The following is a 230,686-nucleotide window of genomic DNA, read 5'->3' as shown; positions in this document are numbered from 1 at the left end:
GGTGCTCTTGGCGCCGAACGGCCACCAGTTGAAACCGCTGTCGGCCTTGGCCGCCGGCGCAGGGGCGGCTGCGGTGGCAGGTGCAGGGGCCGCAGCAGCGGCCGGAGCCGGCGCGGCTGGCTTGGCACCTGGAGCGGGCTTGGCGTCCGGCTTGGCGTCGGTTTGGGTCACTGCGTCCTTGGTAGCAGCCTTGTCAGATCCAAATGACCACCAGTGCCCTCCTTCGGCATCATTTTGTGGCGTTTGCGCGCAACCCGTAATAGTGAGGCACAGCGCCAGTGCCAAGGACTTGTTCGATAACATGAGATATCCACACAATGAGAAAAACCGAAGGGTCAGGTTGACCCGTTAAACCGACGCGTACAGAACATTGAAATTACATTATTCCGTCAGCGTCTTCTTATAATCGCATTTGTAACAAAAAATTGTGAAACGGCAAGCGGTTTACAGACAATCGGCCAATATTCCGACCAACTTCTGTGCACGCGGGTCCATAAGTACGTAGGGACCTAATGTATTAGTCACGAAACCAAATGCAACATCATGCTCCGGGTCGGCAAACCCCACAGAACCACCCGCGCCAGGGTGCCCGAACGCACGTGGGCCAAGGCCGAACGTCGCGTTGGGCAGTTGCGGCTGATCCAGCATGCAGCCCAGGCCGAAGCGGGTTTGGGTCAATAATGTTTTATCCGGCCCGATACTGTGTTCGCGGGTCAACTCTTCGAGCATGTCGGCTTCCAGCAAACTACCGTCGAGCAAACCACTATAAAAACCCGCCAGACTGCGCGCATTACCGTGGCCATTAGCGGCCGGCTGCTGCATGCGTCGCCACTCGGGTTTATTAGTGCTGGTCAGAATGGATGGCGGATTGGCAAATGCGCGTGTCGTCATGGCCGCCGGTTCACGCATCATTACTTGCAATAAACGTTGTGCGGCTTCGTCGCCCACGGTGCCTTTACTGCGCGCTATATGGGCAACACGATAAAACTCTTCATCTGCCAGGCCCACATGAAAGTCCAGACCCAATGGCCGTGCAACCCGCGCCACGATGGACTCCCCCGGCCCACGCCCATCGGCGCGGCGCAGCAGCTCACCGACCAGCCAGCCGTAGGTAATCGCCTCATAGCCATGGCCCTGGCCCGGCTCCCACCACGGGGCCTCGGCCGCCAGGGTGTCGACCATCAGTTGCCAGTCATAGAGCGCCTCGGCAGGCAACATCTCGCGGATCGCCGGCAACCCGGCCTGATGGCAGAGCAACTGGCGCAGGGTGATGGCTTGCTTGCCGGCGGCGGCAAATTCAGGCCAGTAGTTGGCCACTGGCGCATCCAGCCGCAGCTTGCCCTCGGCCACCAGTTGCAGGGCCGCAACCGCCGTAAAGGTCTTGGTACAGGAGAACAGGTTGACAATGGTGTCGCTGTGCCAGGCCTCGGCCCCGTCCTTGTCGGCGGTGCCGGCCCACAGGTCGACGACCGTTTCGCCACCGATCTGGATGCAGAGCCCGGCACCACGCTCCTGCGGGTCATCGAACAACGCGGCAAACGCTTCGCGCACAGCTTCAAACTGGAGCGCGTAATGACCCTGAACCTGCACCGAAGCCCCCTCGGAAAACGCCGTTAAAAGTGGCGGACATTGTTCCAGCCCTTGTAGGATTTGTGAACCCATCAGCGCGGAATCAATGGCCATTCCCGGAATGCCCACCGGCATGCCCGGCCCCCTTTCCCACGCCCTCGCCCGCCGGCCCGGCCTTGCCGCCTTCATGCTCACGCACCGCGCCGGCCGCCCTGGCTTGCCCGGCTGCCTTGCCCAGTTGCTCGACCGCCGTCAGATTGCTCTTGCGCACGCTGTCGACAAAGCCCTGGAACGGCACATCGGTTATACCCACCAGCCCGAAGTGCCCGTTTTCGCCATCCAGCAAGCGGCCGGTCACCGGCTGGTCCAGGTACTGAAACCAGTGCACGCCAACAATCGATGGCTCAGCCATGGCCTGCGTGAGAAAGGTGTCGTACGCCGCACCACGCTCCTCTTCCCGGGCCAATTGCGTCACGCCGCCCCAGAACGGGCCACGGTCGGCGGAGCCGACGTTGAACTCGGTGATCAGCACCGGTTTGTCCAGCGCGCGCAACGCGGCGAAGTCGTAGCCGTCCTGAGGCTTGAGCGTATACATGTTGAAACTCAGCACATCGCAATACTGCGCACACGAGGCCACGGCTTCGGGCGTGCTCACCGCATAGCGCCCGCCCAGCAGCAACTGGTTGGGCGCATGCCATTTCAGCGAATCGGAAATGGTCTTGAAGTAGGCATCGGCGAAGGTCTTCTGGAAATACTTGAAGTCGGCTTCGATTTCCGGGTGCTCCGGGTTGGGCATCGGCGGTTCAAAGCCCGGATCTTCCATCAATTCCCAGCCCGCCAGTTGAATGCCCCAGGCTTTGGAGAGGCCTTCTTCGTTGCGGTATTTGTCTCGCAGTTGCTTGAGGAACGCACGCTTGGCCGGGACGTCGGTGGTCATGCGCAAGGTGCCGTAGGCCAGCGCATAGCGGGACTTGGGATCATCACCGGGACCGGCCCAGGCCAGTTCGTTGTCGGCAAAATAGCCGATCAGCCAGGGGTCGTCGCGATGGTCGCGGGCCGCAATGGCCACGGCGCGCTCGGTGGCCATGGCGAAGCGCGGGTCGAACGGATCGGGCATGCCGCCCCACCAATCGGTGCCAGTGCTGATGCTGGCGTAATCACCGACGATCGACAGCGGCAAGGTGTACGGCACGCGTTCGGCGTCGGCCAGGTCCTCGTCGCTCCAATTACCAACGGTGTTGAAACCCCAGGCTTGCAGGCGGTCGAGGGTGTGGTTGACCCAACGCTTGTGGTCAAAGTGTTCGCTGCCGTAGATACGTTGCAGGTTGGCACCGTAGAAATCGTACCAGCGCCCCGAGGCGAAGTTGCGGCCTTCGCCCGAACCGTTGCCGGTGCGGTTGTCGCTGCTGCCGTAATATTTGTCGAAGGGTTCACCAGCCTTGGGCAACGCAGCGAACATCCATTCGCGACCGCCCACGTAGGTCTGGTTATTGTCCGGGGCGATGGTATTGACGCCCAGCGAGTAGAACGGATGGCCCAGCGGCGTGACCAGGTACCAGCGCCCGTCGCGCTTCTCGGTGCGGAAGAAACCGCTGGCCTCGAAGGCCGGCCCCTTGTTCCAGCCACCGAATGTGTCCAGTGAGGACTTGTCGCGCTCAGCCAGCCAGCCTTTGAGCTGTTGTTGCTCCCGGGCGGCGGCGGCCTTGAGTTGCTCGTCGCTGCTGACCTTTTCCGGCCAGCGCGCACGGGTGGATTGCCCATAGGCGTCGACCAGTTCGCCATAGGCCGCCTTGATCACCGGTTCGATATCCTGCACGCGAAAGCGCTCCAGCAGAATGCTTTGGGCGGCATTGGGATTGAGCATCGACAAGGTCACCGACACCACCTGGCTGCGGTCGATTTCTCCACTGCTGGCGGCCAGCAACACGCGCTGGCCGTCGAGGCTGATCGGCATCGGCGGGCCGGCCTTCATGCCCTGGCTCAAGGGCGAATTGGCCTGCAGCGGGACCAGCAAGGTCTGCGCCGGGCCGGCCGGCAGGTCGATGCGGCTGACCAGGGTCTTGCCGTCGCTGCTCTGCACCTTGACGTAGAGGGTCAACGCCCAGTCCATGGCGCTCTGGATACGCAGGCTCATGGCGCCGGACTGCGACCAGTCCCAGGTGCCGCTCTGAGGGCTGAGCACCAGGCTTGGCTCGGCTGCCGGGTTGAAGGTGATACGGCGCAGCACCTCGCCTTCGGCGGTTTGCTCGGCGTTGTACTGCGGCAGGCTGGCGTCCTGGGTCGCCACCTTGACCACGTCAGCGGGGCGCACGAAGTTGAACAGCGTTTGTTGCCCGGCCGCCGCGGCCATCACGGGCGCGGCGAACAGCAGGGCAAAAAGAGCGGGCAGCGTGCGAATCATACGAGCAAGGTTCTCCAGACGGCCGGTGAATGGCCTGATGAAATACGTCGATAACAGTGACCACGAAGTGGGCGAATTCGCCCACGGTGGTTTAGGAAATTTCACGCCGGAACGGCGGCAAGGCATTCAGGATCGCCTTGCCATAGCGCTGGGTGACCAGGCGCCGATCAAGCAGCGTGATGGTGCCCCGGTCTTCCTCGGTACGCAGCAGGCGACCGCAGGCCTGCACGAGCTTGAGTGAAGCATCCGGCACCGAGATTTCCATGAACGGATTGCCGCCGCGCGCCTCGATCCATTCGGCCAGTGCCGCTTCGACCGGGTCATCCGGCACCGAAAACGGGATCTTCGCGATCACTACGTGTTCGCAGTAGGCGCCCGGCAAGTCCACGCCTTCGGCAAAGCTGGCAAGACCGAACAGCACGCTGGAATCGCCGCCATCGACCCGCGCCTTGTGCTTGTTCAGGGTTTCCTGCTTGGACAGGTTGCCCTGGATGAACACTTGCTTGCGCCAGTCACGGTCGAGGCCGTCGAACACGTCCTGCATCTGTTTGCGCGAGGAGAACAGCACCAGGGTGCCGCGCGACCCTTCAACCAGGCCCGGCAGGTCACGGATGATCGCGGCGGTGTGGGCCGGCGCATCGCGCGGGTCGGCCTTGAGGTCCGGCACGCGCAGCACGCCGGCGTCGGCATGGTGGAAGGGGCTCGGCACCACGGCGGTGACCGCCTTTTTCGGCAGGCCGGCACGCATGCGAAAACGGTCGAAGGTGCCCAGGGCGGTCAGCGTGGCCGAGGTGACCAGGCAGCCATACGCCACGTTCCACAGGTTACGCCGCAGCATTTCAGCGGCGAGGATCGGGCTGGCATTGACCTCGATATCAAACAGCGCGCCGCTTTCCGACAGGGTCAGCCAACGCGCCATGGGCGGGTTGTCTTCCGGGTCTTCGACGGTGAAGGCGGTCCACAGCTCCCAGTTGCCCTGGGAGCGGGACAACAGGCTGCCGAACAGCGGGTACCATTCCTCGGCCTGATTGCTGGCGATGCCGATGTTGACCTCGCCGTCCATGCCTTCCTTGAGCAGATCGGTGAGGCGCGTGAACAGGTCGGTCAGGCGCGAAAAACCCTTCTTCAGCTCAATTCCCATTTCGCGCATGTGCTCGGGAATCAGCCCACCAACAAAACGGTGACGCGGGCGCTCACGGCCTTCCACGTCTTCGCCGGGCTTGAAATCGGCCACCTGCTCGCAGGCGCTGAACATGAACTGCTGCTGGGTCTTGATCTCGCGCGCCAGCTCCGGCACCTGCTCGATCAGCTTGCCCAGGTCGCCCGGCAGCGGGTGCTGGGCGAGCAACTTGGTAAGGTTCTTGGCGGTGGTTTCCAGCCAGTCGGCGGTGGAACGCAGGCGCGTGTAATGGGCGAAATGGCCGATGGCCTTGTCCGGCAGGTGGTGGCCTTCGTCGAATACGTAGAGGGTGTCGCGCGGGTCCGGCAGCACGGCGCCGCCGCCCAGGGCCAGGTCGGCCAGCACCATGTCGTGGTTGGTGACGATCACGTCGACCTTGCCCATGCCTTCGCGGGCCTTGTAGAAGGCGCACTGGCCGAAGTTGGGGCAATGACGGTTGGTGCACTGGCTGTGGTCGGTGGTCAGGCGTGCCCAGTCGGCATCTTCGAGGGCGGTGGGCCAGCTGTCGCGGTCACCGTCCCATTTATTGCCGGCCAGTTTCTCGATCATGCTGGTGAACAGTTTCTGGCTGACCTCATCAACTTCGATCTTGAAGCCTTCCTCTTCGAACAGCGAGGCGGTGGCGGTTTGCGCATGGCCTTCCTGCAACAGCACGTCGAGCTTGGACAGGCACATGTAGCGGCCGCGCCCCTTGGCCAGGGCGAAGGTGAAATTCAGGCCGCTGTTGCGCATCAGGTCAGGCAGGTCCTTGTAAACGATCTGCTCCTGCAGGGCGACGGTGGCGGTGGCGATCACCAGGCGCTTGCCGGCGGCCTTGGCCGTGGGAATCGCGGCCAGGCTGTAGGCCACGGTCTTGCCGGTACCGGTGCCGGCTTCAACGGCCACGACCGCAGGGTCACCCTCGCGGCGGCCTTCGTCGTCGGTGTCGATATCCCCGAGGACTTTCGCCACTTCGGCGATCATCAGGCGCTGGCCATAGCGCGGTTTCAAGCTCTTGGCTTCGAGAAAACGCGAGTAGGCGCCCTGGATCGTGGTTTTGAGTTCAGTGCTGATCATGGATAGTCGGGCGCAAAAAACGCTGGATAAATTTTCAGTGGTTCGGATCGGCCGCTATCATACCCCGCTAATTAATCCCGCGCAGAACGGAGTACCACAATGACCGTCTTCAGCCTCGCTTACACCCTGCATGTACTGGCCGCCCTGATATGGGTTGGCGGTATGTTTTTCGCCTGGATGATCCTGCGTCCCGCCGCTGTGGCGGCCCTTGAGGGCCCTGCCCGGCTCAGGTTGTGGGCAAATGTGTTTCAACGTTTTTTCGTGTGGGTATGGGTGGCGGTGCTGGTTTTGCCGATCAGCGGTGTGGGGCTACTGCAACTGCGCTTCAGCGGCTTTGAAACGGCGCCGCGTTACGTGCAGGTCATGATGGGGTTGTACCTGGTGATGACGGCGTTGTTTATCCGCATCCAGGCGTTGAAGTTTCCGCAATTGCGCGCGGCGGTGGCGGCCGAGGACTGGCCGGCGGGCGCTGCTGTGCTGGGGCAGATTCGCCGGCTGGTGGGCGTCAATGTGATTGTGGGGTTGGTGGTGGTGGCGGTTGCTTCGGCGCGGCCGATGTTCTGAGGGGGCCTTTGGTCCGCTATCGGGAGCCAGCCCCCTCCCACATTTGAAGGTATTCACAGTTCAAACTGTGGGAGGGCCTGGCGCCCGATAGCATCAGGCCAGGCAACTCACAGCCGCTGGATAGTCACAGACCCTGCCGGCCCGGCCGGCCCCGGCTGCCCTTCCAAACCAGGCCGGCCCTTGTCGCCGCCATCGGCGCGGTACACCACGCAGCCCTTCGATTGGCCGCCCTTGCCTGGTTTGCCCGCAGTACCAGCCAAGCCACCAGGCCCGCCATCGACCCAGACCTTGATGCTCTCGGCCGGGAAGTCCTGCGGCAGTTCAACCCGTACCGTCGCCCCTGCTGCCCCCGGCAATCCGTCGCCGCCGTTATCACCGTTGAAACCGCGACCGGCCGAACCCCAGGTGCAACCCGGGTCTTCACCATTGGCGCCATCGAGCCCGGCATAACCCTGGGCACCGGCGCCGCCACGGGCGTCCACCGACAAGACTTCAGCCGTCAGCGCGTTGATCCGCAACGTGAGATCGCGCCCTGCCCTGGCCGGTTTTTCATGGGTGCCCGGGGCTCCCCGCGAGGTGATCTGACTGCCGTGTTCCAGTTGAGCCTGGCGCACCTGCAATTGCAGCGCGGTATTACCCGGCACGATGGTGATGCGTGCTTCGCGGCCCAGGTGCAGTTCATCCACCGTCACTTGGCTGATCGTCGCCGGAATCAGCAAAGTGCCGTAATCCGCCACGTCCAGGCGCTCGAGTTGCAACACGCTGGTGCTGCTGGGCAGGCGCATCAATGAGTTGGTTTCGACACTGACGCTCTGGGCCAGGGCAATGGGGCTGGCCAACAGGGCCAACAGAAAAACCTTACGCATCATGGGGCTCCTGACTCTTTTCAAATTGTTATCCGGGCCACAGTAACGACTTCTGCAGGCGATTTGCCAGTGAAGCATCAAAAAACTTCAGCAGCGCTTTTTCTGTCGCCCTTGCTCTAGGCCCGCAGGCGCAGCCGCGCTAGTCTCTACGGCTCTGACGTGAGGATCCGTGATGATCGCCGGTATTTCTGCCCATACCCCCCAGCAAGCCCTGGCTGCCCTGCTCGACCTGCACCAGCCCAAACGCCTGCTGCTGTTGGGCGCCAGCCGGTTTCCGGCGCTGGAGGCGTTTAAACAGGCGCACCCCGACACCCACATAGCCGTCGCCGAACCCGGCCCGCTGCCTGCTCACCTGGCGGCGCAGCGCTTTGACCTGGCGCTGGCGGTCGATTGCCTGGAACACCTTTCCAAGCCACAGGGCCTGACCCTGCTCGGCGGCATCCGCAACCTCAATGCCAGTCGCATCGCAGTGCTGGCAGACCTCGATGCCTGCGGCTGGAAAGACACCGACTTCTTCTCGTTGGCCCTGCAGGCCGGCGAGCGTTTCCAGCGCGACGAACAGGTGCTGACGCTGTTCACCTACGATCTGCTTGACTATAAACAGGTGCCGGACTGGCTCAATGCCCGCTTTTGGGCCAACCCGGAAAATTTCGGAAAGTATTGGTGGTAACCCATGAGCACACCCATTTGCCCCTGCGGCAGTGGCAACCTGCTGGATGCCTGCTGCGGCCATTACCACAACGGCCACCCGGCGCCCTGCGCCAGCGCGCTGATGCGCTCGCGCTACAGCGCCTATGTGCTGGGCCTGATCGATTACCTGGTGGCGACCACACTGCCGGCCCAGCAACCCGGCCTCGACCGCGCCGCCATCGCTGCCTGGAGCGCGCAGAGCACCTGGCTGGGGCTTGAGGTGGAGAGTTCCGAAGTGCTCGGCGGCCAGCCGGAACATGCCTTTGTGACCTTTACCGCTCGCTGGCATGACAGCACGGGTGAACATAGTCACCGCGAACAGTCTTCTTTCGTACAGAATGACGGGCGCTGGTACTTCATCGACCCCACCGTTGAGGTGAAGGTCGGGCGCAATGATCCGTGCCTGTGCGGCAGCAGACAAAAATTCAAGAAATGCTGCGCAGGCTACCTCTAACACCACCAGAACAGGGACACGCCATGCTTCGTATATTCAGCTTGATGCTGGCGTTGACCCTGGGCCTTACCGGCTGCGCCTCGTGGTTCGAGGACGATTCGCCGCCGCCCCATGTGTCGCTGGTCAAGGTCGAAGTGGTACGCGCCAAGTTGCTGGAGCAGAAATTCAGGCTGTATTTCCGCGTGGACAACCGCGACGACGCCGACCTCACCGTGCGCGGCCTGATCTACAAGGTCAGCCTGGGCGACTTCGTGTTGACCGAAGGCGAGTCCAATGAATGGCTCACCGTGGCGCCGCGCAGCCATGCGGTGTTCAGGGTGTCGGTGCGCACCAACCTGTGGCCGCAGATACGCGAGGTGGTGCATATGCTCAAAAACCCCGACCGGCCCGTGCCCTATCGCCTGGAGGGCGAGCTGAAAACCGGCTTGTTCATCGGTAATGACGTGCAGGTGGCCCACAATGGCGAGATAATCCCCGGCGATTTTATTCCGGAGCGACATCGATGACTCAGCAACCCCATGTCCATGGTCCTGACTGCAACCACGATCACGAGCACCATGATCACGACCACGGCCATGTTCACGGCCCCAACTGCGGCCACGCTCATCAGGAGCCGGTGCGCAACGCGTTGAAGGACGTTGGCCGCAACGATCCCTGCCCTTGCGGCAGCGAGAAAAAGTTCAAGAAGTGCCACGGGGTCTAAGTCACCCTGAAGCTGTAAATGTGGGAGGGGGCTCGCGCCCGATGGTGGTGAACCAGTCAACAGATGCAACGACTGGCACTCAGCCCTCGGGCGCTAGCCCCCTCCCACATTGATGTGCGATGTTTTATCCAAAACTACCCCCGCAGGAGCTTTGCCATGGCCTCGCCAGCCCTCTCACGTTTTCTTCCCCGGTTCGGCGTTGCCGCGGCAGTGGCCAGTGCGTTAAGCCTGGCTGGTTGCCAGCTCCAGAGCACCCAGGACACCCTGCCGCCCGTTGCCGGCGTGCAGCCGCTCAAAGGCCTGGCCCAGAATGTATCGATACGCCGCAATGCCCAGGGCATGCCGCTGATCGAGAGCAACACCTTTCACGATGCGCTGTTCAGCCTCGGCTACGTGCACGCCAGCGACCGCATCACCCAGATGGTCACCCTGCGCCTGCTGGCCCAGGGCCGTCTGGCGGAAATGGCCGGCCCTGACGTGCTGGATGTCGACCGCTTGATGCGCGCCGTCAACCTGAAAAAAAGCGCCGGCGAGCTGTATAACGCCTCTAGCCCACGCCTCAAGCGCTTTTTCGAAGTGTATGCGCGCGGGGTCAATGCCTACCTGTTCCGCTACCGCGACAAGCTGCCGCCGGACCTGGCCCAGACCGGCTACAAGCCCGAATACTGGAAGCCGGAAGACTCGGCGCTGTTGTTCTGCCTGCTCAATTTCAGCGAGTCGGCCAACCTGCAGGAAGAGCTGTCTTCGCTGGTGCTGGCGCAAAAAGTCGGCGTCGACAAACTCGCCTGGCTAACACCGAGCGCGCCGGACGAACCCATTCCGCTGGCCGAGGCAGAGAAGCTCAAAGGCGTGAACCTCAGCCAGATCACCGGCCTCGCCGGGCTGGACACGGTCAGCCAGCAACTGAGCACGCTCAATGCGCTGGCGGTGACCACCTCGAGCAACTGGGCAATCGGCCCGCAACGCAGCCGCAGCGGCAAGAGCCTGTTGGCCAATGACCTCGCGGCCCAGCCGCAAGCGCCGTCGCCGTGGAGCTACGTGCAGATCCGCGCACCGAAATACCAGGCCGCGGGCGCCTCGATTGCCGGCCTGCCGACCTTGCTGTCCGGTTTCAACGGCAAAGTGGCGTGGAGCATGAGCACGGTCAAGGGCGACACCCAGGACCTGTTTCTGGAGAAGGTCAAACGCCAGGGCAGCGCGTTGTACTACGAGAACAACGGCAAGTGGCTGCCGGCCGGCGTGCGTAACGAAACGTTCTTCATCAAGGGCCGTGGCTCGATTCGTGAAGTGGTGTACGAAACCCGCCACGGCGCCCTGCTCAACAGCAGCCAGGCACTCACCAGTGGTTTTGGCCTGGCCCTGCAAACGGCCGACCTCAAGGACGACAAGAGCCTGGATGCGTTCTTCGACCTGTCCCGCGCGCAAACCATCGGCAAGGCGTCGGACGCCACCCGCGAAATCCGTGCGATTGCGCTGAACATGGTGTTCGCCGACGCCAGCAGCATTGGCTGGCAGGTCACCGGCCGCTTCCCCAACCGCCGCGAAGGCGAAGGCCTGCTGCCCTCGCCGGGCTGGGACACGCGCTTTGACTGGGACGGCTACGCCGACGCGATGCTGCACCCTTATGACCAGGACCCGGTCCAGGGCTGGATCGGCACCGCCAACCAGCGCACCGCGCCGCGTGGCTATGGCATGCAACTGTCCAATTCCTGGGACGCACCGGAGCGCAGCGAGCGCCTGGCCCAACTGGCCAACGCTGGCAAGCATGACAGCCGCAGCATGATCGCCATGCAGTACGACCAGACCACCCCATTCGCCGCCAAGCTCAAGACCATGTTCCAGGCGCCAGGCATGGCCCAGCCGTTGAAACAGGCGATTGCTGCGCTGCCTGCGGCCGAACAGGCCAAGGCGCGTGAAGCCTTGGGCCGCCTGATGGCGTTCGATGGCCGCCTGGCGCCATCCTCCGCCGACGCGGCGATCTACGAGCTGTTCCTGCAGGAAAGCACGCGGCAGGTCTTCCTCGACGAACTCGGCCCGGACACCAGCGCCAGTTGGAAAGCCTTTGTCAGCAATGCCAACCTCTCTTACTCGGCCAACGCCGACCACCTGCTGGGCCGCGAAGACAGCCCGTTCTGGGACGATGTGCGCACGGCGCAAAAAGAAGACAAGCCCACTATCCTTGCCCGCAGCCTCGCCGCCGCGATCAGCGCCGGCGACAGCCAGTTGGGCGCCGATCACAAAGCCTGGCAGTGGGGCAAACTGCACAGCACCACTTGGAAGAGCGCCAGTGGCCAGGTCATCCGTGGCCCGTTTGCCAACGGTGGCGACCACAACACCCTGAACCCGGCGCCGTACAGTTGGGGGCAGAGCTTCGACACCACGCAGGTGCCGGCACTGCGCATGATTGTCGACTTCGGTCAGGTGGAACCGATGATGGGCCAGGGCGGCAGCGGTCAGTCCGGCAACCCGGTCAGCCCCGACTATGCCAATGGCATTGACCCGGCGCTCAAGGCGCAGTACCTGAGCTTCCCGATGCAGCCGCAGAACTTCGAAAAGGTGTATGGCAAAAACCGGCTCACCCTGACGCCTGGCAAGTAACCCGGAAACTGAAGAAGCCGAGTCACAATGTGGGAGGGGGCTTGCTCCCGATAGCAAAGTGTCAGTCACTGCATTTATGGACTGATCCACCGCTATCGGGAGCAAGCCCCCCTCATACCGTTGAACCCCATGCATTCAGATAGAACTTACCCGCTCGCCCCCGCCTCAAAATAGACAAGCCCACCTCCCCGGTCACCCCATGGACCTTGTCATCGCCCGCCCCGAAGGCCTTTACTGCCCCGCCGGAGATTTCTACATCGATCCCTGGCGCCCGGTGGAACGCTCCGTCATCACCCACGCCCATGGCGACCACGCCCGCACCGGCAATCAACACTACCTGGCGGCGGCGCCCGGCGAAGGCATTCTGCGCTCGCGCTTGGGCCAGGACATCAACCTGCAAACCCTGGCCTACGGCGAACGGTTGGTGCACCACGGCGTCACCTTGAGTTTTCATCCGGCCGGGCACGTACTCGGCTCGGCCCAGGTGCGCCTCGAATACCAGGGCGAAGTCTGGGTCGCATCCGGCGATTACAAGGTCGAGCCCGATGGCACCTGTGCGCCGTTCGAACCGGTGCGCTGCCACACGTTCATCACCGAATCCACCTTCGGCCTGCCGATCTACCGCTGGCAGCCCCAGGCGCAGATCTTCGCCGGCATCAACGACTGGTGGCAGGCCAACGTCGCCGCCGGCAAGGCCAGCGTGCTGTTCTGTTATTCCTTCGGCAAGGCCCAGCGCATTCTGCACGGCATTGACGCGAGCATCGGCCCGATCCTCAGCCATGGCGCCGTCGAGCCCTTGAACCGGGTGTACCGCGAGGCCGGCATTTACATTCCCGAAACCCTTTACGCAGGTGACTTCAAAAAAACCGACCCGCTGTTGCGCAAGGCGCTGATCATCGCTCCGCCGTCTGCCGGCGGCAGCAGCTGGATCAAGCGCTTTGGCGACTACAGCGACGCCTTCGCCAGCGGCTGGATGCGCCTGCGCGGCACGCGAAGGCGGCGCGGGGTAGACCGGGGGTTTGTGCTGTCCGACCACGCCGATTGGCCAGGCTTGCTGTGGGCCATCGAGCAAACCGGCGCTGAACGAGTGATGGTCACCCACGGCTCGGTGGGTGTATTGGTGCGCCACTTGCGCGAAAAAGGCCTGGACGCCCAGGGCTTCACCACCGAATACGGTGACGACGAAGAAGAGGCCACCGCATGAAGGCCTTCGCCGAGCTGTACGCCAACCTCGACGCCACCACCTCCAGCAATGCCAAGCTCGCCGCATTGCAAGCCTACTTCCTGCAGGCGCCGCCGGAAGATGCCGCCTGGGCGGTGTACTTTTTATCCGGTGGCCGGCCCCGGCAACTGGTGCCCACGCGCCTTTTAAGGGACATGGCCACGCAAGCGTCAGGCATCGAAGCCTGGCTGTTCGAAGAGAGCTACCAATCGGTCGGCGACCTCGCCGAGACCATTTCCCTGCTGTTGCCCGAATCCACCTACACCTCGCAGGATGGCCTGGCCGTTTGGCTGGAAGAAAAACTGTTGCCCCTGCGCGGCCTGTCGCCAATGGATCTGGCTGAACGCCTGCCCGCGTTGTGGGCGCAGCTGGACCAACCCAGCCTGATGGTGTGCATCAAGCTGATCACCGGCAGCTTTCGCGTCGGCGTGTCCAAGCTACTGGTCACCCGCGCCCTCGCCGCCATGGCCGATCTGGACAGCAAGCGCGTGGCGCAGCGGCTGGTGGGCTACACCGATTTGTCCAATCGTCCTACGGTCGAAGGCTACCTCAAGCTGATTGCGCCTGAATCATCCGACGAACACGCGCAACGCGGCGGGCAACCCTATCCGTTTTTTCTGGCCCATGGCCTGTCGCAGCCGGTCGAGCAATTCGACACGCTGCTCGGCTCGCCGAATGACTGGCAAGTGGAATGGAAGTGGGACGGCATCCGCGCACAACTGGTCAAACGCGAGGGCCGCTTGTGGATCTGGTCGCGAGGCGAGGAGCTGGTGACCGAGCGCTTCCCCGAGCTGCACAGCCTGGTCAGCGGCCTGCCGGACGGCACGGTGATCGACGGCGAGATTGTGGTGTGGAAAGACGCGGTGCAGCCCTTTGCCCTGCTGCAACAACGCATTGGCCGCAAGACCTTGAGCAAGAAGGTCCTGGAAGACGCGCCGGTCGCGGTACTCGCCTACGACCTGCTGGAATATCAGGGCGACGACTGGCGCAACCATGTCCAGGCCGAACGCCGCGCGCAACTCGAACAGGTCATCCGCGCGTGCGACCAACCCGTGCTGCTGCCCTCGCCGTTGTTGCAAGCCGACACGTGGGAAGCACTGGCCGAACAGCGTGAAGCCTCACGCAGTCTTGGCGTGGAAGGCATGATGCTCAAGGATCGCAAAGGCCTCTACGGCGTTGGCCGCACCAAGGACATGGGCCTGTGGTGGAAGTGGAAGGTCGATCCGTTCAGCGTCGATGCGGTGTTGATCTACGCCCAACGTGGCCATGGTCGCCGCGCCAGCCTTTACAGCGATTACACCTTTGCCGTGTGGGATGGCCCGCCGGGCACCGAGCGCACCCTGGTGCCGTTTGCCAAGGCCTATTCGGGACTGACCGACGAAGAAATGCGCAAGGTCGACGCCATCGTGCGCAAGACCACCGTGGAAAAATTCGGCCCGGTCAGCAGCGTGACGCCGAGCATGGTATTTGAACTGGGGTTTGAAGGCATTGCCCTGTCCAAGCGGCACAAGAGCGGGATTGCGGTGAGATTTCCACGGATGCTGCGCTGGCGCCAGGACAAGGCGGTTGAGGAAGCCGACAACCTGGCCACCCTGCAGGACCTCCTCGCCTGATAAAAAACCCTGTGGGAGCAGGCCCCTCCCATAATTTAATGCTCGTTAATGGTCCAAATGAGTGCAGGGTATTTTCGATGCCCATTTTTGGGCATCGCCTACACTCCCAACGCCCTCGCCTTGCCTTTTAAAACGCTCATTCGGAACTATGGTGCAGAAATTGCTACTTGAGAGCCGTCTGACACCGTTCAGTAACAGTCCTAAACGCGCCACAAGCGCTTATCTTGGTTTCCAGGGATTACCTAATGAAAAAAGCATTGCTGACCCTTTCTGCACTGGCCCTGTGCATGGCCGCCGGTGTAGCCACGGCCAAGGAATACAAGGAATTGCGTTTTGGTGTGGATCCTTCCTACGCACCGTTTGAATCCAAGGCCGCCGATGGCAGCCTGGTGGGCTTTGATATCGACCTGGGCAACGCGATCTGCGCGGAACTGAAGGTCAAGTGCAAATGGGTCGAAAGCGATTTCGACGGCATGATCCCGGGCCTCAACGCCAACAAGTTCGATGGCGTGATTTCGTCGATGACCGTGACTGCGGCCCGTGAAAAGGCGATCGACTTCTCCAATGAGCTGTTCTCGGGCCCGACCTCCCTGGTGTTCAAGAAAGGCGCAGGGTTCTCGACGCCGGAGTCCCTCAAGGGCAAATCCGTGGGCTACGAGCAGGGCACCATCCAGGAAGCCTACGCCAAGGCCGTACTGGATAAGGCCGGTGTGACCACCAAGGCCTACGCCAACCAGGACCAGGTGTACGCCGACCTGACCTCCGGTCGCCTGGACGCTTCGGTGCAGGACATGCTGCAAGCCGAACTGGGCTTTCTGAAGTCGCCGGCCGGCGCCGGTTACGAAGTCAGCGCCGCCATCGACGACCCGTTGCTGCCGTCGAAAACCGCCATCGGTATCAAAAAAGGTAACAAAGACCTCAAGGCCCTGCTCGATAAAGGTATCAAAGCGTTACACGATGATGGCACCTACGCCACCATCCAGAAGAAACACTTCGGCGACCTGAACCTGTACAGCGGTAAATAACACGCTGGCGCCCATCGCTTTGCGGTGGGCGCTTTTTTATCGCCATAGGTCCTGAATTCATGTTTGAAGATCTTCTGAACACCCTGGGGCTGAGTGCCTTCAGCTTGAAAGGGTTCGGCCCGCTGTTGCTGCAAGGTACGTGGATGACCATCAAGTTGTCGGTCGCGTCCCTGGCCGTCAGCGTCCTGCTGGGCCTGCTCGGTGCCAGTGCCAAATTGTCCAGCCTGCGCCTGCTGCGCATTCCCGCCCAGCTCTACACCACCCTGATTCGCGGCGTGCCCGACCTGGTGCTGATGCTGCTGATTTTCTACAGCCTGCAAATCTGGCTGACCGGTTTTACCGACTTCATGGAATGGGACTACATCGAGATTGACCCATTCAGCGCCGGGGTCATCACCCTGGGCTTTATCTACGGTGCGTATTTCACCGAGACGTTTCGCGGCGCGATCCTCGCCGTGCCCCGTGGCCAACTGGAAGCCGCGACCGCCTACGGGCTCAAGCGCGGGCAACGCTTTCGCTACGTGACCTTCCCGCAGATGATGCGTTTTGCCCTGCCGGGCATCGGCAATAACTGGATGGTGATGCTCAAGGCCACGGCGCTGGTGTCGATCATCGGCCTGGCCGACCTGGTCAAGGCCGCCCAGGATGCCGGCAAGAGCACGTATCAACTGTTCTATTTTCTGGTCATCGCCGCGTTGATCTACCTGCTGATCACCAGCGCGTCCAACTTCGTCCTGCGCCGGCTTGAACGGCGCTACTCGGCAGGCTCACGGGAGGCAGTGCGATGATCGAGCTCCTGCAGGAATACTGGCGCCCCTTCCTTTATAGCGACGGCCAGCACATCACCGGGCTGGCCATGACCCTGTGGCTGCTGAGCGCGGCGCTGGTCATCGGGTTTATCGTGTCGATCCCGCTGTCCATCGCGCGGGTGTCGCCCAAACGCCGGGTGCGCTGGCCGGTGCAGTTCTACACCTATCTGTTTCGCGGTACGCCGCTCTATATCCAGTTGCTGATCTGCTACACCGGTATCTACAGCATCGCGGCGGTACGCGAGCAGCCGCTGCTGGGCGCGTTCTTTCGCGATGCGATGAATTGCACCATCCTCGCCTTCGCCCTCAACACCTGCGCGTACACCACCGAGATTTTCGCCGGCGCCATTCGCAGCATGGCCCACGGTGAAGTGGAGGCGGCCAAGGCCTATGGCCTCAGCGGCTGGAAGCTGTATGCCTATGTGATCATGCCGTCGGCGTTGCGCCGTTCGCTGCCTTACTACAGCAACGAAGTGATTTTGATGCTGCATTCGACCACTGTGGCATTTACCGCAACGGTGCCGGACATTCTCAAAGTCGCACGGGACGCCAACTCAGCCACCTACATGACCTTTCAATCGTTCGGCATCGCTGCGCTGATCTATCTGACGGTGACCTTCGCCCTGGTCGGTCTGTTTCGATTGGCGGAGCGTCGCTGGCTGGCCTTCCTCGGGCCAAGCCGCTAAGGAGTGTTCATGCGTCATCAGGTACACGATCTGATCGCGCCGGTGCCCGGCACGGCGCGGCAGATTCACAGTTTTCACTTCGGCCCGGAACAGGCCGCCGGCAAAATCTACATTCAGTCCTCGCTGCACGCCGATGAGCTGCCGGGCATGCTGGTGGTCTGGCATCTGAAACGGCGTCTGGCCGAACTGGCGGCGGCTGGGCGCCTGCGCAGCGAAATCGTGCTGGTGCCCATCGCCAATCCGGTGGGCCTGGAACAAGTGTTGATGGACACGCCGCTGGGGCGCTACGAGCTGGAAAGCGGACAGAACTTCAATCGCCATTTTGTCGACCTCAGTGCGCAAGTCGGCGACCAGGTGGAAGCGCTGCTGGACGACGACCCCCGGCGCAACGTGGAGCGGGTGCGCACCGCGCTGTCAGGCGCCCTGGCCGAGCAAACCGCCGACACCCAGTTGCAGTCCCAACGCCTGGTACTGCAACGCCTGGCCTGCGATGCCGACATGGTGCTGGACCTGCATTGCGATTTCGAAGCCGTGGCGCACCTGTACACCACGCCCGCGGCCTGGCCGCAGGTGGAGCCGCTGGCACGCTATATCGGCAGCGAAGCCAACCTGCTGGCCACCGACTCGGGCGGGCAGTCCTTCGACGAGTGTTTCACGCTGGTGTGGTGGCAGTTGCAGCAACGCTTCGGCGAGCGCTTCCCGCTGCCCATGGGCAGTTTTGCGGTCACCGTCGAGCTGCGCGGCCAGGGTGACGTCAACCATGGCCTGGCCAGCCTCGACTGCCAGGCGATCATCGACTACCTGATTCACTTCGGCGCAATCGCCGGCCAGGCGCCGCCGCTGCCCGACCTGGCCTACCCGGCCACCCCGCTGGCGGGCGTGGAACCGGTGGCCACGCCAGTGGGCGGCTTGCTGGTGTACAGCGCCCTGCCGGGGGAATACCTGCACGCCGGGCAATTGATCGCCGAGATCATCGACCCCATTACCGACCGCGTAACGCCCGTGCACTGTCGGCACGCCGGCCTGCTTTACGCCCGCTCGCTGCGCCGCATGGCCACTGCCGGGATGGTCATCGGCCATGTCGCAGGCTCCGAGGCCTACCGCAGCGGCTATCTACTTTCGCCTTGAGGATGCACGCCCCATGTACAAACTGACCGTTGAAGGCCTGCATAAAAGCTATGGCGACAATCAAGTGCTCAAAGGCGTCACGCTCAAGGCCAATACCGGTGACGTGATCAGCCTGATCGGCGCCAGCGGCTCGGGCAAGAGCACGTTTTTGCGCTGCATCAACTTTCTGGAAACTCCCGACGACGGCGCCATGACCCTGGATGGCAAGGCAATCCGCATGATCAGTGACCGCCACGGCATGCGCGTGGCCGACGATGCCGAGTTGCAGCGCCTGCGCACGCGGCTGGCGATGGTGTTCCAGCACTTCAACCTGTGGAGCCACATGAGCGTGCTGGAAAACATCACCATGGCCCCACGCCGGGTGCTGGGTTGCAGCAAAAGGGACGCCGAAGAACGCGCCCGTCGCTACTTGGACAAGGTCGGCCTGCCGGCGCGGGTGGCCGATCAATACCCGGCCTTTCTCTCCGGTGGCCAGCAACAGCGGGTGGCCATCGCCCGCGCCCTGGCCATGGAACCGGAAGTGATGCTGTTCGACGAACCCACCTCGGCCCTCGACCCGGAGCTGGTGGGCGAAGTGCTCAAGGTGATTCAGGGCCTGGCCGAGGAAGGCCGCACCATGATCATGGTGACCCACGAGATGAGTTTTGCGCGCAAGGTATCGAGCCAGGTGCTGTTCCTGCATCAGGGACGAGTGGAAGAGGAAGGCACGCCGGACGCGGTGCTGGGCAATCCGCAGAGCGAGCGTCTGCAGCAATTTTTGAGTGGCAACTTGAAGTAAACCTTTGTGCCGCGCGAAGGGTCTGTGGAATAGACCCTTCAGGACGTCAGCTGCCGCATGGCAAAACCCCACGACTTCGCCAGGCAATGGTTCGCCGCCAAGGGTTGGAAGCCCTTCGCGTTTCAGAAAGACGTGTGGGCGGCGGTCAGGCAGGGCCGGTCCGGCCTGTTGCACGCCAGCACCGGGGCCGGCAAGACCTACGCCCTGTGGTTTGCCGCGCTCAATCGCCTGGCCATCACCCGCCCGCCGGCCACCGGCAAACGCAAGCCGCCGGCCGAACCGCTGAGCGTGCTGTGGATCACCCCCATGCGTGCGCTGGCCGCCGACACCGCCCGCGCCCTCGAAGCGCCACTTGCTGCCTTGCAGATTCCCTGGAGCGTCGGCCTGCGCACCGGCGATACCAGCAGCAGCGAACGCGCCCGCCAGACCCGCCGCCAGCCCACCGCACTGGTCACCACCCCGGAAAGCCTGACGCTGATGCTCGCCCGCGCCGACAGCGAGACGAGCCTGGGGCACCTGCGCATGGTGATCGTGGATGAATGGCATGAACTGATCGGCAACAAGCGCGGCGTGCAGCTGCAACTGGCGATGGCCCGCCTGCGACGCTGGCACCCTGACCTGATGGTGTGGGGCATTTCCGCGACCTTGGGCAATCAGGCCCACGCGCTGGAGGTATTGGTCCCACAGGGCGATGGGATCAATGTGCAGGGGCAGACTGCCAAGCAGTTGATCATCGACACCCTGTTGCCACCCGTCACCGAACGCTTCCCGTGGGCCGGGCATATTGGCTTGAAGATGCTGCCGCAAGTGGTGGCCGAAGTGGACTCGAGCAGCAGTTGCCTGGTGTTCACCAATACCCGTGCGCAATCGGAGATCTGGTACCAGGCCTTGCTGGACGCGCGGCCGGACTGGGCCGGTTTGATCGCCCTGCACCACGGCTCACTGTCGCGGGAAACCCGTGACTGGGTGGAGCGCGCCTTGAAAGACGGGCAGCTCAAGGCCGTGGTGTGTACGTCGAGCCTGGACCTGGGCGTGGACTTTTTACCGGTGGAGCGCGTGCTGCAGATCGGCTCGGCCAAAGGCGTGGCGCGCCTGATGCAACGCGCCGGGCGCTCCGGCCATGCGCCGGGGCGGCCGTCACGGGTGACGCTGGTGCCGACCCATAGCCTGGAGCTGGTGGAGGCCGCGGCGGCGCAGGATGCAATCGCCGAACGGCGCATCGAGGCGCGGGAATCGCCCCACAAGCCATTGGATGTACTCGTACAACACCTGGTGAGCATGGCCCTGGGCGGCGGCTTCACGCCCGAGGCCTTGCTGGCGGAAGTTCGCGGTGCGTGGGCGTACCGCGAACTCACGGAGGAGGACTGGGCCTGGGCGCTGGGCTTTGTGCGCCACGGCGGCCTGTCGCTGACCGCCTACCCGGATTACCGCCGCGTGGAACCGGACGAACAGGGCATCTGGCGCGTGCCCGATGCGCGCCTGGCGCGGCGTCACCGCATGAGCGTGGGCACTATCGTCAGCGATGCGAGTATCCATCTCAAATACTGGAGCAAGGGCGGCGGCGGCAAGAATCTGGGCAGTGTCGAGGAAGGTTTTATTGCGCGGCTCAAGCCGGGGGATGGCTTTCTGTTCGCCGGCCGCTTGCTGGAACTGGTGCGCGTGGAGAACATGACCGCCTACGTGCGCCGCAGCACCGCGAAAAAGGCCGCCGTGCCGCGCTGGAATGGCGGGCGCATGCCGCTTTCCAACGAGCTGGCGCAGGCGGTGGTCGAACGCTTTGACGCAGCCGCGCATGGGCGCTTCGACGGCCCGGAGATGCAAGCGGTGCAACCGTTGCTGCAGACGCAATTGCGCTGGTCGGGCCTGCCCACCCACGATCACCTGCTGGCCGAAGCGCTGAAGTCGCGCGAGGGCTGGCACCTGTTTCTCTACCCCTTCGCCGGCCGTCAGGTGCACCTGGGACTGGCAAGCCTGCTGGCATGGCGGGTCAGCCAGCAACAGCCAGTGACCTTTTCGATAGCGGTGAACGATTACGGGCTGGAGCTGCTGAGCGCCACCGAGGTGCACTGGCCACGTCTATTGAACGAGGCCCTGCTGAGCCCGGAGCATCTGCTGACGGACGTTGCTGCAAGCTTGAACGCGGGAGAACTGGCATTGCGCCGCTTTCGCGAGATCGCGCGTATTGCCGGGCTGGTATTTGCCGGGTATCCGGGGGCACCGAAGAGTACGCGGCAGGTGCAGGCGTCCAGTGGTTTGTTTTTCGAGGTGTTCAAGCAATACGATCCGCATAATCTGTTGCTGACCCAGGCTGGGGAAGAAGTCCTGCGTGAGGAGTTGGATATTCGGCGGCTGGAAGAGACGCTGCTGCATCTGTCGTCGCTCAAACGCGACCTGCATGTGATCGAGCGCCCTACCCCGCTGGCCTTTCCGCTGCTGGTGGAACGGATGCGCGAGAGCATGAGTTCGGAAAAACTGTCGGAGCGCATTGCGCGGATGGTCAAGGACCTGGAAAAAGTCGCGGATAACGGGAAAGGTTGATGTATTGCTCTGTCACGCTTGAAGGTGAAGAACTGTGGCTGCTGGCGGACAAGGCGGTGTACTGGCCGGCGCGCCGTACGCTGCTGATTGCCGACGCGCATTTTGGCAAGGCTTCGGCCTATCGCAGCCTTGGGCAGCCGGTGCCGCAGGGGACCACCACGGCCAATCTGCACAGGCTTGACCGTGTGCTAAGCGGGTTTGCTTGCGAACGGGTGATCTTTCTGGGGGATTTTCTGCACGGACCCGGCTCCCACGCCAGTGGAACACTGGGCGCCTTAAGGGCCTGGCGTGATCGCACACCTGAGCTGGCGATGACGCTGATTCGCGGCAATCACGATAAACGTGCGGGCGACCCGCCTGCCGACCTGCGTATTGAGGTGGTGACCGAACCGCTGCTGATGGGCCCCTTCGCGCTGCAACACGAACCGGACGCCCACCCCAGCCACCACGTGCTGGCAGGGCATGTGCATCCGGTGTATCGATTGCGCGGCAGGGGTCGGCAAAGCCTGCGCCTGCCGTGCTTTCTGATAGGCACGCAGGTCAGCCTTCTGCCGGCCTTCGGCGCGTTTACTGGCGGCTATGCGGTTGAGCAGGACGTTGATCGCCGACTGTTTGTGATCGGCGATCACGAGGTATGGCCCGTTCAGTGAGGCACTGACTGGCCGCGCATCTATCAGGCGACAGGCGCGGGCGGTGGCTCATCCGGGAGGACAGGTTCGCCTGGCTCGGTCGGCTGGGGATAATCCGGGTCAGGTTGGCCGGGAATACCACCCGCATGTGCAGGGTTGGCCATCAGGGACCAGGCTAAAACACCAATCTGGTTGGGTTCGAGCCGGGCGAGTTCAGCGCTGATTCGCGGGTCAATCTTCATAAGGTACTCCTCAAGCGTGGCTCGGCGCGCTTTACACGCGCCGAGGCAGTACACCCAATAGAGTCACTTCTTGCAGACTAATTCCCTTAACGTGTAAGACCTTTCGATCAAGCGCGTGGGAGAGTGACGCCACGCTGACCCTGATACTTGCCGCCACGGTCCTTGTAGGACACTTCACAGGCCTCATCGGACTGCAGGAACAGCATCTGCGCAACACCTTCATTTGCGTAGATTTTCGCCGGCAACGTGGTGGTGTTGGAGAACTCCAGGGTCACATGGCCTTCCCACTCCGGCTCCAGCGGCGTCACGTTGACGATAATGCCGCAACGCGCATAGGTGCTTTTGCCCAGGCAGATGGTCAACACGTCGCGGGGGATACGGAAGAACTCCACGGTGCGTGCCAGGGCGAACGAGTTGGGCGGGATGATGCACACATCGCTCTTGATATCGACGAAGCTTTTTTCGTCGAAGTTCTTTGGGTCGACAGTGGCTGAATTGATATTGGTGAACACCTTGAATTCATCGGCGCAACGCACGTCGTAGCCGTAGCTGGAAACACCGTACGAGATCACGCGGTCGTTGCCTTCGCCACGGATCTGGCGCTCGACGAAGGGCTCGATCATGCCGTGCTCTTGCGCCATGCGGCGAATCCACTTGTCCGATTTGATGCTCATGGCGGGTGTCCTGAATAGCGAGGTAGAAAAAAGGCTGTGGGGCATCTTACCGGGGCCGACGACGGGGTTCAAAGGGCGCGGGGCATTTCTTCGCGCATGCGCGCGTCGCTGCAGGCCACAGCCAGTGGGGCTGGGCTCTGGCCGCCGTGCAAGGGCGGTGAAAATAGCGCCGCCAGTCACGAATTTATGGAAACCTGTGGAAATACCATTGGCACGTTCCGGAAAAACGGTTAAGGTGGCGTCACTGTGTTGCTTGTGTCACTGAGAATCTCTACACGATATGTTGAATTTCGATCCAACCATCTCCAAGAATTTTTCCTGCTCTTTGCACTCAGTCTCGGCCAGGGCTTTTCCTGAGTCGCAGTTAACTTTGTTCAAGGAGTTACACCATGTCTAATCGCCAAACTGGTACCGTTAAGTGGTTCAACGATGAAAAAGGCTTCGGCTTCATCACTCCACAATCCGGTGACGACCTGTTCGTTCACTTCAAAGCTATCCAATCCGACGGCTTCAAAAGCCTGAAAGAAGGCCAACAGGTTTCTTTCATCGCTACCCGCGGTCAGAAAGGCATGCAAGCTGAAGAAGTTCAAGTTATCTAACTTGTACTGACTCAGTCGAAAAAACCCCGCCCTTAAAAGCGGGGTTTTTTTATGCCCGGACTTTGGCCTGTGCGCCATGGAATGCCGTGCGCAAAAAAATGTGGAAGGGGGCTTGCTCCCGACAGCGGTGGCACAGTCGGTACAACCGGTGACTGTTTCACTGCAATCGGGAGCAAGCCCCCTCCCACATTTGTACTGCGTGACTACTGGAACAACGACTCGCTCGACAAGCCATTCTTCTCCAGGATCTCGCGCAAGCGCTTGAGGCCCTCCACCTGAATCTGCCGCACCCGCTCACGCGTCAGGCCGATCTCCAGGCCCACGTCTTCCAAGGTGCTGCTCTCATGACCACGCAGGCCAAAGCGGCGAATTACCACCTCACGCTGCTTGTCCGTAAGCTCGGACAGCCACTGATCAATGCTTTGGGAAAGATCATCGTCCTGCAACAGCTCGCAGGGGTCTGTTGGACGATCATCGGTCAGGGTGTCCAGCAGGGTTTTATCCGAGTCCGGGCCCAGCGAGACATCGACCGAAGACACCCGCTCATTGAGGCCCAGCATGCGCTTGACCTCCGCGACTGGCTTCTCCAGCAGGTTGGCGATTTCTTCGGGCGAAGGTTCATGATCAAGTTTTTGTGTCAGCTCACGTGCCGCCCGCAGGTAGACGTTAAGCTCTTTGACCACATGGATCGGCAGACGGATTGTACGGGTCTGATTCATGATCGCCCGTTCAATGGTCTGACGGATCCACCAGGTGGCATAGGTGGAAAACCGAAAGCCCCGCTCAGGGTCGAACTTCTCCACCGCGCGAATCAGGCCGAGGTTGCCCTCCTCGATCAGGTCCAGCAAGGACAGCCCACGATTGACATAACGTCGGGCGATTTTCACCACCAGGCGCAGGTTGCTTTCAATCATGCGTTTGCGCCCGGCCGGATCACCCTTTTGCGACAAGCGCGCAAAATGGACTTCTTCTTCGGGGGTCAACAGAGGGGAAAAACCGATTTCATTGAGGTACAGCTGCGTCGCATCAAGCGCCCGCGTGTAGTCAATGTACTTGTGTTGCTTTAATGCGGAGGAGTTCTTGGATTTGGTACGAACTGAAGATGTTGCAGGTCCCTCATTCGACATCGATTCCATTGCGATATCGGTCTCCATAAGGAGAACCTCATCGTCGATGTCAAACTCCGGCGCTTCTTTACTGAGAGCCATTGTTATAGTCCTTTGGTGAGTTCGACCTCAAGCTCAAGCGGCGCCTTTATCCTTGGCAACGCTGGAGCCTGTTCCTTCTACGTGAGGGAACAGGCTGGTAACACATCAACGACGGGGTAGGAATTGCAGCGGATCGACGGGCTTCCCCTGACGGCGAATCTCAAAATGCAGTTTCACCCGGTCTGTCCCCGTTGACCCCATTTCAGCAATCGTCTGTCCGACCTTGACCTGCTGCCCCTCCCGAACCAACAGCCTGCGGTTGTGACCGTAAGCACTGACGTAGGTGTCACTGTGCTTGATGATGACCAGCTCGCCGTAGCCCCGTAAACCACTCCCGGCGTAAACCACTGTCCCATCAGACGCAGCTAAAACAGGCTGTCCCAAATCCCCGGCGATATCAATGCCTTTATTCAAACTGCCGTTTGAAGAGAATTTTCCAATTAACACCCCGTTTGAAGGCCATCCCCAGCCCTTCGGCGCAGGGCCCGCAGGGGGCAGCGGCGCAGGCGCGGGCCTGTTTGCGACAGTCGGTGCCGCCGTGCCGGCAGGCCGGGTGGTAATAGTGGTCTTGCTTGAGGAGGATGACGAAGAGCCGCTGCTTGTCACCACGGACACGGGCGCGGAACCGCTGCGACCGTCGAAGCGAATCGTCTGTCCCGGATGGATGGTATAAGGCACGGGAATATTGTTACGAGCTGCGAGTGCCTTGTAGTCCCAGCCATAACGAAAGGCGATCGAGAACATCGTATCGCCCTTGCGCACCACATATTGCCCGGTGGTGACCGTAGGCTTCTGCGGCACCGCCCTGGTACGGTCAACGACCCGTGCGCCGCCGCTTGGCGTGCTGGAGCAGGCTGCCAGTAACGAACTCAAGACAAGGCCAAGCACCAGTCGCTGAAAGCTAGTTTTACTCATACGCTGCGCAAGACCTGTGAGACTCACCCGCCGCTCCCTTTGATGGTGGCTGAACATGAATGCCTGTATCAGGCTTGAAAGATGCCGCAAGTATAACTGTGCATTGGTTTTTTACCGCCAATGCCTGATCACGTGATTCGATAGACCCCGCCGTAAGACACATCCCCTGCAACGGAATTCACTGCCCGCCCATAAATGATCAGGCCAGCGGGCCATTGAGCAGCGGCACAAAGCGCACCGCCCCAAGCACATGCCGGGAAAAGCCGTCGTCCTCACGGATAATCAGCATCAATTGCTGCACTTCACCGGCCCCGACTGGAATCACCAGGCGGCCACCAGGGGCCAGTTGATCAAGCAAAGCCTGCGGGACATCCGTGGCCACGGCCGTGACGATAATACCGTTGTAAGGCGCCAACGCAGGCCAGCCTTCCCAGCCATCGCCCCAGCGAAACACCACGTTGCGCAGGTTCAACTCAACGAGGCGCTCCTTGGCGCGGTCCTGCAACACCTTAATGCGCTCCACCGAGAACACCCGCTCCACCAGTTGAGACAGCACGGCAGTCTGGTAGCCCGAGCCGGTGCCGATCTCCAGCACCTTGTCCAATGGGCCCGCCGCCAGCAACAGCTCGCTCATGCGCGCAACCATGTAAGGCTGGGAAATGGTCTGGTTGTGGCCGATCGGCAGCGCGGTGTCTTCATAGGCGCGGTGTGCCAGGGCCTCATCAACAAACAGATGGCGAGGTGTGCGCCGAATCACTTCCAGCACCTGGGCGTTGGACAGGCCTTCTTCATACAGGCGCTGGATCAAACGCTCGCGGGTGCGCTGCGAGGTCATCCCGATGCCGCGACGCAGCAGGTCGTCCTGTTCACGAGCCATCAGCGCAGCCCCTCCAGCCAGCCATCGAGACGACTGAAGGCATCACTGAAGGTGCGATCAAATTGCAACGGGGTAATCGAAACATAACCTTGCATCACCGCATGAAAGTCCGTGCCTTCGCCACCGTCTTCGGCATCGCCGGCTGCGGCAATCCAGTAACCTTCCTTGCCACGCGGATCGACGACTTTCAGCGGCGCCGCAGCGCGGGCTCGATGGCCCAGACGCGTGAGCCGGATGCCGCGAATATGGTCGAGGGGCAAATTGGGAATATTGACGTTGAGCACCGTGCGCGGTGGCAGGTCGAGGGAAGCATGCGCCTCGACCAGCTTGCGCGCGAAATGGGCGGCCGTGGGCAGGTTGTCCAGTTGGCGCGATGCCAGGGAGAACGCAAACGAGGTCCGCCCGAGGAAACGCCCTTCAAGCGCCGCGCCGACAGTGCCGGAATACAGCACGTCGTCACCCAGGTTGGCGCCGAGGTTGATACCCGACACGATCAGGTCCGGCTGCGGCTGCAGCAGGCTGTTGATCGCCAGGTGCACGCAATCGGTGGGCGTACCGTTCACGCTGATAAAACCATTGGCGAGGACGTGCGGGTGCAGCGGACGGTCAAGTGTCAGCGAACAGCTGGCACCACTTTTGTCCTGGTCAGGGGCAACCACCACGCACTCGGCGTAATCCGCCAGCGCAGCATGAAGCGCGGCAAGGCCGGGTGCGGTGGCACCGTCATCGTTTGATATCAGAATACGCATGGGCTGTCCGTCTGCCCCACTGGCACCAGATCAACAAGCTCGCGCACCAAGACAGTGGCGAAGCATCCGGCCGGCAGGACAAATTCCAATTGCAGAATGTCAGGCCGGGGATAATGCCACGTCAACCCGCCAATGGGCAGCCGCAGAATGCGACGTTCCTGGCTCATTCCGGCATTTACCAGCCAATCCCGCAGGTCCGCTTCGCCGGCGGCGACAGATTGTTCCAGCTCAAAGGTAAGACCTTTCGCTGGAGAGTCGCCCTCGCCCCATTGTGGGCCGGTGGGGTGCAGGTCCAGGATGGCCAGGCGCGGGTCGCTGCATTCAGCCTCCCCCGCCGGAAAAAAACTGCGACTGTCGGTAAATGCCAGCAAGTCGCCAACCTGGGCACGCTGCCACGAACCATCCGCCACGCGGGCGGCCAGCACTTTATTGAACAGAAAACTGCGCGCCGTGGACAGTAACCGCGAACGCACCGCGCGCTGCTCCGGCAACGCCTTGCGCGCAGCCCATTCGCGGGCATCCACGACGTTGCCGCCATTATGGCCAAAGCGCTGGGTGCCGAAATAATTGGGAATACCGTGCCGGGCAATCCGTTGCAGACGTGCGTCGATGGCGGCGGTGTCACCGGCCAGTTGCGTCAGGCGCAGGGTAAAGCCATTGGCCGAATGAGCACCGCGCTGCAATTTGCGCTTGTGGCGTTTCATTTCCAGGATCTTGAGGGTGTCGTTTTGCGCACCACTCATGTCCGGGTCGGCCTTGCCGGGCAGCTGCACGCTGAACCATTGGCGGGTCAACGCCTGGCGATCCTTGAGCCCGGCGTAACTGACCGTGCGCAGCGGCACGCCCGCCGCCTTGGCGATGCGTCGCGCTGCCTCTTCGGTGTTCAGGCCGCGTTTTTCCACCCACAACCACAGGTGTTCGCCGTCGCCGCTCAGCGGAATATCCAGCACCTCATCGACCTGGAAATCCTCGGCGGTCGCCTTCAGGACCGCGCTGCCCAGCGCCTCGCCATAAGCCCGCGGGCCCAGCAATTGCAGTTCATTCATGCGCGCAGCAACAAGGCGACAGAGTGCACCGCAATGCCCTCTTCACGACCGGTAAACCCGAGCTTTTCGGTGGTGGTGGCTTTCACGTTCACTTGATCCAGTTCTATTTGCAGGTCGGCGGCGATCAGCGCGCGCATCGACTCGATGTGGGGCGCCATTTTCGGTGCCTGGGCCACGATGGTGTTATCGACGTTGCCGACCTTCCAGCCCCTGGCGTGGATGAGTCCGACCACATGGCGCAGCAACACACGGCTGTCCGCGCCCTTGAACGTCGGGTCGGTGTCCGGAAAGTGCTTGCCGATATCACCCAGTGCCGCCGCGCCGAGCAAGGCATCACTCAAGGCATGCAACAGTACATCGCCGTCCGAATGCGCCAACAACCCGTGGTGATGCGCGATTCGCACGCCGCCCAGGGTGATGAACTCGCCTTCAGCGAAACGGTGCACATCGTAGCCGTGGCCAATACGCATAAAAAAACGCCCCGATTTAATTCAGGGCGTGATTCTACCTACTTTTGCCGCAGATTAACCGAGCAAAGCGCGTCCGTGATGGCGCAAATGATCGTCGATGAAACTGGCAATAAAGAAGTAGCTGTGGTCGTAACCCGGTTGCAGACGCAGTTCCAGCGGATGGCTGGCCGCCCTGGCCGCCTGCTGCAGAGCTTCGGGCTTGAGCTGCTCGGCGAGGAAATCGTCACGATCACCCTGGTCCACCAACAACGGCAGCTTTTCCGAGGCTTCGCTGATCAGCACGCAGGCATCCCACTCGCGCCACTTGGCGCGCTCTTCGCCCAGGTAACGGGAGAAGGCTTTCTGGCCCCAGGGGCAGTCCATCGGGTTGTTGATGGGCGAAAACGCCGACACCGACAGGTAGCGACCGGGGTTGCGCAGTGCGCACACCAATGCCCCGTGGCCACCCATGGAGTGGCCACTGATGCCGCGCTTGTCCGAAGCCGGGAAATGCGCTTCAACCAACGCCGGCAATTCCTGCACCACGTAGTCATGCATCCGATAATGCGTGGCCCAGGGTTGCTGCGTGGCGTTCAGGTAGAAACCGGCGCCCAGGCCGAAATCCCAGGCATTCTCCGGGTCGTCCGGCACGCCCGGCCCACGCGGGCTGGTGTCGGGCGCGACGATGATCAAGCCCAGCTCGGCGGCCATGCGCTGGGCGCCGGCCTTCTGCATGAAATTCTCGTCGGTGCAGGTCAGGCCGGACAGCCAGTACAGCACCGGCAGCTTGCCGCCCTGCTCGGCCTGTGGCGGCAGGTAGACGGCGAAGGTCATGTCGCAATCGAGCACAGCCGAGTGATGCTTGTAGCGTTTATGCCAGCCGCCGAAGCTTTTCTGGCAAGACAGGTTTTCCAGACTCATGGCCGACCTCAGAAGTGGATGACAGTACGAATGCTCTTGCCTTCATGCATCAGGTCAAACGCTTTGTTGATGTCTTCCAGACCCATGGTGTGGGTGATGAAGGTGTCCAGCGGGATCTCGCCGGTCTGGGCCATTTCCACGTAGCTTGGCAACTCGCTGCGCCCGCGCACGCCACCGAACGCCGAACCGCGCCAGACGCGACCGGTCACCAGTTGGAAGGGGCGCGTGGCGATTTCCTGGCCCGCACCGGCCACACCGATGATCACCGACTCGCCCCAGCCTTTGTGGCAGCACTCGAGGGCAGCGCGCATCAGGTGTACGTTGCCGATGCACTCGAAGGAAAAGTCCACGCCGCCATCGGTCAAGTCGACAATCACGTCCTGGATCGGGCGATCGTAGTCTTTCGGGTTGACGCACTCGGTGGCACCCAGTTGCTTGGCGATTTCGAACTTGGCCGGGTTGATGTCAATGGCAATGATGCGCCCGGCCTTGGCCTTGGCCGCGCCAATGACTGCCGACAAGCCAATGCCGCCCAGGCCGAAGATGGCCACGGTATCGCCTGGCTTGACCTTGGCGGTGTTGAGCACGGCACCGATGCCGGTGGTGACGCCGCAGCCCAGCAGGCAGACTTTTTCCAGCGGCGCTTCTTTAGGAATTTTCGCGACGGAGATTTCCGGCAGCACGGTGTACTCGGAAAAAGTCGAGGTGCCCATGTAGTGGAAAATCTGCTGACCCTTGTAGGAAAAACGTGTGGTGCCGTCGGGCATCAGGCCTTTGCCCTGGGTGGAGCGGATGGCCTGGCACAGGTTGGTCTTGCCCGACTTGCAGAATTTGCACTGGCCGCATTCCGGGGTGTACAGCGGGATCACGTGATCGCCCACGGCCACCGACGTCACGCCTTCGCCGATTGCTTCAACCACCGCACCGCCTTCATGGCCGAGGATCGACGGGAAGATGCCTTCCGGGTCGGCGCCCGACAGGGTGTAGGCGTCGGTGTGGCACACGCCTGAGGCGACCACCCGCAACAGCACTTCGCCAGCCTTGGGCATGGCGACATCCACTTCAACGATTTCCAGGGGCTTGTTGGCTTCGAAGGCTACGGCGGCGCGGGACTTGATCATCCGGGTTTTCTCCAGGGAATTTTAAAACTGAGACAGCGAGTGTAAATCAGGGCCCTTTGATTAATAATCCGGACAAAAGCAAAACTTTATTGCTGTACAGGGATAATCAGATGTTGGAGAACCGCTGGGAAGGCATCGATGAGTTCGTGGCGGTGGCCGAGTGCAGCCAGTTCACGGCGGCGGCCGAGCGCCTGGGCGTGTCCTCGTCCCATATCAGCCGGCAAGTGGCGCGCCTGGAAGAGCGCCTGCAAACGCGGTTGCTGTACCGCAGTACGCGCAAGGTGACGCTGACTGAAGCCGGCCAGACCTTCCTGCAGCATTGCCAGCGCCTGCAGGACGGCCGCGAGGAAGCCCTGCGCGCGGTCGGCGACCTGGCCAGCGAGCCCAAGGGCATGCTGCGCATGACCTGCGCGGTGGCCTACGGCGAGCGGTTTATCGTGCCGCTGGTGACACGGTTCATGGGGTTGTATCCGCAGTTGCGCGTGGATATCGAACTGAGCAACCGGCAGTTGGACCTGGTGCATGAAGGCCTGGACCTGGCGATCCGCCTTGGCCGCCTGCAGGACTCGCGCATGGTCGCCAGCCGCCTGGCGCCAAGGCGCATGTATGTATGCGCATCACCGTCCTACCTCGCGCGGTACGGTCGGCCCCACAGTTTGTCGGAATTGAGTCGGCACAACTGCCTGATCGGCAGTTCGGATATCTGGCAACTGGCCCAGGACGGGCGCGAATTTTCCCAGCGGGTCCAGGGAAACTGGCGCTGTAACAGTGGGCAGGCGGTGCTGGACGCGGCATTGCAGGGCGTTGGATTGTGCCAGTTGCCGGATTACTACGTGCTGGAGCACTTGCACAGTGGCGCGCTGGTGTCGCTGCTTGAGGCGCATCAGCCGCCGAATACGGCGGTGTGGGGGCTGTATCCGCAGCAGCGGCATCTGTCGCCCAAAGTGCGCAAGCTGGTGGATTTTTTGAAGGAGGGGTTGGCGGGAAGGCCGGAGTACAGCCAGTGAGTCTGCGTTGCCTGCACCGGCCTCATCGCAGGCGACTCGGTTTAACTGACTATCTACGATTGGCCCACCGCAACCTGAGCCACTCCAGATCTTCCGGCCGAGTCACCTTGATATTGTCCGAACGCCCCTCAATCAATCGCGGCGCCTGACCGGACCATTCCATCGCCGAGGCTTCATCGGTAATCACTGCATCCGCCACCAGACTGTCAGCCAGGGCACGATGCAAAGCGCCCAGGCGGAACATCTGCGGCGTGTACGCCTGCCAGATCAGGCTGCGATCAACGGTCTCCACCACACGACCGCGCTTGTCTGCACGCTTGAGCGTGTCGCGCGCCGGCACCGCCAGCAGGCCGCCCACCGGGTCGTCCGCCAGTTCAGCCAATAGCGTTTCGAGATCGTCGCGGCTCAAATTCGGCCTTGCCGCATCGTGCACCAGCACCCAATCCTCATCGCCGGCCCCCAGGGCATTGAGCTGCAGCAACGCGTTGAGCACCGAGCCCGAGCGCTCCGAGCCGCCGTCCGCACGCTGGATACGCGGGTCGGCAGCACAGGCCAGGCCAGGCCAGTAAGGATCATTTGGAGCAAGACTGACCACCAGGCCCTTGAGCATCGGGTGATCGAGAAAACAGCCTAGGCTGTGTTCGAGAATAGTGCGTCCGCCCAGTTGCAAGTATTGCTTGGGACGGTCCGCAGCCATACGGGCACCAACGCCCGCGGCGGGAATCACGGCCCAGAAGGCCGGCAAACGCTGAGTCATTGGGCCAACTGGTAGAGGGTCTCGCCCTCCTTGACCATGCCCAATTCATGACGAGCCCGTTCTTCGACGGTCTCCGTGCCTTTTTTCAGCTCAAGCACTTCGGCATCGAGGACGCGATTGCGCTCCAGCAGGATTTCGTTTTCGGCGTGCTGTGCAGCAATTTGCTCATTCAGGTCTTTTACCTGCGCAAAGCTGCCATTACCCACCCATAGGCGGTACTGCAGGCCAGCCAGCAACAAGAGCAAGACGAGGAACAACCAATTGGGACTGCGCATCGAATATCGGGTATCCAGTGAAAAAAGACCGCCATGCAAAACTTTTGCAGCAACTGACAGCACGAAGCCTGGAAAAACCAGGCTTGTGCTAGATGGCCAACAGATTAACGTCGAAATTCACTTTGTCGTGAGTTTTCCGACGCAGTCCGTCGACTTTTTTACATTTTTAACCGGTTAACGGTCAGCCGCGAAACTCGCCACGACCGTTGTACTTGGCTTTACCTGCCAGTTGCTCTTCGATACGCAGCAATTGGTTGTACTTGGAAACACGGTCGGAACGGCACAGGGAGCCGGTCTTGATCTGGCCCGCCGAGGTGCCCACGGCCAGGTCGGCAATGGTCGAATCTTCGGTCTCACCGGAGCGGTGGGAGATCACGGCGGTGTAGCCCGCGGCCTTGGCCATCTGGATGGCTTCCAGGGTTTCGGTCAGGGTGCCGATCTGGTTGAACTTGATCAGGATCGAGTTGGCGATCTTCTTGTCGATGCCCTCTTTCAGGATCTTGGTGTTGGTCACGAACAAATCGTCGCCCACCAGCTGGACTTTCTCGCCGATCTTGTCGGTGAGGATCTTCCAGCCGTCCCAGTCGGACTCGTCCAGGCCGTCCTCGATCGAAATGATCGGATAGCGCTGGGTCAGGCCCTTGAGGTATTCGGCAAAACCTTCGGAGTTGAACACCTGGCCTTCACCGGACAGGTTGTACTTGCCGTCTTCATAGAATTCGCTGGCGGCGCAGTCCAGGGCCAGGGTCACGTCGGTGCCCAGGGTATAGCCGGCGTTGGCCACAGCTTCGGAGATCACTTTGAGTGCATCTTCGTTGGACGCCAGGTTCGGCGCGAAACCACCTTCGTCACCCACTGCGGTGCTCAGGCCACGGGCTTTGAGCACAGCCTTGAGGTGGTGGAAAATTTCGGTGCCCATGCGCAGGCCTTCGGAGAAGGTCTTGGCGCCAACCGGCTGCACCATGAATTCCTGGATGTCGACGTTGTTATCGGCGTGCTCGCCACCGTTGATGATGTTCATCATCGGCACCGGCATGGAGTACACACCCGGGGTGCCGTTCAGGTTGGCGATGTGGGCATACAACGGCAGGTCCTGGTCCTGGGCAGCTGCCTTGGCAGCGGCCAGGGACACAGCGAGGATAGCGTTGGCGCCCAGGCTGCCTTTGTTTTCAGTGCCGTCGAGCTGGATCATCGCGTGGTCCAGGGCTTTCTGGTCCAGCGGGTCCTTGCCCAGCAGCAGGTCACGGATCGGGCCATTGATGTTGGCTACCGCCTTGAGTACACCCTTGCCCAGGTAACGGCTCTTGTCGCCATCGCGCAGTTCCAGCGCTTCGCGCGAACCGGTAGAAGCACCGGACGGCGCGCAGGCGCTGCCGATGATGCCGTTATCGAGAAGCACGTCGGCTTCGACGGTGGGGTTGCCACGGGAGTCGAGAACTTCACGACCTTTGATGTCGACGATTTTTGCCATTGTTGTGAACACTCCAAAGTTGACGAAAACGACGCAGCTGAAGGAAATCTTTTGACCGACCGCAAGGGTGGAACAACAGGGCAGGCTTGCAGACGACAAGGCTCAGGCACGCATGCCTGAGCATAAAGCGTGGGAAAGTTTACCGGAGAAATACCGCTTACGCGGTTTCTACCGTCGCAAATCCCTTGACCAGTTCGTCCAGTTGCTTGAGCTGAGCCAGGAACGGCTCCAGCTTGTCCAGGCGCAGGGCGCAGGGGCCGTCGCACTTGGCGTTGTCAGGGTCCGGATGGGCTTCCAGGAACAGGCCGGCCAGGGACTGGCTGATGCCCGCCTTGGCCAGGTCGAGCACCTGGGCACGCCGCCCGCCGGCGGAATCGGCGCGACCACCGGGCATTTGCAGCGCGTGGGTGACGTCGAAAAATACCGGGTATTCGAATTGTTTCATGATGCCGAAACCGAGCATGTCCACCACGAGGTTGTTGTAGCCGAAGCTCGAACCACGCTCGCAGAGGATCAACTGGTCGTTACCCGCCTCCACGCATTTATTCAGGATGTGTTTCATCTCCTGGGGCGCGAGGAACTGGGCTTTCTTGATATTGATCACCGCGCCGGTCCTGGCCATCGCGACCACCAGGTCGGTCTGGCGCGACAGGAAAGCCGGCAACTGGATGATGTCGCACACCTCGGCGACCACGGCAGCCTGTTCAGGCTCGTGGACGTCGGTGATGATCGGCACGCCGAAGGCTTGCTTGATGTCCTGGAAGATCCGCATGCCTTCTTCAAGGCCCGGGCCGCGATAGGAAGTCACGGACGAACGGTTGGCCTTGTCGAAGCTGGCCTTGAACACGTAAGGGATACCCAGTTTCTGGGTAACCTTGACGTACTCTTCACAGACCTGCATCGCCATGTCGCGGCTTTCCAGCACGTTCATGCCGCCGAACAGCACCATGGGCTTGTCGTTGGCAATTTCGATATCGCCTACGCGAATGATCTTCTGGGCCATCAGGGTTACGCCTTCTTCTGATGTTGCGTCAGTGCGGCTTTGACGAAGCCGCTGAACAATGGGTGGCCATCGCGCGGTGTCGAGGTGAACTCGGGGTGGAACTGGCACGCCACGAACCACGGGTGATCCGGCGCCTCGACCACTTCAACCAGCTTGCCGTCACCGGAACGACCGGAGATTTTCAGGCCGGCTTCCTTGATCTGCGGCAGCAGGTTGTTGTTCACTTCGTAACGGTGACGGTGGCGCTCGACGATCACGTCCTTGCCGTAGCAGTCGTGAACCAGCGAACCCGCTTCCAGCAGGCAGTCCTGCGCGCCGAGGCGCATGGTGCCGCCCAGGTCGGAGGTTTCGGTACGGGTTTCGACAGCGCCGGTGGCGTCTTCCCACTCGGTGATCAGGCCCACGACCGGATGGCCGCTGGTGTGATCGAACTCGGTGGAGTTGGCGTCTTTCCAGCCCAGGACGTTACGGGCGAACTCGATAACGGCCACTTGCATGCCCAGGCAGATGCCCAGGTACGGCACCTTGTTTTCACGAGCGTATTGCACGGCGGTGATCTTGCCTTCCACGCCACGCAGACCGAAGCCGCCGGGGACGAGGATTGCATCGACACCTTCGAGCAGCGCGGTGCCCTGGTTCTCGATGTCTTCGGAGTCGATGTAGCGCAGGTTGACCTTGGTGCGGTTGCTGATGCCGGCGTGGCTCATCGCTTCGATCAGCGATTTGTACGCGTCCAGCAGCTCCATGTACTTGCCGACCATGGCGATGGTGACTTCATGCTCAGGGTTGAGCTTGGCGTCGACCACGGCTTCCCACTCGGAGAGGTCCGCGCCATTGCACTGCAGACCGAAACGCTCGACCACAAAATCGTCCAGGCCTTGCGAATGCAGAATGCCCGGGATCTTGTAGATGGTGTCGGCGTCTTCCAAGGCAATCACCGCACGTTCTTCAACGTTGGTGAATTGCGCGATCTTGCGACGCGAGGAAATATCGATCGGGTGATCGGAGCGGCACACCAGTACATCCGGCTGCAGGCCGATGGAACGCAGTTCCTTGACCGAGTGCTGGGTAGGCTTGGTTTTGGTTTCGCCGGCGGTGGCGATGTAAGGCACCAGCGTGAGGTGCATCAGCATCGCGCGCTTGGCGCCGACTTCGAAGCGCAACTGGCGGATGGCTTCGAGGAACGGCTGGGATTCGATGTCACCCACGGTGCCGCCGATCTCGACCATCGCCACGTCGGCATCGCCCGCACCCTTGATGATGCGGCGCTTGATTTCATCGGTGATGTGCGGGATGACCTGGATGGTCGCACCCAGGTAGTCACCACGGCGCTCTTTGCGCAGCACGTGCTCGTAGACGCGGCCGGTGGTGAAGTTGTTGTTCTGGGTCATGGTCGTGCGGATGAACCGCTCGTAGTGGCCCAGGTCCAGGTCGGTTTCGGCGCCGTCGTGGGTGACGAACACTTCACCGTGCTGGAACGGGCTCATCGTGCCCGGGTCGACGTTGATGTACGGGTCCAGCTTGAGCATGGTGACCTTAAGTCCCCGCGCCTCCAGGATGGCCGCCAATGAAGCGGAGGCAATGCCTTTCCCCAATGAAGAAACAACACCGCCCGTGACGAATATGTAGCGCGTCATGAAAAACCCTAGAAGTCTGCGTTAAAGCGGTCCGAGCCGCCGGGGAAAGCGAAGAGAGGCCGAAGCCCCCGATCACCTGCATTAATCACAGTGCACCTTTCAAAAAAACCGCCGCGTGGTGACAGACCAGCAATGGAACACCGGTACGTTGATCGCTACACATTTTTTGGAATCGCCCAGCAAAGACTGCCTGGTAATCGGCAACTGCTGCGATTCAGGCGAATCCACAGAAGTTGTATCAAGAAGGGAGCGTAGTCTACCGGAAAGGCTCTATCAGCTCAAACCTTGATCGCAGCTCTGTGGCACCCAATGCAATTGCCAGCCAGCAGGCGAGCAAGGCCATAGCCCGGCCAGGGCTGGGACAGCCAGCAGGCGCTCCCCCTGATACAGCAGCGGCAATCTGCCACGCATGAACCCCGGCAATCCGCTTTCGTTGAGCAAACGCTTGAGGTCACGCCGGCCTCGACCTGGCACTTCCATGACTTCACCGCCCTGGCGATAGCGAATTTCCAGCGGCCCCTCTGGCGGGGAGCCCTCGCACCACACACGGCCATTACCCGGTAACTCTAGCGGGGTATGCGGGAGTGGCCAGCTAAACGGCGCGTCGGAAAATTCCGAATAAGTGGAGGGCAGCCACCAGATGCGCTCGCCACAGCGGTGCAAATCACCGTCAGCCAGATGCCATAGCGGCTGTGCGTCGCCCTTGGCATCGCGCAAGGAGTTCCAGCCCGCCCAATGGTCGCTGTCGGGCAAGCGGGTGAGCGGAGCGAGCCAGTGGCGCAGGGCATTTCGCTGGCGCGCGTCAGACAGCGCCTGCAAGGGGCCCAGCGCAAGCGACGGCAATGGCAGCCAGGCAAAAGGCGAAGGTTGATCGGCAGTTTGCAGGTCGATCTGCGCCAATTCATCCAGCAAGCCCTGGGCTTCGCTCAAATGCTCGGCGCTGCGAGCCAGGCTGGCAACCGCTTGAGGCCAGCGCTGCGTCAGCGTCGGGAGCACACCATGACGCAGGTAATTGCGTGAGAAGCGTGGATCGGCGTTGGAAGGGTCTTCGATCCATTTCAATTGATGCTCGGCTGCGTAGGCTTCGAGCTCGACGCGTGATAGAGCCAGTAACGGCCGCACCAGATATCCTCGCGCCAATGGACGATGCGCGGGCATGGCGGCAAGGCCTCGCACACCGGCGCCGCGCAGCAAGCGGAACAACAGGGTTTCGGCTTGATCGTCACGGTGCTGGCCGGTCAGCAATACCTCCCCTGCCCCGAGCACCTCGCTGAACGCCTGATAGCGCGCCTCCCGCGCCGCGCGCTCAAGGCTTGCGCCGGGCTGCACCTGTACGCGCATGACGCGCAAGGGCACTTGCAGGCTGTCGCAAATCAACTGGCAGTGATCTGGCCAGGCGTCAGCGGCAGCCTGTAGGCCATGGTGAACATGAACCGCGTACAGGGAGGGCAAGGTTTGGGTTTTTGCGAGGGAGGCCAGCAGGTGCAGCAAAACAGTGGAATCAAGCCCGCCGGAGAAAGCGATGTGCCAGGCCGGGGCATTGCGCCAGGGGGCCAGGGTCTGCAGGCGTTTGGCGATCAAGGTGGGCTCCCCTCTGGAATGCGAGATCCGAGCATACACACAGCAAATGTGGGAGGGGACTTGCTCCCGATGGCTGAGTGGCAGTCAACGCATAGGGTGACTGAACCACTGCCATCGGGAGCAAGCCCCCTCCCACATTTGGTATTGCTGCGACTTAGAGACCGTAGCTCATCAGGCGCTCATAACGACGAGCCAGCAGCGCTTCGTTATCCAGCTTCTTGAGCATCGCCAGTTGCGCACCCAGTTCAGCACGGATGGTCGCGGCGGCCGCGGCCGGGTCGCGGTGCGCGCCGCCCAATGGCTCGGCGATGACCTTGTCGACGATACCCAGGCCCTTGAGGCGATCGGCCGTAATGCCCATGGCTTCCGCGGCGTCCGGCGCCTTTTCGGCGGTTTTCCACAGGATCGAGGCGCAACCTTCCGGCGAGATTACCGCGTAGGTCGAATATTGCAGCATGTTCAGTTGGTCGCACACGCCAATGGCCAATGCACCGCCGGAACCACCTTCACCAATCACGGTAGCGATGATCGGGGTTTTCAGGCGGGACATGACGCGCAGGTTCCAGGCAATCGCTTCGCTCTGGTTGCGCTCTTCAGCGTCGATGCCAGGGTAAGCGCCCGGCGTGTCGATGAAGGTCAGGATCGGCATCTTGAAGCGCTCGGCCATTTCCATCAGGCGGCAGGCCTTGCGGTAGCCTTCCGGACGCGGCATGCCGAAGTTGCGGCGCACTTTCTCGCGCACTTCGCGGCCTTTCTGGTGACCGATCACCATCACCGGCTGGTCGTCCAGGCGCGCAATGCCGCCCACGATAGCGGCGTCGTCAGAGAAGTGACGGTCGCCATGCAGCTCGTCGAACTCGGTGAAGATGTGCTGGATGTAATCCAGGGTGTACGGACGTCGCGGGTGGCGAGCCAGGCGCGCAATCTGCCAGCTGGTCAGCTTGCCGAAGATGTCTTCGGTGAGCGTGCTGCTCTTGTCTTGCAGGCGAGCGATTTCATCGCCGATGTTCAGCGAATTGTCATTGCCGACCAGGCGCAGTTCTTCGATCTTGGCTTGCAGGTCAGCGATCGGCTGTTCGAAATCAAGAAAATTCGGGTTCATAAGCGTCCGTCTTGGGTCGACGGCCAGGGCATGCCTGGCCAGCCGGTTGTCTGTTCGCGCCCTACCTTAAGGGACAGGCGCGTCCAGGTCGAGATTAAATGTTTCGTCGAGATCAGGCGATTCTCTTGATGAAAAAGAAACTGCCTGGCCGTCAACGGTATTGGAGGAAGACGTTGTCACGGCCGAACTGGTCACGCAATGCTTGAATCAAGCCATCGGCCGGGTCAATTCGCCAAGTCTCGCCGAACTGCAGCATGGCCTTGGCGTCATTGCCGGTGTACTCCATGGTCACCGGGCAGGCGCCACGATGGCGTTTGAGCAGGTCCCCCAACCAGCGTAGCTGATCGCCCTTGAGCGCTTCGGTTTTCACCTTCAAACGCAGGCTTTCCGCCAGGTTGGTGCGCGCGTCTTCCATGCTCATCACCCGCTTGATGCGCAGGCGCAGGCCGCCGGAGAAGTCGTCGTTGCTAACCTCCCCTTCCACCACCACCATGGCGTCGGTCTGCAACAGCGACTGGGCGGAGTGGAACGCGTCGGCAAACAGCGACGCTTCGATCCGGCCCGAACGGTCGTCGAGGGTGATGAAGCCCATCTTGTCGCCCTTTTTGTTTTTCATCACCCGCAGGGCGATGATCATGCCAGCCACGGTCTGGGTGTCGCGCGACGGCTTCAGGTCGATGATGCGCTGGCGGGCGAAACGACGGATCTCGCCTTCGTATTCGTCGATCGGGTGACCGGTGAGGTACAGCCCCAGGGTGTCTTTTTCGCCCTTGAGGCGTTCCTTGAGGGTCAGCTCCTTGGCCTTGCGGTGGTTGGCATACACATCTGCGTCTTCTTCCACGAACAGCCCGCCAAAGAGGTCGGCGTGGCCGCTGTCATGGGTGCGGGCGGTCTGTTCGGCGGCCTTGATCGCCTCTTCCATGGCGGTCAGCAGCACCGCACGGTTACGGTCGATATTGGCCTGATACGCCTTGGGCTCATCATGGAAGTAAGGGCCCAGGCGGTCGAGGGCGCCGCTGCGGATCAGGCCGTCCAGGGTGCGCTTGTTGATGCGTTTGAGGTCGACACGCGCGCAGAAATCGAACAGGTCGGTGAACGGCCCATCCTGGCGTGCTTCGGTGATCGCCTCAACCGGGCCTTCGCCCACCCCTTTGATTGCGCCCAGGCCATAGATGATGCGGCCTTCGTCGTTCACCGTGAACTTGAACTCCGAGGCGTTCACGTCCGGCGCGTCGAGGCGCAGCTTCATGGTGCGCACTTCCTCGATCAAGGTCACGACCTTGTCGGTGTTGTGCATGTCCGCCGAGAGTACGGCGGCCATGAACGGCGCCGGGTAGTGAGCCTTGAGCCAGGCGGTCTGGTACGACACCAGCCCGTAGGCGGCGGAGTGGGATTTGTTGAAGCCGTAACCGGCGAATTTTTCCACCAGGTCGAAGATGTTACCGGCCAGGTCGGCGTCGATATTGTTGGTCGCGCACCCCTCAATGAAACCGCCGCGCTGCTTGGCCATTTCCTCGGGTTTCTTTTTACCCATGGCGCGACGCAGCATGTCCGCGCCGCCAAGGGTGTAGCCGGCCATGACCTGGGCAATCTGCATCACCTGTTCCTGATACAGGATGATGCCGTAGGTCGGCGCCAACACCGGCTTGAGGCCTTCGTACTGGTAGTCGGAGTGCGGGTAAGCCAGCTCGGCTCGGCCGTGCTTGCGGTTGATAAAGTCATCAACCATGCCCGATTGCAGTGGGCCCGGACGGAACAGGGCCACCAGTGCGATCAGGTCTTCCAGGCAGTCGGGCTTGAGCTTTTTGATCAGCTCTTTCATGCCGCGCGACTCGAGCTGGAACACGGCGGTGGTTTCAGCCTTTTGCAGCAACTGGTAAGTCGGCTTGTCGTCCAGCGGAATAAACGCGATATCCAGCGGCGCTTCGTCGACCTTGGCGCGCTCGCGGTTGATGGTCTTGAGCGCCCAGTCGATGATCGTCAGGGTCCGCAGGCCGAGGAAGTCGAACTTCACCAGGCCGGCCGCCTCCACGTCATCCTTGTCGAACTGGGTGACCAGGCCGTCGCCTTCTTCGTCGCAATAAATAGGCGAAAAGTCAGTGAGTTTCGTAGGCGCGATCACCACACCGCCGGCGTGCTTACCGACGTTACGCACCACGCCTTCCAGCTTGCGTGCCATGTCCCAGATTTCGGCGGCTTCTTCATCGACCTTGATGAAGTCGCGCAGGATTTCTTCCTGCTCGTAGGCCTTTTCCAGGGTCATGCCGACTTCGAACGGAATCATCTTCGACAGGCGATCGGCCAGGCCGTAGGATTTGCCCTGCACTCGCGCCACGTCACGGATGACCGCTTTGGCCGCCATGGAACCAAAGGTGATGATCTGGCTGACCGCGTTGCGGCCGTACTTTTCGGCCACGTATTCGATCACGCGGTCGCGACCGTCCATGCAGAAGTCGACGTCGAAGTCGGGCATGGAGACCCGTTCCGGGTTCAGGAAGCGTTCGAACAGCAGGTCATATTCCAGCGGGTCGAGGTCGGTGATCTTCTGCACATAAGCCACCAGCGAACCGGCACCCGAGCCCCGGCCCGGGCCTACCGGCACGCCGTTGCTTTTGGCCCACTGGATAAAGTCCATTACGATCAGGAAGTAACCGGGGAACCCCATCTGGATGATGATATCCAGCTCGAAATTCAGCCGATCCACATAGACCTGACGCTTGGCCTCGTAGTCTTCGGTGGTGTCCCTGGGCAGCAGCACGCTAAGGCGCTCTTCCAGGCCATCGAACGACACCTTGCGGAAATACTCATCGATGGTCATGCCATCGGGAATCGGGAAGTTGGGCAGGAAGTGCTTGCCCAGCTTCACTTCGATATTGCAGCGCTTGGCGATCTCGACGGAGTTTTCCAGGGCCTCGGGGAGGTCGCTGAACAGCTCGGCCATCTCATCGGCGCTTTTGAGGTATTGCTCTTCACTGTAGTTTTTCGAGCGGCGCGGGTCGTCAAGGGCGCGGCCTTCACCGATGCACACGCGGGTTTCGTGGGCTTCGAAATCTTCCTTCTTGATAAAACGCACATCGTTGGTCGCCACCAGCGGCGCGCCCAGCTTGTCGGCCAGGGCCACGGCGGCGTGCAGGTGTTCTTCATCGTTGGGGCGGTTGGTGCGCTGCACTTCCAGGTAGAAGCGATCAGGAAAAACCTGCATCCATTCGCGCGCCAGCACTTCGGCTTCCTGGGGATTGCCGCCCAGCAGCGCGATGCCGATCTCACCCTCTTTGGCCGCCGAGAGCATGATCACGCCCTCGCTGGCCTGCGCCACCCATTCGCGCTCGATGATGATCGAGCCGTTGCGCTGGCCGTCGATAAAACCACGGGAAATCAGTTCGGTGAGGTTGCGATAACCCACGCCGTTCATCGCCAGCAGGCTGATGCGGCTCAGCGGGTTATCCGGGTCCTTGTTGGACAGCCACAGGTCGACGCCACAGATCGGCTTGATCCCGGCGCCCATGGCGTTCTTGTAGAACTTGACCAGGGAACACATGTTGTTCTGATCGGTAACCGCTACTGCGGGCATGTTCATGCCCACCAGCGTCTTGACCAGCGGCTTGATGCGTACCAGGCCGTCGACCAGCGAGTATTCAGTGTGCAGGCGCAGGTGAACGAATGAAGCCGGCATAGTGATCCTGTCCAAACATGGAAACAACAAGGCCCGGGATTGTACCGGGCCTTGGCAAAAACATCAGCTTTGGGACTAAACCTCGATCAGGCTCGCGCGCAGCTCATAGGCCTGTCGTACCGGGGCGAACGAGCGTCGATGGATCGGAGTGGGCCCCAGACGGGCCAGCGCTTCCAGATGAACGGGAGTCGGGTAGCCCTTATTACCCCCCATGCCATAGCCGGGATAGATCAACTCGAACGCAGCCATCTCGCGATCACGGCTGACCTTGGCCAGGATCGAGGCCGCCGCAATCGCCGGGACCTTGCTGTCGCCCTTGACCACCGCTTCGGATGGCATCGTCAGCCTGGGGCAGCGGTTGCCGTCGATCATCGCCATTTTCGGCGTGATATGCAGGCCTTCCACCGCGCGCTGCATGGCAAGCATGGTGGCGTGCAGAATGTTCAACCTGTCGATTTCTTCGACCTCGGCGCGGGCGATATGCCAGCTCAGCGCCTTTTCACAGATCTCGTCGTAGAGTTTTTCACGGCGTGCTTCGGTGAGTTTTTTCGAGTCATTCAGGCCCAGGATCGGTCGGTTCGGGTCGAGAATCACGGCGGCCGTCACGACTGCGCCACACAGCGGGCCGCGTCCTACTTCGTCGACACCGGCCACCAGCTCGTCGGCGTGCGCAACCAGGCTGAAATCCAGGCCCATTTGCTTGCTCATAAGGCCTCCTGTGTAAGACCGATCAGGTTCAGCACGGCATCGGCCGCCTGGTTCGAGGCATCCCGGCGCAGGGTGCGGTGAATGTCGTCGAAACCACGGGTTTGCTCTTCGCCGCCATCAATCAGGGGGAGTAGAGTTTGCGCGAGGGCCGCAGGCGTTGCGTCGTCCTGCAACAGCTCCGGCACCAGCAGGCGCTGGGCCAGCAGGTTAGGCAGGGAGATGTAGGGGCTCTTGACCATGCGCTTGAGAATCCAGAACGTCAGCGGCGCCAGGCGATAGGCCACGACCATCGGGCGCTTGTACAGCAAGGCCTCCAGCGTCGCGGTGCCCGAGGCGATGAGCACCGCGTCGCAGGCAGCCAGGGCCAGGTGCGACTGGCCATCGAGCAAGGTCAGCGGCAGGTTGCGCCCGTCGAGCAGTGTCTCGATCTGCACACGACGTTGCGGGCTGGCGCAGGGCAGCACGAAGCGAATACCCGGCTTCATGGCCAGCAGGCGCTCGGCGGCGTCAAAAAACAATGCGCCCAGGCGCCCGACTTCGCCACCGCGGCTGCCCGGCATCAGCGCAACCAACGGGCCATCAGGCAATCCCAGCTCGGCACGCGCCGCAGCGCGGTCAGCCTGCAAGGGAATTGCATCGGCCAGGGTATGACCGACAAACCGTACCGGCACGCCCTGCTCTTCGTAAAACCTGGCCTCGAAGGGCAGCAGGGTGAGCATCAGGTCGCAGCCTTCGCGGATTTTCAGCACGCGCTTCTGCCGCCACGCCCATACGGACGGGCTGACGTAATGCACGGTCTTGATCCCGGCCTGACGCAGCTTGAGTTCGATATTAAGGGTGAAATCCGGCGCGTCGATGCCGATAAAGACGTCGGGCTTTTCTTCGATCAGGGTCTGAATCAGCAGCTTGCGCCGTGCCAGCAACTCACGCAGACGGCCCAACACTTCCACCAGCCCCATGACCGACAAGCGCTCCATGGGGAAGTAGGACGCGAGTCCCTCGGCCTGCATGAGAGGCCCACCCACACCGATGAATTCGACTGCGGGGTGGCGCGCCTTGAGAGCCCGCATCAGGCCTGCGCCCAGAATATCGCCGGAAGCTTCTCCGGCCACCAACGCAATACGCACAGTGGCCATGATCAGCGGGTGATGCCGCGAGTCGACGCCTGGATCGAGTCACGGAACACCGCGACTTCCGGGAACAGCGTTGCCGGCTCGGTCAGTTCAGTCAGCGCCTGCTCTACCGTCAGGCCCTGGCGGTAGACCGTCTTGTAGGCACGGCGCAGGGCATGGATGGCGTCTTCGCTGAAACCACGGCGACGCATACCTTCAAAATTCATGCTGCGGGCTTCGGCCGGGTTGCCGAAGACCGTGACAAATGCCGGTACATCCTTGCCGATGGCGGTGCCCATGCCGGAAAAGCTGTGGGCGCCGATATGGCAGTACTGATGCACCAGCGTGAAGCCGGACAGGATCGCCCAATCGTCAACATGCACATGGCCGGCCAACGCGGTGTTATTGACCAGGATGCAATGGTTGCCGATGACGCTGTCGTGCCCGATGTGCGCGTAGGCCATCACCAGGTTGTGATCACCCAGCGTGGTTTCGGCACGGTCCTGCACGGTGCCACGGTGAATGGTCACGCCTTCACGAATGATGTTGTGATCACCGATTACCAAGCGTGTTTCCTCACCCTTGTACTTCATGTCCGGGGTGTCTTCACCTACCGACGAAAACTGGTAGATGCGATTGTGTTTGCCAATACGGGTCGGACCCTTGAGGATCACGTGCGGCCCGATGACAGTACCCTCGCCGATTTCCACACCTGCGCCGACGATCGACCAGGGGCCAACCTCTACGCCTGCGGCCAGAACGGCCGACGGATCGATGATTGCGCGAGGGTCAATCAAACTCATAGTTTGCGTTCCGCACAGATGATTTCGGCGGAGCACACCGCCTTGCCATCCACCGAAGCCTGGCACTCGAACTTCCAGATCTGGCGCTTGCAACTGATGAACCTGGCTTCCAGGATCAACTGGTCACCCGGGGTAACCGGGTTGCGAAAACGCAGCTTGTCGGAACCCACGAAATAGTACAGCGTGCCGTCGGCAGGCTTGAGGTCGAGCATTTTGAAACCAAGAATACCGGCAGCCTGGGCCATTGCTTCGATGATCAACACGCCTGGCATGATGGGATGCGCAGGAAAGTGACCGTTGAAGAACGGCTCGTTGATGCTGACATTCTTGTAGGCACGAATGCGCTTTTCCTCAATGTTCAGGTCCACTACGCGGTCCACCAGCAGGAACGGGTAACGGTGAGGCAGGTATTCGCGAATCTCGTTGATGTCCATCATTTCGTGGGGAAGCCTGTAATAAAATTGGGGGCGGGCGGACTAAAGGCACGCCCCTCTGGCAAATCAAGGAGGCAGTCTAGCGGCTGTGCACACTTGATATGGAAATGGTATCAGCCTTGTGATGAAGCATTACCGTCAGGGGTCACGTCCCCAACACGCTTTTCCAGCTGTTTGAGACGTCGAGCCATGTCGTCGAGCTGCCTCAAGCGTGCTGCACTTTTGCGCCATTCAGCTGCGGGCTGCATGGCGGTACCGGAAGAATAGGCACCCGGCTCGGTAATCGAGTGGGTCACCATGGTCATGCCGGTAATGAACACGTTGTCACAGATATCGATATGCCCCACCAGCCCAACACCACCGGCGAGCATGCAATGCTTGCCGATTTTGGTGCTGCCGGAAATACCCACGCATGCCGCCATGGCGGTGTGATCGCCAATCTGCACGTTGTGGGCAATCTGAATCTGGTTGTCGAGCTTCACGCCATTACCGATCACGGTATCGGCCAAGGCGCCGCGATCCACCGCGGTATTGACGCCGATTTCCACGTCGTCGCCGATCAATACGCCGCCAACCTGGGCGATCTTGTGCCAGACGCCCTTGGCGTTGGCAAAACCGAAGCCTTCGCCACCGATTACGGCGCCCGACTGGATCACCACACGCTGTCCGATACGTACATCGTGGTACAGGGTCACACGGGGAGCCAGCCAACCACCGGCACCGATTTCACAGCGGGCACCGATAAAGCAATGCGCGCCAACGGTAACGCCCGGGCCAATACGCGCACCGCTCTCGATCACGGCAAAGGCGCCGACACTGGCCGCAGGATCAACCTGGGCATCCTCGGCGATCACCGCCGACGGATGAATGCCACCGGCTGCCCTGGGTTTTGGATCGAACAGGTGCGAGGCTTTGGCGTACGACAGGTACGGGTCGGCTACCACCAGCGCATCCCCGACGTAACCCTCGGCGTCTGCGGCCTTCAGCAACACGGCTGCGGCCTGACAGTCGACCAGGTATTTACGGTATTGGGGATTTGCGAGGAAGCTCAACTGAGCTGGGCCAGCCTCCTGCAAGGTGGCTAGCCCAGTGATTTCCTTCTCCGGGGAGCCACACAAGGTGGCGCCCAGGAACTCGGCCAACTCGCCGAGCCTGATAGTCGCGGTCATGGCTTACTTCAGCTGGTTCATGCGCTCGATCACCTGACGGGTGATGTCGTATTGAGGCTTGACGTCAATCACGGCGCCGCGCTCGAACACCAGGTCAAAGGCACCTTTCTTGATGACCTCTTCCACAGCGCTGTCGAGTTTGGGCTTGAGCTGCTTGAGCATTTCACGGTCGGCAACAGCCTTGGCTTCGTTCAGCTCCTTGGACTGGAACTGATAGTCACGGGCCTTTTGCTTGAATTCAAGCTCCAGGCGCTCGCGCTCGCCCTGCTGCATCTTGTCGCCACCGGCAACCAGGCGGTCCTGGATGCCCTTGGCGCTGCTTTCCAGAGTCTTGAGCTTGGTCAGTTGCGGACCGAATTTTTTCTCGGCATCCACGGCGTAACGCTTGGCCGCATCGGATTCGAGCAACGCCATCTGATAGTTCAGCACGGCGATTTTCATTTCGGCGAAGGCCGGGGTGGTTACCAGCACGGTGGCCAGCAGGACCAATTGAGTCAACTTACGCACGATGTACTCCTACAGAATCCGTTGTCGTTATCTTGGGTCAGACGCTTAGAACGTCTGGCCGAGGGAGAATTGGAAAATCTGGGTTTCAGCGTTATCCGGTTTCTTGATCGGCATGGCCAGAGCAAAGCTCAAAGGGCCAAGCGCAGTCACCCAGGTCACACCCACACCCACGGAGCTCGCCAGATTGCTGAGGCTCACGTCGTTGCACTGAGTGTTGGACTTCAAGCCACTCGGGTTGGTGATCTGATCGCACTTGGAGTCGAACACGTTACCCACGTCCCAGAAAACCGACGTGCGCAACGACCGCTGGTCTTTCACGAACGGCAGTGGGAACAGGACTTCCGCGCCACCCTGGATCAGCACGTTACCACCGAACGGCAGTGGGTCGTTGTCCGAATCCGGTTGAGTCCCGACGTTCCCGGTCCTTGCAAAACCACGGCTCGGCGTACCACGAGGACCCAGCGTGCTGTCCTTGAAGCCACGTACCGAGTTGAAACCACCCGCGTAATAGTTCTCATAGAACGGCAGACCATTGGTCGAACCGTAACCGTCGCCATAGCCCAGCTCGGTGTGCAGGCGCAGAGTGTAGTTATCGGTCAACGGCTGGAACAACTGACCGCGGTAATCGAGCTTGAAGAACGACAAGTCGCTGCCCGGCGTGGTGACTTCCGCAGTCAGGCTCTGGGAATGGCCACGGGTTGCCAGCACACCTTTGTTCAGGGTCGATTCGGACCAGCCGGCAGACGCCTTGAAGTTCACGAACTTGTCGCCTTCACGACGGGTGAAGTCAAAGATCTCGTCCACAGTGAACACACCGGTCTTGATCTCATCCTGCTGCGCGGTGAGGCCGAAGGTCAGACGCGAAGTCTCACTGATCGGATAACCGATGTTGACGCCGGCACCCAGGCTGTCGATCGCATAGCTTGCCACGTCGACATCGAGGTCTTTGTAGTCGGTGGTGCGGTAGAAGGCGTTATAGCCCAGGCTCACACCGTCAGCCGTCCAGTAGGGGTCGGTATAACCAAAGTTATAGCGGCTCTGGTATTCACTTCGGGTCAGGCCGATGGAGACACGGTTACCGGTACCGAGGAAGTTGTTCTGGGTGATCGAGCCACCAAGGATCAGGCCGGCACTCTGTGCAAAGCCGACGCTGGCGGTGATCGAACCCGAAGCCTGTTCCTCGACGGCGTAGTTCACGTCAACCTGGTCATCAACACCCGGTACGGCCGGAGTCTCGACGTTGACTTCCTTGAAGAAGCCCAGGCGCTCAAGACGGGTCTTGGACTGGTCGATGAGGTAGGTCGACGCCCAGCCACCTTCCATCTGGCGCATCTCACGGCGCAGCACTTCGTCGGCGGACTTGGTGTTGCCACGGAAGTTGATGCGGTTGACGTAGGCACGCTTGCCGGGATCGACCACGAAGGTGATGTCCACGGTGTGATCTTCGTCATGGGGGGTCGGCACGCCGTTGACGTTGGCGAAGGTATAGCCTTCGTTGCCCAGGCGACGGGTGATCAGTTCGGACGTGGTGGTCATCAGCTTGCGCGAGAACACCTGGTCTTTCTGCACCAGCAACAGGGACTTGACCTGATCTTCAGGGACTTTAAGGTCGCCGCTCAGCTTGACGTCACGAACCTTGTACTTCTCACCTTCATTGACGTTGACGGTGATGTACACATGTTTCTTGTCCGGGGTGATGGACACCTGAGTCGAGGCGATATCCATGTTGATATAGCCACGGTCCAGGTAGAAGGAACGCAGACGCTCCAGGTCACCGGAGAGTTTTTCACGGGCGTACTTGTCATCGTTCTTGAAGAACGACAGCCAGTTGGTGGTCTTGAGCTCGAACAGGCCGACCAGCTCGTCATCATCAAACTTGGTGTTGCCCACCACGTTGATGTGCTGAATGGCGGCCACGGTGCCTTCGTTGATGTTGACCTTGAGGCCGACACGGTTACGCGGCTGCGGCACCACTTCGGTCTCGACGGTGGCCGAGTAACGACCCTGGGCAACGTACTGACGTTGCAGCTCGTTACGCACACCTTCAAGCGTCGCACGCTGGAAGATTTCGCCCTCGGCCAGGCCCGATTGCTTGAGGCCCTTCATCAGGTCTTCAGTGGAGATCGCCTTGTTGCCTTCGATCTCGATACTGGCGACGGAAGGTCGCTCGACGACGGTGATGACCAGGACGTTACCTTCGCGACCCAGTTGGATGTCTTGAAAGAAACCGGTTTTGAACAGCGCACGAGTGGATTCCACCAGGCGACGATCATCCGCCTGTTCCCCGACGTTCAACGGCAAGGCACCAAAGACGCTACCCGCGGAAACCCGCTGGAGGCCGTTGACGCGAATATCGGAGATAGTGAAGGACTCGGCGTGAACTTCGGCGATCATCAATACGGTGAGAACCGCAGTTAGCAGCAGACGTTTCATGAAGTCCTTTCTTATTCCAACTGGCAATAAACAAACTGCCGCAAAATGCGGCAGATTCGCAATTCAGCGAAGCGTTACAGACGACCCAGATCGTTGACCAGGGCTAACAACATCACCCCAACCACCAAACTGATACCGATCTGTATCCCCCAACCCTGCACCCGATCCGACAAGGGGCGACCACGCACCCACTCGACCAGATAAAACAACAGATGCCCCCCATCCAGTACAGGGATGGGCAACAAATTCAGAACTCCAAGGCTGATACTCAGATAAGCCAGGAAATTCAGGAAATCCGCGACACCCGACTGGGCAGAAGCGCCCGCCACTTTAGCAATGGTTATCGGTCCACTCAAGTTTTTTACCGAGAGCTCGCCGAACAACATTTTCTTGAGGGACTCCAGGGTCAGCACACTCATGGTCCAGGTACGTTTCGCGCCCTCGCCAATCGCATCCAACGGCCCGAAGCTGACCTCGCGCACCATCGACGGCGGCCACTCCGGGCTTTTCACTCCGGCCCCCAGGTAACCCCCGGCCGCCTTGGCTTCGCCACGAACCGACAAGGTCACGGGGATGTCGATTTGCGCGGCATCGCGCTCGACTTTCAGCACAATTTTGCTGTCAGGACGTACACGCACCAGGTCGACCACCTGCTGCCAATCATTCAGCGGCTGGCCATCGAGCGCCAGCAGGCGGTCGCCGGTTTTCAGACCTGCGGCCTGGGCCGGACCTTTCGGATCCAGCTCGGCGAGCACCGGCGGCAACGATGGACGCCATGGCCGGATACCCAGGGATTTGATTGGATCCGGCTCGTCAGCACCCTTGAGCCAATGGTCAAGCGCCAGTGCACGCGGGGTTTCGGCGCTGGAGTCCTGCTCGCGCACCACCACCTTGACGGTACCGCTCTCACCCAGGCGGCGCACCAACTGCAAATTGACCGCGCCCCAACCCGTGGTCGGCTCGCCATCAATGGAAATGATTTCCTGCCCCGCCGTCAGACCGGCCCTGGCCGCGATGCTGTCCGCCTCGACCGCGCCGATAACTGGACGCACCTGCTGGCTGCCCAGCATGGCCAATACCCAGAAGAACACCATGGCCAGCAGGAAGTTGGCGATTGGGCCTGCGGCAACAATGGCGATACGCTGACGAACGGTCTTGCGATTGAAGGACTGGTCCAACTGATCAGCGGGCACTTCGCCTTCGCGCTCATCGAGCATCTTGACGTAACCACCCAGCGGAATGGCTGCGATCACGAATTCGGTGCCCTGGCGGTCGTGCCAGCGCACCAGCGGCATACCGAAGCCGACGGAAAAGCGCAGCACCTTCACGCCACAACGGCGTGCCACCCAGAAGTGGCCGAATTCGTGGAAGGTAACCAGCACACCCAGAGCAACCAGGGTGCCGACAATCATGTAAAGCGCACTCATCTAATTTCTCCGCATTCCAATCCAGTGCCCGCAGGCTCACACATGCCCGCCGACTAACGCGCGTTGCGGTTCAGCCATTGCTCGGCCAGGGCTCGCGCCTTTGTATCAGCCTCAAACACCGCCGCCAACTCATTCACGGCCACTATCGGCTCAAGGTTCAGGACGTCATCGATGATACTCGCGATCTGCGGAAAGCGGATGCGCCGTTCGAGAAACGCCGCCACCGCCACTTCATTGGCCGCATTGAGCATCGCCGGTGCGCTGTTGCCTGCGTCTGCCGCCTGGCGCGCCAGACGCAGGCACGGAAAGCGCTGCTCGTCCGGTGCTTCGAAATCCAGGCGGGCAATGGCGAACAAGTCCAGAGGCGCGACCCCGGAATCAATCCGCTCCGGCCAGGCCAGAGCGTTGGCGATGGGCGTGCGCATGTCGGGGTTACCCAACTGCGCCAGCACCGAACCGTCCACATAGTCGACCAGGGAATGAATCACACTTTGCGGATGGATCACTACCTCGACCTGTTCCGGCCGCGCATCGAACAGCCAGCACGCCTCGATCAGCTCCAGCCCCTTGTTCATCATGCTGGCCGAATCGACGGAAATCTTGCGACCCATGGACCAATTGGGATGGGCGCACGCCTGCTCCGGCGATACATGCTCCAGCTGCGCCAGCGGGGTTTGCCGAAAGGGCCCACCGGAGGCGGTCAGCAGAATCCGACGCACGCCCACCTGCTTGAGGCCACGGGCGAAATCGCCGGGCATGCACTGGAAAATAGCGTTGTGTTCGCTGTCCAGAGGCAGTAGCACCGCCCCGCTCTTGCGCACCGCCTGCATAAAGAGCGCGCCGGACATTACCAGCGCCTCTTTATTGGCCAGCAGAATTTTCTTGCCGGCGTCTACCGCAGCCAACGTCGGACGCAGGCCGGCGGCACCGACGATGGCAGCCACCACCGTGTCGACTTCGGCGTCCGCTGACACCTGGCACAACCCCTCCTCGCCCACCAGCACCCGAGTGGCCAGCCCGGCAGCGCGCAGATCATCCTGCAAGCCCCGCGCAGCCGTCGCCTCGGGCACCACGGCAAAGCGCGGCACATGGCGCACGCACAGCGCCAGCAATTCCTTCACGCGCGTGAAGCCCGTAAGGGCGAACACCTGATAACGCTCAGGATGCCGCGCAATCACATCCAGGGTGCTCAGCCCTATCGAACCCGTAGCACCCAGCACCGTTACCTGTTGCGCACGACTCACGAAGCGATCATCCACAACAGCACGGCAAAGATCGGAATGGCAGCGGTGAGACTGTCGATACGGTCCAGCACGCCGCCGTGGCCCGGCAGCAGGTTGCTGCTGTCCTTGATCCCGGCCTGGCGCTTGAACATGCTTTCGGTGAGGTCACCCACCACCGAAATAAACACCACGATCGCTGTGCCCACCAGCCCCAGGAGAATTTCCTTCAGTGACCAGTCGCGCACAATCCCGACTACCAGCGTGATCAGCAGCGTCAACGCGAGCCCGCCGTACACGCCCTCCCAGCTTTTACCGGGGCTGACGGCCGGAGCGAGCTTGCGCTTGCCGAAGGCACGGCCGGAAAAGTACGCGCCAATGTCCGCCCCCCAGACCAGCACCATCACCGCCAGGATCAATTGGTTACCCATCGGGAAACGCTTGATCTCCACCAGCCCTTGCCAGGCCGGCAGCAGAATCAGCAGGCCGATCACCAATTTGCAGGCAACGCTGGACCAGTGGCCGCTGGTGCGCGGGTAGGTCAGCACGAGGAATGTCGCCATCGCCCACCACAGCACCGCCGCGCCCAGCACCCAGGGTGCGACGTCCGGCAGGATGTACATCAGGAACAGCAGCACTGCCACCACAGCGGCGTAGACCACACGTGGCAACTGCCTGGTGAAACCCGCCAGACGCGCCCATTCCCAGGCGCCCAGCGTCACGACCAGACCAATAAACAGCGCAAAGCCGGAACCGTCGAGCAGGAAAAACCCGCACAGCGCGATGGGCAGCAGGATCAGTGCCGTGATGATTCGTTGTTTAAGCATTTAAACCCGGGCTCCAGCTTCGATCTGCTCGCTCGTTTTACCGAAGCGACGCTGACGGGAAGCGAAATCAGCCAGCGCTTTGCGCATGGCATCGTGTTTGAAGTCCGGCCAGAACAGGTCGGAGAAATACAGCTCGGTATAAGCCAGCTGCCACAGCAGGAAGTTGCTGATGCGGTGTTCGCCACCGGTGCGAATGCACAAGTCCGGCAACGGCAGGTCACCGGTCACCAGGCAGGTTTGCAACAACTCGGGCGTGATGTCTTCCGGTTGCAAGTGACCGGCCTGCACTTCTCTGGCCAGTCGCTGCGCAGCCTGAGCGATGTCCCACTGACCACCATAGTTGGCGGCAATCTGCAGCACAAAGCGGTCAGCCCCGGCGGTGATCGCCTCGGCCTCGCGCATGGCGGTCTGCAGCTCCGGATGGAAGCGCGAGCGGTCACCAATGATACGCAGGCTGATGTTGTTGTCATTGAGGCGCTTGGCTTCGCGACGCAGGGCCTTGAAGAACAGGTCCATCAAGGCACTGACCTCATCGGCCGGACGCTGCCAGTTCTCACTGGAGAAGGCAAACAGCGTGAGCACCTCGACCTTGGCCTCGGCACACACCTCAATCACCGCCCGTACCGCGTCGACACCCGCTTTATGCCCGGCAACGCCCGGCATAAAGCGCTTCTTCGCCCAGCGATTATTCCCATCCATGATGATCGCGACATGGCGCGGCACCACGGAGGGCACAGTCTGCTTGGTCTTTTCCATGAAGGCGTCCTGACCCCTTATACGGCCATCAGGTCCTTTTCTTTCTCGTCGGTCGCCTTGGTGATCTGCGCCTCGGCATCCTTGGTCAGCTTGTCGATATCGGCAACGGCACGACGTTCTTCGTCCTCGCTGATTTCCTTGTCCTTGACCAGCTTCTTCAGATCACCCAAGGCATCGCGACGGATGTTACGCACGGCAACGCGCGCATCTTCGGCCGCGCTGCGCGCCTGCTTGGTGAAGCCCTTGCGGGTCTCTTCGGTCAGCGCCGGCATGGAGATCAGCAGCAGCTCACCCAGGTTGGTCGGGTTGAGGTTCAGGCCGGCGCTCTGGATGGCCTTGTCGACGGCGCCGAGCATATTGCGCTCAAATGCCACGACCTGCAGGGTGCGCGAGTCCTTTACAGTGATGTTGGCCACCTGGGTGATGGAGGTGTCTGTGCCGTAGTACGGCACCATCACGCTGCCCAGAATGCTTGGGTGAGCCTTGCCTGTACGAATCTGACCAAATGCATGGTTCAGGGAGTCCAGGGATTTCTGCATACGCTCTTGAGCGCCTTTCTTGATTTCATTGATCATTGTTGGCCTTCCTCGATCAGAGTCCCTTCCGCGCCGCCATGTACGATGTTCAGCAGGGCACCGGGCTTGTTCATGTTAAATACGCGCAGCGGCATTTTGTGGTCGCGGCACAGGCAAATAGCCGTCAGGTCCATCACGCCCAGCTTGCGATCCAGCACTTCATCGTAGGTCAGATGATCGAACTTCTCGGCATGCGGGTCTTTGAATGGGTCTGCGGTGTACACACCATCCACCTTGGTGGCCTTGAGCACCACGTCGGCATCGATTTCGATGGCACGCAGGCACGCCGCCGAATCGGTGGTGAAGAACGGGTTACCAGTGCCGGCGGCGAAGATCACCACCTCTTTGGAATTGAGATGGCGCATGGCTTTGCGGCGATCATAGTGATCGGTCACACCCACCATGGAAATAGCCGACATCACGATGGCCGAGATATTGGCACGCTCCAGCGCGTCACGCATGGCCAGGGCGTTCATCACAGTGGCCAGCATGCCCATGTGATCGCCGGTCACCCGATCCATGCCGGCCGCGCTCAGCGCCGCACCGCGGAACAGGTTGCCGCCGCCGATCACCAGGCCGACCTGCACACCGATGCCAACCAGTTGGCCGACTTCCAGCGCCATGCGGTCAAGCACTTTGGGATCGATCCCGAACTCTTCCGAGCCCATCAGGGCCTCGCCGCTGAGCTTGAGTAGAATGCGTTTATAGCGAGCCTGATAACCACTGCCCTGCTGAGCCATTGCGAATCTCTCCTGCGGCGTATTTTTTAAAAATTCTTGGCGAGCCGTTTACGGCTTGCGTTCACTCTAGCTGGACGCTGTCACAGCGCCATCGGAACACGGCTTTGTAAGCCAGTTCCGAAGGGAAGCCAAATTAAATCGGCTGCCCATTTGAAAAGAGGCTGCGCGCGTGAGCGGGCAGCCTCTTTCGGGCGACAGTTGAAACCTGTCTTATTGCTTGGCGGCAGCCAGCTGGGCAGCAACTTCTTCAGCGAAGTTGTCGACCGGCTTCTCGATGCCTTCGCCTACCTTGAAGTAAGTGAAGGAAACGATTTCGGCGCCGGCTTTCTTGGCCAGCTCGCCAACCTTGATTTCAGGGTTTTTGACGAACGCCTGCTCAACCAGGCTTGCTTCGGCCAGGAACTTGCTGATACGGCCTTTGACCATGTTCTCAACAATGTTTTCCGGCTTGCCTTTGATTTTTTCTTCGTTCAGCTGCAGGAACACAGCTTTTTCACGCTCGATGGCTTCGGCAGAAACTTCCGAAGGCAGCAGGAACTCAGGGTTGCTGGCCGCTACGTGCATAGCGATATCCTTGGCCAGCTCAACATTGCCCCCTTTGAGCACAACGGCAACACCGATCTTGTTGCCGTGCAGGTAACCACCGACAACATCACCTTCAACGCGAACCAGGCGACGGATGTTGACGTTTTCGCCAACCTTGCCGACCAGTACCAGACGATCCGCTTCCTGAGCTTCGATCAGCGGAGCGACATCAGTCAGTTTGTCGGCGAACGCTTTTTCAACGCTGGCAGCAACAAATGCCTTGAAGTCGTCCTGCAGGGCCAGGAAGTCGGTCTGCGAGTTCACTTCCAGCAACACGGCGGATTTGCCGTCTTCCTTCAGAGCGATCGCGCCTTCAGCAGCCACGTTGCCTGCTTTCTTGGCAGCCTTGATGGCGCCGGACGCACGCATGTCATCAATGGCTTTTTCGATGTCGCCGTCAGCCTTTTCCAGGGCTTTCTTGCAATCCATCATGCCTTCGCCAGTACGCTCACGCAGTTCTTTAACCAACGCTGCAGTAATTGCTGCCATTTTCAAATTCCTCTTGGATAGGTTTTCAACCATTCCACCCGATCGAACGGGGGATCAATTCTTCCCGGATCATCGTTGCAGGCCGCTGCACGTTACAGGCATGTAGCTGCGCTACCGACAAACGGTTTCCGAGGGGGCAAAAAGGGGGCCAAGCCCCCTTTTTGCTTACTGAGTCAACGCCAGGGCGTCAATTACTCAGCTGCGGCTACCGGAGCTTCTTCAACGAACTGCTCGGTGCCACCAGCAACGTGGTTGCGACCACGGATAACAGCATCGGCCATCGAACCCATGTACAGCTGGATAGCGCGGATTGCGTCATCGTTGCCCGGGATGATGTAGTCAACGCCTTCCGGGCTGCTGTTGGTATCGACAACGCCGATAACCGGGATGCCCAGCTTGTTGGCTTCGGTGATCGCGATGCGCTCGTGATCAACGTCGATCACGAACAGTGCGTCAGGCAGGCCGCCCATGTCCTTGATGCCACCCAGGGAACGATCGAGCTTTTCCAGGTCGCGAGTGCGCATCAGCGCCTCTTTCTTGGTCAGCTTGGCGAACGTACCGTCTTCGGCTTGCACTTCAAGGTCACGCAGACGCTTGATGGAAGCACGGATGGTTTTGAAGTTGGTCAGCATGCCGCCCAACCAGCGGTGATCGACGTACGGCGAACCGCAACGTGCTGCTTCTTCAGCAACGATCTTGCCGGCGGAACGCTTGGTGCCGACGAACAGAATCTTGTTTTTGCCCTGGGCCAGGCGCTCTACGAAGGTCAGTGCTTCGTTGAACATCGGCAGGGTTTTTTCAAGGTTGATAATGTGAATCTTGTTACGTGCGCCGAAAATGTACTTGCCCATTTTCGGGTTCCAGTAACGGGTCTGGTGACCGAAGTGCACACCGGCCTTCAGCATATCGCGCATGTTGACTTGGGACATGATAGTTCCTTGATAAGTCGGGTTTGGCCTCCACGTATCCCAATGACCAACCAGCGGCATCAAGGCCCCCGGCACCCAGGTCATCGTGTCGACACGTGTGTGGATTTAAGCTTTGCGGGGTATCCCCGGAAAGCGGCGCATTTTATACCACGGCGAAGACGAAAACGGAACTCGAAATCACATCTGGCCCGCGCCCCGCGAACGCAACCCTTTGAATAGAGCCAATTTAGCCCCACCTTATAGACAGAAGCGATCATCAGGGGCTCATGATTTGCCGCCCGCGTCTGATAGAATCGCGTTTTTTGCGGCTTGTGCGGAGTCTGTAACCTTTTATCGCACGCCCTTGAACCGTATTGATTTCAGCGCGTTGCGCTAGAGAGAGCCTGTATGACCGTTAGTTTGAAAACCGCCGAAGACATCGCCGGCATGCGCATCGCCGGCAAGCTGGCCGCGGACGTGCTGGAAATGATTGCCGAACACGTCAAGCCCGGCGTCACCACCGAAACCCTGAACCAGATCTGCCACGACTACATCGTCAATGTGCAGGGCGCCATCCCCGCGCCGCTCAACTACAAGGGTTTCCCCAAGTCGATCTGCACCTCGGTCAACCATGTGGTGTGCCATGGCATCCCGTGCGACAAGCCGCTGAAGGACGGCGACACCCTGAACATCGACGTTACGGTGATCAAGGACCGCTATTTCGGCGACACCAGCCGCATGTTTCATGTCGGCAACGTGCCGGTCTGGGCCGAACGCCTGTCCCAGGTGACCCAGGAATGCATGTACAAGGCCATTGAAATCGTCAAACCCGGCTGCCGCTTGGGCGACATCGGTGAAGTGATCCAGAAGCACGCCGAAAAGAACGGCTTCTCCGTGGTCCGTGAATTCTGCGGCCACGGCATCGGCACTGTATTTCACGAAGAGCCGCAGATCCTGCACTACGGCCGCGCCGGCACTGGCATGGAACTCAAGGCAGGCATGACCTTCACCATCGAACCGATGATCAATCAGGGCAAGGCCGACACCAAGGTGCTGGGCGACGGCTGGACTGCCATCACCAAGGACCGCAAGCTTTCGGCCCAGTGGGAACACACCCTGCTCGTCACCGAGACCGGCTACGAGATCTTCACCCTGCGCGCCGACGACACGATTGCACGCGTATCGCCATAAGGCTTGCGCTGGTTTTCCCACGTTGCGTGCAACTTAAATAGATAGAAAGGAAAGCCGATCGATGCCCCAGGTGGATCCCGAACTCTTCGACCGTGGCCAGTTCCAGGCTGAGCTGGCCCTGAAGGCGAGCCCCATCGCCGCGTTCAAGAAGGCCATCCGCCAGGCCCGCGAAGTGCTTGATGCGCGCTTTCGCAGCGGCCGGGACATTCGTCGACTGATCGAAGACCGCGCCTGGTTCGTCGACAACCTCCTGCAAAAGGCCTGGGAGCAGTTCAGTTGGAGCCGCGAGGCGGACATCGCCCTGGTGGCGGTCGGCGGCTATGGTCGCGGCGAACTGCATCCCTACTCCGACATCGACCTGCTGATCCTGCTGGACAGCGACGACCATGAGATCTTTCGCGATTCCATCGAGCGCTTTCTTACCCTGTTGTGGGATATCGGCCTGGAAGTCGGTCAGAGCGTGCGCTCGGTGGCCGAATGCGCCGAAGAGGCCCGAGCCGACCTGACGGTCATCACCAACCTGATGGAAAGCCGCACCATCGCCGGCCCCGAGCGTCTGCGCCAGCGCATGCTGGAAGTCACCAGCACCGCGCACATGTGGCCGAGCAAGGAGTTCTTCCTGGCCAAGCGCGCCGAGCAGAAAGCCCGGCACCACAAGTACAACGACACCGAATACAACCTTGAGCCCAACGTCAAAGGCTCGCCGGGCGGGCTGCGGGATATCCAGACGATTTTGTGGGTAGCGCGGCGCCAGTACGGCACCCTGAACCTGCGCGCCCTGGCTGGCGAAGGTTTCCTGGTCGAGAGCGAAAACGCGCTGCTGGCGTCGTCCCAGGAATTTTTGTGGAAGGTTCGCTACGCGCTGCACATGCTCGCCGGGCGCTCGGAAGACCGCCTGCTGTTCGACCACCAGCGCTCCATCGCCACCCTGCTCGGCTTCGAGGGCGAAGACGCAAAGACCAGCATCGAAAGCTTCATGCAGCAGTATTACCGGGTGGTGATGAGCATTGCCCAGCTCAGCGACCTGATCATCCAGCACTTCGAAGAAGTGATCCTCGCGCCCGAGGATGAGGCGCCGCCGCAACCCATCAACTCGCGCTTCCAGTTGCACGACGGCTACATCGAAGCCCGCAACGACAACGTGTTCAGCCGCACCCCGTTCGCCATGCTCGAAATCTTTGTGTTGATGGCCCAGCAGCCGGAGATCAAAGGCGTGCGCGCCGACACGATTCGCCTGCTGCGGGAAAACCGTCACCTGATCGATGACGAGTTTCGTAACGACATTCGCAACACCAGCCTGTTCATCGAGCTGTTCAAGTGCCGGATCGGCATCCATCGCAACCTGCGGCGGATGAACCGCTACGGCATCCTCGGGCGCTACCTGCCGGAATTCGGCTTTATTGTCGGGCAGATGCAGCACGACCTGTTCCACATCTACACCGTCGATGCCCACACCCTCAACCTGATCAAGCATTTGCGCAAGTTGCAGTACACCCAGGTGTCGGAGAAATTTCCGCTGGCCAGCAAGCTCATGGCCAAGCTGCCCAAGCCGGAACTGATCTACCTCGCCGGCCTGTACCACGACATCGGCAAGGGCCGGCATGGCGATCACTCGGAAATCGGCGCGGTCGATGCCGAAGCGTTCTGCCAGCGCCACCAGCTGCCGCTGTGGGACAGCCGCCTGATCGTGTGGCTGGTGCAGAACCACCTGGTGATGTCGACCACCGCCCAGCGCAAGGACTTGTCCGACCCACAGGTGATCCACGACTTCGCGCAGATCGTCGGCGATGAAACCCACCTCGACTACCTGTACGTGTTGACCGTCTCCGACATCAACGCCACCAACCCGACGCTGTGGAACTCCTGGCGCGCCAGCCTGCTGCGCCAGTTGTACACCGAGACCAAGCGCGCCCTGCGCCGCGGCCTGGAAAACCCGGTGGACCGTGAAGAGCAGATCCGTCGCACGCAGAGCGCGGCCCTGGATATTCTGGTGCGCGGCGGCAACGACCCGGACGACGTCGAGCAACTGTGGTCGCAACTGGGCGACGATTACTTCCTGCGCCACACCGCCGGCGATGTGGCCTGGCACACCGACGCGATCCTGCAGCAGCCGGCCGATGGCGGCCCGCTGGTGCTGATCAAGGAAACCACCCAGCGCGAATTCGAGGGCGGCACGCAGATCTTCATCTATGCGCCCGACCAGCATGACTTCTTCGCGGTAACCGTGGCGGCCATGGACCAGCTCAACCTGAACATCCATGACGCCCGGGTGATCACCTCCAGCAGCCAGTTCACCCTCGACACCTACATCGTGCTCGACACCGAAGGCGAGTCCATCGGTGACAACCCGGCGCGGGTGAAGAAGATCCGCGATGGCCTGACCGACGCCCTGCGCAACCCGGACGATTACCCGACCATCATCCAGCGCCGGGTGCCGCGCCAGCTCAAGCATTTTGCCTTTGCGCCCCAGGTCACCATCTCCAACGATGCCCAGCGCCCGGTCACCGTGCTGGAACTCAGCGCGCCCGACCGCCCCGGCCTGCTGGCGCGCATCGGCGGAATTTTTCTGGAATTCGATCTGTCACTGCAAAATGCCAAGATCGCAACGCTCGGCGAGCGCGTGGAAGACGTGTTCTTTATTACCGACGCCGACAACCAGCCGCTGTCCGATCCGGAACTGTGCCTGCGCCTGCAGGCGGCGATCGTGCAGCAATTGAGCGTGACTCAGGAGCCCGGCGTTGATTTGACCCGCCTGACTATTTGAGCCATGCCGGGATCATGTGGGAGGGGGCTTGCTCCCGATAGCAGTGGATGTTCCCAGGCAACCAGACCGCGTGCCGACAACTGAATTTGACGAGACTTGCAATGAACAACGCCCTGAACCAGCTGCAGCCCTATCCATTCGAGAAACTGCGCGCGCTGCTCGGCAGCGTCACGCCAAACCCGGACAAGCGTCCGATTGCCCTGTCCATCGGCGAACCCAAGCACACTTCGCCCGCCTTCGTCGCCGAGGCACTGAGCAACAACCTCGACCAGATGGCGGTGTACCCAACCACCCTGGGCATCCCAGCGCTGCGCGAAGCCATCGGTGCCTGGTGCGAACGTCGCTTCACTGTGCCCAAGGGCTGGCTGGATCCGGCGCGTAATATTCTGCCGGTCAACGGCACCCGCGAGGCGCTGTTCGCCTTTACCCAGACCGTGGTCAATCGCAGCGACGATGCCCTGGTGGTCAGCCCGAACCCGTTCTACCAGATCTACGAAGGCGCTGCGTTCCTCGCCGGAGCCAAGCCGCATTACCTGCCGTGCCTGGATGAAAACGGCTTCAACCCGGATTTCGATGCGGTGTCACCGGATATCTGGAAACGCTGCCAGATCCTCTTCCTGTGCTCCCCCGGCAACCCAACCGGCGCACTCATCCCGGTCGACACCCTGAAAAAACTCATCGCCTTGGCCGACGAGTACGACTTCGTCATCGCCGCCGACGAGTGCTACAGCGAACTCTACTTCGACGAACACACCCCGCCGCCGGGTCTGCTCAGCGCCTGCGTCGAGCTGGGCCGTCAGGATTTCAAGCGTTGCGTGGTGTTCCACAGCCTGTCCAAGCGCTCCAACCTGCCGGGCCTGCGTTCCGGGTTCGTGGCGGGCGACGCCGATATCCTCAAGGCCTTTCTGCTGTACCGCACCTACCACGGCTGCGCGATGCCGGTGCAGACCCAACTGGCCAGCATTGCGGCCTGGCAGGATGAAGCCCATGTGCAGGCCAACCGTGACCTGTATCGCGAGAAGTTCGACGCCGTGCTGGCCATCCTCAAGCCGGTACTGGACGTGCAACACCCGGACGGCGGCTTCTACCTGTGGCCGAATGTGCAGGGTGACGATGCCGCGTTCTGCCGCGACTTATTTGTGCAAGAGCATGTGACCGTGGTGCCGGGCTCATACCTGTCGCGGGAAGTGGACGGCGTAAACCCTGGCGCCGGCCGCGTACGCCTGGCGCTGGTTGCGCCGCTGGCCGAGTGCGTGGAAGCGGCGGAGCGGATTCGCGACTTCGTTCAGCGCGCCCGCTAATTCGTTCAAATCCCGCACTGTGCAACGCAGTGCGGTTTCAATTTGCTCAGGGAACCAATTAAATCCTGCTCTCCACTACTCGGTACCTTATTCCGAGAGTAGAAAGCATGAGTTCCCCCATTCACGTATCGACCTTTATTCCTCGCCCATCTGACATGCCGGGAGAAACTTCGGCTTCCAACCCTGTCTCTCGAACCAAAAGAGGGATTGCGGACACCAGTAAAAGGTGGCCGGACGGCATTGTTAATATCGCATTGGACCTGAGAGATAACAGAAGTAAAGCGCTGGTAATCGACGCACTCAGGGAATGGGCTCATCACACCCCCGCGCTGCGCTTCAACGTTGTCGATGGCAAGGACGGCGATATTAGAATCACCGATGACGAGGGCTTCCAGGGCAGTTGGTCGGTTGTAGGAATCGATGCGAAAGACATGCCGTTGGACGAGCCGACGATGCACCTGGACAGGAATGACGACTCGGCAGTGTTCCGCGCGACGGCCCTGCATGAAATCGGACATGCCCTGGGAATGGAACATGAACACCAGCACCCGGCCAACACGATCAACTGGGACAAGGACTACGTCTATAGGTCCATAAATGAAAGTCAAGGCTGGGATAAAGACATGATTGATCTTCATATATTTAGCACTTATACCGGCCCCAATGTACTTCAAACCCCCTACGACACCCGCTCTATCATGCACTACGCTACGTATGCCGACGAAACCATCGATGGACAGGAAGTGCCGCAAAACTACTCTTTATCCAAAGGGGACCAGACCATTATTCGCACACTTTATACGCCCAGGCGGTTTAAGGGCGGCGACGCCGATTCAAGCGCCAACCCGTAAACAGTGCAGCTATCCGGGCCTCATCGTCCCCAGATTCGCCTCACTCATGTCCAGCTCCGCCAAGACCTCCCTTAACACGTCATCTCCAATCTGGTGATGACGGCTCAGGCTGTAGAGCTCAAGGCGTTGCGCACGCAGGGCCTTGAGCCGCAGCTTGCGCTCAAGCTGGTCCATCTGCTGCGCCAGAGCCTGGGCTTCGGCGGAGTCATTGAACACCTCCAACTGATGGCGATACTCCGACATCAACCGCGCTCTCAGCTCGGTCGCCAGGGCCGCCTTGGCCGCATCCGCAGGGTCCGCTTCGGCGGGCTCCTCGGCTTCCAGGGCATGGATCGCGGCTTCCGCGGTTTTCCTCCAGACCTCGCGCACTTCGTTCTGGCGCTTTTCATCCGGGCTTTTTTCAAGGCCGCGCAACAGCAGGGGCAAGGCGATACAGGCCGCCACCAGCGACAACAGAATCACCCCGGCCGCGATGAAGATCAGCAGGTCGCGCTCGGGAAAATTCTGCCCCGGCGCCAGCAGCAAAGGCACCGACATGACGCCAGCCAGGGTCACGGCGCCACGCACTCCGCCAAAGGTCAACAGCCAGCACGAACGCGCGGTCGGCACCTGGGTCAGCTCACCTTTCCCACGTAGACGTCGGAGCAAGACTGACAGGCGCCAGATGCTCTGCACCCAGATAAAGCGCAACACCACCAGCACCAGGAAAATCACAACCACGTCCAGGCAGCGATAAAACAGGGTGGGCCATACCGTCGGCTCATGGCTGACCACGGCCTTGATGATGTCCGGCAGTTGCAGGCCCAGCAGTAGAAAAATCAGGCCGTTGAACGCGAACTCCAGCAGCGACCAGACGCTGCGATTGAGCAGACGCGTGCTGGTCTGACGCGGCAGCAGATCGAGCCAGCTTTGCATCATGCCCGCCGCCACCGCCGAGAGGATGCCTGACGCGCCCAAGCGCTCGGCCACTACATACGCGGCAAACGGCAGCAGCAGCATGAACACCACGTGAGTGGCCGGATCGTCCCAGCCGCGCGCGATCATCCAGGCACGCAGGCGGCCGACCAGCCAGCTCAATGCCACTCCCACTGCCAGGCCGCCCACCGCCACCAACACAAACGTCAGGCTGGCGTCCGCGAGGGAAAACACCCCCGTCAGCGCCGCCGCCAGGGCGAACTTGAAGGTCACCAGACCTGACGCGTCATTCATCAACGCCTCGCCCTGCAGCATGTGCATAAGCGGCTTGGGCAAACGATTCTGGGAAATGGCCGACACGGCAACCGCATCCGTCGGTGATAACACCGCCGCCAGCGCGAAGGCCGCAGGGAGCGGGATTGCGGGCAACAGCCAATGAATGAAATAGCCCGCGCCCACCACCGTGAACAGCACCAGCCCCACGGCCAGCGTCAGAATCGGTCCGCGCAAGCGCCACAACTCGCGCTTGGGCATGCGCCAGCCATCGGAGAACAACAGCGGCGGCAGAAACAGAAACAGGAACAGCTCCGGGTCCAGCGCCACATGCAGGCCCAGCGTCGGCCAGGCCAGCAAGGCCCCGGCGGCGATCTGCACCAGGGGTAATGGCAGGGGGATGATCCGTCCGACCAGACGCGAAACGCTGACCAGCATCAGCAGGATAAGCACGGTGTAAGCGGTTTGCATAAAGCGGGGTTCCCGGACAATCGACTTGCAATGACACACATCAGGCAACAATTGGCCGTTGAAGTGCCATATTAGCCGCCTATGCTGCCCAGGCTCGTGCACAAAAGTCCTACAGCACCCAAATCCGCTGGGCATGGCATAATCCGCGATCCTTCGGTTTCATTAGTCCAAAAGGGGGCAGTTCCTTGACCGATTCAAGCAAAACGTTGCACCTTTTCGGCATCAAAGCCTGCGACACCATGAAAAAGGCGCGCACCTGGCTCGACGAGCACGGCGTCGCCTATCAGTTCCACGATTACAAAACGGCCGGTATCGACCGCGAACATTTGACCCAATGGTGCGATGAGCACGGTTGGCAAGTGGTGTTGAACCGTGCGGGCACCACCTTTCGCAAACTCGAAGACGAACGCAAAGCCGATCTCGATCAGTCGAAAGCCATTGAATTGATGCTCGCACACCCCTCGATGATCAAGCGCCCGGTGCTCGATCTCGGCGACAGAACCCTGATTGGCTTCAAGCCAGAAAGTTATTCGGCGGCCCTCAAGTAGGCCAGCCTTCCATCTTTGTAGAGGTAACAGCATGTCCCATTCCCTGTTCAGCCTGGGCTTCGGCGTTGGCACTCAGAACCGCCAGGGTGCCTGGCTGGAAGTGTTTTACGCACAACCCCTGCTCAACCCATCGGCTGAAATCGTCGCGGCCATCGCGCCGATCCTCGGTTACACCGACGGCAACCAGGCCATCACCTTCACCGTGTCCCAGGCCCTGCAACTGGCCGACGCGCTTAAAGGCGTCGACACGGCCCAGGCCGCGCTGCTCAGCCGCCTGGCCGAGAGCCACACGCCGCTGGTCGCCACCCTGCTGGCCGAAGACGCTGCACTCACGTCCACGCCTGAGGCCTACCTCAAGCTGCACCTGCTGTCCCACCGCCTGGTCAAGCCCCATGGCCTGAGCCTGGCCGGCGTGTTCCCGCAGTTGCCGAACGTGGCGTGGACCAGCCAGGGCGCGATCGACATCAATGAACTGGCCGAGCGCCAACTGGAAGCGCGCCTGCGTGGCGATCTGCTGGAAGTGTTCTCGGTGGACAAGTTCCCGAAAATGACCGATTACGTGGTCCCGGCTGGCGTGCGTATCGCCGACGCCGCGCGTATCCGTCTGGGTGCGTATGTAGGCGAAGGCACCACGGTGATGCACGAAGGCTTCGTCAACTTCAATGCCGGCACCGAAGGCCCAGGCATGATCGAAGGCCGTGTCTCGGCGGGCGTGTTCGTCGGCAAGGGCTCGGACCTGGGCGGCGGTTGCTCCACCATGGGCACCCTGTCGGGCGGCGGCAACATCGTGATCAAGGTCGGTGAAGGCTGCCTGATCGGCGCCAACGCCGGTATCGGTATCCCGTTGGGCGACCGCAACACCGTGGAGTCGGGCCTGTACGTGACCGCCGGCACCAAGGTGGCGCTGCTGGACGAGCAGAACCAACTGGTCAAGGTGGTCAAGGCGCGCGAACTGGCCGGCCAGCCTGACCTGCTGTTCCGTCGTAATTCCGAGACCGGTGCCGTGGAGTGCAAAACCCACAAATCGGCCATCGAACTGAACGAAGCGCTGCACGCTCACAACTAAGCAGCCACTCGATGCCACTGGCGAGCCGCGCCCTCGGGGTGCGGTTCGCTTATACGAGTCTTGACCACCATGCTTGTGCCCTCCCCCTGGCGCGCCGATTTCCCGGCCATTGCCACCCTGCAACGGCAGGACCAGACCTACCTGGACAACGCCGCCACCACCCAAAAACCTCAGGCCTTGCTGGATGCGATCAGCCATTACTACGCCAATGGCGCCGCCAATGTGCACCGTGCCCAGCATCTGCCGGGGGCCCATGCCACCCAGGCGTTCGAAGACAGCCGGGTGAAAGTCGCGCAGTGGCTCAGCGCGGGCGACAGCGGGCAAATCGTGTTCACCCACGGCGCCACCTCGGCACTGAATCTGTTGGCGTATGGCCTTGACCATTTATTCAATGCGGGCGATGAGCTGGTCATCAGCGCCCTGGAGCATCACGCCAACCTTTTACCGTGGCAGCAGTTGGCCAAACGCCGCGCGCTGAAACTGGTGGTATTGCCACTCGATGCAGCCGGTGTGATTGACCTCGACGCCGCCGCCGACCTGATCGGCCCGCGTACGCGGCTGCTGGCGGTGAGCCAGTTGTCCAATGTGCTCGGCACCTGGCAGCCTCTGCAACGCTTGCTGGCACTGGCCCGCGCGCAAGGTGCCCTGAGCGTGGTCGACGGCGCCCAGGGCATCGTGCATGGTCGCCACGACGTGCAAACCCTGGGCTGCGACTTCTATGTGTTTTCCAGCCACAAGCTCTACGGCCCGGACGGCGTCGGCGTGCTGTTCGGTCGCAACGAAGCCCTGCATCACCTGCGTCACTGGCAGTTCGGTGGCGAGATGGTGCAGCAAGCCGGCTACCACGCGGCGAGCTTTCGCCCCGCGCCACTGGGTTTCGAGGCCGGCACGCCGCCGATTGCCGGCGTGATCGGCCTGGGCGCCAGCCTGGATTACCTGAGTTCACTGGACCCGCAAGCCGTCATGGCCCATGAAGCGGCCCTGCATGACTACCTGCTGCGCGGCCTGAACGCGCGCAACGGCGTGCGCGTTTTGGGCACGCCACAGGCCGCGCTGGTCAGCTTCGTGGTCGAGGGCGTGCACAATGCCGACCTGGCTCACCTGCTGACCGAACAGGGCATTGCCATCCGTGCCGGTCACCATTGTGCGATGCCGTTGCTCAAGGCCATGCAATTGCCCGGGGCGATCCGCGTGTCGCTGGCGCTGTACAACGACTCGGATGACCTGGAGCGATTCTTCGCGGCGCTGGATCAGGCCCTGGATATGTTGCGATGAGCCACTTGCCGGTGGATGCAGTGGCCGCGCTGCAGGCGTTCCAGGCCGTGGGCAACTGGGAGCAGCGCGCGCGCATGCTGATGCAATGGGGCGAACGGCTGCCGGTACTGGCCGAGCAAGACAAGATCGAGGCCAATCTGGTGCAGGGCTGCGAAAGCCTGGTGTGGTTGGTGGGACGCTTGCAGGACGGGCACTGGCAGTTTGCGGCCAGCAGTGATGCACGGATGATTCGCGGATTGGTCGCGCTGTTGCTGGCGCGGGTTAACGGGCTGTCGGCGGCTGAGCTGCAGGCGGTGGACTTGCCTGATTGGTTCAATCAACTGGGGTTGTCCCGGCAGTTGTCGCCTTCGCGTAGTAACGGGTTGAATGCGGTTTTGCAGCGTATGCGGGCGTTGAGTTGTATGCAGAGTTGAGGGGGGCATATCCGGGAGTACATATCCGTTGCTGCGGTAACGGCTGATAGGGGTTCCGCCCTTACGGCGGGTCACTTTTTGGGCGCCACAGATCAAGAGCAAAAGCGCGGCGACCTTAGAGCCGACCGGAATTGGCTGCCAAACGCTGTACAAAATGTGGGAGGGGGCTTGCTCCCGATGGCTGAGTGTCAGTCAGCTTATGGGTAGCTGACCCACTGCTATCGGAAGCAAGCCCCCTCCCACAGTTGATCTCCATTTGTCTGTTGGATATCACACTGCTTTTGATCTGGTTTGCTTTGCTTTGCCTTTTGATCTTGATCTCAGGCGCCCCGTCAACCACGCTGGCCGCACGCCGAGCATTAGCGAGGTGCCGAGTGGTGGGGCAAGAGCCCTTTGGTTACTTTGGGGCTTTTCCAAAGTGACCCGCCGTAAGGGCGGAACCCCTATCAGCCATTACCGCAGCAACGGATATGTACACCCTTAAACCTGCTTAAGACCTACGCTCCGACGGCCTGCGCACCCCCGCCACAATCTTGTCCACCGCCTTGGTCGCCGCCACCATCCCAAACGTCGCCGTCACCATCATCACCGCACCAAACCCACCCGCGCAGTCCAGCTTCACCCCATCGCCGACAAAACTCTTCTGCAAACAGATACTGCCATCCGGCTTCGGATAGCGCAGCTGCTCACTGGAAAACACACAAGGCACGCTGTAATGACGCGTCACCGTGCGCGAGAACCCGTAGTCACGACGCAGGGTCGAGCGCACTTTCGAGGCCAGCGGGTCGTTGAACGTGCGGTTCAGGTCGCACACCTGAATCAGCGTCGGATCAATTTGCCCGCCCGCGCCGCCAGTGGTGATGATCTGGATCTTGCGGCGCTTGCACCAGGCAATCAGCGCGGCCTTGGCGTTGACCGCGTCAATGCAGTCGATCACGCAATCGATGTCTGGCGTGATGTATTCAGCCATGGTGTCGCGGGTCACGAAATCGGCCACCGCATGCACCGTGCACGCCGGGTTGATGCCGCGCAGGCGCTCGGCCATCACCTCGACCTTGGGTTTGCCCACGGTGCTGTCCAGCGCATGCAACTGGCGGTTGCTGTTGCTGACGCAGACATCGTCCAGGTCAAACAGCGAAATCTCGCCCACCCCACAACGGGCCATCGCTTCCGCCGCCCAGGAGCCGACGCCGCCGACGCCGACGATCGCCACGTGGGCCGCTTTCAAGCGCTCCAGGCCTTCAATGCCATACAAGCGAGCGACGCCTGCAAACCGTGGATCTTCTGTGCTCATAACCATTACCCCAAAAACCGGCGCGCATTATGGGCTACGCAGCGGCAAGTTTTAAGCGACAACTGACCGGTGAAGAACTTAGTGGGCCTTTCGCTGCCCAACGTCAGGTTTTTCTCGGCTTGCTGTACGCTCAGGGAAAGGCCGGTGTAGGATGCGCGCCGTTCGGCGTAGGCCGACGCCTCTTTTCGTTCCACACCCTTTGGAACCCGAAATCGCCATGTCATCGCGTAAATTTGGACTCAACCTGGTGGTGGTGCTGGCAATTGCCGCGCTGTTCACCGGTTTCTGGGCGCTGATCAACCGCCCGGTCACCACTCCCAACTGGCCTGAACAGATCTCGGGGTTCTCTTACTCGCCGTTCCAGCAAGGCCAGTACCCGCAGAAAAACCAGTACCCGAGCGACGACCAGATGCGTCGTGATCTCGAAATCATGAGCAAGCTCACGGACAACATCCGGACCTACTCGGTCGACGGCACCCTGGGCGATATTCCCAAGCTGGCCGAAGAGTTCGGCCTGCGCGTGACCCTGGGCATCTGGATCAGCCCGGACCTGGAGCGCAACGAGCGTGAAATCCAGCGCGCCATCGAAATCGCCAACAGCTCGCGCAGCGTGGTGCGCGTGGTGGTGGGCAACGAAGCGCTGTTCCGTGAAGAAATCACCCCCGAAGCACTGATCGTGCTGCTGGACCGGGTGCGCGCCGCCGTGAAAGTGCCGGTGACCACCTCCGAACAATGGCACATCTGGGAAAAGAATCCGCAACTGGCCAGGCACGTCGACCTGATCGCCGCGCACATCCTGCCGTTCTGGGAGTTCATTCCGATGGACAAGGCCGGCCAGTACGTACTCGACCGCGCCCGGGACCTGAAGAAACTGTTCCCGAAAAAACCGCTGCTGCTGTCTGAAGTTGGCTGGCCGAGCAACGGCCGCATGCGCGGCGGCAATGAATCGTCCCCGGCCGACCAGGCGATCTACCTGCGCACACTGGTCAACAAGCTCAATCGCCAGGGCTTCAACTATTTCGTGATTGAAGCGTTCGACCAGCCCTGGAAGGTCAGCGACGAAGGCTCGGCGGGCGCCTATTGGGGCGTGTTCAACGCCGCGCGCCAGCAGAAATTCAACTTTGAAGGGCCGGTGGTCGCGATCCCCCAATGGCGCGTGCTGGCAATCGGCTCGGTGGTGCTGGCCCTGCTCTCGCTGACGCTGCTGATGATCGATGGCTCGGCGCTGCGTCAGCGCGGTCGTACCTTCCTGACCTTTATCGCGTTTCTGTGCGGGTCGGTGCTGGTGTGGATCGGCTACGACTACAGCCAGCAGTACAGCACCTGGTTCAGCCTGACCGTCGGATTCCTGCTGGCACTGGGCGCGATGGGCGTGTTTATCGTGTTGCTGACCGAAGCCCACGAGCTGGCCGAAGCGGTGTGGACGCACAAGCGACGACGTGAATTCCTGCCGGTGGAAGGTGATTCGGATTACCGCCCGAAAGTGTCGATCCACGTGCCGTGCTACAACGAGCCGCCGGAGATGGTCAAACAGACCCTCGATGCCCTGGCCGCCCTCGATTACCCGGACTACGAAGTCCTGATCATCGACAACAACACCAAGGACCCGGCGGTGTGGGAACCGGTGCGCGACTATTGCGAAACCCTCGGCCCGCGCTTCACGTTTTTCCACGTCTCGCCCCTGGCCGGTTTCAAGGGCGGCGCGCTGAACTACCTGATCCCGCACACTGCGGCGGACGCCGAAGTGATCGCGGTGATCGACTCGGACTACTGCGTGTCGCCCAACTGGCTCAAGCACATGGTGCCGCACTTCGCCGACCCGAAAATCGCCGTGGTGCAGTCGCCCCAGGATTACCGCGACCAGAACGAAAGCACCTTCAAGAAGCTTTGCTACGCCGAATACAAGGGCTTCTTCCACATCGGCATGGTTACCCGCAACGACCGCGACGCGATCATCCAGCACGGCACCATGACCATGACCCGTCGCTCAGTGCTCGAAGAGCTCGGCTGGGCCGACTGGTGCATCTGCGAAGACGCCGAACTGGGCCTGCGGGTATTCGAGAAAGGCCTGTCGGCCGCGTATTACCACGACAGCTACGGCAAGGGCCTGATGCCCGACACCTTCATCGACTTCAAGAAGCAGCGTTTCCGCTGGGCCTATGGCGCGATCCAGATCATCAAGCGCCACACCGCGAGCCTCTTGCGCGGCAAGGACACCGAGCTGACCCGTGGCCAGCGCTACCACTTCCTCGCGGGCTGGCTGCCGTGGGTGGCGGACGGCATGAACATCTTCTTTACCGTCGGCGCGCTGTTGTGGTCGGCGGCGATGATCATCGTTCCCGCGCGGGTGGACCCGCCGCTGCTGATTTTCGCGATTCCGCCGTTGGCGCTGTTCGTGTTCAAGGTGGGCAAGATCATCTTCCTGTATCGCCGCGCGGTTGGCGTGAACCTCAAGGACGCGTTCTGCGCGGCCCTGGCCGGGCTTGCGCTGTCGCATACCATCGCCAAGGCGGTGCTGTATGGCTTTTTCACCACCAGCATTCCGTTCTTTCGTACGCCGAAAAACGCCGATAACCACGGCTTTTGGGTGGCGATTTCCGAAGCGCGCGAAGAGATGTTCATCATGCTGCTGTTGTGGGGCGCCGCGCTGGGGATCTATCTGGTGCAGGGCCTGCCGAGCAATGACATGCGTTTCTGGGTGGTGATGCTGCTGGTGCAGTCACTGCCGTACGTGGCTGCGCTGATCATGGCGTTCCTGTCGTCGCTGCCCAAACCGGCAGCAGCGCCTGAGCCTGTGCCAGCGGTGTAAAAACGTGCGCAATGCACTAAACGGCGGCCTCTGGTCGCCGTTTTGCTATAAGATAACGGCCGTTTTGTTGGATCAGGCAAGCCCCCTCCCACATTGGATCTGCGCCGTTTCAGCACATTCGTCCTGCGCCCATTACACGCTTCCCGGAGTTTTCCCATGACGGCCCATGCCGACCTTTCGCCGACCCTTCAACTTGCCATCGACCTGATCCGTCGCCCCTCGGTAACGCCGATCGACGCCGATTGCCAAAAGCTGATGATGCAGCGCCTGGGCGACGCCGGCTTTGCCCTGGAGCCGATGCGCATCGAGGACGTGGACAACTTCTGGGCCACCCACGGCCAGCATGAAGGCCCGGTACTGTGTTTTGCCGGCCACACCGACGTGGTGCCGACCGGCCCGCTGCAGGCCTGGCAGAACGACCCGTTCGACGCACTGATCGACGAACACGGCATGCTCTGCGGGCGTGGCGCGGCAGACATGAAAGGCAGCCTGGCGGCCATGCTGGTCGCGGCGGAGCGCTTTGTGCAGGACTACCCGGACCACCGTGGCTCGGTTGCCTTCCTGATCACCAGCGATGAAGAAGGCCCGGCGCACCACGGCACCAAGGCCGTGATCGAACGTCTGGCCGCGCGCAACGAACGCCTGGACTGGTGCATCGTCGGCGAACCGTCGAGCACCACCCTGGTGGGCGATGTGGTCAAGAACGGACGCCGCGGCTCCCTTGGCGCAACCCTCACCGTCCGCGGCGTGCAGGGCCATGTGGCTTATCCGCACCTGGCGAAGAATCCGATTCACCTGGCCGCGCCGGCCCTGGCGGAGCTGGCTGCCGAGCACTGGGACGATGGCAACGCGTTCTTCCCGCCAACCAGCTTCCAGATCTCCAACCTCAATTCCGGCACCGGCGCCACCAACGTGATCCCCGGTGACCTGACGGCGGTGTTCAACTTCCGCTTCTCCACCGAATCCACCGTGGAAGGCCTGCAACAGCGCGTCGCGCAGATTCTCGACAGGCACGGCCTGGACTGGCACGTGGAGTGGGCGCTGTCCGGTCTGCCGTTTCTGACCGAACCGGGCGCGCTGCTCGATGCGGTATCGGCCAGCATCAAGGCGATCACCGGGCGTGAAACCCAGGCATCGACCAGCGGCGGTACGTCGGACGGGCGCTTCATCGCAACCCTCGGCACCCAGGTGGTCGAGCTGGGCCCGGTGAATGCGACGATCCATCAGGTCAACGAACGCATCCTGGCCAGCGACCTGGATGTGCTCACCGAGATCTACTACCAGACCCTGATCAAGTTGCTCGCCTGATGCTCGCCTGCCCCCTCTGCAGCGGCCCGCTCAACCCGGTGGACAACGGCGTGGCGTGCCCGGCCGGGCACCGTTTCGACCGCGCGCGCCAGGGTTACCTGAACCTGTTGCCGGTGCAGCACAAGAACAGCCGCGACCCGGGCGACAATCTGGCGATGGTCGAGGCGCGCCGCGACTTCCTCAACGCCGGGCACTACGCGCCAGTGGCCAGGCGCCTGGCTGAACTGGCGGCCGAACGCGCACCGCAGCGCTGGGTCGACATCGGTTGCGGCGAGGGTTACTACACCGCGCAGATCGCCGCTGCCCTGCCCCACGCCGATGGCTATGCGCTGGATATCTCCAGGGAGGCGGTCAAGCGTGCCTGCAAACGCAACCCGGCGCTGACCTGGTTGATCGCCAGCATGGCCCGCGTGCCGTTGGCCGACGCCAGCTGCCAGTTCCTCGCCAGCGTATTCAGCCCGCTGGACTGGCAGGAGGCCCGACGCCTGCTCAGCCCCGGCGGCGGCTTGATGAAGGTCGGCCCCACCCGCGGCCACCTGATGGAATTGCGCGAGCGCCTGTACGACGAAGTGCGCGAGTACACCGATGACAAGCACCTGGCCCTGGTGCCGGACGGCATGAGCCTGGCCCACAGCGAAATGCTCGAGTTCAGCCTGAGCCTGGCCGAGCCAGGGGACCGCGCCAACCTGCTGGCGATGACGCCCCACGGCTGGCGCGCCAGCGCCGAGCGCCGTGCACAGGTGATCGAAGCGGCCGAGCCGCTGCTGGTCACCGTGTCGATGCGCTACGATTATTTCGTGCTTCAATAACCGACTTTTTCAGCACCCGCGAATGGATTTTTAAAATCCCGCAACGAGGAATATCCATGCGCCAACCCGATATCGAGATTTACCTGAAAGACACCGACGTCGACCACAAGGCCATCGCCGCCTGGCTGGGCGCGGCCCTGGGCGCCTGTTCGGACTGGGTCCAGAAAGGCCAGACCTACAAGTGCACGGCCGGCAACGTGCCCGTCACCTGGCTGCCCAAAGCCGTCGGCAAATGGAACAGCCTGTACCTGGAAAGCGACCAGACCCCCTGGGACGACGACATCGCCTGCGCCCGCGCCGCCTTTGCCGCGCTGAACGTCGAAGTGCGCTGCGCGCCGGGCACGTGGGTCGAGGAAGAAGGTGAGGAAAACGCCGACACCTGGATTCGCATCAGCGCCGACGGTGAAGAGCAGATCACCTGGAAAACCGCCTGACCGTGAACTGTTAACCCAATCAAAAATGTGCGAGGGGGCTTGCTCCCGATAGCGGTGGGTCAGCCAGCTTATTGGTCGCTGACTCACTGCAATCGGGAGCAAGCCCCCTCCCACATGGGTTCAGTGGTGGACTTACAGGCCGACCACATCCTCAGCCTGCAACCCCTTCTCGCCGCTCACCAGGGCGTACTCCACCTGCTGGCCCTCGGCCAACGAGCGATGACCCTCACCGCGAATGGCGCGGTAGTGCACGAACACATCCTTGCCATCTTCCCGTTGTATAAAGCCATAACCCTTTGCATCGTTGAACCACTTCACATTGCCGGTTTCGCGCGTCGTCATCCGTCTTGCTCCCACATGCATTGTTATTGTTGAGTTGTGTGCATTGAACTGCCGAGTATAAGACAGGCTCAAAAACCATCAACTCAAGTTTACATCGCTGCTTTTTTGCCGATTTTCGGCGAATACGGCACACTACCCGCCCGAGCGACTGCTCGGTTTTTTTCCACTTCAAGCAGCTCGCCTATGACCCGCTCCCCGTTCCGCCGTCTGGTGTTCGGCACCTTGCGCCGACTGTTGTACCTCTGGGTTCGCTCGGAGACGATCAACCAGTCGTCCCTGACCCTCAACCTCGACCGCAGTCGGCCGGTGTTCTACGTCCTGCAATCGCCTTCGCTCACCGAACTGGCCGTGGTCGATGCCGAGTGCACCAAGGCCGGCCTGCCGCGCCCGGTGCTGCCGGTGGCGGTAGGTCCATTGATGGAAGCTGCTGCGTTCTTCTACCTCACGCCGGAGCCGGACTGGCTGGGTCGCCAGGACAAACGCGGTGCGCCGCCCACTCTGACGCGCCTGGTCAACACCCTCAGTGACCACGCCGAAGAGGATGCACAAATCATTCCGGTCAGCGTGTTCTGGGGCCAGTCCCCCGAGAGCGAGTCCAGCCCGTGGAAGCTGCTGTTCGCCGACAGCTGGGCCGTCACCGGGCGCCTGCGCCGCCTGTTGAGCATCCTGATTCTGGGCCGCAAGACCCGCGTGCAATTCTCCGCGCCAATCAACCTGCGCGAATTGATCGAGCACAATAAAGGTCACGAACGCACCGTGCGCATGGCCCAACGCATCCTGCGCGTGCACTTTCGTAACCTGAAGACGGCCGTGATCGGCCCCGACCTGTCCCACCGCCGCAACCTGGTCAAGGGCCTGGTGAACATGCCTCTGGTGCGCCAGGCCATCCTGGATGAGGCCGAACGGGAAAAGATCGCCCCGGAAAAAGCCAAGGCCCTGGCCCTGCGTTATGGCAACGAGATCGCCTCGGACTACACCTACACCGCGATCCGCTTCCTTGAGGTGGTGCTGAGCTGGTTCTGGAACAAGATCTACGACGGCATCAAGGTCAACAATATCGAAGGAGTGCAACAGGTCGCCCAGGGCTACGAGGTGATCTACGTGCCTTGCCACCGCAGCCATATCGACTACCTGCTGCTGTCGTACCTGCTGTTCAAGAACGGCCTGACCCCGCCGCACATCGCCGCCGGCATCAACCTGAACATGCCGGTGATCGGCAGCCTGCTGCGCCGTGGCGGTGCGTTTTTCATGCGCCGCACCTTCAAGGGCAACGCGCTGTACACCTCGGTGTTCAACGAATACCTGCACACCCTGTTCACCAAGGGTTTCCCGGTGGAGTATTTCGTCGAAGGCGGACGCTCGCGCACCGGGCGCATGCTGCAGCCCAAGACCGGCATGCTGGCGATCACCCTGCGCAGTTTCCTGCGCTCTTCGCGCATGCCAATCGTGTTCGTGCCGGTGTACATCGGCTATGAACGCGTGCTCGAAGGCCGCACTTACCTCGGCGAACTGCGTGGCGCGAGCAAGAAGAAAGAGTCGATCTTCGATATTTTCAAAGTGGTCGGCGCGCTCAAGCAGCGTTTTGGCCAGGTCGCGGTCAACTTCGGCGAGCCGATCAAGCTGGCCGAGTTCCTCGACAGCGAGCAGCCGGACTGGCGCTCCCAGGAACTGGGCCCCAACTACAAACCGGCGTGGCTGCATGAAACCACGCACCGTCTGGGCGAACAGGTGGCGCGCCACTTGAACGAAGCGGCGGCGGTCAACCCGGTGAACCTGGTGGCCCTGGCCTTGCTCTCGACCACGCGCCTGGCCCTGGACGAACAGGCCATGGCCCGCCAGCTCGACCTGTACCTGGCGCTGTTGCGCCGCGTGCCTTACTCGCCGCACACCACCTTGCCCGAAGGTGATGGCCTGGCGCTGATCAAACACGTCAAGGACATGGACCTGCTGTCGGAACAAAGCGATGCCTTGGGCAAGATTCTTTACCTGGACGAGCAGAACGCCGTCCTGATGACCTACTACCGCAATAACGTGCTGCACATTTTCGCCCTGCCGGCCCTGCTGGCGAGCTTCTTCCAGAGCAGCTCGCGCATGAGCCGCGAGCAAATGCTGCGCTACACCCACGCGCTCTACCCGTACCTGCAATCGGAGCTGTTTATCCGCTGGTCCCTGGAAGACCTCGACGCGGTGGTCGACCAGTGGCTGCAAGCGTTTGTCGAGCAGGGCCTGCTGCGCTTCGAGAACGAGGTGTACCTGCGTCCGGCCCCGAGTTCGCGGCATTTCGTGCTACTGACATTGCTGTCCAAGAGCATCGCCCAGACCCTGCAACGCTTCTATATGGCGATCTCGCTGCTGCTCAACAGCGGCCAGAGCAGCATCAGCGCCGAAGAGCTGGAAGACCTGTGCACGATCATGGCCCAGCGCCTGTCGATCCTGCATGGCCTCAATGCCCCGGAATTCTTTGACAAGAGCCTTTTCCGACATTTCATCCAGACGCTGCTGGAGCAAGATGTGCTGCGCCGCGACGAAGCCGGCAAGTTGAGCTATCACGATTTGCTCGGCGAACTGGCCGAAGGCGCCGCCAAACGCGTATTGCCCGCCGACATTCGTCTGTCGATCCGTCAGGTGGCGCTGCACCGTGTCGATGGCGCGGCCGACGCGCCGGTCGAACCTGCACAAAGCCACCCGATTGAATGATCAACCTCTGAACATAAGGAAGCCCTTCATGCTCCGTAACACGCTTCGCCTGACTGCCCTGTGTGCCGGCCTGCTGCTCGGTGCCAACGCCATGGCCCTGGACCTTGGCAGCCTGTCCCAGGGCGACGCCAGTGGCGGCCTCAAGGATGCGCTGACCCAGGGCGCGCAGATTGCCGTGAAACAACTGGGTACCCCCGGCGGTTTCAGCAACAACCCTGAGGTAAAAATCGGCCTGCCGGGCAAGCTCGGCAAAGTCGCCGACAAGCTCAAGATGTTCGGCCTGGGTGAACAGGTCACACAGCTGGAAACCAGCATGAACAAAGCCGCCGAAACCGCCGTGACCCAGGCTCAGCCGATCCTGGTCAACGCCGTGAAAAACATGAGCGTGACCGACGCCAAGGGCATTCTCAGCGGCGGTCAGGACTCGGCCACGCAGTACCTGAACAAGAGCAGCCGCGAGCAGATCCGCGCCAGGTTCCTGCCAATCGTCAAGGCAGCGACCGACAAGGTCGGCGTGGCCCAGCAGTACAACTCGCTGGCCGGCAAGGCGGCGGCTTTTGGCGCGGTGGATGCCAAGAGCGCGAATGTCGAAAGCTACGTGACCGAACAGGCGCTGGACGGCTTGTTCAAGATGATTGCGCAGCAGGAAGAAACCATTCGCAAGAATCCGGCAGCGGCGGCGACAAGCCTGGCCAGGAAAGTCTTTGGTGCGCTCTGAGCCTGACTGACGCATAAAAAAAAGCCCTGACAGTGTCAGGGCTTTTTTTGCTCAACCGAATGCCGCGCATACCTGTCAGCACACTTAATAACTGATGCGACCTGCCGACGAGTTGCTGGTGCTTTGCGAGAACGACATCGTCGAATTTTCGTTGCTGTTATTGACGGTGATATTGATATCCAGCTTGTCATTGCCTTGACCTTTATCCTTGTCATGGCGATGGTCGTGGTCCCGGCCTCGTCCGTTTCCCCCTAACATCGAATTCATCATCTGCATCGGCAGCATCATCAGTATTGGCAAGATCATAAACATTCCTTTCTAGTTGAATTCACATCGCAACCCAAACCGTCGCATTGTGTGTACGACGGCACCTACCGGTCGGGTAATCCCTGTGTGGTATCCAGAAAGAAATGGTTCCGGGGACTACGCGTCCTTCCTCACTCGAAACCACGCCGCATACAGGGCCGGCAGGAACAACAGCGTCAACGCCGTCGCTACAATCAGCCCGCCCATGATCGCGACCGCCATCGGCCCGAAGAAGACACTGCGCGACAGCGGAATCATCGCCAGCACTGCCGCCAGCGCCGTCAGCACAATCGGACGAAAGCGCCGCACCGTGGCTTCGATGATTGCCTGCCAGGGCGCCAGGCCGGCCTTGATGTCCTGTTCGATCTGGTCCACCAGAATCACCGAGTTGCGCATGATCATTCCCGACAGGGCGATGGTGCCGAGCATGGCCACAAAGCCGAACGGCTGGCGGAATACCAGCAGGAACAGCGTCACGCCGATCAGCCCCAACGGCGCGGTCAAAAACACCATGGCCGTGCGCGAAAAGCTGCGCAGTTGCAGCATCAGCAACGTCAGCACCACCACGATAAACAACGGCACGCCGGCCTTCACCGAGTTCTGCCCGCGGGCGGCATCTTCAACCGTACCGCCCACCTCGAGCAGATAGCCATCCGGCAACTCGGCGCGCACCTGCGCAAGGGTCGGCAGGATCTGCTGCACCAGGGTCGCTGGTTGTTCCTTGCCGTAGATATCGGCGCGCACTGTCACCGTCGGCAGGCGATTGCGGTGCCAGATGATGCCTTCCTCAAAGCCGTATTCAAGGGTCGCGATCTGCGACAGCGCCACGCTCTTGCCGTTGTCGGTGGGCACCGCCAGGCTGGGCAGCAGCGACAACTGCGTACGTTCCTGGACGGTGCCGCGCAGCAGGATTTCGATCAACTCGTTGTCCTCCCGGTATTGGCTGACGCTGGCGCCGGTCAACGAGCGCTGGAGGAATCGCGACAGGTTGGCGGTGCTCACGCCGAGGGCGCGGGCACGGTCCTGATCGATATTGAGGTAGACGATCTTGCTCGGTTCTTCCCAGTCCAGGTGTACGTTGACCACGTGGGTGTTTTCGCGAACCCTGGCCGCCACTTTGCGCGCAAGGGCGCGCACTTCGTCGATGTGCTCACCGGTCACTCGGAACTGCACCGGGTAGCCCACGGGCGGGCCATTCTCCAGGCGCGTGACGCGGGAACGCAGGTCGGGGAATTGTTCGTTAAGGGTTTCGATCAGCCAGGTGCGCAGGTGTTCGCGCGCCTCGATGCTGTTGGACAGCACCACCACCTGCGCAAAGCTGGTGGCTGGCAGTTGCTGGTCCAGGGGCAGGTAGAAACGCGGCGAACCGGTGCCCACGTAGGCCACATAGTTTTCCACCCCCACATGCGCCTTGAGCAAGCCTTCAAGGCGCTTGACCTGGTCGGCGGTGTTGCTCAGGGACGCGCCTTCGGCCAGCTTCAGGTCGACCATCAACTCCAGACGTCCGGAGGCCGGGAAGAACTGCTGCGGCACAAAGCGAAACAGCACCACCGAGCCGATAAACAGCAACAGGGTCAGTACGATCACGGTTTTACGTCGGCGTACGCACCATTCCACCACACGTCTGACACGTTGATAGAAGGGGGTGCCGTAGGGATCAGGCCCATTGGACCCGTGTTTGGCCGCATGAATTTTCGCAAGATCCGGCAGGAGTTTTTCCCCCAGGAATGGCACAAACACCACAGCTGCCACCCATGAAGCGAGCAGCGCAAGGGTCACTACCTGAAAGATCGAGCGGGTGTATTCGCCGGTACTCGATTGCGCGGTGGCAATCGGCAGGAAGCCTGCCGCCGTGATCAGCGTGCCGGTGAGCATCGGGAAGGCGGTGCTGGTCCAGGCGAAACTGGCGGCCTTGAGGCGGTCATAGCCCTGCTCCATTTTGATCGCCATCATTTCCACGGCGATGATGGCGTCGTCTACCAGCAAGCCCAGGGCCAGTACCAGGGCGCCGAGGGAGATCTTGTGCAGGCCAATGCCGAGGTAATACATGCTGGCGAAGGTCATCGCCAGCACCAGCGGAATGGCCAGGGCCACCACCATGCCGGTGCGTATTCCCAGCGAGAAGAAACTCACCAGCAGCACAATGGCCAATGCTTCGGCGAGCACCTGAACGAATTCGCCGACACTGGTTTTCACCGCTGCCGGCTGATCCGACACTTTGCGCAGTTCCATGCCGGCCGGAAGGCTCTTTTGCAGCCGTGCGAATTCGCCTTCGAGGGCCTTGCCCAGCACCAGGATATCGCCACCGTCGCGCATCGCCACGGCCAGGCCGATGGCGTCGGCGCCCATGAAGCGCATGCGCGGTGAAGGTGGATCGTTGAAGCCACGTTGAATCTCGGCCACATCGCTGATACGCAGGGTTCGCTCGCCCACGCGAATCGGGAAGTCGCGAATCTGCTCCACGCTTTTGAAGTTGCCCGACACGCGCAGTTGCACCCGTTCGGTCGGGGTTTCGAAGAAGCCGGCGGTGGAGACGGCGTTCTGTTCCTGCAACGCCTGCTGCACCGCCGCCAGGGGCAAGCCGAGGGTGGCGAGCTTGAGGTTGGACAGTTCGATCCAGATTTTCTCGTCCTGCAGGCCGAGCAACTCGACCTTGCCCACATCGGCTACGCGTTGCAGTTGGATCTGGATACGGTCGGCGTAGTCCTTGAGCACGGCGTAGTCGAAGCCGTCACCGGTCAGCGCGTAGATATTGCCGAAGGTGGTGCCGAATTCGTCATTGAAAAACGGCCCCTGGATATCCGGCGGCAAGGTCTGGCGGATGTCGCTGATCTTCTTGCGCACCTGGTACCACAACTCGGGGATCTGCGCCGAGTGCATGGCGTCGCGGGCAATGAAGGTGACCTGGGATTCTCCAGGCCGGGAGAACGACACGATGCGCTCGTAATCGCCGGTCTCCATGAGTTTTTTCTCGATGCGCTCGGTGACCTGGCGCGAGACTTCCTCGGCCGTGGCGCCTGGCCAGTTGGTCTTGATCACCATGGCCTTGAACGTAAACGGCGGATCCTCGCTTTGCCCCAGCTTGGTGTAGGACAACGTCCCGACTACCGCCAGCAGGATCATCAGGAACAACACGATCTGGCGATTACGCAACGCCCATGCGGAAAGATTGAAACCCATGGGACTACTCCTTGGCCGCCAGATTCACCACGCGGTTGGCGCGATCCACCGGGCGTACCTGCTGGCCTTCGTGGAGCACATGCACGCCGGCGGCAATTACCCAATCCGTGGGGTTCAAACCTTCCAGCACCGGCACGCTGTGTTCACCGAAGGCACCGACACGCACCGGGGTGCGCTCCAGCGTGCTGTCCGGGCGCACGCGCCACACGTAGGACGCGCCGTTCTCCGCACTGAGGGCAGACAGCGGCACCGACAGCGGAATAACGCCATCGGCCTGTATGAATACGCGTGCGCTTTGGCCCAGCACGGCGGGGACCTTGCCGCCCGTGAACGCAACGCGTGCGGCAAAGGTGCGTGATTTGGGATCGGCCGCCGGCGACAGCTCGCGAATATGCCCGGTAAAGCGCTGATCCGGCTGGTTCCACAGCTCCACCGACACCGGCTGACCGATTTTGAAACGGGCAAAGCCGTGCTCCGGCAGGCTGATCGCCACTTCCCGCTCGCCATCGGTGGCCAGGGTGAACACGGTCTGCCCGGCGGACACCACCTGGCCGACTTCCACCGCACGCCGGGCCACCACGCCATCCTGCGGCGCGCGCAACACCGCGTAACCGGCCTGGTTGCCGGCCACGGTGAACTCAGCCTTGATCTGCCTGAGCCGTGCTTCGCCCGCGCGGTAGAGGTTTTCGGCGTTGTCGTACTGCGAGCGACTGACCATCTGCCGGTCCATCAGCGTTTTGTAGCGATCCCGCTCGGCGCGCACCAGGCTCAGGTTGGCCTCGGCAGCGGCCACCTGGGCGCGCGCGGCGTCCAGCTGCAGGCGCACATCCTGCGGATCAAGCTCGGCCAGTGGCTGATTGGCCCGGACCCGCTCCCCCTCTTCCACCAGGCGCTCGCTGACTTTGCCGCCGATGCGAAAGGCCAGGTCCGGCTCGTAGCGGGCACGCACCTCACCGGTGTAGCTGTCCGTCGCCTGCGCCGAAGGCTGCGGTTGCACCACCGTGGCCGGGCGGACGCTGGTTTGGATCGCGTCTTCGTGGCCACAGGCGGCCAGCAGGAAGACCAGACTGACAGGCAACGCAAGGGGCAGGAAAGTGCTGCGCATGCTGAAGGACCTTTCGCAAATGGAGCGAGGAATAATTATACTGGCCGGTATGTTATTAATACCAAACTCACCAGTCCAGTATTAAAGGTAAAATGTCCTACAATCGTGGAAACACCAGCAGCCCTGGGCGTCCCAAGGACATGGCAAAACGCCAGGCAATCCTCGAAGCAGCGAAGGTGCTGTTTTTGAGTAATGGTTACGCCAGCACCAGCATGGATGCGGTGGCCCTTGAGGCCGGTGTGTCGAAACTCACCGTGTACAGTCACTTCACCGACAAGGAGACCCTGTTCACTGCCGCTGTTGCCGCCACCTGCGAGGAACAGTTGCCGGTGATGTACTTCGAGCTGCCAACAGGCGTCCCCGTGGAAAAAGTGCTGCTGAACATCGCGCGGCGCTTTCATCGGTTGATCAACAGCGAAGAGTCAGTGAACCTGCATCGCCTGATGATGACCACGGGCAATCAGGACGTGAAACTCTCGCAAATCTTCTTCGAGGCGGGCCCCATGCGCATGCTGCAAGGCATGGAGCGCCTGCTGGGCAAGATCGACCAGAGCGGCGCATTGAGCATCGACACACCGTTTACGGCGGCCGAACACTTCTTCTGCCTGCTCAAGGGCACGGCGAACTTTCGCCTGCTATATGGCTGCGGCGGGCAGCTGAGTGAGGACGCCGCCGAAGCCCATGTGCAGGATGTGGTGGGGTTGTTCATGCGGGCTTATCGCACAGAGGCCCGTGTTCCTAAGGCTTGAGCGCTTTTTTAGGATAGATGTCATACCGGCTGGACTTGCCATCCAGCGCATGACTGGGCTTGGGCCCGTCAATGCAGGGAGCCTTGCGCGGGCGCTTGACCACCACGCGATGGCTGGCCAGGGCGAGGGCGGCCGCGAGCAAGGCCGGGGCGTCCGGGTCATCGCCCACCAGCGGCCGGAACAGGCGCATTTCCTTCTTCACCAGCGCCGTTTTCTCACGGTGCGGGAACATCGGATCCAGGTAGATAACCTGGGGCGGTTCGCCTTGCCAGTTGAGCATCAGGTCGATGGCGTTGCCTTTGAGCAACTGCATGCGCGCGACAATCGGCGCCACTTCAACATCATCCGCCCCGCGTGCGAGGCCGTCCTCGAGCAAGGCGCCGATCAGCGGCTGGCGCTCGATCAGGCGCATCTCGCACCCCAGGCTTGCCAGCACGAACGCGTCCTTGCCCAGGCCTGCGGTGGCATCGAGTACCCGTGGCCGTACGCCTTGAGCAATCCCCACCGCCTTGGCGATCATCTGCCCGCTGCCGCCGCCGTATAGCCGCCGGTGCGCAGCGCCGCCTTCGACAAAGTCAACGCGCACCGGCCCCGGCGCGTCAGGCCCAAGCTGTTGCAGTTGCAGGCCATGCTCGCCCACTTGCAGGGAAAAATCCGCCGCGTCGAGTTGCACCGGCAAGCCGAGCAGCGCCGCCCACTGCTCGGCGCGCGCCTGGAAGCCTTCGGCCAAGGCGTCGACCCGAATGCGGCTGGCCGCTGGTTGTTCGCTCATCAATCGCTACGCTCAAAAATATTAAGGATCGGCCAATAACGGCCGATAAAACCAACAGTCAGGTATTTTGCCAGAGCTGAGCGTCGACCGAGAAAAATGTCAGACATTCTCCCCCTAACCATCGGTGTACTGCCGACCCATAACCACTACGGCCTGCGCAATACTCAAGCGCTGGCCGGGGTGAGTCATGTGTGGCAGGACTTCTTCGCCCGCGCGCTGGCCGAGCAGTTGGGCGGGACGGCGGATGCGCAGGCGGCTCAGGCTCCGGCCGTGGCGGACCCGGCGGTTGAGCCCAGTGCCGGCGCCGACCTGCTGTCGCAGATTCTCACCCAGCGTGAATGCGACGTCATCGACACCCCGATCGCCCCACCTGAACCGCTGTTCCTGCCGATTGCCGAATTCGAGACCGACCTGCTGCCACCGGCGGCCCTCCCCTTCCCCGAAGAAGAACTTGTCGCTCAACAGCGCCAGCAGAACTTCGAAAGCGGCTGGGTGCGCCCTCTGGTGCTCACCGCCAGCCAACAGCCACCCGCGCCAGGCCCGGCGCCACAACCGCGCCCGTTGCACCTGCCGATTGCCGAATTCGAACTGGACCTGCTGCCTGCGCCCGCCGAGCCGTACCCAAGCGAAGCGCTGGTGGCGCAGCAAAAGGCCCTGGACTTCGACGCTTACTGGGCGCGCCCGCTGGTGGCACACAACCTGCGCCTGGCCGCCTAGCGACACACCCACCAACGGCCCATGTCCAGATGGAAATGATTGCGGTGCGCCGCGTTGTAGTCCGGACTCAACACCACGTTGAAATCATCACAGGCGCTGTCGCGCACCTGGCGCAGGAATCGCGCACTGTCGCCCTCCCCCGGCCAATCCTTGAGCACACTGATGCGGCGCCCGTCCGCCAGGCGAAAGCCGGCGATATCCACCGCATTGGCCGACGCATGCTGGCTGAGTCGCCCGTCGGCGCGGTTATAAACATTGCGACAGGCGAAGCTGCCCAGGTGGTCAACACGCGTCACCGCTTGACCAAACACAGCCTGGGCCGCCGGTTGCAGGCTGTGGCGTTCGAACAGGGCGAACGCCACCGCCAGCGGGCAACTGGCGAGAAAGCTGCTGCTCAAGGTCACCTGCGCGCCTTGCACGCGCAACACATTGCGCAACGGGCACGCAGCATCGGCCGGCGAATCCGCCTGATGGCTGACGCGCAAGCCCGAGGTCTGCAGCACTTGGTCGCACAGGGCGGGGTCCTCCTGTAGACGCCCCAGCTTGAAACGCGTCAACAGGTTGGGCGTGTCGCGCACATCCAGCGGCGCCCAGGGGTTCCATTGATTCGGCAAGGGCAGCCAGCCGCGCCAGGCACCCAGTGCGAGGGCGCCCGCGAGCAACAGCAGCAGACCGGTGACGTTTAGGCCACGCACCGCTTATTCCTTGAAGAATTGGCTGGCCTGGCTGTAGGGCATCGAGCGTTCGGTAAAGGTAAACGTACCCAGCCCGTACACCTCCTGCGCCGCCCGATAAAACTCGCCATACGCCGCCAGCGCCATGGCCGACCCCACGCTGATGCGCTTGACGCCCATGTCGCTCAACTGCGCCACGCTGAGTTTGAGGCCACCGGACATCAACACATTCACGGGTTTGGGGGCGACGGCCTTGACCACCGCCAGCACCTCGTCGGCACTGCGCAGGCCCGGCGCGTAGAGCACGTCGGCACCGGCCTCGGCGTAGGCCTGCAGCCGGCGCAGGGTGTCAGGCAAATCCAGCCGACCGTGCAGGAGATTCTCGGCGCGGGCCGTCAGCATGAACGCGAACGGCAGGCTGCGCGCTGCAGCCACGGCGGCTTCCACACGCTCGACCGACAGGTCGAAGGCGTAGATCGGGTCGGCGGCAATGCCCGTGGCATCTTCGATGGAGCCCCCCACAATACCCACCGCGGCGGCGCGCAGGATGGTCTGGGCACAGCCCTCAGGCGTGTCGCTGAAACCGTTTTCCAGGTCGGCCGCCACCGGCAATGCCGTGGCCTTGGCAATCATGCCGGCGTTGACCAGCGTGTCCTCCAGGGACAACGCCCCTTCGGCATCCGGACGCCCCAGGCTGAAGGCGTAACCGGCGCTGGTGGTGGCCAGGGCTTCAAAGCCGAGATGGGCGAGCATGATGGCGGAGCCCGCGTCCCACGGGTTGGGCATCACGAACGCGCGATCACGGGTGTGCAGGGCCTGGAAGGTTTCGGCGCGAAGGGTTTGGGCATCCATGACTGACTCCTGGCGGGAAAGGGAGCCCTAGAGTAACCCCAGTTGCTCCGCTGCGGGCTCGCGATGCAAAGTCGGCAACGCCGGCAGGCCCGGCAGACGCGCCATCAGTCTGGCGTGAAACCGCAAGGCCAGCTGCGCCGCGAGACGGTTGTCGGAGGTGTGCAGGAACACATAAGGGGTGCGGCCCTCTTCAATCCAGCCGCCGACTTTTTCCACCCAGGGCGTGAGAAACGGATCGTTGGCCTCCAGCTCCGGATGGCCGATAAAGCGCACTTGGGGAGTTTGCGTCAATGCTGCCGGACGCGTTGGCACCCTGGGCTTTTTCGATTGGGCGTGCAGCACCGCGGGGGTTGTAGACGTGCAACTGAACAGCGCGCGCGGATCGAGGCAGATCCGCTCCACGCCACGGTCGCGCAACAGGCGGTTGAGGCTGCGCTCGGCGTCACCCTTGGCGAAAAATTCCTGATGACGCACCTCGACCGCCAGCGGGCGCTCCAATCCGTCGATAAACCCGGCCAGTTCGCCCAGGCGTTGCGGCGAAAACGTCGCGGGCAATTGCAGCCACAGCGGCGATACACGTTCGCCCAGCGGGCTCATCAAGCCAACAAAACTTTCCGCCGCCGGCAACTGTTCGCGCAGGTCGCCGCTGTGGCTGATGTCACCGGGAAACTTGGCGGTGAAGCGAAAATCATCAGGCATGATCTCGGCCCAGCGCTGCACCGTGGCGGCCGAGGGCCGTGCGTAAAAGGTGGTATTGCCTTCAACAGCGTTGAAGACCTGTGAATACAGCGCCAGGTAATTGCTGGAGCGCGCATCGGCCGGATACAGGTACTCGCGCCAGGCGTTTTCACTCCAGGAGGGGCAGCCGATGTAGTAAGGCAGACGCATCAGATGTGGACGTCGAGACCCAGCACTTCCATATCCCATTCGACAAAACCGGCGGTGGTCAGGTAGCTGGCCAGGGCGGTGGCGACGCTTTTGCTCATGGAGCGGGGGAAGACCATGTCCTGCTGACGGGCCGGAAGGCCGCTGATTCGCGCACCTGCGCCGCTTTGGGCATGGGGGGATGCTTCGGCGTGGACCTCGATGAAGTCGGGCGAATCCTCGACGGCATCGTCCACCCGAACGTTCGCCTTACGCGGCTTGCGCTTGATGGGGTAGGACTGTGATGAAAAGCCGTCTATACGCATGGATGCGAACTCGCTATCAATGATGGCACTTTACTGGCGCTTTCCGTGGCGCGCAAATGCTCTGGTGATAACTAGAACACATATTTTGAAAAATGTTTCAAAGCAGGGTCAGATTCTGACGATTGGCGCAGAATTTAGAGTCCACGCCATCTTCAACAGAGTCCTGTGGCGAGCGGGCTTGCCCCGCGTTGGGGTGCGAAGCGCCCCCAATCCAGCAAAACGCGGTGTACCTGATACGGCTCAGCGCCTGGTTTTGGGGCTGCTTCGCACCCCAACGCAGGGCAAGCCTGCTCGCCACAAGGAATCTGCGCTTAACTGAACGGAATTAGGGCAAGCCCGCTCGCCACAGGGGCCTGATCGTTTGATCAGAGACCCCGCTCGGCCCTGGTCTGAGCGACTTTATCGCGCAAATAAACCGGGGCGGCCTGATCAGCCGGGATCGCCTCGCCACGCTCGAACGCAAAGCGCGCCAAGGCCAGCAGGTCTTCGGCATGGGGCAACAGGGTGGCGTCCTGGCCAGCCAGCGGCACATTGATGCGCTCGCCATATCCCCAACCCGTGCCGGCCCCAAACCAGTCACCGCTGGCATCGTCAGGCAACCGCGAGGACTCGGGCGACTGCACGGCTTCCACACCCACCAGGCGCATTTCACCCGCCGTCTCGCGGTAACAGCCCCAATACACTTCGTCCATGCGCGCATCAATCGCTGCCGCTACCTGCGTCGCACCGTGCTCTCGCAGCGCACGCTGGGCCAGCACGGCGAGGTTGGAGACCGGCAACACCGGGCGCTCCAGCGCAAATGCCAGGCCCTGCACCACGCCGATGGCGATACGTACGCCGGTAAACGCGCCGGGGCCGCGGCCGAAGGCGATGGCATCGACGTCAGACAAGGCGATACCGGCATCTTCGAGCAGTTGCTTGATCATCGGCAGCAGCTTTTGCGCATGCAGGCGCGGGATCACCTCGTAGTGGCTGGTTACCTTGCCATCGTGCAGCAAGGCAACGGAGCAAGCTTCGGTCGCGGTGTCCAGGGCCAGCAGGGTGCTCATCGGTGTGGGTGTCCAGGTCGGAAAAAAGTGCGCCAGTATAAACAACAACGGCCCGCAAGCGGGCCGTTGTCAACAATCGAGGAGCGATCAGCTCAGTGCTTGAAGCACCTTGGCGGTAATCGCTTCCACGGAACCGACGCCAGGAATATGGCTGTATTTCGGCTTGCCGTGTGCAGCGGACAGCTTCTGGTAAAAGTCCACCAGCGGCTTGGTCTGGGAATGGTAGACCGACAGGCGATGACGCACGGTTTCTTCAGTGTCGTCCTTGCGCTGCACCAGGTCTTCACCGGTGATGTCGTCCTTGCCTGCCACTTTTGGCGGGTTGTAGACGATGTGGTACACGCGGCCCGAGCCTTCGTGAACGCGACGACCGGCAATACGCTGGACGATCTCTTCATCTTCAACGGCGATTTCGACCACGGCATCCAGTTCGACGCCGGCCTTCACCAGGGCTTCAGCCTGGGGAATGGTGCGAGGGAAACCGTCGAACAGGAAACCGTTCTTGCAATCGTCCTGGCTGATGCGTTCCTTGACCAGGTTGATGATCAGGTCATCGGAGACCAGGCCGCCGCTGTCCATCACGCTCTTGGCAATCAGGCCCAGTTCGGTGCCGGCCTTGACGGCCGCGCGCAGCATGTCGCCGGTGGAGATTTGTGGAATGCCGAATTTTTCAGTGATGAACTTTGCCTGAGTACCTTTACCGGCCCCGGGAGCTCCCAGCAGAATGACGCGCATCGATGTGCTCCTCAATTTTTTATAGAGATGACGCTCGGATTCGCCACGTGGGGCCAATCTCGTAAAAATAGGGTTCGAGGCCGATCAAACGGCCAAAGGCTGATCAAGATACACAGCGGGCCTTAACCACACAAGCCGCCGAAAGTCGCAGTCAATGGCGCTGCAGGCCGGTGGTGCCTGAGCGCACGCCAGGCACTTAAACAACGACCGCCCTGTTTGGGGCGGTCGCGCTTGTTCAACTGCAAGCCTTTGAGAACACGCAAAAAACCCTAGCCGGTGTTGCGCAAACCGGCGGCAATACCGGCCACGGACACCAGCAGCGCCTGTTCCAGAGGGCTGTCCTGCGCCGCTTCCCGCGCACGGGAACGGGCCAGCAGTTCGGCCTGCAACAGATGCAAGGGGTCGAGGTAGGTGTTGCGCAGGCGAATGAACTCCAGGGTATCCGGGCTGTGGGCCAGCAGTTGCGACTGCCCTGTCAGCCCCAGCACCACCGTGCACGCCTGCGACAATAGGTCGCGCAAATGCTCGCCCAGGGGCAACAGGTCCGGCTGCACCAGGCGCTCGTCGTACAAACGGGCGATATCGGCATCGGCCTTGGCCAGTACCATCTCCAGCATGTCGATGCGGGTGCGGAAGAACGGCCACTGCTCGCGCATCTGCCCCAGCAGATCGCCCTCACCGCGTGCCAACGCCTTGCTCAACGCCGCCTCCCAGCCCAGCCAGGCGGGCAGCATCAGGCGCGTCTGGGTCCAGCCGAAAATCCACGGAATCGCCCGCAGGCTCTCGATGCCACCGGCACGGCGCTTGGCCGGACGGCTGCCCAATGGCAAACGGCCGAGTTCCTGCTCCGGGGTGGACTGGCGGAAGTACTCGACGAACTGCGGATGTTCACGCACCACCGCGCGGTAGGCGCTGACGCCGTCGGCCGCCAATTCGTCCATCAGATGGCGCCAGGCCGGTTCGGGCGGCGGCGGCGGCAACAGCGTCGCCTCCAGCACGGCGGCCAGGTACAGGTTGAGGTTCTGCTCGGCGATATCCGGCAGGCCGAACTTGAAACGGATCATCTCGCCCTGTTCGGTGGTACGGAAACGCCCCGCCACCGAGCCGGGTGGCTGCGACAGGATCGCCGCGTGCGCCGGGCCACCGCCACGCCCCACGGTGCCGCCGCGGCCGTGGAACAACAGCAGTTCCACCTGTTGCTCGCGGCAGATATCCACCAGACGCTCCTGCGCCCGGTATTGCGCCCACGCGGCGGCGGTCGTGCCGGCGTCCTTGGCCGAATCCGAATAACCGATCATCACTTCCTGCGGGCCATGCAGGCGCGCGCGATAGCCCGGCAGGAGCAGCAGTTGCTCGATCACAGGCCCTGCGTTATCCAGGTCGGCGAGGGTTTCGAACAGCGGCACCACGCGCATCGGCCGCTGCACGCCCGACTCTTTAAGCAGCAATTGCACCGCCAACACGTCCGACGCCGCGCCGGCCATGGAGATGACATACGAGCCCAGCGAAGCCTGTGGCGCGGCGGCAATTTCCTTACAGGTGTTGAGCACTTCGGCGGTATCGGCGCAGGGCTTGAAATAGGCCGGCAGCAGCGGTCGACGATTGTCCAGCTCCTGCATCAGGAAGCGAATGCGCGCGTCTTCGTCCCACTCTTCATAGCGACCCAGGCCGAGGTAATCGGTGATCTCGCTCATGGCCGCGCAGTGGCGGGTGGAGTCCTGGCGCACATCCAGCCGCACCAGAAAAAGGCCGAACGTTACCGCGCGGCGCAGGCAATCGAGCAGCGGACCGTCAGCGATCACGCCCATGCCGCACTCGTGCAGCGACTGGTAGCACAGGTGCAGCGGCTCCAGCAGGTCACGGTTGTCCTGCAACACCTCCGCCGGCGCCGGGGTGCTGCTGCTCAGCGCGGAATGTGCCCACTGGCGTGTGGCGCGCAGGCGTTCACGCAGTTGCTTGAGCACAGCGCGATAAGGCTCCACGCTGTCGCCAACCTTGGCCTGCAACGCGGCGCTGGCCTTTTGCATCGACAGCTCGGCCGCCAGTTGATCGACATCGCGCAGGTACAGATCAGCCGCCATCCAGCGCGCCAGCAGCAGGACCTCGCGGGTGACCGGTGCCGTCACGTTGGGGTTGCCATCACGGTCGCCGCCCATCCACGAAGCGAAGCGAATCGGCGCCGCCTCCAGGGGCAGGTGCAGGCCGGTGGCGGCATGCAGGGCCTGATCAGCCTTGCGCAGGTAATTGGGAATGGCGTGCCACAGCGAATGCTCGATCACCGCAAAGCCCCATTTGGCTTCGTCCACCGGCGTGGGCCGGGTGCGGCGGATTTCTTCGGTGTGCCAGGCTTCGGCAATCAGGCGTTGCAGGCGCTCGCGAATCTGCTGGCGTTCGGCGGTGGTGAGGTCGCGGTGATCCTGCAGCGCCAGTTGCGCGGCAATCGCATCGTATTTCTGGATCAGGGTACGCCGGGCCACTTCGGTGGGGTGAGCGGTGAGGACCAGCTCAATGTCCAGGCGCCCGAGCTGGCGGGCGAGGGACTCATCGCTGTGGCCTTCGGCCTGCAGGCGCGCCAACAGCTCAGGCAACACGCGCGACTCGAACGGCGCGGGTTGCGACTCGTCGCGTCGGTGAATCAGTTGGTACTGCTCGGCGATATTGGCCAGGTTGAGGAACTGGTTGAAGGCACGGGCCACGGGCAGCAGTTCGTCTTCCTGCAACTGATTCAGACGGCTGCTCAGCTCATCGCCGGCGCCACGCCGGTCCGCCTTGGCGCCTTTGCGAATCTGCTCGATCTTGTCGAGAAAGGCATCGCCGTACTGCTCTCGAATGGTATTGCCCAACAGTTCACCCAGCAGGTGAACATCTTCACGCAAGCGTGCATCGATATCACTCATCAGCCACTCTCCAGCCAGAATTTGCGGGACGCGCATATTTTCCAGAGTGCCGCTCGCGCCGGTTTCTGACAAGACACTTTAAACCTTGGCGCTCGCCGCGAGTCTCAAGCCATGAGTCGACGGTTCATCCACGCCGCCGGCTGGACGCCCATCACCGCCCGCAGACACGGGCTTTATTGAGGTTGCCATGAAAATTCGAGATCTGGCCCAGCATTGGGAAGAAACCGCCAAGGGTCGATTGACCAAGACCGAGTACGCGATTCACCTGGACGTGGAGGCTGCGGCGAGGCTCTCGGCCATTGCTGAAATGTACCCCAAGCGCCAAACCGAGGAATTGCTCGGAGAATTGATCGGCGCAGCCCTTGAAGAGCTGGAAGCGAGCTTTCCCTACGTCAAGGGCCAGCATGTGGTTGCCACCGACGAAGAAGGCGACCCGTTATACGAAGACGTCGGCCCCACGCCGCGTTTTCTCGAATTGTCGCGTCGCTTTTTGCACGATTTATCCGCCGAGGGCGAGCAGTCGAAGCCCTCCTGACTTTAAAGAAACCCCGGTATTCCGGGCCTCAGGCTGGCTCGGACTACCGTCGTGCGCGGTCAAAGTTCCAAGTTTTATGCATTGACCATTCAGTCAGATATTTTTTTAGGCAAATCGCCATCTTCACTGAACTTTTGAAAAAAGCCCTCGGTCACAACCAGTAAGCCATCACTTGGAACGGTCGTTTTAAAGGGCACGTCGATTTTTTACCGCCGACCCCTGCCGCTGAACCAGTGAACTGGATTTTGATATTTTTCAGGAGTTATCCAATGGAGTTGAAGACGATGAAGACCAGCACTGCCAAATCCTCGTTTAACCATCTGCGCGGGCTGAAGTTGGCCGCGCTGGCAATCGGCACCAGCTTCGTTCTGGCGGGCTGCGCCGGCAACCCTCCGACCGAGCAGTACGCGGTGACTCAATCTGCGGTGAACAGCGCAGTCAGCGCCGGCGGCACCGAGTTTGCAGCCGTGGAAATGAAAGCGGCCCAGGACAAGCTCAAAGAAGCTGAAATCGCCATGCACGACAAGAACTACGACAAGGCGCGTCAGTTGGCTGAACAAGCCGAGTGGGATGCCCGCGTCGCCGAGCGCAAGGCTCAGGCTGCCAAAGCTGAACAGGCTGTGAAGGACTCTCAGAAGGCGGTTGACGATCTGCGCCGAGAAGGCATGCGCCCGGCTGTTATCCAGCAGAAGTAAGCCATTGCTTCTTACTGCATCGCACCTGATATCGAATTGAAAGGACGACACGATTATGCGTAAACACATGATGATCCCTGCCCTGCTGGCGATGAGCGTTGCTCTGGCGGCCTGCTCCACCCCGCCGAACGCGAACCTGGAAAATGCACGGACCAACTTCACGGCCCTGCAAACCAACCCGCAAGCGACCAAGCTGGCTGCACTTGAAACCAAAGACGCCAGCGAATGGCTGGACAAGGCTGACAAGGCCTACCGCGACAAGGAAGACGAGAAAAAAGTCGACCAACTGGCTTACCTGACCAACCAGCGCGTTGAAGTGGCCAAAGACACCATTTCCCTGCGTGAGTCCGAAGCCAAGCTGAAAAATGCCGGCGACGACCGCGCCCGTGCTCTGCTGGACGCGCGTGACGCGCAAATCAAGCAGTTGCAGGACAGCCTGAACGCCAAGCAAACCGACCGTGGCACCCTGGTGACCTTCGGTGACGTGCTGTTCGCCACCAACAAGTCCGACCTGAAGTCCACCGGCCTGGTCAACATCACCAAGCTGGCGCAGTTCCTGCGCGACAACCCGGACCGTAAGGTCATCGTCGAAGGCTACACCGACAGCACCGGTTCCGATTCGTACAACCAGAGTCTGTCCGAGCGCCGTGCGGCTTCCGTACAGCGTGCACTGGCCCAGCAAGGCGTGGATATCTCGCGCATCGTGACCCAGGGTTACGGCAAGGAATACCCGGTTGCCGATAACGGCAGCGCATCGGGCCGCGCCATGAACCGTCGCGTTGAAGTGACCATCTCCAACGACAACCAGCCGGTCAAGCCACGCTCCTCGATGGCTAACTGATTGATTGATGCTGCATAAAAAACCCACCTTACGGTGGGTTTTTTTTAGGCTCGTCAAACTGGATAGTGCGGTGAGTATCGTCCGCCGGCATTTCTCCCTTCTTGCCATACTCATTGTCCGACAGCTGAACCATCAGTTGCTCAAACTCCTTTTTTTGAGCGTTTAGCCGATCCACATTTTCATGGGCGTTGATTATGTCCCTCAAGCGTTCCGCAGCACGACTTATCTCCACCTTCTCGACCCTGCACTGTGTGGATTACATCGCTGTGTGTGGTTTCAAACGCAATTGGGTTCCAGATATTCCCGTTGCGAGTGGCTCCCTGACAACGATTGTTTTCAGCCCAGGCAGCACCCGAGCGGGCTTCGGCTGACAGGGCAGTGGATATGCCATAAAAAAAAGCCCGACAGGGCGCTTTTTTGGGCAGTGATCAGAAGTTGACTGGCCCGCGGCCCTGGGACTCAGGCGCCTGGATCTGGCTGCCACCCTGGGAGCCTTGATTGCCCTGCGCGCCTTCACCGCCTTGCATGCTTTGCAGTTGCTTGAGCTGCTTCAGGAGTTCTTCGAGTTCATCGCCGCCGCCGCCACCGCCAGCACCTTGACTCCCTCCAGCCTGTTGTGACATCTCGCTGATTTTCTTCATTAATTCATTGATCTTTTGTTCGATACTCTGCTGGGCACCACCACCCTGCTGAGCACCGCCGACACCGCCGACGCCACCACCCGACATTGCACTGATACCTTGCATATACGCTACTCCACGCTGATTAAAGTAAGGGCTTATCAGTTCTGTTGATAAGCCCACAATCTGTGGCAAGTGCACACGGATGGTTCCGACATGCCGAGCGGATTTGATGCACTCAATCAAAAGTCTGCCGACATAAAGACGATTTCCCACACGGGCAAGCCATCCCTTTTGCGCTACTCGCTTACTGCGGCTTCTTCGACGCATCGACTTCAGGCAGCGGGTAGTTGGGAATCTCACCCAAACGGCGCACGCCGTTGAAGTGCTCCGGGTCGTCGAGATAACGCAGCATCACGGTTTGCCAGGTCTTGTCGGCAAAGGTCTGCACATGCCCACCACGGGTCAGTTGCAACACCCTGGGCGGCGGCGCGGCTTGATACAGGCGCAGACCATTGGCGACCGGCACTATCGGGTCGTCCAGGCTGTGGAACAACAGCTTGGGTACACCGGTCAGGCGCGGCATGGACTTGATCGCACTGTCGCCATCCGGCACCAGCCAGGACAGCGGCACCTGGAGCGGCCATGTCAGCCAGGAGGTACTCAGGGCAAATTGTCCTACGTCACGATAACTGGCGGGCACACCGTCCAGCACCAGGGCCTTGAGCCGCGATTGTCGCTCTGGATGCGCCGCCAGGTAATGCACCGCCAGCGCACCGCCAAGGCTCTGCCCGAGCACGATCAACGGTTGTCCCTGGGCTTCGGGCGCCTTGTCGAGCCAGCTGAATGCAGCGTCCACGTCCTGATAGACCGCCGGCAATGACGGCGCCCCTTGCGACAGCCCGTACCCGCGGTAGTCCAGCAGCAGCACTTGATAGCCCTGCTCGGGCAACCACCAACTGCCGCCCAGGTGCCAGGCGAGATTGCCGCCGTTGCCGTGCAGGTGCAGCACAGCGCCCTTGACCGGCACGCCCGCTTTGACTGGCAGCCACCAGGCGTGCAGCTTTACTCCGTCGGCAGTGGTGAGGGTGATATCGCGGTAGTGCAGACGGGCTTTTTCCGGCGTGAACGGCAGGCCGGGTTCGGGATAGAACAGCAGGGAGCTGCAGCCGTTCAATGTCAGTAGCAGGCAGAGGATGCCGAGGATTCTCATCCGTTGAAACCTCTCGATTTGGCTGGAGACTCGTGAAAACTGCAGATGTGGCAGGGAGCAAGCCCCTCCCACATTTTGATGCGGTTGGGGTCAGAGGATATTCGAGTAATCCGCCTCGATCCGGTCCAGGCTCAGGTGGTTGAGGAAGTTGGAAAAACACATCCACGCCGCCAGCGCATTCATGTCACGAAACTGCTCGGGCAAATACTTGGGTGGCACCACCAGGCCTTCGTCGACCAACTGGCGCAAGGTGCGCATGTCTTCCAGGGTGGTCTTGCCACAGAACAGCAGCGGCACCTGTTCCAGCTTGCCCTTGCGCACGGCGAGCTGGATGTAGTTGTAGACCATGATAAAGCCCTTGAGGTAGGACAAATCCTTGGTGAACGGCAGGCCGTTCGGCACCGAGCCACGGAACACCCGGCTGGCGTTGCCATAGCTGTCGGCTATCTCGAAGCCTTGCTCGCGGAAGAACTCGAACACCTGCAAAAAGTCGGCCCCCTCCTCCACCATGTGGATAGCACGGGTACGGTTGGTCAGCTTGCGCAAGCGACTTGGGTAGGAGGCGAACGTGATGATCTCCATCAGGATCGCCAGGCCTTCCTGGGTCACGGTGGACGACGGCGGCCCCTTGGACAGGAAGGTGCAGATCGGCTGGTTCTGGCCATTGAGGGTCGTGCCCACGTGCACCAGGCCTTCGTGTACTTCCAGGGCGCGCACGTCGCGGTCGTTGAACATCGCGTCGGCGCGGATCTTGATGTAATCGGCGCCCGCAGCGGCGTCAGCGACAATACCGTCGGATTCGAACACGCGGATGGTCTCTTCGGCCTCGCCAAACACTTTGTTCAAGCGGGTTTGCAGCAGGGCCACGGCGTCCTTGGCGGTGAGGGTCTTGGCTTCGTCCTTGAGGTCGCCGCGCCCGTCGATGTTGTTCAGGTAGTCGGAGAGCATCAGGCCCAGGTCGGCCAGGGTCGGGTCACCGGCGTGGAAGGCGTCGGAGGCGGCGCCGTAGAGTTCCTGGGAGATCAGGCCGAAATCCTCGGTGCCGCGCGCTTCCAGCATGCGCACCACCATGCGGTATTCGCGGCACATGCGGCGCATGATCTGCCCCACCGGGCTGAACTGGCCGAGGCGGCGGGTGATGTCGCGCTCGATGTTCTGGAACTCGAGCTTGACCGCGCTGGAATCGAACGCCAATGGTCGGTTCAGGTAATAGTCGCGGTCAACGGCGGGCATCTCCCGGCCCTTGGCCTTGAGAAATCCCTGGCGAATGTTCTCGTCCCACTTCACGGCATCAAGCACGCGAATCGGTGTTTGCGCCAGCACAATGCGATCGGACAAGGTGCGTATCGTCTGCTGGTAATCGTCCACCCGGTGCTTCCTCTTTAAACGTTATTTGCCCGCGCGCCGGTAGCGCACGGCTTGCACGAATACATCGGCGTTGGCCGGGTCATCCAGGTAGGCGAAGACCTGTTCCATGGGGCTGTCGATCAGCACGCCGTCGCCTTCGACGGTTTGCACGGCAGTGCCTTGCAGCGTCTTCTGTTCCATCGCTTGATGAATCTGCTCAAGGTCGAGGTTGTAGACCACCAATTCGTGCTTTTCGTCGAATTCGAAGCCGGCCAGGATGAAATGCCCGCCCAGCTTGGCCGGCAGCGGCGCCGACAGGTACCAGCGCCCACATAAAGCGGATCGCACACAGGCATGGCTACACCGAGGCCAACACCAAATGCATGTAACGCTTGAGAATCTCAAGCATCTCGTCACCGGTCAGCGGTTCTGCGCCGCCCAACAGGCCCTGATATTCCATCCGACTGATAATCGCCGTCAACACTTTGGCATCCTGCTGCGGCTCGCGCGAGCCCAATACCTGGAAAAACTGCCCGGTGCCCTGCAACAGAATCTGCTGGTGGGAGCGCACCAGTTCGGCCAGTCGCGGGTTCAGCAGCGCTTCCTGGCGAAACGCCTGCTCGGCCATCAGGTAGTCGCGTCGATTGCTCAATTGGCGCTGCACGTAGTCCGCCGTCAGCCGCGCAATGTCATCGGCCAACTGCGAGCGCGAGGCCGGGCTGCCGTCGCCGTAAGCGACCATCTCGCGCAGCAGGCCTTCGTTGCGCACCCACAGCTTGCCCATGAACGCAGCGCTGCGTTCGACGTATTGGGCGAAGGTGTCGGTGAGCAGGTCATCGATGTCCTTGAAATAGTAAGTGGTGGCTGACAGCGGCACACCGGCCTCCGCCGCCACGGCGCGATGGCGTACGGCACGTACGCCGTCACGCACCACGATGCGCATGGCCGCATCGAGAATCTCCTGCCGGCGCTGTTCGCTGCCTCGACGACTGGCCTTGCGGCCCTGGTACTGGACACTTTCAGCCACGGCAGCAGCAATGCCGGCGGCGCCTTCTTGAGCCATTACGCGGTTCACCACACACATCCTTGGATTTGATTAAAACCTGGCGCTGTTTGCTTGACGCTTATAAACGCCCCATAAAAAAGCCGCCTTATAAAAGGCGGCTCAGGATTTCACTTCGGTCAGGCTTGCGGCCGCATGTGCGGGAACAGGATCACATCGCGAATCGACGGCGAGTTGGTCAACAACATCACCAGACGGTCGATGCCGATACCTTCACCGGCGGTGGGCGGCATGCCGTATTCCAGGGCACGCACGAAGTCGGCGTCGTAATGCATGGCTTCGTCGTCACCGGCGTCCTTGTCGGCCACCTGGGCCATGAAGCGCTCGGCCTGGTCTTCTGCGTCGTTGAGCTCGGAATAGGCGTTGGCGATTTCACGGCCGCCGATAAACAGCTCGAAACGGTCGGTGACGTTCGGGTTATCGTCGTTGCGACGGGCCAGTGGCGACACTTCGAACGGGTACTGGGTAATGAAGTGCGGCTGCTCCAGCTTGTGCTCCACCAGCTCTTCGAAAATCATCACCTGCAATTTGCCCAGGCCTTCGAAGCCCAACACCTTGGCGCCGGCCTTTTTGGCGATGGCGCGGGCCTTGTCGATATCGTTGAGGTCGTCAGCGGTCAGCTCGGGGTTGTACTTGAGGATCGAATCGAACACCGACAACCGCACGAACGGCTCGCCGAAGTGGAACAGCTTGTCGCCGTACGGCACGTCGGTGCTGCCCAGCACCAGCTGTGCCAGCTCGCGGAACAGTTCTTCGGTGAGGTCCATGTTGTCTTCGTAGTCGGCGTACGCCTGGTAAAACTCCAACATGGTGAATTCAGGGTTGTGACGGGTCGAGACGCCTTCGTTACGGAAGTTGCGGTTGATCTCGAAGACCTTTTCAAAGCCCCCCACCACCAGGCGCTTGAGGTACAGCTCCGGCGCAATACGCAGGAACATCGGCAGGTCGAGCGCGTTGTGGTGAGTCTCGAACGGCTTGGCTGCGGCCCCCCCGGGGATGGTCTGCAGCATCGGGGTTTCCACTTCGAGGAAGTCGCGCTTGGCGAGGAAACCGCGGATGTGGGCGATCACCTGCGAGCGCACGCGGAAGGTCTGGCGCACGTCTTCGTTGACGATCAGGTCAACGTAGCGCTGGCGATAACGCTGCTCGGTGTCGGTGAGGCCGTGGTGCTTGTCCGGCAGCGGGCGCAGGGATTTGGTCAGCAGGCGCACGCTGGTCATTTCGACGTACAGGTCGCCCTTGCCGGAACGGGCCAGGGTGCCTTCGGCGGCAATGATGTCGCCCATGTCCCAGGTTTTCACCGAGGCCAGGGTTTCTTCAGAGAGGGTCTTGCGGTTGACGTAGACCTGGATACGCCCGGTCATGTCCTGGATCACCATGAACGAGCCACGGTTGAGCATGATGCGACCTGCCACCTTGACCGGAATCGCAGCCTCTGCCAGCTCTTCCCTGGTCTTGTCCACGTACTGCTTCTGCAGGGCGTCGCAGTAGTTGTCGCGGCGGAAGTCGTTGGGGAAGGCATTGCCCTTGGCGCGCTCGGCGGCAAGCTTTTCCTTGCGCAGGGCGATCAGGGAGTTTTCTTCCTGTTGCAGGGCTTGCGGGTCGAGTTGTTGGTCGCTCATGTCTAAAAATTCCATCACAGGTTCGTTGCCCCCAGGCCTGCGGCCTGGGGATCGCGGGGCAAGGACCAGGCGTCCCTCCCGCTCCCACTTAGGGTATTACAGGCCGGATTTCAGGCTGGCTTCCAGGTATTCGTCGATATCGCCGTCGAGCACCTTGTCGCAGTCGCTGCGTTCGATGTTGGTGCGCAGATCCTTGATCCGCGACGCGTCGAGCACATAGGAGCGGATCTGATGACCCCAGCCGATATCCGACTTGGTGTCTTCCAGCGCCTGGGACGCGGCGTTGCGCTTCTGCATTTCCTGCTCGTACAACCGGGCCCGCAGCATTTTCATGGCGGTGTCCTTGTTGGCGTGCTGGGAACGCTCGTTCTGGCAGCTGACCACGGTGTTGGTCGGTACGTGGGTGATCCGTACGGCCGAGTCGGTGGTGTTTACGTGCTGACCACCGGCACCGGAAGAACGGTAGGTATCGATGCGCAGGTCGGCGGGGTTGATCTCGATTTCCACCTTGTCGTCGATCTCCGGCGAGACGAACACCGCAGAGAACGACGTGTGACGACGGTTGCCGGAGTCGAACGGACTCTTGCGCACCAGACGGTGCACGCCGATCTCGGTCCGCAACCAGCCAAAGGCGTATTCACCCTTGATATGCACGGTGGCGCCCTTGATACCGGCGACTTCACCGGCGGACAGTTCCATGATGGTCGCGTCGAAACCGCGCTTGTCGGCCCAGCGCAGGTACATGCGCAGCAGGATGTTGGCCCAGTCCTGGGCCTCGGTGCCGCCGGAGCCGGCCTGGATGTCCAGGTAGGCGTTGTTCGGGTCCATTTCGTGGCTGAACATGCGACGGAATTCGAGTTTGGCGAGGTTTTCCTCAAGACGGGCCAGCTCGGCGACGACATCGCCCACTGCGCCTTCGTCGTCTTCTTCGACGGCCATGTCCAGCAGGTCACGGCAATCGCCCAGACCGGTGTTCAGCTCGTCGAGGGTGTCGACGATCTGCGCCAGCGCCGAGCGCTCGCGGCCCAGTTCCTGGGCGTATTCAGGTTTGTTCCAGACAGCAGGATCTTCAAGCTCGCGATTGACTTCGGTCAGACGCTCATGCTTTTGATCGTAGTCAAAGATACCCCCGAATAGTTTCGGAGCGCTCGGACAGGTCCTTGATGGTGTTCAGGATCGGGTTGATTTCCATGGCGGGCAGCACTCGTTGGCGAACTTTTGAAAGCCGGCGAGTATAACGGCAAACAGGCGCAAACGGCAGCCCGCCTGGCGAAAAGGCCGGGGCAAATGTGGGAGGGGGCTTGCTCCCGATGGCAGCGTGTCAGTCGCCCACTGCGTGCTGATACACCGCTATCGGGAGCAAGCCCCCTCCCACACTTTGATTTGCGGCGCAGTCAGCTCATTCGATCCCCACCTGATTACGCCCATTATGCTTGGCCATGTACAAGCCCTTGTCCGCCGCCATGATCAACTGCCGACAATCGGTGCCCTGCACCGGCGTGAGGGTCGACAGGCCGATGCTGATGGTCAGGCTGGAGCCTTCAGTGGGCGCGATGTGCGGGATTTTCAGCGCGGCGACGGCCATGCGCAGCTTTTCGGCCACCAGCCGTGCGCCGCCCGGTGAGGTGTTGGGCAGCACCAGGGCGAACTCTTCACCACCGTAACGCGCCGGCAGGTCCGAGGGGCGGCTGCTGGCGTCGCGGATGGCGGCGGCGACCTTGCGCAGGGCTTCGTCGCCCTCGACATGACCGAAGCTGTCGTTGTAGGTCTTGAAGAAGTCCACGTCGATCATCAGCAGCGAGAGCTGGGTCTGGTCGCGCATGGCGCGGCGCCACTCGAGTTCGAGGTATTCGTCGAAATGGCGACGATTGGACAACCCGGTGAGGCCGTCCGAGTTCATCAGCCGTTGCAGCACTAAATTGGTGTCCAGCAGCTGTTGCTGGCTGACGCGCAGCGCGCGATAGGCCGCATCGCGCTGCAACAGGGTCATGTAGGAGCGTGAGTGATAGCGAATGCGCGCCACCAGCTCGATGTTATCCGGCAGCTTGACCAGATAATCGTTGGCCCCAGCGGCAAACGCGGCGCTCTTGATCAGCGGGTCTTCCTTGGTGGAAAGCACGATGATCGGGATGTTCGCCGTGGCCGGGTGATTGCGGTATTCGCGCACCAGGGTCAAACCGTCCAGGCCCGGCATCACCAGGTCCTGCAGGATCACCGTCGGCTTGATGCGGATCGCCTGGGCAATCGCCTGGTGAGGATCGGCGCAGAAGTGGAAGTCGATGTTCTCTTCATGAGCCAGGCCGCGGCGCACGGCTTCGCCGATCATCGCCTGGTCGTCGACCAGCAGCACCATGGCGGCGTTTTCGTCGGTCTTGATGTCGTCGATCTGTAAATCATTCATGTGCGGTCACCTGAATTACCACCTGCTGGCCGGCATTGACTGGGGCATCAATCATTTTGCAAAGACCTCCAGCAGCCGAGGCGCAATCCTGTCCAGTGGGCGAATTTCAACAGCGGCTTCAATCGCCGCCGCCGCTTTGGGCATGCCGTACACCGCCGAACTCTGCTGGTCCTGAGCGATGGTCAAATAGCCTTGTTCACGCATTGATTTAAGTCCCTGTGCGCCGTCGCGCCCCATGCCGGTCAGCAATACGCCGACGGCATCGCCACTCCAGTGGCTGGCCACGCTTTCAAAAAATACATCGATGGATGGCCGGTAAATCTCGTTCACCGGCTCTGCCGTATAGGCCAGCGTGCCGTTCTTCAACAGACGAATGTGGTGGTTGGTGCCGGCCAGCAGCACCACGCCGCTTTGTGGCGGCTCGCCTTCACGGGCCAGGCGCACCGGCAGGCCGGAGGAACTGCTCAGCCATTCGGCCATGCCGGCGGCAAATACCTGATCCACATGCTGCACCAGCACGATGGCGGCGGGAAAGTCCTGCGGCAACCCCTTGAGCAGGCTTTCCAGGGCAGCCGGCCCACCGGCCGAGGAGCCGATCGCCACCAGGCTGTGGGGTTTGCCGATGGTGCGCTGAGGCGCGGTTTCGGCACGCACGCGGCTGCCCCGCTGGCCGATCAGCCAACCGATATTGAGGATCTTGCGCAGCAACGGCGCGGCCGCGTCCCTGGGGTTGCCCACACCCAGTGCCGGGGTGTCCACCACGTCCAGGGCACCATGGCCCATGGCTTCGAACACCCGACTCATGTTGGCCTGGCGGTCGACGGTCACCAGCAGAATCGCGCACGGGTTGTCGGCCATGATCTGTCGGGTGGCTTCCACGCCGTCCATCACCGGCATGATCAGGTCCATCAGGATCAGGTCCGGGGTCAGTTCGGCGCAGCGTTGCACCGCCTGCAGGCCATTGCCGGCCACCCACACCACCTGGTGCGCAGGCTCGAAACTCAGGGCGCGGCGCAGGGCTTCGACGGCAAGCGGCATGTCGTTGACGATGGCAATCTTCATGCCCGGGCGCCTCCGATCAGTTCGACCACGGCGTCAAGCAGGGCGTCATCATGGAAACTGGCTTTGGCCAGGTAATAGTCGGCGCCGGCGTCAAGTCCTCGACGTCGGTCTTCTTCGCGGTCCTTGTAGGACACCACCATCACCGGCAACGATTGCAGGCGGGTGTCTCGGCGCAGGAGTGTGACCAATTCGATACCGTCCATACGAGGCATATCAATGTCTGTGATCAGCAGGTCGAAGTCTTCGGAGCGCAATGCGTTCCACCCGTCCATACCGTCGACTGCCACGGCCACTTCATAGCCGCGATTGAGCAGCAGTTTGCGTTGCAGCTCACGCACGGTGAGCGAGTCGTCCACCACCAGCACGCGTTTGCGCGGCGCTTCGGTGGCCTGCTGGCTGCGCCGGGCGATGCGTTCGAGGCGGCCGGTGTTGAGCAGTTTGTCCACCGAGCGCAGCATGTCTTCCACATCGACGATCAGCACCACCGAGCCATCGTCGAGCAAGGCGCCGGCGGAAATATCCTGGACCTTGCCAAGGCGGTCATCCAGCGGCAGCACCACCAGCGTGCGCTCACCGATAAAGCGCTCCACGGCGATCCCGTACACCGCATCGCGCTCGCGGATTACCACCACTTTCAGGGTTTCGTCATTATTCTGCCCTGTCGGGCGCTGCAGCAACTGGCTGGCGGCGACCAGGCCGACATGCCGGCCCTCGTGCCAGAAGTGCTGGCGGCCTTCCAGTTGCACAATGTCGTCGGGGGCCAGGTCGCACATGCGCTCAATGTGGGCCAGCGGGAAGGCGTAGGCCTCTTCGCCGACTTCGACCACCAGGCTGCGCACCACCGACAGGGTCAACGGCACTTCCAGGTGGAAGCGGCTGCCCTGCCCCGCCGTTTGCTCCAGCACCACCGCGCCGCGCAGTTGCCGCACCATATGCTGCACCGCATCCAGGCCGACCCCGCGCCCGGACACTTCGGTGACCTTGTCGCGCAGGCTGAAGCCCGGCAGGAACAGAAACGTGAGCAGCTCCTCCTCGCTCAAGCGCAGGGCGGTTTCCAGCGGCGACAGGTGCCGATCGACGATGCTGCCGCGCAGGCGCTCCAGGTCGACGCCATTGCCATCGTCGCTCAGTTCCAGCACCAGCAACCCGGCCTGATGGGACGCGCGCAGGCGGATCAGGCCCTCGGCGGGCTTGCCGGCGAATACGCGTTGCTCGGGCATTTCAATGCCATGGTCGACGGCATTGCGCAGTAAATGGGTGAGCGGCGCTTCGAGTTTTTCCAACACGTCGCGGTCGACCTGGGTCTTTTCGCCCTCGATCTCCAGGCGCACCCGCTTGCCCAGGGTGCGGCCAAGGTCGCGAACCATGCGCGCCTGCCCCGTCAACACATCGGCAAATGGGCGCATGCGGCAGGCCAGCGCGGTGTCATAAAGCACCTGGGCACGCTGCCCGGCTTGCCAGCCGAACTCGTCCAGTTCGGCAGTTTTTTCCGCCAGCAGGGCCTGGGCTTCGCTCAGCAGGCGACGGGCGTCGGTGAGGGCTTCCTGGGCTTCGAGGTTGAGATTCAGGGTCTTGAGCTGGCCGTCCAGGGAGTCCAGCGCGCGCACGCCCTGACTTTGAATGCGCTTGAGGCGTTGCAGGCTGGCCAGATACGGCTTGAGCCGCTGGGTTTCCACCAGGGATTTGCTGGACAGGTCCAGCAGGCTGTTCAAGCGCTCGGCGGTGACGCGCAGCACGCGTTCGCCGCCTTCGGTCATGCGCTTGCCCTGACGCGCGGGCTCGCTGGCGGCAGGCGGCGCAGGTTCGGGCTCGGGCTCAAGCGCCAAGGCTTGCACCACAGGTGTCGAGGCCGGAGCCGGCTCGGCTGGCGCTGCGATCTTTGCCGTGGGCTGCGACGGATCCAGCAAGCGCTCCATCAGCGCCACATAGGCTGCGATATCGGCAGGCGAAACGTCGTTGCCCGGCGTGGCGATGCGCATCAGCAAGTCGGTGCCCTGCAGCAGCGCGTCGATGTGCTCGGGTTGCAGGTACAGGCGCGCTTCCTGGGCACTGACCAGGCAGTCCTCCATCACGTGGGCCACGCTGACCCCGGCGTCCACGCCGACGATGCGCGCCGCGCCCTTGAGCGAGTGCGCGGCGCGCATGCAGGCTTCGAGCTGGTCGGCCTGGGTGGGGTTGCGTTCCAGGGCCAGCAGGCCGGCGCTCAGCACCTGGGTTTGCGCATCGGCTTCCAGGCTGAACAGTTCCAGCAGCGAGGCGTCGCGCATCTGGTCGGGGGTCATGTGAGGCTCCGGGTCACGGCGGACAACAATTGTGCCTCGTCCAGCCAACGCAGGCTGCGGCCCTTCCACTGCAGAACACCCTGGGTAAAGCGCCCGCTGGCCTGGGTGCCGGAGGCCGATGCCGCCTTCAAGGTGCGCTCATCGACCGCATGAATGCCGTCGACCTCGTCCACCGGCACCACCACCGGGCCATCCTGCGCGGCGATGATCAGCATGCGTGGCATGACCCGCCCACCTGTCGCCCCGGCGCCGGCGGCGTCCAGGCCGAGCAGTTCGACCAACGACAGGCACGCCACCAGCGCGCCACGCACATTGGCCACGCCGAGCAACGCACGGGAACGCTGGTGCGGCAGGGAATGGATCGGCTGCAGCGGCGCCACCTCCACCAGGCAGCGCGTGGCGATGCCCAGCCATTCCTCGCCGAGACGGAACATCAGCAGGGAAAGGGTGACGATGTCCTCATCGACCTCGGCCGCCGCCGGGCGGCGGTCTTCCTGTTGCAGGGCGTAGCGGTCCAGCAACCGCGTGGCGGCGGCCGAATACACCGAGCAGTTGCGACAGTGAATGTGCTCCGCCAGCAGCGGGCAGGACTTGTCGCCATGGATGCCGATGCGGTTCCAGCAATCGTCGATGGCCTGAGTGTCGGCCAGGGTCAGGTCCAGGCCGGTGATGTCGAGCGCCTTGGTGCTACTCATCGTTTGGACTCACTGTCAGCTCGCTCGCTGCGCGCGGCACGTGCCTGCAGGCGACGCGCACCCGCGCTGTCACCCTGGGACTCGAGCAACGCGGCCAGGTGCATCAGGGCCTGCGGGTGCTGGGGTTCCAGGTACAAGGCTTTTCGATAATAACCCTGGGCTTCCAGGGCGCTGCCGGCCACATCGCTGAGCAGCCCCAGCCAATAAAACACCTGGGCGGCCGGCGGGTGGTTGCTCAAATAGCGCTCGCAGGCGGCGCGGGCTTCGGCGCTCTTGCCAGCGTTGGCCAGGGTGGCAATCTGGCCAAGCAAGTCGGCCGTGTCGGAGGGCAGCGCCTTGATCGGCACCACCTGAGCGCTGGCCGTGCTGAACGGTCGCGGCTTGACCGGCATCGGCATCGGAGCGGCGCTGCGTGCGAGCACGGGCGTGGGCGTGGGTGTAAATACCGGCGCCGGCTTCACTGGCTCCGCGTGGCGGCTGAAGGCAAACGACTGCGGCACGCCAATCGAACGCATGCCGTGGCGCCCCAGCAGACTGCCCTCTGCCGGGCCGATGAACAGCACACCGTCCAGGTGAGTCAAGCCTTTGAGCACGTCGAACACTTGCTGTTGCGTCGGCTGGTCGAAGTAGATCAGCAGGTTGCGGCAGAACACGAAATCATAGGCCGACTCATTGGCGAGCAGGGCCGGGTCGAGCAGGTTGCCGACTTGCAGGCGCACCTGTTCGCGCACGCGGTCGGCGATGTGGTAACCATCGGCCTGTTCACTGAAGTGACGGTCGCGAAAGTCGAGGTCGCCGCCACGAAACGAATTCTTGCCGTATACGCCGCGCCGTGCTCGTTCCACCGACAGCGGGCTGACGTCCATGCCCTGCACCTTGAACTGATGCGGCGCAAGGCCGGCATCGAGCAGGGCCATGGCGATCGAATAGGGCTCCTCGCCGGTGGAGCATGGCAAGCTCAGAATGCGCAAGGCGCGCAACTGGTTGAGCTCGTCCAGTCGTGCCCTGGCCAACCGAGCGAGGGTCGCGAAGGATTCGGGATAGCGAAAAAACCAGGTCTCGGGGACGATCACCGCTTCGATCAGCGCCTGCTGTTCGTCGTGGGAACGTTGCAGGTGCTGCCAGTACTCGTCCGCTGTCTGCGCCTGCACCGCCTGGCTGCGCTGGCGCACGGCACGCTCGATAATGGCTTCGCCCACCGACGCGACGTCCAGGCCGATGCGTTCTTTCAAATAGGCAAAAAAGCGCGGGTCATTGCTCATAGGCTCAACTCGGCAGAGAACAACAAGGCGCGCACGTCTTCAGTCAGCAGGTCATTCACGCCAATCCATTGCGTCAAGCCCGCCTCATCGTCGCGCACCGGCCCCAGGTATGGCGCCTGGCGATTGTCCAGGCCATAGGGCTGGAATTCGGCGGGGTCGCAGCGCAGCGTGTCGGTGGCCTGTTCAAGGATCAGCCCCAACCGACGAGGTTCGGCCCAGGATTGCGGCTGGTAGTTGACCAGCACCAGCCGCGTGCTCGTGCGGGCCTGGGCGGCGGTGCCGAAGGTCAGCGCACTCAGGTCAATGACCGGCACCAGCGCGCCGCGATGGGCAAAAATGCCCGCCACCCAGGCGGGCGCGTGGGCGATGGGCTTGAGCGGCAGGCGCGGCAGCACCTCGGCCACTTCGGTGGCCTTGAGGGCAAAGCGTTCGCTGCCGATGTGGAACAGCAGGAACAACGCCTTTTTCGCTGCCGTAACGGCGCCGCGTTTAGCCGCGAGTTCGCTCATCAGACTTTGAAACGCGACACGCCGCTGCGCAGACCCACCGCAACCTGGCTCAGTTCATCAATGGCAAAGCTGGCCTGGCGCAGCGACTCCACGGTCTGGCTGCTGGCATCGCCCAGTTGCACCAGCGCGTGGTTGATCTGCTCGGCGCCGGTGGCCTGGGCCTGCATGCCCTCGTTGACCATCAACACCCGCGGCGCCAGCGCCTGTACCTGGTGGATGATCTGCGACAGCTGCTCGCCCACCTGCTGCACTTCGAACATGCCGCGGCGCACTTCTTCGGAGAACTTGTCCATGCCCATCACCCCGGCGGACACCGCCGACTGGATCTCGCGCACCATCTGCTCGATGTCGTAGGTGGCCACGGCGGTCTGGTCGGCCAGGCGTCGCACTTCGGTGGCGACCACGGCAAAACCGCGCCCGTATTCACCGGCTTTCTCGGCCTCGATGGCAGCATTGAGCGACAGCAGGTTGGTCTGGTCGGCAACCTTGACGATGGTCACCACCACCTGGTTGATGTTGCCGGCCTTCTCGTTGAGGATCGCCAGCTTGGCGTTCACCAGGTCGGCGGCGCCCATCACCGAATGCATGGTTTCCTCCATGCGCGCCAGGCCCTGCTGGCCGGAGCCGGCAGCCACCGAGGCCTGATCGGCGGCGGTGGACACTTCGGTCATGGTGCGCACCAGGTCTTTGGACGTGGCGGCGATTTCCCGCGACGTCGCGCCGATCTCGGTGGTGGTGGCGGCGGTCTCGGTGGCGGTGGCCTGCTGCTGCTTGGAGGTGGCGGCAATCTCGGTGACCGAAGTGGTGACCTGCACCGAGGAACGCTGGGCCTGGGACACCAGGGCAGTCAGCTCGGTCATCATGTCATTGAAGCCGGTTTCCACCGCGTTGAACTCATCCTTGCGCTCCAGGTTCAGGCGCTTGCTCAGGTCGCCCGTACGCATGGTTTCGAGGATCTCGACGATGCGCTTCATTGGCGCCATGATCGCGCGCATCAGCAACAGGCCACACAGGCCGGCGGCGAGGACGGCGATGATCAGCGACACCACCATGCTGATCTTGGCCGACAGCACGGCCTCATCAATGGCCGCCGTGGCGCGGTCGGACACGTTCTTGTTTTCAGTGATGATGTCATTGAGCTTCATGCGCCCTTCGGTCCAGATCGGCGTCAATTGCTCTTCGAGCAACACGCTGGCACCGGGCAGGTCATTGGCTTCAACGCGTTCCAGCACCTGGGCCAGAACCTTGTTGTAATTGATGTGCGCGGCCTTGAAGTTGTCGAACTCCATGCGATCGGCCTGGTCATGCACGGTTTTTTCATAGTTGGCCATCTGCTGCTCGATACGCGCTTCGAAGGACTTGTAGTCATTCTTGTCGGCATTGGTGAGGGTCTTTTCCTCGCGCAGGCCGATGATGTCGATGGTCTGCAAATAGCTGTCGACCCATGCGCTGCGGATCATGGAGCTTAAGTAGACCCCAGGCACCGCATCATCCCTGACGGCTTCCTGACTGACTTCGATCTTCAGCAACCGTGAGTAGGACACCACGACCATCAGCAACATGATCGCGATAATGACCGCAAAGCTCGCCAAAATCCGTTGGCGCAACGTCCAGTTCTTCACAGTAATTCCTCGAAGGGCCATTCAAATGGAGGGGAGTATAGCTGAGCGGAATGTGCGAGGGGGGCCGCTTGCGATGGCGGTGCGTTTGTATCAAAAGTACTGACTGCTTCAAGCAAGCACATCCCTGTGGCGAGCAGGCTTGTCCTGCGTTGGGCGGCGCAGCAGCCCCAAAACCAGCCTGCGCGCAGTATCAGGTATACCGAGGGTTCCTTCATTGGGGGCGCTTCGCACCCCAACGCGGGCAAGCCCGCTCGCCACAAGAAGCGGGCCTCCCACATCATTGATTGCGTACCGCCTGTATTTACTGAGCCAGACGCACCTGCTTCTCCAGTTCGGCCTTCAGGCCGGGTTCCAGCCGGAGCTGGCGGGCCAGTTCGTCGAGGTATGACTTTTCCATGAAGTTTTCCTCGTCCACCAGCATCACGCTGGCGATGTACATTTCGGCAGCCATTTCCGGGGTGCCTGCGGCGCGGGCCACATCGGCGGGGTCCAGGGGTTTGTTGAGTTCGGCGTGCAGCCAGCTTTGCAGTTCGCGGTCGTTGTCCAGTTTGGTGAACTCGCCTTCGATCAGCGCGCGCTCACGCTCGTCGACATGCCCGTCGGCCTTGGCGGCGGCGACCAGCGCCTTGAGGATGCCCTGGCTGTGCTGCTCGACCTGAGCCGGCGGCAGGCGGTCGATGGTCTGCGGTTCGCTCTGGGGCGCACTGGCCTGCTGCGCCTGCCAGTTGCCGTAAGCCTTGTAGGCGATGACGCCCAGGGCGGCCAGACCGCCGTAGGTCAGCGCCTTGCCGCCGAATTTGCGCGCCTTCTTGTTGCCCATCAGCAGGCCCATGGCGCCCGCCGCCAGCGCGCCACCGCCTGCGCCGCCGAGCAGGCTGCCCAGACCGCCGCTGCCGAGCAGGCCATCCAGGGCGCCCTTTTCATCCGATTTGCGCTGGCCGCCAGCTTTCTTTTGCAACATGTCCTGACCAGACTTAAGCAACTGATCGAGCAATCCACGGGTATTCATAAATAGCCTCCAGGCACTTGGGGTACATAGGACAAACAGACCCCAGCGTAAAACCAAGTGCCAAATTTACTGCTCGCTAGAGTGCTTCCAGATGTAACACCACCTTTGTAGCTTGACCTGTGCAGCCGCCCCTTCGCTGGCTTGGAAATGTCTTGTCGCACATGCAGCGCAAGCACAATGCCATCAATCAATTTTCCTTGCCTATCGAACCGCTTAAGCTAACCGGCGTCTGTTTAATGTCCGTTGCGTTTGGCCGAAGGCATGTCCGAACCGTTATTTCTGATCCAGTACGTGCCAGGAACGGCGCGGGATTTGCTCACGACAGGTTGTCTCTATGCATCGCAGGAATTTGCTCAAAGCGTCCATGGCCATTGCGGCTTACACCGGTTTGTCGGCCAGTGGCCTGCTGGCCGCGCAGGCATGGGCCGGTAACCGTGCCGCCGATGGCAAGGCCGTGGCATTCGATTTTGAAACGCTCAAGGCCCAGGCCAAACAGCTCGCCGGCTCTGCCTACAAAGACACGCGGCAGGTGCTGCCGCCCACGCTGGCGAACATGACCCCGCAAAATTTCAACGCGATTGGCTACGACGGCAATCACTCGCTGTGGAAAGAGCTGAATGGCCAGCTGGATGTGCAGTTCTTCCACGTCGGCATGGGTTTCAAGACGCCGGTGCGCATGCACAGCGTCGACCCCAAAACCCGCGAAGCCCGTGAGGTGCATTTCCGCCCGTCGCTGTTCAACTATGAAAAGACCACGGTGGATACCAAACAACTGACCGGCGACCTGGGTTTCTCCGGCTTCAAGCTGTTCAAGGCGCCGGAGCTGGACCGTCATGACGTGTTGTCATTTTTGGGCGCCAGCTATTTCCGTGCGGTGGATTCCACCGGCCAGTACGGCCTTTCGGCGCGCGGCCTGGCGATTGATACCTACGCAAAAAAACGCGAGGAATTCCCCGACTTCACGCAGTTCTGGTTCGAGACCCCGGAGAAGAACGCCACGCGCTTTGTGGTCTACGCCCTCCTCGACTCGCCGAGCGCCACCGGTGCCTATCGCTTTGATATCGACTGCCAGGCCAATCAGGTGGTGATGGCAATCGATGCGCATATCAACGCGCGTACCGCCATCGAACAACTGGGCATCGCGGCGATGACCAGCATGTTCAGCTGCGGCACCCATGAGCGGCGCATGTGCGACACCATCCACCCGCAAATCCACGATTCGGACCGCCTGGCGATGTGGCGCGGTAATGGCGAATGGGTGTGCCGCCCGTTGAACAACCCGGCCAAGTTGCAGTTCAACGCGTTTGCCGACACCAACCCAAAAGGCTTCGGCCTGGTGCAGACCGACCATGAGTTCGCCAGCTATCAGGACACCGTGGACTGGTACAGCAAGCGCCCCAGCCTGTGGGTGGAACCGACCACCGCCTGGGGCGAGGGCTCGATTGACCTGCTCGAAATCCCCACCACCGGCGAGACCCTGGACAATATCGTGGCCTTCTGGACCCCGAAAAAGCCCGTCGCTGCCGGTGACTCCCTCAATTACGGCTACAAGCTGTACTGGAGCGCCCTGCCCCCAGTCAGCACGCCGCTGGCGCAGGTCGACGCAACCCGCTCCGGCATGGGCGGATTTACCGAAGGTTGGGCACCTGGCGAGCATTACCCCGACGTGTGGGCGCGGCGCTTTGCCGTGGACTTCAAGGGCGGCGGCCTGGACCGCCTGCCCGCCGGCACCGGCATCGAGCCGGTGGTGACCTGCTCCCACGGTGAGGTGAAGGATTTCAGCGTGCTGGTGCTCGACAACATCAAGGGCTACCGCATCCTGTTCGACTGGTACCCCACCAGTGACAGCGTGGAACCGGTGGAGCTGCGCCTGTTTATCCGGACCCAGGACCGCACCTTGAGTGAAACCTGGCTGTACCAGTACTTCCCGCCTGCGCCGGATAAGCGCAAATACACGTGAGGCGTCGGTTATAAATAGGGGAACGAGTTTGCCCGCGATAGCGATGAGTCAGTCGTTCATGTAGCAACTGGCCTGCCGTCATCGCGGGCAAGCCCGCTCCCACAGTTGATCGCGCTCACACGCCCCGATACCGGTCGGCTCTAAGGCCGCCACGCTTTTGCTTTTGATCTGGAGCGCCCCGTCAAACACGCTGGCCGAACGCAGGCTTTGGAGGTGCCGAGTGTTGGGGCGAAGCATTTTGGGTTACTTTTTGCGCTCTTCAAAAAGTGACCCGCTGTAAGAGCGGAACCTCCAGCAGCCGTTACCGCAGAAACGGATATGTACACCGAAAAATCGCCTTCGCGGGCAAGTCGAATCGTCGCACCGCCGCTCCCACAGTTGATTTTCGCTGGTTTTAAAACCGCGACACACTCTTCATCGCCCCCACCAGATACCGCATCGCCACCTGATCGTCCTCGGTCAGGGCGCGATACTGCGCCAGCAATTCAGCCTCGTCCGAACTCAACCTGCGACCACGCAGGGACATCCTGCGGGTCAGAAAACACGCCACCACACCCGCTACACCATAGGACTTGGCCATGGACTGTTTCTCCTGATAACGATCAAATACTCCTTGTGCCCATTCTTTGCCTGCCATGAAGCGCAATACCTTCGCGGGCAAACCGACTGACTTCCTGGGCCAGAAACCAGACTTACCCTAAGCGTAGAAACAATCTTGTCACGTGTGGGATTTTTTTAGAGTATTCACTTAAATAAATTACTTCGGTAACAAATACCTACAGCCGCATCTCACAATCCAGGCGCAAAAAACCCACCGGGTCAGGGTGGGTTTCGGTACAGCCTGCGCGGGATCAATCGCGCAGGTCAGACTCATGGATCGGCTGGTCGCGATGGGTCGCGCGCTGATACTGCGCCGGCCAGGTCGCCTTGCGCCCACCCAGGTCATCATCGGCATGCAGGGGCCAGTACGGGTCGCGCAGCAGTTCACGGGCAAGGAAGATCAGGTCCGCCTGGCAGGTGCGCAGGATATGCTCGGCCTGGGCCGGCTCGGTGATCATGCCAACCGTGCCCGTGGCAATCCCGGATTCCTTGCGCACACGCTCGGCAAAACGCGTCTGGTAGCCAGGGCCGGTGGGGATTTCGGCGTTGGCGGCGGTGCCACCGGAGGAGACGTCGATCAGGTCGACGCCCAGCGCCTTCAGGCGACGCGCCAGCTCCACGGTTTCATCGGGGTTCCAGCCGTCTTCAACCCAGTCGGTAGCCGACACACGCACAAACAGCGGCAACTCTTGAGGCCAGATTTCACGTACCGCGCGGGTCACTTCGAGCACCAGGCGGATGCGGTTTTCGAAAGAACCGCCGTACTGATCCCGGCGCTGGTTGCTGATGGGCGAAAGGAATTGGTGCAGCAGGTAGCCGTGGGCGGCGTGGATTTCCACCACCTCGAAACCTGCCGTCAATGCGCGCCGGGCGGCTGCCACGAAGTCGGCGATCACTTGCTGGATCTGTCCTTCGTCCAGCGGCGTGGGCTGGGTGTGCTGAGGGTCGAATGCGATCGGCGAGGGCCCCACCGGCACCCAGCCGCCGTCTTCCGGTTTGACGCTGCCATGCTTGCCAATCCACGGACGGTGGGTGCTGGCCTTGCGTCCGGCATGGCCCAGCTGGATGCCGGCCACCGCGCCCTGGGCCGCGATGAACCGGGTGATGCGTTGCAGCGGCTCGATCTGTGCATCGTTCCACAACCCCAAGTCCTGGGCAGTGATACGGCCCTCGGCGGTCACTGCGGTGGACTCGGTAAAGATCAGCCCGGCGCCGCCCACCGCACGGCTGCCGAGGTGGACCAGATGCCAGTCGTTGGCCAGGCCATCGACACTGGAGTACTGGCACATCGGCGAGACCACGATGCGATTGAGCAGGGTCAATTGGCGCAGGGTATAGGGTTCGAGCAGTTGACTCATGGCGCACCTCTTTCGGGATCTGTGGGCACATCAACGGTGCCTTGAGCCTAGTCGACAACCGTCGATCACACAGGGTTCAGAAGGAAAGACGGGAGCCGATTGCCGGCTCCCGGAGGTACAGCGGTCTACATTTCGACCTGAGTGCCCAGCTCGATCACCCGGTTTACCGGAAGCTTGAAGAAGCGCAGATTGCCGTTGGCGTTCTTCAACATGAAGGCGAACAGCGCTTCGCGCCAACGTGCCATGCCCTTGATGCGCGAGGCGATCACGGTTTCGCGGCTGAGGAAATACGTGGTGCGCATCGGGCTGAAATCCAGCTCTTCCAGATGGCACAACTTCAGCGCCTGGGGCACATCCGGCTCGTCGGTAAAACCAAAGTGCAGGATCACCCGGAAGAAGCCTTCGCCGTAGGCATCCACCTCGAAGCGCCGGGAGGCGGGTACGCGTGGAATGTCTTCGTAGACCACCGTCAGCAGCACCACCTGCTCATGCAGCACCTGGTTGTGCAGCAGGTTGTGCAGCAGCGCATGGGGCGTTGCGTCGGGCCGCGCGGTAAGGAACACCGCCGTGCCCTGCACGCGGTGAGGCGGTTGCACACGGATGCTGTTGATAAAGATCGGCAGCGGCAGGCCGCCCTCGTCGAGGCGTTCCACCAGCAGCTGCTTGCCGCGCTTCCACGTCGTCATCAACACGAACAGCACGATCCCCGCCAGCACCGGGAAGGCGCCGCCCTGGATGATCTTCGGCACATTGGCGGCAAAGTACAGCCCGTCCACCAACAGGCAGCAGAGCAACACCGGCACGGCCAGGATCGGCGGCCATTTCCACAGCAGCAGCATCACGGCCGACACCAGGATGGTGGTCATCAGCATGGTGCCGGTCACGGCCACGCCGTAGGCCGAGGCCAGTGCGTTGGAGGACTCGAAGCCCAGCACCAGCAGGATCACACCGACCATCAGCGACCAGTTCACCGCGCCGATGTAGATCTGGCCCTGCTCGGCACTGGAGGTGTGCTGGATGTGCATGCGCGGGATGTAACCCAGCTGGATCGCCTGGCGCGTCAACGAGAACGCCCCGGAAATCACCGCCTGGGATGCAATCACCGTGGCCAGGGTGGACAGCCCCACCAGCGGGATCAGCGCCCAGCTTGGCGCCAGCAGATAGAACGGGTTGCGCGCGGCTTCAGGATCGCCCAGCAGCATGGCGCCCTGGCCGAAATAATTGAGCACCAGCGCCGGCAGCACCAGGATGAACCAGGCGCGGGCGATGGGCTTGCGCCCGAAGTGGCCCATGTCGGCGTACAGCGCTTCGGCACCGGTCAACGCCAGCACCACCGCGCCCAGAATCGCCACGCCGATGCCGGGGTGGGCCTCGAAGAAACGCACGGCCCACATCGGGTTCAATGCGCTGAGCACTTCGGGGTGCAGGGTGATGCCGTACACGCCAAGGCCGCCGAGCACCAGAAACCAGGTGACCATCACCGGCCCGAACAGCTTGCCGATGCGGTCGGTGCCGTGCTTCTGGATCAGGAACAGCGCCACCAGCACCACCAGCGCGATGGGCACCACCCACTTATCCACGCCATCAAAGGCCAGCTCCAGGCCTTCCACGGCCGACAGCACCGAGATCGCCGGGGTGATCATGCTGTCGCCATAGAACAGCGCCGCGCCGCACAGGCCGCACACCACGAGGAAACTGCGCAGCTTCCTGCGCTCCCCCGCCGCGCGTCGCGCCAGTGCGGTCAGGGCCATGATGCCGCCCTCGCCCTGGTTGTCGGCGCGCAGCACGAACAGCATGTATTTGATCGACACGACCCAGATCAGCGACCAGAAAATCAGCGCCAGGATCCCCAACACGCCGTCATGGTTGACCTGCACCCCATAACCGCCGGTGAATACTTCTTTGAGGGTATAGAGCGGGCTGGTCCCGATATCGCCGTAAACCACCCCGACCGCCGCCACCAGCATGCCTATCGGCTTGGCGTTTGAATGCTCGGCACCCGCCGCCTGACTACTTGCCTGACCCATCAACCACTCCTGCCCTTTGACCTGCGGCCATTTATAAACAACGCACCTGAGCGGACCCTAGCATGCGCCGTTTAACTTCTCGTAACAGACGTTTTATTGACTCACGGGACTGGCCCGTGAGCAGAGGCGCGAAGCATAGCGCAGCACTCGTCGCATTTCGCTGATCAAGTCGTATTAGAGCCTTTTTGCCTTCATTGATCATACCTACTGCCGACCGTATATTTTCGCCCCACTCAGCAGTCGTGCCTGGGCGGCGGAACCGGAACTCTCGACCGGATTACCTGATTATTTCAATTGAGGCTCGGCATAACACGCTCAGTCGATATAGAAACTCAATCATCGAAATGTCTCTTTTAAAGTACATTTATTATGTACGAAGTGAAGCATGTACTGTCTGCCAACGGTGTGGATATCTATCAAGCTTGGCTGGACACCGTGCAAGACAAGCGATCAAAAGCAAGAATCACCACCCGATTGGACCGAGCAGCCCTTGGCCACTTCGGAATGACCGAGCCGGTTGGTGGTGGGGTGTTTGAGATGAAACTCGACTTCGGCCCCGGCTTTCGCGTGTATTACGCAATTCAGGATCGAAGAATTATTTTGCTGCTGGGCGGTGGATCAAAGGTCAGACAGCAGAACGACATTGATCAGGCCAAGACTCTCTGGAAATCCTACAAGGTGCAGCAACAATGAATACTGGTACTCGCTCTCATGAAGACAGCGTCCTTGAAATGCTCCGAAACGACGAAGCATTTGCGCTCGAATACCTCTGCGTCGCGCTTGAAAAAATTGATGAAGCGGGTGGTGAGGACGCCTTCCTCGTCGCCGTCCGGCGTGTCGCGGAAGCGCGCGGCGGCATGCTCCACTTGTCTCAGAACACGGGACTCAACAGAGCAAATCTTTACAGATCAATAGCAGCGGGCGGCGATCCAAAGCTCTCCACTCTCCTGAAAGTACTACAGGCGCTAGGTGTGGGCATGTCCAGAGTTGTCGCGCATCGCTCAGAACAGGACGCCCACGCTTGAGAACATGGCAAGCGGCTACAAAATACCCACGCAGCACTCGTCGCATTTCCCCGCGTAAAGCTGGTCAAGCGCGCCGCCCATCGCTAGAATTGCGCACTTTTTGATCAGAGGCACACCCAGTGCCCGGCAACCGCCTTGTCGTGCCCGACCGGCGGCGTCATTCAATACCGAGGTTAGACATGTCCACCACCATCGCAAAAGCCAACCCCAAGGTTGGCTTTGTTTCCCTGGGTTGTCCTAACGATTCTCAAAATATACAGCCTTGAGAGAGCCCGCACGGCGGCTCAAAAGATCAAGGTTTCAATCTTTCTTGGCCCTAGGCGAGTCGAGCTTCTGACTCACACCAGCGTCTGCTGCGTTAGCCCTGCCCCATTTCTTATGCCAATTATTTGCGGACCGCACTGAAATCCTCATTAGGTACGCAACGGCAAGGGGTGTCGCATTGGCGTCAAATAGCTGAAAGACACAGATCGTACCGAGCTTGCTGAGCGTCCCATTATTTTTAATATTTCTTGGGTGACCAGGCTGGGCACGATCCATGACGGACTTCGGAATTTCGCGTATGACGGCAGCTGTCATCTTGAGGGTTTCGTTAAGCTGTCGGATTTGCTGATTAACCTTTATTGTCAGACGCTGAATCTCTTTCACGTAAATGCGCTCTGCTGCCTCGAACCTCAGGCCATTGAAATTCGCACGCAAGCAAAATTTTTCAGCCATTCCTTCGCTTACCTTTTTGCGAAGCTGACCAGCGCCTTTGGCAGCTGAGTAATCGTACTTACGCACGGACTCATAGGTTTTAGGGTCAAAATCGCCAAGCTCCGAATAAGCGCCAATGTCGCAGGTTAGGGCGTGAATCTGGTGTCCGATGGTGTTTCGGTAGTCCACTAGCCTGAGAATCTCGTCGCTCTCTGCTTGGGATATGCATCCTTCTGCAACGAGGAGCTTCCTTGCTGCATCCATCTTAATTTTGGGCAAGGACGTAGCGGTGCCGTTGATCTTACGAGTGGTTTCAATGCTTTCGACAATGAACGACTTCAAGTCTTCCATGTAAAAAAGGATCAGGACCATTTCGAAAGCTCGGAGCTTGAGAATGTCTGCTTCTAACGTAGTGGGCGCGAGGCCATAAGGACGGTGTATTTTCATTGCAGCCTTACTCGGAAGTGGCGCGTGCTTTTGGAGTGCATATGCGGTTCTTGATAGTACCTACAGTGCCAATTCGGCATTACAAAGCTACGAAAAGCGGCTATTCAGCTTTAAGCCCCGCAGAGCAAGGCTTCAAGGTCGAAAAATGTCCGATGAGGAAAACAAAAAATGTGCTACCGGCAGAGCCATTCAAAATCACAAAACGCCTCCACTATGGACTTTTTTTAAAGATTGCCCCCGTATTCCGGGCGTCACAGCTATCCGTCCGATTCACCTATTTAATCTGACGCAGTGTGAAGCCATTGCATTTTGTCGCACAGCCTCACACACAGTGAAACCGCGTAACGCCCCCTAGAGCCCGCAGCAGGCCTAGTCGGTAACCCTGATTGCCCCCCCTCTCGTTTGCACAAAAAAACGACACGAAGCCCGTCGGCGGGAGGGGGATAAGTGCTTTTTCTGGAGTTTTTTTATTTTAATGATATTTTTAATAATCGACTTTTTAAGTTATTCACATTCATAGCTCAGTTGCAGAAATGAGGACGCAAATGGAAATTGGCAATCTCAAAGTATCTTCAATAGAAATGCTTTCCATAATCAATCTACCGAGCATAGAAAACTCACTTGATTGCACCGAACTCTATATGGCGACTGACAACATAGAGCCTAAAAACGCTGCAGAACTACTTCATCACATATCATCTATGATGCTGGATCCTTCAGATGCTAGAGTACCTTTCAAGCCTTACTTCCAGTATGCAGAAACTCATTCATCCAGCATTAAAGACTTCAATGAAAATTCTTTATTTTGTATGGCAGCCATAACCAAAAAAATAAATAATGCCGACATGAGAGCACGGTTAAGCGACTTGGTTTGGTGTAGGAAGGCAGGAGGTCTAGAGCAAGCACATCTGGCAGTAGTGTCATATATCGACTCCGCAAAAATGCTTATTTTAGATAATAGATTTAAAGCGGTATCAAGAATAGAACGGGCATTACGGCTCGGCCATATGCTCCGGCGCTCACAAGGCAGCCAATATAATTTGGCGACTGAATATGTAGCCCTATTATTAACCGACGAAAAACTTATAGACTACCCTGCCCAGCTAATTAGACTTGCTTGCGAATTCGTTATAAAGGATGATCAGTATCTTTATTCATTAGCCGAAAGAATGGCGGATGAGCTTTTTGACAAAAAAGCCTTTAGGCGCTCAGTACTTTTTTTAGAAGTATGCCAAACATGTGCATCAAGCATGAAAGACAAAGAAAGTGAGTATTCTGCAATAAGAAAAATTTCACGCTGCCATGAGACTGAAGCTGATTACCATGATAGTGCAGTTAGCGTAGGCTGCTTAATGTCGGCGATTGAAACCATACGAAAAACGCCTAACTCAAGACCAAAACAAGCCGAGCTTTATAAAAAACTACGTGAGCATCAACGCGAACTAAAGCATCATATGGGCGATTTTGAAATCTCCTCCGGAGATATGTCTGAACAGGTAAAAACAGCAGAAAAAATTGTCATAGGAACAGATGTTTTTGACTGTATATTTCGGCTCGCATTAGTAGTCACCACCCCCTCTAAAATCGACGATCTACGAGGCGTGGTAAAAAAGACAGTTATGAACTCCATTTTTGCAGACCTAGGTGCAGATCATATAGATTCTGAGGGGATGATTGTAGCTAAAACGCCGGGTGCTGACTTCAACGAAAACGGAAACGACGCTGCCATTGAAAACCACCTGGCAACACTTCTAAGGAACGATCACGCACTAACAGCGCGAGCATATGTATTGCCCGCAACTGAAGCGATCGTGAACACTTTTTATTTTGACAAAGAAGTGTTGTCGCCATTTATTGTAAATAACCCATTTATCCCTTCTGATCATAAAGAGTTTTATTCACGAGGTCTTACGGCAGGTTTTCACGGCGACTTCTTGCTGTCAAGCCATTTACTTATTCCGCAAATTGAAAATTCATTGCGATATGTGCTAGAGCAGTTAGATGAAGAGTCCACACGCATCCATGGTGATGGTGACCAAGAAAGAGATGGCCTCAAGGTCCTATTAGAGTATCCAAAATTAGTCGACGAGTTTGGAGATACACTATTTCACTTAAAAACCATACTAACTGATAAAGTCTACGGAGATCTCAGAAATCAAGTTTCACATGGGTATATACCCAGCTCACACCTTAATAGCGAAGCATCTGCAATGTTATGGTGGTTAACATTGCGAATCGTTGTATTGCCGTATAGAAATTACTGGTTTCAGAAATACGGCGAAAATTTTCTCTCAGAATGGCCTGGCAGGCGGAGGAATAAATAAAAGCACTTTCTTTATCTCATGCTGTGATAGCAATTGTATTCTTTGCTAAAGCGTGTGCAGTTACTCCTGCATTAGTGAATTCTGCGGAGTTACTGGGTGTTGGGCTTGGACCATGAACATGCGCAGCAATTTGCATGTTCATCCGTTCTACCAATTCCAGCAGATCACATAGTACCTTCAACACGTTCAAGTTTTCGGATCCCAACCAGGTCTTGGGCGCTACCAGTCGCTGACTGCCCGCTGCCACGCTCCTGCGAAGCCCCTCGATCCTTTCCTCCATATCGCCACCCACAGTGACATTGCACTTCTGCCCCACCACTAGGTTCAAGTCCCGTCCGGTCGCCTGGTGCAGGTCGTCCACCGCCGCCAAGCTTGCAGATCCGCCCGAAAGCAGCTTGAGCGCGCCCAAAGCCTCGATAGTTTTGATTCCACCCACTGACTCCTTTGAATGGTCATCCACCGTCCTGATGTGATTCTGGAAACGCTCAGTGTTCCCCATCGCCTCTACTTCCCGCTCGATCGCCTTGTCGCGAATCTTGCTGTCCGTTTGGCGCAGCCAGTTGCCGTCCGCGTCGACACGCTGCTGACAGGCCTCGCTGTGCTGCCACACTTGGTCACCCTTCGGCACGCTGGGCATGCTCAGTCCGTGGGGCAGAATGGTTTGGATATAAGGCTTGTTCGGCAGGCCATAGGCAAAGCACACCACTACTTGGGTGCCCTCCTCCGGGAATGCATAAATGCCCATTTCCTCGCCGCCGGTGGGCAGGGGCAGCGGTACGCCGGCCAGGATCGGCAGCTTGGGATCTGGCTCGCCGTCCGGCCCCATGACCTCAATATCCACCGCATAGCGAGGCCGGAAGTCGTCACAGATGCCGGCGTCGGCCGGGGCGTCGGTCACGGCAACAACACGGGCAAAGCGCGGCAGGTGGTAACCGCCGGTGAGTTCGGGGAATTGCCGTTCTACGCTGCGGCGGATTGCATAGTCCATCGGATGGCCATCTGGTTGTCGATGAGCGCCACACTGGTGATGCGCTCGCCGTAGTTGAGCGTTGCGCCTGGTCGCAATCCGGGAAGGGCGACAATCATTGCGCTCTGGTTGCCCTGGTAGTCGTCGAATAGTTCCACGGCAGCTGCAGCGGCGCGCGAATGCCAAAGAAGCTCGCAGCTCGACTGCTCACGAACACTTCCCGTCACCCTGCTGCTGCCAGATAAAACCGGACCAGACTATCCATCGCTTGATAACGGGCAGCTAGGCTTTAAAGAACGGCGCGTCGACGCAAGCGTTGGGCTGATTCGGAATGAAGAAGCGCAGCCCGGCATGCTGACAGGTTCCGACTCAAGACTACGGGCAGATGGGCGTGGCGCAGATGCGATGGCAGCGGGTAGGCCAGGATCGCCGCCGACTCACCACACTACATCGCCTGCTGGCAGCCAGAGCCGCAGCACTCGTCGCATTTCCCCGCATAAAGCTGGTCAAGCGCGCCGCCCATCGCTAGAATTGCGCACTTTTTGATCAGAGGCACACCCAGTGCCCGGCAACCGCCTTGTCGTGCCCGACCGGCGGCGTCATTCAATACCGAGGTTAGACATGTCCACCACCATCGCAAAAGCCAACCCCAAGGTTGGCTTTGTTTCCCTGGGTTGCCCGAAGGCTCTGGTCGACTCCGAACGCATCCTGACCCAACTGCGCATGGAAGGCTACGACGTGGTGTCCACCTATCAGGACGCTGACGTGGTGGTGGTCAACACCTGCGGTTTCATCGATTCGGCCAAGGCGGAGTCGCTGGAAGTGATCGGCGAGGCCATCAAGGAAAACGGCAAGGTCATCGTGACCGGCTGCATGGGTGTGGAAGAAGGCAATATCCGCAACGTGCACCCCAGCGTTCTGGCCGTCACCGGTCCGCAGCAGTACGAGCAGGTGGTCAACGCCGTGCACAAGGTGGTGCCGCCGCGTCAGGACCACAACCCGCTGATCGACCTGGTGCCGCCCCAGGGCATCAAGCTGACGCCGCGTCACTATGCGTACCTGAAGATCTCCGAAGGCTGCAACCACAGCTGCAGCTTCTGCATCATTCCGTCGATGCGCGGCAAGCTGGTCAGCCGTCCGGTGGGCGATGTCCTCGACGAGGCCCAGCGCCTGGTCAAATCCGGGGTCAAAGAGCTGTTGGTGATTTCCCAGGACACCAGCGCCTACGGCGTCGACGTGAAATACCGCACCGGTTTCTGGAACGGCGCGCCGGTGAAAACCCGCATGACCGAACTCTGCGAAGCCCTCGGCAGCCTGGGTGTGTGGGTGCGCCTGCACTACGTCTACCCGTACCCGCACGTGGACGAGCTGATCCCGTTGATGGCCGCCGGCAAGATCCTGCCGTACCTGGACATCCCGTTCCAGCACGCGAGCCCCAAGGTGCTCAAGGCGATGAAACGCCCGGCGTTCGAAGACAAGACCCTGGCGCGCATCAAAAACTGGCGCGAGATCTGCCCGGAACTGATCATCCGGTCGACCTTCATCGTTGGCTTCCCCGGCGAAACCGAAGAAGACTTCCAGTACCTGCTGGACTGGCTGACTGAAGCACAGTTGGATCGCGTCGGCTGCTTCCAGTATTCCCCGGTGGAAGGCGCTCCGGCCAATCTGCTGGACCTGGCCGTGGTGCCGGACGACGTCAAGCAGGACCGTTGGGAGCGTTTCATGGCGCACCAGCAGGCGATCAGCTCGGCGCGCCTGCAATTGCACATCGGCAAGGAAATCGAAGTGCTGATCGACGAAGTCGACGAGCAAGGCGCCGTTGGCCGCTGCTTCTTCGATGCACCGGAAATCGACGGTAACGTGTTTATCGACGACGCCAGCGGCCTGAAGCCGGGCGACAAGGTCTGGTGCACCGTGACCGATGCCGACGAATACGACCTGTGGGCCGAAAAGCGCGACTAACGCTGTAAAGAAATACAAAAGCCCCGCCTCTGGACGAGAGGCGGGGCTTTTTTGGGTCTATTGTTTTGCCCATCAGAGCAGAGCGAGGCAAGGAGCAGCGGACATGCGCGAGCATTCGGTCATCCATACACCCAACACCGGCGACTACGCAGAGTTGACGCGCATCTGGGAAGACTCGGTGCGGGCTACTCACGATTTCCTGCCGGACAGTTACATTGTGCTACTGAAAAACCTGGTGCTCACCCGCTACCTCGATGCGGTGATGCTGGTGTGCACCAAGGACACGCGCCAGCGCATCACCGGCTTTGCCGGGGTGGCGGCGGGCAAGGTCGAAATGCTGTTTATCGACCCGCTGCACCGAGGCCTGGGCCTGGGCCGTCAATTGCTGCGCTATGCAATCGAGCATTTGAATGCCGAGGCGCTTGATGTGAATGAGCAAAACCCCGAGGCACTGGGGTTTTACCTCAAGCAGGGTTTTGAAGTGGTCGGACGCACAGCCCATGACGGCCTGGGCCAGCCCTATCCGTTACTGCATCTGCGTTTGCGTCAGCCCCCCATGGCAAGCCCGCCCCCACATTTTCATTCGCGCTGAAATGGGGCCGGGATTAACCGGCGCCAGGCAGGTACAATAGGCGCCCCATTTTGTTACGGCCCTTGTCATGACTGACCCCATACGCCTCTCCAAACGCCTTATTGAACTGGTCGGTTGCTCCCGTCGGGAGGCTGAGCTGTTTATCGAAGGCGGATGGGTCTCGGTGGACGGTGAAGTGATCGACGAGCCGCAGTTCAAGGTCACCACGCAAAAGGTCGAACTGGACCCGCAGGCCAAGGCCACCGTGCCGGAGCCGGTGACCATTCTGCTGCACGCCCCGGCCGGCGTGGATGCCGAGACGGCGATGGCCTCGATCAGCGCCGAGACGCTGTCCGAAGAGCACCGTTTCAGCAAGCGCCCGCTCAAGGGCCATTTCCTGCGCCTGACCGCCAGTGCTGACCTGCAAGCCAAGGCCAGTGGCCTGCTGGTGTTCACCCAGGACTGGAAGATCCTGCGCAAGCTGACCGCCGATGCCGCCAAGATCGAACAGGAATATGTGGTGGAGGTCGAAGGCGACATGGTTGCCCACGGCCTTAACCGCCTGAACCACGGCCTAACATACAAGGGCAAGGAATTGCCGCCAGTCAAGGCCAGCTGGCAGAACGAAAACCGCCTGCGTTTTGCGATGAAAAATCCGCAACCGGGCGTGATCGCACTGTTCTGCGAAGCCGTTGGCCTGAAGGTTGTCGCCATTCGCCGCATCCGTATCGGCGGCGTGTCCATCGGCAAGGTGCCGGTGGGCCAATGGCGCTATCTGTCCGGCAAAGAGAAGTTCTAAACGCCACTCCCCTTTTCTCGACACCGCCTGATTGGGCGGTGTCCTCAGTTGAATACCAGGATTGCCCACCATGATTCACAACGACGTACTGCGCAGCGTGCGCTACATGCTCGACATCAGCGACAACAAGATGGTCGAGATCATCAAGATCGGCGGCATGGACGTGACCAAGGAAGACCTACTGACCTACCTCAAGAAGGATGAGGAAGAAGGCTTTGTGTTCTGCCCGGACGAAGTCATGGCGCACTTCCTCGATGGTCTGGTGATCTTCAAGCGTGGCAAGGACGAAAGCCGTCCGCCGCAGCCGATCGAAACGCCGGTGACCAATAACATTATCCTCAAGAAGCTGCGCGTGGCCTTCGAACTGAAGGAAGACGACATGCACGCCATCCTCAAGGCCGCCGAGTTTCCGGTGTCCAAGCCGGAGCTGAGCGCACTGTTTCGCAAGTTCGGCCACACCAACTACCGCCCGTGCGGCGATCAGTTGCTGCGTAACTTCCTCAAGGGCCTGACGCTGCGGGTTCGTGCGTAAGCCATGAGCTACAACGTCTCGCCTGTCGGCTTCGTGCGCTCCTGCTTCAAGGAGAAGTTCGCCATTCCGCGCCAACCGCAATTGGCGCCTGCGGCACGGGGCGTGCTGGAACTGGTGGCGCCGTTCGACAAGGGTGAGGCGGTGCAGGGCCTGGAGCAGGTGAGCCATGTGTGGCTGCTGTTTCTGTTCCATCAAGCGCTGGAAGACAAGCCGCGCCTCAAAGTGCGCCCGCCGCGCCTGGGCGGCAACACGTCGATGGGCGTGTTCGCCACACGCGCCACCCACCGGCCCAATGGCATCGGCCAGTCGGTGGTGAAGCTGGACAACGTGGAAGCGGGCCGGCTGTGGATTTCCGGGATCGATCTGCTCGACGGCACGCCGGTGCTGGATATCAAACCGTACGTGCCGTATGCCGACATCATCGACACCGCCACCAACGACGTCGCCAGTGCTGCGCCACAATTGATCGGCGTGCAGTGGCTCAAGACTGCGTTGCAGCAGGCACAAGGGCACGCCCAGCGTCTGGACGAGCCGCTGGTGGAACTGATCGAGCAGTGTCTGGCGCAAGACCCGAGGCCGGCGTATCAGGTGCCAACGTCAGAGCGCGAATATGGGGCGCAGTTCTGGGATGTGGATGTGCGCTGGCATTATCCTGAGCCCGGGATGATTTGCGTGCTGGAAGTGCTCCCAGCTCAATAGCACGCAAACCAGATGTGGGAGGGGGCTTGCTCCCGATAGCGGAGTGTCAGTCACTGTTTCGGGTGACTGATCCACCGTCATCGGGAGCAAGCCCCCTCCCACATTTTTTTGGATCTGTGTTGTGACTGGCTCGCTATTACTTTTCGACGAAGGCGCGTTCGATCAGGTAATCACCCGGCTCACGCATGCGCGGCGAGACCTTCAGGCCGAAGCTGTTCAGCACTTCGCTGGTTTCGTCCAACATGCTCGGGCTGCCGCACAGCATGGCGCGGTCGTCCTCAGGGTTGATCGGCGGCAGGCTGATGTCGGTGAACAGCTTGCCACTGCGCATCAGGTCGGTCAGGCGGCCTTCGTTTTCGAACGGCTCGCGGGTCACCGTGGGGTAGTAGATCAACTTGTCACGCAGGGCCTCGCCGAAGAACTCGTTCTGCGGCAGGTGCTCGGTGATGAATTCGCGGTAGGCGACTTCGTTGACGTAACGCACGCCGTGGCACAGGATCACTTTTTCGAAACGCTCGTAGGTTTCCGGGTCCTGAATCACGCTCATGAAGGGCGCCAGGCCAGTACCAGTGCTGAGCAGATACAGATGTTTGCCCGGCTTCAGGTCGTCAAGCACCAGGGTGCCTGTCGGTTTTTTGCTGATGATGATCTCGTCGCCTTCCTTCAAGTGCTGCAACTGGGAAGTCAGCGGGCCATCCGGCACCTTGATGCTGAAGAACTCCAGATGCTCTTCCCAGTTCGGGCTGGCAATGGAGTAAGCGCGCATGAGCGGGCGGCCGTTGGGCTGTTGCAGGCCGATCATCACGAACTGACCGTTCTCGAAGCGCAGGCCCGGATCGCGGGTGCACTTGAAGCTGAACAGAGTGTCGTTCCAGTGATGAACACTGAGGACACGCTCGTGGTTCATGTTGCTCATGTACGGGGGACTCCTGGAAATGGGTCTGCGCCAAAGGTGTGGATGCGCAATTGCACAGCATTCTAATGGCGGCGACAATATCTGTTAACTGGATTATTAAGATAAGGGTTATCGGTTATATCGATATGCGATTTACTCTCCGTCAACTGCAAGTTTTCGTCGCCGTCGCCCGGCAGGAAAGCGTTTCGCGCGCTGCTGGCCTTCTGGCCTTATCGCAATCTGCCGCCAGCACCTCGATCACTGAGCTGGAGCGTCAATCCAGCTGCCAATTGTTCGACCGCGCCGGCAAACGCCTGAGCCTCAACGCCCTCGGCCATCAACTGTTGCCCCAGGCAGTGGCGCTGCTGGACCAGGCCAAGGAGATCGAAGACCTGCTCAACGGCAAGTCCGGCTTCGGCTCCCTGGCAGTCGGCGCGACCCTGACCATCGGCAATTACTTGGCTACCCTGCTGATCGGCAGCTTCATGCAGCAGCACCCGGAGAGTCAGGTGAAGCTGCATGTGCAGAATACGGCCAACATCGTGCATCAGGTGGCGCACTACGAAATTGACCTGGGGCTGATCGAAGGCGACTGCAGTCACCCGGATATCGAAGTGCAAACCTGGGTGGAGGACGAGCTGGTAGTGTTTTGCGCACCGCAACATCACCTGGCTAAACGCGGCACGGCGAGTCTGGACGAGTTGACCCGTGAAGCGTGGATTCTGCGCGAACAAGGCTCGGGCACGCGGCTGACCTTCGACCAAGCCATGCGCCATCACCGCAGCACCCTGAATATTCGTCTGGAGCTGGAACACACCGAAGCGATCAAACGCGCGGTGGAGTCGGGCCTGGGTATTGGCTGCATCTCGCGCCTGGCGCTGCGCGACGCGTTTCGCCGCGGCAGCCTGGTGCCGGTGGAAACACCGGACCTGGACCTGGCCCGGCAGTTCTACTTCATCTGGCATAAACAGAAATACCAGACCTCGGCGATGCGCGAGTTTCTGGAGCTGTGCCGCGCCTTCACCGCAGGCGTCCAGCGCAGCGACGAGATCGTGCTGCCGAGCATTGCCTGAGGATCAGACGAGGATCACGGCCCACACCAGCGCGATCATGGTCAGCGCCACAAACTGCGCGGCGCTGCCCATGTCCTTGGCGTTCTTCGACAGCGGGTGCAGGTCCAGGGAGATGCGGTCAATGGCCGCTTCCACCGCCGAGTTGAGCAGCTCGACGATCAAGGCCAACAGGCACACCGCGATCATCAGCGCCCGCTCGACACGGCTGACATTCAGAAAAAAGCTCAACGGCACCAGCACGACGTTGAGCAGCACCAACTGACGAAAGGCCGCCTCGCCGGTGAAGGCTGCGCGCAGGCCATCCAGAGAATACCCCCCAGCGTTGAAGATACGTTTGATACCGGTTTGACCCTTGAAAGGCGACATAGATGTAGGCAACTGAACCAAAGGAGTGGGGAAGCTAGATCACGCAAAGTCAAAAAAGCGTGAAGCGGTAACAGCTTAATGCTGCGAAATTGACTCAAGTTGTTGCAAGAGCAACGCCGCCTGGGTTCGCGTACGCACCCCAAGCTTGCGAAAGATCGCCGTGACGTGGGCCTTGATGGTCGCTTCCGACACGCTCAGCTCGTAGGCAATCTGCTTGTTCAGCAGGCCTTCGCAGACCATGGTCAATACGCGGAACTGCTGGGGCGTCAGGCTCGCCAGGCCATCGCGGGCAGCCTTGGCTTCATCGGACACGTTGATTTCTTCAAACGCCTGCGGCGGCCACGACACATCACCGTCCAATACCGTGCGCACCGCCTGCTGAATGTCTTCCATCGCACTGGACTTGGGGATGAAGCCGCTGGCGCCAAACTCCTTGGAGCGCACCACTACATCGGCGTCTTCCTGGGCCGAGACCATCACCACCGGGATCTGCGGATACTGGCCACGCAGCAGCACCAGCCCGGAAAAGCCATAGGCGCCCGGCATGTTCAGGTCGAGCAGCACCAGGTCCCAGTCGGATTTTTCGGTGAGGCGCGCTTCCAGTTCGGCAATGCTGGCCACTTCGACCAGGCGAACATCCGCCCCCAGGCCCAGAGTGACGGCCTGATGCAGCGCACTGCGAAACAGCGGATGGTCATCGGCTATCAGGATTTCGTATGTGGCCATTGATTAAATGATCCTGTTTTTATGGGGCCCCTGATCGGCGCCCGGCTTGCTCAGCGCTGCCTGGAGGGTCAAGCACTACGCCGTGGGCATTTTAGCGGGATGTAGCGTTACCTTGCCATCATGGCTTTGCCGTCGGGACAAAGGGCGCAAGGCGCGTGTGGACGTTGTCGGTCGGGTCCAGTGGCAACTGGAATTTGGCGGCCAGGTAATGGGTGCTGAACACGTCGAGGTAGGCGTCGAGCACTTCGCTGGCGGCCAGGTCGTCGGCCAGTTCCAGGCACAGGGCTGCAACTTCGGCCGTGCAGAAATGATCATCACGCCTGGAGCGCCGCAGCTTGTAGCGCGACAGCTGTTCCGGCGCCAGGCTCAGCACCGGCAGATGTTCCAGGTAGGGGCTCTTGCGAAACATCTTGCGCGCCTCGCTCCAGGTGCCGTCCAGCAGAATGAACAACGGGCGCTTGCCCTCCTCCACGCGAACTTCGCTGACCACACGCTCAGGCGTCACGAACTCACCGGGAAACACGATGTAGGGTTGCCACTGCGGGTCGGCCAACACGGTGAGCAAGCCCGGATCAACCTCGGTGCGCGACCAGGCGAACGCTGTGGTGTCGTGAATGACATCTGCGATCAACCAGCCGGTGTTGCTGGGTTTCATTGGTTCAACATCGTGCATCAACAGGCACATGGCTGACCGGGCGTGGACCTCTGGTCGCCAGGCGCACAGGCAATACTCGGGAATCACACGGCAATTGGGGCAACGTTCGGCGCGCGAACCACGGTTGAGGAAAGGGCGCACGGCTCGCGCCAGGCGCTCGGTGCGCAGGCGGAAAACGGCGTGGCTCATCGGGTGCGCCGCAAAATCGGGTCAATCGACACGGGAAAAACTCGTGGAAGGCAAAAGTGGCCGCAGTTTACCAGCGATACGCCTGGCTGTAGCGGCCAGGGCTCACCTATAATCTCGCGCCACTGAACGCACAGCCCTGTGGCAGGTCTATGCACCAGTAACCGAATCAGGAGAGTTCCATGCTGCGTTCCATGCTGCGCCTTGCTGCCCCGTCCATCGCCCTCGCGCTGGTGCTGCCTGTTGGCGCCCAGGCGGCCTCGCTGCTGGAGGCCCAAATGAACAGGAAGCTGCAAAGCGTCGCGGCCGAAAGCAACAAGGACCTGCCCCGGGAAATCGACGAAAAAACCCTGGAAGTGGCCTACACCGTTGAAGGCATGCAACTGATCGATCACCTCAGCGTTCTGCCTGACCGCGCCGAACAGATGCGCGCCAACCCCAAGGCGGTGTATTTCCAGCTGGGTCAGAGCGTGTGCCTGAACCCGGGTTACCGCGAACTGATGGCCAAGGGCGCGGTCATGCGCTACGAAATTACCGAGAACAAGACCAACCGCCCTGTGGCGTCGGTCAAGTTCGTGGAAGCGGATTGCCCGGCACCGACTGCAGCGAAAAAGAAAAAGTAAGCCCTGCTTGATCCGATCCCCTCGTGCCCAGGACCCTGGGCGCGTGACTCCCCCGCGTCAGTTTCTCCCGTACAGCCAGACACTTGCTTGACCGCCAATAAGCGGTTGCCAGCCAAGGGTTTTTCGGCCCATGATCAAGCCATCCCATCCTTTCGCTCGCAGCAGTTTCACTGCTGTTCTGTAATATTTTTCAGGGCAAAAAAGGAGAAGTTGAATGCCTTATGAATCGAATGAGCTTCTATTACGTCACTTTGAAGAAAACGGGACTGATCTCACGCAGCAGGTCGACGCGCAGCTCAAACTGATCGCCCCCAATAGTCAGAACATCCCTTTATATCGCGACATGATTCTTACCGTCCTGCGCATGGCCCAGGACGACCGGGACCGCTGGAATGCCAAAATCACCCTGCGCGCCATCCGCGAGCTGGACCATGCCTTTCGCGTGCTGGAGCAGTTCAAGGGCCGGCGCAAGGTAACCGTGTTCGGCTCAGCCCGGACGCCGATGGAAAGTCCGTTGTACGCACTTGCAAGGGAAGTCGGCGCCGCCCTTGCACGCTCTGACCTGATGGTCATCACCGGTGGCGGTGGCGGCATCATGGCTGCGGCGCATGAAGGTGCAGGCCTGGAGCACAGCCTGGGGTTCAACATTACCCTGCCGTTTGAACAGCACGCCAACCCGACCATCGATGGCACCGATAACCTGCTGTCCTTCCATTTCTTTTTTACCCGCAAACTGTTCTTCGTCAAGGAAGCCGATGCGTTGGTGCTGTGCCCCGGCGGTTTCGGCACGCTGGATGAAGCGCTGGAAGTGTTGACGTTGATCCAGACCGGCAAAAGCCCATTGGTACCCGTGGTGTTGCTGGATGCACCGGGAGGCGGTTTCTGGCAAGGCGCCCTGGACTTTATCCGCAGCCAACTGGAAGCCAACCGCTATATCCTGCCCACCGACCTCAAGCTGGTGCGGTTGGTGTACAGCGCAGAAGAAGCAGTGGAAGAAATCAACCAGTTCTATGCCAACTTCCATTCCACCCGCTGGCTTAAGCGGGAATTTGTGCTGCGCATGCATCACGCCCTCAGCGAGCGTGCAATGGCTCACCTTCAAAATGAGTTCGCCAGCCTGCGCTTGAGCGGAGAATTCCAGCAACGGGCCTACACCGGGGAAGATCACGATGAACCGAAGTTCAGCCACCTGACGCGACTGGTGTTCAACTTCAATGGTCGCGATCAAGGCCGTTTGCGTGAGCTGGTGGATTACATCAACTTGCCGGAGAACTGGGCAGAGGCCCAAGGGAAAGCACAGCAGCGAGTGGCGCCGGAGCCAGCTTGATTGTTGAGCAAAAAAAGGCCCACTATTTTCATAGTGGGCCTTTTCTGCACAGTGCCTTAAATTTTGCAAAATGCGTTCAATGTGGGAGGGGGCTTGCTCCCGATAGCGATAGTTCAGTCACCGTTGTACTGACTGAAACACTGCTTTCGGGAGCAAGCCCCCTCCCACATTTTTTACACGCATTATTTGATGGCGGAATTATCAACGGTCTTGATGAACGCGCCATTCAAATCACGGTAGATATTGAGCTGCGCATTATCGGATTTACGAGTTGCCAGTACATTAATGTCATTTACCGAATCACCGTTCACATCAGACTGGACGGAAACAGCGATAGGTGTCAGCGTGTTACCCGCTGAAAATGGAATATAGGTAACCGCGCCGTTCGATGTAATGACTTTTACCCCTATAACACCAGAGTCCGCATCGCGCTCTAACTACAAGCGCGTTCAAGGTACGAAGAGGCTTAACCCTCCCACCTACTTATATGCTGTTCAATCGTCCATATCCCGGCCGCTTAACAAGCGACTGATCATGTCCATCGAAAAACCGCGATAACTCAAAAAACGTCCCTGCTTCGCGCGCTCCCTGGCATCAATTGGCAGATGGCCAGAAAACTTGCGACGCCAGGTGTCTTCCAGTTGCGCTTGCCAACTAATACCGCACTCGCGCAGGGCAAGGTCGATATCGGCACGCTGCAGACCGCGCTGGCTCAGCTCTTCGCGGATTCGCGCAGGGCCATAACCGGAGCGGGCCCGATAGGACACGAAACTTTCGAGATAACGGGATTCCGACAGCAGCCCTTCTTCCGTCAAACGGTCCAGAGCTGTTTCAATCATTTCGGACTCTGCGCCGCGCTGACGCAATTTCCGCGTCAGCTCGACCCGACCATGCTCGCGGCGAGCGAGCAGGTCCATTGCAGTGCGCCGAACGGCGACGAGTGTATCCAATACAACGGTCATCGTTTGCTTCAGATATCAGTGTCAGCTTCTTCCACTTCTTCAACCGGCTCACGGTTGGCGGCAGCCTTCACATCCGGCGCTGCGGTAAGCAGCTTGTCGCGAATCTGCTTCTCAAGCGTGGCCGCGATATCCGGGTTCTCTGCCAGGAACTTGGCCGAGTTGGCCTTGCCTTGGCCGATCTTGCTGCCGTTGTAGGCATACCAGGCACCGGACTTCTCGACGAAACCGTGCAGCACGCCCAGGTCGATCATCTCGCCGTTCAGGTAGATACCCTTGCCGTAAAGAATCTGGAACTCAGCCTGACGGAACGGCGGAGCGACCTTGTTCTTCACGACTTTAACGCGGGTTTCGCTACCGACTACCTCGTCACCTTCTTTCACCGCGCCAGTACGGCGGATATCCAGACGGACCGATGCGTAGAACTTCAGCGCGTTACCACCGGTGGTGGTTTCCGGGCTGCCGAACATCACGCCGATCTTCATGCGGATCTGGTTGATGAAGATCACCAGGCAGTTGGCGTTCTTGATATTACCGGTGATTTTACGCAGCGCCTGGGACATCAGACGGGCTTGCAGGCCCACGTGCATGTCGCCCATTTCGCCTTCGATTTCAGCCTTGGGTACCAGGGCTGCCACGGAGTCGACCACGATCACGTCGATGGCGTTGGAGCGCACCAGCATGTCGGTGATTTCCAGGGCCTGCTCGCCGGTATCCGGCTGGGAAACCAGCAGATCGTCAACGTTGACGCCCAGCTTGCCGGCGTACTCAGGGTCGAGGGCGTGCTCGGCGTCGACGAACGCGCAGGTGGCGCCCATCTTTTGTGCCTGCGCAATCACCGACAGGGTCAGCGTGGTTTTACCGGAAGATTCAGGACCGTAGATTTCAACGATACGGCCTTTTGGCAGGCCGCCAATGCCGAGCGCGATGTCCAGACCCAGAGAGCCAGTGGAAATAGCCGGGATCGCCTGACGGTCGTGATCGCCCATACGCATTACGGCACCCTTGCCGAATTGACGTTCGATCTGACCCAGGGCCGCAGCCAAGGCTTTCTTCTTGTTGTCGTCCATTAAAGTCCTCACGTAATCAATAAGGCCTGGCGGCCAACACCTGTATAAGTAGACAGTATTGTTCCACAAAGATCAGAGATCGCCTACCCCTGATTTTCCATTTCTGCTGCAGCTCGTCGCAACAAGCCCTCCAGCGCGGCCTTTACCGCTTGTCGGCGGACCTCATCCCGGTTGCCGGGAAAGTGCGCCAGCTGCGCCGACACCTCATCACCCACCCCCCACGCCAGCCAGACGGTGCCCACCGGTTTGTCCGGCGAACCGCCATCCGGGCCGGCCACGCCACTGACCGCCACGGCAAAGCGCGACAGGCTTTTCTCCTGCGCGCCACGCACCATCGCTTCCACCACCTGCTGGCTGACCGCCCCAACCTTAGCGAACAACGGCTCCGGCACATTCAATTGCCGAGTCTTCTGCCGATTGGAATAAGTGACATAACCCGCCTCGAACCAGGCCGAGCTGCCGGGGATTCGCGTGATGGCCTCAGCGATGCCGCCGCCCGTACACGATTCGGCCGTGGTGACATGGGCATTGAGCACCTGCAAACGGCGGCCAAGTTCAGCGGCAAGCTGGGTGAGTTCGTTCACGGTCGTCTCCGGAAGTGGGCGGGCGTTCGCCTACCCTACAGGAGCCGAACAACCATGCAAGTTGCAGAGTGCATCAAGACGCTAACGCACAATCGCTCGCACAATCGCTCGCACATAGGCCTGGCACGCTCGCAAGGCGATCAGGGCGTTATCACCGTCGTCGGTGATGCCGATAATTCGCTGAGCATGCGCCGGGTCAAGTCGGGCTCGCGGGGCTGCATGAACCACGCTGCCGGCGGCGGTGGGGGCGGGCACTGCACTGCAACCGATGGCGTCGTCGGGGTCGAGAAGGACTGACAGCCGCACATCAGCAGTGGCCAGACGGTCACGCAGAGCAGTCTGGTTACGTTGGGCATCGCTCAACTCCTGTGCATGTTGTTTGTCGCTGGCGCTGAGCTGCTGCTCAAGGGCCAGGCGTTTATCCTGTTCTGCCTGTTGCTGGCGCAACGCTGCCTGGCTTTGCTGGCTGAGCGCCTGTGCATGGGCTGCCGACTGGCGCTCAAGCTGCGCCCCCAAACGCCAGGCCTGCACCTGCCACACCACGGCAATCAACAGGCCCAGACCGATCAGTCGATACACCGCTAGAAAGCGCATAACACCGCCTTCGCCCGCGCCCATAATTGCAAACGATCCTCCAGGCCATTAAGTCCGCCATTGATGCGCCGCGTGATGGCAGTGAACTGGTCTGTATCAGCCAGCGCGTTCAGGCCATTGCTCTGCCAGAACCACGCCGCAGACGCACAGGCCCACTGCGGCTGCTCCAGCAGTTCAGGGTGTTGCAGCAGGCGATCATCATCGAACAATGCCTGGCTGCAGGCCACGTAGTTGCGCCGCCCGGTGATCTGGATCAGGCCCCTGCCCCGATACTTCTGGCCGTCGCCATCGGCTTGGGGCGTATTGCCCAGGCGCGCGGCCAGGGTACCGGTGTCGTATTTGCTGAGGTATTGATCACTGCCCAGTTCGCGCACATAGCGCAGTTGGCCGGACTCGTGGCCGATCTGTGCGAGGAACGCCGCCCAGCGTTTTGCGGTATTGATCTCATAGCGGGCGCTGGCGTCATTCAACGCGGTTAAAAACAAGCCCGCTCTGGGGCGGGACAAGGGCATGACATTAATAAGCTGCGCGAGTGATATCACCATGGTTATTACTCTGGAAAAGTCTAGGCCGACAAACCGCCTGCAATGATGGAACTGCGATAGCCCGTCGCCGGATCCCCCACGTGCGTCACCTTATTGATCGACCAGCGCCCCTGCATGTACGACGGCCAGGATTCATCCAGCAGCAACAGACCTTCGGCAGCCAGCAGCGGGTTACCCGGACAATCGATCATCAATGTCAGGCCCTCGCGGCCGACACGGCGCAATTCCGCTTCAGCAACGGACTGCGCTTCGGCCTGGTTCTGATAGCGCTGGCGCAGTGTCTTGAACGGCGCGACGCCAACCTGGGCCACACGTTGCTTGCCCGCTGCCGCATCCCACCAGGCAGCGCGACTGCCCATGTACTTCGAGCGCGATTTTTCGTCGAGCGTGGCGGTGATGAAGGCCGGTTCACCGGGGCGATTGTCGCGGGTCACCGATAACGTGACGTCCGGCAACAGTTGACCGGAAAGCGACTTGACCCGCCCGGCCTCCGCCAGCACATACAGCTCGTTGATCGGCTTGGTCACCGCACGATAACGCTTGGCCAAACGGGTGATGAATGCCATGTCGCTTTCGTTGGACTGGTCGACGTGGGCAATCGCGATCCCGTCCAGCTCGGGCGCCACGCGCGGTGAATAGCCGTGGCGACTGACCAGTTGGCGAAACAGTGCGCCCAGGGTGGTCGGCCCGTAACTGGCAGAGCGACGCTGACGATAGCCACTGGCATCCTGCACGCTGAAAGGTGCAGCAGTGGCGACGATCATCAAGCGCATGGGAAACAGCACCGGCGTTCTTTGGGTAATCACGAACTCGCCTTTCTCCACCAATCCGGACTCCTGATAACCGACTCGCAGGCCGATCTTGCCGCTCAGGCTGGGCAAGCCCTCCAGGCCCTCGATATTGAGGGTCAGTTCCAGCCGATCGGCCTCAATGCCCGCCGCATCAGTGTGACTCCAATGCATCAAGCGTTGATTGAGCAGCGCCGCATTGGCGCCGTAAAACTCCACGCTGGGGGTAAATCCCTGTGTCATGTCGCCTCCTTAATCCCAGGCCGAAACGGGACGCACGGCAGAAGGCCGCGACGCCAGTTCAGGCACGATCACCCACACGCCTGCCGGCAGCACCGGGCCGTACTCGGCAAGCTCAGGGTTCAGACGCCAAAGCGTTTCCTCCGCGCTATCGTCGCAACGGCCCAGCTCCCGGTAGAGCAGCAGGTTGACCGAATCCCCGGCAATACTTCGCACTCTACGCATTAACGAATTCCTCCAGTTCAAGAGTCCAGGTCATGACCATGGCGGTGCCGTCATCGATCACGTTGCTTTGGGCTTCCGTCACCGAATTGATCCGCCACAGGCCCCAATTGCGGCCGATACCGTCGACCAGCGGCAGCGGCGCGCGGGTATTCTGCAAGGCGCGCAGTTCGTCCAGTCGCTGCATGCCCACGGCGTACATCGCGGTACCGCCGAAGGTCAGTTTTTCCAGCTTCTGGCCGTTCTGTCGCGACTGCGGCTTGCTGGCGATAATCGCCAGGTCCTGCCAGCCGCCATCGCTGGCGCGGGACAGCGTGGAATAGGCGAACCCTCGGGACAGGCCGAATATAAAGTCGCCGAGCACCATTTGTTGTCGCATCAATCACCTCCTGATGGATCGGCCAGTGCCGCGTTGCGTCGGATGCCCAGGGTGTCGGTCACCATCGGCAGGCATTGGAACTGCAGGGCCTGGATCACCTGATTGACCACCTGCTGGGCGTCCGCCGGGTTCACGCCGGTGATCTGGATGCTCGGCGAGAGTGTGACCTGGACGTTATCCGTGCTTGCGCGGGTGAGTTCCTTGCTCAGCGCGTTGGGCGCGGGCAGACGATCGCTTGAGCCAAACACTTTGTCCCCGAGCCAGGCGCCCGCTTCACTGCCGAGCAAACCGCCAATGGCGCCGCCGATGGCGGTACCGACACCCGGGAAGACCAGGGTGCCAAGTGCGGCGCCAGCGGAAGCGCCAGCCCAGGCGCCACCGGCAGTACTCAAACCGGCGCCGACGGCATTGACGTCACCATTGCGTAAGCCCTGCACCACATCGATGGCCGTGTCGACGTACTTCAATGGGCCCAGGCGACGAGCAGCGCCGGACTCCAGCCTGGCCAGCGTGCCGGACAGACCTGCCGCCAGGCCTTTTTCGCTGCTGCGAGCCAACGGTCGGATGGCTGCCGGCGCACCAGGGGCGGCAAGCGAATTGCCGGGAAGTTGCGTCGACGGCGGGGCCACACGAGCCGCGTCGAACGGCACTGGCGGCTGGCCCATTGCATTGAGTGCGGGGGCTGGCCTGATAAGCGGCGCGGGATGCAGTGGTTGGCGTTGCGCGGATTGCTCAGGGCCGGCTGCCCGAGGTTGGCGTTGCAGGGGTTGCTCGCTGCCGAATGCCAGGGGCTGGCGCGCAACCGGTTGGCCCGGCCTCGGAAGCCCGACGCGCCGCTTCTTGTTCGCGGCGGGTTTGGCCTTGTCTTTCCTGCGTACCGTATCGCCAACACTCTCGGGCATCTGCGCCGCAGATCCGCCCAGCGCACCCGGCGCGCCGAAGGACAGTGGACTGGCGCAGCAACAGTGCGCGTCTTTGCCCTTTTCGCCATCAAAACCGCCGTCCTTGAACAGCTTGCCAATGCCGGGGAGCCTGCCAAGGGTGGCATCGACCACATTGCCTGCAACCCGGCTTTTAATCGTTTCTCCCAATCCTGAAAGGACTTCGGAAATCACCGGTGTCACCGTGGTCGATACCACGGCCTGCGCCGTTTTGACCGCGCTGGCCAAAGCCGGTGAACCTTCAACAGCGCTATTGGCGCTCTGCGTCAGGCCGGTCCTGGCCTTCAACCACAGCGCTTCGCCCCACACCGGTGCGGCGTCCAGGGTCGTGGAAAAGCGTGTTTCGCTTGCACTGGATGCTTCGCGCAGCACGCTGATCGACTGTTCCGAGCGGGCTGTTTTATCAAGCGTCAGGTTGCTGCCCGAATACTGCAGCGCACTGGCCAGATCAGTGATCTGCGCGCTGCCTAGCGTCAGGGCCTCGCGGGTTTGCCGCTGATCCACAGACGTGCTCGAAGTGGACTCAGACAGCGTTGTTGATTCTGTCCGCTCATCCCTGCGCACAGGCTGCCGATCAAGGGTTCTCAACGATGACAAGACGGTGTCGAGCGAGTCCACACCCTCGCGCAAGGTGCCCAGCGACTGCGCCAGTTCATCAAACTTCAGATTCGCGTTGGTCAGCGCAGCCACTGTTTCGGACAGCGCAGGCAAGCCCGCGAGTTGGCCTGAACTGTGAGCTGACAGCGCGCCTGGACTGGCAATATCGGCATCATTGGCGCCCTCTGCGCGACCGAAAACGCCCTGACCATCCCTGGCCACGGCATAGGCGAGCGAATAGGTATTCTGCATCCCGCTTACTCCTGTTTGACGCCAAGGCGAGTGATCGCGATGTCGTAGCGGCGCAACGCTTTTGCGGCATCCCAATCGAGGATGTCCGCTTCAGTTACCGAGTAAACCAGCGGTACCACATCAAGGATCACTTCGATGTCGCGCTGCGAAAGAAGTCCGCCGGTTGATTTAAAAAATCGTCGATGCGCTCCTGCAGTTCTGTCCAGTCGGGCACGGTCAAGTCGCCCAGGTCAGGGATCATCAGGCCGGTGCAGTGAGCGGTGATGAACTCGGCGCGCTCTTTGTTGGTGGCGAGTTTTTTCATCACCTTGGTGGCACGCAGGGCGGGCATTTCCAGGGGCAGTTCGGTCAGCGTGCGCCCAGCGGCATGGAGCGGCAGCAGCAACTGGACGGGTTGGTCGTGGCGACTTTCTTCGTGCGTTTGCAGGAAGAACGACGCCGGGCGAGTCGACATTTCATGCACGTATTGCGCGATGCTCACGTAGTCCGGGCGCTTGAGTTGGTCGAGCTCTTTTTCCGACAGGCCGGTGGCAAGTTTCGCCAGTTCGAAAAACTGGTCGTCCTCGTCATCACCGGCCCGGGCCAGCGCGTCTTTTTGCGCGGCGTAGAACAGCGGTTTGAGTTGCACCTGCTCGATCGCAGCGCCGGTGTCGGCGGTGATCGGGGACAGCAGGCGATGCAGCGGTGGCATCCAGGCCATGGGGCTATTCCTTGATGAACGTGGGATAAAAGCACCGCAACCGTGAAGCCGGGCGCGGTCAATGTGGGAGCCGGGCTTGCCCGCGATGCAGGCGACTCGGTGTATTTGCTGAACCGAGGTGATGCCATCGCAGGCAAGCCAGCTCCCACATAAACCGTGCGCGCTTCAGGTTGCCGGAATGCTTAGGGCATCAGTACGGCGCGGCGCGCGTCGCCGAGAATGTCGACGCCGTTGAGCACAAACTTCTGGGTGCGCACGTCGATGTCGATCACCGAAATGCCGTTTTCCAGGCGGTTGTAGGTGCGGCACGACAGCTCCAGCGTGGTGAGCGCCTTTTCGCCCATTTTCAGCTTGGCTTCGCCCAGGGATTTCAACTTGCCGCCGACCGTGTGGTAGGTGAAATAGGTCTTGCCGTCCTGATCCTGGCCGGCCTCACGCACGTTCAGCAGGATGTCGTCGCCCGTGCGTACGCCCAGGGCCAGCATGATTTCCGGGCCGGCCCCCTGCAGGATCAAGGTGGCATTGAGCACCTTGCCGCTCTTGGCCATTTCTTCAGCAATGAAGCGGCCACCGGACATGGATTCCATCTCGAATTCGATCTTCGGCGGGGTGAACTCCTCAACGGTCGCGGACAACGGCAGGCCTTGAAGGGTGGCCGCAATGGCCTGTCTGACTCGGTTGGTAAACATTAGAGAACGTCCTCCAGGAACTGCTCGATGATTTCATCGCGGGCGTTGAGTTGATAAACCATGTGTTCGTTCGGCGCGTAGCGGCCGTAGTCGATGACGATGAACCAGGTGCCGTTCTTGTACTTCTCGACGCTGTTCAATTCCGGGTGCAGGTACACGCTGCCGCCGGGAATGGTTTCGTCGGCCACCAGGGTTTGCAGCCAATCGTTGATGCGCTTGACCTCCTGGTCCATGAAAGACTTGGTGAGGTTCTTGACCATGGCTTTTTGCCCGGCTTTGACCAGCTTGCGGCTGATGGCGTCTTCCAGGCCGACGTAGCTGATGAACTTGCCGGTGAGGGAACGGTTACCCAGCAGCGAGAAGCCGCCGAGGATGGTGCGGGCGTAGTAGCTCACGCCATAGCGGTTGAGCAGGTCGCCTTCGGTGGAGGTGTCGAGGATGTTGTACTCGACCACGCGGGAAACGTCTTCGGCGAAGGTCACCTGGTTGCCCGGGCTTTCCCACTGCTTGACCTTGGCCAGTGCGGCGATGGCCAGGGACGATGGCGACAGGAACACGTTTTTCTTCGCCGCCTTGGAGTACACCGACGGCATGTTGTGCACCAGCAGGCAGCGGTCGAAGCCGAGGTCGGCACCGCCCAGTTCACCGCTGTAGGTCACCTGGTCGGCCACACTGGTGTCTTTGCCATCAAGCACCACACGGGCCTTGATGCGCTTGCCGAAGGCAGCAAACTCGCTGGCCACGGCCTTGGTGCCGGTGAAGCCCGGGGCGCCGATGATGGTCAGGTCTTCAGGGACGCTGCTCAGGGCCGCCAGGCCCAGCTTGCGACCGGTAACGGGTTCGTTGCCGCCAATCACGTTGTTGAGGGTGTCGGCCGGGGTTGCGCCCTCCTCCACGATCACCACGTAGACCGGCACCTTCACCACTTTGAGGATCTGGTACACCGCTTGAAACAGCGTGCCCGACTCAGTACCGGTGGGGTCCAGCAGTGCCTGGGTGGTGAAGCTGTTGATACGGAACGGCGCGTTTTTCGGGATCGACCCGTGGGCGTTCGGCGCGGTGCCGACCAGACCGATCACGTTATCGCCCAGACCACCCATGGCCTCGGGGGACTCGGTGGCGTTGACGGTGATGCCGTTGTGCTCGAAGTTCAAAACCTCAGCCATGATTATTCAGCCTTCTTGGGGGTGGAGTTGAGGACGCTGGTCAGTTCCAGACGGCCGGCGGTGCGCAGCGCGGATGCTTCGACGTCCAGCAGTTCCAGCTCCTCGCCAGCGGTGGACCAGTGGCCACCTCCGATGGGGAATGGGATGAGGACGGTGTAGGTTTGGCGGGTGGGCATGGTGAAATTCTCCAGGTGGAAAACGCCAAAGCCCCTGCGGGAGGGGCTTTGGGGAGGCGAAAAAAAACCGCTTTCGCGGTGGGGTTTCAGATACGGTCAGGCAGCGGATAGAGCGCCTTGATTTCGGCCACTTTATCGCGCCAGGCCTTTTCCTTTTCCGGGGTTTCGTCGTACTGCCACTCCAGAAACAGAGGATCGGCCTGTGTCATGTACAGCGTACGACGTGCAGTGATGACCTCTTCGAGTCTGGCATCGCTCTCGGCGGCCTCGCACAGTTCGTTGGCGCGAAGTTCGCTGAAACCCAGCGAAATCAAGGTTGGACGATCCGCTGGAACGTTAATAAGTGTTTCGCCCGAGGCCAAAAGCAGCTTTTTGATAGTGCGAGCCATGGTCATACTCCTTTCACTGCATAGCGCTTATCGTTATCCAACGTGTAGGCGGTGTTACTTTCCGGATAGGTTGCACCCAACTCAGAAGCCGTCATCGCGAACGGTTTGACCTTCCAGGAAATTTCATACTCTGGCGTAACCGATCGACTCAGCTCCACTTCTTCATCCACACGGCTGAAGTTCACAGGCGCCTGGAAACTTTTAGTGACGAGATAAGTCAACCCTCCACGCAGGTAGCAACCGGACTCCAGCGGCGAAGTAGTAAAAGCACCCGGCGTAAGGTTCAGCCAGATCGGCTTAAGACCGGTGACGGGGCGAACAATACAAAACATGCCGAACTGCGCTTTACGCGCCGTTTCTCGATAAGTTTGGGAAATGCGCTTTATAGTCAGAAAGTTTGCATCTCCATTCCAGGGAATACCGCAGCCTTCCATCTGAAGATTCAAGCCGGCAACGTGAGTGTCAAAATTATTTTTGAACGGATTCAACTCCTGATTTTGAGCGTAATTTCTGGAGATGATAATCTCCGAAACGCCTTGCTCATTACCCGGCATACGCCACCAGACAGGGTAAAAAATGTCGGTGGACAGTCCGGTCAAATCAATTTCCTGAGTGTAGGACGCACGGCCATTGATATCCTTGGCTTGCACAGTGGCTCGCCAGGCAGAAAACTGCGCTTGCGCAGCCTCTACACGCGCATCGATTTTGCCGATCTGGTTGGTTACCTCATCGGTAAGTTTGTTACACGCATCTACAACTTTCGTGATAGTCGCTTCAATTCCCATCATCAACTCCCTGTCAATTAGTCTTTCCAGCACTTTTGCAAGTGCCCTCACTTTGCTTCCAGTTGCCTGACCCTGAGCATTAAATCCACGTGCCGGGACATATTGCCTACTGACGCGGCGGCCATGATCGCGATCTCCTCAGCCAACAACAAATTCAAGTTGTCACTCCCCACCACAATCGTCACGCTGTCCGCCGGCAACGGCGAAACATCCAACGTAAATTTTTGCAGCACCCGCGCCGCCGCCGCTTTATACGTCAGCAACTTCCCGGCCACGGCATACACCGCCAGCAAGGTTCCACTGGCGAGATAAAATCCGAACTCGCCAATTTCATACTCGCCGTCGCCGTCAAACAGCGCGGCCATCCTGAGCTGGTGGTCGCCCAGGTCTTCGTAATCCACAATGGCGACCCGCTGGCGCTCATCGCGCAGGGCAACTTCAGTGCCGTCGGGGTTGTAGCGGCCGGTGCCGGCGCCGATGTGGGTGATTTCGCCTTTCAAGCCCTGGTTCTTTGCCTGCAGCACTTCATCCAATCCCTTGGAGGTGAAGCGCACCAGGCGCGTGATGTCATCTGTCATGGCTGCGCCCTGAGGTCGTAGTCGTTAATGGTGTAGTGCCGGGCGAGCCCGGTACTGTTAAGCCGGGCAGTCAGCGCCAATTCCGGCAACGCGCCGTCCAGATACAACTCCCCGTCGCTTAACGGGGCATCGAGAACCTGGGTGAGCGCAAGCTGACCTTCGGTCTCGTGAACAAGGGTGATCGTGGCCTGGTCCCGCTCGCTTTTCGCGGCGTTGATGCGGCGGATCAGCCGATTGTGATCGCCACTGGACCAACTGCGCCCAATGATCGCCTGCACGTCGAAGGTATATGGCGCGCCGATGGGTTGTTGCTGATACCAGGCACGGATGTCGGGGGTAAAACCCAGTGACTCCACCGCATGGCTCAATGCCTTGGGGGTGCCAGCCTGACGCTGGATCTGCCAGGACAGGGCCACGGTGAGGCGCTTTTCAGACTCGCTGGCGTCGGCATCCCATTCGCTGACTCCACGGTCGGCAGCCAGATAAGGAAGAAACTCGCTCGGGGTCTGCAGCGGGTTCATCAGCGCTGGAAACGGCGGCATGACCCGGTCGAGCAATACCCCGAACGCCAAATCCAGTGCCTTTTCCAGCGGTGAACTGTTGGCCGGCAACACACTCGCTTTGGGTTCACTCATAGCGTGAGCACCTCCACCTCGACACCCGTGCAATACGGAGCCTCGAACGCCGAGCTGACAATCGGCTCCAGCGGTTCAAGGATCTGCAGTTGCGCCGCGCCAGCACTGTGGATGGCATAGTCGATCCAGCTCGGGTCCACCCGCCCTTCCAGGCGATGGCAGGACTCGGCGTACTCCTGCAGCAGCTTTTGCGCGGCGACCTGGGTGAGTCCGGAATCCGGTCCGGCGTTGATCTTGGCGACCACACGGATTTTGTACGGCAGGATGTGCGCGCCTTGCACACTGACCAGGTCGGTTTCCGGACGTACATCCGGCCGTGCGAAATGCCGTCGCACGCCGTCCAGCAAGTCCGCAGACGGCGTGCCATCGCCCTCTCGCGCCAGGACGGTGACCATGACTTCACCCGGTGCGGTTCGCCGCCCATTGCCATCCTTGACCCGCACCGCATAACCATCCGGGTCGAAGGTATACGTGACGGTGACCACGCCCGGCGTCGCGCTCTGCACATTCACCGCAGGGCGTTCGCCGAGGGTGAACACTTCGCGGCGGTACTGCATGCGCGAGCCGGCGGCCGGGGCGTGGGGAGCGAGGTAGTAGCGCAGCCTGGCGTCGTCGTCGCTTTCCAGGGTCGGCGGCACCGGCGGGAAAGCGGCCGGGTCGCCGGGGTCCAGCACCTGACGTTCCAGGCCCATATCGGCCAGGCGTGCATCCAAATTGCTGCCGGTGGCCCACCACGCCAGCATCTGCTTGATGCGGGCGTTGTATTTGCGCTCATGGGCTTGCAGACGCACGCAAAAGGCTTCCAGGGCCAGGGTCAGCAGTTCGCTTTCGTTGTCGAGGCTGACCTTGAGTTTGGCCGCGCTTTGCGGCGCGCGGGTGGCAACATAATCCACCACGAACGCCTTGAATTCGGCCAGCAAGGGTTCGAACTCGTCCACCGCAATGATGGCCGGTTCCGCCAGCTGGTTCTGGCCTGGGATCAGCATGCTCATGTCACGACCTCGAAGGTTTGTTGGCGATTTTTCCAGGTGCCGGAGAACCGCAGCAGCAAGCCGGCCCCCTGGCGAGTGGCGACGATGACCTGGGGTTGAAAGTCGCCGATGCCGTTCTGTGCGTTATAGAACGCCTGGGCGGCGTGGCTCTGCGCAAGAATCAGCAGGTCATCGCCAAGGTTCTGGCCCAGCAGTTGCGGCACCCGCGAGCCGTACAACGGACGCTTCTGGCGAGTGCCCAAGGGAGTGGTGAGCGCTCGGGTGGCGCGCTGCACGAATTGCAGCCAGTCATCGACGGCTGCCCCGCTGTTTCGGTCGATACCGATCATGGGATGTCCTTATCGGGGGCTGATGAGGCGCCCCTGGTGGTCCACCACCGGGCCGCTGAAATGCGCACCGCCGGCGTCGAGCAACAACGCGGTGCCGCCGATTTGCAGGGTGATGCCCTGGGCGTTGAGGATCAGGCTGGTGGCACCGACCCTGGCCTCGATCTGTTCGCGCGAGCCGGTAAAGGTGGTCGGGCCGTTGACCCAGTTGAACGTGTGGCTGGCATCGTCGTAGTCGCTCTGCGTACCGTCCTGATGACGGCGCCGGGTTAACGACGCCACGCTGGACACTGGCGGAAACAAACTGCTGTTGAGGCCGAACAAGGCCACGGACTGCGCGCCCCCCTCACCGCCGCCGTAGTTGAGCAACAGGCACTGCTCACCCACCGACGGAATGCGCGTTTCGGTTTGCGCACCGGCACTGGGATTGAAAAAGCGGATAGCCGGCGTGAGCAGATCGCCATGGCTGACCTTGCAGGTATTGGCGGCGGCGTCGACCTGCTGGCAAACGCCGATTCGGCAGAAACTGTCGGCACGTCGATACAGGTCTTCGAGCTGGCTTTCCATTTCTGCCAGGCGCTCGACAATCGGCCCCAGCTGCATGCGTAAGAGCGCGTCGAACATGAGTTACTCCGCCAGTGGCTTGTATTGGTCAGGGTCATTGATGTTGGTGACTTCCCAGGTGCGGGCAAACAGGGGCTGGCCTGTAGGGTCGTTGAGCAGCACCGGCCCGATGTAGAGGGTTTGGGTGAAGGAAACAGCCCAAGTGTCGTAGTCCGTTGCTGCACCGGTCCGAGAAGATGGAGCGGCAACGATGTTCGTCGGCAAATCACACTGTGCCTGGGGCAGCCCCCATCGGTTGTCCAGTACCAGATCCATCAGTTGGCTGGCCAGGTCGCAGGCATCGAACGGCAAGGCACCCGGAGCAACCATGGCCTTGAGTGAAAGGGCCAGGGCGTGCGCCTTGCGCCCTTCGGGCGAGCGGATGCCGGGGCCATTGCCCTCGACCGTGACCTGCACGCCGGTGTTTGCGCCGCCCTCCTGAAAGTCCTGATGGCTGCCGACTTTCAGGTCGGGGAAGGCGGCGTGCAGCGCCTGGCCGATGGCTTGCGGCAATTGGGAGGGTTTTTCGATGAGCGTCATGTCAGTGGCTTCCTTGCAGCAATTAACGCGGATCCTGGCGCGGGCCTTCATTGACCCCGATACGTTTGGCCGCCCAGCGCTCGTAGAGCCCGATGGCGGCATCAGCGCCGGCCATGGCGGTCAGGCAGCCAATGGCACCGGCCGTCCAGATCGACATGCCGGCGGCGTAACACAGCATCAGGGCTGAAACGCCGCAGACCATGCAAGCCCCGGAGCGCAGCGCCAGGCGCCGAATCAGCGACCAGCCACGGGCGCCTTCCTTGTCGGCACGCCACATTTCGCCGGATACCCCGCCGATCACCGCCAATATGATGACCAGCCAGATAGGCATTTCCGCTAACGCTTGTTGTTCGTTTGTCATGTCACGCCTCCTGGCTGAGCACTGGATAGTCCGTTTTTCATTTACAAATAGTTCGATAGGTAGGCATTCCAAAAAGCCCGGTTGCCCGGGCTTTTCAGTAATGCTGTCCGCGGACGTTCGGCGCTACTGGCGCGGTACGGTCCTTCCCTCAATGTTTTTCCGACCACGATCCCTGTCTGCCGGATAACTGCTTCTGGTGCTTTACGCTGCACACCCGGGCCAGTTGCCAACCCTCTGAACCGTTAAGGCCGGTTCATCGCTGCCTGTTTTTGAAGCGGTACCCCTAAAGAGCGTCGGCATCCTTGCCGGTGTTGCCTGGCTTCCCTGCCATCGCTTCGATGGCATCCTTGCCGATGTTGCGTGCCTTCCCTGTCTTCCCTGGCGGCATCCTTGCCGCCTCCACCAGACCTTGTTGGCTGGCTTGAGGTGAAGAATATGCATGTATGCATATACAGTCAATGCATAAATGCATTTATTTCCCTTGATGAAATGCACGAATGCATTTTCAGCCAGGCCGGACTGGGGGTTGAGCCGTTTAACAGGCGAAAAAAAACCTGCTCGTTGGCAGGTTTTGTCTTACAGAAGAAGGTTAGCGAGCGTACATGCCCCACCAGAACACATGACCGAGGATGCTGATCTGCTCGTCCTGAATATCCTGGAAGCTGTAGTCCTCGTCCGGGTGCTCATCGCGATTGAAGCTGCGCAGGCGAATCCCGGAAGGCAGGCGATAGAGCTGTTTAACCCGCAATTGCCCGTTGTGATTGATTGCATACAGGTCGCCGTCAACGATATCGCCAATGCCGCTCTTGCCTGCATTTACCCCGACCGTGGCGCCGTCACGCAACACCGGCAACATGCTGTTGCCACGCACCGTCACACACTTGGCCTGATCAAATTGCACACCGTTATGCCGCAGGCTGCGCTTGCCGAACCGCAGGCTGGCCTTCTCGCTTTCCTCGATGACGAATCTTCCTGATCCAGCAGCCAATTCAACCTCACGCAGAAAAGGGATCGACACCTCGTCGTCATTCACGGGGGTGTCGTCGTCCCACAGGCTTATGTCCTTGAGTTCAGAATGCATCGGGTCGCGCTCTTCGTCCCGCGGAGCGCCAACGGCCGCGCGTCCGCGCAACTGATCGGTGCTGACGCGAAAGTACTCGGCGATGCGGGAGATGTGCTTGTCCGACGGGTCAACGATCTTGCCGCTGAGGATTCGGGACAGGGTGGATTGAGGCACACCGGTGCGCCGGTGAAGCTCCGTGGGGGAGATCCGGTCGCGGTCCAGCAGCTCTTTAAGGACGATTGAAACGTTGCGTTTTTGCATAACGGCAGATAGTGCCGGGAGATCTGGCGCTTGGCAAATGCTGATTTGCATATTTTGTGCGTTATAGCGGAATCGTGATACGGCATTGCGATAATGCCGCCCTTGAAAGCGGTTATCGTCACTTTAATTTGATAGTAAAAAAGCATCCGACATCGAAAACGCTAACAGATCAGACATTCGCCAAGGCCAGAGACCGAGAATATTCATTCTCAGCCTCGCCAGGTTACCGCGCTCAGTGCGCTTGATGTGGGAGTGAATACGGCTTCCAAACCGAGCGCCCTTCCTGTCCTTGGACAGGCATGGGCACCGCTTCTAACGAACGTTTTTATCCAGAAACTCACGAATCACCGGCGTGATTTCCCTGCTGTGGGTTTCCAGCGCGAAGTGCCCGGTGTCGTAAAAGCGAATATCCGCCTTGGGCAGATCGCGCTTCCACGCCTGCGCTCCGGCCGGCAGGAAGAACGGATCGTTTTTTCCCCACACCGCCAGCAACGGTGGCTGGTACTTGCGAAAGTACGCCTGGAACGCGGGGTACATGGCGACATTCGAGGCGTAATCCAGCAACAGGTCCAGCTGGATATCCACATTGCCCGGTTTCGTGATCTGCAGGCCTTCCAGGGTGTAACCGTCCGGCGATACCGTGCTCTTGTCGGCAACCCCTTCAAGGTATTGCCACTTGATGGAAGCTGGTGTCGGGAAGTCATGCAGCGCTTCGCGGTTCTGTTGCGTGGGTGCGTTCCAGTACTTCTGGATAGGCGCCCAGCTGTCGCCCAGGCCTTCCTCATACGCGTTGCCGTTTTGCGAAATGATCGCAGTGACCCGCTCCGGATGGGCGACCGCAAGACGCCATCCCACTGGCGCGCCGTAGTCGTGAACCATCAGCGCATATTTCTGGAGCTTGAGCTGTTCGGTGAACTGGCCGACGGTCTTCGCCAGTTGGCTGAATGTGTAGGGGTAGTCGCCCCGCGCAGGCGCTTCGGTGAAGCCGAACGCTGGCAAATCCGGCGCGATCACGTGAAAGCGATCGGCGAGTTCGGGAATCAGGTCGCGGAACATGAACGATGAGCCGGCGAAACCATGAAGCAGCAATACCGTCGGTGCAGCAGGGTTGCCTGCCTCACGGTAGAACACTTTCACGTCGCCTACTTGCTCGTAGCGGTAATGAACCTGGCGCTCTGCATCTGCAGCTTGCGCGCCGCCTACCAGCAGAGAAGCCGCGAGCCCGGCGGCGGCAATGGGTTTGGAAGCAGTCATGGCGATTTCCTTGTAACCGTTTAATTTGAGGTTTGAAGGTTACGTATATTTTTGGTAACCTGTCAAACATATTTTATGAGTTACATAACACCATGACCTCGATCAATACCGCCTCCGGCGCCCCCTTCCTGGCTGACAACCTCGCCCTCGACTTCATCAACAGTCAGTACGGCGTGGGCGAGCAACAGCATGACTGCCTCAGCGATGATCAAAGCGTGATGGATTGGCTCAGCACGGCTGGGCTGTTGCCGAAGAACGCTGAACTGCAAGCGCCCGAAGGGCTGCTCGCCGAAGCACGTCAGCTGCGTGACGCTGCGAGGGCGCTGGTGAACGCGGCAATGAATGGCGTGGCGGTGGATCTCGGCGTGATCAACCAGGTGCTTGAGGCAGGTCGCCCGGTCAGCAGGCTGGAATGGGAGAGCCAGACGCAGGGATATCGGCTGGGCGTTCAGCGAACGGACAGCAGCCCGGAAAGCTTGCTATGGCCGATAGCCGATGCGTTGGTGAATGTGGTGACGGGCGACAAGTTCGAATTCGTACGCCAGTGCGAGGCGCATGACTGCATTCTGCTCTTCCACGACTTGAGCAAATCCCACCGCCGCCGTTGGTGCAGCATGGCGACCTGTGGCAATCGCATGAAAGTGGCGGCGTTTCGGTCCAGGCAGAAACCGGACTAAGCGCCAAAAAAGGGAGCGGCACATTTGAACAAGTGCGCCGTCCTCCTTTTGTGTTTTACCGGGCCGTTTGCAACCTGCGAACCCCCGACCTCGCGTGTTAACCTTGCGCCCATCGCAATAAATGCTGGGCCAAGCGCCCCTTTGCCCCACCACTTTCAACGAATTTGCCTACTATCCAATGAGTAAAAACAGCTCCGATCTGTCTTCCCACACCCCAATGATGCAGCAGTACTGGCGCCTGAAAAACCAGCACCCTGATCAGTTGATGTTCTATCGCATGGGCGACTTCTACGAAATCTTCTACGAAGACGCGAAGAAGGCGGCCAAGCTGCTGGACATCACCCTGACAGCGCGAGGGCAATCGGCGGGGCAGTCGATTCCGATGTGCGGGATTCCTTACCATTCGTTGGAAGGCTATCTGGTCAAGCTGGTCAAGCTGGGCGAGTCGGTGGTGATCTGTGAGCAGATCGGCGATCCGGCCGCCAGCAAAGGACCGGTGGAACGCCAGGTGGTGCGCATCATTACGCCGGGCACGGTGAGTGATGAGGCGCTGCTGGATGAGCGCCGCGATAACCTGATCGCGGCGGTGCTGGGTGACGAGCGTCTGTTCGGGCTTTCGGTACTGGATATCACCAGCGGCAATTTCAGCGTACTGGAGATCAAGGGCTGGGAGAACCTGCTGGCGGAGCTTGAGCGTATCAATCCGGTGGAATTGCTGATACCGGATGACTGGCCCAAAGACCTGCCGGCGGAAAAGCGCCGTGGGACCAAGCGTCGCGCGCCGTGGGATTTTGAGCGTGACTCGGCGCTGAAAAGCTTGTGTCAGCAATTCTCGGTGCAGGACCTTAAAGGCTTCGGCTGTGAAACCCTGACCCTGGCCATTGGCGCGGCTGGCTGCCTGCTCAGCTATGCGAAGGAAACCCAGCGCACCGCCCTGCCGCACTTGCGCAGCCTGCGTCATGAGCGGCTGGACGATACCGTGGTGCTGGACGGCGCCAGCCGTCGCAATCTGGAGCTGGACACCAACCTCAGCGGCGGGCGTGACAACACCCTGCAATCGGTGGTCGACCGTTGCCAGACCGCCATGGGCAGTCGCTTGCTGACCCGCTGGCTGAACCGTCCGCTGCGGGATTTGAGCGTGCTGCAAGCGCGGCAGACGTCCATCACCTGCCTGCTGGACGGCTATCGCTTTGAAAAGCTGCAGCCGCAACTCAAGGAAATCGGTGATATCGAGCGCATCCTGGCGCGGATCGGTCTGCGCAACGCGCGGCCCCGTGACCTGGCGCGACTGCGTGATGCCTTGAGCGCGCTGCCGCAGTTGCAAGACGCGATGACCGAACTGGACACGCCGCACCTGCAACAGTTGGCGGTGACGGCCGGTACGTATCCTGATCTGGCCGCGCTGCTGGAAAAAGCCATTATCGACAACCCGCCCGCCATCATCCGTGACGGCGGAGTACTCAAGACCGGCTACGACAGCGAGCTGGACGAGCTGCAATCCTTGAGCGAAAACGCCGGTCAGTTCCTGATCGATTTGGAAGCCCGAGAAAAGGCACGAACGGGCCTGGCCAACCTGAAAGTCGGCTACAACCGTGTGCACGGCTACTTTATCGAGTTGCCAAGCAAGCAGGCCGAGTCGGCGCCCATCGACTATCAGCGTCGCCAGACGCTTAAAGGGGCCGAGCGCTTTATCACGCCTGAGCTCAAGGCGTTCGAAGACAAGGCGCTATCGGCCAAGAGCCGGGCCCTGGCGCGGGAAAAAATGCTCTATGAAGCCCTGCTCGAAGACCTGATCAGCCGCCTTGCCCCTTTGCAGGACACCGCAGCCGCCCTGGCGGAACTGGATGTGCTGAGCAATCTGGCCGAGCGTGCGCTGAACCTGGACTTGAACTGCCCGCGTTTTGTCAGCGAGCCGTGCATGCGCATCGTGCAGGGTCGCCACCCAGTGGTGGAACAGGTCTTGACCACGCCGTTCGTGGCCAACGATCTGGCGCTGGACGACGATACCCGCATGCTGGTGATCACCGGTCCCAACATGGGCGGTAAATCCACCTACATGCGTCAGACCGCTTTGATTGTGCTGCTGGCGCATATCGGCAGCTTTGTGCCGGCGGCGAGCTGTGAGTTGTCGCTGGTTGACCGCATTTTCACGCGGATCGGTTCCAGCGATGACCTGGCCGGTGGCCGTTCGACCTTCATGGTGGAGATGAGCGAAACCGCCAACATCCTGCATAACGCCACCGAGCGCAGCCTGGTGCTGATGGACGAAGTCGGACGCGGCACGAGTACCTTCGACGGCCTGTCCCTGGCCTGGGCGGCGGCCGAGCGCCTGGCGCACCTGCGTGCCTATACGCTGTTTGCCACCCACTACTTCGAATTGACAGTACTGCCGGAAAGCGAGCCGCTGGTGGCCAACGTGCACCTTAACGCCACTGAGCACAACGAGCGCATCGTGTTCCTGCACCATGTACTGCCAGGCCCGGCCAGCCAGAGTTATGGCCTGGCCGTGGCACAACTGGCCGGCGTGCCCGGCGACGTAATCACCCGCGCCCGCGAGCACCTCAGCCGCCTGGAAACCACGGCGCTGCCCAACGAAAACGTGGTGGCCAGCCCCGCCAAAGCCAGCAGGAAACCCGCTGCGCCGCATCAGAGCGACATGTTCGCCAGTTTGCCCCACCCGGTGCTGGACGAACTGGCCAAACTCGACCTCGATGACCTGACGCCGCGCAAAGCACTCGAAATGTTATATGCACTGAAGACTCGGATATAACGCAGACGCTTGCAAGCTGGTAGACTCTCGCGCGGTTTGGGATGCTGCAGGCGTTTAGCCTGGCCTGCAGACTATCGCTCCCGAACCTCGCGAACCCCGCCACAAGGGGTTTCGCTGCCGCCGCCTGAGGAGAGAATTAGAAATGACCTTCGTCGTCACCGACAACTGCATCAAGTGCAAGTACACCGACTGCGTAGAAGTGTGTCCGGTGGACTGCTTCTACGAAGGCCCGAACTTCCTGGTCATCCACCCGGACGAGTGCATCGACTGCGCCCTGTGTGAGCCTGAATGCCCGGCCGTCGCGATTTTCTCCGAGGATGAAATTCCGGCGGGTATGGAAAACTTCATTCAATTGAACGTCGAGCTGGCGGAAATCTGGCCAAACATCACCGAAAAGAAAGACTCGCTGCCGGACGCGGCCGAGTGGGACGGCAAGACAGGCAAGATCGAATTCCTGGAGCGCTGAAACGCGCCACCGCCCCAATGAAAAAGGCCCACAAGGCCTTTTTTTTGCATTCCAGGGGCAGGTAGTTAACGGGCAGGTAGTTCACTTTTCTGCAGGCGAAAAAAAGGGGCGGTATGACCCGCCCACATTTCTTCCCTGTCCCTGTATTCCTTTTTCATCGTCCTGATGAATCGCATCCTGCGACGTTCCTTCAAACCACCGTTCCTTGATGGCCGTGTCATTCCGTGGACACAGGGCTGATGTTAAAGAGTTCCAAGGGATGTTCAACCGGATGCTACGGAGCTGCTGACAGGCCCATGAGCTCAAGACTCTTTAAATAATTGTTGTTTTTCAACAGGATAGAAAACTCTCGCAGCGATTCAAGTCGGACATGGCGAGTAAAAAAACCAAACACTTACGGAAAAGTAAGCCAATGCTTACACCAGCGATTGCGTAAAAGCGCAATGACACGCTTGAAGCGCAGTTGTGCAGGCGCGAGCGTACTGGCGCCTGCAGTGTGAGGCTCAGTCGTCGCTGACCGTAATGGTCGGCATTGCCGGCGCCGCCGCTTCCTGCAAGACGATGCGCGCCCCGACATGGCGCGCCAGTTCCTGATAAACCATGGCGATCTGGCCATCGGGTTCTGCTGCCACGGTGGGTTTGCCGCCGTCGGCCTGCTCGCGAATGCTCATCGACAGCGGCAACGACGCCAGCAGCTCGACGCCGTATTGGCTCGCCAGCTTTTCACCGCCGCCTTCGCCAAACAGATGCTCGGCATGCCCGCAGTTGGAACAGATGTGCACGGCCATGTTTTCCACCACGCCCAGTACCGGGATGTTGACCTTGCGGAACATCTCCACGCCCTTCCTGGCGTCAAGCAGCGCCAGGTCCTGGGGGGTGGTGACGATGACCGAGCCGGCCACCGGGACTTTCTGCGCCAGGGTCAACTGGATATCCCCTGTGCCGGGCGGCATGTCGATCACCAGGTAGTCCAGGTCGCCCCAGGCGGTCTGGGTGACCAATTGCAATAGCGCGCCCGACACCATCGGCCCGCGCCACACCATCGGTGTGTTGTCGTCGGTGAGAAAGGCCATGGACATGACTTCCACCCCCAGTGACTCGATCGGCACGAACCACTTCTGGTCCTTGACCTTAGGCCGCGCGCCTTCGGCGATACCGAACATCACGCCCTGGCTGGGGCCGTAGATATCGGCATCGAGAATGCCCACCCGCGCGCCCTCACGTGCCAGGGCCAGGGCCAGGTTGGCGGCCGTGGTGGACTTGCCCACGCCGCCCTTGCCGGATGCCACCGCGATCACATTCTTGACATTGGCCAGGCCAGGGATCTGCGCCTGGGCCTTGTGCGGCGCGATCACGCACTGAATGTCGACCGTGGCTGTGCGCACGCCGTCCAGGCCTTCGATGGCCATCTGCAGCATCTGCGCCCAGCCGCGCTTGAACAGGCCTGCGGCGTAGCCAAGCTCAAGCTGGACAGCTACCTGGTCACCCTGGACCTCGATGGCGCGTACACAACCGGCACTCACCGGGTCCTGGTTCAAATAGGGGTCGGTGTACTGGCGAAGAACGGCTTCCACCGCTGCGCGATTGACGGCGCTCATGGGCAACTCCCGAAAAAGACTGACTGAAACAGGCGGCTATCCTAACCGTTCCGGCCGCTCAACGGCATGCTTTCGGCTGTGTGCAAGAGACTGAAACAGCGCCACGGGGTGAAATAAATCGCCCGGCGCTTTATAGTGGCCGACCTCCGTTTCATCAAGTAGCCGAGCCCCATGTCCGAGCCACGCAAGATCCTCGTCACCAGCGCCCTGCCCTATGCCAATGGTCCCATCCATCTTGGCCATATGCTTGAGTACATCCAGACCGATATGTGGGTGCGCTTCCAGAAGCATCGCGGCAACCAATGCATTTATGTCTGCGCGGACGACGCCCATGGTTCGGCCATCATGCTGCGCGCCGAAAAGGAAGGGATTACCCCGGAACAACTGATCGCCAACGTGCAGGCTGCACACAGCGCCGACTTTGCCGAGTTCCTGGTGGATTTCGACAACTTCCACTCGACCCACTCCGAAGAAAACCGTGAGCTGTCGAGCCAGATCTACACGCGCCTGCGTGATGCCGGGCACATTGATACGCGTTCGATCACCCAGTATTTCGACCCGGAAAAGAAAATGTTCCTGGCCGACCGCTTCATCAAGGGCACCTGCCCCAAATGCGGCACCGATGACCAGTACGGCGACAACTGCGAGAAGTGCGGCGCCACCTACGCACCCACTGACCTGAAGAATCCGAAGTCGGCCATCTCCGGCGCCACGCCGGTGCTCAAGGACTCACAGCACTTCTTCTTCAAGCTCCCGGATTTCCAGCAGATGCTGCAGACCTGGACCCGCAGCGGCACCCTGCAGGAGGCCGTCGCGAACAAGATTGCCGAATGGCTGGATGCCGGCCTGCAGCAGTGGGACATTTCCCGCGATGCGCCGTATTTCGGCTTCGAGATTCCGGGCGAGCCGGGCAAGTATTTCTACGTGTGGCTGGACGCGCCAATCGGCTACATGGCCAGCTTCAAAAACCTGTGCGACCGTACGCCGGACCTGGACTTCGATGCCTTCTGGGCCAAAGACTCCACCGCCGAGCTGTACCACTTCATCGGCAAGGACATCGTCAACTTCCACGCCCTGTTCTGGCCGGCGATGCTCGAAGGCTCGGGTTATCGCAAGCCGACCGGTATTGCCGTGCACGGCTACCTGACCGTCAATGGTCAGAAGATGTCCAAGTCCCGTGGCACCTTTATCAAGGCGCGCACCTACCTGGACCACTTGTCGCCGGAATATCTACGTTACTACTACGCGTCCAAGCTGGGGCGCGGCGTAGACGACCTCGACTTGAACCTGGAGGACTTCGTACAGAAGGTCAACTCCGACCTGGTAGGCAAAGTCGTCAACATCGCCAGCCGCTGTGCCGGGTTTATCCACAAGGGCAACGCTGGCATCATGGTGGCAGAGAATGCCGCGCCGGAGCTGACCGAGGCTTTCCTGACCGCTGCGCCAGGCATTGCGGACGCCTATGAAGCCCGCGACTTTGCTCGTGCCATGCGCGAAATCATGGGCCTGGCCGACCGCGCCAATGCGTGGATCGCCGACAAGGCACCGTGGTCGCTGAACAAGCAGGAAGGCAAGGAAGCTGAAGTGCAGGCAATCTGCGCCACCGGCGTCAACCTGTTCCGCCAGTTGGTGATCTTCCTCAAGCCTGTGCTGCCGCTGCTGGCGGCCGACGCCGAGGCGTTTCTCAATGTAGCCCCGCTGACCTGGAACGATCACGCCACACTGCTTGTTAATCATCAGTTGAACGCATTCAAGCCCCTGATGACTCGCATCGATCCGGTGAAAGTCCAGGCCATGACCGACGCCTCGAAGGAAGACCTCATCGCCAGCCAGACCGACACGGGCGCATCTGCCCCAGCCGGCAACGGCGAACTGGCCAAGGACCCGTTGTCGCCGGAAATCGACTTTGACGCCTTTGCCGCCGTGGACCTGCGTGTGGCACTGATTCTCAAGGCCGAAGCCGTGGAAGGTGCCGACAAACTGCTGCGCCTGACGCTGGACCTGGGTGGCGAGCAGCGCAACGTGTTCTCCGGCATCAAGAGCGCGTACCCGGACCCATCCAAGCTGGATGGGCGCCTGACCATGATGATCGCCAACCTCAAGCCGCGGAAAATGAAGTTCGGCATCTCGGAAGGCATGGTAATGGCCGCCGGTCCTGGCGGTGAGGAAATCTACCTGCTGAGTCCTGACAGCGGCGCCAAGCCGGGGCAGCGCATCAAGTAGTGATGACAGGTTTCAACGCATGAGCCTGATTCAACGTATCGACGCGCTGTTACCGCAGACCCAATGCGGCAAGTGCGGGCACCCGGGCTGCAAGCCTTACGCCGAGGGCATCGCGCTCGGCGAGGCAATCAACAAGTGCCCACCCGGCGGGCAGGAGACCGTCGTCGGGCTTGCACGTCTGCTGAATGTGCCCGTGCTGGAGCTGGACACGACCCGTGGCGAAGCCCCTGCACAGGTTGCCTACATCCGCGAGGCCGAGTGCATCGGGTGTACCAAATGCATTCAGGCGTGTCCGGTGGATGCCATTGTCGGCGCCGCAAAGCTGATGCACAGCGTGATCATCGATGAATGCACAGGCTGCGACCTGTGCGTTGCGCCCTGCCCGGTCGATTGCATCGAAATGCGTCCCTTGACCACCGCGCTGCCGATTGTCGGCGACCTCGCGGCCAATGATCATCAACGCTATTTGCGCAGCATCAAGCGCGACCGGGCGAGGCGTCGCTTCGAACAACGCAGCGCACGCCTGAAGCGCGAAGACACACACAGGACTGCCGAGCGCCTGGCGCGGGTCCAGCGGCCACTCCCTGCCGCCCCCAAACCGATCGATGCCGCCGAAGCGGCCATCAAGAAAGCCAAAGTGGGCGTCGCGATGAGTCGCGCGCAGCTGCATAAATCCCTGAAGGCGTTCGGTCACCCGCCGACGTTTGAACAGCAGTCACAACTGATCATCCTGCAGCAGCAATTCGAGGCGGCGGAACGCGCACTGGCCGCACTGCTTGAACCCACCTCAACATCACGCTGACCCCCAGCAAGGAACACCCGCCCGATGAACGCCGCCAAACGCCTAGAAATTTTCCGCAGGCTTCACGAAGATAACCCGGAACCCAAGACCGAACTGGCCTACTCATCGCCATTCGAGTTACTGATTGCGGTGATTCTCTCGGCGCAGTCCACGGACGTCGGCGTCAACAAGGCCACGGCCAGGCTGTATCCGGTCGCAAACACGCCGGCAGCGATCCATGCGCTGGGTGTTGAAGGATTGTCCGAATACATCAAGACCATCGGCCTGTACAACAGCAAGGCAAAAAATGTCATTGAGACCTGCCGCATGCTGATGGAGCTCCACGGCGGTGAAGTGCCACAAACCCGCGAGGCTCTGGAGGCCCTGCCCGGCGTGGGACGCAAAACTGCCAACGTGGTGCTGAACACCGCGTTCCGGCAACTGACCATGGCGGTGGATACGCATATTTTTCGGGTCAGCAACCGCACCGGCATTGCCCGCGGGAAAAACGTGGTGGAAGTGGAACGGCAGCTGATGAAGTTTGTGCCCAGACAGTACCTGCTCGATTCCCATCATTGGCTGATCCTGCACGGGCGCTATGTCTGCCAGGCACGCAAGCCCCGTTGCGGCAGCTGTCGCATCGAAGACCTGTGTGAGTACAAAGAAAAAACCTCCGACGATTGAGCAATCATTGGTTTTATTGATTCGACGATTGAAAAAATCTTTTTTACCCGCCCGTGGATTATCGTTATAAGGAGCGCCAACGGCAGTCTTAGCCCGGAGTTAACCTTATGAGCACTGGCAAAGAACAACTGGAAGTGGACGACGACCTCGTTGAGACGGATGACGACGTGGCAGAGACGCCTGTGGTTGAGGTGGCCAAGACCAATTTGAGCAAACGCCGCACCATCGACAATCTTCTGGAAGAGCGACGCTTGCAAAAACAGTTGGCCGACTACGATTTCGATTTCTGATGCAACCGAAAGCGGCCGGAAGCCTCCCTTCGTGGAGGCTTTTTTCTGCCGGTGTAGATAGGCCGATCCGCGTTTCAGACCAACCCATTGCGCTGGGCCAGCTCGATCAGGTCCACCAGTGAGCGGGCATTGAGCTTGAGCAGCAGGCGCGTCTTGTAGGTACTGACGGTCTTGTTACTGAGAAACATGCCGTCTGCGATCTCCTTGTTGGTCTTGCCGCGAGCCAACTGTTGCAACACCATCATCTCGCGCCCGGAAAGGCGCTCGACCATGTCCGCTTCACTGGCGTTGCCGATGGTAGAGCGCACCGAATTCAATGCCTGATTCGGGAAGTAGCTGTAGCCGGAAAGCACAGCCTTGATAGCGCTCAGCAACTCGGTCAGGTCCTGCTGCTTGCAGACGTAGCCCGCTGCGCCGGCCTGCATGCAGCGCATGGAGAAATGGCCAGGTGCCTGCGAGGTGAGCACCAGCACCTTGAAGGGCGATGGTTGTTTGCTGGAAGACAGTCGGCAAATAACTTCCAGCCCGTCGAGCTGGGGAATTCCAATATCCAGTATCACAATGTCCGGCATATGCTCCCGCGCAAGTTGCAACGCGTCGACACCGTTATCGGTCTCTGCAACGACCTCATAACCATGACGTTCCATCAGCATACGCACAGCAAGACGAATCACGGGATGATCATCCACGATCAGCACTTTATTCATAAGAAAGTCCAATTTCGCTGTTCGAATTATTCAGAGCAAACACAATAGCCTAGTCGTTTCCTAGTTGGCATAGTGTTCCCCCCCGAGCAACAGCAAGCAGAGACCCAAGCCACAACGATATCGGAATTAGCCTACAAAAAAACAACGATGAGGATGCATTCGATTTTATGCAGCCTTTCAGAACTTTCCGCCCCCCTACATATTTTGAGTGAAATACGCACCGATTAAAGGGTCGGCCGTAAACATGGCGCACACGACTTTCAGGAAATGCCCCTTGCTTGTGACACTCACAGGATCGGGCAGGTGAAAACACTTCCTTTGATTCAGTTCCATTCAACATAGGCGTTCACACCGTAAAATTCCTACAGAAGTTTCAGCGCATTACATTTACGCCGTACTCCTTTGAGTGATTTTTCTGTAAGAGACAGTTCCTACTCAGGTGTAAATAATTCATTCGACTTTGTGAACTTTTAGAAAGAGGCGCGCCAATTGAAAACGGAGCGTTTAATATCCAAATAAATTAAACGTCAATAAACAGAATATTCGTTCTACGTTCATTCCATTCAAAAAAAGACCCCTCGAACAAGGGGCCTTTTTCAGATCAGCTCGAACACTTAGAACAGCTTGCGACCTTTATTGGCCGCGATGCGCATGCGCAATGCGTTCAATTTGATGAAGCCCGCCGCGTCCGCCTGGTTATAGGCACCGCCGTCTTCTTCGAAGGTGGCGATGTTGGCGTCGAACAGCGACTCCTCGGACTTGCGACCCGTGACGATCACGTTGCCCTTGTACAGCTTAAGACGCACCACGCCGTTCACGTGGACCTGAGAGGCGTCGATCATCTGTTGCAGCATCAAACGCTCAGGACTCCACCAGTAGCCGGTGTAGATCAGGCTGGCGTACTTGGGCATCAACTCGTCTTTGAGGTGAGCCACTTCGCGGTCGAGGGTGATGGACTCGATGGCGCGGTGGGCGCGCAGCATGATGGTGCCACCCGGGGTCTCGTAGCAGCCACGGGACTTCATGCCCACGTAACGGTTCTCGACGATGTCGAGACGGCCGATACCGTGCTCGCCGCCAATGCGGTTGAGGGTCGCCAGCACGGTGGCCGGAGTCATTTCGACGCCGTCCAGCGCGACGATGTCGCCGTTGCGGTAGGTCAGTTCCAGATACTGCGGTTTGTCGGGAGCGTTCTCCGGGGAGACGGTCCATTTCCACATATCTTCTTCGTGCTCGGTCCAGGTGTCTTCCAGCACGCCGCCTTCATAGGAGATGTGCAGCAGGTTGGCGTCCATCGAGTACGGGGACTTCTTCTTGCCGTGACGCTCGATCGGGATTGCGTGCTTTTCAGCGTAATCCATCAGCTTTTCACGGGACAGCAGGTCCCACTCACGCCACGGTGCAATCACTTTCACGCCTGGCTTGAGGGCGTAGGCCCCCAGCTCGAAGCGCACCTGGTCGTTGCCCTTGCCGGTCGCGCCATGGGAAATGGCGTCGGCGCCGGTTTCGTTGGCGATTTCGATCAGGCGCTTGGCGATCAGCGGACGTGCGATGGAGGTACCCAGCAGGTACTCACCTTCGTAGACGGTGTTGGCGCGAAACATCGGGAAGACGAAATCGCGGACGAACTCTTCGCGCAGGTCGTCAATGTAGATCTCTTTCACGCCCATGGCTTGCGCCTTGGCACGTGCAGGTTCGACCTCTTCGCCCTGACCCAGGTCAGCGGTGAAGGTCACCACTTCACAGTTATAAGTATCCTGCAGCCACTTGAGGATCACCGAAGTGTCCAGGCCGCCGGAATACGCGAGAACGACCTTGTTTACGTCGGCCATGCCATCACTCCACGGGGTTGTACGGAAAGGCGACGATTCTACCGATCAAAACCGTGAATTTACAGGGGCGCGACAGCAAATGAAGATAAAGCGACAGATTATGTCGACGGCGCGACCGAGGGTCGCACCTTATGAGGTGTGCGCCGGATTGCCTGGAGCGGTAGCCTGCGGTGCCGGTTTTTCCGGGGCGGCCACGCGTTCAAGCTGGATGTTCACACGACGGTTGCGCGCGCGGTTGGCCGCATTGGTGTTGGGCGCCAAGGGGTAGCTTTCACCGTGGAATCGCAGGGTGATCTGCGATTCCGGGATCCCATTGGCCTTGAAGTAGTCCATCACCGCCAGGGCGCGACGGCGCGAGACATCGCGGTTGGTCAGGCGATTGCCGCTGTTGTCGGAGTGACCATTCAGTTCCATATGGTTAACCGTGGGATCGGCTTTCAGGTACGCCAGAATCACCGACAGTTTCTGCTTGGCGGCGGCATCCAGTTCAACGCCACCGCCGGGGAAGCCGACTTCTGTCTGTTTGACCTGATCGTAATTCATCGGCAACAGTTTGGCGGTGCACAGCTGATAGTCGTTGAAAGCCTTGTTGAATTTCACCGGCAACAGGCGAACCTCCGAGTAGCCGCCCTCGCGCCCGTAATGGCGCACAGTGGGGCTGCGCCCTTCCAGCAGGCCCGTGAACAGGCGCCCGGCCTGGGCCTGGGAACTGTTAAACAGCACATCGCCGCTGCCGACCCGCACCGCGCCCAGATTGATATCGCCCCGCCCCGGCTGCCACGGCGCAGCGGCCGCCAGCAACGTCGCCGAGCCCGCGCCGAGTGCACCGTTATAAGCCTTGAGGCGAAAAGTCGCCTGCTCGCCGGCGCGGCGCACGAACTCGCCCGAGCCGAAATCGGTGATCGGCTGGGTCAGGCGGCACTCGAACTGATCGCCTTCCACCTTCCACTCAATGTTCTCCAGACGTGTCTGGAACGTGAGGGCCATTGCAGGCAGGCTGGCGAACACACTGAGCAGGGCTAGATAATGCTGGCGCACGGGCGGCTCCACTGGTTTCTACAACACATCAAGGCGTCATACGTCGTTAAGGCATACCCCCAGCTATCGGTCGCATCCTGCAAAACTTGATAGCGAGTGCCTGCAACAGTCTTTTCCGGTAGCATTCCCACCAGATTGACCCGCCTGGAATCCCCAATGTCCGACCGCCTGACCCTGCTGCGTCCCGACGACTGGCATATTCATCTTCGCGATGGTGCTGCGTTACCCCACACCGTGGCCGATGTAGCGCGCACGTTTGGCCGCGCCATCATCATGCCCAACCTGGTACCTCCGGTGCGCAATGCCGCGCAAGCCGATGCCTATCGCCAGCGCATCCTCGCTGCACGACCGGCCGGCAGCCACTTCGAACCGTTGATGGTGCTCTACCTCACCGACCGCACCCAGCCTGAAGAAATTCGCGAAGCCCGTGCCAGCGGTTTTGTGTACGCCGCCAAGCTGTATCCGGCGGGCGCCACCACCAACTCCGACTCCGGCGTGACCAGCATCGACAAGATTCTGCCGGCCATCGAAGCCATGGCAGAGGTCGGCATGCCATTGTTGATCCACGGTGAGGTCACCCGTGGCGACGTGGATGTGTTCGACCGCGAGAAGATCTTCATCGACGAGCACATGCGTCGCGTGGTCGAGCTGTTCCCGACCCTCAAGGTGGTGTTCGAGCACATCACCACCGCTGACGCCGTGCAGTTCGTCACCGAAGCCTCGGAAAACGTCGGCGCGACCATCACTGCCCATCACCTGCTGTACAACCGCAACCACATGCTGGTGGGCGGGATTCGGCCGCACTTCTATTGCCTGCCGATCCTCAAGCGCAACACCCACCAGGTGGCCTTGCTGGACGCCGCCACCAGCGGCAACCCGAAGTTCTTCCTTGGCACCGATTCGGCGCCCCATGCCCAGCACGCCAAGGAAGCCGCGTGTGGTTGTGCTGGGTGCTACACCGCCTATGCTGCCATCGAGCTGTACGCCGAAGCATTTGAATCGCGCAATTCGCTCGACAAGCTCGAAGCGTTTGCCAGCCTCAACGGCCCGCGCTTCTACGGCCTGCCGGCCAATACCGACCGCATCACCCTGGTCCGCGAAGACTGGACCGCCCCCGCCAGCCTGCCGTTTGGCGAGCTGACCGTAATCCCGCTGCGCGCCGGTGAAACACTGCGCTGGCGCCTGCTGGAGGAAAGCAAGTGAGTGAAGACCATTACGACGACGAACACGAGCACAGCGGTGGCGGTTCCCGTCATCCGATGGCCGAGCGGTTTCGCGGCTATCTGCCGGTTGTCATCGACGTAGAAACCGGAGGCTTCAACTGCGCCACCGACGCCTTGCTGGAAATTGCCGCCACCACCATCGGCATGGATGAGCAGGGTTTCGTGTTTGCGGAACACACGCATTTCTTCCGCGTCGAGCCGTTCGAAGGCGCGAACATCGAAGCGGCCGCCCTGGAGTTCACCGGCATCAAGCTCGATCATCCGCTGCGCATGGCGGTCAGCGAAGAAGCGGCGCTGACCGATATCTTCCGTGGCGTACGCAAGGCGTTGAAAGCCAATGGCTGCAAACGCGCAATCCTGGTGGGTCACAACAGCAGCTTCGACCTGGGCTTCCTGAACGCCGCCGTGGCGCGCCTGGACATGAAGCGTAACCCGTTCCACCCCTTCTCCAGCTTCGACACCGCCACCCTCGCCGGCCTGGCCTATGGTCAAACGGTGTTGGCCAAGGCCTGCCAGGCCGCTGGTATCGACTTTGACGGCCGCGAGGCCCACTCGGCGCGCTACGACACCGAGAAGACCGCCGAGCTGTTCTGCGGCATTGTCAACCGGTGGAAGCAGATGGGCGGCTGGGAAGATTTCGGCGACTGAGACTCTCTCCGAACGCCCCCATAAAAAAACCGGCCCTCACAGGCCGGTTTTTTTGTACCTCGAATTCGGCTTACAGCTTGCCGGCGTTCTCGGTCAGGTAAGCCGCAACGCCTTCGGTGGAAGCGGTCATGCCCTTGTCGCCTTTTTTCCAGTTGGCAGGGCAGACTTCACCGTGCTCTTCGTGGAACTGCAGCGCGTCGACCAGACGGATCAGCTCTTCCATATTACGACCCAGCGGCAGGTCGTTGATGATCTGCGAGCGCACAACGCCCTTGTCGTCGATCAGGAACGCGCCACGGAACGCCACGCCGCCTTCGGATTCAACGTCGTAGGCCTTGGCAATCTCGTGCTTCATGTCGGCAGCCATGGTGTATTTGACTTTGCCGATGCCGCCATCGTTGATGGCCGTGTTGCGCCACGCGTTGTGGGTGAAATGGGAGTCGATGGACACGGCAACCACTTCAACGTTGCGTGCCTTGAAATCGTCCATGCGGTGGTCCAGCGCGATCAGCTCGGACGGGCAGACGAAGGTGAAGTCCAACGGGTAGAAAAACACCAGGCCGTATTTGCCTTTGATGGCTTCAGACAGCTTGAAGCTGTCTACGATTTCGCCATTGCCGAGCACGGCAGGTACGTCGAAATCCGGGGCTTGTTTGCCGACGAGTACACTCATTGGGTATCTCCTGATGTTAAGGGTGAAGATTGAAGTAACAGGACCGGCCTTGAGTCTGCCGCGTTTAAGCGACAGACCTGTGACGCAGTCACGCTTCGTGAAGACCGAGCATCATACACTGAAAAAACCGTTCGTCAGTGCGGGCGCCACGCCGGGAAATACCCTGTGAATGTACTTTGACAATCATTCTCGTTAACATTAAGATCCAACGCATTCAAGCCTCACACCGCGATGGTTCTCCCTATGTATGTGTGCCTTTGTACTGGCGTCACCGACGGACAAATCCGCGAAGCAATCTATGAAGGTTGCTGCAGCTACAAGGAAGTGCGCGAAACCACCGGCGTTGCCAGCCAGTGTGGTAAATGTGCCTGCCTCGCCAAGCAAGTGGTACGGGAAACGCTGACGCAACTGCAAACGGCGCAGAGCGCGCTCCCCTACTCAGCAGAATTTACACACGCTTAAATAGGCGTGTTTTAAAGAACCGGACCTGGAGTCCGGTTTTTTTATGCCTGTAATTCAATTAGTTAGCGCCAAGACGCGGAACACAAACATTCTTATTCCGATTAATTTTCATTTATTATTCAATAACTTAGGTTTGACACTAAGGTTTTCGCCGCTCAAACTCCGCCTTATACACAGCTATTACAGGGCAGGACCCCAGTCATGAAAGGCGACATCTCAGTCATCCAGCAACTCAACAAAATCCTTGCCAATGAACTGGTCGCGATCAATCAGTACTTTCTGCATGCCCGCATGTACGACGATTGGGGCCTGGAAAAGCTCGGCAAGCGCGAATACAAAGAATCGATCAAGGCCATGAAAGACGCCGATGCGCTGATCAAGCGCATCCTGTTCCTGGAAGGCCTGCCGAACGTGCAGGACCTGGGCAAACTGAATATCGGCGAACACACCCAGGAGATGCTCAACAGCGACCTGGGCTTTGAGCGCAAGAGCCACAGCGACCTCAAGGCCGCCATTGCCCACTGCGAAACCCACGGCGACTTCGGCAGCCGCGAGCTGCTGGAAGACATTCTGGAAGATCAGGAAGAACACATCGACTGGCTGGAAACCCAACTGGGTCTGATCGTCAAAGTCAGCCTGGAGAATTACCTGCAGTCGCAAATGGGCGAATAACCCACACCACGCAGGTACAAAAAAGCCCCGCTCTCTTTCGAGAAGCGGGGCTTTTTATTGCGGGCCAATCAAGCGTCGGTCTTGGCCGCCGCATTGGCTGCTGCATCTTTGACCAGCGCCTGCAACGAACCGTCCGCTGCCATTTCAGTGATGATGTCACTGCCGCCGACCAGCTCGCCGGCTACCCACAGTTGCGGGAAGGTCGGCCAGTTGGCGTACTTGGGCAGGTTGGCGCGGATTTCAGGATTCTGCAGGATATCCACGTAGGCGAATTTCTCGCCGCACGCCATGATGGCCTGGGATGCCTTCGCGGAAAAACCGCACTGAGGCGCGTTCGGCGCGCCCTTCATGTAAAGCAGGATGGTGTTGTTGGCAATCTGCTCTTTGATCGTTTCGATGATATCCATGGAACACCTCGGCTGGAACTTTGCGACTCACAGGTCGGCACGGTGGCGCATTGTAACGCAAAATCCCGGCACAATGCTCAGGCTCCTTATGCGGCCGAAACCTGCACCGGCACCCCGTTCAAGGCGGCGTTGCCGGACAATTCATCCAACTGCCGCTCGTCAGTCAAGTCATTGGCACTCGCTCCCGGCTGGCTGCTGGCGATTGTCATCCGCACGCCCGGGCGGCCATGCCCCCAACCGTGGGGCAGACTGACCACCCCAGGCATCATCTCCAGACTGGCGAGCACTTCAACTTCGATCATGCCGATGCGCGAACTGACGCGCACGCGCTGACCATCAGCCAACTGCCGGCTCGCCAGGTCCTCGGGGTGCATGTGCAACTGGTGCCGTGGCTTGCCCTTCACCAGCCGGTGATAGTTATGCATCCACGAATTGTTGCTGCGCACATGGCGACGGCCGATCAGCAGCAGCTCGTCAGCCACAGGCGCCGGTTGTGCCGCAAAACGCACCAGATCGGCAAGGATCACCGCCGGCGCTGCCTGCACCTTGCCATCCGCGGTTTTCAAGCGCGCTGCAAGGTTAGCCGACAGCGGCCCCAGGTCCAGTCCATGGGGATGGTCCGCCAGCATCGCCACCGACAGCTTGTGAGCGGATGCATCACCATAAGTCCCGGCGCGCAGGCCGGCATCGATCATCTGCGCCGGCGCCACCGTCGGCTTGAGCGCCACGCCGGTCTGCACGGCAAAGGCCTTGGCCAAACCGACAAAAATCTCCCAATCATGCAGAGCGCCCGCCGGCTTGGGCAGGATCGCGCGATTGAACCGGGTGACGTTGCGCACCGCGAACATATTGAACGTGGTGTCATAGTGATCATTCTCCAGCGCCGAGGTGGACGGCAGGATCAGGTCGGCATACCGCGTGGTCTCGTTGATATACAGGTCGACACTGACCATGAATTCCAGCCCCTCCAGCGCCTGCTCCAACTGGCGGCCATTGGGCGTGGACAGCACCGGGTTGCCCGCCACCGTCACCAGCGCGCGGATTTGCCCTTGGCCTGCGGTGAGCATTTCTTCAGCCAGGGCCGACACGGGTAATTCGCCGCCGTATTCCGGACGCCCGGAGACGCGGCTCTGCCAGCGATTGAAATGCCCGCCACCGGTGGACGCCACCAGGTCCACGGCCGGCGTGGTGCACAGCGCGCCACCCACCCGGTCGAGATTGCCGGTCACCAGGTTGATCAATTGCACCAGCCAATGACACAGCGTGCCGAACGCCTGGGTCGACACCCCCATGCGCCCGTAGCACACCGCCTTGTCCGCAGCGGCAAAGTCACGCGCCAACTGGCGGATCTGTTCAGCAGGCACGGCACACTGGCTGCTCATAGCCTCGGCGGTAAACCCGGCAATGGCACGGCGCACCCCTTCAAGGCCTTCCACCGGCAAGTGGCTGGTACGGGTCAGGTTCTCGGTAAACAGGGTGTTGAGCAGGCCGAACAACAGCGCCGCGTCACCGCCAGGCCGCACGAACAGATGCTGGTCGGCTATGGCCGCCGTCTCGCTGCGCCGAGGGTCGACCACCACCACTTTGCCGCCCCGGGCCTGGATGGCCTTGAGGCGTTTTTCCACATCCGGCACGGTCATGATGCTGCCGTTGGAGGCCAACGGATTGCCACCGAGGATCAGCATGAAATCGGTGTGGTCGATGTCCGGGATCGGCAGCAACAGGCCGTGGCCGTACATCAGGTGGCTGGTGAGGTGATGGGGCAGTTGATCCACTGAGGTCGCGGAAAACCGATTGCGCGTCTTCAACAGCCCCAGAAAATAGTTACTGTGGGTCATCAGCCCATAATTGTGCACGCTCGGGTTGCCCTGGTAGACCGCCACCGCGTTCTGTCCATGACGCGCCTGAATGCCTGACAGACGTTCAGCCACCAGCGCGAAGGCGTCTGCCCACGGGATCGGTTGCCATTGGCTGCCGACGCGCAGCATGGGCTGATGCAGGCGGTCCGGGTCATTCTGGATATCCTGCAACGCCACGGCCTTGGGGCAGATATGCCCACGGCTGAAGCTGTCCTGGGCGTCGCCCTTGATGGACGTGATCGCCAGGCTGCCGTCGTCGGCCTGGGTGGTTTCCAGGGTCAGACCGCAAATGGCTTCACACAGATGGCAGGCACGGTGGTGGAGAGTCTTGGTCATGGCCAGTCTCTTTATAGGGGCTTTGGGGCAACTATGGGCCGCCGGGAACCTTGGCACCAGTAACCTTCGCGGCATGAATCGACTGGCATCAGGCCAGGCCATGGCCGAGAGCGTGAGCAAATGTTTCAACAGTGCACGCATCATCGCAGAAAACCGACGCAGCCCGGCCTGGCCCCGCCGCCGCGCATTGCAAAAGGTTACGACGCCAGTGTACAAATGGCCCGCTGCTGTCAGGAAGTTGTCTTCAAACGCGCTTTGACGCCCCGCTGAACACCCTTAAAAACCGTAGCCCTATTGGTAAGACGCGACATTTAATGTCAATATCGCGCCTTCCCCTATTTCGTCGCCCCGTGCGGCTTTCGCCGCAGGTCTCGCCCGTTGTCACAATAAACAAGGCTTTGAGTATCTGCGGTCTGTTGCAAAAGGTAGTTAATGATGAGCGCTAGGCACTTTCTCTCCCTGATGGATTGCACGCCCGAAGAGCTGGTCGGCGTGATCCGTCGAGGCATTGAGCTTAAAGACCTGCGTAACCGCGGCGTACTGTTCGAGCCTTTGAAAAACCGCGTGCTCGGCATGATTTTCGAGAAGTCATCGACTCGCACCCGCGTGTCGTTCGAAGCCGGCATGATTCAACTGGGTGGCCAGGCCATCTTTCTGTCTTCGCGCGATACGCAACTGGGCCGGGGCGAGACCGTCGCCGACAGCGCCATCGTCATGTCGAGCATGCTCGACGCCGTGATGATCCGTACCTTTGCCCACAGCACCGTGACCGAATTTTCCGCCAACTCGCGGGTGCCGGTGATCAACGGCCTGTCCGACGACCTGCACCCCTGCCAGTTGCTGGCCGACATGCAGACCTTTCTTGAGCATCGTGGCTCCATCCAGGGCAAGACCGTGGCCTGGATCGGCGATGGCAACAACATGTGCAACAGCTATATAGAAGCGGCGATCCAGTTCGACTTCCAACTGCGTGTCGCCTGCCCTGAAGGCTACGAGCCCGACGCGCGCTTCCTCGAACAAGCCGGCAGCCGCGTCACCCTCGTGCGCGACCCACGTGAAGCCGTGGCCGGCGCGCATCTGGTGAGCACCGACGTGTGGACCTCCATGGGTCAGGAAGAAGAAACCGCCAAGCGCCTGGCCCGGTTCGCGCCGTACCAGGTCACCCGCGCCCTGCTCGACCTGGCCGCGCCCGATGTGCTGTTCATGCATTGCCTGCCGGCGCACCGTGGCGAGGAAATCAGCCTCGACCTGCTCGACGATCAGCGCTCGGTGGCGTGGGACCAGGCCGAAAACCGCCTGCACGCGCAAAAGGCGCTGCTCGAATTTCTTGTGCCGCCGTCGTACCACCACGCATGAGCCAGCCCCTGCTGCTGAACCTGCGCAATCTGGCATGCGGTTATCACGATCAACGGGTGGTGCAGCACCTCAATCTGCACCTCAATGCCGGCGATATCGGTTGCCTGCTCGGGTCCTCGGGTTGCGGCAAGACCACCACGCTGCGGGCGATTGCCGGGTTCGAACCAGTGCACGAAGGTGAGATCAGCCTGGCCGGTGAAGTCATCTCCAGCGCCGGTTTCACCTTGGCACCGGAGAAACGTCGTATCGGCATGGTGTTTCAGGACTACGCCCTGTTTCCCCACCTCAGCGTGGCCGACAACATTGCATTCGGCATTCGCAAGCACGCACACAAGGACCGCGTGGTCGCCGAACTGCTGGAACTGGTCAACCTGAAGAACCTGGGCAAGCGCTTCCCCCATGAATTGTCCGGCGGCCAGCAACAGCGCGTCGCCCTCGCCCGCGCCCTGGCGCCGGAGCCGCAACTGCTGTTGCTCGATGAGCCCTTCTCCAACCTCGATGGCGAACTGCGGCGCAAGCTCAGCCATGAAGTGCGCGAGATTCTCAAGGCACGCGGCACCAGTGCGATTCTGGTCACCCATGATCAGGAAGAAGCGTTTGCCGTGAGCGATCAGGTGGGCGTGTTCAAGGAAGGCCGGCTGGAACAGTGGGATACGCCCTACAACCTTTATCACGAACCGCAGACACCCTATGTCGCCAGTTTTATCGGCCAGGGCTACTTCATTCGTGGCCAATTGAGCTCGCCGGAGTCCGTGCGTACCGAACTGGGTGAGCTGCGCGGCAACCGTGCCTACACCTGGCCTGCGGGGGGAGCGGTGGATGTATTGCTGCGCCCGGACGATATCGTCCACGCGCCGGACAGCGCCCTGAAAGCGCGGATTGTCGGCAAGACCTTCCTTGGCGCCTCCACGCTCTACCGTCTGCAATTGCCGACAGGCGCGCAGCTGGAATCGATTTTCCCCAGCCATGCGGACCATCAAGTGGGCGTGGATGTAGGCATTCGGGTTGCGGCGGAACATCTGGTGCTGTTTCAGGCAGCACTCTGAATATGGGAGGGACCTTGCTCCCTCCCCACCTCGGATGTTCAGTGCCGCGACATCATATTCTGCCAATCGGTGCGAAGATGGCCTGGGTGTTTTCAGCCAGCGCCGAAGCTGTCAATTCCACTTCCAGCCCTCGCCTTCCCGCACTTACAAAAATCGTCTCGAACGGCTGTGCCGTCACATCGATGAACGTGCGCAAACGCTTTTTCTGCCCCAACGGACTGATCCCCCCCAGCAAATAACCGGTGGAGCGCTGTGCCGCAGCCGGATCGGCCATTTCGACTTTTTTCGCTCCCGCCGCGTGCGCCAGGGCTTTGAGGTCCAGACTTCCGACGACCGGCACCACCGCCACCAGAAACTCACCCTTTTCACTGCTGGCCAACAGGGTCTTGAACACTCTGGCTGGGTCGAGGCCCAATTTCTCTGCGGCCTCCAGACCATATGACGCCGACTTGGGATCGTGCTCGTAACTGTGGATACGATGTTCGACGCGAACTTTTTTCAACAGATCCAATGCGGGGGTCATGGTGTCTCCGGTCGGGCAAACAGATGGCCGATTTTAGGCCAAGACCACGTAAAACGCTCTAGTGCGGTCCTCGCCTGCACTAATAAATGCTGTCACAAACATGATCATTCATCAGACCAATAGTTTGAAAATGACTGACAGTTCACTTTCGACCTTTGACAGCCGTCATTCTTGTCTATATTTTTTCGTTTCCGAATACTGTAGGAATGTTTCCGCAGTATTCCAGCAGTAAGCCGTAGCGTGGATGGGGATCCACGTCATTGGTGAAAATCGCGCAAGGCCCAACGAGGCCGTACGCCAGACAAGAACAACAAATGAGGTTTTCCATGACAACTGCTCTTCAACAGCCTTCACTTTCGAGCCAATGCATGGCCGAGTTCCTCGGCACCGCGCTGCTCATCTTCTTCGGTACCGGTTGCGTCGCTGCGCTCAAGGTCGCGGGTGCCAGCTTCGGTTTATGGGAAATCAGTATCATCTGGGGGATCGGCGTCAGCATGGCGATCTACCTCAGCGCCGGTATTTCCGGGGCTCACCTCAACCCGGCGGTCAGTATTGCCCTGTGCCTGTTTGCCGATTTCGAAAAGCGCAAACTGCCTTTCTATATCCTCGCCCAGGTGGCCGGTGCCTTCTGTTCGGCAGCACTGGTGTACACGCTGTACAGCAATCTTTTTTTCGATTACGAACAAACCCACCATCTGGTGCGTGGCTCCCAGGCCAGCCTGGAATTGGCCTCGGTGTTCTCCACCTATCCCCATGCACTGTTGAGCACGGCCCAGGCATTCCTGGTGGAGATGGTCATCACCGCCATCCTGATGGGCGTGATCATGGCCCTCACCGACGACAACAACGGCCTGCCACGCGGCCCGCTCGCCCCCCTGCTGATCGGCCTGCTGATTGCGGTGATCGGCAGCGCCATGGGCCCGCTGACCGGCTTTGCGATGAACCCGGCGCGGGATTTCGGGCCCAAGCTGATGACGTTTTTCGCCGGCTGGGGTGAAATAGCCTTCACTGGCGGTCGCGACATCCCCTACTTCCTGGTGCCGATTTTCGCGCCGATTGTCGGCGCATGCCTGGGTGCTGCGGCCTACCGCGGGCTGATCGCCCGCCATCTGCCGAGCAGCGCCCCTGCTGTAGCTGAAACACCTGACACGGCTGTCAACGGCAACACGCGTATTTCCTGAAAGCGCTAGCCTGGTCCCCTGCCCTTTGCGGCCCAGGCTGACTTCCGACTTCCCTTTTTCGTACAAGGCAATCGACATGACCGATATTCAGAATAAGAACTACATCATTGCCCTCGACCAGGGCACCACCAGTTCGCGAGCGATCATCTTTGATCGTGACGCCAACGTGGTGTGCACCGCCCAGCGCGAGTTCACCCAGCATTACCCGCAAGCCGGCTGGGTCGAGCATGACCCGATGGAAATCTTCGCCACCCAGAGCGCGGTGATGGTCGAAGCCCTGGCACAGGCCGGCCTGCACCATGACCAGGTCGCCGCCATCGGTATCACCAACCAGCGTGAAACCACCGTGGTATGGGACAAGAACACCGGCCGCCCGATCTACAACGCGATCGTCTGGCAGTGCCGCCGCAGCACCGAGATCTGCCAGCAGCTCAAGCGCGATGGCCACGAGCAATACATCAACGACGCCACTGGCCTGGTCACCGACCCGTACTTCTCCGGCACCAAGCTCAAGTGGATCCTCGACAACGTTGAAGGCAGCCGCGAGCGTGCGCGCAACGGCGAACTGCTGTTCGGCACCATCGACAGCTGGCTGATCTGGAAATTTACCGGTGGCAAAACCCACGTCACCGACTACACCAACGCCTCGCGCACCATGCTCTTCAACATCCACACCCTGGAGTGGGATGCGAAGATGCTGGAGATTCTTGACGTACCGCGCGAAATGCTGCCGGAAGTGAAATCGTCGTCGGAAATCTACGGCCGCACCAAGAGCGGTATCGCCATCGGCGGCATCGCCGGTGACCAGCAAGCGGCGCTGTTCGGTCAGATGTGCGTGGAGCCCGGCCAGGCCAAAAACACCTACGGCACCGGTTGCTTCCTGCTGATGAATACCGGCGACAAGGCGGTCAAATCCAAGCATGGCATGCTCACCACCATCGCCTGCGGCCCGCGTGGTGAAGTGGCTTACGCCCTTGAAGGCGCAGTGTTCAACGGCGGCTCGACCGTGCAATGGCTGCGCGATGAACTGAAAATCATCGCCGACGCCACCGACACCGAATACTTTGCCGGCAAGGTCAAGGACAGCAACGGCGTGTACCTGGTGCCCGCCTTCACCGGCCTGGGCGCGCCGTACTGGGACCCGTATGCCCGTGGCGCACTGTTCGGCCTGACCCGTGGCGTACGCGTGGACCACATCATTCGGGCAGCCCTCGAGTCGATTGCCTACCAGACCCGCGACGTGCTCGATGCCATGCAACAGGACTCGGGCGAACGCCTCAAGGCCCTGCGCGTGGACGGCGGCGCAGTGGCGAACAACTTCCTGATGCAGTTCCAGGCCGATATCCTTGGCACCCAGGTGGAACGCCCACAAATGCGCGAAACCACCGCGCTGGGCGCCGCTTACCTGGCGGGCCTGGCCTGCGGCTTCTGGAGCAGCCTGGACGAACTGCGCGGCAAGGCGGTGATCGAGCGCGAATTCGAACCGCAACTGGATGAAGCCGCCAAAGAGAAACTCTACGCCGGCTGGCAGAAAGCGGTAAGCCGCACCCGCGATTGGGAGCCGCACGAAGGCGCCGAATAAACCAGGCGCCGGTCCCTCTTGGGGTTGTAACTGGCAGGGAGCGGATTCCTGCGTCATCATGGGCCACTTTTGTATGGCAGCCCAAAGGACGCCCCATGAATCTGCCTCCCCGCCAGCAACAAATCCTCGAACTGGTCCGCGAACGCGGCTATGTCAGTATCGAGGAAATGGCGCAGTTGTTCGTTGTCACCCCGCAAACCATCCGCCGCGATATCAATCAACTGGCGGATGCCAACCTGTTGCGCCGCTACCACGGCGGCGCAGCCTATGATTCCAGCGTCGAAAACACCGCCTACGCGATGCGGGCCGACCAGATGCGCGACGAGAAACAGCGCATCGGCGAAGCCATCGCCGCGCAGATTCCCGATCACGCCTCGCTGTTCATCAATATCGGCACCACCACCGAATCCATTGCCCGCGCACTGCTCAATCACAACCACCTGAAAATCATCACCAACAACCTTAATGTCGCCACCATGCTCAGCGCCAAGGACGACTTCGACGTGCTGTTGACCGGCGGCAACGTGCGCCGTGACGGCGGGGTGGTGGGCCAGGCCAGCGTGGATTTCATCAACCAGTTCAAGGTCGATTTCGCGTTGGTGGGTATCAGTGGCATCGACGAAGACGGCAGCCTGCTGGACTTCGATTACCAGGAAGTGCGGGTATCACAGGCGATCATCGCCAATGCGCGCAAGGTGATTCTGGCGGCGGATTCCAGCAAATTCGGGCGCAATGCCATGATTCGCCTGGGGCCGATCAGCCTGGTGGACTGCCTGGTGACCGATCAGCAACCGGTGCCGGCGCTGGTGCAGCTCCTCAATGAGCACAAGGTCAGGCTGGAAGTGGTGTAGCGCCAGGACTGCCGCCATCGGGAGCAAGCCCCCTCCCACACTAGACCCGTTTCCAATAGAAGGAATGTGGTCAACATGTGGGAGGGGGCTCCCGCTGGCAATCCGACAGTCACCTTTTTGTTAAGCCCTCTCCAGGCTAATGTTCACAAATTTCCCCTTCCCCGCCGTTCGATGAGTTTTTTCAATCGAAGTCGACTGGCTGTGCCCGCGTTTATCAGCTACCATTTTCGCAAATGAACATTAATGTTCGAATTCCAATACGAAAAGATTGCGAGGCCAGCCGATGAACCCTTCTACCTTGCCTGCTTCACCCCTTGCCGAAGTCTATGACGTTGCCGTAATTGGTGGCGGAATCAATGGCGTCGGGATTGCAGCAGACGCAGCCGGGCGCGGTTTGTCGGTATTCCTTTGCGAAAAGGACGACCTGGCCAGCCATACCTCTTCAGCCAGCAGCAAGCTGATTCACGGTGGCCTGCGCTACCTGGAACACTATGAGTTCCGCCTGGTGCGCGAAGCGCTGGCCGAACGTGAAGTGCTGCTGGCCAAGGCGCCGCACATCGTCAAGCAGATGCGCTTCGTGCTGCCCCACCGCCCACACCTGCGCCCGGCGTGGATGATTCGTGCCGGCCTGTTCCTGTACGACCACCTGGGCAAGCGCGAGAAACTCGCGGGTTCCAAAAGCCTCACCTTTGGCGCCGACAGCCCGCTTAAAAGCGAAATCACCAAAGGCTTCGAATATTCCGACTGCTGGGTCGACGATGCCCGTCTGGTCGTGCTCAACGCCATGGCCGCACGCGAAAAAGGCGCGCATATCCACACCCAGACCCGCTGCGTCAGCGCACACCGCAGCCAGGGTGTATGGGAAATGAACATGGAGCGCGCCGACGGCAGCCTCTTCTCGATTCGCGCCAAGGCCCTGGTGAATGCCGCTGGCCCATGGGTCGCCAAGTTCATTCGCGACGACCTCAAGCTGGATTCGCCCTATGGCATCCGCCTGATCCAGGGCAGCCACCTGATCGTGCCCAAACTCTACGAAGGCGCCCACGCACACATCCTGCAGAACGAAGATCAGCGCATCGTCTTCACTATTCCGTACCTGAACGATCTGACCATCATCGGCACCACCGACCGTGAATACACCGGCGACCCGGCCAAGGTGGCCGTCACCGAAGGCGAAACCGACTACATGCTCAAAGTGGTCAACGCGCACTTCAAGAAACAGCTGAGCCGCGACGACATTGTCCACACCTACTCCGGCGTACGCCCGCTGTGCAACGACGAGTCGGACAACCCATCGGCCATCACCCGTGATTACACGCTGTCGCTGTCCGGCGCTACCGGCGAGGCGCCGATCCTCTCTGTGTTCGGCGGCAAGCTGACCACCTACCGCAAGCTGGCCGAGTCGGCCATGGCCCAACTGGCACCCTACTTCGCGCACATGCGCCCGAGCTGGACCGCCACCGCCAGCCTGCCGGGCGGTGAGGACATGACCACGCCGCAGGCGCTGGCCGACGCCATTCGTAAAAAATTCGATTGGGTGCCAGGCGAAATCGCGCGCCGTTGGTCCGTGACCTACGGCAGCCGCACCTGGCGTCTGCTGGAAGGCGTGCAGTCGCTGGCAGACCTGGGTGAACACCTGGGTGGCGGCCTGTATACCCGCGAAGTCGATTACCTGTGCGCCGAAGAATGGGCGACCCAGCCACAGGACGTGCTGTGGCGCCGCACCAAACTTGGCCTGTTCACCACCCCGGAAGAACAGGAAAAGCTGCAGCGTTACCTGTCCAAGGTCGAGCAAAACCGCAAGATCGAAGCCGCCTGACCGGTGCGGGAGCGAGCATGCTCGCTCCCGCACCATTCGGTTTTCCGAACGCGCCCCCTTCCCCCATTCGGTTTGCCGTACTCGCACACGGCAAATCCGCTGTCACATAAAGTTAATTCCTATATAAATCAGCGCATTAATCTTTTACTGCAGGGCTGGCACGACTCATGCTCTACACTTCCCAACGATTGCCCAGGGCCTCCCAGCAGCCGTTATGGGCATTCGCCGTACAAGAGAGCCGCCTATCCGGCTTCATAAAAAAAACAAATGTCGAGGAAGTATTGATGCGCATCGTTCCCCATATCCTGGGCGCAGCTATCGCTGCTGCTCTGATCAGCACTCCAGTGTTCGCCGCCGAACTCACCGGCACGCTGAAGAAAATCAACGACTCCGGCACCATCACTCTCGCGCACCGCGACAGCTCCATTCCGTTTTCCTACATCGCGGATGGTTCGGGCAAACCTGTGGGCTACTCCCACGACATTCAGCTGGCTATCGTTGAAGCCCTGAAAAAAGACCTGAACAAGCCCGACCTGAAGACCCGGTACAACCTGGTCACCTCGCAAACCCGTATCCCGCTGATCCAGAACGGCACTGCGGACCTGGAATGCGGCTCCACCACCAATAACGCCGAACGCGCCCAGCAAGTCGACTTCACCACCAACATCTTTGAAATCGGCACTCGCCTGCTGGTGAAGAAAGACAAGGATGGCAAGCCGTCCTACGCTGATTTCGCCGACCTCAAAGGCAAGAACGTCGTGACCACCGCCGGCACCACGTCCGAGCGCATCATCAAAGCGATGAACGCCGACAAGCAGATGGGCATGAACGTCATCTCCGCCAAGGACCACGGCGAATCCTTCCAGATGCTCGAAAGCGGTCGCGCCGTCGCGTTCATGATGGACGACGCCCTGCTGGCCGGTGAAGAAGCCAAGGCCAAGAAGCCGGATGACTGGGTCATCACCGGTACGCCACAGTCCTTCGAGGCCTATGCCTGCATGGTTCGCAAAGGCGACCCGGACTTCAAGAAAGCCGTGGATGACGCCATCGTCGGCCTGTTCAAATCCGGCGAGATCAACAAAATCTACAGCAAGTGGTTCGAAAGCCCGATCCCACCCAAAGGCCTGAACCTGAACTTCCCAATGAGTGACAAGGTTAAAGAGCTGATCGCCAACCCAAGCGACAAGCCGGCGCCCGACGTAAAAATCTGACACTGAACTAACCTTATCGCCTGAGGCGAGTTCACCCTCCCTCAGGCATCTGTTACTACCTGCTGGCAGTATTTTTGGAACACTCGACCTGGCGGTTTCCGAGCCGATCGCGTGTGCCTGGCGTTCAATGTCGGGCGGGAATGGACTTTCCCCAAGCGGGTGCTTGTACATCGATCGATTTCGAGGGGAGACCCTAATGAACTACAACTGGGACTGGGGCGTGTTCTTCAAGTCCACCGGCGTTGGCAGCGAGACCTATCTCGACTGGTACATCGCAGGCCTGGGCTGGACCATTGCCATCGCCGTCGTGGCATGGATTATCGCCTTGCTGCTGGGGTCCATTCTGGGCGTCATGCGCACCGTGCCAAATCGCCTCGTGGCGGGCATCGCGACCTGCTACGTGGAACTGTTTCGCAACGTGCCGCTGCTGGTTCAGCTGTTCATCTGGTATTTCCTGATACCCGACCTGCTGCCGCAAAACCTGCAGGACTGGTACAAACAGGACCTCAACCCGACCACCTCGGCCTACCTCAGCGTCGTCGTGTGCCTGGGCCTGTTCACCGCCGCCCGTGTGTGCGAGCAAGTGCGCACCGGTATCCAGGCGCTGCCACGCGGCCAGGAGTCCGCGGCCCGCGCCATGGGCTTCAAGCTGCCGCAGATCTACTGGAACGTGCTGCTGCCCCAGGCCTACCGCATCATCATTCCGCCGCTTACCTCCGAATTCCTCAACGTCTTCAAGAACTCCTCCGTGGCGTCCCTGATCGGCCTGATGGAACTGCTGGCGCAAACCAAACAGACCGCCGAATTCTCGGCCAACCTGTTTGAAGCCTTCACCCTGGCCACGCTGATCTACTTCACCCTGAACATGAGCCTGATGCTGCTGATGCGAGTGGTCGAGAAGAAAGTCGCAGTGCCCGGCCTGATCTCCGTGGGGGGCAAATAATGGAACTTGATTTCAGCGGTATCATCCCCGCCATCCCGGGTCTGTGGAACGGCATGCTCATGACCTTGCAGTTGATGGTCATGGGCGTCATCGGCGGCATCGCGCTGGGTACGGTGCTGGCGCTGATGCGCCTGTCGTCGAGCAAACTGCTGTCGCGTGTGGCCGGCGCCTACGTGAACTACTTCCGCTCGATCCCGCTGCTGCTGGTGATCACCTGGTTCTACCTGGCGGTGCCCTTCGTGCTGCGCTGGATCACCGGCGAAGACACACCGATTGGCGCATTCACCTCCTGCGTCGTGGCCTTCATGATGTTCGAAGCCGCGTACTTCTGCGAAATCGTGCGGGCCGGCGTGCAGTCGATCCCCAAGGGCCAGATGGCCGCCGCGCAAGCAATGGGCATGACCTACGGCCAGACCATGCGCCTGATCATCCTGCCCCAGGCGTTCCGCAAGATGACCCCGTTGCTGCTGCAACAGTCGATCATCCTGTTCCAGGACACCTCGCTGGTCTACACCGTGGGCCTGGTGGACTTCCTCAACTCCGCCCGCTCCAACGGCGACATCATCGGCCGCTCCAATGAGTTCCTGATCTTCGCCGGTGTCGTCTACTTCATCATCAGCTTTTCCGCCTCGCTGCTGGTCAAGCGTCTGCAAAAAAGGTTTGCCGTATGATCTCTATCAAGAACATCAACAAGTGGTATGGCGACTTCCAGGTGCTGACCGATTGCAGCACCGAGGTTAAAAAAGGCGAAGTGATCGTGGTGTGCGGGCCGTCCGGCTCGGGCAAATCCACCCTGATCAAATGCGTAAACGCACTGGAACCGTTCCAGAAGGGCGACGTGGTCGTCGACGGCACCTCCATTGCCGACCCGAAGACCAACCTGCCCAAACTGCGCTCGCGGGTGGGCATGGTGTTCCAGCACTTCGAGCTGTTCCCACACCTCACCATCACCGAAAACCTGACCATCGCACAGATCAAGGTACTGGGCCGCAGCAAGGAAGAGGCCACCCAAAAGGGCCTGCAATTGCTTGAGCGGGTCGGCCTGTCGGCACATGCCCACAAACACCCGGGCCAGTTGTCCGGCGGGCAACAGCAACGTGTGGCGATTGCCCGCGCGCTGGCCATGGACCCGATCGTCATGCTGTTCGACGAACCGACCTCGGCCCTTGACCCGGAAATGGTCAACGAAGTGCTCGACGTGATGGTGCAACTGGCGCAGGAAGGCATGACCATGATGTGCGTGACCCACGAAATGGGTTTCGCACGCAAAGTGGCCGACCGCGTGATATTCATGGACGCGGGCAAGATCATCGAAGACTGCCCGAAAGAGGAATTCTTCGGCGACATCAGCGCCCGCTCCGAACGCGCGCAGCACTTCCTCGAGAAAATCCTGCAGCACTAAGTACTACAGAGCTCCCACTGTAGAAACCGGGCCAATGTGGGAGGGGGCTTGCCCCCAATAGCGGTGGATCAGTGACAAATGTATCAACTGACAGACTGCTATCGGGAGCAAGCCCCCTCCCACACCGAACCTCACAGGCTGGCAAGCGCTGGTTGACCCAAGGCATCTGTGATGAAATGCGACCCCAACCAATTTCGCGCCGCACCGCCATCACTTGCCGTGAAACCTCGTCTGATACGCCAACTGTTCCTGCCGCCACTGGTCGTCGCCCTGATGATCGGCCTGGGTTTCATCGGCTTCTGGATCAGTGAGTACTATGGCATCCGCACCCTCAGCGACACCGGTGAACGCCAGCTTGAGCTGCACGCACGCACGGTCGAGAGTGAACTGGGCAAATACACCTACCTGCCCAGCCTGCTGGAGCTGGAATCCAGCGTGTCCAAACTGCTGGCCGAGCCAAACCAGGAAACCCGCAAGACCGTCAACGATTACCTCGAAGGCCTGAACCGACGCAGCCGCAGTCGGGCCATCTACGTGATGGACACCACCGGCCGTGTGCTGGCCACCAGTAACTGGCGCGATGCCGACAGTTACCAGGGTGAAGACCTGTCCTTTCGCGCCTACTTCCAGAATGCCGTGCGCGGTCAGCCCGGGCGCTTCTACGGTATCGGCAGCACCAATGGCGAACCCGGCTACTACCTGGCCCACGGCCTGGAAGAGCACGGCAAGATCATTGGCGTGGCCGTGGTCAAGGTGCGCCTCGAAGCCCTGGAAGAACGCTGGCAGCGCGCGCGTCTCGAAGCGTTCGTCAGCGACGAGAACGGCATCATCATCCTCTCCAGCGACCCCGCCCGGCGCCTCAAGGCCGTACGCCCACTGAGCGATGACACCCGCGACCGCCTGGCCCACAGCCTGCAATATTACTGGGCGACGCTGAACGAACTCGAACCCCTGGCCCGCGAACGCCTGAACGAGGTCAGCGAAAAACTGACCTTCCCGGCCAACAGCGAGGTGGTCAACGACGCCCACGAGGTGAGCTACCTGGCGCAAACCCGCCCGCTCTTCGATACGCCGTGGAATTTCACCCTGCTCACCCCGCTCAACGACCTGCGCCGCGCCGCGATCAACCAGGGCATCCTGGTCGCCGTCGCCTTCGGGCTGGTGGCGTTCCTGCTGATCGCCTGGAACGAGCGGCGCAAAGTGATCGCCACCCGCCTCGCCGCGCGGGAGGCTTTGCAGGAAGCCAACAGCCAGCTGGAGCGGCGGATCGCCGAGCGCACCACCGACCTGCGCGCCAGCAATGAGCGGCTCAAGGGCCAGATTCGCGAGCGCCGACAGGCCGAAGAAACCCTGCGCCGCGCCCAGGACGAACTGGTGCAGGCCGGCAAGCTGGCGGCCATCGGCCAGATGTCCACCAGCATCGCCCACGAACTGAACCAGCCCCTGGCCGCGCTGCGCACCTTGTCCGGCAACACCGTGCGCTTCCTCGAACGCGGCGCGCTGGACACCGCCAGCGCCAACCTCAAGACCATCAACGAACTGATCGACCGCATGGGCCGCATCACCGCCAGCCTGCGCTCATTTGCCCGGCGCGGCGATGACCAGAGCCAGGCCAGCCTCACCACGGCGGTGGACGCCGCGTTCCAGGTACTGGGCGCGCGCCTGGACGGCCTGCCGCTCAGCGTTCACCGTGACTTCGCCGCCGTGCAGTTGCAGATCGACCAGACACGCCTGGAGCAGATCCTGGTCAACCTGATCGGCAACGCCCTGGATGCCATGCAAGCCCAACCGGCGCCGGAACTGTGGCTGGAAGGCAGCAGCAGCGACGGCAGATACCGCCTGCGGGTGCGCGACAACGGCCACGGCGTCGATGCCGAGGCGCGCAAGCATTTGTTCGAACCGTTCTTCACCACCAAACCCGGCGAGCAGGGCCTTGGCCTGGGCCTGACCCTGTCGGCCAGCCTCGCGGCGGCCACCGGCGGCAACCTTGCCGTGGAACACCCGGCCGATGGTGGTACGGCCTTTGTCCTGAGCCTGCCGCTGGCGGGCGCTCAACCCACTGAGTCGACATGAATATCACGCCCCAAGACCTCACCGTGCTGATCGTCGAAGACGACCCCCATGTGCTGCTCGGCTGCCAGCAGGCCCTGGCGCTGGAAGACATTCCCAGTGTCGGCGTGGGCAGCGCCGAAGAAGCACTCAAGCGCATCGGCGAGCACTTTGCCGGCATCGTCATCAGCGACATTCGCCTGCCGGGCATCGACGGGCTGGAACTGCTGACCCGCCTCAAGGCGCTGGATAAAAGCCTGCCGGTGGTGCTGATCACCGGGCATGGCGACATCGCCATGGCGGTCGACGCCATGCGCAATGGCGCCTACGACTTCATGGAGAAACCCTTCTCCCCCGAACGCCTGGTCGACGTCGCCCGTCGCGCCCTGGAGCAGCGCGCGCTGGCGCGCGAGGTCTGGGCGTTGCGTCGCCAACTGGCCGAGCGCGATTCGCTGGAAGGCCGCATCATCGGGCGCTCGCAAGCGATGCAGAACCTGCGCGACCTGATTGCCAACGTCGCCGACACCTCGGCCAACGTGCTGATCGAAGGCGAGACCGGCACCGGCAAGGAACTGGTCGCGCGTTGCCTGCATGATTTCAGCCGCCGCCATTCCCACCCGTTCGTCGCGCTCAACTGCGGCGGCCTGCCGGAGAACCTGTTCGAAAGCGAGATTTTCGGCCACGAAGCCAATGCCTTCACCGGCGCGGGCAAACGCCGCATCGGCAAGATCGAACACGCCCATCAGGGCACGCTGTTCCTCGATGAAGTGGAAAGCATGCCGATCAACCTGCAGATCAAGTTGCTGCGGGTGTTGCAGGAGCGCACCCTCGAACGCCTGGGCTCGAACCAGAGCGTGGCGGTGGATTGCCGGGTGATCGCCGCCACCAAGTCCGACCTCGATGAACTGAGCCGCGCCAGCCAGTTCCGCAGCGACCTGTACTACCGGCTCAACGTGGTCACCCTGGAACTGCCGCCACTGCGCGAGCGTCGCGAAGACATCCTGCAACTGTTCGAACACTTTTTGCAGCAGTCATCCCTGCGCTTCGACCGCAGCGTGCCGGACCTCGACAATCAGACCCTGTCGAGCCTGATGAGCCACGACTGGCCGGGCAATGTGCGCGAGCTGCGCAACGTTGCCGAACGCTTCGCCCTGGGTCTGCCGGCCTTCAAAAAGCCCGGCGCGGGCGGCAGCAACCATGGGCTGGCCTTCACCGAAGCGGTGGAAGCCTTCGAGCGCAACCTGCTCGCCGATGCCCTGCAGCGCAGCGGCGGCAACCTGACCCAGGCCAGCCAGGAACTGGGGATGGCCAAGACCACGCTGTTCGACAAAGTCAAAAAATACGGATTGAGCCACTGATGGATCTACTGTTGAAGGCCGCCCTGGGCGCGGCGGTGGTGTTGATCCTCGCCGCGCTGGCCAAGACCCGAAACTATTACATCGCAGGCCTGGTGCCGCTGTTCCCGACCTTTGCGCTGATCGCCCACTACATCGTCGGCAAGGGCCGGTCGGTGGACGACTTGAAGACCACCATCCTGTTCGGGATGTGGTCGATCATTCCGTATTTCGTGTATTTGGCCACGCTGTACGTGATGGTGGATCGGATGCGTCTTGAAGCGTCACTGGCCGTCGCCACTGTCGCCTGGCTGATGGCGGCGACGCTGCTGGTGAGCGTATGGGTCAGGGTTCACACCTGACACACTGCGGTCAACCAGGTGGGAAATCCATCTCAGCGCACTATTTTGTCCACCTGAATCCCCAGCTTCTTCAGCCGATACCAGAAGCTCCTCTCGGAAATCCCGATCTTCGCCGCGGCTGCGGCCTGCACGCCATTGCTCTCGTGCAACGCGGCCAGAATGTAGCCCTTCTCCACCTCCGCCAACGCCGCATCCAGATCCTGGGGCACACCCGGACCGTCGCTGCGCGGCACCGTCTCGGCGGGCCTGGAGGCATACAGGTAACCCGGCAGGTCGATATCTTCGATCACAGGCGATGCCGCCACAATCGTCGCCCGCTCGACGCAGTTCTGCAGCTCACGAATGTTGCCCGGCCAGTGATACGCCGCCATCGCCTGCAACGCCTCGGGGCTGAAGCCGGTGATGCGCTTGCCGGCGGTCGCGCTGATGGTGTGGGCGAAGTGGCGGGCCAGCGGCACGATGTCTTCTGCGCGGTCGCGCAGCGCCGGCAGCGGAATCGGGAAGACGTTGAGGCGGTAATACAGGTCTTCGCGAAATTCTTTCCTGGCCACCGCCTCCAGCAGGTTTTTATTGGTGGCGGCAATCACCCGCACATCCACCTTGCGCTCGCGCGGATCGCCCACCGGCTCGATCACCCGTTCCTGCAAGGCACGCAGGATCTTGGCCTGCAACGCCAGGGGCATGTCGCCCACTTCGTCGAGGAACAGCGTGCCCTTGTCGGCCTGCATGAAGCGCCCGACCCGGTCCGCCACGGCGCCGGTGAAGGCGCCCTTGCGATGGCCGAACATCTCGCTTTCCAGCAGGCCTTCGGGAATGGCCGCGCAATTGACCGCCACGAAGGGCTTGTCCGCACGGCTGCCGTGCTTGTGGATGGCGCGGGCGACCATTTCCTTGCCGGTGCCGCTTTCGCCGGTCAGCAGGATGGTCGCGGTGCTGTCGCGCACCGAATCCACCGCTTGCAGCACCTGGCGAAACGCCGGGCTGTCGCCCACCAGGCTGTCGAACTGGGCGTGTTCGTCCAGCTCGGCGCGCAGGCGCGCGTTGTCGCGGGTGATATCACGAAACTGCAGGGCCTTGGCCACGGTGATGTCCAGCTCGTCAATATCGAACGGCTTGGCGATGTAGTCGTAGGCACCGTTGCGCATCGACTGCACGGCGTTTTTGACGGTGCTGTAGGCGGTCATCACGATCACCGGCACGTGCGGGTAGCGCACACGGATTTCGGCCAGCAGCGCCGGGCCGTCCATGCCCGGCATGCGCCAGTCACTGATCACCAGGTCGACGTCTTCCTGTTCCAATACCTTGAGCGCGTGCAGGCCGTTGCCCGCCGTGAACACCTGGATGCCGCTCTGGCTCAGGGCGGATGACAGCAGGTCACAGAGCTTGGGCTCGTCGTCGACCACCAATACGTTATGCGTCATGACCTTCCTCATCGTCGCCGTCGTCTTCACCGTCAGCCGGAATGTACAGGCTGAAGGTGGCGCCGGCATCTTTCTCGCTGGTGCACTCGATGCTGCCGTCGTGACTTTCCATGATCGAATAGACTTTGGCCAGGCCCAGGCCCGTGCCCGACGCCTTGGTGGTGACAAAGGGCGTGAAGATGCGCTCGATCATATCCGCCGCAATGCCCTGCCCGGTGTCGGTGATGCTGATCACCGTATTGCCGCCCTGGCTGCGAATGCCCAGGGTCAGGCGGCCACCGTCGGGCATCGCGTCGATGGCGTTGAGGATCAGATTGAGGCAGGCCTGCTTGAGCTGCTTGGCATCGGCGTACAGGGTCGCGCCGGGCGCCTGGTCGTCGATGCGCGCATCGATGTTGTGGGTGGTCAGTTCCGGGCTGCAAAAGCCGAGGATTTCCTCCACCAGCGGGCGTGCCGCCTGGTGCACCCGCAGCGGCGGGTTAGGCTTGGCGAAATCGAGAAACTCGGTGATCAGCTCATTGATACGGCTGACTTCGTTGATCACGTATTCCAGGTGGCGCTTGTCGCTGTCCGGCAGGTCGACACGGCGGTGCAGCAGTTGGGTGGCGGTCTTGATGATGCCCAGCGGGTTGCGGATTTCGTGGGCCAGGCCCATGGCGACCTCGCCCAGGGCATGCAGCCGGTCACGCCGGCGCAACTGGGCTTCGAGGTGGTGCAACTCGCCCAGGCGCTCGGTCATGTGGTTGAAGGTGCTGCTCAATTGCGCCAGTTCGTCGCCGCCGCTGGTCCGCACCCGGTGCTGATAATCCCCGGCGATCACTGCATCGACGCCCTCGGACAGGTCGCGCAGCGGCCGGGTCAGGCGCCGCGACACCAGCACACCGGCGACCAGCGACAGCGCCGAACTCAGCAGGAAAATCAGCACGAACAAATTGCTCTGGTTGACCAGCCCCACCAGGCTGGTATGACGCAGCAACCCACTGAAGATCACGCCCTGCAGTTCGCCGGCGTCATTGAAGATCGGCCAGTACAGGCCGCTGTAGTTGCTGGTGAACTGCTCGCTCGGCTGGCGGCTGGCGCGCATGGCCGTTTCGATATTGGCCGGGATGCGCAACGGATGATCGTCGAAGCGCTGGGTCGAGAATATTTCCGAAAAGCCCTCCGGGTTGGCCAGGTACAGGCGCAGGTCGAGGGAATGCACGTCGGCCACGCTGGTGAGGAAACTGCTGTCCAGGTAGGTGGCCACCAGCAACTGGTAATCCACGCCATCGCGATTGGTTTCGAAGGTCGACACCACCAGGCCGGTCATCACGCCGGCCACCTTGACGGTTTGCAGCACTGCCTTGCTGGTGAGGTTGATCTGCCTGACCACGTCTTCGGACGCGGTGCTGAACACCACCTTCTGGTCGCTGCTGCGGATCAGCGCGACCACATCGATATCGGTGGCATCGGCAATGTCGGCGGTCAGCCGGTCGTGCCGCGCCGCCTGCGGGCTCGACGGCGGGCTGGTGTAGCGCAGGAACAGCTTGGCCATGCGCGCGTTGTCGTGAAGGATATCGCCAATCTCGTCCTTGACGATCTTGGTCGACTCCTGCAGCCAGATGCGCACGTTGCTGTCGAAAATCTGCGACAGCGTGGTCGCGGCCAGCTCGGCGGCAATCATGGTTGGAATCACGCTGACCAGCCAGAACGCGAGCACCAGCTTGCGCTGGACGCTCCAGCGCGAAATGGCAAATGGACGGGCTTTCTGGCGGGTCTTGTTGATCATCAGGTTTCGCTTATCACAGCAGCCATGGCAGGGTCGGAACGGTCCGGTCGCAGAAACGCTTTCACCAGGTTGAGCAGCACGTTGACCACCCGATTGCGATGGCGAAAGAACAAATGTCTGCCCTGGAACTCGCAACCCAGGCGCAGTTTACTGGCATAGCCTTCCTGACCGCACTCATAGAGCGGGATCCGGTGCGCAATACAATAGTCGACATTGGTCAGCCAACTGCGAAAGTACAGGTTGTACTCGCGACCGAATGCACTGTCATGCCCAAAAAACTTGTCGATCAGGCGATGCTCGTCCACCAGGATCAGGTTGAACGCCGCCAGGTGGTCGCCCACCCAGTACAGTACGCACACCGCCCGCCCCTGCATCCGTTCAAGCAGTCCGGTGAAGTAGCTGGCCGGCAGGCGCTCGAATTGCAGGTCGGCACGGCTGAGCGTGGCATCGTACAGGCGCATGACCTCGGGCAGTACGTCATCGATGTTGTGCCGCCACTCCAGGCGCGGCCCCGGCGCCCGCAGCTTGCGGCGCAGGTCCTTGCGGGTCGACTTGCACAACGAGCCGAGGTAGGCGTCCACCGAGCCGTAGGGCACCTTCAACACGCCGCCGGGCAGGCCCGGCATGCTTTTGAAACCTGCGCTGCGGCAACTGGCGGCCCATTGCGAATCCTGTGAAGCAACGTCCTTGACCGCCACCAGGCTGATGCCGAACTCACTGGCATCCTGGCGCGCGGCCTTGATCAACTGCTTGAGCAACAGCGGGCGCCTTGCCGGCGGCACGCGGCTGGCAATGCCTGCGTCACAGCGCTCGGCCATCGGCGAACCGATGGCGTACAGCGGCAATTGCAAAACACCTGGCCACAGTCGCTCCAGGCGTTCGGTAAACCGCTTGCCGGCGCCCGATACCGTGGTGTCGAGGCGATATCGGGTGATGAACGCAGCCGCCACCGCCACCAGCGTGCCGTCCTCATAGACCGCCAGGTAGCGCCATGTGAAATCGGCAATGGCGGCGTTTTCCACCACCACGTAATAGTCCCAATCCTCCAGCGCCCCCGGAAAACAGTCGTTCCAGGCACTGCGCTGGATGGCCCGGATGGTCGAGAAGGCTTGCGTGGTGATCACGGATTTCCCTTATTTGTGTACTGAGCACCGAACCCATGTGGGAGCTGGATTGCCTGCGATACAGGCCTCCCGGTGGATCAGGCAGACCGCTGTCATGCAATCGCAGGCAAGCCAGCTCCCACATTGACCAGGCTGGTTTTGATGGCCGTGTGTTGTTCAACGAACCGGGCACTCAACTCGATCACCCGCCGGTATTGCAGGTCGACGGTGATCATGTGGTAGCAGTTGTCCAGCAGGATCTTGGTCACCGGGCCGCCGAGGTGACGTTCCACGTAGTCGGCGTTCCAGCGGCTGGTGATGTCGTCCTCGATGGAATGCAGCACCAGCGCCGGCACCATCACTTCGCGCATGCGCTTTTTGACCACGGCGTTCAGGCGGTGCAGCTCGCGCACCGTGATGCCCTCCATGGTCAGCAGGCCGGCCTCGCTGCTCTCCCCTTCCTTCATCTGGCGTTCCACGATAGCCCGCAGGCGTTCGTTCTTGATGCCGTACGGCGGCTTCTCTTCGAAGCGACAGACATGCACGCCGAACGGAATCTTCATCAGCAACGGCGACAGAAACGCCAGCTTGCTGATGCTCCAGCCGTCGTACTTCAGGGTGGTGGAATACATCAACAGCCCCGCCACCTGCCCTGGGTGCTCGGCGGCCACGTACATCGACATCACCGCCCCCATGGACAGGCCGCCGACAAACACCTGCGCATGCCGCTGTTTGATCTGTACGAAAGCCTTGCGCACCCCTTCGTACCAGTCGCGCCAGCCGGTCGCCTGCAGGTCGCTGTTGTCACCGCAGTGCCCGGCCAGCGTCGGCACGTACACCGTGCAATGACCGGCCTTGACCAGGCCCTTGGCGACCTGGCGCAATTCCGTCGGGGTGCCGGTCAGGCCGTGGATCAACAGGATCCCGACCGGCCCTTCACCGAGAACGAAGCCGGCAGTACCTTCGCCGAGGTCGATCCCTGCGCCGTTCACCGGTGGGTGGCCCGCACCAGTAGTTGCTCGAGCAGCTTGAGACCCAGGTCGATTTCCGGGTAGCTGATTTCCAGCGACGGTGCCAGGGTGATCACGTTCTTGTAGTAGCCGCCCACGTCGAGAATCAAACCGAGTTTGCGGCCGTCCACCACCATGTCGCCCTTCATGCCTTCCTCGACCATGTAGTCCAGGGTCGCCTTGTCCGGGGTGAAGCCGTCCGGGCCGCAGATCTCGCAGCGCAGCGCCAGGCCCAGGCCATCGACGTCGCCGATGATCGGGAAACGCTTCTGCAAGTCCTGCAAGCCTTCGAGGAAGTATTTGCCCTTGTTCATGACCATGGCGCCGTAGTCGACTTCATTGGTCATCTTGAACATTTCCAGGCCCACCGCCGTGCCCAGCGGGTTGGAGGCGAAGGTGGAGTGGGTGGAACCCGGCGGGAAGATCTTCGGGTTGATCAACTCTTCACGGGCCCAGATGCCGCCCAGCGGGTTGAGGCCGTTGGTCAGCGCCTTACCGAACACGATCACGTCCGGCTGCACGTCGAAGTGCTCGATGGACCACAGTTTGCCGGTGCGGTAGAAGCCCATCTGGATTTCGTCGGACACCATGAGGATGCCGTGCTGATCCAGCACATGCTTGAGCTCGCGGTAGAAGTTCATCGGCGGGATTACGTAGCCGCCGGTGCCCTGGATCGGCTCGACGTAGAACGCCGCGTATTCGCACTGGTTGGTTTTCGGGTCCCAGACACCGTTGTATTCGGTCTCGAACAAACGTGCGAATTGCTGCACGCAGTGGCTGCCGTACTCTTCCTTGGTCATGCCCTTGGGGCCACGGAAGTGGTACGGAAACGGGATGAAGTTGGCGCGCTCGCCAAAATGGCCGTAGCGGCGACGGTAGCGGAAGCTGGAGGTGATCGACGAGGCGCCGAGGGTGCGCCCGTGGTAGCCGCCTTCGAAGGCGAACATCAGGCTTTTGCCGTTGGAGGCGTTACGCACCACTTTCAACGAGTCTTCGATGGACTGCGAGCCGCCGACGTTGAAGTGCACGCGACCGTCGAGGCCGAACTTCTTCTTGGCGTCGACCGCGATCATTTCCGACAGCTCGATCTTGCCCTTGTGCAGGTACTGGCTGGCGATTTGCGGCAGGGTGTCGATCTGTTGCTTCAACGCGTTGTTCAGGCGCGGGTTGGCGTAGCCGAAGTTCACCGCCGAGTACCACATCTGCAGGTCGAGGTAGGCCTGGTCTTCGGTGTCCCACACGTAGGAGCCTTCGCAGCGGCTGAAAATGCGCGGCGGCTCGATGTAGTGAACGGTGTCGCCGTAGGAGCAGTACTTGGCTTCTTTATCCAGAAGGATCTGGTCTTCGGCGGTGGCGATACGGATATCAGACATGGTGGAAGAGTTCCTGGTTGTCGGCAGCAGTAAAAGAGGTGGCGTTGGCCGCGATGCCCTGGGGCAGTTGCGCGAGCAACGCGGGCATTTCGGCAAAGGTGTCGAAGCGCGCATGAGGAATCTGGTGGGCGACGCAGTAGTCGGCGAGGCTGCCCTTGGCAAACACGAAGTCGGCGGTGGCGGCCACGCACATGTCGGACTTGCCGTCGCCGATCACCAGCACGCGCTTGTTGCCCGGCGTGGACTTGCACTTGCAGTTGCCGGAGGCGGCGCGGCAGGCGTCGCTTGAGTAAGGGAAGTCGATGCGCCAGCTGTTCTGGTCGACCTGGCGCAGGCGGTTGGCGAGAATCGGCAACAGGGTCACGTAGTTGCGCGACAGGATGCGCGCGATGCCCTGCTCGATGCCGTCGCTGACCACTTCGATGGTCGCACCCAGGCCCATGACGTGATCGACGAAATCCGGGAAGTCCGGGTCGATTTCGACACTGTCGAAGTACGCCAGCAGCTCGGCGGGCGTGGCCTTGATCAGCGCCAGTTGGCGGCTCAGGCATTCGCGTGAACCGATGTGTCCGTCCAGCCATTCCTGTTCGATGGTTTCCCACTCCGGCCCGGCGAAGCGTTGGAGGACGTTGTCGATGACGTCGGTGGGGGTGATGGTCCCGTCGAAGTCACACACGATATGCCAGTGGATCATCTGCGTCGTACCTTGTGAGAGCGCGCTCTGTGCGCTTGCACCAGGGATAGAGCAGGGAGTGTGCCAAGTGAACAAAACCCAACGGGGCCGGGCTTTCGGCGGATTTCGGCGAGGGTTTTGTACCCGGCAAGCTACAATTTTTGTAGCTTGCTACAAACAAGATGAGTGCTTGCGCCGGGGCTGCCCTTCGCGCGTGAATGCGCGCATGTTCCGATCAAGGAGTGCGCACCATGCGCCAGGTTACGACAGCTGTATTGGCCGGTTTATCGTGGGTGTTTTCCAGCGCGGTGCTGGCCGCCGGCATCAGCGGTGAAGTCGGCGCGGGCCTCGCCTATCAACCCCACGACCCCAGCGGCAACCACTATGAGGCGCGTCCAGTGCCCTACTTTGACCTGGACTGGGGCACGCTCAGCCTGGACACCGATGACGGCCTGACCTGGCGCGCACTCAACAGCCAGGGCGTCAGCGCCGGCCCCTATGTCAATTACCTGCAGGGCCGGGAAAGCAATGGCGCGTTGCGCGGCCTGCGCAATGTGCCGGACATGGCCGAAATCGGCGGCTTCGTCCAGTACGCGCCGGCCGATTTCTGGCGTGTGTATGCGCAAGTGGGCCAGGCCGTCGGCGGCGGTCACGAACAGGGTGGCGTGCTCGGCAAGCTTGGCGGCGAACTGGGCTACCCGCTGGGCGGCGTCATCGGCAGCACCGGCCTGATGGCGCACTTTGCCGACGCGCGTCAGACGCAGACCTTTTTCGGCGTGGACGCCCGCGAGTCGGCCGCTTCAGGGATCCGCGCCTATAACGCCAGCGCGGGGTTCCAGAACCTCACGCTGACCCAGAGCTTCGAATTCCCCCTGGCCGCACACTGGTCGCTGCTGACCAGCGCCAGCTGGGTGCACCTGGTCGGCTCGGCGGCCAACAGCAGCCTCGTCAAGCAAGCCGGGCATGTGAACCAGGGCCAGTTGCAGACGGCGATCAGCTATAAATTCGACTGACCGCCGCCCAAAGGCTCAGCCCTTGGCTTCCTGGATGATCTGGCGAATCGCCCCGACGAAGGCTTCGGCCGGCTGGCCGCCGCTGACGGCGTACTGGTCGTTGAACACGATGGTCGGCACCGAGGTCACGCCACGGGAGATCCACAGCTGCTCCTGCTCGCGCACCTCGGCGGCGTACTCGTCGCTGGCGAGAATCTCGGCCGCGCGCTGCACGTCCAGGCCGACGCTCTCGGCGATGATCGCCAGGGTGGCGGGGTCGGACGGGTCCTGGCCATCGCTGAAGTAAGCCTTGAACAGCGCCTCCTTGAGGTTGTACTGCAAGCCTTCAAGGCCGGCCCAATGCAGCAGGCGGTGGGCGTCGAAGGTGTTGTAGATACGGCTCTGGCCATCGGTGCGAAAGGCAAAACCCAACGCGGCGCCCATGTCGCGGATACGCGCGCGGTTGGCCTGGGATTCTTCGGCGCTGGAGCCGTATTTTTCAGTGATGTGTTCGACGATGTTCTGCCCGATGGCAGGCATGTTCGGGTTGAGTTCGAACGGCTGGAAATGAATCTCGGCCTGCACCTCGGCACCGAGCTGGTCCAATGCGTCGGTCAGGCCGCGCAGGCCGATGATGCACCAGGGGCAGGACACGTCGCTGACGAAATCGATTTTCAGGGGAGTACTCATGACTGGCAACCTCGTAGGCAAATGTGCCGCAAAGATTGCACGATACACCAATGTCACAGCACCTTCGAAGGCGCCACCGCATCGATCTGCGCCCAGTGCGCCGCCTCTTCGCGATGGGCTTGCAGGTACGGCAGCACCGCCGCCAGCAACGGCGCCTTGAACGCTTCCTGAAAACGATGGGCCAGGCCCGGAATCAGCTTCAACTGGCTGCCCTGGATATGCGCGGCCAGGTGAATGCCATGCATCACCGGCAACAGCGGGTCGGCGGTGCCGTGCACCACCAGCGTAGGCACGCGCAGCTGGTTGAGCAACGGCACGCGGCTCGGTTCGGCGAGGATGGCCATGATCTGGCGCTTGACGCCGTCCGGGTTGAAAGCGCGGTCGTAGGACAGTGCCGCCTGATGCAGCAACACCTGGCGATCGTCTTTCACGTTCGGGCTGCCCAGGGCCGCGAGCAGATCCGCCTGCTGCTCCAGCGCCACTTCGCGGTTGGGCGCACTGCGCCGCGCCAACAGTTGCACCAACGCCGCGTTCGGCGCCGGCAGGCCTTCGGCGCCGGAACTGGTCATGATCAGCGTAAGGCTTTCCACCCGTTGCGGCGCCATGGCCGCCAGGTGCTGGGCGATCATGCCGCCCATGCTCGCGCCGAGTACGTGAAATTGCCGGACCTGCAAGGCGTCCATCAGGCCCAGGGCGTCATCGGCCATGTCGGTCAGCGTATAAGGCGCCGACACCGGCAGGCCGAGCTTGTAGCGCAGCACCTCGAAGGTCAGGTTGGCGCTGGCCGGCGCCTGGCGCCAGGTGGACAGACCGACGTCACGGTTGTCATAGCGGATCACCCGAAAACCTTGCTCGCACAGGGCGACTACCACTTCGTCAGGCCAGTGGATCAACTGCCCGCCCAGGCCCATCACCAGCAGCAAGGCAGGGTCGGACGCGCGGCCGATGCTCTGGTAGGCGATGCTCACCTGCGCCAGGTCGACGGTTTGGGTCGGAACATTGACATCACATCGAGACGCCGCAAAAGACGGCAGGCCGAATAAAAGAGCGGCCAGTAAAAGCAACACACGCATGGAAAACACCGAAACGCAGAACCCCAGTAGAGCGCGAGTCTGATGAAGTTTGTTCAAGCGCGCTGCCACACTTGCATGACAGTTTGATGAAGAGTGCCCAGTGGTCAAATTCGACACAGGCTTAAACATGAGACAAACTCACGCTGTTCGCCCGCATCACAAATTGTATTCATGGAGAGCCCGTGCTCGAAATCCGTCACCTCAAGACCCTGCATGCCCTGCGTGAAGCCGACAGCCTGGTGGAAGCCGCCGAGCGACTGCACCTGACGCAATCAGCGCTGTCGCACCAGTTCAAGGAATTGGAGGAGCGCCTGGGCATGCCGCTTTTTGTGCGCAAGACCAAGCCACTGCGCTTCACCAGCGCCGGCCTGCGCCTGCTGCAATTGGCCGACGCCACCCTGCCACTGCTGCGCGGCGCCGAGCGCGATATCGCACGGTTGGCCGGTGGCACCGCCGGCCGTTTGCACATGGCCATCGAATGCCACAGCTGCTTTCAGTGGCTGATGCCGACCATCGACCAGTTCCGCGATGCCTGGCCGGAAGTCGAGCTGGACCTGGCCTCCGGCTTTGCCTTCGCACCGCTGCCGGCGCTGGCCCGCGGTGACCTGGACCTGGTGGTGACCTCCGACCCGCTGGAACTCTCGGGTATCACCTACGTGCCGCTGTTCACCTACGAAGCCATGCTGGCGGTGGCCAACCAACACGCGCTGGCCAGCAAGTCGTATATCGTGCCCGAAGACCTGCTCAGCGAAACGCTGATCACCTATCCAGTGGAGCGCGATCGCCTGGACATCTTCACGCGCTTTCTGGAGCCTGCCGACGTGGAGCCTGCGCAAGTGCGTACCTCCGAGCTGACAGTGATGATGATGCAACTGGTCGCCAGCGGCCGTGGCGTATGCGGCATGCCCCATTGGGCACTGCATGAGTACAGCTCGCGCGGCTACGTGAAAGCCAAGCGCCTGGGCGAAAAAGGCTTGTTCGCCACGCTGTATGCGGGGGTGCGCACCGACATGCTGGACGCGCCGTACATGCGCGATTTTCTGCTGACGGCCAAGGACACGTCATTTTCCACACTGGATGGCGTGAGCGCCGTGCGCTGAACGTCACAGAGCCGGCTTGCCAGCCCCCACATTGGGCGGTGTGGTAACCACGGCCTCACTCGGCCTTGAGTTCACGCCACATGTGAATCTTGTCGAAATACTCCACCCCCACCCGCACCGCCAGCGGCTCCAGGCCAAACTGGATAAAGCCGCAGCGCCGGTACAGCGCAAACGCAGCGTCATTGCCGGCAGTGACGGTCAGTTGAATCACCTTGAGACGCGGGTGCCGGCGCGCTTCTGCCAGCGCCGCTTCGACCAGACGACGACCCAGGCCCTGCTGCTGATACGCCTCGATCACGTACATGCCAAACAGGGTCACCTTGTGCCGCGCCTTTTCGCGGGGCTCGAACGCCAGGCCGACGATGCCCGCGAGCGTGTCCCCGGCAAACGCGCCGAGCAGTCGATCCAGCGGGTTGTCGAGGCGTTTTTCCCACCAGCTCAGGGGCATCGCCGCACGTTCGGCGACACTGGAGGTAAACGCTTGGGGATAGACGTCATACGCTTGCAGCATCAACGTGCGATAGCTCTCGGCGTCATGGGCCTGCAGCGGGCGCAGGATCATGCGGTAAGCGCGGCGCGATAAAACGGCAGAATCAGGTCTCGGGTCAACGGCGCCAGTTGCAGGCCGCCATCGCCAGCGGGGTCGATCCAGCGGATTTCTTCGATTTCCGCGGCGGGCGTTACGGCTACATCGATGTTTACCTGGAACAGCTCGGCTTCAACGGTGAAACCGGGCTCGTTGGCGGCGGGTGCCGAGAAGTGACCAAGGTAGACGGCGGCGTCCGGATCAATGTGCAGGTTCAACTCTTCGAACAGCTCACGGGCCAGGGCCTGCGCGGGTTGTTCGCCCGCGTCGATTTTGCCGCCCGGTTGCATGAAGGCCTGGGTGCCGCGCTTGCGCACCAGCAGGGTCTGGCCGTCGCTACCGATCAGGAGGGCGGCGGCGATGCGAATGGTTGAGGTCATGGAGGGTTCGCCTGGATGCAAGGGCTGCAAGGATCACATGTTCCAAGGCTGCGTCGCAAATACAGGGGTGCTTTCTCCCTGAGCTGGCTTGGCGTGGCGAGCGGCCCTGCTCTAATGCCAGTCAGTTAAGCGCAGATCCCCTGTGGGCGCGGGCAAGCCCGCTCTTATCAAACACAAATAACGTATTGATTTTAAAACCTGAAGTCTCAGGCAGACACATTCCTGTGGCGAGCGGGCTTGCCCCGCGTTGGGCTGCGCAGCAGCCCCAAAACCCTGTTCCGCGTAGTGTCAGGTACACCACGTTTTCTTTGATTGGGGGCGCTTCGCGTCCCAACGCGGGGCAAGCCCGCTCGCCACAGAGGCCCCAGTTTGCTGCGCGACAGCGCTAAGTCGAAGACGCAGATCCCCTGTGGGCGCGGGCAAGCCCACTCTTATCAAACACAAAATAACGTATTGATTTTAAAACCTGAAGTTTCAGGCAGCCACATTCCTGTGGCGAGCGGGCTTGCCCCGCGTTGGGCTGCGCAGCAGCCCCAAAACCCTGTTCCGCGTAGTGTCAGGTACACCGCGTTTTCTTTGATTGGGGGCGCTTCGCGTCCCAACGCGGGGCAAGCCCGCTCGCCACAGAGGCCCCAGTTTGCTGCGCGACAGCGCTAAGTCGAAGACGCAGATCCCCTGTGGGCGCGGGCAAGCCCGCTCTTATCAAACCCAAAATAACGTATTGATTTTAAAACCTGAAGTTTCAGGCAGCCACATTCCTGTGGCGAGCGGGCTTGCCCCGCGTTGGGCTGCGCAGCAGCCCCAAAACCCTGTTCCGCGTAGTGTCAGGTACACCGCGTTTTCTTTGATTGGGGGCGCTTCGCGTCCCGACGCGGGGCAAGCCCGCTCGCCACAGAGGCCCCAGTTTGCCGCGCTCTTGATCTTGACCCCAAGTCGCCGTTACCGCAGCAACGGATATGTACACCGAAAAACCGCCTTCACCACAACAATTCAGCTCGCCATAGCCTCCCTGCATTTGCTCAATCGGGCTCAGCCTTGATGAACACGCTGTACCGCGCGCCCTCCATCGTCTCGAACGCAATCAGCTTGTCCACTAACGGTAAATTGAGTGACTTGCCCGCGTTGAGCAGCAACATGCCGTTGTCGGCATTCAGGTTGCGCGCCAGCACCATGCCCTCTTCCAGTTCGCGGGTGCCCAGCACCTTGACGTTGGGATCGCCCAGGGTCACGTCATTGAGGTAGGTGGCGCAGACCCGTACGAAGTCTTCCACCAGATTCGGATCGTAGAGCCGTCCAGCGTATTTGCGGATGTACAGCAACGCTTCGTCACTGTTCATCTGGCGCTCCAGGATCAGGCCCTTTTGCAGCTCGATAAAGTCCACCGCCAGCTTGAGCAGGCGCGAACCGACGGGGATCGCATCGCCCTTGAGGTGGTCGGGAAACCCGCTGCCGTCCCAGCGTTCCTGATGGTGGCGGATCAGCCGCGCAGCGTCCTTCATGGGCTCCAGGGTCATCAGCAACGACTCGCTCTGGCCGGGATAGGCCCGATAGCGTTCGCGGTCGCTGCTGTGCAGCAGGTCCGAAGGCGCGGCGGTCATGCTGTCGCTCCAGCTCAGCTTGCCAATGTTGTAGAGCGCGGCGGCCATGGTCAGGTCGCGGTTGCTGGCGCTATCGACGCCGTGGGACACGCACCAGGTGCGCACCAGTTCGATGATCTGCCGGTTGGTCTGCTTGGCGCGTGGCAGGCGCAGGTTGGCCAGCAGCGAAAACACCTCGGTGCCGGTGGCGTAGCTGTGTTTGAGTTCTTCGTAGGCGAGGTCAAGCATGTCGGCGGTTTGCTGCAGCTCATTGGTGCGCGCCGCCACGCGCTTTTCCAGGGACGCGTTGAGCTGTTTGAGTTCGTCGTTCTGCTGCTGAATCAACTGCTCCAGGCGCGCGCGCTCACGCTCGGAGTGTTGGTGGGCGAGGGATTGACGCAGGGCCAGCAGCAGTTCCTCATCCTTCCAGGGCTTGCTCAGGTAGCGGTAGATTTCGCCTTCGTTGATGGCTTTGACGATCAGCGTCAGGTCGGTTTCACCGGTCAACAGAATGCGCACGGTGTGCGGGTACGCCTGGTGGATATGCGCCAGCAGCGAGGCGCCATCCATGTCCGGCAGGCGCGCGGCGCTCATCACCAGGTCGACGGGATGGCGGGCAAGAATGGCCAGGGCCTCGACGGCACAGGTCGCGCTGTGCAGCGCAAAAGGCTCCAGGCGCAGCAACTGCTTGAGGCGGTGCAGCACGTCGGGGTGAGCATCGATCAACAGCACCACCGCACGCTCGGCATCGGTGAACGAAACGGACTCTCCCATGGAACACCTCGGATCGTCGGTGTGTGCTCCTTAAGGTCTGGGCACTGCCTCCTGGCGGATAGTCACGAGTTTAGTCGGGTTTTCATGAAGTGACGTAAACACGGCAAAGCGCTTGAGACATTCAGTAATATCCCACCTTTGCAATTGCTTACAAATACCGCCACCCTGCGCCCGCCCGACGCACGGCGTGCACCTCCCTGCCGCGTGCCTGTCCCTACTAAACAATTTGTTCATAGAGCCCGCTGCCATGCTGAACGGACGCGACCCGCGCATCGATTTTTTTCGGGGCCTGGCGTTGATCTTCATTTTTTGGGATCACGTCCCCCACAATCCTCTTGGCCAGATCACGTTGCGCAACATCGGCTTCAGCGACGCCGCCGAAGTGTTCGTGTTCCTTGCCGGCTATGCCTCGGTGCTGGCATACGGCAAGGTGCTTCAGCGCGAGGGGTACTGGATGGCCGCGTTGAAAATCCTGCGGCGCACCTGGGTGTTGTACGTGGTGCATATCTTTTTGCTGGCGATGCTGATGGGCATCGTGTTTTTTGCCAACAGCCATGTGGAAACCCGTGACCTGGTGGCGGAGATGGGCCTGACGCACTTCGTCACCCACCCGCAACAGGCACTCACCGATGAATTGCTGCTGCGCTTCAAGCCCAACCTGATGGACCCGTTGCCGCTGTATATCGTGCTGCTGGCAGGCCTGTCGCTGGCGCTGCCGTTGCTGCTGCGTTACACCGCAGCGGTCGTCACGGTGTCGTTGACGGTGTACCTGCTGGCGCCCCACCTGGGCTGGAACCTGCGCGCGATTGCCGACGGTGTGTGGTACTTCAACCCGGTCACCTGGCAACTGCTGTTTGTGTTGGGCGGTGCAGCGGCGATTCACGCCAGCCGTCCGCGCCCACTGGAAACGCTCGCGCTGTACCGGCAACCGCTGTTCGTGGCGGCCGCCGTGTATGTGGCGATGGCGGCTGTGATCACCCTTTCCTGGCGCTGGCCTGAGGTGCACGACGCCTGGATGCCGTCGGCCCTCGGCGAGCGGCTCTACCCGATCAGCAAGACCGACCTGTCGCCCGCGCGCCTGCTGCACTTTCTGGCCCTGGCCTACGTCACCGCCAAACTCCTGCCGGGGCGTGCCTGGACCGACCATAGCCTGGCCCGCCAAACCTGCCGTATGGGCCGCTATTCGCTGGAGGTGTTCTGCCTGGGTGTGCTGCTCGCGCCGTTGGCGGACATGGTCAACGCGCTGGCCGGCGATGCCTTCGCCATGCAGATGTTTACTGCCCTGATGGGTGTGGGGCTGATGGCTGCACTGGCCGCCTGGATGGACTTCAATAAACGCCTGGATCAACAGGCGCTGGGCCGCGCACCGCTACATAGTTAATCCCGCCGACAAAAAGCGCCATGCTCCCATTGGCCTTCCACTTCTCGTGAAAGGCCAATGCGCATGACCCCCTACACCCCCCTCCACGGCTTGTCAGGCAACCTCCAATCGAGTGATGCCTGGGCCCGGCAACAGGCACTGGAGCTGATCCAGCGCACTGTGACGCAAGCGATGCAGGCACTGAGCGCGCAGGAACAAGCCGACTACCTCAGGTTGCACCGTGAATCGCAAAAGGCACTCGCCGACCTTGAGACCGAAAAACAAGCATTGATCGATGCCTTCAAGACCGAAAGCCTGGCGCAATTGCGCGGCAAACTCGATGGCCGGGACCCGCAGCTGTACCGGTTCAACACCACCTACCTGGAAAAACGCGAACACCCCTTCCCCTGGGACCCGCCTGCGCGCGCGCCGGAGTTCCGGCCGCGCCGCGCCTATGAAGAATGGCGCTACGACCTGCACACCAAAAGCATGACGCTCTGGGAGGCGGCCTGCGTCAACTTCGGCTTTACCCATTCCATTGTCCAGGACTCAGGCTTCAGCCTGGCCGAATCCAGCGAAATCGTCGGGCCTGGCGCGCCCCTCGATACTCTGGCGTTTATCAGGATTGCCCGCGAGTTGAACCTCGGCGATCAGTTGCAGACGCGCATCCAGACTGCACTGGCCGCAAACAGTACACTGCACGGCCGGTTTCTTGCCGCGACAACCGCAATGACGCGCTTTGAGCTGCTGGAATCGTGGCGTCTGCGCGCCACCACCGGACTCACCCGGCCACTGTATGACGCGCTGCTCCATACCCTGGAAGCCGGCGACCGGTCACTCAAATTCGACACCCTGAGCCTGGAGTTCAGCCCCGCCTCTATCCCGTTGGTGCAGGGGCCGGACGCAACCCCGTTGCCGCTGTTTTTGATTCGCGTAGCGAGTCTGGGCGTGGTGTCCTATTTCCCTTCGCGCCCCGGTGGCGCCTTCGTTTATCACAACGACGCCAAGGCGGCGCACGCGAGCCTGCGCCAGCAACTCAAAGACAGCCAGCAGCAGCAGGACCTCGGCTGGTTTTCCCGGCAGTTCTCCCTGACAGGGCTGTCCGCCCTCACTTCGCTGCTGAAAAAGCAGCCCCGCCCCGAAAGTTTGAGCTGGCTGGCCGGGTTGCTGTATGACGGCTTCCACAAGGCGTTCCCGGGCCCTTCCCTGGACAGCCTGCACTTCGTCACAACCCCCGCGCCCGGCAAGGCTTTAAGCCTGGTGAAAACCCTGGTCTCGCGGTATATCCAGCGCTACCGCAGCGACCTGTCCACCCTCGCCACCACACGTTCCGAAGCCGACTGGCAAGCGCTCAAGAATGGCGTCAGCGCGATCGGCGCCGAGGTTCTGCAACTGTTGCTCACCCCCATGCCCGGCGGCGTGACCGGGCTGAACCGGATCATGCAACTGGCCGTACTCGGCAGCATGACCTATAGCCTGGGCCAGGGCGTGGACGCTGCCGTCAAAGGCGAGTCCAGCGGCTTTGCCTCGACGCTGGCGGATGTCGCCGACCTGGCTATCAGCGGCCGCCTGATCACCGTCGCCGGCCGCGCGCACCATCAGCGCATGCTCAATTACCTGGACAGCCTTGGCAACCCGCGCAAAGTCACGCGCACCGACGGGGTCGATGAACTGTGGCGGCCCAATGCGCAGCCCTACGCCATTCCCCGCCAGCACCTGCTCGATGGACGCAGCGCCGACGCGCTGGGCCTGTACACCGTCGAAGGCAAGACTTACGCCAGACTCAGCGTCGGCGACCAGACCCGCGTGGTCGAAATCAGCTACGACACGCAACACCTGCGCTACGTGCTCAAACACGTCAACGGTGGCCGCTACACGCCGCCGATCATTTTCGAGCCAACTGCGCAGGCCTGGGTGTTCGACCTGAAAAACGCCCACACCCTTACCGACCTGCAGTTGCTCAAACGGATGCTGCCCAATGGTCTGCCAACGCCGGCCGACGCCGACCTCGAACAGATGCTGCGCAGTACCGCCACCACCCGCACCACCCTTGACAATGTATGGAGCGCGCAGCCTGCGCCTCTGGACCTGATCGAAGGCGTACGGCGGCTGCAGGCCGACCAGGTCATCAGGCAGATCGTCGAACACTTTCACGAGCCCGGCTACCTGCCGCCCCATGGCGACGCACTGGTGTTTGGCCTGTTGACGCAACTGCCCAACTGGCCAGGGGACACGGTGATCAACGTGCGCGATGAGCAAGGCGTGCTGATCGAAACCTACAGCAAAACCGCTCAGCCCCCGACCAAACCCCATACCGTGCAGTTGACGCGCCAGGAAGACGGCCGCTACGCCGATGTCGACAATCAGCGGCTGCCTGCCGGCACGGTGGACCCGCTGATGCGCCTGATCATGCGGCAACAGCCCGCCAAGTCGCAGCTGGGAAAAAGCGACACGCCAACGCTCACCGAAGACCAGCGTATCAATACTCTTCGCGGTGAGGTCGCGGCACTGGGCGCCAGCGAGCGCGCCACGTTATTTACCACTGCGGTCAACTACGCCGGCTACGACAAGACCGAACTCATCCCTCCCCCCGCAGTACGCCGATACCTGCCGCTCAAGGCCACGTCAACGTCTGTGCCCCTCACGCCAGTGCTGAAGAAACTGCGCGACCTCAATGCACCGCTGTCCGCCATCAGCCTGGCACGCCTGCTCGAACAGCAACCGCTGACGCCACGTCAGCAACAGGATTACCTGCAGCACGGCACCCTCCCCCAGGCACTGGTCGACCTGCTGGATCGCCAGCGCACCGCGCTGCGCATCGACGCCGTGATCGACGGGCTGTACCACGCGCGCGAGTTTGCCAGTGACACCGATCAATGGGCCCGGGAATTCGCCTCGGCATTGGTACGCAACACCCTTAAACGTCCTTTTGTCGTGACGGATATCGACAGTGGCAAAACCTACACCTCCAGCGGTCCCGAAGACCCCACCGTCGAGTTGCGTCATTACGGCGATGGCGATTACCGCGCCTATGACATGCGTAACGGCGGCGAAATTGCCGTGTCACCGCAAATCGACAGCTTCTACCTGGCCATCGGCTCGGTACTGCAACCCCACGAACGCCAATTGCTGGGAATGAACAGCGCCAACGATGCCAAGGGCCTGCGCAAAACCCTGGGTGACCTCATGAGCAAACAGCGCAGCCCGCAAGGGTTTGTCAGCCTGGTCAACGGCTCATTGGCGCAGTACGAGCAACCGCGCAGCCTGCCGCCGAACCTCAAGCCTGCGGCCAATGGCATCTTCACGTTCAACGCGCGGCATTACCTGGCCCTGCTCGGCTCGCTGTACCGGATCGTGTTCGATAAAAGCCTGCTCAAGTGGCGCTTGGTGCACCCGCACAAAAGCGGGGTCAACACGCCCACCCTTGAGCACAATGGTGAAGGCGCCTGGCGCCTGTCCAGCGACGACCCCATGGCCTGGGACGACCATAGCCTGCTGCAACGCCTGGGCAATCATACTTACGCCTTTACCAGGGACGTGGCAGGTAAAATCCTGGCCTTGACCGACACCCCTGCCCAGGCACTGCGCCAGGTGCATTGCACGGCACGGGCAGCGCCGCCGCTGCTGACCGACACCTGCAAACGCGTGAAGATCGACGAGCAGATCCAGTTGTTCATTCAGGCGCTACGCACCGACCCCAGCGCTCCGCCCGCGCGACCGGAGCTGCAATTGCTGGTGCTGACCGGCATGAGCGGCTGGCCCACCGACCATGTGCTGCAAATCGTCGACGACCAACAGCAGGTGCTCAAGCAATACCCCACGCCGCACACCCCGAAAAACGCCACGGTCGTGCAGGTCACGGAGCAGGACTACAAAGGCGGCAAACTGCTCGCCAGCGTGGTCGCCAACGACGCGATCTGCAACGGCCTGCTGGCTGAACAGACCCGTACCAGCGCGGAGCGCTTATTCAAGCTGGTGAAGAAAATCATCGCGTTCATCGAGCAGAATCCTGCACCGGTATTCGAGTCCCTTTACGCACGCAACGAACTCCATGGCTCGGCACAGGAAAAGCGCATCAAGGCCCATTACCCCAAGCTGCCCACCAGCGCGGCGAAGGCGATTCTTGGGCAGGCCACCCCCAGGGAACTCAAACAACTGCATGATAAGAACCGAGTGGGCCTGCGGCTGGCGGAGCAGGCACGCTTGACCGGCCACGACCTGCGTTTGAATCGCGCCTACGAAGGGCTCCTGCTGGCATCCTGCGCCAACGCAGACAGCGACAGAATCACCCTGTACTTGTTGAAGTCTCTGCCGGACTGGCCGAAAAACCTGCGCATCGATGTGCATCAGGACAGCTACCATGGCGCTTTGCTGCAGAGCGCGGGGCACATGGACGGCACGGTGCGGCGCCTTGTCAGGACCCGCGATGGCTATCAGCCCTACGACAGCGCAGGTAAACCATCCGGCGAGCACTCCCGCGCACTGTTGCCCGCGCTGTTGCAATACCTGTCCGCCAGCGAGCGAAGCGCGCTAAGCATTTCCGACAATGACGACCTGTCACCCTGGCGCGAGCAGATCGTCGCCCTGGCCCTGGGTCGCCGCGTGGAGATCAAAGGCGAACTGGGCCTGCCGCATCTGCAGCCCTGGATGCAGCCGCCCATGGGGGTCGACCACTCGTTCCTGGCGTACCCGATATTTGGCGCGCGCTGGCCGTTCGGCGGCAATCGCCCGCCTGACCTGGTCGCCAGAGTCCTGGCGCTGTACCCAAGCTTCAGCGCAAATGAGGCGCGTACCTTCATCCGCTCCCTGGATTTGAGCGAGCCTGCCGCGCTGATCGAACTGGACAGGCGCCAGGCCGAATACCAGGCCTTTGACACCGAGCTGACGCGCTGGGCCGAAGCACCCAATGAGACGGAAGATGCCAACGACCCGCTCGGCATCCACCTGGGCGTGCGCCGCTTCATCGCCCAGCGGCTGCGCCAGGCCTGGCGACGCGATGGGCAGCAACATTACCTGCCCGGTCTGTTTCACGTGGCCTCGCTGGAACTTCAGCTGGATGACATCAGCTTGCCCCCCGCTTTCTTTCTCGCGGGGCTGACCGGCTTCGAACATATCGAGTATCTGCGACTTTCCAGCAACGCATTTCCAGTCGGCGCAGACCTCTTTTTGCAAAAGTTTCCCGGGCTGCGCGCGCTGAAGATCGACAGCAACATGAGCGAACTGCCCAAGGCCATCACCGATATGACGCAGCTGCAGCAACTGGACCTGTCCTACAACAACCTGGTCCTGACCGAAGAAGCCGCGGTACGCCTGGCCAACATGCCCCACCTGGAATATGTCGACCTGAGCCATAACCGGCTCGCTATTGCACCAGACGTCAGCCGCATGCAAAACCTGCAGTCACTGGACCTGCGCAACAGCGAGATCAGCCAATGGCCGACCGGTACCTGGCAGTTGACTCACTTGTCGCAGCTGCATCTGGAAGACAACCTCATCGACAGCGTGCCCGAGCAAATCTTCACGACCCCAGGGCTGTCGGAGGTCAACCGCAACACCTTCCTGCATGGCAATCCATTGTCAGAGGCCAGCCGTCAACACATCGAAGACTACCGCCGCAGCACCGGCATTGACCTCGGCGGGCCCATGCTGGTCGCGCAGCACACGACACCGGAGACTGACGATTTCAACCAATGGCTGACCGGCGTTCCCGCACATGAGATCACCGAACGCAGTTGGCTCTGGGAGCAGTTGCGCGCCAATGAAGAAGTGAGAGCGGACGATGTGTTTCAGGTGCTTGCCGACCTGCCAAAAACCTTTGCCTACACCCGCTCCGACGCGTCCAGGCAAGCGCTCACCGTGCGAGTCTGGACCTTGCTGACGGCGATGGGCGAATCAACGCAATTGCGCAACGCCGTGTGCCTCAACACCTACGGCGCCGGCAGCTGTGGTGACAGTGTCCTGTTGGCCTTTACCAATATGGAGCTGGAGCATCGTATTCACCAGGCCAAGTCAATGCGTCGCACCCATGAAAGCGATCGCGCCCTCATCGCCCTGTCTACCGGGCGCTTCTATCTGAACCAGCTCGATCATATTTCCGACAAGTTCATTCATGCGCGGGAAATGGCCGGCCTGGACGTTGACCAGGCTGAGGTCACGATTTATTTCCGCGCCCAGTTGGCCAAGGAGTTCAACCTGCCCTTTTATCCGCTGGAGCTGCTGTACACCGTTGAACGCTACGTGACCCAGGCCGTGCTCGACGACGCGCGCGCGCAATTGCGCAAGCTGGGCAAAAGCCCGGCCCTGCAGGAATGGCTGTTAATGGAAACCTTCTGGATCGAGTACCTGGCCAACAGTCACCCGCACACCTTCACCGCGGTCAGGGAAAACATCGAATACAAAGTGCAGGCGCTGGAAAAGGAGCTGCCCGACAAGCAGTCAGACCTTTACCTGGAGCGCAGGCAGTCACTGATTGACCTGGAGAAGGAAGAGCACAACCGACTGGTACGACAACTGACCGTCGCCACACAAGCGGCATTGCAACGCGCTTGAACCGACGCCGCCGGAGCCTGTGTACAGACTCCGGCGGCTGCCTTACGCCGAACGCGCGGCGCCGGGAACGGCCGCCCGCGGTTGCAACTTGAACACGTAGAACAACACCGTCAGCAGCACCAGAAACACCGGACCTACGTACAGCGCGATGCGTGTGTCGGGGAAGTACGCCATCAGGCCTACCACCAGCACCAGAAACGCCAGCGCCAGGTACGAACTGAGCGGGTACAGCCACATGCGGTATTTGAGGCCGTCGCGCTCAGCCGGGCTCAGGCCACGGCGAAACCTGAGCTGCGCCAGCAGGATCATCACCCAGGTCCAGATCGCCCCGAAGGTGGCGATGGAGGTCACCCAGACGAAGACCTTTTCCGGTACCAGGTAGTTGAGCAGCACGCCCAGCAGCAGCGCGCCAATCGACAACAGCAGCGCCTTGCGCGGCACGCCGTTGCTGGAAGTGCTGGCGAAAGCGGCCGGGGCCTGGCCGTTCTGCGCCAGGCTGTAGAGCATGCGCCCGGTGCTGAAAATGCCGCCGTTGCAGGAGGACAGCGCGGCGGTGATCACCACGAAGTTGATGATCCCGGCAGCGGTCTTGATGCCCAGACGCTCGAAGGTCATCACGAACGGGCTGCCCTGGGTGCCGATCTCGTTCCACGGGTAGATCGACAGGATCACGAACAGCGCGCCGACGTAGAACAGCAGGATGCGCCAGAACACCGAGCCGATGGCATTCGGGATGGTCTTCTGCGGGTTCTTCGCTTCACCGGCGGTGAGGCCGATCATTTCCACGCCCAGGTAGGCGAACATCACCATTTGCAACGACATCAACACGCCCTGCACGCCGTTGGGCAGGAAGCCGCCGTGGGCCCACAGGTTGGAGATCCCCAGCGCCACGCCGTCATTGCCAAAGCCGAACGCGATGATGCCGACGCCGCCGATCACCATGGCAATGATGGTGACGATCTTGATCAGCGCGAACCAGAACTCGAACTCGCCGAAGGCCTTCACCGCGATCAGATTGATGGTGCCCATGCTCACCAGCGCCGCCAGTGCCCAGATCCAGCGCGGCACATCGGGGAACCACACGCCCATGTACACCGCCACCGCCGTGATCTCCGCCACGCAGGTCACCAGCCACAAAAACCAGTAGTTCCAGCCGGTGAGAAACCCCGCCAGCGGGCCAAGGTAATCCTGGGCATAACGGCTGAACGAACCGGCAACGGGGTTGTGCACCGCCATTTCGCCGAGGGCGCGCATGATCACCAGAATCGCCAGGCCGCCGATGATGTAGGCGAGCATGATCGCCGGGCCGGCCATTTCGATAGCCTTGGCCGAGCCGAGAAACAGACCGACACCGATGCAGGCGCCGAGGGCCATCAGGCGAATGTGCCGCTCGCCCAGTTCGCGTTTGAGCGGGCCGTCCGGGACGGTCGCGTCAGGGGGCAGGGGGTTGCCGACAGGCATAAGGGTACAACCTCGTTTTGTTATTGGATTGAGCCACCGGGCGGACACCGCGAAACCGGTGGGGCATGCAGTATAAAAACCCGAACGAGGGGATTTTCACTCTATAAGCAACTGAATTCAGCGATAAACCCGGATAAAAAAGCATTCTACGAGACAGACTTGCCTGCTTCAAAGCCTTAAACAATGGACACGCCCTTCTTCCTGCTGCCCGGCAACCCAGGGCCCTGTGGCGAGCGGGCGTGCCCCGCGTTGGGGCGCGAAGCGCCCCCAATCAGGAAACCCTCGGTATACCTGATACTACGCGCAGGCTGGTTTTGGGGCTGCTGCGCAGCCCAACGCAGGGCAAGCCTGCTCGCCACAGGGGAGCTGCGCTTAACTGAACGCGCCAGGAGTAATTTTTCACACAGCGCCACCAGCGACTACGCTTCATCCAAGTCCGATCAATCTGAAGGAATGGATCAATCGACCATGGGCGCGTTATGGCAAACCGATTCGAAAAAAGCTGCGGTACTCGACGACAGCACGGATCAGCCGCCATTGCCGAAAGGCCATCGTTCGCGAAAGCGAGGGTGGTGGCTGGCGTTGTTGGTTGCACTGCTGGCCGTGTCCTGGGCCGCCGTCAGGGAGATGCACAGCTCGCGTCTGCAAGCGGCACACTTGAGCGCGTTCGCCGCCTCACTGAGCTATCGCGTGGAGCCCGGCGCCAGCGATGCGATGGTGTACCCGGACGCCGGCCCGTTTGATCAGCGCCTGGGTTACAGCGCCCTCGACGAATTCCTGCCGCGCCTGCTCAAGCGCAATTACCTGATCGAGGCCCAGGCGCGCTTCTCACCAGCGTTGATGACTTACGCTCAACGCGGCTTTTATGTGCCTTACGCCGAGAAGGTACAGGCCGGCCTGAACCTCACCGACTGCCGCGCGGCGCCGTTGTACAGCTTCAGCTACCCACAGCAGTTGTATGAACGCTTTGGCGCGATCCCGCCGCTGATGGTGCAAAGCCTGCTGTTTATCGAAGACCGCGACCTGCTCGACCCCGCACACCCGCAGGCCAACCCGGCAGTGGACTGGCCGCGCTTCGCCAAGGCCGCCTGGTCACAGGTGGCCAGGCTCCTGCATTTGCCCGGGCAAACGGCCGGCGGCAGCACCCTCGCCACCCAGCTGGAAAAGTACCGCCACTCGCCCGACGGCCTGACCGCGTCGGGCAGCGAGAAAATCCGCCAGATGCTGTCCGCCAGCGTCAGGGCCTACCAGCCGGGCCCCGATACCCTGGGCAGCCGTCGCAACATCGTGCGCGACTACCTCAACACCGTGCCGCTCTCGGCCGTGCCGGGGCACGGTGAAGTGCACGGCATGGCCGAAGGTTTGCGCGTGTGGTTCGGCGCCGATTTCAATCAGGTCAATGCGCTGCTGGCCGGCGATGCGCCCCAGGACCTCGTGCAAAAAGGCGTTGCCCTGCGCCAGGTGCTGTCGCTGATGATCGCCCAGCGGCGCCCTTCGTATTACCTGAACAAGGGCCGTGACGAACTGGCGCAACTGACCGACAGCCACCTGCGCCTGTTGGCGCAGAGCAAGGTGATCGAGCCCGCGCTGGCCGAGGCCGCACTCGCGGGCGCTGTCACCTACCGCGACTGGCAACAGCAACCGACGCTGCAGCCGGTGGACACCAACAAGGCCATCACCGTAGCGCGCAGCCGCCTCGCCAGCCTGCTCGACCGCCCGCTGTATGACCTGGACCGTCTCGACCTGGCCGCCACCAGCACCCTGCAATACGATCTGCAAACCCAGGCCACCGACTATCTCAAGCGCCTGGCCGACCCGGCCTTCGCCAAGCAAATCGGCCTGCTCGGCCCGCGCCTGCTCACCGCGCAAAGCACGCCCCAGGTGCGCTACAGCTTTACCCTGTTCGAACTGACCCCGGGCGGCGCGCGCGTGCGCGTGCAGACCGACAACACCGACCAGCCCTTCGACATCAACCAGAGCAGCAAACTGGAACTGGGCTCTACCGCCAAGCTGCGGGTGTTGACCACCTACCTGCAGGTCATCAGCGAACTGCACGGGCGCTACGCGGCGCAACCGGCCGCGACGCTGAAAAAAGTCACTGTCGCCGAACAGGATGTGCTGTCGCGCTGGGCTCTGGATTACCTGATACGCAGTCCCGAGCGCACCCTGTCGAAGATGCTCGATGCCGCGCTCGATCGCACCTATTCGGCCAATCCCGGCGAAGCGTTTTTCACCGGTGGCGGGCTGCACCGTTTCCACAATTTTCGCAGCGAAGACAACGGCCGCACCCCGACCCTGCGCGATGCCCTGCGCGAGTCGATCAACCTGCCGTTCATTCGCCTGATGCGCGACCTGGTGCGCTACACCACCTACGCCGGTGCCGATAACAGCGCGCGCCTGCTCAAGGACGACAGCGACCCGCGCCGCCAGGAATACCTGGCCAGATTTGCTGACCGTGAAGGCAGCGCCTTCCTGCTCAAGTTCTGGAAAAAATACCGCAACAAGGACACCCAGGCGCGGCTCGACACCTTCATGGACAGCCTGCACCCCAGCGCGATTCGACTCGCCGCCGTGCACCGTTACCTGCTGCCCCGGGCCAGCCAGGACAGCTTCAACCACTTCGTGCGCTCGCACCTCAAGACCGGCGACACGCTCAGCGACCAACGCCTGGCCACGCTTTATAAAAACTACGGCCCCGGTGCCTACGACCTGCCCGACCAGGGCTATATCGCCAAGGTGCATCCGCTGGACCTGTGGCTGCTCGGCTACCTGCTCAACCACCCGGAGGCGACTTTCAACGACGCGGTCAAGGCCAGTGAGTTCGAGCGCCAGGAAGTCTACAGCTGGCTGTTCAAGAGCCGTCATCAGAGCGCCCGTGACAGCCGTATCCGCACCATGCTCGAGATCGAAGCCTTCCTGGATATCCACCAGCGCTGGCAGGCCGTTGGCTATCCGTTCGATCACCTGGTGCCATCGCTGGCCACCGCCATCGGCAGTTCCGGCGACCGCCCCGCCGCCCTCGCCGACCTGATGGGCATCATCCTCAACGACGGCATGCGCCTGCCGGTGGTGCGTATCGACCATCTGACCTTTGCCGCCGGCACCCCGTACGAAACGCAACTGGTCAGTGACCCGGAACGCGCCCGGCGGGTATTGCCCAGTGAAGTCGCCACCGCCTTGCGCAGCGCGCTGTCGCAAGTGGTGGACGCGGGCACGGCCAAGCGCGTGGCCGGCAGCTTCACCCTGGCGGACGGCACGCCGCTGTCGATGGGCGGCAAGACCGGCACCGGCGATAACCGCATCCAGGCTGTGGGATCGGGCGGGCGTCTGATCAGCTCCAGATCCATCAACCGCACGGCGACGTTCGTGTTCTACATCGGCGAGCACCACTTCGGTACGCTCACCGCCTTCGTGCCGGGCGCCTCGGCCGAACGCTTTACCTTCACCTCGGCGCTGCCGGTGCAGGTACTCAAGGGCATGGCACCGATCCTCACACCGTACCTGCAACCCGGCGCCAACACGCTGTGTGTGGCGCGCTGAAAAAAGGGTGGCATCCCGATAGTTTTCAGCGCTGAATTGTTGACCGTTAGGCACGCCTAACCGACTAATTTTCAAGCTTATTTCAGGCGTGTCGAGTGAATAGACTCAGGTGCTCAACTGGTCTATTCAGGTTCACATCATGCCTACTGATTTATCCGCAGCACCCTTTCAGGGCCGCCATGTCGAGCTGATCCAAAACGCACTGCCCGCCTGGATAAAAAACACCCATTCGGCCCGTATCCAAACCCTCCAGCGCGATGGCCTCGCAACGCCGGTGCCCTACCCCAGGGCCACGCCCGCGCAGCATCAAGCGCTCAAGACCGCCGTTGCCGAGCATTGGCAGGCCCAGACGGCGCTGGATAAACGCCTCGGCCCGCTGAATGACCTGCGCGCCTTCGCTGAGTCGTTGCTCAAGGGCGCGTTGCTGCCCCACTACGGCGAAGTGGATGTGCGCAACACCTCGCTGCGCGTCTATGTGGACGCGCCTGTGGCCTGGTGGTCGATCAACCTCAAGGGCGGTGTACAAAGCAAGACCCTGTCATTGCTGGACATGGCCCTGCATAACTTCGCCGCCGACGACCGCTTCGTCGACCATGCCTTCCTGGGCCCGGAAGACACGCGAGGCCAGCGCCAGATCCTGTCGATCCGGCATCAGCGCACGGGGCAAAAGCTGACGGTCGATGGCTTCAAGGCGATCTGCCGCACCTTGGATATCGGCGGGCGTTACGAGGCCGAACTCAAGCGTGTTCTGGGCTTTGATCAACCGGCAGTGGCCGACGTCGTGCGCAATGAGGTGATCAGCCAGCTCAAGGCTGACCTGCGCAGCAGCGCGCACCTGGGCCTGCACAGCGATCATTTGCCAGCGGACGCTCATGAGGCGTTGCTGGGGTTCATCGACAATCCGGCAGGCCTCAAGCTCGACGGTCAGACGTTGGGCTGCTACTCGCTGAGTGTGGCGGGCAGCCAACTGAGCGGAGTCCTGCTGTTCACCACGCCGCCGGAGCAGCGCCAGGCCCACGGTCGCGTGATCGCCTGGGTGCCTCAGGACCCCGAACACCCGCTCAAGCAATACGCCTCGCCCAAAGCCCTTGTCGAAGAACTGACGCGCCAGTTGCGCGGCGGGCCGATGTATCAGGCGTTTTTCAGCCAATTCGTGGCGCACACCGAACGCGGCGCCTTTTTTACGCAGTTGAAAACGCGCACCAACGTCCCGTTCAGCCTCCTGGAGATCACTCAGGATACGGCCTATCGCGCGGCCGACCCCGGCCGGGATAATCCCTGGCATTACCTGTACCGAAGCAAGCTGAACAAGATCGTGAACGATGCTCGCGAACTGGCGGTGTCCACTGCCTACGTCGACCGGCTGGCGCGCTGGGCGTGGTGGGACAACCTGGAGAAAATCCTCGCGGATGTGCTCAACGCGGCGCTGTTCGTGGTCACGCCCTTTGTGCCGGTGCTGGGCCAGATGATGCTGGTCTACAGCGTGTATCAACTTTGCGACGAGGCATTCGAAGGCCTGCTCGATTGGGCCCAGGGCCGGGGCGCGGAGGCTGCCGAACACCTGTTGGGGGTGGCGCAAAGCCTGGTGCAGTTCGCGGTGTTTGCTGGTGCCGGCATGGTCGGCGAAGTGATCCGCCCGAAACTCTCGGCGTTTGTCGAGGGCATGCATCCGGTGCCATCGACCGGGGGCAAGCTCAAGCTGTGGAACCCGGACCTCGAACCCTACGCCCACCCCGCAGACAGCTCGACAGAGGGGCTGCGCGCCTTGCAGGACCGCCACTACAGGGTGCGCCACGACGCCGAGACGAATGAGCATCGCATCGTGCACCCCACACGCCCGGACGCCTACCAGCCGCGCGTCGTGTTCAATGCCGACGGCGCCTTCGTGCATGAAGGCGAGCAGCCGCAACGCTGGGACAGCCAGACTCTGATGCGGCGCCTGGGGCCACGGGTCAAGGACTTCAGCGACCAGCAACTGGAAGATCTGCGCATCGCCAGCGGCACCGATGAAGGCACCCTGCGCAGCCTGTACCGCTACAACGAGCCGACGCCGCCGCTGTTGGCCGCCAGCCTGGAGCGTCTGGAAGCTCAGGTGTTTCCCGAGGCGGTCAGCCGCAAGGTGCGTGCCGGTGAACCCCTGCCCAACGGGCCATCGTCGGACTGGTTCCCACAACTCATCACCGAACTGCCGGGTTGGCCCCGGGACAAGGCGCTCAGCGTGTACCTGGACGGCGACCCGTCCGGCGCCGCCCTGACCTTCGGCAATGCCGAGGCCACCGAGGCCGATACGCTGACGCTCAGCCAGTCCCAGGCGTTGTCCGGCAACTTGCCGGATCGGGTGCTGGCTTACCTCGATGAAGACGCAGTCGGCACCTTGCTCGCGGGCGACATTGCGCCACAGCATCAGGTGCAAGCCTTGCGTGATCAACTCGCCGACCGGGTGCTGCGCAATGCGCCCGAGATCACCGACAAGATCTATCAAACCTGGCAACTCACCGACGACCCGAGCCTTGTTACCTTGCGCGAACCCTTCGACTACCTGGATTCCAATACTGCGCGCACCCTGCTCGCCAGCGCCACCCCGCCCGAGCGCACAGCACTCAGCCAGCAGCAATTGCCGCTGCGCCTGCGCAATCAGGCTCGCGAACTGGCGTTTGCCAACGAATCGGCGCTGGCCTACCAAGGGTTTGACCAGCCCGCACCGTTGCCACTGGCGTCCGAGCGCCTGGCGCTCAATACCCTTAAGGTCTACAGCGACGCGTTTGGCGAAATGCGGCTGGAAATTCGTGAGCATTCGGCCAGCGGCAAGGTGCTCTGTGCCGTCGGACCGCTGTCGGCCGAGACACGCATATTGGTGCGCAATGCACGGGGTTATCTCTTCGTCGATCCAGCCAACCCGCAAGCGGCCACTCGCACCTCGCTGTACCGGGCGATCCTGCAGGCGCTGCCGTCCGAGCGGCGCAATGCGCTGGGCTTTGAGCTGGGCGAAGGGCGCGCGCTCAAACAATGGATCAAGCAGCGTGTGGCCTCCCTGGCCGAGCGCCGTGTGGTCCTCGCCGAACCGCCAGTGCCCGTTATTCAGACGCGCGAAACCGCTGAATTACTGGGCGGCCCCGTGCTCAGTCGTTGCACCGGCGCCACCGCGCGAACCCGACTTGAACACGCACGGCAGACCTTGCAATTGCTGTTCCCGAGCATGACCGAGGAACGCATGAGCCTGTTCCTGGAGGAAATTCCGGAGTTTGACCTGAGCGACACGCTCAAGGCCCTTGAAGCAGAAAAACAGTTGCTGCATGTCGAGCTGCAAAACTGGAAAGACACCTTCACGCTTAACATCGATAGCCTGAGCGCGGACCTCGATATTCGTACGTCCAAGAGGCAGGTCGCCCAACTGCTCGAACGCTGCTGGGCTGATCGGTTCGCCGAGTACACCGACGGTTGGGGCCATGTGCAAAAAGGCGCCGTGCTGCGTTTCAACCACCTGCCCTTGCCGCCGAGGCTGCCAACCCTGAGTGCCAGTTTCGAACACGTCACGGTGCTGGAGGCCACCCACTGTGAGTTCAGCGATGCCCACAGTGACTTCCTCAAACATCTGCCCTCGTTGCGTGGGCTCAACCTGGCGCACAACCGTCTTACGCAGGTGCCCAAGGCGTTGCAAAACATGCGTTTCCTGCGCGACCTGAAGCTCTCGGGCAATCGCCTGACGCTAAACGGCGACGAGCTCGCACAGCTGAAAACCATGAAGCACCTCAAAAGCCTCGACTTGAGCAACAACCCGTTGCAACAGGCACCGGACATCAGCTGGATGCCCGGACTGCGCATGCTGGCGCTCTCCAACACACCGGTGGACAACTGGCCCAGTGGGCTGTTTGCGCACCCGCGCAGCGATGAGTTTTTGCTTGAGCTGCAGGGCACGCGCATCGACCACCTGCCCGTGGTCGCTGAGGGCTCGGCCCAGGCCAGGCTTGTGGCGCGCACACGTCTGGACCGGCGTACCCTCGACAATGTGTCGCGCCAACGTTACGAAACCTATCGCACTGACGCAGGCCTGGACCCTAATCGCACCTATGAGCCGCGCGGTTCCCACGCGTTCTGGCTCGAAGGCATGGAGGCGTCCAAACGCGTCGAGTCGCAAGCGTTGTGGACAGCATTGGAGCGCGAGCACGGCTCCCAGGGTTTTTTCGAAGTGATCGACGCGTTGCAGCTCGAGCGTCAATTCGAAAACGACAGTGACCAGCGTCGCTACACCGCCAATCGCCCGCTGCTCACCCAACAGGTTTGGCGCGTGCTGCTGGCAGCCCATGAGGACAGCTCGTTGCGTGAGCGACTGTTCAAGATGGCCAGCTTCCCCGGCTTGTGCCCGGATGCCGGGGCGCAGATTTTCAACGAGATGGGGGTCGAGGTGATGGTCAGCGAAATCTACCGTGACGCGCCCACCAGCGTCGAACTCGAAACCCGGCTGGTCACCCTGGCCAAAGGCAGTGCCCGCCTGAAGCACCTGACAAAGGTCGTTGGTCAGGACATCGCCTGGCGCTTGAAGCCAAAGGATCAGGGCGGCCTGGGCCAGCGATTCAGCTCGGATGTACGCGCCGGAGTGCCCGGCCAGATCGATGAAGTGGACGTTCACCTGGCGTATCAGACGTCACTGGCTGATCGCCTCGACCTGCCGTGGCTGAGTGATCACATGCTCTACCGGGTGACCGCCCATGTCAGCCCGGAACGGATCGAGCAGGCGTTTACCTCGGTGATGGCTCTGGGCGAAGGCGACGGCCTGGTCAATCAGATGCTGCTCGAACCCTGGTGGGAGCAGCACTTGCGTGATGCCTACGACAGCCAATGCAGCGACAACGAGCGCGAGTATGGCGAGCGTTTCCTGGCGCTCGATGACTTGCAGACCGAGCAGGCACAATGGGCCAGCGCCGAAACCCTGCAGGTCTCCGAACGCGAACGCCTGCGCGAGCGCCTCAAGACCCTGGCCGAAGCAGTACAGGCGCCCGAAAGCGAGGTATTGGCCGATGAGCCCATGAGCGACGAACTGTACAACCGCTTGCTCAACGACTTGGGCTACAACCAACAGGAATGGATGCGCCGCCTGACGCGCGCAGCATTGATCGCCGCCGTCGACCGTACCAATCGCGCGCAGTAGCCCCCAACTGCTGGCTGATGGCGAGTGGCCGTTTGTCATGGGCCGAGCAGCCACACGTCAGCCTTTGATCTCGATGGCGTTCTTCACAGTGCCTTCAATCAGCGTAAAGCGGTATTCGCGCCCCGGCGCCTTGTCAAACACAAAGGAGCGCCCGGCCATGATGTGGTGCTTGAGGGGGCGGCGGCAGTCGTGTGGGGTGCCGACGGCGCAGTCCATGAACTCATCGACCACCACCACGCTGTTGCCCAGGTTGCGCAGGGAGTAGCGCGCAACATCTTCCTGCACCTGGGTATCGAAGCGGGTATTGCCGGGGCGTACGAAAAACACCGTGCCGTAGCCGGCCAGCACGTGCACGCCCGACGCCAGACGGTACTCGTACGCCTGGCGCTCTTGCTCACTGAGCGCAAACTCATCTTCAGTCTGCGGCATGACCGGCACAAATCGCACGCGAAAGTAACGCTCTCTGTCACGATTACCCCTGAACTGCAAGCGCGTGCTGCGGGTGCCATTGGCCGGCACGATCAGCCGCGCCGGGCTTGCCACCACGCCGTCCGGGGCGGTGCCATCAGGGCTTTTTTTCAAGGGGATTTCGCGGTAACCACCCTCGACGTCATACACCATTTCAAGGATGTCGACCTTGACGAAAGCTGTGGAGGCGCCCTCATTGAACACCTGTTTGATGTAGCTGCTTTGGCCGGCATCCAGGTAATCGTAGACCCCTCCCACATGGATCTGCGGGCTGGCATGGGCCAAAGGGGCCAACAACAGGGCGCCGCCGAGCATCCAGAGAAATGTCATCGATGCAAACCCTTAAGGTGGAAGGGGAGAGAGCACCTGCTCCCTCCCCACGGACCTGCGTTGTTATATCAAGGCACGCCCATGACCAGCACACCACTGCCGCTGGTGGCGCCGGCGGTCGGCACGGAACCATTGCGCCGCACCAGGGCGAAGGTCACATCGTCACCACCGCCGCTGTTGGTGATACGGGTCAGGAACGAGCCGTTCACCGGCACTGCACTGCCAGCACGGACCATGGCGGTGCCCACGTTCGGGTTGCTCATCATCAACAGGCGCGAATCGAACGAAGAGGAAGTGCCCTTGTAGGTAATGGTGATGGGCGAGTTCACTCCGCCGTCCGGGCAGGCGTAGGTGAGCCTGCGGTTGCTGACAACGGTGGTGGACAGCGGATCGGTCCCGATGGCGCGCTGCGGGACGTTGCCGAAGTTGATCTCGATCGGGGCGTTGTTGTTGATGGTGCAGGTGGACGGCGAGATGTCGAAGTTGTTGGCCGCGGTGTAGAGGACGCTCAATTGCGGCTGACTGGAATCCCAATTGTTCGAACTGGTGAGGCGCAACATGCCGAGGTTATCACCGACGCGCACGTTGATCGGGTTGGCCGGAAAGTTACGCACCAGAATATAAGGGCTGACGTTGATCGGGTACGTTTGTTTGTCATTGGGCAGGGTCGCGATGAGGATGCCCGATGGGACCGGGGAGTTATAGAACCCGCCATTGATACGCAGCCCCGTGCCATGGCCGGTGAACTTGGGACCGGGGGTCCACGGCGCGCCCGATGAATTGCCCGTCCGCCAATAATCCTGGCCCCAGGCGGGACCCTGTCCAGGGGAGTATCGGCATTCCAGCCGTGCGCCTTCGAGCATGATGCGCGTGCGGTCGGCGCTGAGGGTGACCGCCACCGGAACCTGCATGTTCGGGTTACCCGTAAACCAGGCGCCGCCATTGATCCGACAATCGACGGCCTGCGCGGTCGTGCTGGCGCCCACCAGGAGCAGAAGCACGAGGACGCTTTTAAGTTTTTTCATTTTCATTTCTCGTTGCTTACTCAACCCGGTACGGGCAGCGCAAACATTTCGCTTGCTGAGCCTGCCAGGAAGAGATGGGGTTATGAGTTCAAGTGTTTCAGGGCACGCCCATCACCAGCACACCACGGCCGCTGATGGCGCCCATCAGCGTCAGTGGCATCGAGGCTGAATACACTGGGTTCATGTTCATCTCGCATTGCTCCTCTACCAGACGCCTTCAGCAAACAGTCATTGCATGCCGTGTCGAGCGTGTCTGAAAGGTATTTGACGTTTACCCGCGCTAGGGATAATCAAGGGTGAACGTGGACGTCACGGTGTACGCACCGTGCCCGATGGTCTGGTCGCTGATGGCCTTGGGTTCGCCCTGCACGTAAGCCTTGAGTTCAATCACATTGGCGCCATTGGTCAGCACCTGTTCATCGCTGGTGGCATTGAGCGGCAATGGCTTGCTGCTCGGCGTCTCCAGGCCGACGCCGATACCCGACGCTCCGCTGCCGCTGTCCAGCGCGAGCAATCCGGGCAGCTCGCGGTTTTCCCGGCCGCCGAAGGTGATGGTGACCGTGTTGCCAACGCTGGTGTCACAGTCCTCCAGATGCAGCCTGAAGCCCTTCCCCACCGAACGCGTGTTGAGGTAGAGGTACTTGCTGGTCAAGTCCCACAGTTCCAGGGTGATCGCCTCGTCGCCGGGGCGGATCGTGCAGGCCTCTTCCACCAGGTTGCCCTTGAAACTCAGGTTGTCTGCCGCCTGCGCCGCGGGCAACAGGCCGCACGCGAGCAGCAGCGCCAGCCCAGCCTTTTCAAGCATTTGATGTCGCATAGACTCCACTCCTACTCATACTCGGCCAGCAGCGTGGCGACCGCCGTAAACCTGGCGGGCGCCAGAATTGCACCTGGCTGCTGGACCGGCACCACTTCCAGTCTCGGCGGTGACGACAAGGTGATGTCCATCGGCGCATTCAGCGCAAATGGCTGGTTGTTCTGGAACACGCGGATACCCAACGCTGGCACACTGGTTTGCACCGCCGCGCCATCGAACCCGGTGGGCGTGCCCTTGACGCTCAAGCGCAGTTCCCAGGGCAGCGTGTCGGTGCCACAACTGATGGTGTAGCCAAGCCCTCGGCGGTATTTCACGCCATCGATGCGTTTGATGCCGACGTCGCCGAAATCGACTTCGATGGTGTTGCCCGCATCGATGGTGCAGGGCGGCGGTTCGTTGAGCGTTCCGCTGAACGTCAGGTTGGCCCAGGCGCCATTGCTCAGGCCGATAGTGCACAGGGCGAGCAAGGCTCGCGGCGGCCAACCGGTCATTGATCGTTTCTCTTTTTGCGTACTCATTGGTAATCCACCACCAGTGTGGCGGCGGCATCAAATGCGCCGCCGGTGAGCCGGCTGCCCGCGCGCTTGACCGGCACTGCCTGCACCTGCGGGAAATTGGGATGGGTGAAATTCACCCGTGTATTCAACGGCCAGTCGCCGCCATTGACGAACAGCTTGACGCCAAGGTCCGGCTTGCGGGTGGCGAGCACGCGGCCGTCGAAGGCTGCCCCGGTGCCCTTGAGTTCCAGGGTCAACGCGTTGCTGAAGGGTGAGCTGCAGGTGACCGTGTACGGCACGTTGCGACGGTAATTGACGCCGTCCACCCGAGAGGTTTGCAAATTATTGCCGAACGGCACATCCAGGGTGCCGCCGCCGTTGATCACACACGGCGGCGGCGCGATGATCACCGCGCGGATGATCAGGTTGGTGTCGGCTTGCAGGCTTTGGCTGACCGCCAACAACAAGCTGCCGCCAACAAGAAAGGCCCACGAGCCGGTTAACTTAGCCATTGTTCTGCCCTTACTCATAATTGAGCCTGAAATCCACCACGGCCTTGAAGGCACCGCTGCTCAACGGCGCGGCGGTGCGCGTTGGCCGAACCTGCCAGGTGCGCGTGCTGTTACCCATCGGCAGCAACAGGGGTTCGCCCCGTTGTCCCAATTGCACATCGCGGCCCTGCGCATCGGTCAATTGCAGGCCCATTCCGCTGATGCCCTGCACCTTGACCAGGCGTGGATCATCGGCATCGGCGGGCGCAACAAACGCCACCGACACCACCGGTTGAAAAGCACTCCAGGTCAGGTTGCCGGTTCGTTCACTGCGGATGCTGCCTTCGCTGCGCTGGCAATCCAGGAAACGCAGTTGAAAGGCCTTGGCGGGCGCTTGATCGCCGGGCCGCTGCAACTGGCTGGTCGACACCGCGCCCAGGTCGACCGTCTGGTGGATCGAGCTCATCTCCAGGCTGCAAGGGGCCTCGTGCATCGCCCCGAGAATGTTCAACATCCCGTGCATGCCTTCGACATCCTCGGCCTGCGCGCCCCCCGCAAAGGCCAGTAACAGCCCGCCCAGCACGTTGATACGTTGCGACTTCATGACGTTCTCCAGCAGCAGGCATTACTGAGTGGGCGTTGACGCTTGCACGTCGACCGTGCAGGTGTTGCCAGTGCAGGTGAAGGCCAGCACGGGACGCCCGCCGTAGTCATTCACGTAGGCCAGGTAGGGCGCCTTGCCCAGCGCCTGGGCGGTAGGGCCCAGGGTCAGCGCACCCTTGGGCGGCACCATCAGCGGCTCGAAGCCGGGCACGGTCTTGCCGCCCTTGGTGCTGCGAGCATCCACCAGGGTCACGTAGTACGGTGTCGGGTTGTTGACCTTGTAATGCTCACCTTCGCGGGTCAGGGTCAGCTTCTGCTGCCAGGGGTTGGACAAGTCCTGCTGGCTGGGCGTGATCGCTTGCGGCCGGTAAAACAGCTTGATCCGCGTCTGCAAGGCGATTTGCAGGGTGTTGGCCTTCTCGCTGCGTGGCGGAATCTCGCGCAGGTTGAAGTAGTAGACCGTCTCGCGATCCTGCGGCAGCGATTTGGCCGCCGGCAGCGCCTGCACTTTCACCTGACTCTGTTTGCCCGGTTCCAGCCGTTGTACCGGAGGCAGCACGATCAGCGGCGAGGTGATCTTGTTACCGCTTTCATCTTCGATCCAGCCCTGGGCCAGGTACGGCAGCTGGGTATTGTTATTGGTGATATTGACGCTGGTGGCCTCCTTGCCGCCGTCGAAAATCACGCGGGTGCGGTCCAGGCCAACGGCGGCGTAGGTGCTGTCACTCAGGGCCAGTAACGCCAGGACCAGCAGGGTGAAACGGGTAGTGAGCATCATGTGGCGGAGTTCTCCGTGTCGAGGTGCTTCCCGGGCAGCGCGGCTGGCTCGGGTGAGGATTGTTCAGCGGCTACCGGGCGGCAGCCGAGTTGCAGGGCATCGGTCAAGCCGTCGGCGGGCAGCACGGCAGGCAGCGTGAGGATGCAGCGCTCGCGTCCGCCCCAACTGACGATCATCAGCTCGCCGGCCTGGATGCCGCTGAGGTAGACGTTGCCGTCGTCATTGACGATGCCGGTGTCCTGTTGCCTGACGTTTTTCACCGTGGCGCCGAACGGCGGTGCAGTGCCATCCCCCAGCCGCAGCACGGCCATGGCCTTGGCACCGGCAATGACGTCCAGTGATCGGTAGCCGATGGCGCCTTCGGTGAGCGTCAGTTGAGTGACCGATTGCGTGGCTTCGACGTTGCTCGGCAAGCGTTCGAGGTCGACACTCGCCGCCGTGCGCTGGTAGCTGCTGATATCGGAAATCACCGCCTTGCCGAACGCATTGCTGCGTGTCGGCGAGCCGTAGCCGCGCACCGGTACATCGGGCACACCTCCGGTGTCGACCATCAACCGCGTGCCGCCGGTGCTGCCGGTACGGTGCAGCGCCGCGCCCTGGGCCGTGAGCGTGCCACCGCCGCGAGCCGACACGCTGAGGGTGCGGTAATCGCCTTCCTGCGTGCTGGCACTGAGGTCGATGTCGGCCTGATCGCCCATGTGGCTCAAGTACGCACTGGCCGAACGATTGCTGGCACTGAGCTGGTAGCTGTTGCGCTCGTCGATGCGATCGCTGTAGCGCGACGAAAAAGTGTTGTTGCCGCCGCCCCGGTTGGCATCCAGCGCCAAGGTGCCGGTGCGCCCAAGTGGCAGGCTCACCGTGAGCGCCATGCCGTTGTCCTGGTGCTGGTATTCCTGGCTGCGATACAGGTTCAGCGACAGGCTCATGTTCTTGACGCTACCCACGTTGAAGTAGCGCGACAGCGACAGGTTCCAGCGCTGGGTGTCCGGCCGGCTCCAGTAGGTCTGCTTGTTGTAGCTGGCATAGACCGTGGCGCCAAGATCACGAAACTGCTTGTTGACCGTGACCGTGTACAGCGCCTTGCTGCCGCCGATCGGCTTCCAGCTCTCGACGTATTCGCCGTGCTCGTTGAGCATGCCGCGTCCGCCCGCGCGCTCGCCGTTCAACCCGTAATGGCGGGCGTCCAGGTACTCGCTCATGCTCAGGAAGTTCTTCTCGGAGAAGCGGTAACCGGCGAACGTCACCTGGCTGTCGTACTCCTCGAAGTTCTTGGAATATTGCAGGCGGTAGGATTTGCCCGTCAGCGTATCGCCCCAAAGCTGGGCGTGGGACTGGGTGACGTCCACCGACACGGCGCCGAACGCCAACAGATCGCGACCCGCACCGACGGACAGCGCGCGATAGTTGTTGTCCGTCATGCCGCCGCCAAACAGCGACCAGCCGTTGCTGACCCCCCAGGAGAATTCGCCGGTGCCGAACACATTGCCCTCAGCGCCGTAATGCAGGTTGGATGGGCGCCCGGCCGCCAGCTTGTACCGCACCTGCCCGGGTCGCGTCAGGTAAGGCACGCCGGCGGTATCGACCTTGAAGCTGTGCACGGAACCGTCCTGCTCTTCAACCCGCACATCCAGCGAGCCCGTCACCGCATCGTGAAGATCCTGGATACGAAACGGACCGGCGGCCACCAGGGTTTCATAGAGCACGCGGCCCTTCTGGCTGATGATGACCTTGGCATTGGTCTTGGCCACGCCAACCACTTCGGGGGCGTAACCGCGAAGGTTCGGCGGCAACTGGCTCTGATCGGAATTGAGCGATGCACCGGTGAAGCGGAAGCTGTCGAACAGGTCCGAATACAGGTAATCCTCGCCCACCACCAGGCGTGCCTTCAGCGCAGGGATGGCGCGGTACGCGTAGAAACGACTCCATTCCAGCTTCTGATTGCCATACGCGCCTTCGTTGGCGCGCTCGACCCGTCCCTGCCAATCGGCGCGCACGCGCCAGGCCCCCGCATTGGCGCCGACGGTGCCGTTGCCACTCAGGTTGTTGCGGGTGCCGTTGTTTCTTTGGTAATTGGACTGCGCCGTCAGGTTGTAGTCCACCAGCAGCCCTGCAACGCCTTCATCCCAACGCGCGGGCGGATCCCAGTTGATGGCGCTGTACTCAAGGTAGGCGTGCGGCAAGCTGATGCTCAGCGTGGAGGTGGCCAGGTCGCCACTGACTTCCATGCCGGGCAGGCTTTGCGGATTCAGGCACTCGCCGTCTTTCCACCAGGTGAACTTGGCGACTGCGGCCGCTTTCAGGCCCAACTGCTCGACAAGGCTTGCGGACAAACAGGCCTGGCTCCCCTTCGGATCATCATCCGGCGCATAAAACGCCACCGATTGCTCAGGAACAGCCTGGCCATTCAACTGCACGACCATTGAGTAGGTGCCCGGCAGGATAAACCCGCTGCGCGCAAACCGAGACAAGTCGATATTGGTGCGATCACTCAGATCAAGAACGTCGGTATTGAACTCGATGTCCCCAGCGCCAAACGCTGTTCCTGCCAGTGTCATCAACCCGCCAAGGAAACTGGGGCGAAACGTATTTCTGACCTTCGACGTATTCCACATGCAAGCAATCCATCAATCTTCAAAAGTATTCCAACTTGAACCGCACAGCGGCACGATGAGGCCCGACAACGATCGGGCGTCCGTTACCCACCAGACGAAGTGTGAAGTGCAGGGTCATGTCGCCCTCAGCCAAGGGTTTACGCGGCAACGGCTCACCTGGAACGCTGCCGTGACCGTCCGCATCGGTGATATTCAGCGCAACGCCCTGGGATTCGCCAAACAACGCAAAGGCGCGCCCGTCCATGTCGCTGGCACCGTCGAACATCACGCGCAGGTGCTCCCAATCCGGCAGGCTCCCGCCAGGGCGGAACGGATCGGGACGACTCAACGAACAATTGACCAGGCGCAGCTCGAAGGGATGAGGTTCCCCCTGCGTATTGCGCAACAGTCGGCCAACCGGTTCGGGCGGCATCTCAATGGTTTGATCACGACTGGTCAGTTCCAGCCCGCAGGCCGAGTCCATCACCTGCCCTCCCAATGTGACGATCCCTTCGCCCTGGGATGACGCGACGCCAAGGCTGGTAAAGCTCATCAGGGAACAGGCGACAGCGAGACTTATGAATGTTTTCACCGTTATCTCCCGCCAGGTTTCCCCCACCGCACCCGGTGCGGCGGGGGAACAGACTTACTGGTAAGCCAGGGTGAAGTTGGTGACCGCGCTGAAATCACCCGGAATGATCGGGTCGGTGGCGGCGCCTTTTACGTAGGCACCGAATTCGAGCGTGTTGTCACCGGTACTGATGATCTGCGGGGCGGTAGGCTTGCCCAGCTCAACCAGGCTGCCGCCGTGGCTCATCATGATGCCCACGCCGCCGGCACTGCCGACGGTACCGATTGCACCCGGCACGACAGTCGACGGCGCTGCGGTGAAGGTGGTGGTCACGGTGTTGTCGGTGAGGCCGGACAAATCGCAGCCTTCGAGTTTGATCAGGACCGGTCGAGGGTTGGATTGGCCGCCCGACTGCAACTGATGCTTGGCGATGGCGCCCAGCGGAACGGTTTGATCGACGGACTCGGGCTTGATGGAGCAAGCGCCCGAATGCACCGAACCGGTGAACGTCACTGTTCCATCCGCCGCCTGAACAGACGCCGAACCTGCCAACACAGCGATAGCCAACAGCGCGGTTTTCATTTTGGTTTTCATATTGCCTATATCCATCTAATAAAAATGCCAGTAAGAGAGCCCGGTCCGTCGCCCGTAGAACATCTCTATGGGCGACAGAACCAGTGACACGGAAACGCTTCCGTGTTTTTCCAACAAGTTGCATTGACAACAGGGCGCTCGATCAGCGCCGGAGAAGTATCCCGAGTTACCTGTGGGAAGTAAGCAGGGTCTTTCGCTTACTCAAGTAGCCGAACATCAATACAACTTATGGGAAAAAACTGGCACTTTGCCAAAACTTTTAATTTGACTGTAAGAAATGGACTACTTTAAGTTATCGAGAACTATTAACACTCAATAGCGCCTGTAAGAACAGTATTACAAGTTGCACTAAGATGAACTAAACAACGCGTATCCAGATATGAACGCGGCCTGCAGGGCACCGTGACCGTCCGTCAGCACAGCTTGCCTCCATTTCAAGATATATCTTAAGTTGTATCTAACCATGACGGAGAGCAGGCACATGAAAGAGCACCATCATCCCCACCACGACAGCCGCGACGGCTTTGACAGACGCCCGGGCCGCGAACGCGGCGGTCGAGGCCCACGCGTGTTTGCACCGGGTGACCTGAAATTGCTGTTGCCTGCGCTGATCGCCGAGCAGCCGTGCCACGGCTACGACCTGATCCGCCGCATCGAGAGCCTGTTCGACGGCGCCTACAGCCCCAGCCCCGGCGTGATCTACCCGACCCTGACCTTTCTCGAAGAAAGCGATCTGATCAGCGGCGACGCCGACGGCGGAAAAAAACGCTACATAATCACCGACGCCGGTCGTCTCTTTCTGAGTGAGCAAGCGGTAGCCCTGGACGGCGTGCGCATGCGCATCGACGTGAGCAAGCGCTCGCTGCGGGGCCAGGACCGCCCGCCGCAGATCCATGAGGCGGTGCACAACGTGCGCCATGCCCTGCATTCACACCATGGGCGCTGGAGCCCGGAAGAAATCGAACGTGTCGCGGCGCTGCTCAATCGCACCGCGCAAGCCATTGCAGACGGGAAGGACCAATGAATAACCAAGCCATTCATCGCGTGACCCATGAAATCAAACGTCGTCGCCTCGAAGTGCTGCGCGTGGTCGACATCACCCCGCGCATGCGCCGCATCACCCTCGGCGGGCCTGAACTGGCGGGCTTCGTGAGCCTGGGCAGCGACGACCACATCAAGCTGCTGTTCCCGCAGAACGCCGCCGAACAGGCCGCGCTGGAAAGCCCGACGTTCAGCATCAAGGGCGACGGCCCGCAACCAGCCATGCGCGACTACACGCCTCGGCGCTTTGACCTGGACATGGGTGAGTTGGATATCGACTTCGTGCTGCACGGAGACGGCCCCGCGTCCACCTGGGCCGAACAGGTCAAGGTCGGCCAGCACCTGCACATCGGCGGGCCACGGGGTTCGATGATCGTGCCGGATATCTTCGACAGCTACCTGCTGATCGGTGACGAAACCGCGCTGCCGGCCATTGGCCGACGCCTTGAAGAACTGCCGGCCGGACGCAATGTGCTGGCGGTGATTGAAATCGACAACGAAGCGGAGCAACAGGCCCTGCAGAGTGCGGCGGACGTGCAGGTAATCTGGGTGGTGCGTGGTCGGGATGACTTACTGGAGACGGTACAAAAACTGACGCTGCCAGGCGGCTCGCTGTATTGCTTCGTCGCCACCGAATCCAGGCTGTCGCGCCAGCTGCGTCGCGTGCTGCTGGGGGACTGTCATAAATTTTGTGTTCGGGCATAACATGTTGATAGAGGTGCATGTATGCCGACCAAAAAGAAACCGGGCCGTGAGGCCCCGCGAGACCTTCCATCCATTCCCCAAGAGCTGATCGACCA

Annotated in this window: 211 protein-coding genes and 2 pseudogenes (1 of these 213 cut by a window edge); 81 read left to right on the top strand and 132 right to left on the bottom strand. The window is 61.1% G+C overall.

Going from position 1 to position 230,686, the window contains the following annotated elements; translation table 11 throughout:
* The 4 genes from TU79_RS09935 to dinG form a co-directional block, all read right to left on the bottom strand.
* Positions 1-303 carry the beginning of an OmpA family protein gene (locus TU79_RS09935; RefSeq protein WP_082638449.1) on the bottom strand. It extends 882 nt beyond the left edge of the window, so only the first 303 of its 1,185 coding nucleotides appear in the window; the start codon lies at positions 301-303; its stop codon lies beyond the left edge, outside the window.
* Positions 304-444: 141 nt separating this feature from the next.
* Positions 445-1,590: a serine hydrolase domain-containing protein gene (locus tag TU79_RS09930; protein WP_057007941.1), complete on the bottom strand. Its 1,146-nt coding sequence runs from the start codon at positions 1,588-1,590 to the stop codon at positions 445-447.
* Between the two features lie 82 nt (positions 1,591-1,672).
* Positions 1,673-3,970, bottom strand: coding sequence for a beta-galactosidase (locus tag TU79_RS09925; protein WP_057007820.1), 2,298 nt, complete (start codon positions 3,968-3,970; stop codon positions 1,673-1,675).
* A gap of 91 nt (positions 3,971-4,061) precedes the next feature.
* Positions 4,062-6,206 carry an ATP-dependent DNA helicase DinG gene (dinG, locus tag TU79_RS09920; protein WP_057007819.1) on the bottom strand — a complete coding sequence of 715 codons (2,145 nt, stop codon included), beginning with the start codon at positions 6,204-6,206 and terminating at the stop codon, positions 4,062-4,064.
* A 99-nt stretch (positions 6,207-6,305) separates the two neighbouring features.
* Between dinG and TU79_RS09915 the strand changes: the two genes are divergently transcribed.
* Positions 6,306-6,770 (top strand): CopD family protein, encoded by a 465-nt coding sequence (locus TU79_RS09915; protein ID WP_057007818.1) that lies wholly within the window; start codon positions 6,306-6,308, stop codon positions 6,768-6,770.
* Between the two features lie 107 nt (positions 6,771-6,877).
* On the opposite strand, the gene TU79_RS09910 is transcribed toward TU79_RS09915, so the two are convergent.
* On the bottom strand, positions 6,878-7,636 hold the full coding sequence (locus TU79_RS09910) for a hypothetical protein (protein ID WP_057007940.1): 759 nt from the start codon (positions 7,634-7,636) through the stop codon (positions 6,878-6,880).
* A 172-nt stretch (positions 7,637-7,808) separates the two neighbouring features.
* On the opposite strand from TU79_RS09910, the gene TU79_RS09905 reads away from it, so the two are divergent.
* The 14 genes from TU79_RS09905 to pdeM all read left to right on the top strand — a co-directional run bounded on the left by TU79_RS09905 (position 7,809) and on the right by pdeM (position 22,530).
* A complete protein-coding gene (locus TU79_RS09905) occupies positions 7,809-8,306 on the top strand; it encodes a DUF6231 family protein (RefSeq protein ID WP_057007817.1) in 498 nt (165 codons plus the stop codon).
* Positions 8,307-8,309: 3 nt separating this feature from the next.
* Positions 8,310-8,780 carry a YchJ family protein gene (locus TU79_RS09900; RefSeq protein WP_057007816.1) on the top strand — a complete coding sequence of 157 codons (471 nt, stop codon included), beginning with the start codon at positions 8,310-8,312 and terminating at the stop codon, positions 8,778-8,780.
* Positions 8,781-8,803: 23 nt separating this feature from the next.
* The gene (locus TU79_RS09895) at positions 8,804-9,286 is read left to right on the top strand and encodes an LEA/WHy family protein (protein ID WP_057007815.1); all 483 of its coding nucleotides are present in this window, start codon (positions 8,804-8,806) and stop codon (positions 9,284-9,286) included.
* On the top strand, positions 9,283-9,483 hold the full coding sequence (locus TU79_RS09890) for an SEC-C metal-binding domain-containing protein (RefSeq protein ID WP_003231158.1): 201 nt from the start codon (positions 9,283-9,285) through the stop codon (positions 9,481-9,483). The genes TU79_RS09895 and TU79_RS09890 overlap by 4 nt, the downstream gene beginning before the upstream one ends.
* 156 nt (positions 9,484-9,639) lie before the next feature.
* Complete coding sequence (locus tag TU79_RS09885; RefSeq protein ID WP_057007814.1) at positions 9,640-12,081, top strand: penicillin acylase family protein; 2,442 nt, start codon at positions 9,640-9,642, stop codon at positions 12,079-12,081.
* Between the two features lie 199 nt (positions 12,082-12,280).
* Positions 12,281-13,285 carry a ligase-associated DNA damage response exonuclease gene (locus TU79_RS09880; protein WP_057007813.1) on the top strand — a complete coding sequence of 335 codons (1,005 nt, stop codon included), beginning with the start codon at positions 12,281-12,283 and terminating at the stop codon, positions 13,283-13,285.
* The gene (locus tag TU79_RS09875) at positions 13,282-14,916 is read left to right on the top strand and encodes an ATP-dependent DNA ligase (RefSeq protein WP_057007812.1); all 1,635 of its coding nucleotides are present in this window, start codon (positions 13,282-13,284) and stop codon (positions 14,914-14,916) included. The genes TU79_RS09880 and TU79_RS09875 overlap by 4 nt, the downstream gene beginning before the upstream one ends.
* A 245-nt stretch (positions 14,917-15,161) precedes the next feature.
* Positions 15,162-15,941 carry a transporter substrate-binding domain-containing protein gene (locus tag TU79_RS09870; RefSeq protein ID WP_003231167.1) on the top strand — a complete coding sequence of 260 codons (780 nt, stop codon included), beginning with the start codon at positions 15,162-15,164 and terminating at the stop codon, positions 15,939-15,941.
* Between the two features lie 59 nt (positions 15,942-16,000).
* Positions 16,001-16,729, top strand: coding sequence for an ABC transporter permease (locus TU79_RS09865; protein ID WP_057007811.1), 729 nt, complete (start codon positions 16,001-16,003; stop codon positions 16,727-16,729).
* A complete protein-coding gene (locus TU79_RS09860; protein WP_057007810.1) occupies positions 16,726-17,436 on the top strand; it encodes an ABC transporter permease in 711 nt (236 codons plus the stop codon). Before TU79_RS09865 ends, TU79_RS09860 begins: the two co-directional genes overlap by 4 nt.
* A 9-nt stretch (positions 17,437-17,445) precedes the next feature.
* On the top strand, positions 17,446-18,564 hold the full coding sequence (locus TU79_RS09855; protein ID WP_057007809.1) for a succinylglutamate desuccinylase/aspartoacylase family protein: 1,119 nt from the start codon (positions 17,446-17,448) through the stop codon (positions 18,562-18,564).
* 13 nt (positions 18,565-18,577) lie between these two features.
* Positions 18,578-19,342: an ABC transporter ATP-binding protein gene (locus TU79_RS09850; RefSeq protein ID WP_057007808.1), complete on the top strand. Its 765-nt coding sequence runs from the start codon at positions 18,578-18,580 to the stop codon at positions 19,340-19,342.
* Positions 19,343-19,399: 57 nt separating this feature from the next.
* Positions 19,400-21,880 (top strand): ligase-associated DNA damage response DEXH box helicase, encoded by a 2,481-nt coding sequence (locus tag TU79_RS09845; RefSeq protein WP_057007807.1) that lies wholly within the window; start codon positions 19,400-19,402, stop codon positions 21,878-21,880.
* Complete coding sequence (gene pdeM / locus TU79_RS09840) at positions 21,880-22,530, top strand: ligase-associated DNA damage response endonuclease PdeM (RefSeq protein WP_057007806.1); 651 nt, start codon at positions 21,880-21,882, stop codon at positions 22,528-22,530. The genes TU79_RS09845 and pdeM overlap by 1 nt, the downstream gene beginning before the upstream one ends.
* Positions 22,531-22,553: 23 nt before the next feature.
* On the opposite strand, the gene TU79_RS25175 is transcribed toward pdeM, so the two are convergent.
* Both TU79_RS25175 and dcd read right to left on the bottom strand, forming a co-directional pair.
* Entirely contained in the window at positions 22,554-22,751 is a 198-nt protein-coding gene (locus TU79_RS25175) for a hypothetical protein (RefSeq protein ID WP_082638447.1), read from the bottom strand.
* A gap of 107 nt (positions 22,752-22,858) precedes the next feature.
* Positions 22,859-23,425, bottom strand: a complete 567-nt coding sequence (gene dcd, locus TU79_RS09835) for a dCTP deaminase (RefSeq protein ID WP_003231181.1) — start codon at positions 23,423-23,425, stop codon at positions 22,859-22,861.
* A gap of 389 nt (positions 23,426-23,814) precedes the next feature.
* Between dcd and TU79_RS09830 the strand changes: the two genes are divergently transcribed.
* Entirely contained in the window at positions 23,815-24,024 is a 210-nt protein-coding gene (locus TU79_RS09830; RefSeq protein ID WP_002554837.1) for a cold-shock protein, read from the top strand.
* Between the two features lie 203 nt (positions 24,025-24,227).
* On the opposite strand, the gene rpoS is transcribed toward TU79_RS09830, so the two are convergent.
* The 8 genes from rpoS to TU79_RS09790 form a co-directional block, all read right to left on the bottom strand.
* Positions 24,228-25,232, bottom strand: a complete 1,005-nt coding sequence (gene rpoS / locus TU79_RS09825) for an RNA polymerase sigma factor RpoS (protein WP_057007805.1) — start codon at positions 25,230-25,232, stop codon at positions 24,228-24,230.
* 105 nt (positions 25,233-25,337) lie between these two features.
* The gene (locus TU79_RS09820) at positions 25,338-26,174 is read right to left on the bottom strand and encodes a peptidoglycan DD-metalloendopeptidase family protein (protein ID WP_057007939.1); all 837 of its coding nucleotides are present in this window, start codon (positions 26,172-26,174) and stop codon (positions 25,338-25,340) included.
* A 172-nt stretch (positions 26,175-26,346) separates the two neighbouring features.
* Entirely contained in the window at positions 26,347-26,982 is a 636-nt protein-coding gene (locus TU79_RS09815; protein WP_173670290.1) for a protein-L-isoaspartate(D-aspartate) O-methyltransferase, read from the bottom strand.
* 41 nt (positions 26,983-27,023) lie between these two features.
* A complete protein-coding gene (gene surE / locus TU79_RS09810) occupies positions 27,024-27,773 on the bottom strand; it encodes a 5'/3'-nucleotidase SurE (RefSeq protein ID WP_057007803.1) in 750 nt (249 codons plus the stop codon).
* Positions 27,761-28,819: a tRNA pseudouridine(13) synthase TruD gene (gene truD, locus TU79_RS09805; RefSeq protein WP_057007802.1), complete on the bottom strand. Its 1,059-nt coding sequence runs from the start codon at positions 28,817-28,819 to the stop codon at positions 27,761-27,763. The genes surE and truD overlap by 13 nt, the downstream gene beginning before the upstream one ends.
* A complete protein-coding gene (ispF, locus tag TU79_RS09800) occupies positions 28,816-29,289 on the bottom strand; it encodes a 2-C-methyl-D-erythritol 2,4-cyclodiphosphate synthase (protein WP_057007801.1) in 474 nt (157 codons plus the stop codon). The genes truD and ispF overlap by 4 nt, the downstream gene beginning before the upstream one ends.
* 54 nt (positions 29,290-29,343) lie before the next feature.
* Positions 29,344-30,189, bottom strand: a complete 846-nt coding sequence (fghA, locus tag TU79_RS09795) for an S-formylglutathione hydrolase (protein ID WP_057007800.1) — start codon at positions 30,187-30,189, stop codon at positions 29,344-29,346.
* Positions 30,190-30,197: 8 nt separating this feature from the next.
* Positions 30,198-31,310 (bottom strand): S-(hydroxymethyl)glutathione dehydrogenase/class III alcohol dehydrogenase, encoded by a 1,113-nt coding sequence (locus TU79_RS09790; protein WP_057007799.1) that lies wholly within the window; start codon positions 31,308-31,310, stop codon positions 30,198-30,200.
* Between the two features lie 110 nt (positions 31,311-31,420).
* Between TU79_RS09790 and TU79_RS09785 the strand changes: the two genes are divergently transcribed.
* Entirely contained in the window at positions 31,421-32,317 is an 897-nt protein-coding gene (locus tag TU79_RS09785; RefSeq protein WP_003231197.1) for a LysR substrate-binding domain-containing protein, read from the top strand.
* 49 nt (positions 32,318-32,366) lie between these two features.
* On the opposite strand, the gene ispD is transcribed toward TU79_RS09785, so the two are convergent.
* The 23 genes from ispD to rpsB all read right to left on the bottom strand — a co-directional run bounded on the left by ispD (position 32,367) and on the right by rpsB (position 58,530).
* Positions 32,367-33,074, bottom strand: a complete 708-nt coding sequence (gene ispD, locus TU79_RS09780; RefSeq protein WP_057007798.1) for a 2-C-methyl-D-erythritol 4-phosphate cytidylyltransferase — start codon at positions 33,072-33,074, stop codon at positions 32,367-32,369.
* Positions 33,071-33,349 (bottom strand): cell division protein FtsB, encoded by a 279-nt coding sequence (ftsB, locus tag TU79_RS09775; protein WP_057007797.1) that lies wholly within the window; start codon positions 33,347-33,349, stop codon positions 33,071-33,073. Before ftsB ends, ispD begins: the two co-directional genes overlap by 4 nt.
* A gap of 181 nt (positions 33,350-33,530) precedes the next feature.
* On the bottom strand, positions 33,531-34,820 hold the full coding sequence (gene eno, locus TU79_RS09770; RefSeq protein WP_057007796.1) for a phosphopyruvate hydratase: 1,290 nt from the start codon (positions 34,818-34,820) through the stop codon (positions 33,531-33,533).
* A 157-nt stretch (positions 34,821-34,977) separates the two neighbouring features.
* Positions 34,978-35,823 (bottom strand): 3-deoxy-8-phosphooctulonate synthase, encoded by an 846-nt coding sequence (gene kdsA, locus TU79_RS09765; RefSeq protein WP_057007795.1) that lies wholly within the window; start codon positions 35,821-35,823, stop codon positions 34,978-34,980.
* Positions 35,824-35,828: 5 nt separating this feature from the next.
* Positions 35,829-37,460 (bottom strand): CTP synthase, encoded by a 1,632-nt coding sequence (pyrG, locus tag TU79_RS09760; RefSeq protein WP_034118464.1) that lies wholly within the window; start codon positions 37,458-37,460, stop codon positions 35,829-35,831.
* A gap of 273 nt (positions 37,461-37,733) precedes the next feature.
* Positions 37,734-39,041 (bottom strand): tRNA lysidine(34) synthetase TilS, encoded by a 1,308-nt coding sequence (gene tilS, locus TU79_RS09755; protein ID WP_057007794.1) that lies wholly within the window; start codon positions 39,039-39,041, stop codon positions 37,734-37,736.
* Between the two features lie 154 nt (positions 39,042-39,195).
* Positions 39,196-40,143, bottom strand: a complete 948-nt coding sequence (locus TU79_RS09750) for an acetyl-CoA carboxylase carboxyltransferase subunit alpha (protein ID WP_057007793.1) — start codon at positions 40,141-40,143, stop codon at positions 39,196-39,198.
* 151 nt (positions 40,144-40,294) lie between these two features.
* A complete protein-coding gene (dnaE, locus tag TU79_RS09745) occupies positions 40,295-43,816 on the bottom strand; it encodes a DNA polymerase III subunit alpha (RefSeq protein WP_057007792.1) in 3,522 nt (1,173 codons plus the stop codon).
* A 75-nt stretch (positions 43,817-43,891) separates the two neighbouring features.
* Positions 43,892-44,524, bottom strand: coding sequence for a ribonuclease HII (rnhB, locus tag TU79_RS09740; RefSeq protein WP_057007791.1), 633 nt, complete (start codon positions 44,522-44,524; stop codon positions 43,892-43,894).
* Positions 44,521-45,660, bottom strand: a complete 1,140-nt coding sequence (lpxB, locus tag TU79_RS09735) for a lipid-A-disaccharide synthase (protein WP_057007790.1) — start codon at positions 45,658-45,660, stop codon at positions 44,521-44,523. The genes rnhB and lpxB overlap by 4 nt, the downstream gene beginning before the upstream one ends.
* A 2-nt stretch (positions 45,661-45,662) precedes the next feature.
* Complete coding sequence (gene lpxA, locus TU79_RS09730; RefSeq protein ID WP_003231217.1) at positions 45,663-46,439, bottom strand: acyl-ACP--UDP-N-acetylglucosamine O-acyltransferase; 777 nt, start codon at positions 46,437-46,439, stop codon at positions 45,663-45,665.
* Positions 46,436-46,876, bottom strand: coding sequence for a 3-hydroxyacyl-ACP dehydratase FabZ (gene fabZ / locus TU79_RS09725; protein WP_057007789.1), 441 nt, complete (start codon positions 46,874-46,876; stop codon positions 46,436-46,438). The genes lpxA and fabZ overlap by 4 nt, the downstream gene beginning before the upstream one ends.
* Before the next feature lie 110 nt (positions 46,877-46,986).
* Positions 46,987-48,042: a UDP-3-O-(3-hydroxymyristoyl)glucosamine N-acyltransferase gene (gene lpxD / locus TU79_RS09720; protein ID WP_057007788.1), complete on the bottom strand. Its 1,056-nt coding sequence runs from the start codon at positions 48,040-48,042 to the stop codon at positions 46,987-46,989.
* 3 nt (positions 48,043-48,045) lie between these two features.
* The gene (locus TU79_RS09715) at positions 48,046-48,549 is read right to left on the bottom strand and encodes an OmpH/Skp family outer membrane protein (protein ID WP_003189173.1); all 504 of its coding nucleotides are present in this window, start codon (positions 48,547-48,549) and stop codon (positions 48,046-48,048) included.
* Between the two features lie 45 nt (positions 48,550-48,594).
* Positions 48,595-50,982: an outer membrane protein assembly factor BamA gene (gene bamA, locus TU79_RS09710; protein ID WP_057007787.1), complete on the bottom strand. Its 2,388-nt coding sequence runs from the start codon at positions 50,980-50,982 to the stop codon at positions 48,595-48,597.
* 74 nt (positions 50,983-51,056) lie between these two features.
* Complete coding sequence (gene rseP, locus TU79_RS09705) at positions 51,057-52,409, bottom strand: sigma E protease regulator RseP (RefSeq protein WP_057007786.1); 1,353 nt, start codon at positions 52,407-52,409, stop codon at positions 51,057-51,059.
* A 53-nt stretch (positions 52,410-52,462) separates the two neighbouring features.
* The gene (gene ispC / locus TU79_RS09700; protein WP_057007785.1) at positions 52,463-53,653 is read right to left on the bottom strand and encodes a 1-deoxy-D-xylulose-5-phosphate reductoisomerase; all 1,191 of its coding nucleotides are present in this window, start codon (positions 53,651-53,653) and stop codon (positions 52,463-52,465) included.
* Positions 53,650-54,456, bottom strand: coding sequence for a phosphatidate cytidylyltransferase (locus tag TU79_RS09695; RefSeq protein WP_057007784.1), 807 nt, complete (start codon positions 54,454-54,456; stop codon positions 53,650-53,652). The genes ispC and TU79_RS09695 overlap by 4 nt, the downstream gene beginning before the upstream one ends.
* The gene (gene uppS, locus TU79_RS09690; protein ID WP_057007783.1) at positions 54,457-55,212 is read right to left on the bottom strand and encodes a polyprenyl diphosphate synthase; all 756 of its coding nucleotides are present in this window, start codon (positions 55,210-55,212) and stop codon (positions 54,457-54,459) included.
* A gap of 17 nt (positions 55,213-55,229) precedes the next feature.
* Positions 55,230-55,787: a ribosome recycling factor gene (gene frr, locus TU79_RS09685; RefSeq protein WP_057007782.1), complete on the bottom strand. Its 558-nt coding sequence runs from the start codon at positions 55,785-55,787 to the stop codon at positions 55,230-55,232.
* Positions 55,784-56,527 (bottom strand): UMP kinase, encoded by a 744-nt coding sequence (pyrH, locus tag TU79_RS09680; RefSeq protein WP_003189161.1) that lies wholly within the window; start codon positions 56,525-56,527, stop codon positions 55,784-55,786. The genes frr and pyrH overlap by 4 nt, the downstream gene beginning before the upstream one ends.
* A 210-nt stretch (positions 56,528-56,737) precedes the next feature.
* A complete protein-coding gene (gene tsf, locus TU79_RS09675; RefSeq protein ID WP_003231235.1) occupies positions 56,738-57,601 on the bottom strand; it encodes a translation elongation factor Ts in 864 nt (287 codons plus the stop codon).
* Positions 57,602-57,792: 191 nt separating this feature from the next.
* The gene (rpsB, locus tag TU79_RS09670) at positions 57,793-58,530 is read right to left on the bottom strand and encodes a 30S ribosomal protein S2 (RefSeq protein ID WP_003219330.1); all 738 of its coding nucleotides are present in this window, start codon (positions 58,528-58,530) and stop codon (positions 57,793-57,795) included.
* Between the two features lie 387 nt (positions 58,531-58,917).
* Here rpsB and map point away from each other — a divergent pair, with 387 nt between their 5' ends.
* The 4 genes from map (at position 58,918) to TU79_RS09650 (ending at position 64,616) form a co-directional block, all read left to right on the top strand.
* Entirely contained in the window at positions 58,918-59,700 is a 783-nt protein-coding gene (gene map / locus TU79_RS09665) for a type I methionyl aminopeptidase (protein ID WP_057007781.1), read from the top strand.
* Between the two features lie 61 nt (positions 59,701-59,761).
* Entirely contained in the window at positions 59,762-62,464 is a 2,703-nt protein-coding gene (locus TU79_RS09660) for a [protein-PII] uridylyltransferase (RefSeq protein ID WP_057007780.1), read from the top strand.
* Positions 62,465-62,565: 101 nt separating this feature from the next.
* A complete protein-coding gene (gene dapC / locus TU79_RS09655) occupies positions 62,566-63,765 on the top strand; it encodes a succinyldiaminopimelate transaminase (RefSeq protein ID WP_057007779.1) in 1,200 nt (399 codons plus the stop codon).
* Positions 63,766-63,872: 107 nt separating this feature from the next.
* Positions 63,873-64,616 carry a M12 family metallopeptidase gene (locus TU79_RS09650; RefSeq protein WP_057007778.1) on the top strand — a complete coding sequence of 248 codons (744 nt, stop codon included), beginning with the start codon at positions 63,873-63,875 and terminating at the stop codon, positions 64,614-64,616.
* Positions 64,617-64,625: 9 nt separating this feature from the next.
* Here the strand turns inward: TU79_RS09650 and TU79_RS09645 are convergent, their stop codons facing one another.
* Positions 64,626-66,275 carry a Na+/H+ antiporter gene (locus TU79_RS09645; RefSeq protein WP_057007777.1) on the bottom strand — a complete coding sequence of 550 codons (1,650 nt, stop codon included), beginning with the start codon at positions 66,273-66,275 and terminating at the stop codon, positions 64,626-64,628.
* A 185-nt stretch (positions 66,276-66,460) separates the two neighbouring features.
* Here TU79_RS09645 and TU79_RS09640 point away from each other — a divergent pair, with 185 nt between their 5' ends.
* From TU79_RS09640 to TU79_RS09625, 4 genes are all read left to right on the top strand, one after another.
* Positions 66,461-66,823 (top strand): ArsC family reductase, encoded by a 363-nt coding sequence (locus TU79_RS09640; RefSeq protein ID WP_057007776.1) that lies wholly within the window; start codon positions 66,461-66,463, stop codon positions 66,821-66,823.
* A 31-nt stretch (positions 66,824-66,854) separates the two neighbouring features.
* Positions 66,855-67,889 carry a 2,3,4,5-tetrahydropyridine-2,6-dicarboxylate N-succinyltransferase gene (gene dapD, locus TU79_RS09635; RefSeq protein ID WP_057007775.1) on the top strand — a complete coding sequence of 345 codons (1,035 nt, stop codon included), beginning with the start codon at positions 66,855-66,857 and terminating at the stop codon, positions 67,887-67,889.
* 69 nt (positions 67,890-67,958) lie between these two features.
* Entirely contained in the window at positions 67,959-69,164 is a 1,206-nt protein-coding gene (locus TU79_RS09630) for an aminotransferase class V-fold PLP-dependent enzyme (RefSeq protein ID WP_057007774.1), read from the top strand.
* A complete protein-coding gene (locus tag TU79_RS09625; RefSeq protein ID WP_057007773.1) occupies positions 69,161-69,577 on the top strand; it encodes a SufE family protein in 417 nt (138 codons plus the stop codon). The genes TU79_RS09630 and TU79_RS09625 overlap by 4 nt, the downstream gene beginning before the upstream one ends.
* Before the next feature lie 490 nt (positions 69,578-70,067).
* On the opposite strand, the gene tcdA is transcribed toward TU79_RS09625, so the two are convergent.
* Entirely contained in the window at positions 70,068-70,871 is an 804-nt protein-coding gene (gene tcdA / locus TU79_RS09620; RefSeq protein ID WP_057007772.1) for a tRNA cyclic N6-threonylcarbamoyladenosine(37) synthase TcdA, read from the bottom strand.
* 217 nt (positions 70,872-71,088) lie between these two features.
* Here tcdA and TU79_RS09615 point away from each other — a divergent pair, with 217 nt between their 5' ends.
* The 4 genes from TU79_RS09615 (at position 71,089) to TU79_RS09600 (ending at position 76,231) form a co-directional block, all read left to right on the top strand.
* Positions 71,089-73,680, top strand: coding sequence for a glycosyltransferase (locus tag TU79_RS09615; protein ID WP_057007771.1), 2,592 nt, complete (start codon positions 71,089-71,091; stop codon positions 73,678-73,680).
* Positions 73,681-73,836: 156 nt separating this feature from the next.
* The gene (gene dapE, locus TU79_RS09610; protein ID WP_057007770.1) at positions 73,837-74,988 is read left to right on the top strand and encodes a succinyl-diaminopimelate desuccinylase; all 1,152 of its coding nucleotides are present in this window, start codon (positions 73,837-73,839) and stop codon (positions 74,986-74,988) included.
* Positions 74,988-75,797, top strand: coding sequence for a putative RNA methyltransferase (locus TU79_RS09605; protein ID WP_057007769.1), 810 nt, complete (start codon positions 74,988-74,990; stop codon positions 75,795-75,797). Before dapE ends, TU79_RS09605 begins: the two co-directional genes overlap by 1 nt.
* Positions 75,798-75,853: 56 nt before the next feature.
* Entirely contained in the window at positions 75,854-76,231 is a 378-nt protein-coding gene (locus TU79_RS09600; RefSeq protein ID WP_057007768.1) for a hypothetical protein, read from the top strand.
* 132 nt (positions 76,232-76,363) lie between these two features.
* On the opposite strand, the gene TU79_RS09595 is transcribed toward TU79_RS09600, so the two are convergent.
* Positions 76,364-76,573, bottom strand: a complete 210-nt coding sequence (locus tag TU79_RS09595) for a cold-shock protein (RefSeq protein WP_057007767.1) — start codon at positions 76,571-76,573, stop codon at positions 76,364-76,366.
* A gap of 183 nt (positions 76,574-76,756) precedes the next feature.
* On the opposite strand from TU79_RS09595, the gene plsB reads away from it, so the two are divergent.
* Complete coding sequence (gene plsB / locus TU79_RS09590; protein WP_057007766.1) at positions 76,757-79,270, top strand: glycerol-3-phosphate 1-O-acyltransferase PlsB; 2,514 nt, start codon at positions 76,757-76,759, stop codon at positions 79,268-79,270.
* 28 nt (positions 79,271-79,298) lie between these two features.
* Positions 79,299-79,988 carry a DUF4197 domain-containing protein gene (locus tag TU79_RS09585; protein WP_057007765.1) on the top strand — a complete coding sequence of 230 codons (690 nt, stop codon included), beginning with the start codon at positions 79,299-79,301 and terminating at the stop codon, positions 79,986-79,988.
* A gap of 84 nt (positions 79,989-80,072) precedes the next feature.
* Here TU79_RS09585 and TU79_RS09580 read toward each other — a convergent pair whose 3' ends face one another.
* From TU79_RS09580 to TU79_RS09570, 3 genes are all read right to left on the bottom strand, one after another.
* Positions 80,073-80,294 (bottom strand): hypothetical protein, encoded by a 222-nt coding sequence (locus TU79_RS09580; RefSeq protein ID WP_231986901.1) that lies wholly within the window; start codon positions 80,292-80,294, stop codon positions 80,073-80,075.
* Positions 80,295-80,411: 117 nt separating this feature from the next.
* Complete coding sequence (locus TU79_RS09575) at positions 80,412-83,474, bottom strand: efflux RND transporter permease subunit (protein WP_057007763.1); 3,063 nt, start codon at positions 83,472-83,474, stop codon at positions 80,412-80,414.
* 4 nt (positions 83,475-83,478) lie between these two features.
* Complete coding sequence (locus TU79_RS09570; RefSeq protein ID WP_057007762.1) at positions 83,479-84,579, bottom strand: efflux RND transporter periplasmic adaptor subunit; 1,101 nt, start codon at positions 84,577-84,579, stop codon at positions 83,479-83,481.
* Between the two features lie 92 nt (positions 84,580-84,671).
* Between TU79_RS09570 and TU79_RS09565 the strand changes: the two genes are divergently transcribed.
* Entirely contained in the window at positions 84,672-85,328 is a 657-nt protein-coding gene (locus TU79_RS09565) for a TetR/AcrR family transcriptional regulator (protein WP_057007761.1), read from the top strand.
* Here TU79_RS09565 and TU79_RS09560 read toward each other — a convergent pair.
* Entirely contained in the window at positions 85,318-86,100 is a 783-nt protein-coding gene (locus TU79_RS09560) for a class I SAM-dependent methyltransferase (protein WP_057007760.1), read from the bottom strand. The genes TU79_RS09565 and TU79_RS09560 overlap by 11 nt on opposite strands.
* A gap of 96 nt (positions 86,101-86,196) precedes the next feature.
* Here TU79_RS09560 and TU79_RS09555 point away from each other — a divergent pair, with 96 nt between their 5' ends.
* Positions 86,197-86,817, top strand: coding sequence for a hypothetical protein (locus TU79_RS09555; protein ID WP_057007759.1), 621 nt, complete (start codon positions 86,197-86,199; stop codon positions 86,815-86,817).
* Here the strand turns inward: TU79_RS09555 and TU79_RS09550 are convergent.
* From TU79_RS09550 to ppc, 7 genes are all read right to left on the bottom strand, one after another.
* Positions 86,814-87,512, bottom strand: a complete 699-nt coding sequence (locus TU79_RS09550; RefSeq protein ID WP_057007758.1) for an extensin-like domain-containing protein — start codon at positions 87,510-87,512, stop codon at positions 86,814-86,816. The two genes, TU79_RS09555 and TU79_RS09550, sit on opposite strands and share 4 nt — an antisense overlap.
* A 3-nt stretch (positions 87,513-87,515) precedes the next feature.
* On the bottom strand, positions 87,516-88,343 hold the full coding sequence (locus TU79_RS09545) for an isocitrate lyase/PEP mutase family protein (protein WP_057007757.1): 828 nt from the start codon (positions 88,341-88,343) through the stop codon (positions 87,516-87,518).
* 27 nt (positions 88,344-88,370) lie between these two features.
* Positions 88,371-89,231 (bottom strand): DUF72 domain-containing protein, encoded by an 861-nt coding sequence (locus tag TU79_RS09540; protein WP_057007756.1) that lies wholly within the window; start codon positions 89,229-89,231, stop codon positions 88,371-88,373.
* A complete protein-coding gene (locus TU79_RS09535; protein WP_057007755.1) occupies positions 89,231-89,533 on the bottom strand; it encodes a hypothetical protein in 303 nt (100 codons plus the stop codon). Before TU79_RS09535 ends, TU79_RS09540 begins: the two co-directional genes overlap by 1 nt.
* A 365-nt stretch (positions 89,534-89,898) precedes the next feature.
* The gene (tsaB, locus tag TU79_RS09530) at positions 89,899-90,582 is read right to left on the bottom strand and encodes a tRNA (adenosine(37)-N6)-threonylcarbamoyltransferase complex dimerization subunit type 1 TsaB (RefSeq protein WP_057007754.1); all 684 of its coding nucleotides are present in this window, start codon (positions 90,580-90,582) and stop codon (positions 89,899-89,901) included.
* A gap of 87 nt (positions 90,583-90,669) precedes the next feature.
* Entirely contained in the window at positions 90,670-91,317 is a 648-nt protein-coding gene (gene adk, locus TU79_RS09525; protein WP_003231293.1) for an adenylate kinase, read from the bottom strand.
* A gap of 269 nt (positions 91,318-91,586) precedes the next feature.
* Positions 91,587-94,214, bottom strand: coding sequence for a phosphoenolpyruvate carboxylase (gene ppc / locus TU79_RS09520; RefSeq protein WP_057007753.1), 2,628 nt, complete (start codon positions 94,212-94,214; stop codon positions 91,587-91,589).
* 187 nt (positions 94,215-94,401) lie between these two features.
* Between ppc and TU79_RS09515 the strand changes: the two genes are divergently transcribed.
* The 3 genes from TU79_RS09515 (at position 94,402) to lptF (ending at position 96,285) form a co-directional block, all read left to right on the top strand.
* Positions 94,402-94,749, top strand: a complete 348-nt coding sequence (locus TU79_RS09515; protein ID WP_057007752.1) for a hypothetical protein — start codon at positions 94,402-94,404, stop codon at positions 94,747-94,749.
* A gap of 269 nt (positions 94,750-95,018) precedes the next feature.
* Positions 95,019-95,444: a DUF4398 domain-containing protein gene (locus tag TU79_RS09510; RefSeq protein WP_057007751.1), complete on the top strand. Its 426-nt coding sequence runs from the start codon at positions 95,019-95,021 to the stop codon at positions 95,442-95,444.
* 55 nt (positions 95,445-95,499) lie between these two features.
* Positions 95,500-96,285, top strand: a complete 786-nt coding sequence (gene lptF / locus TU79_RS09505) for a lipotoxin F family OmpA-related lipoprotein LptF (protein ID WP_057007750.1) — start codon at positions 95,500-95,502, stop codon at positions 96,283-96,285.
* A gap of 428 nt (positions 96,286-96,713) precedes the next feature.
* Here lptF and TU79_RS09500 read toward each other — a convergent pair whose 3' ends face one another.
* The 15 genes and pseudogenes from TU79_RS09500 to TU79_RS09425 form a co-directional block, all read right to left on the bottom strand.
* Entirely contained in the window at positions 96,714-97,181 is a 468-nt protein-coding gene (locus tag TU79_RS09500) for a hypothetical protein (RefSeq protein WP_139136796.1), read from the bottom strand.
* A gap of 31 nt (positions 97,182-97,212) precedes the next feature.
* Positions 97,213-98,118, bottom strand: coding sequence for an alpha/beta hydrolase (locus TU79_RS09495; protein ID WP_057007748.1), 906 nt, complete (start codon positions 98,116-98,118; stop codon positions 97,213-97,215).
* A gap of 90 nt (positions 98,119-98,208) precedes the next feature.
* The gene (locus TU79_RS09490; RefSeq protein WP_057007747.1) at positions 98,209-99,486 is read right to left on the bottom strand and encodes a flavohemoglobin expression-modulating QEGLA motif protein; all 1,278 of its coding nucleotides are present in this window, start codon (positions 99,484-99,486) and stop codon (positions 98,209-98,211) included.
* Between the two features lie 21 nt (positions 99,487-99,507).
* Positions 99,508-99,792: pseudogene (locus tag TU79_RS09485) on the bottom strand (hypothetical protein); the annotation flags it as partial.
* Between the two features lie 31 nt (positions 99,793-99,823).
* Positions 99,824-100,540, bottom strand: a complete 717-nt coding sequence (locus TU79_RS09480; RefSeq protein ID WP_082638441.1) for a TetR/AcrR family transcriptional regulator — start codon at positions 100,538-100,540, stop codon at positions 99,824-99,826.
* Between the two features lie 107 nt (positions 100,541-100,647).
* Positions 100,648-102,150: a lysine--tRNA ligase gene (gene lysS / locus TU79_RS09475; RefSeq protein ID WP_057007745.1), complete on the bottom strand. Its 1,503-nt coding sequence runs from the start codon at positions 102,148-102,150 to the stop codon at positions 100,648-100,650.
* Positions 102,151-102,246: 96 nt separating this feature from the next.
* A protein-coding gene (prfB, locus tag TU79_RS25995) for a peptide chain release factor 2 (RefSeq protein WP_139136795.1) occupies positions 102,247-103,342 on the bottom strand; the annotation gives its coding sequence in 2 pieces (ribosomal slippage) (positions 102,247-103,269 and positions 103,271-103,342; 1,095 coding nt in all).
* A 207-nt stretch (positions 103,343-103,549) separates the two neighbouring features.
* A complete protein-coding gene (locus tag TU79_RS09460; RefSeq protein WP_057007744.1) occupies positions 103,550-104,551 on the bottom strand; it encodes a diguanylate cyclase in 1,002 nt (333 codons plus the stop codon).
* Between the two features lie 51 nt (positions 104,552-104,602).
* Positions 104,603-105,613, bottom strand: a complete 1,011-nt coding sequence (gene cheB, locus TU79_RS09455) for a chemotaxis response regulator protein-glutamate methylesterase (protein WP_057007743.1) — start codon at positions 105,611-105,613, stop codon at positions 104,603-104,605.
* Entirely contained in the window at positions 105,610-107,895 is a 2,286-nt protein-coding gene (locus tag TU79_RS09450; protein WP_057007742.1) for a hybrid sensor histidine kinase/response regulator, read from the bottom strand. The genes cheB and TU79_RS09450 overlap by 4 nt, the downstream gene beginning before the upstream one ends.
* Positions 107,892-108,590, bottom strand: coding sequence for a chemotaxis protein CheW (locus TU79_RS09445; RefSeq protein ID WP_057007741.1), 699 nt, complete (start codon positions 108,588-108,590; stop codon positions 107,892-107,894). Before TU79_RS09445 ends, TU79_RS09450 begins: the two co-directional genes overlap by 4 nt.
* Complete coding sequence (locus TU79_RS09440) at positions 108,587-109,852, bottom strand: CheR family methyltransferase (protein ID WP_057007740.1); 1,266 nt, start codon at positions 109,850-109,852, stop codon at positions 108,587-108,589. The genes TU79_RS09445 and TU79_RS09440 overlap by 4 nt, the downstream gene beginning before the upstream one ends.
* Entirely contained in the window at positions 109,849-110,361 is a 513-nt protein-coding gene (locus TU79_RS09435) for a chemotaxis protein CheW (protein ID WP_057007739.1), read from the bottom strand. Before TU79_RS09435 ends, TU79_RS09440 begins: the two co-directional genes overlap by 4 nt.
* Positions 110,361-111,983: a methyl-accepting chemotaxis protein gene (locus TU79_RS09430; protein WP_057007738.1), complete on the bottom strand. Its 1,623-nt coding sequence runs from the start codon at positions 111,981-111,983 to the stop codon at positions 110,361-110,363. Before TU79_RS09430 ends, TU79_RS09435 begins: the two co-directional genes overlap by 1 nt.
* A gap of 301 nt (positions 111,984-112,284) precedes the next feature.
* The gene (locus TU79_RS09425) at positions 112,285-112,992 is read right to left on the bottom strand and encodes a tellurite resistance TerB family protein (protein ID WP_057007737.1); all 708 of its coding nucleotides are present in this window, start codon (positions 112,990-112,992) and stop codon (positions 112,285-112,287) included.
* Positions 112,993-113,326: 334 nt separating this feature from the next.
* Here TU79_RS09425 and TU79_RS09420 point away from each other — a divergent pair, with 334 nt between their 5' ends.
* Entirely contained in the window at positions 113,327-114,952 is a 1,626-nt protein-coding gene (locus TU79_RS09420) for a glucan biosynthesis protein D (RefSeq protein WP_057007736.1), read from the top strand.
* Between the two features lie 394 nt (positions 114,953-115,346).
* Here TU79_RS09420 and TU79_RS09415 read toward each other — a convergent pair whose 3' ends face one another.
* The 3 genes from TU79_RS09415 to TU79_RS09405 all read right to left on the bottom strand — a co-directional run bounded on the left by TU79_RS09415 (position 115,347) and on the right by TU79_RS09405 (position 118,937).
* Positions 115,347-115,532 (bottom strand): hypothetical protein, encoded by a 186-nt coding sequence (locus tag TU79_RS09415; RefSeq protein WP_057007937.1) that lies wholly within the window; start codon positions 115,530-115,532, stop codon positions 115,347-115,349.
* Positions 115,533-115,803: 271 nt separating this feature from the next.
* Complete coding sequence (locus tag TU79_RS09410) at positions 115,804-116,910, bottom strand: NADH:flavin oxidoreductase/NADH oxidase (RefSeq protein WP_057007735.1); 1,107 nt, start codon at positions 116,908-116,910, stop codon at positions 115,804-115,806.
* Between the two features lie 125 nt (positions 116,911-117,035).
* Positions 117,036-118,937 (bottom strand): potassium transporter Kup, encoded by a 1,902-nt coding sequence (locus tag TU79_RS09405; protein ID WP_057007734.1) that lies wholly within the window; start codon positions 118,935-118,937, stop codon positions 117,036-117,038.
* Positions 118,938-119,306: 369 nt separating this feature from the next.
* Here TU79_RS09405 and TU79_RS09400 point away from each other — a divergent pair, with 369 nt between their 5' ends.
* Entirely contained in the window at positions 119,307-119,630 is a 324-nt protein-coding gene (locus TU79_RS09400) for a type II toxin-antitoxin system RelE/ParE family toxin (protein ID WP_057007733.1), read from the top strand.
* Positions 119,627-119,962 carry an addiction module antidote protein gene (locus TU79_RS09395; protein ID WP_057007732.1) on the top strand — a complete coding sequence of 112 codons (336 nt, stop codon included), beginning with the start codon at positions 119,627-119,629 and terminating at the stop codon, positions 119,960-119,962. The genes TU79_RS09400 and TU79_RS09395 overlap by 4 nt, the downstream gene beginning before the upstream one ends.
* Positions 119,963-120,262: 300 nt before the next feature.
* Here the strand turns inward: TU79_RS09395 and TU79_RS09390 are convergent, their stop codons facing one another.
* Positions 120,263-121,105 carry a hypothetical protein gene (locus TU79_RS09390; protein WP_057007731.1) on the bottom strand — a complete coding sequence of 281 codons (843 nt, stop codon included), beginning with the start codon at positions 121,103-121,105 and terminating at the stop codon, positions 120,263-120,265.
* Positions 121,106-121,650: 545 nt separating this feature from the next.
* On the opposite strand from TU79_RS09390, the gene TU79_RS25165 reads away from it, so the two are divergent.
* Positions 121,651-123,429, top strand: a complete 1,779-nt coding sequence (locus TU79_RS25165) for a DUF7380 domain-containing protein (RefSeq protein WP_162276078.1) — start codon at positions 121,651-121,653, stop codon at positions 123,427-123,429.
* Positions 123,430-123,445: 16 nt separating this feature from the next.
* Here TU79_RS25165 and TU79_RS09385 read toward each other — a convergent pair whose 3' ends face one another.
* Together TU79_RS09385 and TU79_RS26865 are read right to left on the bottom strand one after the other, a co-directional pair.
* The gene (locus TU79_RS09385) at positions 123,446-124,417 is read right to left on the bottom strand and encodes a hypothetical protein (protein ID WP_057007730.1); all 972 of its coding nucleotides are present in this window, start codon (positions 124,415-124,417) and stop codon (positions 123,446-123,448) included.
* Positions 124,390-124,841, bottom strand: a pseudogene (locus tag TU79_RS26865) (hypothetical protein); the annotation flags it as partial. The gene TU79_RS09385 and the pseudogene TU79_RS26865, both read right to left, overlap by 28 nt.
* Positions 124,842-125,017: 176 nt before the next feature.
* On the opposite strand from TU79_RS26865, the gene rimO reads away from it, so the two are divergent.
* The 5 genes from rimO (at position 125,018) to tsaA (ending at position 128,959) form a co-directional block, all read left to right on the top strand.
* Entirely contained in the window at positions 125,018-126,358 is a 1,341-nt protein-coding gene (rimO, locus tag TU79_RS09375) for a 30S ribosomal protein S12 methylthiotransferase RimO (RefSeq protein ID WP_057007728.1), read from the top strand.
* A gap of 103 nt (positions 126,359-126,461) precedes the next feature.
* Positions 126,462-126,950, top strand: coding sequence for a GNAT family N-acetyltransferase (locus TU79_RS09370; RefSeq protein ID WP_057007727.1), 489 nt, complete (start codon positions 126,462-126,464; stop codon positions 126,948-126,950).
* A 67-nt stretch (positions 126,951-127,017) separates the two neighbouring features.
* A complete protein-coding gene (locus TU79_RS09365; RefSeq protein ID WP_057007726.1) occupies positions 127,018-127,728 on the top strand; it encodes an rRNA pseudouridine synthase in 711 nt (236 codons plus the stop codon).
* A 70-nt stretch (positions 127,729-127,798) separates the two neighbouring features.
* On the top strand, positions 127,799-128,260 hold the full coding sequence (locus tag TU79_RS09360) for a YehS family protein (RefSeq protein ID WP_057007725.1): 462 nt from the start codon (positions 127,799-127,801) through the stop codon (positions 128,258-128,260).
* Between the two features lie 3 nt (positions 128,261-128,263).
* On the top strand, positions 128,264-128,959 hold the full coding sequence (gene tsaA / locus TU79_RS09355; protein ID WP_057007724.1) for a tRNA (N6-threonylcarbamoyladenosine(37)-N6)-methyltransferase TrmO: 696 nt from the start codon (positions 128,264-128,266) through the stop codon (positions 128,957-128,959).
* Between the two features lie 136 nt (positions 128,960-129,095).
* On the opposite strand, the gene TU79_RS09350 is transcribed toward tsaA, so the two are convergent.
* The gene (locus tag TU79_RS09350; RefSeq protein WP_057007723.1) at positions 129,096-129,875 is read right to left on the bottom strand and encodes a ferredoxin--NADP reductase; all 780 of its coding nucleotides are present in this window, start codon (positions 129,873-129,875) and stop codon (positions 129,096-129,098) included.
* A 125-nt stretch (positions 129,876-130,000) separates the two neighbouring features.
* Between TU79_RS09350 and TU79_RS09345 the strand changes: the two genes are divergently transcribed.
* Positions 130,001-130,927, top strand: a complete 927-nt coding sequence (locus TU79_RS09345) for a LysR family transcriptional regulator (RefSeq protein WP_057007722.1) — start codon at positions 130,001-130,003, stop codon at positions 130,925-130,927.
* A gap of 3 nt (positions 130,928-130,930) precedes the next feature.
* On the opposite strand, the gene TU79_RS09340 is transcribed toward TU79_RS09345, so the two are convergent.
* From TU79_RS09340 to TU79_RS09330, 3 genes are all read right to left on the bottom strand, one after another.
* Entirely contained in the window at positions 130,931-131,293 is a 363-nt protein-coding gene (locus tag TU79_RS09340; RefSeq protein WP_003231347.1) for a diacylglycerol kinase, read from the bottom strand.
* A 75-nt stretch (positions 131,294-131,368) separates the two neighbouring features.
* Entirely contained in the window at positions 131,369-132,019 is a 651-nt protein-coding gene (gene erdR / locus TU79_RS09335) for a response regulator transcription factor ErdR (protein WP_057007721.1), read from the bottom strand.
* A gap of 118 nt (positions 132,020-132,137) precedes the next feature.
* Entirely contained in the window at positions 132,138-132,863 is a 726-nt protein-coding gene (locus TU79_RS09330) for a tRNA-uridine aminocarboxypropyltransferase (RefSeq protein ID WP_057007720.1), read from the bottom strand.
* A 179-nt stretch (positions 132,864-133,042) separates the two neighbouring features.
* Between TU79_RS09330 and TU79_RS09325 the strand changes: the two genes are divergently transcribed.
* The 3 genes from TU79_RS09325 (at position 133,043) to TU79_RS25990 (ending at position 135,169) form a co-directional block, all read left to right on the top strand.
* Positions 133,043-133,483: a PA3611 family quorum-sensing-regulated virulence factor gene (locus TU79_RS09325; RefSeq protein WP_057007719.1), complete on the top strand. Its 441-nt coding sequence runs from the start codon at positions 133,043-133,045 to the stop codon at positions 133,481-133,483.
* Between the two features lie 214 nt (positions 133,484-133,697).
* Positions 133,698-134,810 carry an LOG family protein gene (locus tag TU79_RS09320; protein WP_057007718.1) on the top strand — a complete coding sequence of 371 codons (1,113 nt, stop codon included), beginning with the start codon at positions 133,698-133,700 and terminating at the stop codon, positions 134,808-134,810.
* Positions 134,807-135,169, top strand: coding sequence for a hypothetical protein (locus tag TU79_RS25990; RefSeq protein ID WP_139136794.1), 363 nt, complete (start codon positions 134,807-134,809; stop codon positions 135,167-135,169). The genes TU79_RS09320 and TU79_RS25990 overlap by 4 nt, the downstream gene beginning before the upstream one ends.
* 135 nt (positions 135,170-135,304) lie before the next feature.
* On the opposite strand, the gene recX is transcribed toward TU79_RS25990, so the two are convergent.
* The 25 genes from recX to TU79_RS09205 form a co-directional block, all read right to left on the bottom strand.
* Positions 135,305-135,772, bottom strand: a complete 468-nt coding sequence (gene recX, locus TU79_RS09315; protein ID WP_057007717.1) for a recombination regulator RecX — start codon at positions 135,770-135,772, stop codon at positions 135,305-135,307.
* A gap of 8 nt (positions 135,773-135,780) precedes the next feature.
* Positions 135,781-136,839 (bottom strand): recombinase RecA, encoded by a 1,059-nt coding sequence (gene recA, locus TU79_RS09310; RefSeq protein WP_003231359.1) that lies wholly within the window; start codon positions 136,837-136,839, stop codon positions 135,781-135,783.
* Between the two features lie 83 nt (positions 136,840-136,922).
* The gene (locus TU79_RS09305; protein ID WP_057007716.1) at positions 136,923-137,423 is read right to left on the bottom strand and encodes a CinA family protein; all 501 of its coding nucleotides are present in this window, start codon (positions 137,421-137,423) and stop codon (positions 136,923-136,925) included.
* Positions 137,424-137,504: 81 nt separating this feature from the next.
* Positions 137,505-138,017, bottom strand: a complete 513-nt coding sequence (locus tag TU79_RS09300; RefSeq protein WP_057007715.1) for a lysis system i-spanin subunit Rz — start codon at positions 138,015-138,017, stop codon at positions 137,505-137,507.
* Complete coding sequence (locus TU79_RS09295; RefSeq protein ID WP_057007714.1) at positions 138,005-138,562, bottom strand: glycoside hydrolase family 19 protein; 558 nt, start codon at positions 138,560-138,562, stop codon at positions 138,005-138,007. Before TU79_RS09295 ends, TU79_RS09300 begins: the two co-directional genes overlap by 13 nt.
* Before the next feature lie 20 nt (positions 138,563-138,582).
* Complete coding sequence (locus TU79_RS09290) at positions 138,583-139,593, bottom strand: contractile injection system protein, VgrG/Pvc8 family (protein WP_057007713.1); 1,011 nt, start codon at positions 139,591-139,593, stop codon at positions 138,583-138,585.
* Between the two features lie 9 nt (positions 139,594-139,602).
* Positions 139,603-139,815 carry a tail protein X gene (locus TU79_RS09285; protein ID WP_057007712.1) on the bottom strand — a complete coding sequence of 71 codons (213 nt, stop codon included), beginning with the start codon at positions 139,813-139,815 and terminating at the stop codon, positions 139,603-139,605.
* A complete protein-coding gene (locus TU79_RS09280; protein ID WP_057007711.1) occupies positions 139,808-140,191 on the bottom strand; it encodes a phage tail protein in 384 nt (127 codons plus the stop codon). Before TU79_RS09280 ends, TU79_RS09285 begins: the two co-directional genes overlap by 8 nt.
* Complete coding sequence (locus tag TU79_RS09275; RefSeq protein ID WP_057007710.1) at positions 140,191-141,981, bottom strand: hypothetical protein; 1,791 nt, start codon at positions 141,979-141,981, stop codon at positions 140,191-140,193. The genes TU79_RS09280 and TU79_RS09275 overlap by 1 nt, the downstream gene beginning before the upstream one ends.
* Before the next feature lie 5 nt (positions 141,982-141,986).
* The gene (locus tag TU79_RS26730) at positions 141,987-142,112 is read right to left on the bottom strand and encodes a hypothetical protein (RefSeq protein WP_269457980.1); all 126 of its coding nucleotides are present in this window, start codon (positions 142,110-142,112) and stop codon (positions 141,987-141,989) included.
* Positions 142,109-142,681, bottom strand: a complete 573-nt coding sequence (locus TU79_RS09270; protein ID WP_057007709.1) for a phage tail assembly protein — start codon at positions 142,679-142,681, stop codon at positions 142,109-142,111. The genes TU79_RS26730 and TU79_RS09270 overlap by 4 nt, the downstream gene beginning before the upstream one ends.
* Positions 142,682-142,863: 182 nt before the next feature.
* Positions 142,864-143,370, bottom strand: coding sequence for a phage major tail tube protein (locus TU79_RS09265; protein WP_057007708.1), 507 nt, complete (start codon positions 143,368-143,370; stop codon positions 142,864-142,866).
* Entirely contained in the window at positions 143,370-144,536 is a 1,167-nt protein-coding gene (locus TU79_RS09260) for a phage tail sheath protein (RefSeq protein ID WP_057007707.1), read from the bottom strand. Before TU79_RS09260 ends, TU79_RS09265 begins: the two co-directional genes overlap by 1 nt.
* 2 nt (positions 144,537-144,538) lie before the next feature.
* Positions 144,539-144,712 carry a hypothetical protein gene (locus TU79_RS26280; protein ID WP_169793791.1) on the bottom strand — a complete coding sequence of 58 codons (174 nt, stop codon included), beginning with the start codon at positions 144,710-144,712 and terminating at the stop codon, positions 144,539-144,541.
* An 86-nt stretch (positions 144,713-144,798) separates the two neighbouring features.
* The gene (locus tag TU79_RS09255; RefSeq protein ID WP_032869914.1) at positions 144,799-145,101 is read right to left on the bottom strand and encodes a hypothetical protein; all 303 of its coding nucleotides are present in this window, start codon (positions 145,099-145,101) and stop codon (positions 144,799-144,801) included.
* A 2-nt stretch (positions 145,102-145,103) separates the two neighbouring features.
* The gene (locus TU79_RS09250) at positions 145,104-145,937 is read right to left on the bottom strand and encodes a phage tail protein (RefSeq protein ID WP_231986899.1); all 834 of its coding nucleotides are present in this window, start codon (positions 145,935-145,937) and stop codon (positions 145,104-145,106) included.
* Entirely contained in the window at positions 145,934-146,464 is a 531-nt protein-coding gene (locus TU79_RS09245; protein ID WP_057007706.1) for a phage tail protein, read from the bottom strand. Before TU79_RS09245 ends, TU79_RS09250 begins: the two co-directional genes overlap by 4 nt.
* On the bottom strand, positions 146,461-147,099 hold the full coding sequence (locus TU79_RS09240) for a phage tail protein I (protein WP_057007705.1): 639 nt from the start codon (positions 147,097-147,099) through the stop codon (positions 146,461-146,463). Before TU79_RS09240 ends, TU79_RS09245 begins: the two co-directional genes overlap by 4 nt.
* Positions 147,096-148,091, bottom strand: a complete 996-nt coding sequence (locus TU79_RS09235) for a baseplate J/gp47 family protein (RefSeq protein WP_057007704.1) — start codon at positions 148,089-148,091, stop codon at positions 147,096-147,098. Before TU79_RS09235 ends, TU79_RS09240 begins: the two co-directional genes overlap by 4 nt.
* On the bottom strand, positions 148,088-148,420 hold the full coding sequence (locus TU79_RS09230; RefSeq protein WP_015371360.1) for a hypothetical protein: 333 nt from the start codon (positions 148,418-148,420) through the stop codon (positions 148,088-148,090). The genes TU79_RS09235 and TU79_RS09230 overlap by 4 nt, the downstream gene beginning before the upstream one ends.
* Before the next feature lie 9 nt (positions 148,421-148,429).
* Positions 148,430-149,041, bottom strand: coding sequence for a phage baseplate assembly protein V (locus TU79_RS09225; protein WP_057007703.1), 612 nt, complete (start codon positions 149,039-149,041; stop codon positions 148,430-148,432).
* 3 nt (positions 149,042-149,044) lie between these two features.
* A complete protein-coding gene (locus TU79_RS09220; protein WP_057007702.1) occupies positions 149,045-149,560 on the bottom strand; it encodes a hypothetical protein in 516 nt (171 codons plus the stop codon).
* A gap of 22 nt (positions 149,561-149,582) precedes the next feature.
* Entirely contained in the window at positions 149,583-149,921 is a 339-nt protein-coding gene (locus tag TU79_RS09215) for a phage holin family protein (protein WP_057007701.1), read from the bottom strand.
* Positions 149,922-150,510: 589 nt separating this feature from the next.
* Positions 150,511-151,245 (bottom strand): LexA family transcriptional regulator, encoded by a 735-nt coding sequence (locus TU79_RS09210; protein WP_057007700.1) that lies wholly within the window; start codon positions 151,243-151,245, stop codon positions 150,511-150,513.
* A 312-nt stretch (positions 151,246-151,557) separates the two neighbouring features.
* A complete protein-coding gene (locus TU79_RS09205; RefSeq protein WP_057007699.1) occupies positions 151,558-152,499 on the bottom strand; it encodes an alpha/beta fold hydrolase in 942 nt (313 codons plus the stop codon).
* Between the two features lie 92 nt (positions 152,500-152,591).
* Between TU79_RS09205 and TU79_RS09200 the strand changes: the two genes are divergently transcribed.
* The 3 genes from TU79_RS09200 (at position 152,592) to fdxA (ending at position 156,412) form a co-directional block, all read left to right on the top strand.
* A complete protein-coding gene (locus TU79_RS09200; RefSeq protein ID WP_057007698.1) occupies positions 152,592-153,176 on the top strand; it encodes a CGNR zinc finger domain-containing protein in 585 nt (194 codons plus the stop codon).
* A gap of 178 nt (positions 153,177-153,354) precedes the next feature.
* Positions 153,355-155,946 (top strand): DNA mismatch repair protein MutS, encoded by a 2,592-nt coding sequence (gene mutS / locus TU79_RS09195; RefSeq protein ID WP_057007935.1) that lies wholly within the window; start codon positions 153,355-153,357, stop codon positions 155,944-155,946.
* A gap of 142 nt (positions 155,947-156,088) precedes the next feature.
* Positions 156,089-156,412: a ferredoxin FdxA gene (gene fdxA, locus TU79_RS09190; RefSeq protein ID WP_057007697.1), complete on the top strand. Its 324-nt coding sequence runs from the start codon at positions 156,089-156,091 to the stop codon at positions 156,410-156,412.
* 503 nt (positions 156,413-156,915) lie between these two features.
* Here the strand turns inward: fdxA and apbC are convergent.
* The gene (apbC, locus tag TU79_RS09185) at positions 156,916-158,010 is read right to left on the bottom strand and encodes an iron-sulfur cluster carrier protein ApbC (RefSeq protein ID WP_057007696.1); all 1,095 of its coding nucleotides are present in this window, start codon (positions 158,008-158,010) and stop codon (positions 156,916-156,918) included.
* Between the two features lie 171 nt (positions 158,011-158,181).
* On the opposite strand from apbC, the gene metG reads away from it, so the two are divergent.
* From metG to TU79_RS09165, 4 genes are all read left to right on the top strand, one after another.
* Positions 158,182-160,233 carry a methionine--tRNA ligase gene (gene metG, locus TU79_RS09180; RefSeq protein WP_057007695.1) on the top strand — a complete coding sequence of 684 codons (2,052 nt, stop codon included), beginning with the start codon at positions 158,182-158,184 and terminating at the stop codon, positions 160,231-160,233.
* 19 nt (positions 160,234-160,252) lie between these two features.
* Positions 160,253-161,035, top strand: coding sequence for an electron transport complex subunit RsxB (gene rsxB / locus TU79_RS09175; RefSeq protein ID WP_057007694.1), 783 nt, complete (start codon positions 160,253-160,255; stop codon positions 161,033-161,035).
* Positions 161,036-161,059: 24 nt separating this feature from the next.
* Positions 161,060-161,698 carry an endonuclease III gene (nth, locus tag TU79_RS09170; RefSeq protein ID WP_057007693.1) on the top strand — a complete coding sequence of 213 codons (639 nt, stop codon included), beginning with the start codon at positions 161,060-161,062 and terminating at the stop codon, positions 161,696-161,698.
* Between the two features lie 107 nt (positions 161,699-161,805).
* Positions 161,806-161,988, top strand: coding sequence for a PA3496 family putative envelope integrity protein (locus TU79_RS09165; protein WP_057007692.1), 183 nt, complete (start codon positions 161,806-161,808; stop codon positions 161,986-161,988).
* Between the two features lie 74 nt (positions 161,989-162,062).
* Here the strand turns inward: TU79_RS09165 and TU79_RS09160 are convergent, their stop codons facing one another.
* The 3 genes from TU79_RS09160 to TU79_RS09150 all read right to left on the bottom strand — a co-directional run bounded on the left by TU79_RS09160 (position 162,063) and on the right by TU79_RS09150 (position 165,565).
* Positions 162,063-162,695, bottom strand: a complete 633-nt coding sequence (locus TU79_RS09160) for a response regulator transcription factor (RefSeq protein WP_003231407.1) — start codon at positions 162,693-162,695, stop codon at positions 162,063-162,065.
* Between the two features lie 614 nt (positions 162,696-163,309).
* Positions 163,310-164,527, bottom strand: a complete 1,218-nt coding sequence (locus TU79_RS09155; RefSeq protein ID WP_057007691.1) for an argininosuccinate synthase — start codon at positions 164,525-164,527, stop codon at positions 163,310-163,312.
* A gap of 129 nt (positions 164,528-164,656) precedes the next feature.
* Positions 164,657-165,565 (bottom strand): flagellar protein MotY, encoded by a 909-nt coding sequence (locus TU79_RS09150; protein ID WP_057007690.1) that lies wholly within the window; start codon positions 165,563-165,565, stop codon positions 164,657-164,659.
* Positions 165,566-165,721: 156 nt separating this feature from the next.
* On the opposite strand from TU79_RS09150, the gene pyrC reads away from it, so the two are divergent.
* Positions 165,722-166,768: a dihydroorotase gene (pyrC, locus tag TU79_RS09145; RefSeq protein ID WP_057007689.1), complete on the top strand. Its 1,047-nt coding sequence runs from the start codon at positions 165,722-165,724 to the stop codon at positions 166,766-166,768.
* Positions 166,765-167,436, top strand: coding sequence for a ribonuclease T (rnt, locus tag TU79_RS09140; RefSeq protein ID WP_003231417.1), 672 nt, complete (start codon positions 166,765-166,767; stop codon positions 167,434-167,436). Before pyrC ends, rnt begins: the two co-directional genes overlap by 4 nt.
* Positions 167,437-167,506: 70 nt before the next feature.
* Here the strand turns inward: rnt and TU79_RS09135 are convergent, their stop codons facing one another.
* Complete coding sequence (locus tag TU79_RS09135) at positions 167,507-168,109, bottom strand: peroxiredoxin (RefSeq protein WP_003231418.1); 603 nt, start codon at positions 168,107-168,109, stop codon at positions 167,507-167,509.
* A 243-nt stretch (positions 168,110-168,352) separates the two neighbouring features.
* On the opposite strand from TU79_RS09135, the gene TU79_RS25160 reads away from it, so the two are divergent.
* Both TU79_RS25160 and bfr read left to right on the top strand, forming a co-directional pair.
* Positions 168,353-168,571: a bacterioferritin-associated ferredoxin gene (locus TU79_RS25160; RefSeq protein WP_078047118.1), complete on the top strand. Its 219-nt coding sequence runs from the start codon at positions 168,353-168,355 to the stop codon at positions 168,569-168,571.
* A gap of 201 nt (positions 168,572-168,772) precedes the next feature.
* Positions 168,773-169,243, top strand: a complete 471-nt coding sequence (bfr, locus tag TU79_RS09130; protein ID WP_003231421.1) for a bacterioferritin — start codon at positions 168,773-168,775, stop codon at positions 169,241-169,243.
* 68 nt (positions 169,244-169,311) lie between these two features.
* On the opposite strand, the gene grxD is transcribed toward bfr, so the two are convergent.
* Positions 169,312-169,650, bottom strand: a complete 339-nt coding sequence (gene grxD / locus TU79_RS09125) for a Grx4 family monothiol glutaredoxin (protein ID WP_057007688.1) — start codon at positions 169,648-169,650, stop codon at positions 169,312-169,314.
* Positions 169,651-169,736: 86 nt separating this feature from the next.
* On the bottom strand, positions 169,737-171,845 hold the full coding sequence (locus TU79_RS09120) for a molybdopterin oxidoreductase family protein (RefSeq protein ID WP_057007687.1): 2,109 nt from the start codon (positions 171,843-171,845) through the stop codon (positions 169,737-169,739).
* 435 nt (positions 171,846-172,280) lie between these two features.
* On the opposite strand from TU79_RS09120, the gene argF reads away from it, so the two are divergent.
* Both argF and TU79_RS09110 read left to right on the top strand, forming a co-directional pair.
* On the top strand, positions 172,281-173,201 hold the full coding sequence (argF, locus tag TU79_RS09115; RefSeq protein WP_003231428.1) for an ornithine carbamoyltransferase: 921 nt from the start codon (positions 172,281-172,283) through the stop codon (positions 173,199-173,201).
* Positions 173,198-174,247: an ABC transporter ATP-binding protein gene (locus TU79_RS09110; protein WP_057007686.1), complete on the top strand. Its 1,050-nt coding sequence runs from the start codon at positions 173,198-173,200 to the stop codon at positions 174,245-174,247. Before argF ends, TU79_RS09110 begins: the two co-directional genes overlap by 4 nt.
* 52 nt (positions 174,248-174,299) lie before the next feature.
* On the opposite strand, the gene ybaK is transcribed toward TU79_RS09110, so the two are convergent.
* Positions 174,300-174,770 (bottom strand): Cys-tRNA(Pro) deacylase, encoded by a 471-nt coding sequence (gene ybaK / locus TU79_RS09105; RefSeq protein ID WP_057007685.1) that lies wholly within the window; start codon positions 174,768-174,770, stop codon positions 174,300-174,302.
* 326 nt (positions 174,771-175,096) lie between these two features.
* On the opposite strand from ybaK, the gene TU79_RS09100 reads away from it, so the two are divergent.
* From TU79_RS09100 to TU79_RS09050, 11 genes are all read left to right on the top strand, one after another.
* Positions 175,097-175,951 carry an MIP/aquaporin family protein gene (locus TU79_RS09100; protein WP_057007684.1) on the top strand — a complete coding sequence of 285 codons (855 nt, stop codon included), beginning with the start codon at positions 175,097-175,099 and terminating at the stop codon, positions 175,949-175,951.
* Positions 175,952-176,027: 76 nt separating this feature from the next.
* Positions 176,028-177,533, top strand: a complete 1,506-nt coding sequence (gene glpK, locus TU79_RS09095) for a glycerol kinase GlpK (RefSeq protein WP_003231438.1) — start codon at positions 176,028-176,030, stop codon at positions 177,531-177,533.
* Positions 177,534-177,628: 95 nt separating this feature from the next.
* Positions 177,629-178,384, top strand: coding sequence for a DeoR/GlpR family transcriptional regulator (locus TU79_RS09090; protein WP_049709759.1), 756 nt, complete (start codon positions 177,629-177,631; stop codon positions 178,382-178,384).
* A gap of 283 nt (positions 178,385-178,667) precedes the next feature.
* Positions 178,668-180,203 (top strand): glycerol-3-phosphate dehydrogenase, encoded by a 1,536-nt coding sequence (glpD, locus tag TU79_RS09085; protein ID WP_057007683.1) that lies wholly within the window; start codon positions 178,668-178,670, stop codon positions 180,201-180,203.
* Between the two features lie 284 nt (positions 180,204-180,487).
* Positions 180,488-181,414: a glutamate/aspartate ABC transporter substrate-binding protein gene (locus TU79_RS09080; RefSeq protein WP_057007682.1), complete on the top strand. Its 927-nt coding sequence runs from the start codon at positions 180,488-180,490 to the stop codon at positions 181,412-181,414.
* Between the two features lie 196 nt (positions 181,415-181,610).
* Positions 181,611-182,357 (top strand): amino acid ABC transporter permease, encoded by a 747-nt coding sequence (locus TU79_RS09075; protein ID WP_053133475.1) that lies wholly within the window; start codon positions 181,611-181,613, stop codon positions 182,355-182,357.
* Positions 182,357-183,028, top strand: coding sequence for an amino acid ABC transporter permease (locus tag TU79_RS09070; protein ID WP_053133478.1), 672 nt, complete (start codon positions 182,357-182,359; stop codon positions 183,026-183,028). The genes TU79_RS09075 and TU79_RS09070 overlap by 1 nt, the downstream gene beginning before the upstream one ends.
* Positions 183,025-183,759 carry an amino acid ABC transporter ATP-binding protein gene (locus TU79_RS09065; RefSeq protein ID WP_003231449.1) on the top strand — a complete coding sequence of 245 codons (735 nt, stop codon included), beginning with the start codon at positions 183,025-183,027 and terminating at the stop codon, positions 183,757-183,759. The genes TU79_RS09070 and TU79_RS09065 overlap by 4 nt, the downstream gene beginning before the upstream one ends.
* A 171-nt stretch (positions 183,760-183,930) precedes the next feature.
* Positions 183,931-185,832, top strand: a complete 1,902-nt coding sequence (aauS, locus tag TU79_RS09060; RefSeq protein ID WP_057007681.1) for a two-component sensor histidine kinase AauS — start codon at positions 183,931-183,933, stop codon at positions 185,830-185,832.
* Positions 185,829-187,166, top strand: a complete 1,338-nt coding sequence (aauR, locus tag TU79_RS09055; protein ID WP_057007680.1) for a two-component response regulator AauR — start codon at positions 185,829-185,831, stop codon at positions 187,164-187,166. The genes aauS and aauR overlap by 4 nt, the downstream gene beginning before the upstream one ends.
* Positions 187,167-187,174: 8 nt before the next feature.
* Positions 187,175-187,504, top strand: a complete 330-nt coding sequence (locus TU79_RS09050; protein ID WP_173670288.1) for a GlpM family protein — start codon at positions 187,175-187,177, stop codon at positions 187,502-187,504.
* 32 nt (positions 187,505-187,536) lie between these two features.
* Here TU79_RS09050 and TU79_RS09045 read toward each other — a convergent pair whose 3' ends face one another.
* The 6 genes from TU79_RS09045 to TU79_RS09020 form a co-directional block, all read right to left on the bottom strand.
* Positions 187,537-188,925: a sigma-54-dependent transcriptional regulator gene (locus tag TU79_RS09045; protein ID WP_057007678.1), complete on the bottom strand. Its 1,389-nt coding sequence runs from the start codon at positions 188,923-188,925 to the stop codon at positions 187,537-187,539.
* Entirely contained in the window at positions 188,915-190,693 is a 1,779-nt protein-coding gene (locus TU79_RS09040; protein WP_057007677.1) for a sensor histidine kinase, read from the bottom strand. Before TU79_RS09040 ends, TU79_RS09045 begins: the two co-directional genes overlap by 11 nt.
* Positions 190,693-191,817, bottom strand: a complete 1,125-nt coding sequence (locus TU79_RS09035) for a GNAT family N-acetyltransferase (RefSeq protein WP_057007676.1) — start codon at positions 191,815-191,817, stop codon at positions 190,693-190,695. The genes TU79_RS09040 and TU79_RS09035 overlap by 1 nt, the downstream gene beginning before the upstream one ends.
* A 92-nt stretch (positions 191,818-191,909) precedes the next feature.
* Positions 191,910-192,788: an alpha/beta hydrolase gene (locus TU79_RS09030; RefSeq protein ID WP_057007675.1), complete on the bottom strand. Its 879-nt coding sequence runs from the start codon at positions 192,786-192,788 to the stop codon at positions 191,910-191,912.
* On the bottom strand, positions 192,785-194,179 hold the full coding sequence (locus TU79_RS09025) for an aspartate aminotransferase family protein (RefSeq protein ID WP_057007674.1): 1,395 nt from the start codon (positions 194,177-194,179) through the stop codon (positions 192,785-192,787). Before TU79_RS09025 ends, TU79_RS09030 begins: the two co-directional genes overlap by 4 nt.
* Positions 194,172-194,873 carry an MtnX-like HAD-IB family phosphatase gene (locus tag TU79_RS09020; RefSeq protein ID WP_057007673.1) on the bottom strand — a complete coding sequence of 234 codons (702 nt, stop codon included), beginning with the start codon at positions 194,871-194,873 and terminating at the stop codon, positions 194,172-194,174. The genes TU79_RS09025 and TU79_RS09020 overlap by 8 nt, the downstream gene beginning before the upstream one ends.
* A 230-nt stretch (positions 194,874-195,103) precedes the next feature.
* Here TU79_RS09020 and TU79_RS09015 point away from each other — a divergent pair, with 230 nt between their 5' ends.
* Positions 195,104-195,865, top strand: coding sequence for a MipA/OmpV family protein (locus tag TU79_RS09015; protein ID WP_057007672.1), 762 nt, complete (start codon positions 195,104-195,106; stop codon positions 195,863-195,865).
* Positions 195,866-195,880: 15 nt separating this feature from the next.
* Here TU79_RS09015 and TU79_RS09010 read toward each other — a convergent pair whose 3' ends face one another.
* Complete coding sequence (locus TU79_RS09010; protein ID WP_057007671.1) at positions 195,881-196,534, bottom strand: DsbA family oxidoreductase; 654 nt, start codon at positions 196,532-196,534, stop codon at positions 195,881-195,883.
* Between the two features lie 53 nt (positions 196,535-196,587).
* Positions 196,588-197,607, bottom strand: coding sequence for an alpha/beta fold hydrolase (locus TU79_RS09005; protein WP_057007670.1), 1,020 nt, complete (start codon positions 197,605-197,607; stop codon positions 196,588-196,590).
* Between the two features lie 182 nt (positions 197,608-197,789).
* On the opposite strand from TU79_RS09005, the gene metR reads away from it, so the two are divergent.
* Entirely contained in the window at positions 197,790-198,707 is a 918-nt protein-coding gene (gene metR, locus TU79_RS09000; RefSeq protein ID WP_057007669.1) for a transcriptional regulator MetR, read from the top strand.
* A gap of 55 nt (positions 198,708-198,762) precedes the next feature.
* On the opposite strand, the gene TU79_RS08995 is transcribed toward metR, so the two are convergent.
* The 3 genes from TU79_RS08995 to nosR form a co-directional block, all read right to left on the bottom strand.
* A complete protein-coding gene (locus TU79_RS08995) occupies positions 198,763-199,269 on the bottom strand; it encodes a GNAT family N-acetyltransferase (RefSeq protein WP_057007668.1) in 507 nt (168 codons plus the stop codon).
* A complete protein-coding gene (locus TU79_RS08990; RefSeq protein ID WP_057007667.1) occupies positions 199,266-199,673 on the bottom strand; it encodes an NUDIX hydrolase in 408 nt (135 codons plus the stop codon). The genes TU79_RS08995 and TU79_RS08990 overlap by 4 nt, the downstream gene beginning before the upstream one ends.
* A 1,019-nt stretch (positions 199,674-200,692) precedes the next feature.
* Positions 200,693-202,024 carry a response regulator c-di-GMP phosphodiesterase, NosR family gene (nosR, locus tag TU79_RS08985; protein ID WP_057007666.1) on the bottom strand — a complete coding sequence of 444 codons (1,332 nt, stop codon included), beginning with the start codon at positions 202,022-202,024 and terminating at the stop codon, positions 200,693-200,695.
* 247 nt (positions 202,025-202,271) lie between these two features.
* On the opposite strand from nosR, the gene TU79_RS08980 reads away from it, so the two are divergent.
* Both TU79_RS08980 and TU79_RS08975 read left to right on the top strand, forming a co-directional pair.
* Positions 202,272-203,405 (top strand): OpgC family protein, encoded by a 1,134-nt coding sequence (locus tag TU79_RS08980; protein WP_057007665.1) that lies wholly within the window; start codon positions 202,272-202,274, stop codon positions 203,403-203,405.
* A gap of 63 nt (positions 203,406-203,468) precedes the next feature.
* A complete protein-coding gene (locus TU79_RS08975) occupies positions 203,469-209,933 on the top strand; it encodes an NEL-type E3 ubiquitin ligase domain-containing protein (RefSeq protein WP_057007934.1) in 6,465 nt (2,154 codons plus the stop codon).
* Between the two features lie 42 nt (positions 209,934-209,975).
* On the opposite strand, the gene TU79_RS08970 is transcribed toward TU79_RS08975, so the two are convergent.
* Positions 209,976-211,394 (bottom strand): amino acid permease, encoded by a 1,419-nt coding sequence (locus TU79_RS08970; RefSeq protein ID WP_057007664.1) that lies wholly within the window; start codon positions 211,392-211,394, stop codon positions 209,976-209,978.
* 468 nt (positions 211,395-211,862) lie between these two features.
* Between TU79_RS08970 and TU79_RS08965 the strand changes: the two genes are divergently transcribed.
* Both TU79_RS08965 and TU79_RS08960 read left to right on the top strand, forming a co-directional pair.
* Positions 211,863-214,934 carry a transglycosylase domain-containing protein gene (locus TU79_RS08965; protein WP_057007663.1) on the top strand — a complete coding sequence of 1,024 codons (3,072 nt, stop codon included), beginning with the start codon at positions 211,863-211,865 and terminating at the stop codon, positions 214,932-214,934.
* 139 nt (positions 214,935-215,073) lie between these two features.
* Entirely contained in the window at positions 215,074-220,080 is a 5,007-nt protein-coding gene (locus TU79_RS08960) for a dermonecrotic toxin domain-containing protein (RefSeq protein ID WP_057007662.1), read from the top strand.
* 57 nt (positions 220,081-220,137) lie between these two features.
* Here the strand turns inward: TU79_RS08960 and TU79_RS08955 are convergent, their stop codons facing one another.
* The 10 genes from TU79_RS08955 to TU79_RS08910 form a co-directional block, all read right to left on the bottom strand.
* Positions 220,138-220,878, bottom strand: coding sequence for a hypothetical protein (locus TU79_RS08955; RefSeq protein ID WP_057007661.1), 741 nt, complete (start codon positions 220,876-220,878; stop codon positions 220,138-220,140).
* Between the two features lie 68 nt (positions 220,879-220,946).
* Positions 220,947-221,903 carry a fimbrial protein gene (locus TU79_RS08950; RefSeq protein WP_414896179.1) on the bottom strand — a complete coding sequence of 319 codons (957 nt, stop codon included), beginning with the start codon at positions 221,901-221,903 and terminating at the stop codon, positions 220,947-220,949.
* 280 nt (positions 221,904-222,183) lie between these two features.
* Positions 222,184-222,720: a fimbrial protein gene (locus TU79_RS08945; protein ID WP_057007659.1), complete on the bottom strand. Its 537-nt coding sequence runs from the start codon at positions 222,718-222,720 to the stop codon at positions 222,184-222,186.
* A gap of 11 nt (positions 222,721-222,731) precedes the next feature.
* Positions 222,732-223,211: a fimbrial protein gene (locus TU79_RS08940; protein ID WP_057007658.1), complete on the bottom strand. Its 480-nt coding sequence runs from the start codon at positions 223,209-223,211 to the stop codon at positions 222,732-222,734.
* 23 nt (positions 223,212-223,234) lie between these two features.
* Entirely contained in the window at positions 223,235-223,729 is a 495-nt protein-coding gene (locus TU79_RS08935) for a fimbrial protein (protein ID WP_057007657.1), read from the bottom strand.
* A gap of 10 nt (positions 223,730-223,739) precedes the next feature.
* The gene (locus TU79_RS08930; protein WP_057007656.1) at positions 223,740-224,312 is read right to left on the bottom strand and encodes a fimbrial protein; all 573 of its coding nucleotides are present in this window, start codon (positions 224,310-224,312) and stop codon (positions 223,740-223,742) included.
* 21 nt (positions 224,313-224,333) lie between these two features.
* Positions 224,334-225,089 carry a fimbria/pilus periplasmic chaperone gene (locus TU79_RS08925; protein ID WP_057007655.1) on the bottom strand — a complete coding sequence of 252 codons (756 nt, stop codon included), beginning with the start codon at positions 225,087-225,089 and terminating at the stop codon, positions 224,334-224,336.
* Positions 225,086-227,701, bottom strand: coding sequence for an outer membrane usher protein (locus tag TU79_RS08920; RefSeq protein ID WP_156418192.1), 2,616 nt, complete (start codon positions 227,699-227,701; stop codon positions 225,086-225,088). Before TU79_RS08920 ends, TU79_RS08925 begins: the two co-directional genes overlap by 4 nt.
* 19 nt (positions 227,702-227,720) lie before the next feature.
* Complete coding sequence (locus TU79_RS08915; RefSeq protein ID WP_057007653.1) at positions 227,721-228,272, bottom strand: fimbrial protein; 552 nt, start codon at positions 228,270-228,272, stop codon at positions 227,721-227,723.
* A gap of 54 nt (positions 228,273-228,326) precedes the next feature.
* On the bottom strand, positions 228,327-228,845 hold the full coding sequence (locus TU79_RS08910) for a fimbrial protein (protein ID WP_003231503.1): 519 nt from the start codon (positions 228,843-228,845) through the stop codon (positions 228,327-228,329).
* Positions 228,846-229,326: 481 nt separating this feature from the next.
* On the opposite strand from TU79_RS08910, the gene TU79_RS08905 reads away from it, so the two are divergent.
* Positions 229,327-229,869, top strand: a complete 543-nt coding sequence (locus TU79_RS08905) for a PadR family transcriptional regulator (protein ID WP_057007652.1) — start codon at positions 229,327-229,329, stop codon at positions 229,867-229,869.
* Complete coding sequence (locus TU79_RS08900) at positions 229,866-230,591, top strand: siderophore-interacting protein (protein ID WP_057007651.1); 726 nt, start codon at positions 229,866-229,868, stop codon at positions 230,589-230,591. Before TU79_RS08905 ends, TU79_RS08900 begins: the two co-directional genes overlap by 4 nt.
* Positions 230,592-230,686: the final 95 nt, after the last annotated feature.

The organism is Pseudomonas trivialis (assembly GCF_001439805.1).
GTDB lineage: Bacteria > Pseudomonadota > Gammaproteobacteria > Pseudomonadales > Pseudomonadaceae > Aquipseudomonas > Aquipseudomonas trivialis.
Note: the sequence above shows the minus strand (reverse complement) of the source record. Positions and strands in the feature narration are given on the sequence as shown.

What these genes read in the sequence shown, in the direction of transcription:
- TU79_RS08905 (WP_057007652.1), top strand. Translation starts at nt 229,327, where the DNA reads ATGAAAGAGCACCATCATCCCCACCACGACAGCCGCGACGGCTTTGAC.
- TU79_RS09240 (WP_057007705.1), bottom strand. Translation starts at nt 147,099, where the DNA reads ATGAGTGAACCCAAAGCGAGTGTGTTGCCGGCCAACAGTTCACCGCTG.
- rnhB (WP_057007791.1), bottom strand. Translation starts at nt 44,524, where the DNA reads ATGAGCAAGCAAATGGGCCTGGATTTCAGCCTGGTTGCGCACGCCGAC.
- TU79_RS09905 (WP_057007817.1), top strand. Translation starts at nt 7,809, where the DNA reads ATGATCGCCGGTATTTCTGCCCATACCCCCCAGCAAGCCCTGGCTGCC.
- bfr (WP_003231421.1), top strand. Translation starts at nt 168,773, where the DNA reads ATGAAAGGCGACATCTCAGTCATCCAGCAACTCAACAAAATCCTTGCC.
- TU79_RS09155 (WP_057007691.1), bottom strand. Translation starts at nt 164,527, where the DNA reads ATGGCCGACGTAAACAAGGTCGTTCTCGCGTATTCCGGCGGCCTGGAC.
- TU79_RS09510 (WP_057007751.1), top strand. Translation starts at nt 95,019, where the DNA reads ATGGAGTTGAAGACGATGAAGACCAGCACTGCCAAATCCTCGTTTAAC.
- TU79_RS09345 (WP_057007722.1), top strand. Translation starts at nt 130,001, where the DNA reads ATGCGATTTACTCTCCGTCAACTGCAAGTTTTCGTCGCCGTCGCCCGG.
- TU79_RS09410 (WP_057007735.1), bottom strand. Translation starts at nt 116,910, where the DNA reads ATGAGTCAACTGCTCGAACCCTATACCCTGCGCCAATTGACCCTGCTC.
- TU79_RS09870 (WP_003231167.1), top strand. Translation starts at nt 15,162, where the DNA reads ATGAAAAAAGCATTGCTGACCCTTTCTGCACTGGCCCTGTGCATGGCC.
- TU79_RS09350 (WP_057007723.1), bottom strand. Translation starts at nt 129,875, where the DNA reads ATGAGCAACATGAACCACGAGCGTGTCCTCAGTGTTCATCACTGGAAC.
- TU79_RS09415 (WP_057007937.1), bottom strand. Translation starts at nt 115,532, where the DNA reads ATGGCCAAGTCCTATGGTGTAGCGGGTGTGGTGGCGTGTTTTCTGACC.
- dinG (WP_057007819.1), bottom strand. Translation starts at nt 6,206, where the DNA reads ATGATCAGCACTGAACTCAAAACCACGATCCAGGGCGCCTACTCGCGT.
- TU79_RS08920 (WP_156418192.1), bottom strand. Translation starts at nt 227,701, where the DNA reads ATGTGGAATACGTCGAAGGTCAGAAATACGTTTCGCCCCAGTTTCCTT.
- TU79_RS09370 (WP_057007727.1), top strand. Translation starts at nt 126,462, where the DNA reads ATGCGCGAGCATTCGGTCATCCATACACCCAACACCGGCGACTACGCA.
- TU79_RS08970 (WP_057007664.1), bottom strand. Translation starts at nt 211,394, where the DNA reads ATGCCTGTCGGCAACCCCCTGCCCCCTGACGCGACCGTCCCGGACGGC.
- nth (WP_057007693.1), top strand. Translation starts at nt 161,060, where the DNA reads ATGAACGCCGCCAAACGCCTAGAAATTTTCCGCAGGCTTCACGAAGAT.
- TU79_RS26280 (WP_169793791.1), bottom strand. Translation starts at nt 144,712, where the DNA reads ATGCCCACCCGCCAAACCTACACCGTCCTCATCCCATTCCCCATCGGA.
- TU79_RS09555 (WP_057007759.1), top strand. Translation starts at nt 86,197, where the DNA reads ATGTCAGACATTCTCCCCCTAACCATCGGTGTACTGCCGACCCATAAC.
- TU79_RS09865 (WP_057007811.1), top strand. Translation starts at nt 16,001, where the DNA reads ATGTTTGAAGATCTTCTGAACACCCTGGGGCTGAGTGCCTTCAGCTTG.
- TU79_RS09445 (WP_057007741.1), bottom strand. Translation starts at nt 108,590, where the DNA reads ATGAGTAGCACCAAGGCGCTCGACATCACCGGCCTGGACCTGACCCTG.
- TU79_RS08980 (WP_057007665.1), top strand. Translation starts at nt 202,272, where the DNA reads ATGCTGAACGGACGCGACCCGCGCATCGATTTTTTTCGGGGCCTGGCG.
- TU79_RS09545 (WP_057007757.1), bottom strand. Translation starts at nt 88,343, where the DNA reads ATGGATGCCCAAACCCTTCGCGCCGAAACCTTCCAGGCCCTGCACACC.
- nosR (WP_057007666.1), bottom strand. Translation starts at nt 202,024, where the DNA reads ATGGGAGAGTCCGTTTCGTTCACCGATGCCGAGCGTGCGGTGGTGCTG.
- TU79_RS09460 (WP_057007744.1), bottom strand. Translation starts at nt 104,551, where the DNA reads ATGAATGATTTACAGATCGACGACATCAAGACCGACGAAAACGCCGCC.
- TU79_RS08995 (WP_057007668.1), bottom strand. Translation starts at nt 199,269, where the DNA reads ATGATCCTGCGCCCGCTGCAGGCCCATGACGCCGAGAGCTATCGCACG.
- TU79_RS09390 (WP_057007731.1), bottom strand. Translation starts at nt 121,105, where the DNA reads ATGAAAATACACCGTCCTTATGGCCTCGCGCCCACTACGTTAGAAGCA.
- cheB (WP_057007743.1), bottom strand. Translation starts at nt 105,613, where the DNA reads ATGAAGATTGCCATCGTCAACGACATGCCGCTTGCCGTCGAAGCCCTG.
- TU79_RS09090 (WP_049709759.1), top strand. Translation starts at nt 177,629, where the DNA reads ATGAATCTGCCTCCCCGCCAGCAACAAATCCTCGAACTGGTCCGCGAA.
- TU79_RS09875 (WP_057007812.1), top strand. Translation starts at nt 13,282, where the DNA reads ATGAAGGCCTTCGCCGAGCTGTACGCCAACCTCGACGCCACCACCTCC.
- TU79_RS09025 (WP_057007674.1), bottom strand. Translation starts at nt 194,179, where the DNA reads ATGTCTGATATCCGTATCGCCACCGCCGAAGACCAGATCCTTCTGGAT.
- dapD (WP_057007775.1), top strand. Translation starts at nt 66,855, where the DNA reads ATGTCCCATTCCCTGTTCAGCCTGGGCTTCGGCGTTGGCACTCAGAAC.
- dapE (WP_057007770.1), top strand. Translation starts at nt 73,837, where the DNA reads ATGACGGCCCATGCCGACCTTTCGCCGACCCTTCAACTTGCCATCGAC.
- eno (WP_057007796.1), bottom strand. Translation starts at nt 34,820, where the DNA reads ATGGCAAAAATCGTCGACATCAAAGGTCGTGAAGTTCTCGACTCCCGT.
- TU79_RS09750 (WP_057007793.1), bottom strand. Translation starts at nt 40,143, where the DNA reads ATGAACCCGAATTTTCTTGATTTCGAACAGCCGATCGCTGACCTGCAA.
- TU79_RS09540 (WP_057007756.1), bottom strand. Translation starts at nt 89,231, where the DNA reads ATGCGTCTGCCTTACTACATCGGCTGCCCCTCCTGGAGTGAAAACGCC.
- argF (WP_003231428.1), top strand. Translation starts at nt 172,281, where the DNA reads ATGAGCGCTAGGCACTTTCTCTCCCTGATGGATTGCACGCCCGAAGAG.
- tcdA (WP_057007772.1), bottom strand. Translation starts at nt 70,871, where the DNA reads ATGAGCACAGAAGATCCACGGTTTGCAGGCGTCGCTCGCTTGTATGGC.
- TU79_RS09400 (WP_057007733.1), top strand. Translation starts at nt 119,307, where the DNA reads ATGTACGAAGTGAAGCATGTACTGTCTGCCAACGGTGTGGATATCTAT.
- TU79_RS09290 (WP_057007713.1), bottom strand. Translation starts at nt 139,593, where the DNA reads ATGACACAGGGATTTACCCCCAGCGTGGAGTTTTACGGCGCCAATGCG.
- TU79_RS09160 (WP_003231407.1), bottom strand. Translation starts at nt 162,695, where the DNA reads ATGAATAAAGTGCTGATCGTGGATGATCATCCCGTGATTCGTCTTGCT.
- TU79_RS09660 (WP_057007780.1), top strand. Translation starts at nt 59,762, where the DNA reads ATGCCCCAGGTGGATCCCGAACTCTTCGACCGTGGCCAGTTCCAGGCT.
- TU79_RS09595 (WP_057007767.1), bottom strand. Translation starts at nt 76,573, where the DNA reads ATGACGACGCGCGAAACCGGCAATGTGAAGTGGTTCAACGATGCAAAG.
- ybaK (WP_057007685.1), bottom strand. Translation starts at nt 174,770, where the DNA reads ATGACCCCCGCATTGGATCTGTTGAAAAAAGTTCGCGTCGAACATCGT.
- TU79_RS08965 (WP_057007663.1), top strand. Translation starts at nt 211,863, where the DNA reads ATGGGCGCGTTATGGCAAACCGATTCGAAAAAAGCTGCGGTACTCGAC.
- TU79_RS09210 (WP_057007700.1), bottom strand. Translation starts at nt 151,245, where the DNA reads ATGCAAAAACGCAACGTTTCAATCGTCCTTAAAGAGCTGCTGGACCGC.
- TU79_RS09880 (WP_057007813.1), top strand. Translation starts at nt 12,281, where the DNA reads ATGGACCTTGTCATCGCCCGCCCCGAAGGCCTTTACTGCCCCGCCGGA.
- recX (WP_057007717.1), bottom strand. Translation starts at nt 135,772, where the DNA reads ATGACCGTTGTATTGGATACACTCGTCGCCGTTCGGCGCACTGCAATG.
- pyrC (WP_057007689.1), top strand. Translation starts at nt 165,722, where the DNA reads ATGTCCGACCGCCTGACCCTGCTGCGTCCCGACGACTGGCATATTCAT.
- dcd (WP_003231181.1), bottom strand. Translation starts at nt 23,425, where the DNA reads ATGAGCATCAAATCGGACAAGTGGATTCGCCGCATGGCGCAAGAGCAC.
- TU79_RS08945 (WP_057007659.1), bottom strand. Translation starts at nt 222,720, where the DNA reads ATGCGACATCAAATGCTTGAAAAGGCTGGGCTGGCGCTGCTGCTCGCG.
- TU79_RS08935 (WP_057007657.1), bottom strand. Translation starts at nt 223,729, where the DNA reads ATGGCTAAGTTAACCGGCTCGTGGGCCTTTCTTGTTGGCGGCAGCTTG.
- surE (WP_057007803.1), bottom strand. Translation starts at nt 27,773, where the DNA reads ATGCGTATTCTGATATCAAACGATGACGGTGCCACCGCACCCGGCCTT.
- plsB (WP_057007766.1), top strand. Translation starts at nt 76,757, where the DNA reads ATGACCCGCTCCCCGTTCCGCCGTCTGGTGTTCGGCACCTTGCGCCGA.
- tsf (WP_003231235.1), bottom strand. Translation starts at nt 57,601, where the DNA reads ATGGCAGCAATTACTGCAGCGTTGGTTAAAGAACTGCGTGAGCGTACT.
- rpsB (WP_003219330.1), bottom strand. Translation starts at nt 58,530, where the DNA reads ATGTCCCAAGTCAACATGCGCGATATGCTGAAGGCCGGTGTGCACTTC.
- TU79_RS09495 (WP_057007748.1), bottom strand. Translation starts at nt 98,118, where the DNA reads ATGAGAATCCTCGGCATCCTCTGCCTGCTACTGACATTGAACGGCTGC.
- TU79_RS09850 (WP_057007808.1), top strand. Translation starts at nt 18,578, where the DNA reads ATGTACAAACTGACCGTTGAAGGCCTGCATAAAAGCTATGGCGACAAT.
- TU79_RS09895 (WP_057007815.1), top strand. Translation starts at nt 8,804, where the DNA reads ATGCTTCGTATATTCAGCTTGATGCTGGCGTTGACCCTGGGCCTTACC.
- TU79_RS09630 (WP_057007774.1), top strand. Translation starts at nt 67,959, where the DNA reads ATGCTTGTGCCCTCCCCCTGGCGCGCCGATTTCCCGGCCATTGCCACC.
- TU79_RS08925 (WP_057007655.1), bottom strand. Translation starts at nt 225,089, where the DNA reads ATGATGCTCACTACCCGTTTCACCCTGCTGGTCCTGGCGTTACTGGCC.
- ftsB (WP_057007797.1), bottom strand. Translation starts at nt 33,349, where the DNA reads ATGCGCAGTCCCAATTGGTTGTTCCTCGTCTTGCTCTTGTTGCTGGCT.
- TU79_RS09600 (WP_057007768.1), top strand. Translation starts at nt 75,854, where the DNA reads ATGCGCCAACCCGATATCGAGATTTACCTGAAAGACACCGACGTCGAC.
- TU79_RS09010 (WP_057007671.1), bottom strand. Translation starts at nt 196,534, where the DNA reads ATGAGTACTCCCCTGAAAATCGATTTCGTCAGCGACGTGTCCTGCCCC.
- TU79_RS09255 (WP_032869914.1), bottom strand. Translation starts at nt 145,101, where the DNA reads ATGGCTCGCACTATCAAAAAGCTGCTTTTGGCCTCGGGCGAAACACTT.
- TU79_RS08950 (WP_414896179.1), bottom strand. Translation starts at nt 221,903, where the DNA reads ATGAAAAAACTTAAAAGCGTCCTCGTGCTTCTGCTCCTGGTGGGCGCC.
- TU79_RS25165 (WP_162276078.1), top strand. Translation starts at nt 121,651, where the DNA reads ATGGAAATTGGCAATCTCAAAGTATCTTCAATAGAAATGCTTTCCATA.
- TU79_RS09135 (WP_003231418.1), bottom strand. Translation starts at nt 168,109, where the DNA reads ATGAGTGTACTCGTCGGCAAACAAGCCCCGGATTTCGACGTACCTGCC.
- rsxB (WP_057007694.1), top strand. Translation starts at nt 160,253, where the DNA reads ATGAGCCTGATTCAACGTATCGACGCGCTGTTACCGCAGACCCAATGC.
- TU79_RS08910 (WP_003231503.1), bottom strand. Translation starts at nt 228,845, where the DNA reads ATGAAAACCAAAATGAAAACCGCGCTGTTGGCTATCGCTGTGTTGGCA.
- TU79_RS09450 (WP_057007742.1), bottom strand. Translation starts at nt 107,895, where the DNA reads ATGACCCCCGACCAGATGCGCGACGCCTCGCTGCTGGAACTGTTCAGC.
- TU79_RS09360 (WP_057007725.1), top strand. Translation starts at nt 127,799, where the DNA reads ATGATTCACAACGACGTACTGCGCAGCGTGCGCTACATGCTCGACATC.
- TU79_RS09395 (WP_057007732.1), top strand. Translation starts at nt 119,627, where the DNA reads ATGAATACTGGTACTCGCTCTCATGAAGACAGCGTCCTTGAAATGCTC.
- TU79_RS09080 (WP_057007682.1), top strand. Translation starts at nt 180,488, where the DNA reads ATGCGCATCGTTCCCCATATCCTGGGCGCAGCTATCGCTGCTGCTCTG.
- TU79_RS09225 (WP_057007703.1), bottom strand. Translation starts at nt 149,041, where the DNA reads ATGTTCGACGCGCTCTTACGCATGCAGCTGGGGCCGATTGTCGAGCGC.
- recA (WP_003231359.1), bottom strand. Translation starts at nt 136,839, where the DNA reads ATGGACGACAACAAGAAGAAAGCCTTGGCTGCGGCCCTGGGTCAGATC.
- lysS (WP_057007745.1), bottom strand. Translation starts at nt 102,150, where the DNA reads ATGAGCGACCAACAACTCGACCCGCAAGCCCTGCAACAGGAAGAAAAC.
- TU79_RS09070 (WP_053133478.1), top strand. Translation starts at nt 182,357, where the DNA reads ATGGAACTTGATTTCAGCGGTATCATCCCCGCCATCCCGGGTCTGTGG.
- ispF (WP_057007801.1), bottom strand. Translation starts at nt 29,289, where the DNA reads ATGCGTATTGGCCACGGCTACGATGTGCACCGTTTCGCTGAAGGCGAG.
- tsaB (WP_057007754.1), bottom strand. Translation starts at nt 90,582, where the DNA reads ATGAGCACCCTGCTGGCCCTGGACACCGCGACCGAAGCTTGCTCCGTT.
- TU79_RS09515 (WP_057007752.1), top strand. Translation starts at nt 94,402, where the DNA reads ATGAAAATTCGAGATCTGGCCCAGCATTGGGAAGAAACCGCCAAGGGT.
- TU79_RS09265 (WP_057007708.1), bottom strand. Translation starts at nt 143,370, where the DNA reads ATGTTTACCAACCGAGTCAGACAGGCCATTGCGGCCACCCTTCAAGGC.
- TU79_RS09845 (WP_057007807.1), top strand. Translation starts at nt 19,400, where the DNA reads ATGGCAAAACCCCACGACTTCGCCAGGCAATGGTTCGCCGCCAAGGGT.
- TU79_RS08930 (WP_057007656.1), bottom strand. Translation starts at nt 224,312, where the DNA reads ATGAAGTCGCAACGTATCAACGTGCTGGGCGGGCTGTTACTGGCCTTT.
- TU79_RS25160 (WP_078047118.1), top strand. Translation starts at nt 168,353, where the DNA reads ATGTATGTGTGCCTTTGTACTGGCGTCACCGACGGACAAATCCGCGAA.
- TU79_RS09320 (WP_057007718.1), top strand. Translation starts at nt 133,698, where the DNA reads ATGCCTTATGAATCGAATGAGCTTCTATTACGTCACTTTGAAGAAAAC.
- TU79_RS09615 (WP_057007771.1), top strand. Translation starts at nt 71,089, where the DNA reads ATGTCATCGCGTAAATTTGGACTCAACCTGGTGGTGGTGCTGGCAATT.
- TU79_RS09100 (WP_057007684.1), top strand. Translation starts at nt 175,097, where the DNA reads ATGACAACTGCTCTTCAACAGCCTTCACTTTCGAGCCAATGCATGGCC.
- TU79_RS09790 (WP_057007799.1), bottom strand. Translation starts at nt 31,310, where the DNA reads ATGATCAAGTCCCGCGCCGCCGTAGCCTTCGAAGCCAACAAGCCCCTG.
- TU79_RS09885 (WP_057007814.1), top strand. Translation starts at nt 9,640, where the DNA reads ATGGCCTCGCCAGCCCTCTCACGTTTTCTTCCCCGGTTCGGCGTTGCC.
- apbC (WP_057007696.1), bottom strand. Translation starts at nt 158,010, where the DNA reads ATGAGCGCCGTCAATCGCGCAGCGGTGGAAGCCGTTCTTCGCCAGTAC.
- ppc (WP_057007753.1), bottom strand. Translation starts at nt 94,214, where the DNA reads ATGAGTGATATCGATGCACGCTTGCGTGAAGATGTTCACCTGCTGGGT.
- TU79_RS09215 (WP_057007701.1), bottom strand. Translation starts at nt 149,921, where the DNA reads ATGACAAACGAACAACAAGCGTTAGCGGAAATGCCTATCTGGCTGGTC.
- TU79_RS09900 (WP_057007816.1), top strand. Translation starts at nt 8,310, where the DNA reads ATGAGCACACCCATTTGCCCCTGCGGCAGTGGCAACCTGCTGGATGCC.
- TU79_RS09280 (WP_057007711.1), bottom strand. Translation starts at nt 140,191, where the DNA reads ATGCGACAACAAATGGTGCTCGGCGACTTTATATTCGGCCTGTCCCGA.
- TU79_RS08940 (WP_057007658.1), bottom strand. Translation starts at nt 223,211, where the DNA reads ATGACCGGTTGGCCGCCGCGAGCCTTGCTCGCCCTGTGCACTATCGGC.
- lpxD (WP_057007788.1), bottom strand. Translation starts at nt 48,042, where the DNA reads ATGACCGCGACTATCAGGCTCGGCGAGTTGGCCGAGTTCCTGGGCGCC.
- TU79_RS09340 (WP_003231347.1), bottom strand. Translation starts at nt 131,293, where the DNA reads ATGTCGCCTTTCAAGGGTCAAACCGGTATCAAACGTATCTTCAACGCT.
- TU79_RS09015 (WP_057007672.1), top strand. Translation starts at nt 195,104, where the DNA reads ATGCGCCAGGTTACGACAGCTGTATTGGCCGGTTTATCGTGGGTGTTT.
- TU79_RS09325 (WP_057007719.1), top strand. Translation starts at nt 133,043, where the DNA reads ATGCTGCGTTCCATGCTGCGCCTTGCTGCCCCGTCCATCGCCCTCGCG.
- TU79_RS25175 (WP_082638447.1), bottom strand. Translation starts at nt 22,751, where the DNA reads ATGAAGATTGACCCGCGAATCAGCGCTGAACTCGCCCGGCTCGAACCC.
- TU79_RS09020 (WP_057007673.1), bottom strand. Translation starts at nt 194,873, where the DNA reads ATGATCCACTGGCATATCGTGTGTGACTTCGACGGGACCATCACCCCC.
- TU79_RS09855 (WP_057007809.1), top strand. Translation starts at nt 17,446, where the DNA reads ATGCGTCATCAGGTACACGATCTGATCGCGCCGGTGCCCGGCACGGCG.
- TU79_RS09440 (WP_057007740.1), bottom strand. Translation starts at nt 109,852, where the DNA reads ATGAGCAATGACCCGCGCTTTTTTGCCTATTTGAAAGAACGCATCGGC.
- rpoS (WP_057007805.1), bottom strand. Translation starts at nt 25,232, where the DNA reads ATGGCTCTCAGTAAAGAAGCGCCGGAGTTTGACATCGACGATGAGGTT.
- TU79_RS09575 (WP_057007763.1), bottom strand. Translation starts at nt 83,474, where the DNA reads ATGGGTTTCAATCTTTCCGCATGGGCGTTGCGTAATCGCCAGATCGTG.
- kdsA (WP_057007795.1), bottom strand. Translation starts at nt 35,823, where the DNA reads ATGGCCCAGAAGATCATTCGCGTAGGCGATATCGAAATTGCCAACGAC.
- TU79_RS08990 (WP_057007667.1), bottom strand. Translation starts at nt 199,673, where the DNA reads ATGACCTCAACCATTCGCATCGCCGCCGCCCTCCTGATCGGTAGCGAC.
- TU79_RS09065 (WP_003231449.1), top strand. Translation starts at nt 183,025, where the DNA reads ATGATCTCTATCAAGAACATCAACAAGTGGTATGGCGACTTCCAGGTG.
- TU79_RS09815 (WP_173670290.1), bottom strand. Translation starts at nt 26,982, where the DNA reads ATGACCTCGCAGCGCACCCGCGAGCGTTTGATCCAGCGCCTGTATGAA.
- TU79_RS09695 (WP_057007784.1), bottom strand. Translation starts at nt 54,456, where the DNA reads ATGCTTAAACAACGAATCATCACGGCACTGATCCTGCTGCCCATCGCG.
- bamA (WP_057007787.1), bottom strand. Translation starts at nt 50,982, where the DNA reads ATGAAACGTCTGCTGCTAACTGCGGTTCTCACCGTATTGATGATCGCC.
- frr (WP_057007782.1), bottom strand. Translation starts at nt 55,787, where the DNA reads ATGATCAATGAAATCAAGAAAGGCGCTCAAGAGCGTATGCAGAAATCC.
- TU79_RS09110 (WP_057007686.1), top strand. Translation starts at nt 173,198, where the DNA reads ATGAGCCAGCCCCTGCTGCTGAACCTGCGCAATCTGGCATGCGGTTAT.
- TU79_RS09860 (WP_057007810.1), top strand. Translation starts at nt 16,726, where the DNA reads ATGATCGAGCTCCTGCAGGAATACTGGCGCCCCTTCCTTTATAGCGAC.
- TU79_RS09425 (WP_057007737.1), bottom strand. Translation starts at nt 112,992, where the DNA reads ATGAATACCCGTGGATTGCTCGATCAGTTGCTTAAGTCTGGTCAGGAC.
- fabZ (WP_057007789.1), bottom strand. Translation starts at nt 46,876, where the DNA reads ATGATGGACATCAACGAGATTCGCGAATACCTGCCTCACCGTTACCCG.
- TU79_RS09205 (WP_057007699.1), bottom strand. Translation starts at nt 152,499, where the DNA reads ATGACTGCTTCCAAACCCATTGCCGCCGCCGGGCTCGCGGCTTCTCTG.
- TU79_RS09300 (WP_057007715.1), bottom strand. Translation starts at nt 138,017, where the DNA reads ATGCGCTTTCTAGCGGTGTATCGACTGATCGGTCTGGGCCTGTTGATT.
- fghA (WP_057007800.1), bottom strand. Translation starts at nt 30,189, where the DNA reads ATGAGTCTGGAAAACCTGTCTTGCCAGAAAAGCTTCGGCGGCTGGCAT.
- TU79_RS08900 (WP_057007651.1), top strand. Translation starts at nt 229,866, where the DNA reads ATGAATAACCAAGCCATTCATCGCGTGACCCATGAAATCAAACGTCGT.
- TU79_RS09560 (WP_057007760.1), bottom strand. Translation starts at nt 86,100, where the DNA reads ATGAGCGAACAACCAGCGGCCAGCCGCATTCGGGTCGACGCCTTGGCC.
- TU79_RS09910 (WP_057007940.1), bottom strand. Translation starts at nt 7,636, where the DNA reads ATGCGTAAGGTTTTTCTGTTGGCCCTGTTGGCCAGCCCCATTGCCCTG.
- TU79_RS09890 (WP_003231158.1), top strand. Translation starts at nt 9,283, where the DNA reads ATGACTCAGCAACCCCATGTCCATGGTCCTGACTGCAACCACGATCAC.
- glpD (WP_057007683.1), top strand. Translation starts at nt 178,668, where the DNA reads ATGAACCCTTCTACCTTGCCTGCTTCACCCCTTGCCGAAGTCTATGAC.
- TU79_RS09625 (WP_057007773.1), top strand. Translation starts at nt 69,161, where the DNA reads ATGAGCCACTTGCCGGTGGATGCAGTGGCCGCGCTGCAGGCGTTCCAG.
- aauS (WP_057007681.1), top strand. Translation starts at nt 183,931, where the DNA reads ATGAAATGCGACCCCAACCAATTTCGCGCCGCACCGCCATCACTTGCC.
- TU79_RS09570 (WP_057007762.1), bottom strand. Translation starts at nt 84,579, where the DNA reads ATGCGCAGCACTTTCCTGCCCCTTGCGTTGCCTGTCAGTCTGGTCTTC.
- TU79_RS09605 (WP_057007769.1), top strand. Translation starts at nt 74,988, where the DNA reads ATGCTCGCCTGCCCCCTCTGCAGCGGCCCGCTCAACCCGGTGGACAAC.
- TU79_RS09420 (WP_057007736.1), top strand. Translation starts at nt 113,327, where the DNA reads ATGCATCGCAGGAATTTGCTCAAAGCGTCCATGGCCATTGCGGCTTAC.
- metG (WP_057007695.1), top strand. Translation starts at nt 158,182, where the DNA reads ATGTCCGAGCCACGCAAGATCCTCGTCACCAGCGCCCTGCCCTATGCC.
- TU79_RS09045 (WP_057007678.1), bottom strand. Translation starts at nt 188,925, where the DNA reads ATGACGCATAACGTATTGGTGGTCGACGACGAGCCCAAGCTCTGTGAC.
- TU79_RS09120 (WP_057007687.1), bottom strand. Translation starts at nt 171,845, where the DNA reads ATGACCAAGACTCTCCACCACCGTGCCTGCCATCTGTGTGAAGCCATT.
- TU79_RS09435 (WP_057007739.1), bottom strand. Translation starts at nt 110,361, where the DNA reads ATGAGCGAACTCGCGGCTAAACGCGGCGCCGTTACGGCAGCGAAAAAG.
- TU79_RS09330 (WP_057007720.1), bottom strand. Translation starts at nt 132,863, where the DNA reads ATGAGCCACGCCGTTTTCCGCCTGCGCACCGAGCGCCTGGCGCGAGCC.
- grxD (WP_057007688.1), bottom strand. Translation starts at nt 169,650, where the DNA reads ATGGATATCATCGAAACGATCAAAGAGCAGATTGCCAACAACACCATC.
- TU79_RS09365 (WP_057007726.1), top strand. Translation starts at nt 127,018, where the DNA reads ATGACTGACCCCATACGCCTCTCCAAACGCCTTATTGAACTGGTCGGT.
- TU79_RS09165 (WP_057007692.1), top strand. Translation starts at nt 161,806, where the DNA reads ATGAGCACTGGCAAAGAACAACTGGAAGTGGACGACGACCTCGTTGAG.
- TU79_RS09220 (WP_057007702.1), bottom strand. Translation starts at nt 149,560, where the DNA reads ATGACGCTCATCGAAAAACCCTCCCAATTGCCGCAAGCCATCGGCCAG.
- TU79_RS09005 (WP_057007670.1), bottom strand. Translation starts at nt 197,607, where the DNA reads ATGCGTGTGTTGCTTTTACTGGCCGCTCTTTTATTCGGCCTGCCGTCT.
- erdR (WP_057007721.1), bottom strand. Translation starts at nt 132,019, where the DNA reads ATGGCCACATACGAAATCCTGATAGCCGATGACCATCCGCTGTTTCGC.
- TU79_RS09925 (WP_057007820.1), bottom strand. Translation starts at nt 3,970, where the DNA reads ATGATTCGCACGCTGCCCGCTCTTTTTGCCCTGCTGTTCGCCGCGCCC.
- TU79_RS09535 (WP_057007755.1), bottom strand. Translation starts at nt 89,533, where the DNA reads ATGCGTATAGACGGCTTTTCATCACAGTCCTACCCCATCAAGCGCAAG.
- dapC (WP_057007779.1), top strand. Translation starts at nt 62,566, where the DNA reads ATGAACAACGCCCTGAACCAGCTGCAGCCCTATCCATTCGAGAAACTG.
- TU79_RS09385 (WP_057007730.1), bottom strand. Translation starts at nt 124,417, where the DNA reads ATGGACTATGCAATCCGCCGCAGCGTAGAACGGCAATTCCCCGAACTC.
- rseP (WP_057007786.1), bottom strand. Translation starts at nt 52,409, where the DNA reads ATGAGTGCGCTTTACATGATTGTCGGCACCCTGGTTGCTCTGGGTGTG.
- TU79_RS08955 (WP_057007661.1), bottom strand. Translation starts at nt 220,878, where the DNA reads ATGACATTTCTCTGGATGCTCGGCGGCGCCCTGTTGTTGGCCCCTTTG.
- uppS (WP_057007783.1), bottom strand. Translation starts at nt 55,212, where the DNA reads ATGGAAAAGACCAAGCAGACTGTGCCCTCCGTGGTGCCGCGCCATGTC.
- tsaA (WP_057007724.1), top strand. Translation starts at nt 128,264, where the DNA reads ATGAGCTACAACGTCTCGCCTGTCGGCTTCGTGCGCTCCTGCTTCAAG.
- glpK (WP_003231438.1), top strand. Translation starts at nt 176,028, where the DNA reads ATGACCGATATTCAGAATAAGAACTACATCATTGCCCTCGACCAGGGC.
- TU79_RS09645 (WP_057007777.1), bottom strand. Translation starts at nt 66,275, where the DNA reads ATGCAAACCGCTTACACCGTGCTTATCCTGCTGATGCTGGTCAGCGTT.
- lpxA (WP_003231217.1), bottom strand. Translation starts at nt 46,439, where the DNA reads ATGAGTTTGATTGACCCTCGCGCAATCATCGATCCGTCGGCCGTTCTG.
- TU79_RS09260 (WP_057007707.1), bottom strand. Translation starts at nt 144,536, where the DNA reads ATGGCTGAGGTTTTGAACTTCGAGCACAACGGCATCACCGTCAACGCC.
- TU79_RS09275 (WP_057007710.1), bottom strand. Translation starts at nt 141,981, where the DNA reads ATGCAGAATACCTATTCGCTCGCCTATGCCGTGGCCAGGGATGGTCAG.
- TU79_RS09565 (WP_057007761.1), top strand. Translation starts at nt 84,672, where the DNA reads ATGTCCTACAATCGTGGAAACACCAGCAGCCCTGGGCGTCCCAAGGAC.
- TU79_RS09585 (WP_057007765.1), top strand. Translation starts at nt 79,299, where the DNA reads ATGCTCCGTAACACGCTTCGCCTGACTGCCCTGTGTGCCGGCCTGCTG.
- TU79_RS09650 (WP_057007778.1), top strand. Translation starts at nt 63,873, where the DNA reads ATGAGTTCCCCCATTCACGTATCGACCTTTATTCCTCGCCCATCTGAC.
- TU79_RS09285 (WP_057007712.1), bottom strand. Translation starts at nt 139,815, where the DNA reads ATGCGTAGAGTGCGAAGTATTGCCGGGGATTCGGTCAACCTGCTGCTC.
- pyrH (WP_003189161.1), bottom strand. Translation starts at nt 56,527, where the DNA reads ATGGCTCAGCAGGGCAGTGGTTATCAGGCTCGCTATAAACGCATTCTA.
- lpxB (WP_057007790.1), bottom strand. Translation starts at nt 45,660, where the DNA reads ATGGCCACTGTGCGTATTGCGTTGGTGGCCGGAGAAGCTTCCGGCGAT.
- rimO (WP_057007728.1), top strand. Translation starts at nt 125,018, where the DNA reads ATGTCCACCACCATCGCAAAAGCCAACCCCAAGGTTGGCTTTGTTTCC.
- TU79_RS09270 (WP_057007709.1), bottom strand. Translation starts at nt 142,681, where the DNA reads ATGGCCTGGATGCCACCGCTGCATCGCCTGCTGTCCCCGATCACCGCC.
- pdeM (WP_057007806.1), top strand. Translation starts at nt 21,880, where the DNA reads ATGTATTGCTCTGTCACGCTTGAAGGTGAAGAACTGTGGCTGCTGGCG.
- TU79_RS09580 (WP_231986901.1), bottom strand. Translation starts at nt 80,294, where the DNA reads ATGATCTTGCCAATACTGATGATGCTGCCGATGCAGATGATGAATTCG.
- TU79_RS09915 (WP_057007818.1), top strand. Translation starts at nt 6,306, where the DNA reads ATGACCGTCTTCAGCCTCGCTTACACCCTGCATGTACTGGCCGCCCTG.
- mutS (WP_057007935.1), top strand. Translation starts at nt 153,355, where the DNA reads ATGAGTAAAAACAGCTCCGATCTGTCTTCCCACACCCCAATGATGCAG.
- TU79_RS09200 (WP_057007698.1), top strand. Translation starts at nt 152,592, where the DNA reads ATGACCTCGATCAATACCGCCTCCGGCGCCCCCTTCCTGGCTGACAAC.
- TU79_RS09785 (WP_003231197.1), top strand. Translation starts at nt 31,421, where the DNA reads ATGTTGGAGAACCGCTGGGAAGGCATCGATGAGTTCGTGGCGGTGGCC.
- TU79_RS09075 (WP_053133475.1), top strand. Translation starts at nt 181,611, where the DNA reads ATGAACTACAACTGGGACTGGGGCGTGTTCTTCAAGTCCACCGGCGTT.
- fdxA (WP_057007697.1), top strand. Translation starts at nt 156,089, where the DNA reads ATGACCTTCGTCGTCACCGACAACTGCATCAAGTGCAAGTACACCGAC.
- truD (WP_057007802.1), bottom strand. Translation starts at nt 28,819, where the DNA reads ATGAATGAACTGCAATTGCTGGGCCCGCGGGCTTATGGCGAGGCGCTG.
- TU79_RS09405 (WP_057007734.1), bottom strand. Translation starts at nt 118,937, where the DNA reads ATGGGTCAGGCAAGTAGTCAGGCGGCGGGTGCCGAGCATTCAAACGCC.
- dnaE (WP_057007792.1), bottom strand. Translation starts at nt 43,816, where the DNA reads ATGCCGGCTTCATTCGTTCACCTGCGCCTGCACACTGAATACTCGCTG.
- TU79_RS09235 (WP_057007704.1), bottom strand. Translation starts at nt 148,091, where the DNA reads ATGAGCATGCTGATCCCAGGCCAGAACCAGCTGGCGGAACCGGCCATC.
- map (WP_057007781.1), top strand. Translation starts at nt 58,918, where the DNA reads ATGACCGTTAGTTTGAAAACCGCCGAAGACATCGCCGGCATGCGCATC.
- aauR (WP_057007680.1), top strand. Translation starts at nt 185,829, where the DNA reads ATGAATATCACGCCCCAAGACCTCACCGTGCTGATCGTCGAAGACGAC.
- ispD (WP_057007798.1), bottom strand. Translation starts at nt 33,074, where the DNA reads ATGACTCAGCGTTTGCCGGCCTTCTGGGCCGTGATTCCCGCCGCGGGC.
- TU79_RS09040 (WP_057007677.1), bottom strand. Translation starts at nt 190,693, where the DNA reads ATGATCAACAAGACCCGCCAGAAAGCCCGTCCATTTGCCATTTCGCGC.
- TU79_RS08975 (WP_057007934.1), top strand. Translation starts at nt 203,469, where the DNA reads ATGACCCCCTACACCCCCCTCCACGGCTTGTCAGGCAACCTCCAATCG.
- lptF (WP_057007750.1), top strand. Translation starts at nt 95,500, where the DNA reads ATGCGTAAACACATGATGATCCCTGCCCTGCTGGCGATGAGCGTTGCT.
- TU79_RS09230 (WP_015371360.1), bottom strand. Translation starts at nt 148,420, where the DNA reads ATGATCGGTATCGACCGAAACAGCGGGGCAGCCGTCGATGACTGGCTG.
- TU79_RS08960 (WP_057007662.1), top strand. Translation starts at nt 215,074, where the DNA reads ATGCCTACTGATTTATCCGCAGCACCCTTTCAGGGCCGCCATGTCGAG.
- TU79_RS09295 (WP_057007714.1), bottom strand. Translation starts at nt 138,562, where the DNA reads ATGGTGATATCACTCGCGCAGCTTATTAATGTCATGCCCTTGTCCCGC.
- TU79_RS09245 (WP_057007706.1), bottom strand. Translation starts at nt 146,464, where the DNA reads ATGACAGATGACATCACGCGCCTGGTGCGCTTCACCTCCAAGGGATTG.
- pyrG (WP_034118464.1), bottom strand. Translation starts at nt 37,460, where the DNA reads ATGACGCGCTACATATTCGTCACGGGCGGTGTTGTTTCTTCATTGGGG.
- adk (WP_003231293.1), bottom strand. Translation starts at nt 91,317, where the DNA reads ATGCGCGTCATTCTGCTGGGAGCTCCCGGGGCCGGTAAAGGTACTCAG.
- TU79_RS09830 (WP_002554837.1), top strand. Translation starts at nt 23,815, where the DNA reads ATGTCTAATCGCCAAACTGGTACCGTTAAGTGGTTCAACGATGAAAAA.